General features: G+C 59.0%; 170 protein-coding genes, 1 tRNA gene and 2 pseudogenes. 96 read left to right on the plus strand and 77 right to left on the minus strand.

The window, feature by feature from the left end; all coding sequences use genetic code 11:
- Window positions 1-3 precede the first annotated feature (3 nt).
- Window positions 4-1,851: a hypothetical protein gene (locus tag LOH53_RS06600; RefSeq protein ID WP_230066942.1), complete on the minus strand. Its 1,848-nt coding sequence runs from the start codon at window positions 1,849-1,851 to the stop codon at window positions 4-6.
- A 350-nt stretch (window positions 1,852-2,201) separates the two neighbouring features.
- Between LOH53_RS06600 and LOH53_RS06605 the strand changes: the two genes are divergently transcribed.
- Entirely contained in the window at window positions 2,202-2,432 is a 231-nt protein-coding gene (locus LOH53_RS06605) for a DUF3073 domain-containing protein (protein ID WP_230066943.1), read from the plus strand.
- Between the two features lie 229 nt (window positions 2,433-2,661).
- Here LOH53_RS06605 and purM read toward each other — a convergent pair whose 3' ends face one another.
- The 7 genes from purM to LOH53_RS06640 form a co-directional block, all read right to left on the minus strand.
- Window positions 2,662-3,804: a phosphoribosylformylglycinamidine cyclo-ligase gene (gene purM / locus LOH53_RS06610; protein WP_230066944.1), complete on the minus strand. Its 1,143-nt coding sequence runs from the start codon at window positions 3,802-3,804 to the stop codon at window positions 2,662-2,664.
- A 12-nt stretch (window positions 3,805-3,816) separates the two neighbouring features.
- Window positions 3,817-5,382, minus strand: coding sequence for an amidophosphoribosyltransferase (gene purF / locus LOH53_RS06615; RefSeq protein ID WP_230066945.1), 1,566 nt, complete (start codon window positions 5,380-5,382; stop codon window positions 3,817-3,819).
- A 43-nt stretch (window positions 5,383-5,425) separates the two neighbouring features.
- Entirely contained in the window at window positions 5,426-5,773 is a 348-nt protein-coding gene (locus LOH53_RS06620; RefSeq protein ID WP_230066946.1) for a hypothetical protein, read from the minus strand.
- Window positions 5,774-5,853: 80 nt separating this feature from the next.
- On the minus strand, window positions 5,854-6,369 hold the full coding sequence (locus LOH53_RS06625; protein WP_230066947.1) for a hypothetical protein: 516 nt from the start codon (window positions 6,367-6,369) through the stop codon (window positions 5,854-5,856).
- 74 nt (window positions 6,370-6,443) lie between these two features.
- Entirely contained in the window at window positions 6,444-9,008 is a 2,565-nt protein-coding gene (locus LOH53_RS06630) for an LPXTG cell wall anchor domain-containing protein (RefSeq protein WP_230066948.1), read from the minus strand.
- 150 nt (window positions 9,009-9,158) lie between these two features.
- On the minus strand, window positions 9,159-9,512 hold the full coding sequence (locus LOH53_RS06635) for a sterol carrier family protein (RefSeq protein WP_230066949.1): 354 nt from the start codon (window positions 9,510-9,512) through the stop codon (window positions 9,159-9,161).
- A 9-nt stretch (window positions 9,513-9,521) separates the two neighbouring features.
- Window positions 9,522-10,526 carry an asparaginase gene (locus LOH53_RS06640; RefSeq protein ID WP_230066950.1) on the minus strand — a complete coding sequence of 335 codons (1,005 nt, stop codon included), beginning with the start codon at window positions 10,524-10,526 and terminating at the stop codon, window positions 9,522-9,524.
- Between the two features lie 100 nt (window positions 10,527-10,626).
- Between LOH53_RS06640 and purD the strand changes: the two genes are divergently transcribed.
- Together purD and LOH53_RS06650 are read left to right on the plus strand one after the other, a co-directional pair.
- Entirely contained in the window at window positions 10,627-11,919 is a 1,293-nt protein-coding gene (gene purD, locus LOH53_RS06645) for a phosphoribosylamine--glycine ligase (protein WP_230066951.1), read from the plus strand.
- Between the two features lie 13 nt (window positions 11,920-11,932).
- The gene (locus LOH53_RS06650) at window positions 11,933-12,856 is read left to right on the plus strand and encodes a phosphoribosylaminoimidazolesuccinocarboxamide synthase (RefSeq protein ID WP_230066952.1); all 924 of its coding nucleotides are present in this window, start codon (window positions 11,933-11,935) and stop codon (window positions 12,854-12,856) included.
- A gap of 17 nt (window positions 12,857-12,873) precedes the next feature.
- Here the strand turns inward: LOH53_RS06650 and LOH53_RS06655 are convergent, their stop codons facing one another.
- The 7 genes from LOH53_RS06655 to LOH53_RS06685 form a co-directional block, all read right to left on the minus strand.
- A complete protein-coding gene (locus LOH53_RS06655) occupies window positions 12,874-14,100 on the minus strand; it encodes a helix-turn-helix domain-containing protein (RefSeq protein WP_230066953.1) in 1,227 nt (408 codons plus the stop codon).
- 101 nt (window positions 14,101-14,201) lie between these two features.
- Entirely contained in the window at window positions 14,202-16,193 is a 1,992-nt protein-coding gene (locus LOH53_RS06660) for a DUF6541 family protein (protein ID WP_230066954.1), read from the minus strand.
- A 210-nt stretch (window positions 16,194-16,403) separates the two neighbouring features.
- A tRNA-Pro gene (locus LOH53_RS06665) sits at window positions 16,404-16,480 on the minus strand.
- Between the two features lie 101 nt (window positions 16,481-16,581).
- Window positions 16,582-18,447 carry an ABC transporter ATP-binding protein gene (locus LOH53_RS06670; protein ID WP_230066955.1) on the minus strand — a complete coding sequence of 622 codons (1,866 nt, stop codon included), beginning with the start codon at window positions 18,445-18,447 and terminating at the stop codon, window positions 16,582-16,584.
- The gene (locus LOH53_RS06675) at window positions 18,444-20,309 is read right to left on the minus strand and encodes an ABC transporter ATP-binding protein (protein WP_230067101.1); all 1,866 of its coding nucleotides are present in this window, start codon (window positions 20,307-20,309) and stop codon (window positions 18,444-18,446) included. The genes LOH53_RS06670 and LOH53_RS06675 overlap by 4 nt, the downstream gene beginning before the upstream one ends.
- Before the next feature lie 107 nt (window positions 20,310-20,416).
- Complete coding sequence (locus LOH53_RS06680) at window positions 20,417-21,373, minus strand: metallophosphoesterase (RefSeq protein WP_230066956.1); 957 nt, start codon at window positions 21,371-21,373, stop codon at window positions 20,417-20,419.
- Between the two features lie 11 nt (window positions 21,374-21,384).
- The gene (locus LOH53_RS06685) at window positions 21,385-23,610 is read right to left on the minus strand and encodes a transglycosylase domain-containing protein (RefSeq protein ID WP_230066957.1); all 2,226 of its coding nucleotides are present in this window, start codon (window positions 23,608-23,610) and stop codon (window positions 21,385-21,387) included.
- Window positions 23,611-23,646: 36 nt separating this feature from the next.
- On the opposite strand from LOH53_RS06685, the gene LOH53_RS06690 reads away from it, so the two are divergent.
- Genes LOH53_RS06690 through LOH53_RS06700 form a run of 3 tightly spaced genes read left to right on the plus strand, consistent with a single transcriptional unit; the run spans window position 23,647 to window position 25,221 of the window.
- On the plus strand, window positions 23,647-23,802 hold the full coding sequence (locus LOH53_RS06690) for a DUF4177 domain-containing protein (RefSeq protein WP_107503899.1): 156 nt from the start codon (window positions 23,647-23,649) through the stop codon (window positions 23,800-23,802).
- Between the two features lie 2 nt (window positions 23,803-23,804).
- Entirely contained in the window at window positions 23,805-24,290 is a 486-nt protein-coding gene (locus LOH53_RS06695) for a RidA family protein (RefSeq protein ID WP_376991749.1), read from the plus strand.
- The gene (locus LOH53_RS06700; RefSeq protein WP_230066959.1) at window positions 24,274-25,221 is read left to right on the plus strand and encodes an NUDIX hydrolase; all 948 of its coding nucleotides are present in this window, start codon (window positions 24,274-24,276) and stop codon (window positions 25,219-25,221) included. Before LOH53_RS06695 ends, LOH53_RS06700 begins: the two co-directional genes overlap by 17 nt.
- 111 nt (window positions 25,222-25,332) lie before the next feature.
- Here LOH53_RS06700 and LOH53_RS06705 read toward each other — a convergent pair whose 3' ends face one another.
- The gene (locus LOH53_RS06705; RefSeq protein WP_230066960.1) at window positions 25,333-26,010 is read right to left on the minus strand and encodes a Crp/Fnr family transcriptional regulator; all 678 of its coding nucleotides are present in this window, start codon (window positions 26,008-26,010) and stop codon (window positions 25,333-25,335) included.
- 198 nt (window positions 26,011-26,208) lie between these two features.
- Between LOH53_RS06705 and LOH53_RS06710 the strand changes: the two genes are divergently transcribed.
- Window positions 26,209-27,393 (plus strand): MarP family serine protease, encoded by a 1,185-nt coding sequence (locus LOH53_RS06710; protein ID WP_230066961.1) that lies wholly within the window; start codon window positions 26,209-26,211, stop codon window positions 27,391-27,393.
- 3 nt (window positions 27,394-27,396) lie between these two features.
- Here LOH53_RS06710 and aroQ read toward each other — a convergent pair whose 3' ends face one another.
- The 7 genes from aroQ to acs form a co-directional block, all read right to left on the minus strand.
- Complete coding sequence (aroQ, locus tag LOH53_RS06715) at window positions 27,397-27,897, minus strand: type II 3-dehydroquinate dehydratase (protein ID WP_230066962.1); 501 nt, start codon at window positions 27,895-27,897, stop codon at window positions 27,397-27,399.
- Between the two features lie 14 nt (window positions 27,898-27,911).
- A complete protein-coding gene (locus tag LOH53_RS06720) occupies window positions 27,912-30,110 on the minus strand; it encodes an alpha-galactosidase (protein ID WP_376991774.1) in 2,199 nt (732 codons plus the stop codon).
- Between the two features lie 26 nt (window positions 30,111-30,136).
- Window positions 30,137-30,931 carry a DeoR/GlpR family DNA-binding transcription regulator gene (locus tag LOH53_RS06725; protein ID WP_230066964.1) on the minus strand — a complete coding sequence of 265 codons (795 nt, stop codon included), beginning with the start codon at window positions 30,929-30,931 and terminating at the stop codon, window positions 30,137-30,139.
- 60 nt (window positions 30,932-30,991) lie between these two features.
- Complete coding sequence (locus LOH53_RS06730) at window positions 30,992-31,900, minus strand: carbohydrate ABC transporter permease (RefSeq protein WP_230066965.1); 909 nt, start codon at window positions 31,898-31,900, stop codon at window positions 30,992-30,994.
- Complete coding sequence (locus tag LOH53_RS06735; protein ID WP_230066966.1) at window positions 31,900-32,877, minus strand: carbohydrate ABC transporter permease; 978 nt, start codon at window positions 32,875-32,877, stop codon at window positions 31,900-31,902. Before LOH53_RS06735 ends, LOH53_RS06730 begins: the two co-directional genes overlap by 1 nt.
- A gap of 90 nt (window positions 32,878-32,967) precedes the next feature.
- On the minus strand, window positions 32,968-34,290 hold the full coding sequence (locus tag LOH53_RS06740) for an ABC transporter substrate-binding protein (RefSeq protein ID WP_230066967.1): 1,323 nt from the start codon (window positions 34,288-34,290) through the stop codon (window positions 32,968-32,970).
- A gap of 454 nt (window positions 34,291-34,744) precedes the next feature.
- Window positions 34,745-36,721, minus strand: coding sequence for an acetate--CoA ligase (acs, locus tag LOH53_RS06745; protein WP_230066968.1), 1,977 nt, complete (start codon window positions 36,719-36,721; stop codon window positions 34,745-34,747).
- A 354-nt stretch (window positions 36,722-37,075) separates the two neighbouring features.
- On the opposite strand from acs, the gene LOH53_RS06750 reads away from it, so the two are divergent.
- Genes LOH53_RS06750 through LOH53_RS06760 form a run of 3 tightly spaced genes read left to right on the plus strand, consistent with a single transcriptional unit; the run spans window position 37,076 to window position 39,990 of the window.
- On the plus strand, window positions 37,076-38,440 hold the full coding sequence (locus LOH53_RS06750; RefSeq protein ID WP_230066969.1) for a hypothetical protein: 1,365 nt from the start codon (window positions 37,076-37,078) through the stop codon (window positions 38,438-38,440).
- 3 nt (window positions 38,441-38,443) lie between these two features.
- Window positions 38,444-39,313: an endonuclease III gene (gene nth, locus LOH53_RS06755; RefSeq protein ID WP_230066970.1), complete on the plus strand. Its 870-nt coding sequence runs from the start codon at window positions 38,444-38,446 to the stop codon at window positions 39,311-39,313.
- Window positions 39,310-39,990 carry an NUDIX hydrolase gene (locus LOH53_RS06760; protein ID WP_230066971.1) on the plus strand — a complete coding sequence of 227 codons (681 nt, stop codon included), beginning with the start codon at window positions 39,310-39,312 and terminating at the stop codon, window positions 39,988-39,990. The genes nth and LOH53_RS06760 overlap by 4 nt, the downstream gene beginning before the upstream one ends.
- A 64-nt stretch (window positions 39,991-40,054) precedes the next feature.
- On the opposite strand, the gene LOH53_RS06765 is transcribed toward LOH53_RS06760, so the two are convergent.
- Window positions 40,055-41,779 carry a bifunctional 3'-5' exonuclease/DNA polymerase gene (locus tag LOH53_RS06765; protein WP_230066972.1) on the minus strand — a complete coding sequence of 575 codons (1,725 nt, stop codon included), beginning with the start codon at window positions 41,777-41,779 and terminating at the stop codon, window positions 40,055-40,057.
- A 122-nt stretch (window positions 41,780-41,901) separates the two neighbouring features.
- Here LOH53_RS06765 and ssd point away from each other — a divergent pair, with 122 nt between their 5' ends.
- The 7 genes from ssd (at window position 41,902) to LOH53_RS06800 (ending at window position 47,667) form a co-directional block, all read left to right on the plus strand.
- A complete protein-coding gene (gene ssd / locus LOH53_RS06770; protein WP_230066973.1) occupies window positions 41,902-43,065 on the plus strand; it encodes a septum site-determining protein Ssd in 1,164 nt (387 codons plus the stop codon).
- Window positions 43,065-44,321 (plus strand): TadA family conjugal transfer-associated ATPase, encoded by a 1,257-nt coding sequence (locus LOH53_RS06775; protein WP_230066974.1) that lies wholly within the window; start codon window positions 43,065-43,067, stop codon window positions 44,319-44,321. The genes ssd and LOH53_RS06775 overlap by 1 nt, the downstream gene beginning before the upstream one ends.
- Complete coding sequence (locus LOH53_RS06780) at window positions 44,318-45,211, plus strand: type II secretion system F family protein (protein WP_230066975.1); 894 nt, start codon at window positions 44,318-44,320, stop codon at window positions 45,209-45,211. The genes LOH53_RS06775 and LOH53_RS06780 overlap by 4 nt, the downstream gene beginning before the upstream one ends.
- Before the next feature lie 4 nt (window positions 45,212-45,215).
- Complete coding sequence (locus LOH53_RS06785) at window positions 45,216-45,842, plus strand: type II secretion system F family protein (RefSeq protein WP_230066976.1); 627 nt, start codon at window positions 45,216-45,218, stop codon at window positions 45,840-45,842.
- A 96-nt stretch (window positions 45,843-45,938) separates the two neighbouring features.
- Window positions 45,939-46,433, plus strand: coding sequence for a hypothetical protein (locus tag LOH53_RS06790; RefSeq protein WP_230066977.1), 495 nt, complete (start codon window positions 45,939-45,941; stop codon window positions 46,431-46,433).
- Between the two features lie 57 nt (window positions 46,434-46,490).
- On the plus strand, window positions 46,491-47,075 hold the full coding sequence (locus LOH53_RS06795) for a peroxiredoxin (protein ID WP_230066978.1): 585 nt from the start codon (window positions 46,491-46,493) through the stop codon (window positions 47,073-47,075).
- 64 nt (window positions 47,076-47,139) lie between these two features.
- Complete coding sequence (locus LOH53_RS06800; protein ID WP_230066979.1) at window positions 47,140-47,667, plus strand: DUF427 domain-containing protein; 528 nt, start codon at window positions 47,140-47,142, stop codon at window positions 47,665-47,667.
- Between the two features lie 56 nt (window positions 47,668-47,723).
- Here LOH53_RS06800 and LOH53_RS06805 read toward each other — a convergent pair whose 3' ends face one another.
- From LOH53_RS06805 to LOH53_RS06820, 4 genes are all read right to left on the minus strand, one after another.
- Window positions 47,724-48,491, minus strand: coding sequence for a sulfite exporter TauE/SafE family protein (locus tag LOH53_RS06805; protein WP_230066980.1), 768 nt, complete (start codon window positions 48,489-48,491; stop codon window positions 47,724-47,726).
- Between the two features lie 6 nt (window positions 48,492-48,497).
- A complete protein-coding gene (locus LOH53_RS06810; RefSeq protein WP_230066981.1) occupies window positions 48,498-49,886 on the minus strand; it encodes an MBL fold metallo-hydrolase in 1,389 nt (462 codons plus the stop codon).
- Window positions 49,887-49,919: 33 nt separating this feature from the next.
- Window positions 49,920-51,116, minus strand: a complete 1,197-nt coding sequence (locus LOH53_RS06815; protein WP_230066982.1) for an NAD(P)/FAD-dependent oxidoreductase — start codon at window positions 51,114-51,116, stop codon at window positions 49,920-49,922.
- Between the two features lie 164 nt (window positions 51,117-51,280).
- Entirely contained in the window at window positions 51,281-52,033 is a 753-nt protein-coding gene (locus tag LOH53_RS06820) for a GntR family transcriptional regulator (RefSeq protein WP_230066983.1), read from the minus strand.
- 558 nt (window positions 52,034-52,591) lie between these two features.
- On the opposite strand from LOH53_RS06820, the gene LOH53_RS06825 reads away from it, so the two are divergent.
- The 3 genes from LOH53_RS06825 (at window position 52,592) to LOH53_RS06835 (ending at window position 54,113) form a co-directional block, all read left to right on the plus strand.
- Window positions 52,592-53,107, plus strand: a complete 516-nt coding sequence (locus tag LOH53_RS06825) for a tetratricopeptide repeat protein (RefSeq protein ID WP_230066984.1) — start codon at window positions 52,592-52,594, stop codon at window positions 53,105-53,107.
- Between the two features lie 188 nt (window positions 53,108-53,295).
- Window positions 53,296-53,547, plus strand: a complete 252-nt coding sequence (locus tag LOH53_RS06830) for a hypothetical protein (RefSeq protein ID WP_230066985.1) — start codon at window positions 53,296-53,298, stop codon at window positions 53,545-53,547.
- Between the two features lie 92 nt (window positions 53,548-53,639).
- Window positions 53,640-54,113, plus strand: a complete 474-nt coding sequence (locus LOH53_RS06835; protein WP_230066986.1) for a DUF1990 family protein — start codon at window positions 53,640-53,642, stop codon at window positions 54,111-54,113.
- Between the two features lie 58 nt (window positions 54,114-54,171).
- Here LOH53_RS06835 and LOH53_RS06840 read toward each other — a convergent pair whose 3' ends face one another.
- A complete protein-coding gene (locus tag LOH53_RS06840; RefSeq protein WP_230066987.1) occupies window positions 54,172-54,318 on the minus strand; it encodes a hypothetical protein in 147 nt (48 codons plus the stop codon).
- Between the two features lie 138 nt (window positions 54,319-54,456).
- Window positions 54,457-54,696 (minus strand): GNAT family N-acetyltransferase, encoded by a 240-nt coding sequence (locus LOH53_RS06845; RefSeq protein WP_230066988.1) that lies wholly within the window; start codon window positions 54,694-54,696, stop codon window positions 54,457-54,459.
- Window positions 54,697-55,221: 525 nt separating this feature from the next.
- On the opposite strand from LOH53_RS06845, the gene LOH53_RS06850 reads away from it, so the two are divergent.
- From LOH53_RS06850 to LOH53_RS06860, 3 genes are all read left to right on the plus strand, one after another.
- A complete protein-coding gene (locus LOH53_RS06850) occupies window positions 55,222-55,464 on the plus strand; it encodes a hypothetical protein (protein ID WP_230066989.1) in 243 nt (80 codons plus the stop codon).
- Window positions 55,465-55,736: 272 nt separating this feature from the next.
- Entirely contained in the window at window positions 55,737-56,006 is a 270-nt protein-coding gene (locus LOH53_RS06855; protein WP_230066990.1) for a hypothetical protein, read from the plus strand.
- A 453-nt stretch (window positions 56,007-56,459) separates the two neighbouring features.
- Window positions 56,460-57,281: a DUF3761 domain-containing protein gene (locus tag LOH53_RS06860; RefSeq protein WP_230066991.1), complete on the plus strand. Its 822-nt coding sequence runs from the start codon at window positions 56,460-56,462 to the stop codon at window positions 57,279-57,281.
- A 554-nt stretch (window positions 57,282-57,835) separates the two neighbouring features.
- Here the strand turns inward: LOH53_RS06860 and LOH53_RS17050 are convergent.
- Together LOH53_RS17050 and LOH53_RS06875 are read right to left on the minus strand one after the other, a co-directional pair.
- Window positions 57,836-58,876, minus strand: a pseudogene (locus LOH53_RS17050) (IS30 family transposase).
- Window positions 58,877-59,804: 928 nt separating this feature from the next.
- Window positions 59,805-60,080, minus strand: coding sequence for a hypothetical protein (locus LOH53_RS06875; RefSeq protein WP_230066994.1), 276 nt, complete (start codon window positions 60,078-60,080; stop codon window positions 59,805-59,807).
- A gap of 291 nt (window positions 60,081-60,371) precedes the next feature.
- Between LOH53_RS06875 and LOH53_RS06880 the strand changes: the two genes are divergently transcribed.
- From LOH53_RS06880 to LOH53_RS06890, 3 genes are read left to right on the plus strand one after another with little or no spacing between them, the layout of a single operon-like run.
- Entirely contained in the window at window positions 60,372-60,659 is a 288-nt protein-coding gene (locus LOH53_RS06880; protein WP_230066995.1) for a DUF4244 domain-containing protein, read from the plus strand.
- Between the two features lie 37 nt (window positions 60,660-60,696).
- Entirely contained in the window at window positions 60,697-61,269 is a 573-nt protein-coding gene (locus LOH53_RS06885; protein WP_230066996.1) for a TadE family type IV pilus minor pilin, read from the plus strand.
- A 26-nt stretch (window positions 61,270-61,295) separates the two neighbouring features.
- A complete protein-coding gene (locus tag LOH53_RS06890) occupies window positions 61,296-61,742 on the plus strand; it encodes an Rv3654c family TadE-like protein (RefSeq protein ID WP_230066997.1) in 447 nt (148 codons plus the stop codon).
- On the opposite strand, the gene LOH53_RS06895 is transcribed toward LOH53_RS06890, so the two are convergent.
- Window positions 61,735-64,062 carry a DEAD/DEAH box helicase gene (locus LOH53_RS06895; RefSeq protein ID WP_230066998.1) on the minus strand — a complete coding sequence of 776 codons (2,328 nt, stop codon included), beginning with the start codon at window positions 64,060-64,062 and terminating at the stop codon, window positions 61,735-61,737. The two genes, LOH53_RS06890 and LOH53_RS06895, sit on opposite strands and share 8 nt — an antisense overlap.
- 116 nt (window positions 64,063-64,178) lie before the next feature.
- Window positions 64,179-64,895, minus strand: coding sequence for a GNAT family N-acetyltransferase (locus LOH53_RS06900; RefSeq protein WP_230066999.1), 717 nt, complete (start codon window positions 64,893-64,895; stop codon window positions 64,179-64,181).
- A 140-nt stretch (window positions 64,896-65,035) separates the two neighbouring features.
- Between LOH53_RS06900 and trhO the strand changes: the two genes are divergently transcribed.
- From trhO to proC, 7 genes are all read left to right on the plus strand, one after another.
- Window positions 65,036-65,929, plus strand: coding sequence for an oxygen-dependent tRNA uridine(34) hydroxylase TrhO (gene trhO / locus LOH53_RS06905; RefSeq protein WP_230067000.1), 894 nt, complete (start codon window positions 65,036-65,038; stop codon window positions 65,927-65,929).
- Window positions 65,930-66,022: 93 nt separating this feature from the next.
- On the plus strand, window positions 66,023-67,717 hold the full coding sequence (locus LOH53_RS06910; RefSeq protein WP_230067001.1) for a DUF7059 domain-containing protein: 1,695 nt from the start codon (window positions 66,023-66,025) through the stop codon (window positions 67,715-67,717).
- Window positions 67,714-68,463, plus strand: a complete 750-nt coding sequence (locus tag LOH53_RS06915; protein ID WP_230067002.1) for an MgtC/SapB family protein — start codon at window positions 67,714-67,716, stop codon at window positions 68,461-68,463. The genes LOH53_RS06910 and LOH53_RS06915 overlap by 4 nt, the downstream gene beginning before the upstream one ends.
- Window positions 68,464-68,600: 137 nt before the next feature.
- Window positions 68,601-71,375, plus strand: coding sequence for a type I DNA topoisomerase (gene topA / locus LOH53_RS06920; protein WP_230067003.1), 2,775 nt, complete (start codon window positions 68,601-68,603; stop codon window positions 71,373-71,375).
- A 76-nt stretch (window positions 71,376-71,451) separates the two neighbouring features.
- Window positions 71,452-72,438, plus strand: a complete 987-nt coding sequence (locus LOH53_RS06925) for a Ppx/GppA phosphatase family protein (RefSeq protein WP_230067004.1) — start codon at window positions 71,452-71,454, stop codon at window positions 72,436-72,438.
- Between the two features lie 6 nt (window positions 72,439-72,444).
- A complete protein-coding gene (locus LOH53_RS06930; protein ID WP_230067005.1) occupies window positions 72,445-73,320 on the plus strand; it encodes a sugar phosphate isomerase/epimerase family protein in 876 nt (291 codons plus the stop codon).
- Window positions 73,321-73,861: 541 nt separating this feature from the next.
- Window positions 73,862-74,698, plus strand: coding sequence for a pyrroline-5-carboxylate reductase (proC, locus tag LOH53_RS06935; protein WP_230067006.1), 837 nt, complete (start codon window positions 73,862-73,864; stop codon window positions 74,696-74,698).
- Window positions 74,699-74,747: 49 nt separating this feature from the next.
- On the opposite strand, the gene LOH53_RS06940 is transcribed toward proC, so the two are convergent.
- The 5 genes from LOH53_RS06940 to LOH53_RS06960 form a co-directional block, all read right to left on the minus strand.
- Window positions 74,748-75,380 (minus strand): methylated-DNA--[protein]-cysteine S-methyltransferase, encoded by a 633-nt coding sequence (locus tag LOH53_RS06940; protein ID WP_376991775.1) that lies wholly within the window; start codon window positions 75,378-75,380, stop codon window positions 74,748-74,750.
- Complete coding sequence (locus LOH53_RS06945; protein ID WP_230067008.1) at window positions 75,367-75,903, minus strand: RNA polymerase sigma factor; 537 nt, start codon at window positions 75,901-75,903, stop codon at window positions 75,367-75,369. The genes LOH53_RS06940 and LOH53_RS06945 overlap by 14 nt, the downstream gene beginning before the upstream one ends.
- An 8-nt stretch (window positions 75,904-75,911) precedes the next feature.
- Window positions 75,912-76,421, minus strand: coding sequence for a methylated-DNA--[protein]-cysteine S-methyltransferase (locus LOH53_RS06950; protein WP_230067009.1), 510 nt, complete (start codon window positions 76,419-76,421; stop codon window positions 75,912-75,914).
- Window positions 76,422-76,486: 65 nt separating this feature from the next.
- Window positions 76,487-77,161, minus strand: coding sequence for a potassium channel family protein (locus tag LOH53_RS06955; RefSeq protein WP_376991759.1), 675 nt, complete (start codon window positions 77,159-77,161; stop codon window positions 76,487-76,489).
- A gap of 4 nt (window positions 77,162-77,165) precedes the next feature.
- Window positions 77,166-78,521 (minus strand): TrkH family potassium uptake protein, encoded by a 1,356-nt coding sequence (locus tag LOH53_RS06960; protein WP_230067102.1) that lies wholly within the window; start codon window positions 78,519-78,521, stop codon window positions 77,166-77,168.
- Window positions 78,522-78,669: 148 nt separating this feature from the next.
- Here LOH53_RS06960 and LOH53_RS06965 point away from each other — a divergent pair, with 148 nt between their 5' ends.
- From LOH53_RS06965 to LOH53_RS07000, 8 genes are all read left to right on the plus strand, one after another.
- On the plus strand, window positions 78,670-79,881 hold the full coding sequence (locus tag LOH53_RS06965; protein WP_376991761.1) for an acetoin utilization protein AcuC: 1,212 nt from the start codon (window positions 78,670-78,672) through the stop codon (window positions 79,879-79,881).
- Window positions 79,882-79,931: 50 nt separating this feature from the next.
- Window positions 79,932-80,489 carry an ArsR/SmtB family transcription factor gene (locus LOH53_RS06970; protein ID WP_230067011.1) on the plus strand — a complete coding sequence of 186 codons (558 nt, stop codon included), beginning with the start codon at window positions 79,932-79,934 and terminating at the stop codon, window positions 80,487-80,489.
- A gap of 161 nt (window positions 80,490-80,650) precedes the next feature.
- Window positions 80,651-81,991 carry an NADP-specific glutamate dehydrogenase gene (gene gdhA / locus LOH53_RS06975; protein WP_230067012.1) on the plus strand — a complete coding sequence of 447 codons (1,341 nt, stop codon included), beginning with the start codon at window positions 80,651-80,653 and terminating at the stop codon, window positions 81,989-81,991.
- A 541-nt stretch (window positions 81,992-82,532) separates the two neighbouring features.
- Window positions 82,533-83,945: an amino acid permease gene (locus LOH53_RS06980; protein WP_230067013.1), complete on the plus strand. Its 1,413-nt coding sequence runs from the start codon at window positions 82,533-82,535 to the stop codon at window positions 83,943-83,945.
- Between the two features lie 148 nt (window positions 83,946-84,093).
- Window positions 84,094-85,353, plus strand: a complete 1,260-nt coding sequence (locus LOH53_RS06985) for an NAD(P)/FAD-dependent oxidoreductase (protein WP_230067014.1) — start codon at window positions 84,094-84,096, stop codon at window positions 85,351-85,353.
- A 323-nt stretch (window positions 85,354-85,676) separates the two neighbouring features.
- Entirely contained in the window at window positions 85,677-86,840 is a 1,164-nt protein-coding gene (locus tag LOH53_RS06990; protein WP_230067015.1) for a 3-deoxy-7-phosphoheptulonate synthase, read from the plus strand.
- A gap of 60 nt (window positions 86,841-86,900) precedes the next feature.
- Window positions 86,901-87,143 carry a helix-turn-helix domain-containing protein gene (locus LOH53_RS06995; RefSeq protein WP_326832750.1) on the plus strand — a complete coding sequence of 81 codons (243 nt, stop codon included), beginning with the start codon at window positions 86,901-86,903 and terminating at the stop codon, window positions 87,141-87,143.
- Between the two features lie 111 nt (window positions 87,144-87,254).
- Complete coding sequence (locus tag LOH53_RS07000) at window positions 87,255-87,353, plus strand: 30S ribosomal protein bS22 (RefSeq protein ID WP_003792170.1); 99 nt, start codon at window positions 87,255-87,257, stop codon at window positions 87,351-87,353.
- Between the two features lie 97 nt (window positions 87,354-87,450).
- Here LOH53_RS07000 and LOH53_RS07005 read toward each other — a convergent pair whose 3' ends face one another.
- Complete coding sequence (locus tag LOH53_RS07005; protein WP_230067016.1) at window positions 87,451-88,263, minus strand: HAD family hydrolase; 813 nt, start codon at window positions 88,261-88,263, stop codon at window positions 87,451-87,453.
- Window positions 88,264-88,386: 123 nt separating this feature from the next.
- Here LOH53_RS07005 and LOH53_RS07010 point away from each other — a divergent pair, with 123 nt between their 5' ends.
- Window positions 88,387-88,707 carry a glutaredoxin family protein gene (locus tag LOH53_RS07010; protein ID WP_326832751.1) on the plus strand — a complete coding sequence of 107 codons (321 nt, stop codon included), beginning with the start codon at window positions 88,387-88,389 and terminating at the stop codon, window positions 88,705-88,707.
- 72 nt (window positions 88,708-88,779) lie between these two features.
- A complete protein-coding gene (locus LOH53_RS07015; protein ID WP_230067017.1) occupies window positions 88,780-89,472 on the plus strand; it encodes a redox-sensing transcriptional repressor Rex in 693 nt (230 codons plus the stop codon).
- A gap of 40 nt (window positions 89,473-89,512) precedes the next feature.
- Here the strand turns inward: LOH53_RS07015 and LOH53_RS07020 are convergent, their stop codons facing one another.
- From LOH53_RS07020 to LOH53_RS07030, 3 genes are all read right to left on the minus strand, one after another.
- Complete coding sequence (locus LOH53_RS07020; RefSeq protein WP_230067018.1) at window positions 89,513-90,355, minus strand: hypothetical protein; 843 nt, start codon at window positions 90,353-90,355, stop codon at window positions 89,513-89,515.
- Between the two features lie 114 nt (window positions 90,356-90,469).
- Window positions 90,470-91,222: a hypothetical protein gene (locus LOH53_RS07025; RefSeq protein ID WP_230067019.1), complete on the minus strand. Its 753-nt coding sequence runs from the start codon at window positions 91,220-91,222 to the stop codon at window positions 90,470-90,472.
- A gap of 111 nt (window positions 91,223-91,333) precedes the next feature.
- Window positions 91,334-91,891 carry a YceI family protein gene (locus tag LOH53_RS07030; RefSeq protein WP_230067020.1) on the minus strand — a complete coding sequence of 186 codons (558 nt, stop codon included), beginning with the start codon at window positions 91,889-91,891 and terminating at the stop codon, window positions 91,334-91,336.
- A gap of 207 nt (window positions 91,892-92,098) precedes the next feature.
- Here LOH53_RS07030 and LOH53_RS07035 point away from each other — a divergent pair, with 207 nt between their 5' ends.
- The 5 genes from LOH53_RS07035 (at window position 92,099) to ccsB (ending at window position 97,072) form a co-directional block, all read left to right on the plus strand.
- Window positions 92,099-92,761, plus strand: coding sequence for a histidine phosphatase family protein (locus LOH53_RS07035; protein ID WP_230067105.1), 663 nt, complete (start codon window positions 92,099-92,101; stop codon window positions 92,759-92,761).
- A gap of 124 nt (window positions 92,762-92,885) precedes the next feature.
- Window positions 92,886-93,473 carry a TlpA family protein disulfide reductase gene (locus LOH53_RS07040; protein WP_230067021.1) on the plus strand — a complete coding sequence of 196 codons (588 nt, stop codon included), beginning with the start codon at window positions 92,886-92,888 and terminating at the stop codon, window positions 93,471-93,473.
- A gap of 16 nt (window positions 93,474-93,489) precedes the next feature.
- Window positions 93,490-94,245 carry a cytochrome c biogenesis CcdA family protein gene (locus LOH53_RS07045; RefSeq protein WP_230067022.1) on the plus strand — a complete coding sequence of 252 codons (756 nt, stop codon included), beginning with the start codon at window positions 93,490-93,492 and terminating at the stop codon, window positions 94,243-94,245.
- Window positions 94,245-95,972, plus strand: a complete 1,728-nt coding sequence (gene resB / locus LOH53_RS07050; protein WP_230067023.1) for a cytochrome c biogenesis protein ResB — start codon at window positions 94,245-94,247, stop codon at window positions 95,970-95,972. Before LOH53_RS07045 ends, resB begins: the two co-directional genes overlap by 1 nt.
- The gene (ccsB, locus tag LOH53_RS07055; RefSeq protein ID WP_230067024.1) at window positions 95,972-97,072 is read left to right on the plus strand and encodes a c-type cytochrome biogenesis protein CcsB; all 1,101 of its coding nucleotides are present in this window, start codon (window positions 95,972-95,974) and stop codon (window positions 97,070-97,072) included. Before resB ends, ccsB begins: the two co-directional genes overlap by 1 nt.
- Here the strand turns inward: ccsB and LOH53_RS07060 are convergent.
- Genes LOH53_RS07060 through LOH53_RS07070 form a run of 3 tightly spaced genes read right to left on the minus strand, consistent with a single transcriptional unit; the run spans window position 97,069 to window position 101,382 of the window.
- The gene (locus LOH53_RS07060) at window positions 97,069-98,631 is read right to left on the minus strand and encodes a bifunctional diguanylate cyclase/phosphodiesterase (protein WP_230067025.1); all 1,563 of its coding nucleotides are present in this window, start codon (window positions 98,629-98,631) and stop codon (window positions 97,069-97,071) included. The genes ccsB and LOH53_RS07060 overlap by 4 nt on opposite strands.
- Window positions 98,615-99,043, minus strand: coding sequence for a DUF7793 family protein (locus tag LOH53_RS07065; RefSeq protein ID WP_230067026.1), 429 nt, complete (start codon window positions 99,041-99,043; stop codon window positions 98,615-98,617). Before LOH53_RS07065 ends, LOH53_RS07060 begins: the two co-directional genes overlap by 17 nt.
- Window positions 99,040-101,382 carry a glycosyltransferase family 2 protein gene (locus tag LOH53_RS07070; protein ID WP_230067027.1) on the minus strand — a complete coding sequence of 781 codons (2,343 nt, stop codon included), beginning with the start codon at window positions 101,380-101,382 and terminating at the stop codon, window positions 99,040-99,042. The genes LOH53_RS07065 and LOH53_RS07070 overlap by 4 nt, the downstream gene beginning before the upstream one ends.
- A gap of 241 nt (window positions 101,383-101,623) precedes the next feature.
- Here LOH53_RS07070 and LOH53_RS07075 point away from each other — a divergent pair, with 241 nt between their 5' ends.
- Window positions 101,624-103,201, plus strand: a complete 1,578-nt coding sequence (locus tag LOH53_RS07075) for a chitinase (RefSeq protein WP_230067028.1) — start codon at window positions 101,624-101,626, stop codon at window positions 103,199-103,201.
- An 82-nt stretch (window positions 103,202-103,283) separates the two neighbouring features.
- Here the strand turns inward: LOH53_RS07075 and LOH53_RS07080 are convergent, their stop codons facing one another.
- Window positions 103,284-103,688 (minus strand): PLD nuclease N-terminal domain-containing protein, encoded by a 405-nt coding sequence (locus LOH53_RS07080; protein WP_230067029.1) that lies wholly within the window; start codon window positions 103,686-103,688, stop codon window positions 103,284-103,286.
- Between the two features lie 72 nt (window positions 103,689-103,760).
- Between LOH53_RS07080 and LOH53_RS07085 the strand changes: the two genes are divergently transcribed.
- Together LOH53_RS07085 and LOH53_RS07090 are read left to right on the plus strand one after the other, a co-directional pair.
- Window positions 103,761-104,090 carry a DUF4229 domain-containing protein gene (locus tag LOH53_RS07085; protein ID WP_230067030.1) on the plus strand — a complete coding sequence of 110 codons (330 nt, stop codon included), beginning with the start codon at window positions 103,761-103,763 and terminating at the stop codon, window positions 104,088-104,090.
- Window positions 104,091-104,134: 44 nt separating this feature from the next.
- On the plus strand, window positions 104,135-104,776 hold the full coding sequence (locus tag LOH53_RS07090; RefSeq protein WP_230067031.1) for a TIGR03085 family metal-binding protein: 642 nt from the start codon (window positions 104,135-104,137) through the stop codon (window positions 104,774-104,776).
- On the opposite strand, the gene LOH53_RS07095 is transcribed toward LOH53_RS07090, so the two are convergent.
- From LOH53_RS07095 to LOH53_RS07105, 3 genes are read right to left on the minus strand one after another with little or no spacing between them, the layout of a single operon-like run.
- Entirely contained in the window at window positions 104,773-105,651 is an 879-nt protein-coding gene (locus LOH53_RS07095) for a 1,4-dihydroxy-2-naphthoate polyprenyltransferase (RefSeq protein ID WP_230067032.1), read from the minus strand. The genes LOH53_RS07090 and LOH53_RS07095 overlap by 4 nt on opposite strands.
- 48 nt (window positions 105,652-105,699) lie before the next feature.
- Entirely contained in the window at window positions 105,700-106,866 is a 1,167-nt protein-coding gene (locus tag LOH53_RS07100) for an AMP-binding protein (protein WP_230067033.1), read from the minus strand.
- Between the two features lie 21 nt (window positions 106,867-106,887).
- Window positions 106,888-107,841: a 1,4-dihydroxy-2-naphthoyl-CoA synthase gene (locus tag LOH53_RS07105; RefSeq protein ID WP_230067034.1), complete on the minus strand. Its 954-nt coding sequence runs from the start codon at window positions 107,839-107,841 to the stop codon at window positions 106,888-106,890.
- A 351-nt stretch (window positions 107,842-108,192) separates the two neighbouring features.
- Here LOH53_RS07105 and LOH53_RS07110 point away from each other — a divergent pair, with 351 nt between their 5' ends.
- A complete protein-coding gene (locus tag LOH53_RS07110; RefSeq protein WP_230067035.1) occupies window positions 108,193-108,897 on the plus strand; it encodes a tyrosine-protein phosphatase in 705 nt (234 codons plus the stop codon).
- A 108-nt stretch (window positions 108,898-109,005) separates the two neighbouring features.
- Entirely contained in the window at window positions 109,006-111,348 is a 2,343-nt protein-coding gene (gene secA2 / locus LOH53_RS07115; protein WP_230067036.1) for an accessory Sec system translocase SecA2, read from the plus strand.
- A gap of 24 nt (window positions 111,349-111,372) precedes the next feature.
- Here secA2 and LOH53_RS07120 read toward each other — a convergent pair whose 3' ends face one another.
- Genes LOH53_RS07120 through LOH53_RS07130 form a run of 3 tightly spaced genes read right to left on the minus strand, consistent with a single transcriptional unit; the run spans window position 111,373 to window position 112,833 of the window.
- On the minus strand, window positions 111,373-112,128 hold the full coding sequence (locus LOH53_RS07120) for a M50 family metallopeptidase (protein WP_230067037.1): 756 nt from the start codon (window positions 112,126-112,128) through the stop codon (window positions 111,373-111,375).
- Window positions 112,129-112,178: 50 nt separating this feature from the next.
- Window positions 112,179-112,382, minus strand: a complete 204-nt coding sequence (locus tag LOH53_RS07125) for a helix-turn-helix transcriptional regulator (protein WP_230067038.1) — start codon at window positions 112,380-112,382, stop codon at window positions 112,179-112,181.
- 22 nt (window positions 112,383-112,404) lie between these two features.
- Window positions 112,405-112,833 (minus strand): hypothetical protein, encoded by a 429-nt coding sequence (locus tag LOH53_RS07130; protein WP_230067039.1) that lies wholly within the window; start codon window positions 112,831-112,833, stop codon window positions 112,405-112,407.
- A 178-nt stretch (window positions 112,834-113,011) separates the two neighbouring features.
- On the opposite strand from LOH53_RS07130, the gene LOH53_RS07135 reads away from it, so the two are divergent.
- Complete coding sequence (locus LOH53_RS07135) at window positions 113,012-113,308, plus strand: hypothetical protein (RefSeq protein ID WP_230067040.1); 297 nt, start codon at window positions 113,012-113,014, stop codon at window positions 113,306-113,308.
- On the opposite strand, the gene LOH53_RS07140 is transcribed toward LOH53_RS07135, so the two are convergent.
- A complete protein-coding gene (locus LOH53_RS07140) occupies window positions 113,305-114,021 on the minus strand; it encodes a hypothetical protein (protein WP_230067041.1) in 717 nt (238 codons plus the stop codon). The genes LOH53_RS07135 and LOH53_RS07140 overlap by 4 nt on opposite strands.
- A gap of 133 nt (window positions 114,022-114,154) precedes the next feature.
- Between LOH53_RS07140 and pta the strand changes: the two genes are divergently transcribed.
- From pta to LOH53_RS07155, 3 genes are read left to right on the plus strand one after another with little or no spacing between them, the layout of a single operon-like run.
- The gene (gene pta, locus LOH53_RS07145; RefSeq protein WP_230067042.1) at window positions 114,155-116,254 is read left to right on the plus strand and encodes a phosphate acetyltransferase; all 2,100 of its coding nucleotides are present in this window, start codon (window positions 114,155-114,157) and stop codon (window positions 116,252-116,254) included.
- Window positions 116,254-117,393: an acetate/propionate family kinase gene (locus LOH53_RS07150; RefSeq protein WP_230067043.1), complete on the plus strand. Its 1,140-nt coding sequence runs from the start codon at window positions 116,254-116,256 to the stop codon at window positions 117,391-117,393. Before pta ends, LOH53_RS07150 begins: the two co-directional genes overlap by 1 nt.
- A gap of 9 nt (window positions 117,394-117,402) precedes the next feature.
- Window positions 117,403-117,957 (plus strand): GNAT family N-acetyltransferase, encoded by a 555-nt coding sequence (locus tag LOH53_RS07155; protein ID WP_230067044.1) that lies wholly within the window; start codon window positions 117,403-117,405, stop codon window positions 117,955-117,957.
- 85 nt (window positions 117,958-118,042) lie between these two features.
- Here LOH53_RS07155 and LOH53_RS07160 read toward each other — a convergent pair whose 3' ends face one another.
- Complete coding sequence (locus LOH53_RS07160; protein WP_376991762.1) at window positions 118,043-120,250, minus strand: S9 family peptidase; 2,208 nt, start codon at window positions 120,248-120,250, stop codon at window positions 118,043-118,045.
- 211 nt (window positions 120,251-120,461) lie between these two features.
- Between LOH53_RS07160 and LOH53_RS07165 the strand changes: the two genes are divergently transcribed.
- From LOH53_RS07165 to paaZ, 4 genes are read left to right on the plus strand one after another with little or no spacing between them, the layout of a single operon-like run.
- Window positions 120,462-121,685 (plus strand): acetyl-CoA C-acyltransferase, encoded by a 1,224-nt coding sequence (locus LOH53_RS07165; protein WP_230067045.1) that lies wholly within the window; start codon window positions 120,462-120,464, stop codon window positions 121,683-121,685.
- On the plus strand, window positions 121,685-122,494 hold the full coding sequence (locus LOH53_RS07170; RefSeq protein WP_230067046.1) for an enoyl-CoA hydratase/isomerase family protein: 810 nt from the start codon (window positions 121,685-121,687) through the stop codon (window positions 122,492-122,494). The genes LOH53_RS07165 and LOH53_RS07170 overlap by 1 nt, the downstream gene beginning before the upstream one ends.
- Entirely contained in the window at window positions 122,491-123,381 is an 891-nt protein-coding gene (locus tag LOH53_RS07175; protein ID WP_230067047.1) for a 3-hydroxyacyl-CoA dehydrogenase family protein, read from the plus strand. Before LOH53_RS07170 ends, LOH53_RS07175 begins: the two co-directional genes overlap by 4 nt.
- A gap of 45 nt (window positions 123,382-123,426) precedes the next feature.
- Window positions 123,427-125,550: a phenylacetic acid degradation bifunctional protein PaaZ gene (gene paaZ, locus LOH53_RS07180; protein ID WP_376991763.1), complete on the plus strand. Its 2,124-nt coding sequence runs from the start codon at window positions 123,427-123,429 to the stop codon at window positions 125,548-125,550.
- 81 nt (window positions 125,551-125,631) lie between these two features.
- Here the strand turns inward: paaZ and LOH53_RS07185 are convergent, their stop codons facing one another.
- From LOH53_RS07185 to LOH53_RS07195, 3 genes are all read right to left on the minus strand, one after another.
- The gene (locus tag LOH53_RS07185; RefSeq protein WP_230067049.1) at window positions 125,632-126,393 is read right to left on the minus strand and encodes an SDR family NAD(P)-dependent oxidoreductase; all 762 of its coding nucleotides are present in this window, start codon (window positions 126,391-126,393) and stop codon (window positions 125,632-125,634) included.
- A gap of 560 nt (window positions 126,394-126,953) precedes the next feature.
- Window positions 126,954-127,769 carry an alpha/beta fold hydrolase gene (locus LOH53_RS07190; RefSeq protein ID WP_230067050.1) on the minus strand — a complete coding sequence of 272 codons (816 nt, stop codon included), beginning with the start codon at window positions 127,767-127,769 and terminating at the stop codon, window positions 126,954-126,956.
- 64 nt (window positions 127,770-127,833) lie between these two features.
- Complete coding sequence (locus LOH53_RS07195; protein WP_230067051.1) at window positions 127,834-129,294, minus strand: MFS transporter; 1,461 nt, start codon at window positions 129,292-129,294, stop codon at window positions 127,834-127,836.
- A gap of 64 nt (window positions 129,295-129,358) precedes the next feature.
- Here LOH53_RS07195 and LOH53_RS07200 point away from each other — a divergent pair, with 64 nt between their 5' ends.
- The gene (locus LOH53_RS07200; RefSeq protein WP_230067052.1) at window positions 129,359-129,775 is read left to right on the plus strand and encodes a MarR family winged helix-turn-helix transcriptional regulator; all 417 of its coding nucleotides are present in this window, start codon (window positions 129,359-129,361) and stop codon (window positions 129,773-129,775) included.
- 37 nt (window positions 129,776-129,812) lie between these two features.
- Here the strand turns inward: LOH53_RS07200 and LOH53_RS07205 are convergent, their stop codons facing one another.
- Entirely contained in the window at window positions 129,813-131,003 is a 1,191-nt protein-coding gene (locus LOH53_RS07205) for an alpha/beta hydrolase family protein (RefSeq protein ID WP_230067053.1), read from the minus strand.
- 75 nt (window positions 131,004-131,078) lie between these two features.
- On the opposite strand from LOH53_RS07205, the gene LOH53_RS07210 reads away from it, so the two are divergent.
- The 4 genes from LOH53_RS07210 to LOH53_RS07225 all read left to right on the plus strand — a co-directional run bounded on the left by LOH53_RS07210 (window position 131,079) and on the right by LOH53_RS07225 (window position 136,445).
- Entirely contained in the window at window positions 131,079-131,696 is a 618-nt protein-coding gene (locus LOH53_RS07210; RefSeq protein ID WP_230067054.1) for a TetR/AcrR family transcriptional regulator, read from the plus strand.
- 135 nt (window positions 131,697-131,831) lie between these two features.
- Window positions 131,832-132,695, plus strand: coding sequence for a formate dehydrogenase accessory sulfurtransferase FdhD (gene fdhD / locus LOH53_RS07215; protein WP_230067055.1), 864 nt, complete (start codon window positions 131,832-131,834; stop codon window positions 132,693-132,695).
- Window positions 132,692-135,043: an FdhF/YdeP family oxidoreductase gene (locus tag LOH53_RS07220; RefSeq protein ID WP_230067056.1), complete on the plus strand. Its 2,352-nt coding sequence runs from the start codon at window positions 132,692-132,694 to the stop codon at window positions 135,041-135,043. The genes fdhD and LOH53_RS07220 overlap by 4 nt, the downstream gene beginning before the upstream one ends.
- A gap of 103 nt (window positions 135,044-135,146) precedes the next feature.
- Window positions 135,147-136,445 carry an L-lactate MFS transporter gene (locus LOH53_RS07225; protein ID WP_230067057.1) on the plus strand — a complete coding sequence of 433 codons (1,299 nt, stop codon included), beginning with the start codon at window positions 135,147-135,149 and terminating at the stop codon, window positions 136,443-136,445.
- Window positions 136,446-136,486: 41 nt separating this feature from the next.
- Here the strand turns inward: LOH53_RS07225 and LOH53_RS07230 are convergent, their stop codons facing one another.
- Window positions 136,487-137,083: a TetR/AcrR family transcriptional regulator gene (locus LOH53_RS07230; RefSeq protein ID WP_230067058.1), complete on the minus strand. Its 597-nt coding sequence runs from the start codon at window positions 137,081-137,083 to the stop codon at window positions 136,487-136,489.
- Window positions 137,084-137,337: 254 nt separating this feature from the next.
- On the opposite strand from LOH53_RS07230, the gene LOH53_RS07235 reads away from it, so the two are divergent.
- Complete coding sequence (locus tag LOH53_RS07235; protein ID WP_230067059.1) at window positions 137,338-137,811, plus strand: SRPBCC family protein; 474 nt, start codon at window positions 137,338-137,340, stop codon at window positions 137,809-137,811.
- Between the two features lie 73 nt (window positions 137,812-137,884).
- On the opposite strand, the gene LOH53_RS07240 is transcribed toward LOH53_RS07235, so the two are convergent.
- The 4 genes from LOH53_RS07240 to paaI form a co-directional block, all read right to left on the minus strand.
- Window positions 137,885-138,655 carry a DUF427 domain-containing protein gene (locus tag LOH53_RS07240; protein ID WP_230067060.1) on the minus strand — a complete coding sequence of 257 codons (771 nt, stop codon included), beginning with the start codon at window positions 138,653-138,655 and terminating at the stop codon, window positions 137,885-137,887.
- A gap of 71 nt (window positions 138,656-138,726) precedes the next feature.
- Window positions 138,727-139,338 (minus strand): TetR/AcrR family transcriptional regulator, encoded by a 612-nt coding sequence (locus tag LOH53_RS07245; protein ID WP_230067061.1) that lies wholly within the window; start codon window positions 139,336-139,338, stop codon window positions 138,727-138,729.
- 12 nt (window positions 139,339-139,350) lie between these two features.
- A complete protein-coding gene (gene paaK, locus LOH53_RS07250) occupies window positions 139,351-140,667 on the minus strand; it encodes a phenylacetate--CoA ligase PaaK (RefSeq protein WP_230067062.1) in 1,317 nt (438 codons plus the stop codon).
- Window positions 140,664-141,134 (minus strand): hydroxyphenylacetyl-CoA thioesterase PaaI, encoded by a 471-nt coding sequence (gene paaI, locus LOH53_RS07255; protein ID WP_230067063.1) that lies wholly within the window; start codon window positions 141,132-141,134, stop codon window positions 140,664-140,666. Before paaI ends, paaK begins: the two co-directional genes overlap by 4 nt.
- A 243-nt stretch (window positions 141,135-141,377) precedes the next feature.
- Between paaI and paaA the strand changes: the two genes are divergently transcribed.
- Genes paaA through LOH53_RS07285 form a run of 6 tightly spaced genes read left to right on the plus strand, consistent with a single transcriptional unit; the run spans window position 141,378 to window position 146,082 of the window.
- Window positions 141,378-142,343: a 1,2-phenylacetyl-CoA epoxidase subunit PaaA gene (gene paaA / locus LOH53_RS07260; RefSeq protein ID WP_230067107.1), complete on the plus strand. Its 966-nt coding sequence runs from the start codon at window positions 141,378-141,380 to the stop codon at window positions 142,341-142,343.
- Between the two features lie 2 nt (window positions 142,344-142,345).
- Complete coding sequence (gene paaB, locus LOH53_RS07265) at window positions 142,346-142,678, plus strand: 1,2-phenylacetyl-CoA epoxidase subunit PaaB (protein ID WP_230067064.1); 333 nt, start codon at window positions 142,346-142,348, stop codon at window positions 142,676-142,678.
- Window positions 142,675-143,532 carry a 1,2-phenylacetyl-CoA epoxidase subunit PaaC gene (paaC, locus tag LOH53_RS07270; protein ID WP_230067065.1) on the plus strand — a complete coding sequence of 286 codons (858 nt, stop codon included), beginning with the start codon at window positions 142,675-142,677 and terminating at the stop codon, window positions 143,530-143,532. Before paaB ends, paaC begins: the two co-directional genes overlap by 4 nt.
- Window positions 143,529-144,083 carry a 1,2-phenylacetyl-CoA epoxidase subunit PaaD gene (gene paaD, locus LOH53_RS07275; RefSeq protein ID WP_376991766.1) on the plus strand — a complete coding sequence of 185 codons (555 nt, stop codon included), beginning with the start codon at window positions 143,529-143,531 and terminating at the stop codon, window positions 144,081-144,083. The genes paaC and paaD overlap by 4 nt, the downstream gene beginning before the upstream one ends.
- The gene (gene paaE, locus LOH53_RS07280; protein WP_230067067.1) at window positions 144,083-145,273 is read left to right on the plus strand and encodes a 1,2-phenylacetyl-CoA epoxidase subunit PaaE; all 1,191 of its coding nucleotides are present in this window, start codon (window positions 144,083-144,085) and stop codon (window positions 145,271-145,273) included. Before paaD ends, paaE begins: the two co-directional genes overlap by 1 nt.
- A gap of 26 nt (window positions 145,274-145,299) precedes the next feature.
- On the plus strand, window positions 145,300-146,082 hold the full coding sequence (locus tag LOH53_RS07285; protein WP_230067068.1) for an enoyl-CoA hydratase/isomerase family protein: 783 nt from the start codon (window positions 145,300-145,302) through the stop codon (window positions 146,080-146,082).
- A 13-nt stretch (window positions 146,083-146,095) separates the two neighbouring features.
- Here LOH53_RS07285 and LOH53_RS07290 read toward each other — a convergent pair whose 3' ends face one another.
- From LOH53_RS07290 to LOH53_RS07300, 3 genes are all read right to left on the minus strand, one after another.
- Window positions 146,096-146,869, minus strand: coding sequence for an isocitrate lyase/PEP mutase family protein (locus LOH53_RS07290; protein ID WP_230067069.1), 774 nt, complete (start codon window positions 146,867-146,869; stop codon window positions 146,096-146,098).
- A 76-nt stretch (window positions 146,870-146,945) separates the two neighbouring features.
- Window positions 146,946-148,616, minus strand: coding sequence for a thiamine pyrophosphate-binding protein (locus LOH53_RS07295; RefSeq protein ID WP_230067070.1), 1,671 nt, complete (start codon window positions 148,614-148,616; stop codon window positions 146,946-146,948).
- Between the two features lie 162 nt (window positions 148,617-148,778).
- Entirely contained in the window at window positions 148,779-149,231 is a 453-nt protein-coding gene (locus LOH53_RS07300; protein WP_230067071.1) for an Lrp/AsnC family transcriptional regulator, read from the minus strand.
- Between the two features lie 219 nt (window positions 149,232-149,450).
- On the opposite strand from LOH53_RS07300, the gene LOH53_RS07305 reads away from it, so the two are divergent.
- The 4 genes from LOH53_RS07305 to LOH53_RS07320 all read left to right on the plus strand — a co-directional run bounded on the left by LOH53_RS07305 (window position 149,451) and on the right by LOH53_RS07320 (window position 154,363).
- Window positions 149,451-150,617 carry a thiamine pyrophosphate-dependent dehydrogenase E1 component subunit alpha gene (locus LOH53_RS07305; RefSeq protein WP_230067072.1) on the plus strand — a complete coding sequence of 389 codons (1,167 nt, stop codon included), beginning with the start codon at window positions 149,451-149,453 and terminating at the stop codon, window positions 150,615-150,617.
- Window positions 150,614-151,702: an alpha-ketoacid dehydrogenase subunit beta gene (locus tag LOH53_RS07310; RefSeq protein WP_230067073.1), complete on the plus strand. Its 1,089-nt coding sequence runs from the start codon at window positions 150,614-150,616 to the stop codon at window positions 151,700-151,702. The genes LOH53_RS07305 and LOH53_RS07310 overlap by 4 nt, the downstream gene beginning before the upstream one ends.
- Window positions 151,702-153,090, plus strand: a complete 1,389-nt coding sequence (locus LOH53_RS07315) for a dihydrolipoamide acetyltransferase family protein (RefSeq protein ID WP_230067074.1) — start codon at window positions 151,702-151,704, stop codon at window positions 153,088-153,090. The genes LOH53_RS07310 and LOH53_RS07315 overlap by 1 nt, the downstream gene beginning before the upstream one ends.
- A gap of 76 nt (window positions 153,091-153,166) precedes the next feature.
- The gene (locus LOH53_RS07320; RefSeq protein WP_230067075.1) at window positions 153,167-154,363 is read left to right on the plus strand and encodes an MFS transporter; all 1,197 of its coding nucleotides are present in this window, start codon (window positions 153,167-153,169) and stop codon (window positions 154,361-154,363) included.
- A gap of 18 nt (window positions 154,364-154,381) precedes the next feature.
- On the opposite strand, the gene LOH53_RS07325 is transcribed toward LOH53_RS07320, so the two are convergent.
- Window positions 154,382-155,275, minus strand: coding sequence for a phosphatase PAP2 family protein (locus LOH53_RS07325; protein WP_230067076.1), 894 nt, complete (start codon window positions 155,273-155,275; stop codon window positions 154,382-154,384).
- A gap of 59 nt (window positions 155,276-155,334) precedes the next feature.
- Here LOH53_RS07325 and LOH53_RS07330 point away from each other — a divergent pair, with 59 nt between their 5' ends.
- Both LOH53_RS07330 and menD read left to right on the plus strand, forming a co-directional pair.
- Window positions 155,335-156,300 carry an o-succinylbenzoate synthase gene (locus tag LOH53_RS07330; RefSeq protein WP_230067077.1) on the plus strand — a complete coding sequence of 322 codons (966 nt, stop codon included), beginning with the start codon at window positions 155,335-155,337 and terminating at the stop codon, window positions 156,298-156,300.
- A gap of 90 nt (window positions 156,301-156,390) precedes the next feature.
- Window positions 156,391-158,133 carry a 2-succinyl-5-enolpyruvyl-6-hydroxy-3-cyclohexene-1-carboxylic-acid synthase gene (gene menD / locus LOH53_RS07335; protein ID WP_230067108.1) on the plus strand — a complete coding sequence of 581 codons (1,743 nt, stop codon included), beginning with the start codon at window positions 156,391-156,393 and terminating at the stop codon, window positions 158,131-158,133.
- 78 nt (window positions 158,134-158,211) lie between these two features.
- Here menD and LOH53_RS07340 read toward each other — a convergent pair whose 3' ends face one another.
- The 4 genes from LOH53_RS07340 to LOH53_RS07355 all read right to left on the minus strand — a co-directional run bounded on the left by LOH53_RS07340 (window position 158,212) and on the right by LOH53_RS07355 (window position 162,520).
- Window positions 158,212-159,018, minus strand: a complete 807-nt coding sequence (locus tag LOH53_RS07340) for an amino acid ABC transporter ATP-binding protein (RefSeq protein WP_230067078.1) — start codon at window positions 159,016-159,018, stop codon at window positions 158,212-158,214.
- Window positions 159,018-159,989, minus strand: coding sequence for an amino acid ABC transporter permease (locus tag LOH53_RS07345; RefSeq protein WP_230067079.1), 972 nt, complete (start codon window positions 159,987-159,989; stop codon window positions 159,018-159,020). The genes LOH53_RS07340 and LOH53_RS07345 overlap by 1 nt, the downstream gene beginning before the upstream one ends.
- A gap of 5 nt (window positions 159,990-159,994) precedes the next feature.
- On the minus strand, window positions 159,995-160,936 hold the full coding sequence (locus tag LOH53_RS07350; protein WP_230067080.1) for an ABC transporter substrate-binding protein: 942 nt from the start codon (window positions 160,934-160,936) through the stop codon (window positions 159,995-159,997).
- A gap of 240 nt (window positions 160,937-161,176) precedes the next feature.
- The gene (locus LOH53_RS07355; protein ID WP_376991767.1) at window positions 161,177-162,520 is read right to left on the minus strand and encodes an isochorismate synthase; all 1,344 of its coding nucleotides are present in this window, start codon (window positions 162,518-162,520) and stop codon (window positions 161,177-161,179) included.
- Between the two features lie 125 nt (window positions 162,521-162,645).
- Here LOH53_RS07355 and LOH53_RS07360 point away from each other — a divergent pair, with 125 nt between their 5' ends.
- Genes LOH53_RS07360 through LOH53_RS07370 form a run of 3 tightly spaced genes read left to right on the plus strand, consistent with a single transcriptional unit; the run spans window position 162,646 to window position 165,772 of the window.
- Window positions 162,646-163,341, plus strand: coding sequence for a demethylmenaquinone methyltransferase (locus LOH53_RS07360; RefSeq protein WP_230067081.1), 696 nt, complete (start codon window positions 162,646-162,648; stop codon window positions 163,339-163,341).
- A gap of 8 nt (window positions 163,342-163,349) precedes the next feature.
- Window positions 163,350-164,672, plus strand: a complete 1,323-nt coding sequence (locus LOH53_RS07365) for a geranylgeranyl reductase family protein (RefSeq protein WP_230067082.1) — start codon at window positions 163,350-163,352, stop codon at window positions 164,670-164,672.
- The gene (locus LOH53_RS07370) at window positions 164,669-165,772 is read left to right on the plus strand and encodes a polyprenyl synthetase family protein (protein WP_230067083.1); all 1,104 of its coding nucleotides are present in this window, start codon (window positions 164,669-164,671) and stop codon (window positions 165,770-165,772) included. Before LOH53_RS07365 ends, LOH53_RS07370 begins: the two co-directional genes overlap by 4 nt.
- A gap of 131 nt (window positions 165,773-165,903) precedes the next feature.
- Here LOH53_RS07370 and LOH53_RS07375 read toward each other — a convergent pair whose 3' ends face one another.
- The 3 genes from LOH53_RS07375 to LOH53_RS07385 form a co-directional block, all read right to left on the minus strand.
- On the minus strand, window positions 165,904-166,500 hold the full coding sequence (locus tag LOH53_RS07375; protein ID WP_230067084.1) for a hypothetical protein: 597 nt from the start codon (window positions 166,498-166,500) through the stop codon (window positions 165,904-165,906).
- Between the two features lie 75 nt (window positions 166,501-166,575).
- Window positions 166,576-166,998, minus strand: coding sequence for a hypothetical protein (locus tag LOH53_RS07380; RefSeq protein WP_230067085.1), 423 nt, complete (start codon window positions 166,996-166,998; stop codon window positions 166,576-166,578).
- A 39-nt stretch (window positions 166,999-167,037) separates the two neighbouring features.
- Window positions 167,038-167,682, minus strand: a complete 645-nt coding sequence (locus tag LOH53_RS07385) for a trimeric intracellular cation channel family protein (protein ID WP_230067086.1) — start codon at window positions 167,680-167,682, stop codon at window positions 167,038-167,040.
- 122 nt (window positions 167,683-167,804) lie between these two features.
- Here LOH53_RS07385 and LOH53_RS07390 point away from each other — a divergent pair, with 122 nt between their 5' ends.
- The 8 genes from LOH53_RS07390 to LOH53_RS07425 all read left to right on the plus strand — a co-directional run bounded on the left by LOH53_RS07390 (window position 167,805) and on the right by LOH53_RS07425 (window position 177,045).
- Window positions 167,805-168,746 carry an ABC transporter ATP-binding protein gene (locus LOH53_RS07390; protein ID WP_230067087.1) on the plus strand — a complete coding sequence of 314 codons (942 nt, stop codon included), beginning with the start codon at window positions 167,805-167,807 and terminating at the stop codon, window positions 168,744-168,746.
- A 1-nt stretch (window position 168,747) separates the two neighbouring features.
- Window positions 168,748-169,983, plus strand: coding sequence for an ABC transporter permease (locus LOH53_RS07395; protein WP_230067088.1), 1,236 nt, complete (start codon window positions 168,748-168,750; stop codon window positions 169,981-169,983).
- A gap of 1 nt (window position 169,984) precedes the next feature.
- A complete protein-coding gene (locus LOH53_RS07400) occupies window positions 169,985-171,379 on the plus strand; it encodes an MFS transporter (protein ID WP_230067089.1) in 1,395 nt (464 codons plus the stop codon).
- A 101-nt stretch (window positions 171,380-171,480) separates the two neighbouring features.
- Window positions 171,481-172,188 (plus strand): sirohydrochlorin chelatase, encoded by a 708-nt coding sequence (locus LOH53_RS07405; protein WP_230067090.1) that lies wholly within the window; start codon window positions 171,481-171,483, stop codon window positions 172,186-172,188.
- Between the two features lie 129 nt (window positions 172,189-172,317).
- Window positions 172,318-174,060, plus strand: coding sequence for a nitrite/sulfite reductase (locus LOH53_RS07410; protein WP_230067091.1), 1,743 nt, complete (start codon window positions 172,318-172,320; stop codon window positions 174,058-174,060).
- Window positions 174,057-174,770: a phosphoadenylyl-sulfate reductase gene (locus LOH53_RS07415; protein ID WP_230067092.1), complete on the plus strand. Its 714-nt coding sequence runs from the start codon at window positions 174,057-174,059 to the stop codon at window positions 174,768-174,770. The genes LOH53_RS07410 and LOH53_RS07415 overlap by 4 nt, the downstream gene beginning before the upstream one ends.
- Complete coding sequence (cysD, locus tag LOH53_RS07420; RefSeq protein ID WP_230067093.1) at window positions 174,767-175,675, plus strand: sulfate adenylyltransferase subunit CysD; 909 nt, start codon at window positions 174,767-174,769, stop codon at window positions 175,673-175,675. The genes LOH53_RS07415 and cysD overlap by 4 nt, the downstream gene beginning before the upstream one ends.
- On the plus strand, window positions 175,675-177,045 hold the full coding sequence (locus LOH53_RS07425; protein ID WP_230067094.1) for a sulfate adenylyltransferase subunit 1: 1,371 nt from the start codon (window positions 175,675-175,677) through the stop codon (window positions 177,043-177,045). The genes cysD and LOH53_RS07425 overlap by 1 nt, the downstream gene beginning before the upstream one ends.
- Window positions 177,046-177,089: 44 nt before the next feature.
- On the opposite strand, the gene LOH53_RS07430 is transcribed toward LOH53_RS07425, so the two are convergent.
- A complete protein-coding gene (locus LOH53_RS07430) occupies window positions 177,090-179,195 on the minus strand; it encodes an HNH endonuclease signature motif containing protein (protein WP_230067095.1) in 2,106 nt (701 codons plus the stop codon).
- A gap of 160 nt (window positions 179,196-179,355) precedes the next feature.
- On the opposite strand from LOH53_RS07430, the gene LOH53_RS07435 reads away from it, so the two are divergent.
- The gene (locus LOH53_RS07435; protein ID WP_230067096.1) at window positions 179,356-180,360 is read left to right on the plus strand and encodes a GTP pyrophosphokinase; all 1,005 of its coding nucleotides are present in this window, start codon (window positions 179,356-179,358) and stop codon (window positions 180,358-180,360) included.
- Here LOH53_RS07435 and LOH53_RS07440 read toward each other — a convergent pair.
- Window positions 180,355-180,528 carry a hypothetical protein gene (locus LOH53_RS07440; protein WP_230067097.1) on the minus strand — a complete coding sequence of 58 codons (174 nt, stop codon included), beginning with the start codon at window positions 180,526-180,528 and terminating at the stop codon, window positions 180,355-180,357. The genes LOH53_RS07435 and LOH53_RS07440 overlap by 6 nt on opposite strands.
- 5 nt (window positions 180,529-180,533) lie before the next feature.
- On the opposite strand from LOH53_RS07440, the gene LOH53_RS07445 reads away from it, so the two are divergent.
- The 5 genes and pseudogenes from LOH53_RS07445 to LOH53_RS07465 form a co-directional block, all read left to right on the plus strand.
- Complete coding sequence (locus LOH53_RS07445) at window positions 180,534-181,694, plus strand: ABC transporter substrate-binding protein (RefSeq protein ID WP_230067098.1); 1,161 nt, start codon at window positions 180,534-180,536, stop codon at window positions 181,692-181,694.
- A gap of 2 nt (window positions 181,695-181,696) precedes the next feature.
- Window positions 181,697-182,473 (plus strand): ABC transporter ATP-binding protein, encoded by a 777-nt coding sequence (locus LOH53_RS07450; protein WP_230067110.1) that lies wholly within the window; start codon window positions 181,697-181,699, stop codon window positions 182,471-182,473.
- The gene (locus tag LOH53_RS07455; protein ID WP_230067099.1) at window positions 182,466-183,371 is read left to right on the plus strand and encodes an ABC transporter permease; all 906 of its coding nucleotides are present in this window, start codon (window positions 182,466-182,468) and stop codon (window positions 183,369-183,371) included. The genes LOH53_RS07450 and LOH53_RS07455 overlap by 8 nt, the downstream gene beginning before the upstream one ends.
- Window positions 183,372-183,588: 217 nt before the next feature.
- Window positions 183,589-184,353, plus strand: a pseudogene (gene cobA, locus LOH53_RS07460) (uroporphyrinogen-III C-methyltransferase); the annotation flags it as partial.
- Between the two features lie 34 nt (window positions 184,354-184,387).
- On the plus strand, window positions 184,388-184,622 hold a 235-nt coding region (locus LOH53_RS07465), incomplete at its 3' end, for an FAD/NAD(P)-binding protein (RefSeq protein ID WP_230067100.1).

Here is a 184,622-nt window from a genome sequence, read left to right on the forward strand (position 1 = left end):
CTCTTACTTCACGAGGGAGACGTTGAGGTTGTTGCCTGAGGGATTGGAAATCAGGCAATCAACGCGGCGGTCCCCGGAATTGGTCCAGGTGGATTCCGAGGGGTATGCGCTGGCCTGCTTGAGATCCTTAAACGACTTGGCTTCATTGGTGAGAGAAACCCCCGCGCAAACCTCCTTGCCCTTGGCGCTCAATGCCTCAGTGCCGGGAAAATCAGCGCCGTCCTCATAGTAGTAAGTGCCTACTAGCTGGGCTGAGTGAGGGCTGCTGCAAACGACGACGTCGGCCTTCTTGGATGGGGAGGCGAAATCACGCAGACAGTCACCTTCAATCCAATCCAGAGGTGACGCGTTAGGTACGATCACATCAAAATCATCCGCGGGCGTAGCGGGACTCGTAGCGGGACTCTTGGCTGTGGCATCCGGTGAAGGCTTCTGCTGCGCTGCCGAAGCAGTTGCTGCGGGCTGGGCCTCTCCTGAATTTACCTTTGCGGTACCGCTCAGCATCCCAATAACCATCCAGATCAGCAAGACGACAAGGATGATCCCGATGACGGCTACACCCAAGATGATAAACAGCTTGTTCTTGCTTTGTGGGCGCCCAGGACCACTAGGCCCTCCCGGGTTATTTTGCCAGGGTGCACCCGGTCCGCCAGGCCCAGTTGGCCCTCCAGGATTACCTGGTCCGCCGGGGCTGTTTTGCCAGGGTGCACCCGGTCCGCCGGGGTTGCCCGGGATGGGGGGAGTGCCGCGCTGCGCTGGCGCACCATAAGGAGGCACTCCTGCCTGGGCTCCCGGCTGTCCTCCGGAGCTCTGGGGACCAGCTTGGCCGTAAGGCGGCTGACCGCCTGGTTGACCGTAAGGTGGCTGGGCTCCTGGTCGGCTGTAGGGCGGTTGACCGCCTGGTTGACCGTAAGCCGGCTGGGCTCCTGGTTGGCCGTTGGCTTGTTGGTTTTGTGGCCCGCCAGCCTGTCCGTAAGCCGCCTGTCCGTATGGCGGCTGACCATAAGGCGGTTGGCCATAAGGGGGTTGCGCGGGAGGCTGTATCGGGGCCCCATGAACCTCGGGGGACTGGCCGGGTGCGGGAGGTTGATTGCCCGATGCTGCGGCAAGGGCCGCAGCATCGGCTTCGCTCTGAGCCAACTGACCCGGTGACTGCCACGCGTTAGCTTTGGGTTGCCACGGAGTTGCGGATTGCTGCCATGGCGTTTGTGGACGATGCCACCCTGAGCCGTCGTCGATCCCCCGGCCCTTGTAGGCCGGCGCAGCTCCCGATTCCGGCGTTGCTGGCGGGAGAGGCTCGCCATCTGGCGTTTCGGAATGGGCGGACGGTTCGTTGTGAGCTTGCGGCGCATTCGCGGGGGCTGCGGGAGGTTCCAGCGGCATGTCAGGCGCGGAGGCCGACGCAGGAGCCTGGGACGTTGTAGGTTCCGGTGTCGGCGCGTGAGCAGCTTCAGGGGCCTGGTCCGGTGTGGATGGCGTGGGTGCAGACCACGGGTTACTAGCTACCGGCGGCTTCGTAAAGTCGGTGCGCAGCACAGTTGATTCGTCGACGTCGGAGTCCTTGTGCTCCGTAAAATCCAGACGTGCGGGCGGGATGTTGGAGAGCACCTCGGAAGCGGGAAGCTGGGCTGAACGCTCAGCTTCGCGTTCCACCTTGGCTGCCTCTGCCTCGACCTCGTCTAGATTGACACTCTCCGCCACATCCGCACTGATCGCGGCATCACCTAGCTGTGGCTGGGACAACTCAAAGTCGGTCTCGGAAAGCTGAGATTCATGCTCTGCCTGCGGGCCTTCGCCAGCTTTATTGCCATCTACGTTGCTTGCGTCGTTCTGATCGTTCGTTTCGCTCACGAAGAACCAACCTTCCTTGCTGCGCCGGATGGTGGCACAAGATCTCTCGCCTGACAGAAGTGGATTGCCCCTACGCTCACGGAAATAATGGTGAGTGGACCCGGTGACGTAAAGACCAAAAATTATGCTCTTGCTAGAAAATACTCCCCATGTAACGCACTCTACCGAACATTTGACGCTCTGCAGAGGATATTGAGGGGTTCGCCATGGGGAGAACAACCCATAAGCGGACACGATCGCTGCAGAACTCATGTAATCTAGGACTTACGACAAATTGACCGAATATTCCGGAGCCTCGCTCTCAGCCCGAGCGACCACCTCCGGTCCAAGTGTAAAAAGGGGGTCACGCCATGGGGCGCGGCCGTCAAAAGGCGAAGGCAACCAAGCAGGCTCGGGACATTAAGTACTACTCCCCGAACACTGACTATTCCGCTCTGCAAAAAGAGCTCGGTGAGACCACTCGGCGTGCCCCGAGCCATCACATTGAGCTTCCGCCAGAGCCAGATTATTCGGCATATGAAGATAAGTATGCAGATCAGTTTCAGGACGACGACGAAGTGGACTCCCGCCGCATAGGCTAGGACCGCTTCGGCGTCACTCTCAACAGTCTTCGCACCGTGATGGGGTTCTCTAATGCCCTCTCACAGTGGAATGCTGAGGTTAGTGGCGCGGTCGTCCTGCAATTCCGCATGCCTCACGCCAGGCGCATCAGTTAACTATATTGCTGCCGTCGCGCCTGGTTGCGCTTCTCGCGCCCGGTTAACCGGGCGCGAGAAGCGCAACCAGGCGCGACGATGGTGTGTCGCTATCCTAAGACGCGTAGTTGCCCACTAGGCGAACAGCACCGCCGTCGACTCCCTTGGCGCCCTGCGTGTAGTCGGTGCCGGTACGGTCCGCGTCGGCCGCCTCAGCGGCGACAGTCCCCATAACCCACGACGGCAGGCCGCGGGAGTTCAGGCGGGCCACGGCGTCGTCGGCTGCGTCGGCGGAAACCACGGCAACCATACCTACGCCGAGGTTAAGTGTGCGCTCCAGGTCGGCAAGAGGGACGTTGCCCAGCTGTGAGACCAGGTTGAAGATGGCCGGCAAGCTCCAGGTGGAGCGATCCACTGTGGCGATCAGGCCCTGTGGAAGAACGCGCGCCAGATTCGCTGCCAGGCCTCCTCCTGTGACATGGCTGAAGCCGTGCACGGCTTTCTCCGCGGTGACCGGTAGGAAACGTGTCAGATCCAGGCAGTCTGCGGCGTAGACGCGGGTGGGTTCTAGGAGTTCTTCGCCCAGAGTGCGGCCCAATTCGGAAACCTCGCGGTCCAGAGCCCAACCTGCATGATTGATGACGCGACGGACCAAAGAATAACCGTTGGAGTGCAATCCGGAGGAGGCCATGGCGATGATGACATCGCCTGCACGCACGCGCTCTGGGCCCAGCAGTAATTCTGCCTCAACAACTCCTGTGCAGGCGCCAGCGACGTCGTATTCGTCAGGGGCCAAGAGGCCAGGGTGCTCGGCCGTCTCACCGCCGACCAACGCGGTACCGGCCACCTTACAGGCAGCCGCAATACCGCGCACAATGTCTGCCACCCGTTCGGGAACAACCTTGCCCGTGGCAATGTAGTCGGTCATGAATAGTGGTTCGGCCCCCACTACTACGATGTCGTCGACTACCATGCCGACCAAGTCATACCCGATCGTGTCGTGGATATCCATTGCCTGGGCAATAGCTACCTTTGTCCCGACGCCATCGGTGGATGTGGCCAGGTACGGCTTCTTGTACGTGAGTAGCTTTGAGACGTCATACAGGCCGGCAAATCCGCCAAACCCGCCGATCACAGAAGGACCGTGCGTTGCCTTGACAGCCTCTTTCATGAGGTCGACGGCGCGGTCCCCAGCTTCGGTGTCAACACCGGCGCTGGCGTAGGTGATGGAGGCGCGCTCTTGGGAGGCGTTGGTCATGGCGTCTCTTTCTTATGAACCGTTTGAGGCGGTGCGGTCTTTGTCGGTGAGGATGCTTTCCAGCTCAGAGTCCGGTCCAGGCTCGCAGCCGTTGGAGGGAGTGGCATCGTCGGTTTTGGTTCGCTCTAGTAAGTTCTTGCCCAGCCGATCGCTGGAAGGAAGCTCGATCGGGTAGGTCCCGGTGAAGCAGGCCGTGCAGAGGCGTTCACGCGGTTGCAAGGTGGCATCGATCATGCCGTCTTCGGTTATGTACGCCAGCGAGTCGGCGCCAATGGACTTGGCGATTTCATCGACTGCTGCACCGTTGGCTATGAGCTCTGCGCGTGAGGCAAAGTCAATTCCATAGAAGCACGGCCAGCGCACAGGCGGAGAGGAGATCTTCACATGAATTTCTGTGGCTCCGGCCTCCTTGAGCATGCGGACCACTGCGCGCTGGGTGTTACCGCGGACGATCGAATCGTCTACCACCACAATGCGCTTGCCGCGGATCACGGATTCGAGAGCGTTGAGCTTGAGACGGATGCCCAGTTTACGGAGAGTTTCGCTGGGTTGGATGAAGGTACGTCCCACATAAGCGTTCTTGACGAAGCCGTGGGCGAACGGGATGCCGGATTCTTCGGCGTAACCGATGGCGGCTGGTGTGCCTGATTCCGGAACGGGGATGACAAGATCGGCATCTGCATGGTTCTCCCGGGCCAACTGGCGGCCCATTTCCACGCGAGCTTCGTACACCGAGCGTCCGGCGATTGTGGCGTCTGGGCGGGCCAGATACACGTACTCAAAGACGCAACCAGCAGGAGTGGCGGGCGCGAAGCGCTGGCTGCGCACGCCTTCTTCGTCAATTGCGATGAACTCACCGGGCTCAATTTCACGGATGAAGCTTGCACCCATTGTGGCCAGGGCGGCACCTTCTGAAGCCACCACCCAGCCGGTTTCCAGACGGCCCAAAACTAGGGGACGGACGCCGTGGGCGTCGCGTGCAGCGTAGAGAGTGCGTTCATCCATGAACACAAAGCAGAAGGCGCCGAGCACCTTTGGTAGGAGTTCCATGGCCGTTTCTTCTAGGGAACGGCCCTCCACGCCCTGAAGCAAGGTGGTGACTAGCGCGGTGTCAGAGGTATTGCCTTGTGCCATTTCGCCAGCGGTAGGCACGCCGTACTTCTCCAGCACCATCTCGTAGAGTTCCGCCGAGTTGGTGAGGTTGCCGTTGTGGGCCAGAGCAACTGTTCCGCTGCCTGTGGCGCCCAAGGTTGGTTGCGCATTGGCCCAGTTGGATGAACCCGTCGTGGAATACCGGCAGTGGCCTACAGCCATGTGCCCGGTGAGCGTGTTTAGAGTAGATTCGTCAAAGACCTGAGAGACGAGTCCCATGTCTTTGTAGACACTGATCCGTTTGCCATCGCTTGTTGCGATGCCCGCAGATTCTTGGCCACGGTGCTGTAAGGAATACAGCCCGTAATAGGTTAGTTTTGCAACCTCTTCGCCGGGTGCCCAGATGCCCAGGACGCCACAAGCGTCCTGGGGTCCCTTCTCGCCGGGTAAAAGATCATGGGAAAGTTTTCCGTCTCCGCGTGTCACACAAGAATTATCTCATGTATCGGCGCGTGAGCCGAACGTCATTTTATAGAGCGCCAGACTCCGCTTGTTCGCCGTCGTTCTCTGGGACGGATTCGACGACGGCCCGTGTGGCCCGCCGGACGCTCACGCGATCCAGTATGAGGGCTACGACGGCACCCAGGCCGGCGCCGGGCAGGATCAGCAGAACTGCGAAGAAGCCGAAAATGCTACTAGGTTCAAAGGCCTCGATGCTGGGGGAAATGAGCGTCAGGATGCCGGCGACCACAAGGCCAAGAATTGCGCCCGCGATCAGAAATGGTACAAATTTGGGGGCCCGACGGACCAGCAGCGCACGCCGTTGCGGGGACACTGGCTCAGTGTTTGAAGAATGCTCAACAGGCTGGGAAGTCATAGTTCAAGGGTACCGCCCGAAATGGAGAGGCCGGTGTGGGAGTAATGCAGCCCCGGTTGAGAGGCCTGCAGAACAGCCAACTAAGGTGCGGTGGCAGGCGTGAGAAGTGGGGTGGCAATGCCAGCTGACTCCTTGATGACCAGAGGTATCTTCCCACTTGGGTTGTCCCGCGCGGCCGCAGCCGCGACGGCATCGATCTGCTCTGGGGCAACATAAATGCTCACGGTGGCGCTGCGCCCGTCGGGAATGATCTTGTGGATGGCAGCACCTTGAAGAGAGGGAAGCTGCGATTGCCAGGTGGAGATGGCTTGGACGGCTCCTTGGAGCTGCTCCGCATTGAAATCAACTAGCTGAGGGATCGCGCCAGCCCCCTTGACGGCTTTCTCCGCTTCTTGCGTCGTGACGGCCACGTGCAATTCATTGTCCTGAATCCAAGCATCGGAATAGGCCGGGCCAAGGGATATTTTCAAGGAATCGTTTAATCGCAGTAAGTCGTTGGTGAGAGCATCGTTGGCTTGCTCAGAGACTTGCGGCTGACTGCTGTTTGGGGACGTCGCGCTGTTACTTGCGGTGCTTCCGGCGGAACATCCACTCATGCCACATGCTCCCACCATCGCCGCGGCTAATGCTGCGACGGCTAGTCTCCTATGGTTCATTGGGGTTCCCGAGCCTACAGTGTCCTGGTGCGTCTGCGGAAGAGCATGATTGCCCCGCTCATGAGCAGCAAAATTCCTGCCGCGCCGAGGCCCGCCACGGATGAAGGTACCCCGGTGTTGGCCAGGGGGATGGGACTGGATGGGTTAGCCGCCAGAGCCGCTACGGGGGGCGAGAGCACTGTAAATGTGGACGTCACGGGTGCCGAAGTGACACCGGACAGGCTTTGGGTTAAGACAAGTGTGTACACGCCGGGTGCCAGCGGATCGTTCAACGTCAGGGACCATGTGCTGCCATTGACAGCTGGTGTGTAGCTTTGGCCGTTGAGCAATAAAGTGATCGTGGCTCCGGGAAGGTTGGTTCCGGAGATGGTGGTGGGAGCGGGATTGAAAACAATCTGCTGGTTGTCGGACAGCGTAGTGGACGACGGCGCCGTAGGGATGACGCTGAAGGTAAGCGTAGCCACGGGGGAGTCGGCCCAGCCAGCCAGGGTTTGCATGATGGTGGCGGTGTAGCTGCCCAAACCGAGGGCTGGGGAGAGGTGGATGGTCCACGTGCCGCCGGCATCCACAACCGTGGTGAATGTCGTGGCACTGGCGAGGCTTCGGGTAGCAAATCGTTGCTTGTTATTGCTGAGTGTACGGGCAGCGTCTGCTTGGCTGCTGATGGCCAGGGTGAGCGTTGCTCCAGGGCGACCTGTTCCGGTAAAAAGTGAGACTGGGGAGGTGCCAGCTGCAGGCAGTTCAGTGGTGGCCGGCTCTGGCAGTGGCTCCAAGGCAACATCGAGGGAAGTGCTGGTTGTCAGGGAAGAGTTGAATCCGCTATGGGCCACCGCACTGATGGGGAACGTGCCAAGTTTGTTCGGTGCCGGAAGTGTCCATGCTCCACTGGCATCGAGCGGGACCGTGGTGGTGGCGCCGTCGATCGTGACGTCGACGGTAGTTCCAGCCGGCGCACCGGGCACCGTGCCCGTAATGGCCCCTTGCCGGTACACAGGGCTGGAGGAAGCAAACACTGGAGCGTTGAGGAAGATCTTGATGCTGTAGCCGTCAGTGGCGGCCAGCGCAGTGGGTAAGTCTGCGCTGATTGCCACAAGTGTTCCGTCAGGCATTTGACCGCCTGCACTCGTTAGCCCTACAGCCGTAGTGCCCGAAATGACGGGACCGCCGGAGTCGCCGGGGCCACTAGCCATGGAGCCGATCGAGGCAAAGCCACGGACGGCGCGCACGTCCAAAAGATTCCCCTGGGGATTATCCTGGGAGGGATAACCGATTCCGGCAATGACGTAGACGCCTATTTCGTTCACTGCACCACACGTCCACCCAGTGGTTCTTCCTGATTTGCACACGGGTGCTCCCAGCACGGCGCTGGTGACACCGGAAATCTGAACGTTCGCGGGGTCCTGGGAAATTTGCTCCGGAGTTGCAGGATTCCAGGAGCTTGCATTGCTCCAATGAGCCACGGCAGGCAACGGTGTCAGGGACGCAGCGATCCCGTCTATGACGGAGACATCGGTGCCAATATTTCCGTCCGCGGTTCCGTCTGGATTTTCTATGGTCCAGGCGTTGTTCACGCCACCAAATTGTTGGAAGCCGAAGGACCCCAGCGGGGTCAGTTTGGTCACCGGTCCCTGGGCGTTTGTGGCGGCGGTGTCCGTGGCAGGGTTGGTGAGTGTGGTGACTTTGGCGGCCCCGTCTTCGGCACAGTGCCCTGCAGAGATCACGGCAGGGTGCCCGGATTTGTCGAAGGCGTTGAAGCCCGCACTGCACAGCCAACCGTTGGTATCGCTGGCATTGACGCTTGCGAAGTAGCCTTGGCCGTTGACTAAATTGTAGGGATCACCCGGAGCGAAATGTGCTTCGGCCGGACCGGCGGCTGCCTCAATCTTCACGTTTGGGTACTGGGCAGCAAATGCAGCAACGGACAGGGAAACTGGCTTCGCGAAACTCGTGGGAGTGGGTGTGGTGTTGGTTGCTCTGCCGGTACGGATGACGAATTCACCCGAAGCGTTCCGCGCTACCGAGAACAGGTCTCCCGCTCCAAAAGCCTTGACGTAGTCGCTAAAAAGAGCGTCAACGCTCGTGGCTTCAGCTTTTGCCACGGAGTTGGCAGGCTGGGAAGGTGCCACGGTGAGCTTGGCTACTCCGGCTATTCCAGCTGCTTTCGAGGCCGCATGCGCAGCATCGGCAGCTGCCGCCTCGGTGTGGACAGTGATGGTGTTCCCTGTCAGGGAGACGACGGCGGAGGGGTCAACTGTGGTGACTTCCTTTTGAAGTGCCGCAGCCTTGGCCGCAAGCTTCCCCTGGGCATTGAACGTTTCAACGCTCATGCCTAGATCGCGTTTGAGAGCAACAGCGAGTCCGCCAGGCGCGGATTCGGAGGCAACTGCGGGAGAGGGCGCCACCGTCGATGGGGCTGGTGTAGCCACCGGGGACTGTGCGGCCGGGGATTGCGTGCTGACCGGGTCGGAGGCCGGGGCGCCCAGTGCCGCGCTGGGAACAAACGTGCTGGCAAGGAAGACTGAGGCGGCGGCGCAGACCACAACCCCACGCCGATAAAAGGCGAGGGTGGATGCTTGCATGTGGTTCTCCCTGAGAAGGTCGACGCGGTTGGCCAGAATTTGAGGGTGAGGCTGATAGTACGTGTAAAACTACTATCAATGCCCAGCGTTGTGGGCAGAGTCAAGAGTTTAGTCCCTGAAGGCCGCGAATGTTACGCCAAACTGGCCGAACTAGAGGGGAAGGACCTCGGAGAGGTCTGCCCGCAGGCCAGAGGCGGCCACGAGTCCCTGCCCGACGGCGTCGGACCAAGTGGTACGCCCGCTCACGAGCGCCAGCCAGGTGTCAGCGTTGCACTCGACAACGTTGGGAGGTGTGCCGCGGGTATGGCGGGGACCGGCGATGCACTGTGTGACTCCGAACGGAGGAACCCGCACTTCCACTGAATTACCGGGGGCCCTGGCCGTGATTTCCTCCAGCGCATAGCGCACAGCCATGGCCGTGACCGCCCGATCCACACTCCCCTGACACCAAGCCTGGAGGGCAGAACGACCTTCTGTTTCCGCTATGCGCCGACGGGCAACCATGGTGGTCTTCTAATCCAACAAGGCGCTGACAGCATGGCCCAGCCGAAGGCTGCCGGCTCGAACGCCGCCGCCTAGGACGGGTGGGACAACTTTGCTGAGGACCTCGGCCACCTCGGGCACATCGAGCGCTCCGGATGCCGCCAGCAGCGTCAAAGCCACTAGTGTGCCGGCGCGGCCGTTTCCATCAAGCATTTTCACAACAACGCTGGCCCCGGTCGGAGCTGCCATGGCAATAACGCCTTCTGCCCCGGTTTTCGCCAACACTCCTAGGTCTTCCATGACCACGGTGTTGGACTGCCCATGTCCCTCCACGGCCCACGGGTAATCGAGCATGGATGTGGCAATGGTGGCGGTGCGGGCATTTGCGTTTTTATCCGACGGCGCCTTGGCCAAGGTGCTGAACGCACGGGCGAGCCCGGTGAGCGTCACTGCCATCACCGGTGCGCCGCAGCCATCCACGCCCGTGTGGTGGACTTGCTGCTCGGTGTATTCCTCCACCACGGTGCGGACCGCCTGCTGGAGGGGATGCCCGGGGTCTAAATAACCGGCCGTATCCCAACCGTTTTCCATACACGCCCACAGAAATGCGGCATGTTTGCCGGAGCAGTTCATGGCAAGTTTGGATTTTCCACGATCAGTACGGACCAGCCATGCACGCGCTTCGGGGTCCGACGGCCAGGCCGTGGGGCAGCCCAGGTGTTTTTCGCTTAGTCCGGTGGCGGCAAGCATCCCGGAAACCAGATCCATGTGCTCCAGAGAACCGGTGTGGCTACCAGCGGCCACAGCAACCTGGGCACCGCGCAACGGGACGCCAGCCTGCATAGCCGCGAGTGCCTGAAAAGGTTTTAGGCATGATCGTGGATAAATGGGAGAATCTACGGCGCCCAGCGTTGTCACCACGGAACCGTCGCCAGCGAGGACCACCGCTGATCCCAGATGCCTGGACTCTACAAAGCCGCTGCGTTCTAGAACGGCAAGTTCGACGGCGTCGTGGGCCGAAAAGGTCTGCATCATGCGATTATCTTAGACGACGCAGGCGGGCAGCGAAGCCCGACGTACGCGGTTTCATGGGCGGCCTTCCCATCCCACGCGCCCGGCCTTGTACCCTTGGATCGTGAAGGTTCTAGTGATTGGCCCAGGCGGCCGCGAACATGCCATAGTCCGCTCCTTACTGCGCGACCCCAATGTCACCGAGGTTCATGCCGCTCCGGGTAACGCCGGCATGGCAGAAATTGTGCCCACTCATGCCATCGATGCCAATGATCCCGCGGCCGTAACTGCCTTGGCGCTCAAGCTTGATAGCGACCTTGTGGTGGTTGGCCCGGAGGCCCCACTCGCGGCAGGGGTTGCAGATGCATTACGTGCAGCGGGGATCGCGGTCTTTGGGCCCAGCAAAGATGCGGCGCAGCTGGAGGCGTCTAAAGCGTTCGCCAAGACTGTCATGGCGGAGGCCCAAGTTCCCACGGCGATGGCGCGGGTGGCCACCAACGCCGACGAAGCTGCGGATGCACTGGACGCCTTTGGAGCCCCGTACGTGGTCAAGGATGACGGGCTTGCAGCAGGTAAGGGTGTGGTGGTCACCGATGACCGCACACAAGCTCTCGCCCACGCGCAATCATGCTTTGATGCGGGTGGAACTGTAGTGATCGAAGAATTTCTCGATGGACCTGAGGTTTCACTTTTTGTTCTGGCCGACGGCCACACGGTCATGCCGCTAGCTCCGGCCCAGGATTTCAAGCGGATCTACGACGGCGACGAGGGGCCCAACACCGGAGGCATGGGCGCATATTCGCCGTTGGAATGGGTGCCTGAGAACCTCGTAGCAGAGGTGATCGAACGCGTGGCTGCGCCCACGATCGACGAGATGGCCCGCCGCGGTACACCCTTCGTGGGCGTGCTGTATTGCGGATTGGCGCTTACCAAGCGCGGAATGCGCGTGATTGAATTCAACGCCCGCTTCGGAGACCCTGAGACCCAGGCTGTCTTGGCCAGGCTAAAGACTCCCCTCGGTGGTGTCCTGATGGCGGCCGCCAAAGGGCAGTTGAGCGAGTGCGAGGAGTTGCGGTGGTCCGCTGAGACTGCTGTCGCCGTCGTCCTGGCCAGTGAAAACTACCCAGATACCCCCCGAACTGGAGAGAAGATTCGCGGGGTGAAGAAGGCTAATCGGCTCGACGGCGTCCATGTCCTGCACGCGGGAACGGCCACTGACGAGTCGGGCAACACCATAAGTGCCGGAGGCCGGGTCCTGGCAGTGGTTGGCTTGGGCTCAGACCTCGTGGAGGCTCGCGAGCGTGCCTACGCCGGGATTGAACAGATTTCCCTAGAAGGCGGCCAATACCGCACGGATATTGGGGCCAAGGCGGCACGCGGCGAAATTACCGTTGCCGGCACCGCCACCGAAAGATAAGGACTTTTTCATCATGTCTTCTGCAAGAAATTCTGTTCCTGTTCTGCCCGGCTGGGACCATGCCTATTCGGGTAAAGTACGTGAGCTGTATGTACCAGCGGCGTCGGGGACGGGCAGCTATGCGGGACGCACCGACGTCGTTCTGGTAGTGGCCAGTGACCGGATCAGCGCCTACGACTTCATCTTGGAAAGCGAAATACCGGACAAAGGACGTGTCCTGACCCAGTTGAGTCTTTGGTGGTTTCGCCAACTCGACATTCCCCACCATGTGTTGGCAACCACGGTTGAGGAAGGAGTCCCCACTGAGGTGGCAGGGCGGGCCATGGTGTGCAAAAAGTTGGATATGTTTGCGATCGAGTGCATTGCCCGTGGGTATCTGACCGGATCCGGTTTGTTGGAATACCGCATCTCACAGACAGTGTGCTCTCTGCCGCTCCCGGCAGGGCTCAGTGATGGATCGCGCTTGGATGCACCCATTTTCACGCCGTCGGCCAAGGCAGAAGTCGGCACCCACGATGAGAACATCAGCTTCGAAACCATGGTCGCAGCAGTGGGGGACGGGTCAGCTCGCGAACTTCGTGCGGCGACAATGGAGATTTATTCGCGTGCCGAGGCCATAGCCCGGGAGCGGGGGATCATTTTGGCGGACACAAAAGTGGAATTTGGGATCGACCCAGCTACGGGTGTTCTTACCCTCGCAGATGAAGTGCTCACCCCGGATTCCTCACGATTTTGGGACGCGCAACTATGGGAGCCGGGGCGAGCCCAAGCCAGCTTCGACAAGCAATACGTGCGTGATTGGCTCACTGGCCCGGAATCTGGCTGGGACCGGACATCGAACACCCCGCCTCCGGCGTTGCCCAAAGAAGTGATTGACCGGACCCGCGCCCGCTACATCGAAGCCTATGAGCGTCTCACCGGAGAAAAGTTTATTTAGTTCGGAATCACGTGTGACTAAAGTTTGCTGATCTCCGCGTCGGCTTCGGCTCTGAGGTCCTCGGCGCCCGTCTGGACTGCGGATTCTCGTGCATTTCTAAAGGCAGTCAGAGCTTCATGGGGACGCCCCACAGCTTGAAGGGCTTTGCCGAGAAGTAGGAAATGATCACCGGCAATGTGCGCGGGCAATTCTTCCGACTGGAAATCGGCGGATTCTAAGAGTTCCAGAGCCTTGTCCGGTTCATCGTTGAGGAAGTGCCAACGTGCACGTAACAATGACATTTCCATTGCTTCCGTGGGGCTTGAGCCCACCACTGAATGTGCCAGTTCGCTGCGTTCGAGGGCCAGAAGAGTCTCAGGCTCCACGATTCCGGCGGCCAGTCTGACCCACGCCGTAGCCTTGTTGAATTGTGCCCAGCGAGCAAGGTCCTCAGCCGGGGATAAGAGTCGGCTGGCCTGGGCATGATGGTCCAAGCCCATGCGTATGTCCTGCCGGATGAAGGCAACGTTGCCAATGACCCAGTGCATTTCCCCGGCCGCTTGGGCGGGTGTGGAAGCGCTGATGGCATTGGAAAGATGCTGGCAGTGGGTCCATGCCTCATCCAGACGCCCGGACTCGGTGAGGGCTCCGATCAGCGTCTGAAGAGCCGCCAAGTAGGAGGAGTATTCTTCTTCGGTGTCGCCCGCTCCAAGGTCTACGGCCATGGTGGCTTGTTCGATGGCCTCTTGGAGTCGGCCCTGACCCATCATGGCGGCGGCCATGACCTGACGGGTCCGCATGGAAAGGGCAGCGCTGGCGATCGTCATGGGATGACGAATCAAGCTCGCTGATACATCGAGAGCTTCTTGGCATTTGCCTAAACGCATCAAAGAATTGGTTTGCAGATAGGCCATATTCCACCATGTGACCGTGTCACGACTGGCTTTGGCCTGCTCTGCTGCTTTACCGGCGCTCTCCACGGCTGCCGCATAGTCACGGGTGTCCCAACATTGCCGAGCATTCAAGGAAGCAAGCAGATATTCGCTTTCCTCCGGATAGCTTGGCTGAACCCATTCTTCGATGGATTGGGGTGCCATCCGTAGTTGTTTGGAAAGCTGGCGGATGATCTCCGCTGTGGGTTCCCGCTTGCCGTTCTCCAGCAAGGAGATGTAGCTGGCGGAATACAGGGAACCGCCCAGTTCCGCCTGTGTCAGGCTGCGCGTGATCCGTTCTTGACGAAGCCGCTCACCAAAACTGCTTCCCACTCTTGCTCCTCGTTGCAAACAAACATTTTGACGGACTCGTGGTTTAACTCTAATCTCTGACGCGGTGGAAATGCATCCGCCGAGCCAAAGACACGGGACTCTTAGCGTTTCACGCCGGCGCACAGCGTGAGTTTATACAATGCGGCATGGCCCTCTTTGGCTACCAGGGTGAAACCTTCGGACCCTGAGGCAAGTGTCACGCCCGGGTAAAGGGATCTGGGGTTATCGAACGCCGGAATGTAGTCCGTGCCAAAGTCCAGCAGATAAGTGACGCCCTGCCGTTTGGCAGCTGCGCACACTTCCTGATCACTGCCGACCCTGTTGAGCCAAAAACGCAGTGTATACATGTCCTCGGTCAGGTCCCCCTGCGAACTGTATGGGAAGAGCATATGCGATCCGGCCAGTGCCATGGCAAGTGCCGAGCCGTTGTAAGGGTTATTGGCAATGACGTCAGTTGGCTTGGTGTAGAGATCCAGTCTATGGATTAGAGCCAACTCACTTGCATCTACCTGCGCCTGCCCGTTGGGTTCCGTTGGCACGTTGTAGACGCTCTGGACGGCAGCGCCCATTTGCCATAATCCAGGATTGGTCACGGCCAGTACGACGACGAAGCCCGCCACCGCGCTAGTCACACGTAGCTGGCTGGGGCGTCTGCGGGTCTTACGGTTGCTGCGGCGTGCCAGCACCACTGCCAAGTAGTTGGCGCCCCAGCCAATCCCCATGGCCGCCAACGGTACGGCCACGAGTGGCATTAAGGCGGCCACGCGTTCCGGGTTGTCCCACCAAGGCGCCAAAAGCTGGTTCGCCAGAGTTAGATTAGTGCCAGCGGTGAGCGGGTAGGTGAAAGTGACCAAGACCAGCGACGCCGCTAGCCAGCGCATCCGATACACCTTGACGGCAGTCCACGCGCCAGCAATAACCAACAGGGTCAGCACGATTGCGGGAAACGTTACTGGATCCGGGGAATGGGTAAAGTTGCGCGCCAGTGCAAGTGGAAACGCCAGGAAGGCAGGACTGGTGTAGTTGAAAAGACTACGGATCTGCGGCAGCAATAAAAGTGCGCCCATCAGGGCTGTGCCGGTAACGAGGAGGATCCCCACCCGGATGAAACCGGAACGGTAGTTGCAGTGAAATCCGGTCCTCAGCCAGGCGAACAGCAAAAATGCTAGCAGCGGAGTGAGCACTAAAAGGATGCTGAACACCCCGTTGGGTTGCGCCAGGATGGCACCGGGCAAGAACAAAGCGACCAGTACCAACGCCGGTGCCGGCGACAGTAGCGTGTGCATCGATGGGCGGATGATGAGCAGAACCAGGCCAATGCCCACGGGAACCAGCGCATTGGACAGCGCGTTGGGATAGGCGGAACCGTACTGCAGCAAAAGGTACGGAAAAGCGGGAAATGCGGCGGCTAAGGCGCCAGCCGCCACCAACACGGTCCGATTGTTTCCTACCAATACCCGGGTTAAGAACACGCAGGAAAGCGGCCAGACCACGGCGGAGACGGCCAGCCACATGACGTTGGTAGCAGCAGGAACACTGATTCCCGTCAGAATCACTAAAAGGCTGGCCAGACCGTGCCAGGCTGCGGGATAAAAGCTGTTAGGCGCGGTGGGCAAGATAAACCGGGAAATCGCAAAGGAAGATGCGTCGGAGTTCTCAACCGCGTATTGCGTGGCATTGAGGTGGAAGACGGAATCGTAACCCTGAGTGAACTGTTCGGGGCTGGATGCTACCAAGACCAAGAAAGTGGTGGTCAGGACCATGGCTGTCAGAACACCAGCTAGGCCGGCACCCACGGTTCCCTTCTTGTCACGCGGCGCGGCCGTGGCGACGGCCGGAAAGAAGCGTCTGAGTATAAATATGGCAGCCATGGTGATGGCCGTCCCCAGCAAAACTACGGGGAAGTTCCACGGCAGGTGGAGCAGTGGGGCGACGATTGCACTGACACCAAGAATGGACACCGAGACGGCAGGGGTCAAGGTGATCGCGGCTAGCCCGCGAATCCGCAAAGACCACATGACCAGCGCCCCGGGCACACCAAGAATCAGCAGGGCCACAAGGAAGGCTGGCAACGCCTCAAGCCATGAAGTCACGCAAATGTCCTGTGTTGAGGATGGGCGGCTGGTGCTCGGTCACGATGTGCACTGCTGAAAATGGTGCATGCGGCTCATAAGTGCGCTTTAGTCTATCGCCGGGGATCATGATGCTCAGTGGTTAGCGCCACGATCGTTTTTGAAGACTGTATTAAATACAAGCAAATAAACACAAGAGGCAGCGTCCTTGTGGACACTGCCTTGTGACTCTGGTCGGGGTGACAGGATTTGAACCTGCGGCCTCGTCGTCCCGAACGACGCGCGCTACCAAGCTGCGCCACACCCCGATCCATTGCGTCTTCCGCACCGTTTTAAGACCCGGAAAAGCAACCTCTAAAGAATAGCGGACGGAGGAGGGGAACGCGAAATCGGGAGGAGGGCGGCTCCGCTACACTAACGAATTGCGCCAGGCTCCATGTAATTGGGCAAATCGGCCCCCGCCAGCAATCAACTCCGCGGGGGACCCGTCCTCCACCACCTCGCCGTCGTGCACCACCAGCACGCGATCAGCACTGGCCACGGTGGAGAGCCGGTGCGCGATGATCAACGCTGTTCGCCCGCCGGAGATACTGGAATCTGTCCCCCGCGAGTCGCCACTGAGCAGCCGGTGGAGTCCATCCTGGACCATTCGCTCTGACGGGATATCCAGCGATGAGGTGGCCTCGTCCAGGATCAGCACGGCCGGGTTGGCCAAGAACGCCCGTGCGAAGGAGATGAGCTGTCGCTGCCCGGCAGAGACCCGCCCGCCACGCTTGTTGACATCGGTGTCGTAGCCTTGGGGGAGTGCTCGGATGAACACGTCGGCGCCCACTTCTTGCGCAGCGGCCTCAATTTCCTCCCGGCTCGCCGACGGCTTTCCCAGGGCAATGTTCTCGGCAACGGTACCGCTGAAGAGGAACGCTTCTTGTGTCACCATCACTATTGCCCGTCGCAGATCTGCTGTGGACAGCCTGCTCAACTCAACGCCGTCGAGCGTGAGCGAACCAGCACTCACGTCGTAGAAGCGTCCAATGAGCTTAGCCAGGGTTGACTTCCCCGCCCCTGTGGCACCGACGACGGCGACGCTCTGGCCCGCGGGAATGTGCAGGTTCAGGCGGGGCAAGATCAGCGGGCCGTTCCCATAACGGAATTCGACATCCTTGAAAACGATCTCCCCATGCGCTGCCGGAAGGGGAACCGGATTGCGCGGCGGGCGCACTGTGGGGACCTCTTCGAGCAATCCGGACACCTTTTCCAAGGCGGCCTGGGCAGACTGGAATGAGTTGTAGAACATGGCCATTTGGCTCAACGGGGTAAAGAAGCGTTTGGTGGCCAGTAGCAGGGCCAGCAGCGCACCCACGGCAAGGCCGCCGTCGAGCACTCGCAGTCCGCCAGCTAGCAAAACCACTGCAACAGAGACGTTGCCTATCAACACCAGGCCCGGCTGGAAGATGCCGTTGAGATTGATGGAGCGGACAGTGACGCGCCGGTAGTCTTCAGCCAGCTCGTCGTAGGTAGCTGCATTCGCTTCTTCGCGGCGGAACGCTTTGACCGCCTTGATGCCTGACATCGTTTCAATGAAGTGCACTATCAACTTCGCCGAGACCACACGGGATGAGCGGTACGCGGCTTGCGAGCGACGCTGGTACCAGCGGGTCAGAAAGTACATGGGGACGGCGGAGGCCAGCACCAGCAGGCCAGTCAGGGCGTCCAGGGTGAAGATGCTCACGGCTGTCAGCGTCATGAAGATGATCCCGGACGCGAGATCCGAGACGCCGGAGTCCAAAAGCTCCCGGAGCGCTTCCAAGTCGGAGGTCTGCCGGGAGATGATGCGTCCGGAGGTATATTTTTCGTGGAATTCCAGGCTCAGCCGCTGGGTGTGGCGAAAGACCTGCAGACGCAGGTCCAGGAGCATCGCCTGGCTCAAGCGGGCAGTAGCAGTTAGATAGGCGGCCGTCAGTGAGGATGCAGCCAGGGCTGCCAGCATGTAGCCACCGCCGGTAACAAAGAGCTGCAGCGCACTAGCGCCATTTTGTGCGCTCAGTGCTGGAAGGGCGACGTCGATGCCGTAGGCGATCAACAGCGGTCCGGAAACTTTGGCTGCCTGGGAGAGCACCACCAGAACCACCGTGAGGATAAAACGACGTCTGACGGGTTTTAGCAGAACTCCCAGTAGCCGCACCGACCGCGCACGCACCGCCTTGCTGTCGGCGCGGCTGAGATCGACGCGGTCCTCACCTGAGGTCCCCAGCGGGGCTGCGCTGTGGGGGCTCATGCGTTGCCCTTCTGTTCTGATTCTGAGTCCACATCATCCTCCAGGTCGCTGTCCAGGTCCTGGGGTTCCTCGCTCAGGCTGGCCAGCACGTATCGGTAATGGCTGTTAGTGGCCAATAGTTCGCTGTGCGTGCCCACGGCGGCAATGCGACCGTCTTGGAGCAGTGCGACGCGGTCCGCCATGGACACAGTGGAAGGTCTGTGGGCGACGATCAAGGTAGTAGTACCTTCTAAGACCTTGCGCAGACGAGCCTCCACGCGTTCTTCCGTATTGACGTCCAGGGCAGAGAGCGGGTCATCGAGCACCAGCACGGCTGGGTGGACGGCGATCGCGCGGGCCAGGGCTATGCGCTGACGCTGGCCACCGGACAGGCTTAGCCCTTCTTCCCCAATCAAGGTATCGACTCCCTGCGGGAGCATGTGCACAAAGTCTGCTTGTGCAGTATCCAGGGCCTGGGCCAGGACGCCATCAGCGGAAAGGGAGCCAGCGGAAAGAGCGGGCGGGAGGACTGCGCCCAGTAAGACGTTTTCGCGAACCGAGTTGGAGAACAAGGTGGTGTCTTCGAAGGCCACGGACACATAGGACCGGAGATCGTTCAAGGGCAGTGAGCGAACATCCGTACCGTCAAGAGTGATCGAGCCGGAAGTGACGTCAAAGAGGCGGGGTACTAATGAGAGTAGGGTGCTCTTCCCGCAGCCGGTCACACCCACCAACGCCATGGTTTCTCCGGCGCGCAGCGTCAAATCTATTCCGTTGAGGACATCGGGCACCCCGTCGGCAGTGTCCGGGTAACGGAAATGGACGTTGTGGAAGACGAGTTCACCCCGCACATCGGAAAGTTTCTGGGGTACCAACGGCTCGGTGATGGTGTTGACGGAATCAACCACTTCAAAGTGCCGTTGGATCGCTGTCTTGGCTGCGAGTGTCATGGCCATGAGCGGTCCCATTGACTCCACCGGCCCCGCGACGACGGCGGCCGTGGCAAAGAACGCGACCAGAGCTCCGACGTCCAGCGAGCCAGCAGAGACTAACAAGATACCTACTACCAGCCCGGCACCAAGTGCAAGCTCGGGCAGGAGGGTGACGACCAGCGAGAACACGGCCAGAGAGCGGGCTTTGAGAATCTCTGTGCTCTGGAGTTCCTGCGCCTGCTCGGCGAAAGCGTCCAGGGCCTCCCGTCCCCGGCCGAAGGCCTTGAGCACACGGATGCCGTGGACCGATTCCTCCACGGCAGTGGCAAGGTCTCCGGCCTGATCCTGGCTCCGGCGGCTGACCCGGCTGTAGGCGCGGCGGAAGCGAAAACCGAAAATGACGATGGGCACGGCGGCTGCCATGAAGATCAGTCCCAGCTGCCAGCTCATGGAGAACATCAAGCTGACGCCGATCACCACCGTCAGTGATGTCACCACCAGCATGATGGCGCCGAAGGCCATCCAGCGACGCATGAAGTTCAGATCGCTCATGGCGCGGCTGAGCAATTGTCCCGAACCCCATCGGTCGTGGAATTCCACGGCAAGCTGCTGTAAGTGGCGATAAAACGAGGTGCGCATCTTCGTCTCCACCGTGGTGGCCGGGACGATCACGAATTGCCGGCGCAGTGCAATCAGGCCAGCTTCCACGATGCCCAGGCCTAGAACGACGCCGACCCCCACCCATAGGCCGCCGGTCCCGTTTCCGGGTTGGAGGGCAGTGTTGACCAACACCCGGTAAACCTGGGGAATCATGAGAGCGACGACGCTGGCAGCAAGGGCGGAGAGTAGGCCCCAGATCAGCGGCCAGATAATGGGTTTGAGCTGTGGGGAAAGCTTTTTTAGGGACGCTAGAAGCGTCGTGCCCTCTGTGTGGTTTGCCGTCTCCGTCATGCTGCTGTGTGACTGCCCAACTTCAGGGATCAAACGATCGGCTAGCGCGGTCGTCACTATTCTGAAGCATCAGTTTACGTCAGCGGGGCTGGAGTCTTAGCAGCCCGCTACACGGACGGTTTGGCGCTCAGGGTCAAGACAACGGCTTCGGGTCGGCATGCGAAGCGAAAGGGTGCTGTGCGCGAGGTGCCGATCCCACCTGAAACGTTGACCGGCGTCGTGCTCCCCTTGAAGTCCCAGTCGTGCAGACCCTTGGCGCGCCAGGTCGGGAGGTCACAATTACTTACCAGCGCACCGTAACCGGGCAGACAGACCTGGCCACCATGAGTGTGACCGGCCAGAAGTAGATCTGCGCCGTCTGCCGTGAAGTGATCCAGCACCCGCTGATAAGGAGCGTGCGCCACCGCTATTTTCACGTGTGGAGCCGTGTCCTGATTGACCGATCCACGAGGCCAGCCAGCGTAGCGCTCGCGGCCCAGATGGGGGTCATCTACGCCGCTAAAATCAAAACGAATCCCGCGCAGCGCAATTGACTGTGCGCGGTTGGTCAGATTCACCCAACCGCCCATACCAAAGCCGGTATGCAAGGCATCCGTGTCCAAGGCCATTGGGAGCGAGCGAGACGTGGATCCCAGCTTTGAAGGACCGGAGAAGTAGGCGAAGGGGTTCTTCATGCGCGGTGCGAAGTAGTCGTTGGAGCCGGGAACGAAAACGCCGGGGAAGTCCATGAGCGGCGCCAGTGCTTCCAGCAGCGCAGGGATCGCCTTCGGATGGCTGAGGTTGTCCCCGGTGTTGACCACCAGATCAGGCTCAAGAGCAGCCAGTGAACGCAACCAACGTGCCATCTTGTGCTGTCCTGGGGAGAAATGAATGTCAGATAAGTGCAGCACTCTGAACGGGGCTGATCCAGCCGGCAGGATGGCCAGGTTTTCTTCCCGCACGGTGAACCAATTCCGCTCAATGAAGACCCCATAAGCGACACACCCCACGCCGGTAGCCGCAGCAAGTGCTGCCGCCTGGCCTAGGGCAGCCAGACGGGGGTGGGGTGTGTTGGAAGATACCATGAGGGGGCCGGTCAGTCCTTCTTCTTCTCAGCTGCAGGCGGGGAAGGTGGTGCCGTGGCTTTGCCGTCCTTGTCCTTTGGGGCGGCGGGGGGCGGTGCTGGTGGGTTGACGATGCTAGCAGGCGGTTGGGGGAAGGATCCGGTGTCAAAGTTTCCGGCCACAGCATTCATATACTGCTGCCAGGCCTTACCCGCATAGGTGGCGCCGTCCACGTAGCCAATACGTTGCCCGGCGATCAACAAACCGTTGTTGGAACGGCTCTTGCCCTCCGGACTGCCAACCCACGAGGAGGTAACAAGGCCTTTGGTGAAGCCGGTAGTCCACGTTTGCTCGGAGATGTTGGTGGTTCCGGTCTTGGCACCTGCCGGGAACTTCAAGGGAACTTGATAGCCCGAACCGCGGGCCAGCACGTCCTGAAGAACAGACACCACGCCTGCGGCCACTTCTGGTTTGATGCTCTGCTGGCAGTCCGGACCAGGCACCGGCAATTGTTCGCCCTTCGCGTTTGCGATCGAGACCAAAGCCACGGGATTGCAGTGGACGCCGCCGGAGGCAAAGGTAGCGAACGCTGTAGCCATGGTTAACGGTGAAACTTCGCCGCTGCCAAGCAAACTACTGACATTGCTGAGGTCGTACGGCTTGTTCGGGTCTGAACCCTCATGAATGCCGGCGGCAGTCATCATCTTTTGGATGTTGCACATGTCCAGTTTGTCTGCCGAGGCAATGGTCGCGGTGTTGAGCGAGTTGTACAGTCCTTCACGAGCAGTCAGGCTCCGGTAATAATCGCCTTCAGCGTTTTGCAAATCAGGGTCTGCATTGACTGGATCACTGGAGTCGTAGGAGCCCGACGTGGTCCCGCAGGTGTTGGTCCACTTGTGTGAGGTTGGGTAGCGCCGCACAGCGCCATTAACCACTTCATTAATCTTGTGTCCGGAGTTCAACCATTCGGCGAAAGTGAACGGTTTGATGGTTGAGCCAACATCGAACCCGCCAGAGCCGCCCAAGCTGTTACCTTGTTTGTCAACGCTGTCGACAGCGAAGTTGTAGGCACTGCTCCATTGACCTTCCGGAGCGTTGAGTTTGGTGTTCTGTGCCATCGCTAAGATCTTGCCAGTGGCAGGCTGGACGGTCACGAGTGCTTGGCCCACCTTGTCCGGGTTATTCGCCACCGGGGTGAATCCCTCAAACGTGCTCTGTGCGGCGTCCTGCAAGCCCGGATCAAGGGTGGTGGTGATGGTCAGTCCGCCTTGGTTGAGGAGCTTTTCACGGGCCTCCCTCGTCTTGCCATACGCGGGGTCATTGGCAATCAGATTTGAAACGTACTGGCAAAAGTACTCTCCACGGACGGCCGTGGTGCACCCGTTCACACTGGGTGTGACCTTCAAACCGACGGGGGCGGCGACGGCCTCGTCGTGTTGAGCCTGGTCGATCATTTTCTGTTCCAACATGTTTCCCAGGACCATGTTGCGCCGGGACAGAGCATTATCGGGGTTGGTCACCGGGTCGTAGTAACTGGGACGGTTCACAACACCAGCCAGCAAAGCAGCCTGCGGGAGGGTCAGATCTTTAGCGTGAACGCCGAAATAGTACGTGGACGCGGCTTCAATCCCGTAATTGTTATTGGCGAAGAACACCCAGTTCAAGTACCCCTGCAATATTTCATCCTTGGAGTACTTCTTCTCCATGGCGATTGCCAGCTTGATCTCACGGACTTTATCGCCAGCGGTCTTGTCATAGCCGATTTTTGCCTGATCGCCTTGTCCTGCGGCCTCAAGCGTTTGGATGATGACGTTGTTAACATACTGCTGGGTGATGGTGGAGGCGCCTTGACGACCACCGCCTTGGACCATGGAAACCACAGCACGCAGCAGACCCTTTGTGTCTATACCGCCATGTTCGTAGTAGCGGGCGTCTTCGATGGCGACAATTGCGTTCTTCATGAACGGTGAGATCGCGTCGAGGGCTACTTCGGTCCGGTTCTGGTCGTAGAAAGTGGCGAGCAAGGAGCCGTCGGACGCGAGAATCTTGGAGGACTGCGCGGGCACCCCCACGTTCATGTCATCAGGCAACTGTTCAAAGAAGTTGATGGATGCGTTGGCCGTGTTGCCGGCCAAAGCGACCGCAGGAACCATCAGTCCAGCCACCATGACCCCACAAACGGCGCTCACACCGAGGAAGAGCATGAGCTTGCCCAGGGTAGTGGCGGTATCGAAAATGGGGTGTCTTTTTGCTGCCATTTTTCCAGTTTACCGGTAGGGGCTAGGCTTTGAAGCATGACCAAATGGGAGTACGCCACGATTCCGCTTATTATCCACGCAACGAAGCAGATATTGGACCAGTGGGGTGAGGACGGCTGGGAGCTGGTTCAGGTGGTAACCGGGCCTGACGGAAACGGGCTCGTCGCTTACCTTAAACGAGAGAAGGCATGACCATGGAAACAGCGTCAAATCAAGGAACTTCACGCATTGAAGCGCGTCTGGCGGAGATGGGTCTAACCCTGCCTGCCGTCGCAGCGCCGGTGGCTGCTTACGTACCCGCCGTCATCTCAGGAAACTACGTCTACACCTCCGGACAGCTGCCCTTTATTGATGGCAAGCTCACAGTTACCGGGAAAGTGGGAGCCGAAGTTAGCGCTGAAGAGGCCAAAGCGTTGGCCGCCACGTCCGGTCTGAACGCCATTGCGGCACTGAAGAGCGTCATCGGGGATCTAGACCGGGTGACACACATCGTCAAGGTCGTAGGTTTCGTAGCCTCTGACCCTTCATTTAGTGGCCAGTCCGGCGTGATCAATGGGGCTTCGGAGCTCTTTGGTGCCGTGTTTGGCGACGCCGGTGTGCACGCACGCTCCGCCGTCGGGGTTGCCGTTTTGCCGCTTAACTCCCCCGTCGAGGTTGAGTTGATTGCCCAGTTCCAGTAGCACCCCCGTGGTTGCCGGTTCTGCGTGCAAAAAGCGGATTTTCCCGCTAAGCGCAGATCAACGTGAAGCCGCCCAGGCTTGGGTTGATTTTGGCGACCGCACACCTAGCAAGGCCCGGTTTGCTTCCTCGGTGGTGCTGTTGAAGGACAGCCCCACCGGGCTGGCGACCTATATGACGTACCGACCCGGTGGTTCGCCGCTGGGCCGGGTAGCCTTCCCGGGGGGAACCGTCGAGCCCGCAGATGACGACTTCACCGATTGGGTCGGACCGTCCCCGGAGCAGTGGGCGAAGGCTCTGAGCACAGACAATGTGGAGATGGCAAAACGTCATGTGGTGGCCGCCATTCGAGAAACTTTTGAAGAAACCGGAATTCTGCTGGCCGGAGCCGATGCATCTTCCCTGGTTGAAGGTGTTTCTGGCCCTGAATGGATGAAGGCTCGAGAAGCCATTGCTGTCCAGGACACCACGTTTGCCCAACTTCTGGAACGGCGCGGATTGGCTCTGCGCACCGATTTACTTAAACCGCTCAGCCACTGGGTGACCCCCGACTTTGCGCACCGCCGTTTTGACACCCGTTACTTTACGGCGGCTCTCCCGGTCAATCAGGAGCCTCAACTCCTCTCCAGCAAGGGAGTCTGGGGCCGCTGGGCTTGTGTAGGCGAGGTTCTGGCCGCTCGGGAAACCTCCGCATTGGGAGATGAGATCGGCTTGGATACGACCGTCGCGCTGACCTTGAGGGAACTGGTTGTGCCGGGGGCGGAAGTTATTCTGGAGAAGTTGGGAGCGGCACGCGGTTGTATTGCGTATCTGAACCACAAACGCGCCATGAACGAATACAAGCCAGAGCTACTGGCCGGTGCTGAAGGTTCCTTCGAACTGGAAGTACGGGCCACTCCTGCCTCTGAAGGTGCGGCCTGCCGCGAACGCTAACCCCCACGGTGGCCGTTAGAAGTACAAAGAGCGCCGCGCGTCCCGTTCACTTGATGTGACCGGGGTGCGCGGCGCTCTTTACGTCTTGTAGGGAGTGTTGGCGCAGGGCTTCTACCGCGAGCGTTGGCGCAGGCGGTTGACGTCCAAAATGACGACCGCACGTGCCTCTAGGCGCAGCCAGCCGCGCTGAACAAACTCGGCCAGAGCCTTGTTGACTGTCTCGCGAGAAGCTCCGACGAGTTGCGCCAGCTCTTCCTGGGTGAGCTCGTGAGCCACCAGGATACCGTCCGTGGCCGGGCGACCGAAACGGTCGGCGAGGTCAAGGATGGCCTTGGCCACGCGGCCGGGGACGTCAGAGAACACCAGATCGGAGAGGTTGTCGTTGGTGCGGCGAAGGCGCCGGGCCAAGGCCTGGAGCAACTGCATGGAAACCTCGGGCCGGTTTCGCAGCAGCGCGTTGAGGGATTCATTCTTCAGCCCTGCCAACCGGGTTTCAGAAACCGCGGTTGCGGTGGTGCTGCGGGGGGCGGGATCAAAAAGGGCCATTTCCCCGAACAGCTCGCCCGGGCCCAGGATCGCCACGAGCGATTCGCGGCCATCGGGGGAGGTCCGGCCCAGCTTCACTTTTCCGGAAACGATGAAGTACAGCTGGTCGCCCTGGTCGCCCTCGCGGAAAACGGAAGCGCCGCGGGAAAGGTCTATCTCAGCCAGTTCGTCAGTGACCAAGCGGAATGCCTCGTCGTCAAGCGTCGTGAAGAGTGGCGCCCGGCGCAGTACCTCGATGTCCATGAAATCTCCTTGAAGTGTCTAACTCATCAGTAATGGCTTATTACTGATTCTTCCAGACCTTTACCCGTTTTGTGACCAATTTGGCATCCTCGGTGTTCCCTGTCCGTTCAACACGCACGGAATACACGGGTTCGCCCGGTAATATGTGGGCTGCGGTACCAACCGGGAACTGCGTAGGGCTGAAAGGGAAAGATCCACATGTTTGGTTTCTCTTGGCTCGACGCGCTGTTGATTGTGTGGCTGCTGTGGCAACTCATCTACGGACTCAATGTTGGACTGTTAGTGAGCATTGGTGGGCTATTGGGCTTCATCGCGGGAGCCGTAGGCGCTTTCTTTGCTGCCCCGTTCGCTAACCAATATGCGCCCGGTCCTGCATGGCGCACGGCGTTTGTCATTGGTGTAACTGTGATTTTGATTGGCGCAGGCCATGCTGTGGGCATCCGGATTGGCAGTGCGATTGGTCGCCGGGTGAAATCGGGTCCGGTGCGGTCTGCCAACCGCATTATGGGTGGGGCGTTGAACGTGGTGGTGGGGGCCGCCGTCGTGTCAGTGATAGCCCTGGGTGTGGGTAACCTCGGCATCCCCGCTGTTTCAAATCAGCTCAGTAACTCCATGGTGATCTCCAAGATCGATGCGTGGACCCCGGACCCGGTCAAGGGTGCCGTGGCACAGTTGCGCTCGCTTGTCATCGAGGAAGGCATCCCCCAACTTCTCAACCCTTCCGGGCCGAACGTTGCGGTAGCAGTCCCTGACGCCAACACCAACACACCCGCATGGAACAATGCAGCTAAATCGGTCCTGAAAATATCCGGTACGGCGTTCCAGTGTGGCCAGAATCAGACCGGCACCGGTTTTGTTGTGGCTCCAGAACGAGTCCTGACTAATGCGCACGTGGTGGCGGGAGTGACAATGCCGCTGGTGCAAACCGCTACTAAGGGTGCATTGAAAGCTCGAGTGGTGTTCTTTGACCCGGTAAAGGATCTGGCGATCTTGGCTGTTGATGGTCTGGACGCTACCCCTTTGACCACTGCACCGACGCTGCCGGCCAACGCCTCCGCGGCCTTTGCCGGTTACCCGCTGGGAGGGCCGCTACAGGTGCGCGCGGCCACCGTCATCACGTCCGGTCCGCTACTGATTCCGGACATCACAGGCACTCAAAAGTCCATCTTAGATGTCTATCAACTCGCCGGAAACGTCCAGTCAGGTAACTCAGGGGGACCACTTTTGGACCCGGCCGGTCATGTGGTGGGCGTGGTGTTCGCTAAGTCAACGACCAACGAGCCAGTGGGATTCGCGTTCACCATGGATGAGGTGGCACCTGTGATGGCGGCAGCTTCTCAGCTCAGCAGTTCCGTGAACTCGGGTAGCTGCACCACTAAATAGCTCTTACGCTAGCGTCTTGTCTAAGTAGTTCACGGCCAGTTCATAGCCATAAATCCCGGCTCCGAGGATTACGGCGTCGCACACAGGAGACAAGTAGGAGTGGTGGCGGAAGTCCTCACGCCGGTGCACGTTGGAGATGTGGACTTCCACGGTGGGAAGTTCGACGGCGACAATTGCGTCGCGGATGGCCACGGAGGTGTGCGTATAGGCGCCGGCGTTGATGATGATTCCTACTGCCGTACCCCGGGCTGAGTGGAGGGCATCGATGAGATCGCCCTCATGGTTGGATTGGATGCATTCGGCGCTAAAGCCTGCAGCGTTGGCGGCAGCAATGGTGAGCGCGGCGACGTCGTCAAGGGTGGCGCTGCCATAAATATCTGGCTCACGGGTGCCCAACAAGTTTAGGTTGGGGCCGTTGAGGATGAGCAGTTCGCCGCGGTCTGCTGTACGGGATTCTGTGGGGCGTGACGGAGGTACTGCGGGGGCGGCCGGGGAGGAAGTCATGGCTTAATAATGCCTCATTCCCGTACCCCCTCGAGCGCAAAGACCTCCAAAACGATGGCGTGTTCCGGGTTCAACACCGGCATGGGCAAACCGACTTCGGCTAAGAACTTGCCCGTGGCCAGCGCGCCGCCCTCCAACCATGGCGGTGGACAGGCCTGGATGAATGTGGCACCGCCGGCGTCTGATTCGGGGAAAGCCAAGGTGACCCGGTACATGCTCTCTGGGTTCAGCCCCGGAAGTGCGACCCGTCCTGGTTGTTCCCGCGGAGACGTTGTGAGTGCTGCCAGAACGAAAAGTGCTGCAGCGGCGTCTGGGCTCTTAGAACGCATTGCAGCCAGATCGTTGCGTGCAAGAACACCATGGAGCATTAGCGAGGCGTCAGGAACGTCTGCCCGGACCATCTGGCCAGTATGGATGAGTTGGCGATGCTTTTTATAGAGTGAGATTGCGCCGCGCAGTTCGGTGCGATCTGCGCCAGTGACTTCCCGGATGTCCCATTCCAAACCAAAGTGTCCAAACAAGGCGGTGACGGCGCGGAAGGACAAGTCATGTGTGCGCCCCGTGGTGTGCGAGGTTGCCGGCCCAATGTGTGAACCAACTAGTTCTGGAGGCACCACGATGCCGGTCCAGCGCGAGATGGTGAGCCGTTCCAAGGCGTCGTTACAATCTGAAGCCCAGATCCGCGCTGTGCGCTCCAGAATGCCGAGGTCCACACGAGCCCCACCGGAGGAGCAGCTCTCGATTTCCAACCCCGGATGGGCAGCCTTCAACGCGTCCAAGAGCCGATACGCGGCCAACGTTTGGCGGTGGACGCTGGGTTCGCCGTCGTGGCCCATCTCAGTCAGGTCCCGATTCTGGTCCCACTTCAGATAGGAGATGGGGTATTCCTGGAGCAGCGCATCAAGACGGGCGTAGACATAATCCCACGCGTCAGGATTGACGAGGTCCAGAACCTGCTGGTGTCGCCAGTCAAGGGGGAGCCTTGATCCGGTATTATCGCGGGAAATGGGCCCACAAATCCAGTCTGGGTGGGCGCGGGCCAGGTCGGAATCCACGTTCACCATTTCCGGTTCTACCCAGAGCCCGAACTGCATCCCTCGCGACGTGACAGCAGTTATCAGGGGGTGCAGGCCGTCCGGCCACAGCCCTTCGTCAACATACCAATCGCCCAGACCGGCGTGATCGTTGCGGCGATGCCTAAACCAACCGTCGTCGAGCACAAAACGCTCAACGCCCAGATCCGCGGCGGACTCGGCCAGCTCGGTAAGTACGCCCAAATCGTGATTGAAATAGACGGCCTCCCACACGTTTAGCACCACGGGCCGTGGCGTGGTCGGATGGGATGCGCGGGCACGGAACCAAGCGTAAAAAGCCGCAGAGATTCCATCCAAACCTTGGCTGGAATAGGCCGCAAAATACGGTGGTGTGGCGTAGGAGCGTCCCGGCGCAAGTAGTATCTCACCAGAACCCAATAGCTCAGAGGCTCCCATGATGGTCCGCCCGTCAGGGCTGTGATCCACAAACTGCTCGTGGTCTCCGCTCCACGCAAAGTGCCCCGCCCACACCGAGCCGGTTCGGTTGCCAAACCCAGGCGTTCCAACGGCCATCAGAAGCGAAGAATCATGCCCGGTGCGGCCGTGCCGGCCACTGCGTACCCACGTGCCCTGGCGCAGAGGGCTGCGTTGGGGGTGGCGTTCGCGGCACCACCGGCCCGTAAGGTCCAGGATTTGTGTCCCTGCTGGCCCGACAGGGAGCGATGTGGCCAACTCGTCGAGAGCAAAGGTGGTGCCGCCGCGGTTATGGACTTCGTGACGGACTTCCAACAGACCGCCCGCATGTAGCTCAAAGGTACTCACCACGGTTAGGGCCAAGTCCTCATCGACTTGCTCGATCCGGGCAGTGGTTCCTTCCACGGACCACGTGTGCGGGCGAAAACGCGGTGAAAAGCCTAGCGCGCTCTCGCCGCCGGAGTTGGCGTTTGCCAGGCGATGCCCACGCAGCCCGGGGCGTCCACGCCATCCGTCGCTGGCTTGGGGAACTAGCCCTAACGCAACGGGCGAGTCAAAGGCGGAGTGCGGGACTGCGTCGATCAGGATAGCTGGGTCCGGCAGCTGCGGGCCAAGATCAGCGCCCCAATGCAGGATCTGCACGCTATGGTGCCCCACCTCAATGAAAAGGGAGACTGCGTCGTGACGCAGGTGGATGGATGAGATGATGTCTCCTTTTGTGACGATTCGGGTTATGAATACTCGGGTGAATGGTGGGGGACAGCGACCAGACGCAGCTTTCCAACGCGTTCACGCAACGTCCGCTGTGCCTCCAGACCCAAGAATTCATCGCTGATGACTTCATCCACATCTTCTAAGGCGGCGATGGTACTGATGCCCACTGTCCCCCATTTGCTGTGATCAGCGAGCACTACTACCGTTCGGGCGGCGTCAAGCAACGCCCGGTTCATCTCAGCCTCCAGCACGTTCGGTGTGGTGAATCCAGCATCCGCATCAACACCGTGCACGCCTAAGAAAAGGACATCCAGATGAAGAGAGCGCACCGAAGCTGTGGCGATTGGCCCCACAAGGGCGTCCGACGGCGTGCGCTCGCCACCGGTGAGAATCACCGATACCCGTGAGCCGGACTGTTGAAAGACATCCGCGATCCGCACCGAATTGGTCACGACGGTGAGGTTTTTCATGGTGCTCAGTTCCTTGGCTAGAGCCCACGTGGTGGTTCCGGCACTGAGGCCGATCGCCATGCCTTCGCTGACATGCAGCATGGCTTCTTGAGCGATAGCGTGCTTTTCGGCGGTGCCTTGGGTGGACTTAAGCTCAAAGCCGGGTTCATGGGTGCCAGCACCACCGGGCAACTTGGCGCCGCCGTGAATCTTCTGAAGCAGGCCGGCGTCGTCGAGAACATCGATGTCCCGCCGGACAGTAACAAGAGAGACCCCGAAGAGCTCCGCTAGGTCTGAGACCCGGACCACCCTCTCACGGGAAACCGTGGCCACTATTTCGGTGCGCCTGGCGTCGGCAAGCATGTGAAATTCCTCGATTCTTGGGGTGGGACCAGTCTTGATTGGAGGGAGCTGAACTGTTCGTTAGCCCTTGCTGGAACCGAGCGTCAAGCCCGCAACAAAATGCCTCTGTAGTGCCAAATAGATAATGAGGGTCGGGATGACGGTGATCGTAGCACCGGCGGCTAGCAGGTTGTAATTGGAAAGGAATGTGCCCTGCAGGTTATTGATGGCGGTTGTGACAGGTAGCCGATCTCCACTTTGGATGAACAGCAACGGCCAGAAGTAATCGTTGTAAATAAAGATCAGCTCCAGTGTGGCCAAAGCGGCAATGGCTGGTCTGCACAGGGGCATGATGATGGAGACGTATTGGCGCCACAACCCCGCTCCGTCTACTAGGGCCGCTTCAGTCAAGTCCGGCGAGAGCGCCTTCATGTAATTGGAGAGAACAAAAGTACAGAAACCAACTTGGAAGGCAGTGTTGGCGATGATGACGGACATATATGTGTTCAGGAGGCTTCCGGAGTCACTGAACCAATACGGGAGCTGGATGAGCTTGAACATTTCAAACAGCGGTGTGGCCAGTACCTGCGGGGGAAGCAGATTGCCTGCCGTGAACATGATCAGCAATGTGATGTTGAACTTCCAACTGACCCGGCTGACAGCAAATGCCATCATTGAGCTGAAGAGGAGTACCAAGATGATGGTGGGAACGGTGATGATCAGCGAATTCATGAAGTAGCGCGGAAAGCCGCCCTGCTCCCAGGCCTGAATGAAGTTATCGAAGTTGAAGGCGCCGCCCAAACTGAAGTAACCATAGCGGTCGGTGTCGGCTTTGGGACGAAGAGCCGTGAACAGTGCCCAGCCCAGGGGCACCATCCACATGACGGCCATGACCATGAGGAAGATGTGAGTGCCATAGTGCGGCCGGATACGCCCGTGTCCCACTCGGGTGGATGTCTTGGCGGGTGCGGTCTGCGTGGAAGTAGACATTAGAACTTCTCCTTCCGGAACGTCCGGGACAGGTAGATGGTGATGGGCACTAGCGAGATGACGAGCAGGATCACGGCGAAAGCGGATCCGATGCCGATCGACTGTCCCTCACCAATGAGATACGTGATGACGAGTGCGCTGATCAGTTCAAGGCCGTTGGTGCCCTTGTTGATGACCCAGACCACGTCGAAGGCGCGCAGTGACTCGATGATGGTGATGACCACGATGACAATATTGATGGGGGCCATGGCGGGAAAGACTATGCGGAAGAAGGTCTGACGGGCGTTGGCACCGTCAAGTGAAGCGGCCTCTTTTAAGGAGGCATCCACGCCTTTCAATCCGGCTAAGTACAGGATCATGACGTAGCCGGCGTGGCGCCAGGTGGCTGCCACAAGTGCTGCCCAGATATTGATGTGGGGGTCCCCGAACCAGTCCACCGCTTGCGGGGTGCCTGCAGTACCCAGCAGGAAGTTCAGCAGACCGTTGTCTTTTTGGTAAAACAATTGCCAGATAATGCCAATCAAAGCCAGTGAAAGCATGACGGGGACGAAGAAGATGCTTTGGTAGATTTTGCTGCCACGGATCTGCTGGTCAAGGAGAACGGCCAGCAATAGGCCAAGCGGGGTCGCGATGACGGCTAAGAACACCAACCATAAGATGTTGTGTTGAACTGCTGGCCAGAACGCCGGGCTGTCATTGACAACGTAGCTGTAGTTGGCGAGCCCTGCCATCCGGATGTCGGAGAGTGCTAGTCCATTCCAACGGGTGAAGGAGAGAAAGACTGAAAGCAGCGTCGGGATCCAGACAAAAGCCAACTGCACCAGAGTGGGGATACCAACCATAAAGCCCAGAACCACTTTGTCACGCTGGGAGAGCCTCCTGACTCTGCGTGGCTTAGGGGTAGTCGACGATTGTTTTCGGTGTCCGGTCCGAGCACCGGGGGCGGACGCTTCGGAAAGCTCGGTTGGCGTGCTCATGGCGACAAACTCGTTTTCTTCCAGGGGATGGGGCACTTGGGGGCTGCGACGGCGGGAGAGGCCCGCCGTCGCAGTTTCAAAATGAATCAGCTACTGTGCTGCGTAAAGGGCCTTGGCCTGCGCCTCGAGGTTCTTCACATCGATCGAGCCGTCCTTGATGAAGCCCTGCAGAGCCGGGATCATCACGTTGGTGGCCATAGCCGGCAGTGCGTCACGATCAAAGAACTGGCTAATGCTCTTCGCATTGGCAATGGTCTCGGCACACTTCTTCGTCAGCGGGCTGAATGCTGAGGTATCGGTACCCTTAGCCGTGGCGATGTTCGACGGGTCAACCTTGGCATAGGCATCTTGACCTTCCGGACTGCCGATGAAGGCCATGAAATCGCGGGCTGCCTGGTTATTGCCGCCCTTCTTGGACAGTAGGAGACCATCGATGGGTGCTTCGACGGCGTCCTGGCCCTCCATGGCGATCTCCGGGAAGGGGAAGAAATCGATGTCGGCTAGGAGCGTCGGGTCCGTGTACTGCTGGGTCACGAATGATCCCAGCAGGTACATGCCTGATTTGCCTTTGCCCATATTGATGGCCGAGTCCTGCCAGGTCATACCGAGAGCGCCCGGGTTCTGGTAGGGGAGGAGCTGCTTCCAAGTGTCAAAGACGTTGCTGACCTTTGACTGATCCCATGATTCCTTGTGAGCCGTCAGATCCATATGGAATTGGTAGCCGTTCAGGCGCATGTTGATGTAGTCGAAGGTGCCCATTGCCGGCCAACCGTCTTTGTCGGCAAATTCGATCGGGATCAGGCCGTCTGCCTGCATCTTGGCGCAAAGGGCCGTGAGGGCGTCGAACGTGGTGGGTACTTCGTAGCCTTTCTGCGCCCAGACGCTCTTGCGGAAGAAGAAGCCCCATGGGTAGTTGTAGTTCGGCACAAAATACATCTTGCCGTCAGGACCTGTTGCAGCCTTCTTCATGCCGTCGGAGAAGTTGCCGCCAATCTTTTCCCAGACGTCGTCAATGGGAGAAAGCAGGCCTTGCTTTGCGTAATACTGCATCCGGTAGCCGGCAAACCAGGTGAAGGAATCGTCGGGGCTACCTTGGAGATAGGTGGCAATTTTGTTCTGGAAATCGTTGTGGGGGACAACGTTGCTAGTGACCTTGGCGCCATTCTTAGCGGTGAAGGCATCAGTGACGGCCTTGTAGGCGGCCTTGGGCACGTCATCAGAAGAGCCGGATCCAAACGTCAGCGACGAGGACGCTGATGCGCCACCTCCGGGGCCAGAGCCTCCTGTGCAGGCGGCGAGGAGCGGAATTCCGGCTGCTCCAACTGCACCAATGCCAAGTGTCTTCAATAGCGTGCGTCGGTCAAAGCCAGGACGGATGATTCCGCCGGGGGACCGGTCTTCGTGCAGTGACATGATTTCTCCCTTGAAAAACAAACCTTGTGAAGTGGCTCACATAAAACAAGTATGAAACAGCCAAAAAAGAACGTCAAGATACAAAAGCGTAAATTTATGATCACGATTTTGTTATCTCTTGTTCTTTTTCGGCAACTTTTGTGCCCGGTATGCGCTTTCCCTGAGCGTTGGCGCGGTTATCCGTCGCTATCGAGACCTTGGTGAGCGAAGATGAACCCTCGCGGAAGTTTGTGAAGCGTGAGCGCAGCACGTGGAAATATGACGAAATGGGATGTACCGCGCAGCGGGGATCGAACTGTGAAGCGGGGATCGAACTGCACGACACCAAGCGATGAGGAAACGTAGGGGCATTTCGAAGTTGTTCTTAAGGGCAGGTGTTCTTAAAACAGTTAAGGCGCACTAGTTGTACGTAATCTTGCGATTTTGTACAACTAGTGCGCCTTAGCGGCAGGAGCTACTTGTTGAGTGACTCCGAGATCTGGTTCATCACGGTGTTGTCCGCCAGCGTCGAAGAATCGCCAGCCTCGCGACCTTCGGCGATGTCCTTGAGGAGGCGGCGCATGATCTTCCCCGAACGGGTCTTGGGAAGCTCTGGGACCACCAGAATGGTTTTAGGTTTGGCGATCGGGCCGATCTCCTTGCCAACATGGTTGCGTAAGGTCGTCACGATGTCCTCATCGTCCACGGCGGAGCCGCGCAGGATGACGAATGCCACAACTGCCTGCCCCGTGGTCTCGTCCGCGGCACCTACGACGGCGGCCTCAGCCACCGAAGGATGGCTAACGAGCGCTGATTCGATCTCCGTGGTGGAGAGTCGGTGGCCGGAGATATTCATGACGTCATCCACGCGTCCCAACAGCCAGACGTCGCCGTCTTTGTCTTTCTTGGCGCCATCACCCGCGAAGTACATGCCGTCAAAGCGGGACCAGTAGGTCTCCTGGTAGCGATCGTTATCGCCCCAGATGCCACGCAACATTGAGGGCCACGGTTCGCGTATCACCAGGTAGCCGCCATGGCCATCCGGAACGGAGACGCCTAGCTCATCCACCACGTCTACCGCGATCCCCGGCATGGGTGTTTGTGCGGAACCGGGTTTGGCGGAGGTCACGCCAGGCAGTGGGGCGATCATGATGGCACCGGTCTCGGTCTGCCACCAGGTGTCTACGATCGGAGCCTTGTCGGCACCTATGACGCGGCGGTACCACATCCACGCTTCTGGGTTGATGGGTTCGCCTACGGATCCCAGCACGCGGATCGAGGAGAGATCGTACTTGGCGGGGATGTCCTCGCCCCACTTCATGAACGTTCGGATGGCCGTGGGAGCCGTGTAGAGGATCGAAACCTTGTACTTTTGCACAATCTCCCAGAAACGGCCCTGGTGAGGAGAATCCGGGGTGCCTTCGTACATGACCTGCGTGGAGCCATTGATGAGAGGGGCGTAGGTGACGTAAGAGTGGCCGGTGACCCATCCGACGTCGGCCGTGCACCAAAAGACGTCAGTCTCGGGGTGTAGATCAAAAACTGCCTTGTGCGTGTAGGCGGTCTGGGTGAGGTAGCCGCCGGTGGTGTGCAGGATGCCCTTGGGCTTGCCAGTGGTTCCGGACGTGTAGAGAATGAACAGCGGGTGCTCGGAGGCGTGTCCGACGGCGGTGTGCAAGGTGGAGGCGGCCCCGACGGTGTCATCCCACCACGTATCGCGGCCTTCCACCCAATTGACGTCCTGGCCATTGCGTTTGACCACCACGACGTTCTCCACCGAGTGGCCCGGCTTACTCAGTGCCTCATCCACGGCGGGCTTGAGGGCGCTCGGCTTGCCGCGGCGGAATGTACCGTCGGCGGTGACCACTAACTTAGCCTGTGCATCATCAATGCGGCTGCGCAGGGCGTCCGCTGAGAATCCACCGAAGACGACTGAGTGGACGGCGCCAATCCGGGCGCAGGCCAGCAGCGTAATGACGGCTTCGGGAATCATGGGTAAGTAGACGGCGACGCGGTCGCCCTTCGCTAGTCCGAGTGCTTCGAAAGCGTTCGCGGCTTTTTTGACCTCGTCGGTGAGCTGCGAGTAAGTATAAGTGCGGGTGTCCCCGGGCTCACCTTCGAAGTAAATGGCGATCCGGTCCCCATTTCCGGCCTCCACATGGCGATCCAAGGCGTTGTAGGCGGCGTTGACTTCGCCATCTTCAAACCACGTGGCAAACGGTGGGTTGGTCCAGTCAAGGGTCTTCGTAAATGGCTTGCTCCAGGTCAGCAGTTCCCGGGCCTGTTTGCCCCAGAAAGCGGGACGGTCCGCGTCCGCTTTTTCATACTCGTCCGCCTTGACGATTGCATTTGCGGCAAATTCGGCGCTCGGCGGGAACTGACGGTTCTCCGTCAGGAGATTTTCCAGTGCATCGCCCGTGGATTTTGCCGCGCTGGTGGTGTCCTCAGACATCTTCTAACCCCTTAATCCTTCGATACGGGTGCCGGGCACCGTAATCGGCGCCCCGGAAGGCGAGGCGAAGAGTAGGTGACGGCACAACGTTGTGTTCTGACTTTCACTGTATCGCTTTCAACGCCAGAACGTGGTGATGATCACAGCGAATTGGGCTCAATGGGGTCATATCTGCGCTCAAATGCACGCACCTTGTGAAGATGTTGTAGTTATATAGGGATCCTTAGAGAAAACCGTATGGGGAGTTGTATCCATCAGGGGCGAATATGCCTTGATTTGCTTGTTGCTGGCTAGTCTTGGCATCCAGCGGTCATTAGGCTGGAGGAAGATTCATGACTTTCAAGGAGTTATCCAATGACAGAGCACAATGCGTCAACCACCCCGGTGGCGTCAGAACGCAGAAGCACACAGGGCAGCACAGCCATTCTTGGGCGCTTAACTCTTCGGGACGTGGTGGTCCTCGGAGCGGTCCTCGTCATTTTCGTGGCATCTTTGCTTCCGGTGCTCTCCTACAGTTTCGCTGGAAATCTGTGGAGCCTGGCTGGGCTGTACTTCCTCGGGATTGGCGTCGTCTTGCCGTTGTCGGTAGGGGTACTATTTACGGTTCGACGCCTGAGCCCGGAAATGAAGCCACGCATCGGATCGCTCTCGGCTGACCAGTACGCGTCCGTCGTAGCCTCTTTCTCCGCAGCCTTCTTCTTCCTCACCACCGTCACGGCCTTCGCCATCCCTTATGTGGTGGGTTTGATTGGTGCTCTGGTGCTCCTAGCCGCCACGGTTCTGGCGCGCTGGATTCCGGTATTTGCTGTGGACTTTTCGAACCGTACAGAGATTCCCGCCCATCTTGCAGCGCGCGACGCCGTTCCCGCGCGACGCCGGCCAGCGTCACCTAAACCTCAGCTTGCTTTGCCTGCAGGACGCGAGGCCGGGAAGCCTGGTGCTGCGGGATTTGGTGCTGCGGGCTCGGCTGCGACGGGGCAGGGTTATGCGCCTGGTCAAGGCTTCGTAGCCGGGCAGTCGGGCCAGGTAAGCCAGCCCGGACAGCCCGTGCCAACGGGACAAACTGGGGGCTGGCATGCCCCGGATCAGCCGCTTGGACACACACCTGCAGGGCAAATATTCACACCCGCCACAGGTGGTCCCACCGGTACACAGTCAAGCTCTGCATCTTCGACGGGCAGCCACGCATCAGACTTAGCCGCACCTTCAGAGGCGGCTGCGGGGGTAACCTCGGCAGCCGGCGCGTCAGCGCCGCAATCGTCAACGGAGACTGCCGCAGCGCCCATCGTCGCTACCGGATCCGGTGCGCACTCCGAAGCCAATTCACGAGCCAGCGCTAAGGCTCCAGCTACCCCGGAGCCTGCGACCGGCGTCGTGCCGTCAGCGCAAACCTCGGCAATGGCGGCGGCGGCGCCCGCCACCGTGATGAATCCAAAGGTGGTCGACCCCGAAGTTGCGGCTCCGGCAGCAGAGACTATTGGTGCCACAGTGGATCCGCATGCCTCAAGCGCGGCGACGCAGCCGTTCTGGTTTGCCGTGGACCGCGCGCAAAACGTGGTGGATGAGCGATCCCGCCAATTCGCTTTCAAGCTGGCACCGGGTTCTTGGATCCTTGCGTTGGAAGATCGCGGGAGCAGCTTTCTGGTCCAGGACAGCCACGGAAAGACGGGTGTTTTGCTCGATCTCATAGGGATTGAGCGGGCACCCTCGGGTAGCTAATCAGTGATAGTTGTGGAGGACGATTCGCCGCTGGCGCTTAAGCGTCGGGCCCGGAAAATAAACCGCGAGTTGGCGCAGCTGTACCCATACGCGCACGCGGAGCTGGACTTCCGGAACCCGTTTGAGTTGCTGGTGGCGACAGTTCTTTCCGCGCAGACCACTGATGTGCGAGTCAATGCCACCACGCCGGCGCTTTTTGCTCGCTATCCCACGGCGCGGGCGTTGTCCGAGGCTCCTCGGGTGGAACTCGAAGAGATGATCCGCTCGACGGGCTTTTTCCGAGCGAAAGCGGGCAATTTGCTGGCCCTGGCAACCCGCATTGCCGACGAGTACGACGGCGTTGTACCGGGAACGCTGGAGGCGCTGATTACGCTTCCGGGAGTCGGGCGCAAAACAGCAAACGTGGTGCTGGGCAATGCCTTTGGGATTCCCGGGATCACCATAGATACGCACTTTATCCGGTTAGCCCGCCGTTTTCATTGGACTGCTTCAGAGGATCCCGTCCGGATTGAGACGGATGTGGCTGCCCTCTTTGAGCGCAAGGATTGGACCATGCTTTCGCACCGTGTGGTCTTTCATGGGCGGCGTATTTGCCATGCGCGCAAACCTGCCTGCGGGGTCTGCCCCATTGCACACTTGTGCCCCTCCTACGGTGACGGGGAAGTAGACCCCATCAAGGCCGCGAAACTGTTGAAATACGAGATGGCGCCAGGACAAGAGGCTTTGCATGCTCGCATGCTGGCCGACGTCGGCCAGGCCGCTCTGTTCCGCCAACAGTCCCAACGTGCGGCCCGGCTCGGGGTGGACCTGGATGAGCTCTTGGCGAGCGATGAAACGACAATCGTTCCTGCGGCTAATCAGGAAGACTTATGAGCGCCTACTCGCAGTTGGCGGCATTGGGGGAACGGGCCCGTATGGGGTCTTTGACCGTGCCGGCCCCCCTGCGCGCGATGGACTCGCGGGGGGCTCGAGCAGAGCGGCCGGCTGCCGTGCTGCTCCTTTTTGGTGTTTTGGATTCGATACCTGCAACATCGAGCAAACCGCTAGTATCAGCGGACCTGGACATCTTGTTGGTGCAACGTGCGGCGACCCTGAGTAATCATCCAGGCCAGGTTGCCTTCCCAGGCGGCGGTGTAGAGCCACGTGACGCTTCGTTCATTGCGGCTGCGCTTCGCGAAGCCCGAGAAGAAACTGGGCTTGATCCATCCGGAGTGGAGATTCTGGGCACGCTTGCGCCCGTACCCGTGTCCGTGAGCAATTTTATGGTCACTCCCGTCTTGGGATGGTGGGCTCGCCAATCGCCGGTGGACGTGGTGGACTATGGTGAATCCGCTCAGGTTTTCCGCGTACCAGTGCGTGACCTCCTCGACCCGGATAATCGTCTTACGGCCACGATTAAGCGAGATGGCCACAATTACCACGGACCCGCTTTCACTATCAACGGCATGGTGGTGTGGGGTTTTACGGCCGGAATCCTTTCACACGTACTGGACGAGCTGGGCTGGTCAGTGCCCTGGGATGCATCCCGTCAAATCCCTGCACCTGTTTAGATCTGCACCTGTTTAAATACCGGGCATGTTTAAATACCGGGCATGAGAAAGCTGCGAGTGGGGTTTACTTAGCGTCCGCGTAGGACTCCACAACCATGACGTTGACGGGAAACTCCAACGGAATCTCGCCGAACAGCAACCTTGTAGCCGCCCGGGATGATTCATGAACGATCGCCGTCACCGTGTCTACCAGAGCATCTGGACAGTGAACCATCACTTCGTCGTGAAGGAAGAACACAAGCTCTGGACGGTCCATTTCTCTGGTTGTTCCACGATGTGTGCCTGTGCTCGTCTCAAGTGCTGCCTCCGCGCTCACATTTTCTTCAAGAACCAGTGCGCGTAACCGACGTCGGAGTTCAGCAAGCCAACAGCATGCCCATTCAGCGGCGGTTCCTTGGACCACAAAGTTACGGGTGAAGCGACCACGGCTGCGGGCTGCGGACTCGGCTCTGCGTTGTTCCTCGGCGCTGCTGCTGCGCTGATCAGCGAGCCACTTGGCAGAGACGGGAGGTGTGCTCCGGCCCAGACGTGTGGAGACTTGTTCCCCCCGTTCCCCGGCTCGTGCGGCCTGCTCAACAAAACCAACTGCGCGCGGATACATGCGGGCAAGTTGGGGCATCAATCGTCCGGACTCACCGGTGGTGGCGCCGTAGATGGCACCCAACATCGCCACTTTGGCCATGGACCTCTCGCCGCCAAAGCCTTGGGCCGCGACTCCTGCATAGAGGTCCTTGTCACGGCCAGCTGCGGCCATGGCAGAATCCTGGGCCAAAGCAGCCAGCACTCGAGGCTCTAGCTGTGCGGCATCGGCCACAATCAATTTATGGCCGGGATCTGAGCGAGCAGCACCCCTAATTTGTTTCGGAATCTGCATGGCTCCACCTCCGCGTGACGCCCACCGGCCAGAAACCACCCCGCCAACCATATATTCGGAGTGGAAGCGGCCATCATGGACCCACTGCGCCAACCATGCCCAGCCGTTTGTCGTGAAGAGGCGGCTCAGTTTCCGGTAGGCCAACAAGGGCTCGATCACGGGGTGCTTGAATTCTTGCAGTTCCCACGCCCGGGTAGATTTGGCATCGATTCCGGCGCGATGCAGGGCCCTCATCAATTCCTGAGGGGAGTCAGGGTTCAATCCAGGCGCATCCAAGAGGGTCCGGAGTCGGGCGGCGAGCGTATCCATCTTTTCGGGCCGGTGGTATTCGAGTGGTTCTGTTCCGAGCGCTTCATTGAGCAAGCTCCTATGTAGGTCTTCGCGAAAAGGAATACCTACATACTCCATCTCGGCGGCAACAAGAGCGCACGCAGATTCGGCACTGAGGAGAAGTGTGAGCCTGGCGGGGTGTGTGGAGGAGGAAACGGCCGCCTTTTGAGCCGCCAACTCTGCCGCAACGTGTGCTCCGTCCCAGCCGGGACGCTCGTTTGGGGTTTCAAAGAGGCTCTCTTGGTTGCGCACCGCAACGGCAGGTCCAACATCGTGGGCTAGAGGGAGTGCCGTGCTGCGGTAGCCCGTGGTAGCGGCAAAATTTGAGGACAGGAGAATGTTTTGACACAGTGCGAGATCGTGACAGCGTTCCACGCGTACCCCTGCGGCTAGAAGCTCCGGATACCAGTGTTGCGCGCGGTCCCACACCCACCTCGGACCGTGCTGTTGCTCGATGCGTCGGACAAGTTCTGCCAAGCCCGCTCGTGCCACCGTTTCCTCGGGTGCAGCCAAATGTCCGTCGTCGCGCAGCAGTTGGACTGCCACGTCGATGTTCCCCGATGATGTGGACAAAAGTGCGTACATTCCTCCATTCTCCACTGCCGGGCAGACACAAAGCCCCTCCACAGCTTTCGCATGCGGCGGCCTTGTCCACAAATAGTCTCAAGAGGCTGGAGAGTGCTGTTGTTTGGGTGAAAAGTGGAGCCATGACAAGCAGAAGCAACTCACGGCGCTCGGCGAGCGCTCAGATCGGAAATCTGGGGACGGACGGGCCGTGGTTGCCCGCCTCCGCTACAGCCGTTCTGGTGATCACGGGCTCTCTTGCGCTGCAAAGTGAGGTGGGACGGGTGGCCGGCGCAGCCGCCGTCGAGTTGGTCATTGCGGAAACGGTGGAGCAAAGCGGTGGACGGTGGGACGGTATCGCAGCAATACTTATCGGCAGCGACCGGTCCGGCACGCTACCTGGTTGGCGGGGCCCAACCGTGGTGGTTGGGCCGCCGGAAGATACTGCGCAGATGTGGCGCCAAGCTACCAGATTGGGGGCTGATCGGGTCGCTGTTCTTCCGGATTCAGCTCAATGGCTGGCTAACTATCTGACCCGGCTGCGTGAGCCCGATGTTGGAGGCAGAGTCGTGGGTGTCATTGGCGGATGTGGGGGAGCGGGTGCCACAACGCTGGCTGCACTGCTGGCCGCAGCTTCAGCAGCGCGTGGCACGCGATCGCTCTTGGTGGACGGGGACGCCTGGGGCGGTGGTCTCGATTCAGCCGTTGCCGGAGGGGACGCGCCGGGTCTTCGGTGGCCAGACTTGTTTAATGCCTCCGGTGCGATTAACCCTGAACAGCTCGCTGCTGCCCTGCCGAAGATGGGTGAAATGTCGCTGCTCTCGTGGGCGCCGACGAATGTTGAAGCATCCGCCAGCCGTCGGGATGCTGCGGCGGCAACAAGAGAGGTAATACGCGCGGCCCGGGATGCTTTTGGACTAGTGGTGGTCGATCTAGGCCGGTCCTCGGACTCGGTGGCGAATTTAGGGGTCCACTGTGACGGATTCCTGCTGGTAGTTCCGGGACGGTTACCAGCGGCAGTCGCTGCAGCCAACGTGCGCTCAGCATTGCCTCTGGCACCTGTGGGGCTCGTAGTCCGGGGTCCGCTGGTCGAAGGTGTGGACGCGGAGCTGGTGGCTGCCGCCGTGGGGGTGGCGTGTGTGGGTGTGTTTCCCCAGCTACGCAAGGTGGGAGACATGCTTGAAGAAGGCCAGCTATACGAGGTGGCGGTGGGCAGGAAGATGCGCCGGATGATCGACAGCGTCTTGGCCTGGATGTCTGGCGGTGCCGAGAATATTTACGCGTATGGGCAGGCAGGAGTTCCATAATGACCCGACACAGAGCCGAGCGGCGCGGTGCGGGTCTGCGGCCAAGTCCCGCGATTGATTTAGGACTTCTAGAGTCGGTGCGCCGCAGTGTTCTCTCGGAGTCTGGGCCTGTCACCGGGTTGCGTGTGGCAGCTGCGCTCCGGGACAGCGGCCGACTGCTGGGTGCCACCGGGTCGCTGGCAGCAATGGACAGAATTACCGCTGAACTAAGTGGGCTGGGGCCGTTGCAGGAGCTCGTTAGCGATCCCCGCGTGACGGATATATTCGTCAATTCCCCCAATTCAGTCTGGCTGGATCGAGGAATGGGTCCGGAACGCGTTGATGTTGCCTTTGACAGCGAGGCAACCTTGCGGGCACTGGCCGTTCGGCTCATCGCTGTTGGAGGGAGAAGGCTTGATGACAGTTCGCCGTGCGTGGATGTGAAGATCGATCCTGGCTACCGTGTCCACGCTGTACTTACCCCGATTTCTTCCGCAGGAACCTTGCTGTCTATTCGTATCAGGCGTCCACGAGTCTTCACTTTGAAAGAACTACAGACAAGCGGCTGTATTCATCCGGTGATGGGTTCGGTGCTCCGAGGAATGGTAGCGGCAAGACTCAATTTTTTGATCAGCGGGTCCACGGGCACGGGAAAAACGACTCTCCTCTCAACGCTGTTGGGGCTGTGCAATCCCAAGGAACGGCTGGTGCTGATCGAGGATGCGGCTGAGCTGAACCCGGACCACCCTCATGTTCTGACGTTGGAGGCCCGCCATTCCAATACCGAGGGTGCCGGCACCATCGACTTGGATGAGCTGATTCGCCAAGCCTTACGGATGACCCCGGGTCGATTAATTGTGGGTGAGTGCCGTGGCCGGGAAGTACGGGAACTGTTGATGGCGCTGAACACGGGCCACAGCGGTGGGGGCGGCACCATCCATGCCAACAGTGCCATGGACGTTCCGGCACGACTCGTAGCGTTGGGTGTACTGGCTGATATGTCCACGGAGGCTGTGGCATTGCAGACGGCCAGTGCGCTTGATGTGGTGGTTCATCTGGAGCGGATAAACGGACTGCGGACAGTGTCTGAAATTGGAGTATTTTCTTTACTGGCTGGCAGCCTAGTCGTTGAATCGGCGATCAAGACGGAACCGGAAAATACGGGCATCGTCGCCGGACCAGGGTGGGCGGCACTTGCCGTGCGTTTGGGGCTCGACCCAGAAGGTACGGTCCTTGAGCGGTCCTGCTCTTTGGCGTCAGAGGAGGGCCAATTATGAGTGCTGTCTCTGTCTTTTTACTCTCCGCCGCTGCATGCCTGCTCTACTTTGTCCGCAGGCGTCCTTGGTCTGGCGAAGGCTGCGTCAAGGTGCGCTCTCGCACGAGTCAGTGGTTCTTGGGCGCCGGATGGTTTACTGAAGTATTTTCTGCCTCCGGAGACGCAGTGGGGACGTCCATGCCGCGTTTAGTTCGCCAGTTGTCAGCCTTGCTGGCTGCGGGGCGCAGTGGGCCTTCCTTGTGGGGGTCCCTCGCGGAAGTCTTGGCCTCGGAGAAGCCGGCGCAGACAACGCGTAGGAAACCACTAGGAAACGGAGCCGCACTCCAGGTGGTCTCGGCGACGCAGCGGGCTGCCTCCTTGGGGTTAGCTCCGTCGGCTGCTCTGCGCTTGGCATGTAAGGAGCGCAGCGAACGGCCCCGGTCGGGAAGCCCACCAAGTCTTCAGGGACCGCGCATCGGCGAACCGAACATGAGAACGTGGCTGGAGCTTGCGGCGTGCTTTGAAGTGTGTGAACGCAGCGGTGCGCCAGTGGCAGCGGTGCTTGCCAGGCTAGCCGCGCGACTTGAAATAGAGGAGGATGCTGCGGCCATGCGGGAGACTGCGTTGGCGGGTCCGCAAGCAACCGTTCGGCTACTAACCTGGCTACCATTTCTCGGCGTGGGGTTGGGCATGGCAATGGGAGTCGATCCGGTGGGAATCTTGGTGAGCAGTCCGTTGGGGTGGGCGTGCTTGTTCGTGGGATTGGGGTTTGTTGCGATTGGCAAATGGTGGTCAGGGCGCCTAATTTTAGCTGCAAGCCATGACAGCAGAAACGATGAAAAGTCGGATAGGACCAGCGTTCGCCACATATTGCAGCATAGAAGTACCCGGGTACATGAAAGGAGTCTGTGAGGTCATGGGCGCATGTGCGATCTTTGCCTTGCTGGCGTTGGTCCTAGTGTTTCTCACCGGCGAACAGGCGGGGCAACGGTGGGCTCGCCAAGCATGTTTTGTCACGAACGCAGGCAGGCAGAACGCAGGCAGGCAAAGCGCTGACAGGCAGAACGCTGGCAGGCAAAACGCAGGCGAGCAGCCGCAGAACTCCGAGCCAAACGGCATTTGTGACGTTCCCCTGCTATTGGAACTTATTGGTTCTGCCTGCGAGAGTGGACTCGCTATTCCGCGGGCGCTGAGACTGGTAGCGGAGATTTCAACGCCCCAAGTAGGGGTGAGCCTGTCTCAGGTGGTGGCTGGTTTGGAGATCGGGGCATCATGGGAACACGCTTGGGAAGGAGCCTCCCACCAAAGCGCGGTGGGAAGCATCCGTGATGCATTGAGCTTTGCGGCACTCACGGGTGCACCCGCGGCCCCACTACTTTATGCGGAGGCTGCCGCATGCCGGCGGGAGTCGCAACGAAATGCTGAGAAACGTGCTGCTGCATTGGGGGTGAAATTGGTGATTCCGTTGGGGCTATGTTCTCTTCCTGCTTTTGTGGTCTTGGGAATTATCCCTGTCGTAGTGGCCATGATCCCCGCACTATAGCGGCGCTCCCGTGGTTGATTGGCTAAATGCCTCCGATTCCGAACGTGAGTGCCGAGCAATCTGGGTGCTCCTTTCGACGCTGCTATGGTTGGCCGCATGGTGAAATTCCGGTTCTTGAGCCTCTTCGTCACGCTGCTTGCGAGCCTTGCCCTGGAAGGGTGCGCGACTCCCGTGATGTGCCCTGCAATTGGGTGGATTAACACTATTGACGTCAACCTCACCGGAAACGTAGCGGACATTGCATCGCTCGAGCTGTGCGTCGACGGTGTGTGTGCCGCGTCGAGTACCGTTCAGCAAATACCAGTTGAGTCGCTTCGTCGGGCGACGCTTGTGCCGACGGGACCTGCGAGTGCTCCGACGGGACTCACGACCGTTCCTCTGAATTTCTCCATCAACCGCATCGACCAACGGACGTGGCGAGCGTCGATGAGCATGGCGGCGCCTGCCACGCTCACCCTTCGCGCTCTGTCTTCAGCCCACAACGTGCTTGTGGAGCGGGAGATCGCACTCGAGTGGCGGCGTATGGGTGGTAGCGAGCAGTGCGGTGGCCCGAGTGAGGTCGGTCCCATCACCTTGGACATCCCGCTCTGACATACTCGAAGATGTTGGCCCGTGGTCTCATTCGGCACCGGAGCAGCGTTCCAACCGTTGAGAAAGGAACCAACCACCGTGGTCGACTACTCCAAGGTCCTTCCCGCTAATCTTCCGGTCCCCGTGGATGACGGGGCTGCCGATCACTTGGTAGGGCTTGCGTTGCCACAGCTGACGTTTTCTGCCACGGATAGCCGCGAGATAAATCTCGCTGAGCTTGGAAGTGGGCGGAACGTTGTCTACTTGTACCCGTTAACGGGTGTGCCAGGTACAGATTCGCCAGACGGGTGGGACGCTATCCCGGGTGCTCGTGGATGTTCTACGGAAGCGTGTGATTTCCGGGACCACTATAAAATACTCCAGGATGCTGGAGTGGAGAACGTTTTCGGGCTCTCCAGCCAGTCCTCGGACTATCAACTTGAAGTAGTCGAGAGGCTGAGTCTCCCTTTCCCCATGCTTTCAGATCCCAACTTTGCCCTCGCGGAAGCGCTGATGCTGCCGACCTTTCCGGCTCCAGGCTGTGATCGGCTCTACGCGCGCCTGACTTTGGTGATTAAGAGTGGTGTTATCGAGCACGTCTTCTACCCGATCTTTCCGCCCAATACCCACGCACAACAGGTAATAGATTGGTTGCGGGCTTGATTTTTTTTAGTGAGCCCGATCTTAAAGCCCGGATGAAGCATCGAATCCATGGCAAGGTGGGCAGATGACTCCTGCTCATGGATTTTCAGGCTTCTCTCGTCGCCCTCAGCCCATCAAACCTGGACCGGGTCAAGAATCGGTGTGGGACTACCCGCGGCCCCCTAGACTCCAGCAGCGATCGGAACGGATCGTCGTGAAACTTGGTGGACAAGTGATTGCAGACACCACCATGGCAGTGCGAGTTTTAGAGACGAGTCACCCGCCGGTCTACTACTTGCCGCTGGACGCATTCTGCGCCGCTGTACTCATACCGGTTCAAGGCACCAGCTTTTGCGAGTTCAAAGGGGTGGCGCACTACTTCGACGTCGTTGCCGGCGGCATCTTTGTCCCACGTGCTGCTTGGACGTACCCGGACCCTAGCCAGGGCTTCGAGGGACTGAGTACTCGTGTGGCACTCTACCCAAGTCAGATGGAGTCCTGCGAGGTCGACGGCGAGCAGGTCACCTTCCAAGAGGGCGACTTCTATGGCGGTTGGATCACCCCGCAGATAGTTGGCCCGTTTAAGGGTGGACCTGGCACGTCCGGGTGGTGAGCGCACTGACGGTAAACAGAGCCGATAGCGGCTGATTGAGTGGATGTGCCTACGTCTTAGAGGTCAAGAAGAACCCTGATCACCACGTAAGCGGCCACTCCGAAGACAAGGACAGCGAATCCGCGCTTAAGTGCCACCTCGGACAAAGATCGGCCGATTCGCCCTCCGACGTAGGAAGCGATCATGGCGGCACCGGCAAAGGCCCCCGTCAGTGCCCAGTCCATGTTCAGCTGCCCCAGGTGCGAAATGAATCCACCGACGGAGTTGATCACCACAATCACCAACGACGTCCCTACCGCCATGGACATCGGTAAACCAAGGATCAGGACCAGTGCCGGAACGATCAGGAATCCACCTCCAACACCCAATAGTCCGGTGAGAAAACCAACGACGATTCCTGTCCCGATGCCCTTGAGGAGGTAGCGCGGCCAATGAATGGTTCCGTCGGCGGCGCGGTGCCCGGTCGCCGCCGAGCTGATAGGTCGCAGCATCCACACCCCGGCGAGCACCATGATTGCTGCGAAGACGCTGAGGAGGAGTTGCTGATCGAGCATTGCGTTCACAGCTGTCCCGGCGAAGGCGGTCGTACCGCCGACTGCACCGATGATCAGCGCCAGCTTCCAGTCGACGTATCTTTGCAAGCGCGGTAGGACGGCGGCCGTGGAGGAGGCGCCAACGACGACTAAGGACGTCGGTATTGCCGCGGACAGTGGCATCCCTACCCCATAGACCAGGGCCGGCACTGCGATGATCGATCCACCCCCGCCTACGAGCCCCAGCAAGCCACCGACCAGCACGCCGAAGGCCAATGCGGTAAGGATCACTGAAAGCTACTCTGCATGATGCTTCGCCCAGGCGGCATAGCTACCTTCGAGTTCGACGACGTCGTAGCCGGCATGACGGAGCATACTGGCTACGACCGAACTGCGTACGCCGCTCTGGCAATACGTCACAATAGTTCCGTCGGAGGGGAGTCTGTCCAGATTCCACAGAACCCGCCCCCCATGTAACTGCTCTGAGTCGGGCAGATGCCCATTGGCATGTTCGGACTTGGCCCGGACGTCAAGCAGCAACGACTTCTCGAAATTGGCCACCTCGTCAGGCTGTACCAACCGTGGGGTTTCCTGTGGCAGTCCATCGAGCGTGGTGACGTATCCGGCGACGTCGTCGATGCCCACCCGAATTAGGTGGTCCCACATCTCCCGTGCAGAATTCGGGCCGGAGGCCAGTAGAACGAGCGGGCGGGCGTCATGTTCGGGGTCGATTACCCACGCACCATAGGTGGCCATCGACTTGATTGCCGGGATGTTCAATGCTCCGGTGACACTGACATCATGGACCTCCGCTTGCCCACGCGTGTCCACAAAAGTCACTTCATGTGCGGCCAGTGAAGCAGCTACATCTTTCGGGAAAAGTTCGGGCAGCGGCTTCCGCTCACCGATCACCTTGGGCCCGGCCACATTCTGGCGTTTCATCCGCCCGAAGTAAGCCGGTGCGTCTGGCTGACCATCGAGCAACTCGGTGACAAACCCTTCCTCGTCGTCGGCTATCAGGTATGGCCCCCACCAAGCATGAAGACGTTCGTAGCCCACAGTGCTTGAAGGGACGGAGCCAAGCGCCTTGCCGCACGCGCTGCCGGCACCATGGGCTGGGTGAACCTGCACGTAGTCAGGCAAGGCGAGAAATTTCTCCCGCAAGCTCGAAAACATCTGCTTCGCCCCGACGAAGCGGGTGTCAATGCCGCCGGCTGCCTCGTCGAGAAGGTCAGGCCGACCTAAATCGCCACAGAAGACGAAGTCCCCGGTCAAGGCATATCCGGGCTCGTCGGCGAACGCGCCGTCGGTGACGAGGAACATCAGGTGCTCTGGTGTGTGACCCGGAGTGTGCACTGCGGTGAGAGTGATGTTCCCCAACTTGACGGTGTCGCCGTCGAGCAATTGTTTGGCCTGAAAAGCATAGAGCCAGTCCGGTCCGCCCTCGCCGGATACGTACAGAGCAGCCCCGGTGGCCGCTGCGAGTTCGCGGGAGCCGGAGAGATAATCGGCATGGACGTGGGTCTCAGTCACAGCCGTGATTTTCAACTGGTTGGTGGCAGCGATGTCTTGGTACACGGCGATGTCACGGCGGGCATCGACAACCACGGCTTCGCCGGTCACCTGGCAGCCGATCACATAGCTGGCCTGGGCTAGATCGGTGTCGTAAATACGTTCAAAGAACATGGTGGTACTCCTGTCGTGGTGTTCGAACTGAAGCTAAGCGCGACCCTTGAGGATCAGATTCCAATACATGAAGGGCAGCCCATAACGTTTGAGATACCACATGTCTCGGCGAGCGTGGGTGGTATCGATCAGCGGGATGCTCGGTGCTGGACGCATGCTGTAGTCAAATTCCGCCAGCAGCATTTTGTGCCGTGAGGTTGTCAGTGGGCAGGATGCGTAGCCGTCATATTTGGCTGGTGGTGCTGTGGTATCCATGGCTGCCAGCAGGTTCTCAACCAGCACGGGGGCCTGCTTGCGAATTGCAGCACCGGTCTTGGAATTAGGGCTCGAACCCGCATCACCTAAGGCGAAAACATCCTGGTAGCGGACGTGCCGCAAGGTGTGCTTATCGATCTCGACGTAGCCGCCAGGGCTCGCAGGGTCTGCGAGTGCGCTGTTCTTGAGCCAATCCGGAGCCGACTGTGGCGGGACAGTATGCAGCATGTCGTAGCCGAGTTCCTCACTGGCCTTAGTTACATTTTCACGAATGCTAACCGTCTTGGCGGTGGAATCGATGGCGGTAACTTCACTGTTGAAGCGGACTTCTATGCCATAGTCGGCAACTACGCGATCGAGTTCTTCGGAAAATTCTTTGACTCCGAACATGCCAGGTGTTGGCAGCACCATAACCATGCGGATATCTTTCAAAACCCCCTGCTTCCTCCAGTAGTCGGCGGCTAAGTAGGCGATCTTCTGGGGCGCACCGGCGCATTTGATTGGCCCCGAGGGCATTGTGAAAACGGCGGTTCCTGAGCGCAGGCCACGGATCAGATTCCAGGTTTTAGGTGCCAGGTCAAAGCGGTAATTACTCGAGACGGCCGGGGTCTTCAAGGCATCGGGGAGCCCCGCCAACTTCTCCCAGTCGAGCTGGATCCCCGGGCAGACAACCAGGTAGTCGTACCCAACGACGGCCCCGGAGGCCAGGGAAACGGTCTTGGCATCGGGGTCTACGGCAGTGGCGGAGTCCTTGAGCCAAGCGACGCCCTGAGGCATCACCGAAGCTTGGGAGCGCACCGATTCGCGGACTTTGGCCCGGCCGCCACCAACGAGAGTCCACAGTGGCTGGTAATAGTGCTTGTCATGGGGCTCGACGACGGCGATGTCGTCTTGGCCGGCGTTGCGCAGCCGTGCGGCAACACTTAGTCCGGCATTTCCTCCGCCGATGATCAGGATGCGATGGTGCAAGGCCATACGATTCGTCTCCACTTCGTTCGGAGTTCCCGCTGGCGCTCTCAAGCGTCGAGAACGTTCCGAGTAGTAAGGAAAATACCTTAGACCCTAATGTACGTACATTTACGCATTCAGGGAAGCCCCTAGCAGGGAAAGAGGCTGGTGGAGGTGAGAGTGAGCTTGCGCTAGGGAGTAAAAACTGGTCCAGAAGGATACGAGGTGGTGACGGTGAAACGGTCGCCGCGGATGAGGGTTTCGCGCCACTCAACTGCCGTCTCCCCGGCCAAACCGAGGCGTTCGATGAAGAAGACAGCGGTTGCCGGTGCGCACTTGAGCCGGCTAGATTGCTCGGCATCGGCAGCTACGGCATGTAATGTTTCATGCCCTGCGCTGAGTGTTATTCCACAGCGGCTCTGCAGGACTTCGTAGAGCGCCGTATGACTTAGATCCGCGTCCAATACCGCTGCGGCGACCGTGGCTGGGAGCCATGTATCATCTACCGCGATGACATCGTTGTCGGCATAACGGGTACGCGAGATGAACACCAGTTCGGCGTCTGTCTCTAATCCCAAACGTGCAGCGACTTCAGCGGACCGGCGCAGTTCGGCTAAGTCCATGACGCTGCGTTGCGTCATGCCCGCACTTTCGACGGCGGCGAAAAGGCTATAGACAGGGCCGAAGCGCTGCTCGTTCACCACATTCACCAAGGCAGATGGCTTACCCCTGTGGGCAGAGAGCAGACCGGCCCGACGGAGGGGTGCCAGCGCTGATCTGATAGTTGCCCGGCTGACGCCGTATTCGTCAACCAGTGCCATTTCTCCAGGAAAACCGGCCGCGAATTCACCGCCGTCGATCCGTTCCTTGATCTGGTCCTGAACCGATTGCCACAGCGGGACTTTACGCTTTTGAAGCTGAGTGTCCCGCTGTTGGTTGGTCATAGTTTCCTCATGTTGTTCGCCCAGGTTCCCTCCAACCATACGGAACCTTTGCGGTCTAGCCACAGCCACTGGTTGCCATTGATGATGCTACCGCTGCTCCGAGAACTGGGCCAGTTTAGGCGTCGTTGCAAGTCTTCTCGGGGTTCCCGGTTCGAAGTAGCTCGTGTTGTCTGATGCCAGGCAGCCCTGGCACAAGTCCTAGGAGAACAACGATGAGCGCAAGCTCAAACGTCCCTGTGGAGAAATAGAGCATTTGCGACCAGCATGGCGGTGCTTCCACCCACGGCTGAGATGGCGTTAAAAATGACCACGACAACCAGACTTTTCCAAGCAAAATTTCTCAGACCATTTGCTCGCATACTGTCATCGCTTTCGTCTAGAGTGCTGCCCCCGATGTGTGGTTCCAGTAAGAGCACTTAGCCGCATATTATGTGCGGGCGCGTGTTTGGGTGAGAGTCGAAGGTCTTCCCCTATGAATGATCAGGATTCGAACGATTATGGGTTTGCGCATCCATATTGAGGTTTAGCGGGCAGGTCGTCTGTGCAAGAGTGAACGGCATGACTTTAGACGAGGAACTCGATGCGATCTTTACGGCCAGAGATCGGAGCAATATGGCACCCACTCTCGATGTTCTGTTGGCGCTACACGCTTCTAATCCTGAGAATGCGAGGGTGCTCTACGAGGTTGGCGGGGCCTATGACACGGCTGGCCAAGAAAAGTCGGCTCTGGAATTTTATGAAAGTGCACTCGCTGCTGGGCTAGAGGGTGATCTGCTTCGGCGTTGCTACGTTCAATACGGATCAACGTTGCGCAATGTGGGCGAGTATGAGAAGTCCCTTGAGGTCTTCGCGACAGCGCGCAATACATTTCCGCAGTCCCCGGCGCTGGGATTTTTTGAAGCCATCACACTGCATGCTGCGGGTCATCAAAACCAATCCATTGCGTCGCTGCTTGACATAGTGGTGAGCTTCATCCATACGCCTGACATTGAGAGATACAAGCCAGCCATCAGTGGAAACGCGGGGTACATTCGTTCGCTGAAATCGACTCCCGCAAAAGGAAATGTTCGGTAGATAATTGTGGCGGAAGGCTGGGGCCAAGGCTCGCCAACAGTGCGCGGAGTCCTGGCAGATGTTGTGAATCGAGGCGTCCCTCCATGGGGAGCGTTACCCATGGCTAAGGGTGGGCACGTTCCTTAGACTCGGCAGAGAGTTCACTTTTGAGCTTTCGTTATCTCGTTGCACGCACAAAGGATTCCAACATGAAGAAGTCAAGCTTCCGCCCGCGGCTCGCATCATTGACCCTAACGTGTGGTCTGTTGCTAGGCGCGAGTGTTGCCGTAGCTCCAGCCTCCTCAGCTTCCATCCCGGGGTTCACCTCATGGCCGAAGGTAAGCTATGCGGCCTGCGCGTATTGGAAGAACCAGTATTCGCAAAAGGGGTACTTGACCACAGCCTGCACCTCCTTCCCCGGCAATACTTGGAGCTTTGACTACAAGCGCGAACGCGTCTGAGGAGAGGGCAAAATACTGGTGCTTCTTCGCTGTTCACTACTCGGATCTGGTGGCCGCCTAGTTTTAGGTCTGTGGCGTTTAGGGTGGAATGTATGACGAGTCCGGATTTACGCGAATGGCCACCGAGTGAGCGTAGATATCGTCGTTCCGAGGTCACTGTGGTGGTGGGCAGCGGTGATGATGCGTGGGCGAGGATCGCCCGGGAGGTGCTCCTCTGGAAAGTAAAGACTTCCAGTGGCTTTACCGTGAACTCCGCGGTACCAGTCACGTCTGGAGAGAGGGTAATGGTCACGGCGAAGCTACTGGGGGTGCGGATCGTTGAGCCCGTTGAGGTGGTATTCGTCCTCAAAGAGTCAGACCGCGTCGGATTCGCCTACAAAACCCTGCCAGGGCATCCGGTATCTGGCGAGGAAGCGTTCATCGTGCATCGGCACGGCGAAGAAGTTCGTCTGAGTATTCGTTCACTCACCAGAGCGGCGCCGCAGCAACCTTGGCGTTCACTCTACCCACTGTTACTCGTGGCGCAGCAAATAGTCCGCAGACGATATATGCGTGCATTGCGCTAGATACTCTCGTTCAGGATTCTGAGGGTCCGAGAATTCATGATCTGAATATGGCTGCTCGTTAGTCCTCGGGAATTTCAGAGGCATCAGGCCAAATTTCCGTGTGCGGGTTCGAGTCGGGTTTGGGCCCTTCAAGCCCTTCCGGGGTCTGTGCTGCTCCAACAGGGAAAGGCCAAAAACCGTTGAATTTACCCGAACCAAATTTCATGCGTCCAAATCCTCTGTCAATGGGCAGCGCGCCGCCTTCAATAGTGGGAGGGGCTCCCTCCCACAGAGATACTTCGGAGTGGATGCGTACTTGGATTGAAATGTGCGCATTTTAGATAGGAAAAGCTGGGGGGTTCTCTTAGAGAAATAGCTTGAAGCCCACATGAGTTGCTGCGAACCCGAGCCGTTCATAGAATCTATGCGCATCCTCGCGCTTTTTGTCACTCGTCAACTGAACCAAGGCAGCGCCTCTTCGTCTCCCCTCGGCCACTGCCCAGTCCAGCATCGCTGACCCCAGACCGATGCCACGCAGCTTCGCCGCCACCCGGACAGCTTCCACGGTGAGGCGGGTTGCTCCTAACCGGGACAGCCCAGACACTCTACATGTACACCTCACAGTCTGCTTGGGACATAAAATCAAACTTTTTTAGGGTCGAACCATGAAAGAATCGACCCCGTCAAGTCACCTGAAACAGGTAGGACTCCGATTTAGACTTTTGTTTGTACCAAGTGCGTGTGAATCCCAGATGGATTCGAGAGTAATCTGCTGATGCGCGAATTGGGGCCCAACTGTAACAGAGGCAGTCAGCTAACGTGGAATGGCGACGGGCCGTTAGCGTAGATCACTCGTCGATTCCTAGGGTGTTGTGGGCAGTGTTCACTCATCGACTGACACGGAGGGAGATCATCGCAGGGTCCAGGTAGCCCGTTTCTATGGTGAGCTAGGGCCGTGTCACATCCTCGAAGCAATATGTTGGTTGATTAGAGGAGTTGCTGGTGTTGCGTAGACGATTGTCGATTTCGGATCGGGCGGGCATCGTCGTCGGTGTCCTGGCTGGCACGTCAGATCGGTGCTGATCTTGGCCGGGACTAGACGATCATTTGGCGCGAAGGTGGACGGAATTTGACGAAGACCCGCGGCTATCGCCCCGTGAGCGCACACTTTGCAGCTGAGAGCCGCAGCAAACGTCCGCAGGCACGGAAGATTGAGATGGATCTGGTCCTTGCAGCCCCGGATGAAGGCAGATTTGGCCGTGTCCAGGACACCGCGGCAGATCGCTGGCGTTTGTGTTTGCAAGCCACAGACGACAGCGTTGAGATCATGACGAAATCATCTGATGCCGAAGGTCGTACGGTGTCCCACTAGGCTTTTCGTTCGGTGGATTTACGCCCTGCCTAAGCGTGAGCTGGCTAAGCCAGGGATCCTGCTCCAGTCGCGTGCGACGGGGACCTTGTTGTCGGCAAGGGCGGGAAGAGTGCCTTCGCGACTAGGGTCGAGAAGCACGGCAGGTTTTTGGGTTTTGCTGGGCTTGCCTGAAGGCAAAAAAGCTGCTGGATTCGCCAACGCCCTCATTAATCGGGTCAACGACCTGCCAGCCTTGGTGCGCGGTTCCATGGCCAAAGGATCAGGCTACCGAGATGGCCCGCCATGCCCAGCTGACACTTGCCACGGACGTGCAGGTGTACTTCGCCCACCCTCTCTCACCATGGGAGCGACCCTCCATCGAGAACACGAACTGTCTCATCCGGGAGTTACTCTCCAAGGGGCATCGAGCTCACCGATCATCAACCCTATCTGGACTCCAGCGCCGACGAGCTCAACAACCGGCCCGCGCCGTCCTAGGGTTGCTCATGCCACGGGAAGTGTTCACCAAACTACTCAACGCCAACGGTGCTAAGACGGCTTGACGCCGCCCAGCACATTATCTAAGTCTTCAATATCGAGCACGCTTTCGGACTATTAATTTCTCCTTCCCATATTTCAACCGATCAGAGTTAGTCGGGTCGATAACCAGTATTATCGCGTTCTGTCCAGGGCGACTAACTCTCGCTGACTGCACCACTCCCCAGAAACTTGTTGCTTCGAGGGTGTGACACCGCTGAGCGTATCCGCAAAAGATCCGTTCAGATATAGCGAACCGTACTAAAGGTCTCTAGCCGCGCGATTCCTTAATGTGCCCAGACCTTCGGCCTTCTCGCGGACAGCCTGACCCACTTTTTGACCTTCCATTGTACGCCTGATGGTGACGCCTGGCGCGCGACGGCGGCCCGGTTAACAGCCCGGGATTCGAAGGCGCAATCATGGCGCTAGACTTATGCGGTTATATCGAGGATTATCATATTTTCTGGGGGAAATCAGTTATGAGTTATTACAATAGTTCCGCGCCCACAAAGCGTCGTTGGCGGCCCACAATTTCTTTTTGGATCTCTGCTTCCATCAGTGTGGCCCTGATGCTGCTCTTTGCACTTGTAGGATACTTTGGCGTCGGTCTCCTGTTCTTTGCTATTTGGCTCGGATTGGCCGCACTCTACTCGTTCGTGTTCAACCGGAGGTCTTGGATAGGATTGCCGCATAGGAAGGCGGCAGCAATTGCCGTTGGTGGTGGCTTCGCCTTATTTATCCTTAGTATCGTGATCTTGTTATCAATGGGGCCCGTTGAATCGAACACCAAGCTGGCCGATTCCATATCGAAACAGTCAGCCATTTCTACTGCCTCCACGCCTGTTGTGACCTCGACCCCGCCCACCGCCAAGAAAATCGTGGCCTTGAGTTCGTGCAGCACCGCGGCCATTTCAAGCACCGATGTCGGTACCGTATTCGTGTGCACGTTGGACAAAGGAGGGCATCTAGTTTGGATGGACGAAACAACGTCCAAGAAAGTTGTCGCTGAAGCTAAAACGGCCGCAGACAAGTTGATCTCTGACAAAGCGATTGCGGATCAGGTTGCTGCTCAGGTTGCTGCGGATCAGGTTGCTGCTCAGGTTGCTGCGGATCAGGTTGCTGCTCAGGTTGCTGCGGATCAGGTTACTGCGGATCAGGCAGCAGCCAAAAAGGCCGCTGCACCTGCACCTGCACCAGGCGGAGGCGCCACGGCCCTCTGCAATGACGGGACCCTGTCTTTTTCGGCTACCCACAAAGGAAGCTGCTCCAAACACCATGGGGTTGCAGTTTGGTATAAGTAACCTTGAAGAAACTAAAAGCCCCCGGTCATCTTGATCGGGGGCTATTTTGCAGAGGCCAGCATTCCCGTTGGGAACAGGCACAGTGCAAAATAGCGACTGTCAGGAAAACGTTGGTTGTTCTTTTGACATCCACTGAAATTGAAACTGCCTAGGCTCAAGCGGTATCACCGAAGCTACGTCCATTTTTCGTCTAGACGTAAGGAAATCATGGTGTAGTTTGCCTCGATCGCCCAGTCCAAACGACCTTTAGAATCACTAATAGAATGAACTTTCTGCCCATGGAACTCTTTCTGATCAAGTAGGTAATGAGCGAGAAGGAAGGTCGTCCGCTGATTATTTTAGGGTGTTTGTTTCTGCCTTGTCTGGCCGATCAGAAAGCCATTCCCATGCAGAGGCCATTGAAGTTCTCCTAAGGTTAGCGAGGCGGTTCTCTGTATTTGTATCGAGGCAGGTGCGGAGAAATTCCAGTCAGCCTAGAGTCGCCAACGCGATATATTTAGCCACAACCTGGAGCTGGTTCTCCTCCGCATTGGTAGTTTTGGGAACCGGCGGTGTCAAGCCGTCTTAGCAACATCCTCGTTGAGTAGCTTGGTGAATACTTCTCGTGGTGTGAGGAATCCCAGGACGCCACGGGGGCGGTCGTTGAGTTCGTCCGCGATGGAGTCCAGGTAGGGTTGGTGGCTTGTCAGTTCGATGCCCTTTGGCAGGTACTCCCTGATCAGCCCGTTCGTGTTCTCATTCGAGGATCGCCCCCAGGGTGAGTGGGGGTGGGCGAAGTACACCGGCAAGTCCGTGGCCAGCGTGAGTTGGGGCGTGGCGGGCCATCTCGGTGCCTTGATCCCAGGTCAATGAACCACGCATCCACGCCGGCAGGTCATTGACCCGGTTGATGAGAACATCAGCGAGACCAGCAGCCTTCTTGCCCTCGGGCAGACCCAGCATGATCAAGAACCTGCTGTTCCTCTCGACCAGGGTTGCGATTTCGCTCTTGCTGCCCTTGCCGACCACCAGATCCCCTTCCCACGCGCCAGGGACACGGCGATCAGCTGCTTCCTCGGGCCGGTCATCTATGCTGGCCATCCCGATGATCCTCCCGCCCGTACGCTCTCCCAATGGCTTCACGGATTTACGTTTCGTGCGCTTGGATTGCAGCAAGATTCCTGACTTGGCCAGCTCGCCTTTGGGAAAGGCGTAGATCCACCTGTCGAAAAGCCTCGTGGGAGACGGTGCGGCCTTCGGTGTCGGGTGATTTCGTCATGGTCTCAACGCTGGCGTCTGTGGCTTCCAAACGCAAACGACCTTACGATCTGCCGCGGCGTCCTAGACCTGGCCAGATCAGCCCTCACACGTGCAGCCAAGACCGGATCCGTCTCGATCTTCCTAGCCTGCGGACGGCAGCGCCGGCGCTCAGCAGCACAGTCGGCACTCACAGGCCAGTAGCCACGAGTCTTCGTCGAATTCCTGTGGCGTTCGCGCCAAATGATGGAGTGGTTACGGCCAAGATCCGCACCGATCTGACGATCCGTTTTGCCAGCCTGGATGCCTACGGCAATGTCCGCCCGATCCGAAAACGACAACGCCCTACGCCCCGCCAGCAACTCCCCTATTCAACCAACTTGTTGCTTCGAGGGTATGACACCGCCACCCGTCCCTTTGGTAAGATAAAATACGCACCTTACCTGGATTAAAATACCTTCATCGGCCCCGGCCAGCGAGGATGCGTTCCGTCGTCGAGAACGTGCAGCACTAAGTCTCTCTGATCATCAATGCTAACCTCTGCTACTAAGCGTCCAAGCGCAACGCAACCATCCGATCGTCCATACCCACAAGCCTATGTGGGTCCTGTCCGTAAACATCTTGAGTTACGACATGGTTATGCTGCCGTCCGCAGCCCCCTTCGTCCTTTAGCCACGAAGTAGCCTTTGGCGTCCATGTTCAGTCCCTCTACGTCCTGGACAGATACGCCCTGAGGATGAATCGTAAGCGAGAAGACTTCACAAGAACTAACGACTGCATCACGGACGGATACCAGCGAATTGCGCGAAATCTTTGACTCGCTGAGAAGCGGGAGAAGGCTTCGAGGATTTCGTTGGGCTCGATCAGGCCAAGTTCCGGAACGTGGTTCTAAATTTCCACGCGCATAGGCGGGTAATGGTTATCCATTCATCATTGCAGGAATCCCCATCTTGCTCCCGCCGGATGTGGTGCCGGCGTGCATCGACTCCTGAACTACGGTGATTCACACAACTCGGGCGATTATTCATACGGGTAATATGTCGCTGCTAAAATGTCCGGTTGTTAGCGGCGTCGGATTACTACCTATCTTCTTCTTAGTATAATAAACCGGTTTAGCTCGATCGAGATACGAATAAGTCTTTCAATGTGCCAAAGCTGGACGCCATCAACGTCTGGAAATTTGCTCGTCATTTCGTCGTATTTTGTGTGCCAACGAATTTTCTGATGCCCGGACTTCGTTGTCTTTAACGGCGCGTGCAATTCGGAGGTCGTTTCGTGTCGCCAGCTTTACCTGTCCTTTAAGCGGTGATTGGCTAAGACCTTGATACTCGCGTGGTCCTGGCTAGTACGGCTGTAGATTAACGCTTTTCCCCATTCTGCGAGTGAAGGTTCTGTTGCTTTGAAGGCTGCTTGATACGGTGCCCATTGTTCCGGAGCAGCTGAGCCCTCGGTCTGTCGAAGGGGATCGTTAGCCAAGAGTTCAATGATGTGTTCGACGTCGGATGCCGTGGCACGCCGTAGGCCGAAGTCTTTGCCGGAGAAGGTGAAAGTCGCCAAGTTCATGGACACATCTTTACACGCCAATGAGTGCCCCAGCTGCTATGCGTGTGATGGGCGATCATTTGGCGACTTAAGCAATTTAAAATGCCGCCCAGCACGCTGCGGGGTTGAGCGTCTTCAGTCCAAAAAGAAGAGCCCCCTCCACAGGGACAGCCAGGACCGGGCTCACCCACAAAATGCCAATCAGCCCTTTTGGTCTCCCACTAATCAGTGAAATGTTGATGTCAGGTGGTCGAAAAAGACACGGGAGCAAGCAACGGCTAGCAGTAGCTGAGCACAATTTAGGGAGCGGACATGAGACGCAATGAAGTGGTCGTAAGACAGGCAGCGCGGATAGAAAGTAGTGGGCATGAGAATGTCCGGGAGATTTTTCCCGGCGCCGCCAGCTTGATCCCGGTGACCCGCAGGCGGCGGCTGGCCGCTTTCCGAGAGTTCGGGGCGGAAGCTGGCATGGCGACGGCAGAATACGCGATAGCCACGCTTGCTGCCGTCGGATTTGCCGGCCTTCTGGTGGTAATCCTCAAAAGCGATGAGGTTCGGGGGTTCTTACTAAATATCATTCGTTCGGCCCTGAGCTTTTAGCGTCCCCTGACATGCTTTTCGGCAGGTGGCGGTACAGATGAAGACGAAACGCAGCACGTCTAAGCAGTCGCTGAGCGTAGCCGCAGCTAGGGTTCGGGGCTCGGTGACAGCGGAGTTCGCCGTGCTGCTCCCTGCTGTCACAGTCTTGCTAGCCATATTTCTATTCGCTGCCGCCGCAGGCATTTTGCAACTGAGGTTGGAGGAGGGTGCCAGAGCAGGTGCCCGCGCACTAGCGAGGGGTGAGAGTACCGAACAGGCCATCGGGACCGCTAACCATGTATCAGGTGGAGACGTTGTCGTTACGGTGGATTTAGTGGACGGTTTTGCGGCTGTCACTCTCACCGGCCGGGTATCAGGAGTATTGTCTGCGCTACTTCCTTGGCCACAAACGGCGCGGGCTATCGCCAAGATCGAAAACTACGCCAGCACGGCCCAAAGCGATGCGAAACAACCGGGCACAATAACTGCCAAAACCGGCTTATGGCGTTGGGTCAACTCATCCAACGAGGAAGTCGACGCAGCGGATTTGTTTGGTGCTATCTCCTGTGATCGCTTAGCCGGATACCTATGGACGGCGGAGCCGGATCTAGTCGTAGTGAGGCTGAAGTGAGGTCGTAGTGAGATTGTGGTGGTGTTATGAAACGTGGTGAATATAGGGAAGAGGAGCCACTGGCTGGTTCACCCACAGAGCGTGAGAGGGGCTCCGGAACAGTTCTGGCTGCTGGGCTGGCCTTGGCCGTCATCTTGCTGTTGGCGGGAGTTTTGGGTCTGGGCCAGGCCAGTACGGCAGCCGCGCAAGCCGCCACCGCAGCAGACTTGGCAGCGCTCGCAGCGGCAGACGCCGCCCGCGGGCTTAGCGCTGGGGACCCCTGCAGCATTGCCGCTGACATTGCTCAACGCTACGGAGCTCAAATTTCAAGGTGCCAAGTACAGGGCCATAACCTTGACACCGTCCAGGTGGAGTTGACGATCCTATCCGGCCTGCCGTGGAAAGCCTATGGGAAAGCACGGGCCGGACCGCCTCCGGACGATGTTCTGCCGGGACGTTCTGCCAGGAAAGCCGTTGTGACGGACGTCAATTAGCGTGCGCGAGTAGGGTATCGATCAGCAACACTGCCCCGCCCTTGTCCAGAGGATTGTTCTTGTTGCCGCACTTTGGCGACTGCACACAGGATGGACAGCCGGAATCGCATTCGCAAGCGCTGATTGCGTCACGCGTGGCCCTGAGCCAGGTGCGCGCCATTGTGAACCCGCGTTCGGCGAACCCGGCGCCGCCTGGGTGGCCGTCGTACACAAAGATAGTGGGTTGGCCGGTGTCGGCATGGTTGGCAGTAGACACTCCGCCAACGTCCCAGCGGTCGCTGGAGGCGACCAGAGGGAGTAAACCGATCGCGGCGTGCTCGGCGGCATGCAAAGCTCCAGGGAACTGCGGTTCCACAAGCCCGCCGTCGATCAACGTTCGGTTGTCCATCGTGAACCACACTGCTTTGGTGAACAGGTCCCGGGCACCGAGCTCTAGGGGTTCCTCGCCCAATACTTCATTGGAAATGAATGCCTTACGTTGAAAGGAGACCACTTGAGTGGTGACCTGAACTTCGCCAAAATGCATCTCCACTGGTCCCCAGGTCTCGTGTTGGAGTGATTCCAACACGGCAATCGCAGTGACGTCCCGGGCAGTGGTGTAGTAGTCGGGGCTGCCCTTGCGCACTAATGCGCAGTGGTCTTGTTCATTGAGTTCTTGGACAATATATGGTTCGCCCTGATGAACGTACACGGCGCCTTGGTGCGCCTGATAGTGCGACTGGGGAGAGTCCATGGTGCCCAACAATGCGCCGGTATCAGAGTCGATGATATTGATGGGCCCGCCACCATCGGCGCGTAGATTTACCATGGCGGCAGCGCTTTGTGGATGTGTCCAGAACCAGCCACCGGGGCGTTTACGAAGGTAGCCTTCCGCCACTAACTGTCCCAGTACCTTTACGGTGTTTTCGGGAAACAGGGGAAGGTCTTCTGACGTCAGTGGCAGCTCGGCAGCAGCGGCGCACAAGTGCGGGCCCAAAACGTAGGGGTTGGAGGGGTCAAATACTGTGGCTTCCACCGGGACGTCAAAGATTGCCTCCGGATGGTGCACCAGATAAGTGTCGAGAGGGTCATCACTGGCTATGAACGCAGCTAGGGCGTCCTGACCAGCACGCCCGGCCCTGCCAATCTGCTGGAATAAAGATGCTCGGGTTCCTGGCCAGCCAGCCACCAGGACAGCGTCAAGCCCGGAGATATCGATTCCCAGCTCCAAGGCGGACGTGCTCGATACGCCAAGAAGCTCTCCAGATCGTAGAGCTTTCTCCAATGCTCGACGTTCTTCAGGCAGATATCCGGAACGGTAGGCGGCCACTCGTGCGGGCAAGCTGGAGTCCACGTCTGCCAACAACCGCCGGGTTGTACTCGCTATTGTCTCCGCACCGCGCCGGGACTTGATAAACGCAATGGTGCGTACCCGGGCGGCAACCAGATTTGCCAGCAAGTCGGATGTTTCGGCGAGTGCGGTGCGCCGTGACTTGGCACCGTTTTCACCCTTGAAATCAGTGAGCTCTGGTTCCCAGAACGCGACCGTTGTGGCTCCGTGCGGTGAGTCGTCCTGGGTGAAAGTCACAGCGGGTGCGCCGATCAGGCGTGCAAACGATTCTCCAGGATCGCTGGACGTCGCTGAAGCCCCAATGAAAATGGGATCGGCTCCATAATGGGCGCAGATGCGCCGCAGCCGGCGCATGAGCACAGCCACATGGGAGCCAAAGACTCCCCGATAACTGTGGGCTTCGTCAATGACCACATATTTGAGCCTGCGGAAGAATCTGGCCCACCACGTGTGATTTGGCAGTACACCAAAGTGGATCATATCCGGGTTGCACAAGACAAAGTTGGCGTGATCGCGAATCCATCGGCGATCAGCAGGGGCGGTGTCGCCGTCGTAGGTGGCAGCGCGCAATGTGGGTAGATGAAGGGACGTCAGCGCGGCCAGCTGATCAGCTGCCAACGCCTTCGTCGGGGAGAGATACAAGGCCACGGCGCCGTCGTCCTCTAGCTTGCCTGGGTTCTCCACCACACGTAGCCCGGCCCGGTGCACAGCATCAACAGCAGGCAGTTGGTAGGCCAGTGACTTCCCGGAGGCTGTCCCCGTGGCAATGACTACGTGATTGCCACAATGGGCGGCTTCCGCCGCGAGTATTTGGTGCCGCCAGGGCGTGTCGACACCCAATAAACCGTATGCTGCCACCAGATCTGGGTGAACCCAATCAGGCCATGGTGCACTTACTGCTTGGCGGGCAGGAATTCTGTGGACATGCTGCAACTGGCCCGGGGACGCGCCCCGGCCCAAGAGAGAGATGAGGGAATTATCTGCGGGCACAACTTCATTGTGTCACCGCGCTCAGACGGCTCGCTGTGCCAAGGCCCTCATCGGACCGGGGCCGCTCATTGCTCAGGCGGCTGGCTGCGCCGTGATGCTCGAGAGTCCAACGCCTATCACCGGTCAGCGGCCATCTTCGCTAGTCGTGCGCGGGGGACTAACACGGTGACGGAAGTGGTGCTGCGCCAGCCCATCTTGTAGTACAGCCGCTGCCCGTCTGTGCTTGCCAGGAGCAGGCCTGTCGTCACAGGGAACTCCTTGGCGCGGGCCGTCAGGGATTGCATGAGAGCCCGGCCATAACCGAGGCGCCGATGAGAGGGGTGTGTTTCAATTTGGTCAAAAACTGCATAGTCGCCGTAGACGGCTACTTTGCCACTGGCCAGGACCGTCTTACCCCGGACTATGGAACCGGCAAAGCGAGCACGGCAGGAGGAGGCCACGCGCTTACCTCCCAGTGGACTGACATTGAGCACAAGCTCAGGATCTCCCAGAAAAGCATCTTGACTGTCCTGACTGTCCATCCGCACAGTCATCAACTGCTCGGAAGTGGAGAGCAAGCCTAGCCCGGCCGCGTGTGCTTGCTTGACGTAACGGTGGATGTCCGGCCCTAGAACGCACAGTGCACGCTGCTCGGCGAGGACTACTTCAGCGGCCAAAATGGCGAAAGGGGCGGGCGCGGGATCGCAGATAAAGTACTCCCAGTCCCCGCTGCGGTCCGTGCGCAAGGCGGCGTGGTACCCGGTGTCAAAGGAAGTCCGGTAACTTCTCAGCGCGGTCCAACCGGCAAACCACGCGTCCAAAAGTTCCGTCAGCTCCGTAGAACCAGATGTCATGCCTCCAGCCTATGCTGAACAGCGCTCTACCGCTTCCTGGCCCGGCGCCAAAGCTATACCTAAATACCCATAATTATTTTTGTTGTGGTGCGACTGGAACGGAATGTGAGTATTTGGACAGTGCCCGTACGCTTAAATACGTGGCGTTGAACAAAATTGTGCTCTTTTACGGCTTTACCCCAGTACTGGATCCGGACGCGGTGCGGCTGTGGCAGCGCGCCCTCTGCGAGAAACTGAACCTCAGGGGGAGAATCCTCCTGTCCAAGGACGGCATTAATGCCACCGTGGGAGGGGACATCAAGGATCTCAAGCAGTACCTGAAAACCACGCGCGAGTACGCCGGGTTCAAAAACATTGACATCAAATGGTCCGACGGCACAGGTGAGGACTTTCCCCGTCTGAGCGTGAAAGTTCGTGACGAGATTGTTAGTTTTGGTGCTCCCGGTGAGCTGAAAGTCGATGAAAACGGTGTAGTAGGCGGCGGCACGCATCTCAAACCAGAAGAACTTCACGAGCTCGTGGCCAACAAAAAATCTGCCGGCGAAGAGGTCGTCTTCTTTGACGGACGCAATGCCTTCGAAGCTCAGATCGGCAAGTTCAAGAACGCAGTGGTCCCCGACGTTGCCACCACGCATGACTTCATCAAGGAACTGGACTCCGGCAAATATGATGACCTCAAAGATAAACCGGTGGTCACCTATTGCACCGGCGGGATCCGCTGTGAGGTACTGAGTTCCTTGATGGTGAACCGGGGTTTCAAAGAGGTCTACCAAATGGACGGTGGGATCGTCCGTTATGGAGAAACCTTCAAGGACAAGGGCCTATGGGAGGGATCGCTCTACGTCTTCGACAAACGCATGCATATGGAATTTAGCGAGGACGCCACAACAGTGGGCCGCTGCATTCGCTGCAATAATCCCAGCAACAAATTTGAAAACTGTTCCAACCCCAGCTGCCGCAACCTGAACTTGTACTGCACCGAGTGCTCCGCGCATCCGTCCACCCTGCAATGCCCGCAGGGCTGTACGGACTGATCCAGTACGTCAAGGCTCGACGTCGGCCCTGCCGCGGGTGCCAGAGCCAGGCTCGAGCGGTGCGCCGGGGAACCGACTCGATAGGCTGGTCCAATGAATGACTTCGCCACTGTTCCCGACGCTCCGCAAAGCGACTCGATGGCTCTCCTGAACGCACTTGCCGCTGACCTTACGGCCTTGAAATACACTGTGGACGGCGTTTCGGCATTGCTAGGTTCTGAAGCCAGCGATGCCCTAGGCCGGGACCAGATCGTCCCGGCGCTGCTGGCCCTGCAATTTAGTACCAACCCCCTGGCTACGGTCGTGCGGCTTTGGCTGCTGGCCGAAGATGTCACAGCCGACGCGCTGGCGGCCGCGTTGCCAGGGATTTCGCTGGCGCAGTTGATCGCCCTTGGGCTGATTGTTCCCGTCCCCGGCGGTGCCAGTCTCCCCGACCCAGCGAATCTCTCCGGCGCCGCCACCATCCGCGCCGTCGTTGACCTTCGCCCCTACGGGTGGCCGGGAGAAACAAGCGAGCTGGCTGGAACCGATCTGTGGGTAGCCAGCGACCTCGGAGCCCACCAGCGTCCCGGCGTTCTGCGACGAGATCATGTGCTCGGAATCGGCCAAGCATCGCTGACGCTGGCGCAGTGCACTATTCGGCGGGTGGTCGGCCGGGCATTGGACTTGGGAACCGGCTGCGGCATCCAGCTCTTCCATCTGCTCCACCACGCCAGCACCGTGGTCGCCACAGACATCTCCGTCCGCGCGCTCGCCTTCACACGCTTCAACCTGCTCCTAAACGCCGCAGCATTGGGTCTCTCAGAAACCGACCTTGACGCAGGGAACCCGAACGCGCGGGTCTCCCTTCGCCTGGGAAGCCTCCTAGCGCCCGTGGTTGGGGAAAAGTTTGATCTGGTGGTTTCCAACCCCCCATTTGTTATCACCCCGCGCCACCTGGGCGAACAGTCCGTAGACCAGTTCACGTACCGAGACGGTGGACTCGCTGGCGACGCGATTGTGGAAACCCTCGTGAGGGAGTTGCCTGCCGTCCTGGCACCCGGCGGAATTGCGCAGATGTTGGGTAACTGGGAAGTGGTGGAACAGGAGAACTCTGCGGGAGAGAAAGAAGCGGTGTGGCGCACCCGCCCTATGCAGTGGTCCCCGGATGGCGTCCAGGCATGGTTTATCCAACGCGAACAGGTCAGTCCGCCCGCCTATGCGGAGACTTGGTTGCAGGATGCCTCACAGGGACGTCAGCAAAACGACTACCTGCGTGCTTACACCGACTATATGCACGATTTTGCCTCCCGTCAGGTTGTCGGGATCGGCTTTGGCTACATCCTCTTACGCCGGTCCGAGCGTCAGGGAGGTCTGCCGACCGAAAGCCACTTCGAGGAGATTCTCTACCCCATTGAACAGCCGATCGGGTCTTACTTGGCTGCGACCCTTGACCGTGAACAGTGGCTTTCGGCCCATGAATCGCTCTGGTTGGAGCGGCTGGTAGTGGCGGAGGACGTGACCGAGGAACGCCACCAAAAGCCAGGTGCCGAACACCCCGGAGTGATCTTGCTACGTCAAGGCGCCGGACTACGGCGCACCAACTTGATGAGTACCGAATTGGCCGGCTTTGTCTCTGCCAGCGATGGCGAACTGTCGGCAGGCCAGCTGATAACCGCGCTCGCAGCTTTACTAGAACGCGACGACGCCGCCTTTGCCCACTCGCTGGAAGCTGAAGTACGCAATCTTGTCCGGGATGGGTTCCTGTTACCAGCGGACCCGTTCTACACGAGCGGACACGTGTCATGATCCTCTCTCACAACGCACCATGGTGGGCCATCCTGCTTTGCCTTGCGGCCGCCGTCGTACTTCCGACTTTAATTGGTTTGGAACGACAGATTAACAATAAATCTGCCGGAATGCGCACACATGCCCTCGTCGGTCTGGGCGCGGCACTGTTCATGGTGGTGAGCAAATATGGATTTTCCGATGTGCTTGAGGTAGACATTGTCCGGCTTGACCCGTCACGGGTGGCTGCACAGATTGTGACGGGCATCGGTTTCATCGGTGCCGGGTTGGTGTTTGTGCGCAGAAACAAGGTGCGCGGACTGACTACGGCCTCCTCCATCTGGCTCACGGCCGCCGTGGGTTCTGCTGCCGGCGCAGGGCTGGTGCTGCCGGCGGCGTTTGCTACCGGCGCTTATTTCCTGGTGGTGGTGGTGTACGCCAAGGTGATAGCGCGGCTTCGAGTGTCAGGACGGCGCTATCACGCTCTGCAAGTCACTTACGAGGATGGGACGGGGGCGTTGCGGGAAATTTTACAACGCTGCACGAGCCTTGGATTTCAGATTCAGGGCTTTACCACCAGTCCGCTGGAACACCGGGACAGTGGCTTGTTGGGTCGCGGATTGAAGGATCATGCCGAAGTCAACGGGGCAAATCTAATTGAAGTTGAGCTGGAAATCGAAGGCCTTGCACCACGCAGCACGCTCTTGGCGGAACTCTCCGCACTACCCACCGTCAAGGCCATTTCCCTTGATGATGAGAACGAATAGACAGGGCCCCTAAGCCCGTGAAGAACAGGCCCAACTAGTGCCCGGTTTCCCTCCTAATACATGTTCAGGGTAAATATATGGTGAACTAGGCACATGGGGGCGCCGTTCGCCCACCGTCCATTTTCTGTAGGAGTACCGTGCCAAGCAAGGCAGCCAGCAAGCCAAAGACAGGCAAAAAGCTCGTCATCGTAGAGTCACCGGCCAAGAGCAAAACTATTGCGAAATACTTGGGCGAGGGCTTTGTTGTGGAAGCTTCCATTGGACACATACGTGACCTGCCTCAGCCCTCAGACCTGCCCGCGGAACTGAAAAAGTCACCGATCGGCAAGTTTGCGGTGGACCTAGAAAACGGTTTCAAACCGTACTACGTCATCTCCCCGGACAAGAAAAAGACGGTAGCCCAGCTCAAGGCGCAGCTCAAAGATGCCGACGAACTCTACCTCGCAACTGATGGGGACCGTGAAGGCGAAGCCATCGCGTGGCACCTGTTGGAGGTACTTAAACCCAAAGTGCCCGTGCACCGGATGACCTTTGCTGAAATCACCAAGGAGTCCCTCCAGCGTGCCTTGGGAAATCTGCGCGAGTTGGACACCGACTTGGTCGATGCCCAGGAAACCCGCCGTGTTCTGGACCGCTTGTACGGATATGAGATTTCTCCAGTGCTGTGGCGGAAGGTTTCTCGCGGGCTTTCAGCTGGCCGAGTCCAATCTGTTGTGACTCGCATGGTGGTGGAGCGTGAGCGCGAACGTATGGCGTTCCGTTCTGCCGGATACTGGGATTTGGCGGGAACTTTCATTCCGGACGCCGCCGCGGGGGAGAAGTTCAGTGCCAAACTGGCTTCCCTGGACGGGTTGCGCGTAGCCTCCGGACGGGACTTCAACGACAAGGGCGAGCTCACTGGAAAGAACGTTGCGCACCTGGACGAAGCCAGGGCTAGGGCTCTAGCACAGGGTCTGGCGCAGGCAGACTTTGCCGTGCGGGCCGTAGAACACAAACCGTATACACGCCGGCCTGCCGCTCCGTTCACGACTTCCACACTTCAGCAGGAGGCCGGGCGCAAGCTGCGCTTCTCCTCAAAGTCGACCATGCAGACGGCTCAGCGCCTGTATGAAAACGGTTACATCACGTATATGCGTACCGATTCCTCCGCCTTGAGTGAGGAAGCGGTCAGCGCCGCTCGCCGTCAGGCGTCGGAACTATATGGGCCCGAATTCATCCCAGCTGCCAAGCGCGTCTACGCCAACAAGAGTTCAAATGCCCAAGAAGCGCACGAGGCCATCCGCCCCGCAGGTGATTCTTTCCGCACTCCGGCTCAAGTGGCTAGTGCCCTGCGCGGGGACGAATTTAAGCTCTACGAGCTGATTTGGAAGCGTACGGTTGCCTCGCAGATGGCGGATGCCAAGGGTTCAACGGCGACCATCAAGTTAGGTGCCACAGCGGAAGATGGAGCGGATGCTGAATTTTCCGCCTCCGGGACCGTCATCACGTTCCGAGGCTTTATGGCAGCCTACGAGGAAGGCCGTGACGAGTCACGCGAGGACTCTGAGGACTCCAGCCGCCGTCTGCCTAACGTCAAGGCGAAGGACGCGCTGACGGCCGCCGAGGTCACAGCCAACGGGCACGAGACGTCTCCGCCGCCACGCTTCACCGAGGCGTCGCTGACCAAGGAGATGGAAGAACGGGATATCGGACGCCCGTCCACGTATGCGTCTACGTTGTCCACGATCATGGATCGCGGCTATGTTCGCAAACAAGGTTCGGCGCTGATCCCCACTTGGATCGCGTTCTCCGTCATTCGCCTGCTGGAGCAGCATTTCACCTCCTACGTGGATTACGAGTTCACGGCGGGCATGGAGACAGGCTTGGACCGGATCGCTCACGGCGAGGACAAGGGTTCTGACTGGCTGCGCCATTTCTACTTTGGCGACGGTGCTGACGGGGGCGACGACGGCCTCTTCGGAATTGTGAACAACTTGGGTGAAATCGATGCCCGGGACATCAACTCCATCGCCATCACGGACACTTTGATGCTGCGCGTGGGCAAATTTGGTCCGTACCTTGAGTCCACTGTCCCCACAGTTGACCCGAAGACCGGGGAGATTATTGAAGCCGCTCGAGCCAACGTCCCTGAAGATCTGGCCCCAGATGAGCTAACGCCCGCCAAGGCACAAGAGCTGATGGAAACGGCCGCACCCGAGGAACGGGTGCTGGGTGTGGACCCCGGCACGAACCGCACGGTGGTGGCCAAGAACGGGCGCTATGGCCCGTATGTTACCGAAGTAATCCCCGAGCTGACCGAGGAAGAGATCGCTAACCAGCCGGTGGAGTACTACAAGAACGGCAAGCCTAAACCGCCGAAAAAGCCAGTGAAGGAGAAGCCGCGAACAGGGTCGCTCTTTAAAACCATGAGCGTGGACACGGTTACGCTGGAGCAGGCTCTAGATATCATGAGCCTGCCCCGGGTATTGGGAGCAGATGCGGACGGTGCGGAGATCACCGTACAGAATGGACGGTTTGGTCCCTACCTAAAGAAAGGTTCGGATTCACGTTCCATTGCCAGCGAGGACGAAATCTTCACGATCACCCTCGATGCCGCACTGGAAATCTACTCCCAGCCCAAGCAGCGTGGGGCCCGAGCCGCGGTGGCACCTCTTGCGGAGTTTGGCGACGACCCCGTGTCAGAGAAGAAGATCGTGGTGAAAGAAGGTCGCTTTGGCCCCTACATCACCGACGGTATTACGAACATCACTGTGCCCCGGGGCACAGACGTTGAAGAACTGACACGGGAAATCGCGATCGAGCTGCTGGCGGACAAGCGTGAACGCGGTCCAATCAAGCGAACAGCCAAAACGGCCGCTAAGAAGGCTCCAGCTAAGAAGCCGGCGGCGAAGAAGAAAGTTAGCGCTAAGTAATCGTTGCTCAACGGCCCAGATTTCTCGGGTGCGGGCCCGTGGTGTGTGTGGGCCCGCAACAGGCAATAATAGGCTTATGAGATTAGGCGTCCTTGATATTGGTTCCAACACGGTTCATCTGTTGCTGGTCGATGCCCGCCCCGGAGCGAAGCCGGAAGCCTATGCCTCGCATAAGCGGGCCTTGAGTCTGGTGGCGTACCTCGACGGCGACGGTAACATCACCGACGAGGGTCAAGTTGAGCTGATCGAATTCATTTTGGAGGCATGGGAATTCGCCGCCAAGCACAAAGCCAAGGACCTGCTGGCTTTTTGTACCTCGGCCATCCGCGAATCCACCAACGGCGCCGCAGTGCTCCAGCGCGTTCAGCACGAAACAACTATCCGACTCACCGAGCTTACGGGCGACGAGGAATCCGCCATGACTTTCTTCGCTGTCCGGCGTTGGCACGGCTGGGATGCTGGCACCATCTTGAACCTTGACATTGGCGGTGGCTCCTTTGAAATTGCTCAGGGCACAAATGAACTTCCTGACGTGGCTCATTCCGTGCCACTAGGGGCTGGCAGGCTCACGCGGGACTGGTTGACCGAAGATCCGCCTACGGCCAAGAGTGTCAAGGAACTGCGCAAGCACATCAAAGCAACACTCAAGGCGCCGGTGGCCACCACACAGGCACTCGGAGCGCCCAACATTGTCACTGGCTCCTCCAAAACCTTCCGGGCGCTGGCCCGTATTACCGGGGCAGCGCCGTCGGCCATGGGGCCCTACGTCAAGCGAGAACTGCACCTCACGGATTTGGGTCTGTGGAGCCAGCGGCTCTCGGCAATGTCCTCCGCGGATCGTCTGCATCTGCCAGGGGTGTCCATGGCGCGCGCCAAGCAGGTGCTGGCCGGCGCCCTGGTCGCGCAAAGTGCCTTGGAGATGTTCAAAGTCCAGTCCATGCAGATTAGCCCCTGGGCGCTGCGTGAGGGACTGATTTTGCGAAGGCTGGACCAACTGGTCTTTGACGGCCCCCTGGATCCGCCCGCGCACGTGGGAAAACTTACCAACTCGGCAGCAAGCTAGGTGAATATGGATAACTCAGAAACCAGTTCCGGCCAGAACCAAGAACCTGGATCGAAAAATGATCCGCTTCCGAAGCCCTCTGATGGACCCAAACGCCACATTCCAGTGGCCTTGTCCACGGCCTCCGTCTACCCGCTATCCGTGCACGATGGTTTTGCGGTGGCTGCAGACCTGGGCTACGACGGCGTCGAGGTTTTAGTGACGCACAACGGTGACAGTCAGGATTCCCGGGCCCTGAACCAGCTGGCCGAACGCTACAACCAGCCGATTTTAGCGATCCATGCCCCTACACTGCTGCTCACCCAGCAGGTCTGGGGCAGCGCCTGGAACAAAGTCCAGCGTTCGGCGCAAATGGCCGTGGACGTAGGCGCTGACGTGGTGGTGGTGCATCCACCATTCCGCTGGCAAAACGACTATGCGGAAACTTTTGCCCAAGGCGTGCGTGACATTGCCGATGCCTTCGAAATCCGCATTGCCGTGGAGAACATGTACCCGTGGAGGTTGCGCGGGCGTGAAGCCTTGGCCTACCTGCCACACTGGGACCCGGTGCCACAGGATTACAAAGATGTCACCTGGGACTTTTCCCATGCGGCCACAGCTGACGCGTCCAGTTTGGACGCCGTGAAGGCGCTGGGGTCCCGGCTACGGCACATCCACCTCACCGATGGCACCTCACCATCCACTAAGGATCAGCATTTGATCCCTGGGCACGGAACTCAAGAATGCGTAGAAGTGCTCCAACACGTGGCTAATAGTGGCTTTGACGGGGCCGTGGTAGCTGAGATTTCAACGCGCAAGGCCAAGGGGGCCGGACAGCGCGAGGAATGGCTCGCCGAGACCCTTGAGTTTGCTCGAGTGCATTTGGGGCAGACGGTCAGCTAAGGGCTTTTCTTTTCTAAGTGCTTGTCTTCACGTCGCGGAGTGATTAAATGCGAAACCGCCGGAGGTAGCTGCCAGCGGATGGGGGATCACTGGCGAGTTCTCCGACGGTTTGACTGGTCTTCAGGACAAGACCAGTCCGATCATCACTCGCACCCTTATGAGGTACTTAAAATACTAAGACCTTTATGTGGGAAGAGCCGGGGTGTTAGCTGTGCGTTTGCTGTTAGATTGTGCGGCGGCTTCCACAGCTGGAAAGAAAAGGCCCGAAAACGAGAAACGCCGGAAGCAATACCAGGCGTTGGGGGGAATGCCTGGCGTGCTTCCGGCGTCTGGCTAGGCGTTGTCACCAACTCCTAAGCCTTCATCACTCGCACCTCCATGAGGTAGTTATGACTCTAGGGGGACACTCTGGACATAGGCCCCGGTCCTGCTGGGAAATAGCTGACAACCCTGTCCCGTGCGGTACTGCACGTGTTCTTCTGCTGGCATCGTGTTCTCTTCGCAGCTTGCATGCGCAGGCTCGGGGAAGAAAGATAGGGGCATGAGCAAAAAAACTGTATTTCTAGGTTGCGGGTCAATGGGTGAGGCTATTTTGACTGGCTTATTGGCTGCTGGGACCCCGCCGCAAAGTGTGTACGTTACCGTGCGCAGGGCCGAACGGGCACAAGAACTGGCCCAACGGCACGGTGTTACGGCACTGGCCCAGAACGAGGACAGCAACTCCAATACGGATGCGGTAATGGGCGCTGACGTTGTCATCCTCGGGGTCAAGCCTGTGGGCATTGCGGGGCTGTGCCGAGAAATTGCCGACCATCTAGAACCGACGGCCGTGGTGATCAGCGTTGCGGCGGCAGTTTCACTGGCGCAGCTAGAAGGCGCTCTCAAACCGGGTCAGGCGGTGGTGCGCTCAATGCCGAACACGCCGTTGAAAGTCGGCCGTGGTGTGGTGGCTCTCTCTGGAGGCAGTCATGTTGACGAGTCGGCGCTTTCTGCAGCACACCAGGTTTTTGATGGTTCCGGAGTGGTACTGGACGTGCCCGAAGAACAGCAGAATGCCGTCTCGGCAATCAGTGGATCCGGTCCTGCTTATGTGTTTTATTTGGCAGAAGCCATGGCTGCCGCGGCCCGAGACTTTGGCCTCTCGCCGGAAGTTGCTGGCGTGCTGGCCCGGGAAACCGTTGCTGGTGCGGGACTTATGCTTGCCGAACCGGGTGCAGATCCTGCAAACTTGCGTCGGGCCGTGACGAGTCCCCATGGCACGACCGAGCAGGCAATTGCCAGCTTCGAACATCAAGGATTGCCAAACATGGTGCTGGTAGCGGCCAAAGCTGCCGCGTCGAGGGCCGCCGAGATGACGGGCGAGCTCGCCTCAGCCTAACGGGCAACCCTAACTTGCAAGCCAAACCTGCAACCGGAGGCGCCAGGGCTCAGACTGCTTCCAAGCTCAGCAATAGCGCCTTTGCCTCCGGGCCACCCAAATATGCTCCCTGCGACCCGTCTGAGCGGATGACGCGATGGCACGGGACCACTACCGGTAGGGGGTTACGAGCGCAAGCTGTCCCCACGGCACGCACTGCCCGTGGGCTACTCGTTAAGGCTGCGACGGCGGAGTAACTGGCTGTGGAGCCGTATTCAATCTCGTGCAAGTGGGTGAGGACCTCATACCGAAAGCCGCTGGCCAGCCGGAAGTCCAATGGCAGGTCAAAAGTGTGTCGTGTATGGGCGAAATACTCCTCGAATTCCCGGGCCGCGGCATCCAGCCGTGCGGGCGCGTGCAGGATCCGTGGACTGATGGACTCGGCAAGTTCGGCTAGTACGGTGTCGTGCCCTTCCACGGAGAAGGCCACCCGCACCAGCCCCACCTCCGTGGCGACCAGCAGCAGCGGTCCAACAGGGGAATCGATCGATCTATACGCCACGTCCACCAATCCATGAGCTTGCGCCGCGCCGCGCAGCACGCCGCTTAGGCGCACGAGTGTTGCGGCCTCATCCGCGGCGACGGCTTCTAAGCCGGCGTTCAGGGGCTGCAGCGCGTGCATGCTTCGTTCAGCTCTTGTCATCATCATCGAACCCCTTCCAGGGTGCTAAAAGGGTGCGCAGCGATTTCATGCCATCTGCACCAGCTCTGCGCGCGGCGGCCTCGGTGCCGCCCAGCAGTTCTGCCACGTCGGCATACGGCAACCCTGCCAAGTGGTGGTAAGCCACAGCGTGCCGGCGCTTGTTCGGCAGCAGAGCCAGCGCGGCCCATACCGCCTGGGCCATTTCCGCGCTTTCGACAGCGCCTATCACCGCGTCGGTGCCCGAGGCGGTGTGGTTCGGGAGAAGATCCGCAACGCCGCCCACTGGAACGGGGAGCGTTGCGATGCGGCGGTGATGGTCCATGGCCTTATTCCGGGTGATCGTAATGAGCCATGCCTGGACGTTTTTGACGTCGGTGCGTGGGTATGCGCGAAGGGCCGCCAGAAACGTTTCCTGCCAGACGTCGTCGGCGTCTTGGACTCCTACCAGAGCGCGGGCGACCCGCAGCACTGATGCGCCATGACGGGAAATAAGTACCTCAAAGGGAAGCTTGGCAGCTGTCACAGTCGAACCTAAAACAAAGCTTCGGTGTGGGTGCGAGTTGGGTTTTCGCGTTCGAGCAGAAATTGTTTGCGAGCAAGCGCGCCGGCATAACCCACCAGGGAACCGTCGGCGCCAACCACACGATGACACGGGACAATGATGCTGATCGGGTTGCGCGCATTGGCCGAACCTACCGCCTGGGCCATGGAACGGTCCCCTAGCATTTCTGCCAGGTCCGCATACGTGCGCAGTTCCCCATAGGGAATGCTCGTCAACGCTTTCCAAACGCGGTGCGCGAAGGCGCTACCAACTGGTGCCAGGGGGAGAGAGAAAACTTGGCGGGAACCGGCAAAGTATTCGCCTAGCTGTTCTGCTGCTGCGGTGAGCACGGCGGAAGAAGAAACATCGAGGCACTCGCCCAGAGCGTCCGAGGCTGGCCGTCGCTTGTGCTCAGCCATGTACACGGCGGCCAGCCCGGCGTCGTTCTCCACTGCTGTCAGTAAGCCAATGGGTGAGTCAAAGATGGTGTGCGCTCTCATGAATTTTCTCTCCATGCCCTGTAGACGCGTACCGCCGCGTTTGTGTGAGGAACCCGGCCGTGAAATCAGGGACGCGAGGCGAAGCGTTCGAGTAGATCGACGTAGCCGGAGACAATGAGCATGTCCCTGCTGGAGACGCGGGTGCCCGGTTGGGCGTAGGTGAAGTCTTCGCCCGGCGATTTCACGCCCACCACTGTGACACCGTATTTGGAGCGCACCTTGGACTCCTCAAGGGTGAATCCCTGGGTCTCTTTCGGTGGATACATCTTTACGATGGCAAAGTCGTCGTCGAATTCGATGAAGTCCAGCATGCGACCACCCACCAGGTGAGCTGCGCGCACACCGGCGTCTGCTTCCGGGTAAATGACGTGGTTGGCACCAATGCGGGTCAGGATTTTCCCGTGTGACTGTGTGATGGCCTTGACCCACAAATGGGCGATTCCCAAATCAACCAGATTCACCGTAATTAGCACACTGGACTCAATGGATGTGCCCACCCCGACGACGGCGGAGCTAAAGTCCTGGGCTCCCAGTTGGCGCAGAGCGTCAATATTGGTGGCGTCTGCCTCCACCACGTGGGTCAGCACACCAGCCCACTTTTGCACCAGTGCAGGGTCACGTTCAATGGCTAACACCTCGCGTCCCTGCTTGACTAGTTGGTGCGCAGTGGCGGCACCAAAACGGCCCAGGCCAATCACCAAGACAGGCGCGTTGTGTGGTGGACGGTCGTTGGAACTCAATTTGTCAGCCAATGATGGGCCTCTCTTCCGGGTAGTGGTACAGCTGGCGGCGTTGGCGCAGGGCCAACGCCGAGGCAAGCGTGATGGAGCCCACGCGGCCCATGAACATCATGGCGCTCAGAACATAAACACCTGAGGGTGGTAATTCAGAGCTCAGCCCAGTACTCAGGCCCACTGTTGCGAAAGCAGAAATAGTATCGAAAAGGACTCTATCCAACGGCTGGCCACTGATGGCCAGCAGCAGTCCACAGGCAACGGCAACTAACGTAGCGCCCATCATGATCACGGAGATGGCCACCCGCATGGTGCCTTGGGGGATGGTACGTCCGTGAATTTTAACGTCGTTGTCTCCGCGTGCCTCAGCCACGATCGCCAAAAACATCACAGCTAAGGTGGTGACCTTGATACCGCCGGCCGTGGATGCCGAACCGCCACCCACAAACATCAGCGCGTCCGTGAGCAGCATCGTGGATGAATGCATGGCGTTCATATCCACCAGGTTGAAGCCCAAAGATCGGGTCATGACGGAGGCAAAAAGCGAGTGGGTGATCTTATCCCCCACGCTCATTGTGCCGATCGTGGCGGAGTTGGTCCACTCCATGGCACCCCACGCGACGGCGCCGGCGACAAGGAGCATGAGAGAAACTTCGACGGTGAGTTTGGCGTGCAGCGTCCACTTTTTGAACTTAAATCCAGTGACTAGGATCACCATCAGTACGGGGAACCCCAGACTGCCGATGAATCCGCCAATCATGAGCGGAACCAAAATCCATAGGTCCGCCTCGTAGGGGACGACGCCGTCGGAATGGGGTGTGAAGCCGGCGTTGTTGAAAGCGGAGATGGAATAGAACGTGGCATGCCAGATGGCCTCCGGCAGGGATTCGCCGAGGACTAAAAATCGGGGAGCCAAAGCCAGCGCAAGGATTATCTCAATTGCTACAGAGGTACTGATGACTATCCGCAGTAGGGTACCGACTTCCCCCAGCCGGCCGGCATTCAGGGCTTCCTGGGCGATCAGCTTGCCCCGCACGCCAAGGCGCTTGCTGACCATCAAAGACATCAGGGACGCCAAGGTTAGGATGCCTAACCCGCCAACAAAGATGCCGATCAGAATGATCAGCTGACCGAAAAATGACCAGTGCAGGGCGGTGGAGACGGTAGTTAGTCCAGTGACACACACGGCAGAGGTGGCGGTGAACAGCGCATCGTGGAAGGCCGTGGCGTGGCCGTCCCGAGCCGACATAGGCAAGGTCAGCGCCAGCGTGAAGGACAGGATTACGAGGGCGAAGACGATCAGGGCTAAGCGTGCCGGGGAGCTGTTAGCGACCTTGTCCACAAAGTCACGAGCCGTGAACGCCAGGGCTAAGGGCCAGCGATGCTCCGTGCCCGGGAGGGTATTTTTACTGGCCAACGTTCGTGCTGCCCTCCTGCCCGTGATGAATGAGTCAAAATTTTGTTCCGGACTGCCGATAACGCAAAGTGGCCCCGAGTTCGATAGCCTGTGATGGATGTCATCATTTGCCAGCTCAGGGCCAGCGGCCGTCCCGACAAGCATAGTCGCCGATGCCGCCATGTCTGCGTACAATTTCGGTCCCAACCATCCGATGTCACCCAAACGCCTTGACCTGACGGCGCGCTTGGCAAAGGAGCTGGGAATTTTTGACCTTCCAAATGTTGCCGTACTCGATTCATACGTAGCCTCCGACGACGAACTCGCCACGGTCCACAGCCGTGAGTACATTGCAGCTGTCCGCCGGGTTGGTGCCGACCCCAGCTTGAGTGAGCCAGAGCGCGGTCTGGGTACAGAGGATGATCCAGCCTTTGCACGAATGCACGAGGCCAGCGCCCGTTTGGGGGGTGCGTCTTTGCTGTTGTCCGACGCTCTCATCGCGGGTACAGCCATCCGTGGGGTGAACTTTGGTGGCGGCATGCACCATGCTTCCCGGGAGAAAGCTGGCGGCTTTTGCATTTACAACGACGCCGCCATGGCTGTGCAGCGTCTGCTGGATTCGGGCGTTGGAAAAGTTGCCTATATCGACATTGATGCCCACCACGGTGACGGCACACAGAATATTTTTTTCAATGAACCCCGTGTTATGACCATTTCCCTGCATGAGTCAGGGCTCACGCTGTTCCCGGGAACCGGATTCGCCAATGAAATTGGCGGGCCGAAGGCGGAAGGGACGGCCGTGAATGTCTCTCTCCCGGCTGGGACCGGGGATGCTGGCTGGCTGCGAGCGTTCCACTCAGTGGTTCCTGCTCTTGTCGAGGCGTTCGCCCCCGATGTCATCCTCAGCCAGCACGGCTGTGATTCGCACCGTGAAGATCCGCTGGCACACCTCAATACCAGCGTGGATGCGCAGCGCGAGGCGGCGCTGTCCATATCCGCACTAGCGGACAAAGTGTGTGGGGGACGATGGATTGCTGTGGGTGGGGGAGGTTACAACATAGTCAGTGTGGTGCCAAGGGTCTGGTCACACCTGATGGCGATTGTGGCCGGTAAGCCTATCCAGTTGCGCACTGCTGTGCCGCAGCCTTGGCGAGAATACGTGCAGGAGAATTTCGGGCAGGTGGCACCTCTCCTCATGGGTGAGGACGCAGATACTTGGTGGAGGTCGTGGGAAGTGGGATATAACCCCTCTGATGCTCTGGACCGAACGGTCATGGCCACGCGAAAGGCAGTGTTTCCGCTCTATGGACTGGATCCTTGGTTTGACTGACAACGCATGACCAAGATGCCGATTTAGGCATATGTCGTTAGGGTAGTGGAATGGTTGTAGAAGAATTGTTCTCTGTCATCGCCGAGCGCACCCGCAGGGACATTCTCGAGGCGTTGGCAAGCGAACACAAAGCCGTGGGTCAGCTTGTTGACGAGCTTGGTGTTTCCCAGCCCACAGTGTCCAAGCACTTGCGAGTATTACGCGAGGCGGGCGTGGTGACCATGCAGGCTCAGGGACAAAAGCGTTTCTATAGCATCAACACCACACCCTTAGTCCTCGTCTCCGAATGGCTTGAAGGCCTAGGTGCCGGTGTGGGCGCCAGCACCCGGGGTGGTGCTGATGTCACAAACAGTGTCAGCCGTCCTGAAAACACCAAGGCGACAGGAGCAGCTACCTCCCTGAAGGCTCCCGCCTCGACGGCGCTGGACCCCGTGGCTGCCACGCAGGCAGTGGTCGTGCGCCAGAGCGGTGACGCGCAGAGTGCCGCAGAGGCAACTGCCCATGACGGATCGGTGCAGGCACAGTTCACCCGGAGCGTGGGCAGGGCAGCAAACAGGGCCGCCGATATCCTCTCCAACCTGCCAACATTTCGGCGTCGCAAGGACTAATAATCGGGGCTAAACCACGTTTGCCCCTTTGATAAATGCATGATCTTGCATGTCATCTTGAAAGATGGGAAAAATTCGCTTAAGTCCACGGGTGACCGGAAAATTGTAACTGAGCATACTTATGCGTCAGTGCGCACGCCAAAACTTCCAGAAGGAGACCCATGGATAACAGGTTAGAAGCCATCCGCGAGCAAGTTTTGGCGCGTAATCCTGGGGAGAAAGAATTTCATCAGGCCGTACATGAGGTCTTTGAGAGCCTTGGGCCGGTCTTGGATAAACATCCAGAATTCGTTGATGCTGCCGTGCTGCAGCGTTTGTGCGAGCCGGAACGCCAGATTATCTTCCGTGTTCCGTGGGTGGACGATTCCGGACATGTGCAGATTAACCGTGGCTTCCGCGTCGAGTTCAACTCCGCACTGGGCCCGTATAAGGGCGGGTTGCGCTTCCACCCATCCGTTTACCTGGGCATCGTGAAGTTCCTAGGATTTGAACAGATCTTCAAAAACGCACTCACCGGTATGCCGATCGGTGGCGGTAAGGGCGGATCAGACTTTGACCCTCGCGGTAAATCGGACGGCGAGGTTATGCGCTTCTGCCAGTCCTTCATGACTGAGCTGTACCGCCACATCGGCGAGTACACGGACGTTCCAGCTGGCGACATCGGCGTAGGTGGGCGTGAAATCGGCTATCTCTTCGGCCAGTACAAGCGCATTACAAACCGCTATGAGTCAGGGGTCTTGACGGGGAAAGGTATTGGTTGGGGTGGTTCGCTAGTCCGTCCCGAAGCCACGGGCTTTGGCACCGTTCTGTTCACCCAAGAAATGCTCAAGACCCGAGGTACCAGCTTTGACGGACAGCGTGTGGTGGTTTCAGGTTCCGGCAACGTTGCCACGTTCGCTATTGCCAAGGCTCAAGGGCTAGGTGCCAAGGTTGTGGCGTGCTCGGATTCTTCCGGCTACATCGTTGACGAGAACGGTATTGACGTACCTTTGCTACGACAGATCAAGGAAAAGGAGCGCGGGCGCCTGAAGGAGTACGCGGTGCGTCGCGGTGCCTCGGTCAGCTACGTCGACGGCGGTTCTGTTTGGGACGTCGACGCCGCGGTGGCGCTACCGTGCGCCACGCAGAACGAGCTCAATACCGAGGCGGCAACCCGTCTGGTCAAAAACGGATTGATCGCCGTCGCTGAGGGTGCCAATATGCCATGCACGATCGGTGCCGTCGCGGTATTGCAGGAAGCAGGAATCCTGTTTGCTCCGGGTAAGGCTGCCAACGCCGGGGGCGTTGCCACCTCGGCTCTTGAGATGCAGCAGAATGCCAGCCGCGATGCCTGGTCCTTCGAGCACACTGAAGCACGCCTCACCCAGATCATGGTGGGCATCCATGACCGCTGTGCCGAAACGGCCGAGACCTACGGCTCCCCGGGCAACTACGTCATTGGAGCTAATATTGCAGGCTTCGTCAAAGTGGCGGATGCCATGTTGGCGCAGGGTCTCATCTAGCGCGAGACTTTAGGCTACACAAGACCCTGGCGGCGGTTGGCGGGAGGCCATGATTTTTCGTGGGGCCTCCCCCGCCGCCGCTGGCTTTTTTCGATAGGATTTCGCGAATTAAAGGTGAGTAAGAGTAAGCGACCTTTAGGCTCAAGGCCCTTTTTGCGTCATAGCACGTCATAAAGGCATGATTTTCGGTCTTTTTCTCTCGATTGCTGGTGAATGCGGTGCCGTGGATGGACTAGTCAATTCTGTCTGTGCGAAAACTGAAATTGTGCGGTCAGGGAGCCTAAATTCCGGGCTCCCACCTAATAGCGGGGACATCTTCTGGATGGAGGCTGCTGCTACGTCGTGTTTTCCCAGAGAAAACTTCTGGGCCATTTTCGAGTGCTTTAAGTGCATTGGCACAGGCATATTCGGCCAAGTTTGGGACTATGGACAACGCGAGGGGTGAAGTAGCGGATTTAGTCTGAACCGTCACCGTGAGCCATATCACGATGAGTCCCGGTGAGGACGCCGTGGGACGGCACTCCAAAAGGAAGTATCGCCAATGCACTCAGATCAACAGCTTTCAAAAACTCTCAAACCGCGGCACCTGTCCATGATTGCCATTGCGGGGGTCATCGGTGCGGGCCTATTCGTGGGGTCGGGTGCCGCAATCCAAAAAGCGGGCCCCGGAATCCTCGTGGCGTATGCGGCGGCCGGAATCGTGGTCATCCTTGTAATGCGGATGCTGGGCGAAATGGCAGCCGCCAATCCGGAGACCGGGTCATTCTCTACTTATGCAGACAAAGCGCTGGGAAGATGGGCTGGCTTTAGCATCGGTTGGCTGTATGCCTGGTTCTGGATCATCGTCTTGGGAGTAGAGGCCACTGCTGGCGCCACTATTATGCACCGGTGGGTGCCCGGTGTTGATCAGTGGTTGTGGGCGTTGATCCTCATGGTCTTGCTGACGCTGACCAACGTTGCCTCCGTTAAGTCCTATGGCGAATTTGAGTTCTGGTTTGCCTCCGTCAAAGTGGCCGCGATTATCTTGTTCCTGCTGCTGGGCGTGGTTGCCATCCTAGGTCTCCTGCCAGGTGTGCCAGCTCCTGGCCTGAGCAACCTCACAGGTAACGGCGGGTTCTTCCCCAACGGGCCGGGCGCCGTCATGGCTGGAATTCTGGTCGTGGTCTTCTCATTCTTTGGTGCGGAGATCGCTACCATTGCTGCCGGTGAGTCTGTGGACCCTGTCGATGCCGTGAAGAAGGCTGTGAAGTCCACCGTGTGGCGTATTTTGATCTTCTACATCGGCTCGATTGCAATAGTAGTAACCCTGCTGCCTTGGAATGATGCGTCCGTGGCAAAAAGCCCATACGTGGCGGTTATTGAACTGTTCGGCATCCCGGGTGCGGGCACGATTATGGACATTGTGGTCTTGACCTCAGTGCTGTCCTGCTTGAACTCCGGCTTGTACACGGCAAGTCGCATGCTCTTTTCTCTCTCCACCCGGGGCGACGCTCCCAAATCCTGGCGCAAGATTTCAAAGCGCGGTGTACCCGCCACGGCCGTGCTGGCCTCTACGGTGGTTGGTTTCGTGACAGTAGGACTAAATTACTTGGCGCCGGGTGCAGTGTTTTTGTTCTTGGTCAACACCTCCGGGGCCATTGCTCTATTCGTGTGGCTGGTGATTGCTATTTCTCAGTTGATTCTCCGGCGTCGAATGGGGGCGGAGGCCAAGGACCTTGCCCTGAAGATGTGGCTCTTCCCCTACCTGACCTGGTTGTCAATCGTCACCATAGTGGTATTGCTGGTGGGCATGGTGATTGTTGCCGAAACCCGGGAAGCACTATTGCTCTCACTCGGGTTGGCTGCGGCCGTAGTGGGCATCGGTATATACCGCTACCGCAAAGGCAATATTTCCAATGGAGTTGTGGTGGAGCCAGCCGAGCATGAGGAACTGGTCACCGACACGGCGCCCTAGTCTGGGCTGGAACAGCTACGGACAGCACTAACCATGAGTGTGCTGCGCTTGCATTACTTCGCCGATTCCGCCACCGCAGTTACCGGGAGTTAGGCTGAGATGAGCGTCGGAGGCAAACGGCCCGGCCAACTAAATAGGAGCGTGAATCGTGGTCAGTGCAAAGGCGCCTGAGCATGTGGTTGTAGTCGGTGCAGGGATCATTGGATTGTCCACCGCTTGGTATTTGCAAGAGCATGGAATCGAAGTGACAGTGGTGGACCGCGGAGGGGTTGCCTCTGGGTCTTCCTGGGGGAACGCCGGGTGGCTGACACCGGCTTTGACGCTGCCACTGAGTGAGCCTTCCGTGCTGACATATGGGCTTAAAGCCATGTTGGATCCTGCCTCTCCGCTGTATATTCCATTCTCTGCCGATCCGTCTCTGCTCAAATTTTTGGCTGGTTTTGCCCGTAACTGCACCCCGGGGAAATGGCGTGCAGCCATGAGCGTATTTGCGGAGGTGGGGCATACCGGTCTGGACGCCTTTGACGAAATTGCTGCATCAGCCGGTCCGGACGCGGAGCCGACCCACCCGGCAGAGCCATTCTTGACCGGCTTCGCCAGCGTTGCTGATCGCGATGCTTTAGTCAAGGAATTCAACGTGATCCGCGAGACCGGTGGAAGCGTGGACTACACCTTGATGGATGGCTCCGAGCTCCGTGAGTTGGAGCCAACATTAGGGTCCGGCATGGTAGCAGGCATCAAAATCCGTGGCCAGCGCTACATTAACCCACCCTCCTTCATGGACTCTCTGGCGCAGACAGTCACCGCCCGCGGAGCGAAGATTCTCGGAGCCTTCAACGTCGTGGATATCCGGGACTCCGGAACAGGCGTAGATGTGATCGGTTCTGAGGGCAGGTCACTTGCTGCCGACGCCGTGGTGCTCGCCACGGGCGCCTGGTTAGGGAGTCTGGCGCGCAAGTTCGGCGTCAAACGAGTGGTCCAAGCTGGTCGGGGTTACAGCTTTACCGTGGTGCCGCAGTCAATGCCCAGCCATCCCATCTATTTCCCCGCTCAGCGTGTGGCATGCACCCCGTTGGGGGATAGGTTCCGCGTGGCTGGAATGATGGAATTCCGTGATGCCGACGCACCCCTGGACCCGCGCCGCATCAAGGCAATTGTGGAAGCCGCTGCACCCATGTTCACCGGTATCAACTGGGAAGAACGTTCCGAGGAATGGGTGGGGGCACGTCCCTGCACCACAGACGGGTTCCCCTTGATTGGCGCGTCACGGTCGCCACGTGTCCACGTGGCTGGCGGACATGGCATGTGGGGCATAGCTCTGGGCCCACTGACCGGAAAAATGATCGCGGCCCAAATGACCGGGAACACCCCGCCGGCGATTATGCGTCACTTCAACCCGCTGCGTTAAACACATTCCGTTGCGCAATTTTTCGTCTTCCCACCACACGTTTCGCGGACAGAACGATCATGTGGTGGGAAGGCTTGGGGGAAACACTCCAGTCTTAGAGCGTCATATTTGGCGCGCTCGTGTGCGCAGGTTTATGGTGAGGGCATGACAAACCGTTGGTATGCGTATTTTTCGTTGGCTCTGGAGGGGCCCGCGTCGAACTGACACGCATCCAACATTCCTTCAGAGCCAACAGGACAGAGAATCTTTTCTCTGTCCTTCGCCATTTCCGGGCGGGTTTCTGAACAGAGGCTCGCTGCGAGCACATCAAAGGACCACACCCCGTGACCACCACAGCAGCGCAACCCTCGAGCACCGCCTCTCACGCCACCGGCACCTCAAATCTGCGCGTCAGCTTGTTCACGGCGTTGCCGTCTCCGGATGAAGTACGCTCCGAGCTGCCGCTTGACGCACACACTCGCTCCGTCGTCGAACGAGGCCGGGACCAGGTACGCGCCATTATGGATGGTTTAGATGACAGGCTCTTAGTGATTGTGGGTCCGTGCTCTATTCATGATCCCGTGGCGGCCCTGGACTACGCAGCGCGCTTGGCTGGTTTAGCCAAGGAGTACGAAGATGACCTGTTGATCGTGATGCGCACTTACTTCGAAAAACCACGCACCACCGTGGGCTGGAAGGGGCTGATTAACGATCCCTTGTTAGACGGTAGTCATGACGTCGCTAGCGGATTACGCATGGCGCGCTCGTTCTTGTTGGACGTAGCCCGGCTAGGTCTGCCTGCCGGGACTGAGTTCCTTGAGCCAATTAGTCCGCAGTACACGGCAGAGCTGATTTCATGGGGGGCCATTGGTGCACGTACCACCGAGAGCCAGATTCACCGCCAGCTGACCTCTGGACTGTCCATGCCCGTGGGCTTCAAAAACGGAACCGACGGTGATCTCCAGATCGCCCTGGATGCCTGTAACGCCGCGAGCGAAGGACAGTCATTCTTAGGAATTGACGGGGGAGGACGCGCCTCGATGGTCAGCACGGCAGGGAATCAGGACACCCATGTAATACTCCGCGGCGGACGTATGGGCCCCAACTACTCGTGCGCTGACGTCGAGGCGGCGTCCGTGAAGGCTGACGCGGCTGGCATCAACCCCAGGCTGATGGTGGACGCCAGCCATGCAAACTCCGGTAAGAGCCACCATCGGCAAACGGAGGTAGCGCTGGCTCTTGGGGCCCAGTTGGAAGCGGGTGGGGTCTGCTCCCGGATTATTGTCGGGATCATGTTAGAAAGCTTCCTGGTGGGAGGAGCGCAGAAGCTGGACGTTGCTCAGATGGCTGACGGGTCGGCAACGCTCACGTACGGACAAAGCGTCACCGACGCCTGTATGGAATGGGATGTCACCGCCGATGTTTTGGGGCACCTGGCGCGTAGTTCGCGAAGCCGCAGAGGGCAAATTTTGGGTAACAGCTTTCACTTTGGCACCACCAGCCCTTAGAGTTAGCGCTACAGACTTGCCGGGTAATGTACCCGCAGCGATGACAAGAACGGAAACCAAGTGGCCAAGGAGTTGGGGCAAGACTTTTCCGCTGTGAACTTCTTGACTGTTCAGGAAGTCGCTTCGCTCATGCGCGTGTCGAACATGACCGTCTACCGAATGGTTCATGCCGGTGAATTGCCAGCCGTGCGCTTTGGTAGGAGCTACCGGGTCCCCCAGAACGCCGTCGAAAGTTATTTGAAGTCTGCAGTGGTCGATGGCACAGGGACCCATGGAGCCTCCGGTTCGGCGCATACCGGCTAGAGGCGGTACCCTAGGAAAGATCCATTTTCGGCTTTGACCGATTCCTGCGATCGGTCGACCTAATCATTTACGGCCCCAATCGGGGTCAACTTAGTAGTTTGTGAGGAATCCATGGGTTCAGTTATCAAGAAGCGCCGCAAGCGGATGGCTAAGAAGAAGCATCGCAAGTTGCTTCGAAAGACCCGTCACCAGCGTCGTAATAAGAAGTAGAACTTCTTATTTTATGCGTCCGCCCACCGAATCGGTGTGCGGACGCATTGCTTTAAGTTGCTTTAAGAGCAGATGCTTTAGTTGGTGAGTTTGAGGTCTACTTGCGCCGCACGGATGCAATGCCCTTCCACAATCCATACACGATCCCCACGCCCGTAGCGGCCTGCAGCCCCAGTGTGGCGGCACGGCGGCCGGAACGGTAGTCGTAGATGGGCCAGTTGTTTTCCCTCGCGTGCCGTCGCAGCTTGGCATCCGGGTTGATAGCCACCGGGTTGCCGACGGCCGTCAGCAGCGGGATATCGTTGAAAGAGTCGCTGTACGCCCAGCAACGCTCCAGATCCAGTCCATGCTCCTTGGCTAGTTCCCGCACGGCCCGTCCCTTGGCCGCACCGTGCAAGATTTCCCCCACCAACTTGCCTGTGTACAGGCCGTCCTCGATCTCCGCCACTGTTCCCAATGCGCCCGTAAGATGCAACCGTTCGGCAATCACGGCAGCGACTTCTACCGGAGTTGCTGTCACCAGCCACACTGCCCGGCCGTTCTTGAGATGTTCTTGGGCTAAGGCTTTGGTGCCAGGCCAGATCTTGGAGACGATCATCTCGTCATATACTTCTTCGCCTAGCTGGCGGACAAATTCAGCGCTGATACCTGCTGCAAGCTTCTGAGCGGAATCCTGGACGGAGTGAACATCTTCCATGTTCTCCCCACGCAAGATGAATTTGGCTTGTTTCCAGGCGAATCCTGTAGCGTCTCGAAGCGTGAAAGCCTTTTTCTGGTACATTTTCCGGGCCACGTGAAAGAGACTTGCGCCTTTCATCATGGTGTTGTCGACGTCAAAAAATGCGGCCTCGCCCTGGTGTTGCACAGTAACCGAGGCGGCCTCGGAACTGGTGGTAGTCACATCGGGCATGGGACGAGTCTAGTCATTCTTGCGCGGTGCCGCCTCTTGCGCCGCAGTTTAGATGGTAAACAACAGCCGAACTCTTTTTCGCCGGTGATGTATGTAGCAGAGTGGCCCGGTACCGTTGAACGCATGAATCGTACTCCGACACTTGTTTTGGTCACGAAGGCTTCCTGCCACCTGTGCGAGGACGCCCGGGACGTGGTCTCTGCCGTCGCAGCGGAACTAGGGCTGAGCTGGCATGAGATTTCGCTTGATGGTGATGCGGAGTTGACTGCCCGCTATGGCGAGGAGATTCCGGTGGTGCTGGTGGATGGGGTACAGCGGGACTTTTGGCACATTGATCCGGTCAGGCTGCGCAGCATTCTTTCGAGTGCCACGGCCGCAGAATCTCAGAGCGCAAGCAATGAAACGGTTTTGGGTGTTGCCCAGCCACGTCCTACAGTGGGGTAGGGCCAGACTGCGGGCAGCCGGTCAAGTGAACTTGCCGCCCCAGCACGGATCACCTTAGGACTTGGAGCAGTTTTGACGTCAGCGCAGATCCCGGAAGAGCCAGTTGGCGTTCCCGTGCGCCAATTGCCGCCCGCCACGGTATCCCGCCTGACCTTGTACCTGCGCACACTCAACGGACTGCTGGCGGAGGGCATTGATCGTGTTTCTTCTGAATCCTTGGCAGAATCGGCGGGCGTTGGCTCAGCGAACGTCCGGAAGGATCTCTCATATCTGGGCTCTTATGGGACGCGAGGAGTCGGCTACGAGGTGGGGCACCTCAGCCGAAAAATTGCTCAAGCCCTTGGCCTGACGCACGAATGGCGTGTGGCCATTGTGGGCGCCGGAAACTTGGGTCGCGCTCTGGCCCGTTATGCAGGCTTTGAATCCAGAGGCTTTGACGTGGTGGCGCTGCTGGACGCGGACCAAATGCTAGTGGGCACAGAGATTGGCTGGCTGCGGGTCAGCGATGCCGACGATCTGGAGACAGTGCTAGCGAAGACTCGTGCCAACATGGTGGTATTGGCGCTTCCGGGTGGAGTGGCTCAGTCAGTGTGCGACCGTGTGGTGGATGCTGGGATCAGCAGTATCCTCAGCTTCGCCCCGGTCCCACTTTCGGTGCCAGAAGATGTTAACCTCCGCAAGGTCGACATGGCCACTGAACTACAAATTCTGGCGTACCACGCACAGCGCCTGCAATTTCCCCCTCTGGACCAGACCGGCGCTTAGATCCGGGGGATGGATCCTCGTGGTTTACGCGGCATGTCCCCTAGTATCCGCGCGGACCCTTGGCCGGTCCGGCAAAGTATTCCTTGGCGGGTGAGCGGAACAAGATTGCCACGGCAATGACTCCCAGGCCGATTTGAATGATGGCAAGATAATTGGGCTGCACCAGTCCCAGCAGGGATACCGCTGCCAGTACCAAAGCAGTAATTCTGGCCCAGTTGGCACCCTTGCGAATTTTGGCGGCAAGCCAAAAGTAGATCACTGCACCCAGCAAACTCACGATCGCAGCGATGACCAGCACGGACGTGACAAAGGCCGGCTCAGAGAGCAATTGGGCGTATGCGGGATCGCTGGGCATGGCTGACTTGAGCGCGTCTACCACCGTCGTACGGGCGGTGGGCAAGAACAGTACAGCCATCAGAAGCAGCGCGGATACCAGCTGGAGTGCCCCGGCCGCCATGATCAGACGACTTGCCCACACCACAGGCCGGGGTGCGGCGAAGTGCACGCCGGGCGGGAGGGGGCCAGGACCGCGATGTGACAAACCGGTGTTAGGCCCGTTGCTGCCGGCGAATCCCGGGTAGGCGGAAGCAGCTGGACGAGCCAGCGAAGAACCGGCGTCAGGGGAGCCTAGCGAAGCTGGCGGCACCCAGCCTTCGGGCGCATACTGGCCGTACCGCGGAACGCCCGGGGCAATTTCGCCATAGCTGCCGCGGCGGGTGCTGCCAGCACTCGCTGCGTCCGCGGTCGGTGCATCGGCGATCAGCTTCCCAGAGGCGGCGCTTCCCGCTGTCGGGCTCCCTGACTGGGGCTCTTCTGGGAGGGATTCGTGCGTGGCAGGACGGGAGGGAGTCCGCTCTTGAGGAGTTTCTTCAGGAGTAGTCATAGATGGTCCCTTTCGTCAAGGATGCAAGTTTCGCCCTCATGAAACACGTGAGGTCGCGCCGGGTCTGTTATGAACCCTACGCGACCTCTCATGAGCACACTACTTGCTTGGCGTCTAGGATACGGCGCCCTTGCGCGAGTTAAGCCAAGCTGATGATTCTGGCAGCCACATCAACACAGCTGCTACCACTCCGAGGACACCTGAACCGGCGCCGAAAAACGTCAGGACAATGCTCAAGAGCGCGATGCCGCTAAGAACGAAACGGGCCCACTGCATTCCCTCTTTGAGTTTCATGAGGCAAATGAGGAGCAATGCGATTAAAGCCAGAGAAATGATGGAGGTCACCACACCTCGCGGACTAATGAACACTACCGAGAAGAGAAATCTAAATACAGTACCGACTAGCCATATCCCAGCCGAGACCAACCAGATGATGTAGGAGACTTTCAACAACTGAGGCAGACCGTCCACTTTGAATAAGCCAGAGAACCCGGAAGCTGGCATGACTGTGCGCATGTCCTTGGGCCAGTCCGTGGGCATCTGGAAGGAAGTGTCGCCAGCTGGCCGTTGCTGCTGGTAGGCGGGCTGCTGGTAGCCGGGGTTCGGGTTTTGCTGGCCGGGCTGTTGGTAGCCGGGCTGCTGGTAGCCGGGGTTCGGGTTTTGCTGGCCGGGCTGCTGGTAGCCGGGGGGCGGGGCTTGGTAGCCGGGCTGCTGGTAGCCGGGGGGCGGGGCTTGGTAGCCGGGCTGCTGGTAGCCGGGGTTCGGGTTTTGCTGGCCGGGCTGTTGGTAGCCAGGGGGTGGGGCTTGGTAGCCGGGCTGCTGGGGTTCAGGCTGGTCGGGACCGGGGCGCTCATTTGGAGTACTCATACTTGAAACCCTAGCCGTTGGATGAACCCATTCATAGGCTGCCCATGGGTAAAACCGAAGTGCCGGGCAGCTCAGGGGCTGCCCGGCACTTCGCATGCATCCGTTGTTCTTCTAGCCGGCCTTCACGAAGGCAACGTCAAGGGTGATGGTGACCTTGTCTGAAACGAGTACGCCGCCAGCTTCCAGAGCGGCATTCCAGGTCAGGCCGAATTCCTTGCGGCTGATGGCGGTCTTCGCTTCGAACCCTGCGCGGGTGGCACCGAATGGATCTACTGCGACGCCATTGAACTCACCATTGAGGGTGACGGTCTTGGTGATGCCGCGAATGGTCAGCTCGCCGGTCAATTCAAAGTCTTCGTTGCTGCCAGAGATTGAAGTTGAAGTGAAGACAAGAGTTGGGAACTGCTCGACGTCGAAGAAATCGGCGCCGCGGACGTGGCCGTCGCGGTTGGCGTCTCCGGAATCGAAGCTGTCAGCGGCGATTGTTGCGGTGACAGTGGTCTCCGCCAGGCTCGCTCCGACGGTCAGGGCACCCTCGACTTTGGTGAACTTGCCGCGGACTTTCGAGATGCCGGCGTGCCGAACTGCGAAGCCTACTTCGCTATGGCTGGTGTCTAAGGTCCAGGCTCCCTGTGTCAGACCGGTTGCTTCAAGGGTGGGTGTACTCATTGTTGATTCCTTTGGGTTGTGGTTAAACGGTGTCCAGAACTTGCCAGGGCAGGTCTTTCATCAGCTATAAGCATGCGTTTGCATCTAATATTCCCGACTTGTGAAGAGTATTAGAAATTTATGCTTCCTACAGCCGCCGCTACGACGTCCAATGCTGGGAACTTCCTGATTAACCTCTTACTGCCTAACTTTGAGAAACTTGGACGCATGTCTCAAGTCAGTGTTCATCTTTTGCGCCATGGTGAGGTTTTCAACCCTGATGGCGTCCTGTACGGCCGGCTTCCCGAGTTTCACCTCTCAGAGCTCGGGCACTCCATGGCAGCGATGGTCGCTGAGCACTTTTTGGCTCGTGCCGCCGACGGCGCTGCTCCGGTCTACTTGGTTGCCTCACCACTGACGCGCGCTCAGGAAACTGCCATGCCCACAGCGAAGGCTTTGGGACTGGACATTGTCACTGATCCACGCATCATTGAAGCTGAGAACCATTTTGAAGGCTTGGCGATGAGCAAGGCTGAGCTCCTCAAGCCCAAACACTGGCGCTACTTCATCAACCCGCTGCGCCCCTCATGGGGTGAGCCCTACCAAGCCCAGGCCGAACGCATGATGGCAGCGGCGCGGGATGCCCGGCGTCGTGCGTTCGAATTAGGCGGGGATGGCGCTCAAGCCATCTTGGTTAGCCACCAATTGCCCATCTGGTCCACAAGGCGCAGTGCCGAAGGCAAGCGGCTGTGGCACGATCCCCGCAATCGTGAGTGCTCGTTGGCCTCGCTCACAACGTTGACGTTCCAAGGCGATGACGTGGTGGATGTCTCCTACAGTGAACCAGCTGCCGTACTTTTGCCCGGCGCTGCGACAACGCCCGGAGCCTGAATCTGATGCGGGTAGGCAAAAACCACCTTTTCGACGTACTGTAGAAGTCCCGAATGAAATCACTGAGAAGTGTCTTGGAACGGGACTTACCCACCATGAAAGAGAAATTTTCGTGACTTCCTCAATGAGCCGCAGATCGCTGCTGGCTATTAGCGGAGCTTTTGCAACTGTGGCTCTTGCCGCTTGCACCAGCAAGGACCCGTTGGCGCAGCAGGCTAAGGCGGGAGATAACAAGAACTATATTGCCGGCGATGGTTCAGTGACTGAATACGCACCTGCTGATCGTTCTAAGCCCGTTGAGTTCAGTGCGAAGCTCTTTGACGGCAGTGAAATCAACGCCTCAACGTTCCCCGGTCATGTCACCATTTTGAATTTCTGGTATGCGGCGTGTTCTCCGTGCAGGCTGGAGGCTCCGGATCTGCAGGCGCTTAACACCGAGTTTGGCACGCAAGGCGTGAAGTTTTACGGCGTGAATGTCCGCGATGAGAAGGCAACGGCCGAGGCATTTGAGCGTTCTTTCAGCCTGACGTATCCCAGCGTCATGGACAAAGACGGAGGCGTGCTGCTGGCCATGACGAAATATGTGCCGCCCGCGGCTGTTCCCACCACCTTGGTAATGGATAAGCAAGGACGTGTTTCCGCACGGATCTTAGGTACAGCGGATAAAAGCACCTTAAAGGCGCTCATCACCTCTGTATTGGGCGAGCAGTAAGGCCGCCGAAGATCCTGTGAACAATCCCTTCGCGCAAACAGTGCTCAGCGGCTCCATGCTGCTGGCCATACCGGTAGCCCTGCTCGCCGGGCTGGTCTCGTTTCTCTCGCCCTGCGTGCTGCCGTTGGTACCCGGATATTTAGGTTATGTCAGCGGGCTCAGCGGAGCCGATCTAGAAGAACGACGACGTGGGCGCATGTTTGTAGGCGTCGGCTTGTTTGTCTTGGGCTTCTCGGTGGTGTTTGTTTTGATCGGCGCCGTTTTTGGTCAACTGGGCGCGTGGCTGAAGGGTCCAGATGCCGCTTGGGTCACTCAGCTACTGGGTGTTGTGGTGATTTTGTTGGGCGTCGTGTTCTTGGGCGGCATGAGCTGGTTTCAAAATGAAGCCAAGGTTCATGCCAAACCACCTGCCGGACTGTGGGGTGCTCCTGTTCTAGGCGTAACCTTTGGTCTGGGTTGGGCGCCGTGCACGGGGCCTACATTGGGCGCCGTACAGGCGCTGGCTTTTTCGGACGGATCCAGTGCCGCTAAAGGTGCTTTCTTGACGTTTGTGTACTGCCTGGGCTTAGGTCTACCTTTCCTATTGATTGCCTTAGGCGTGCGGCGCGGAATGGGGGCTTTGGTCTTTTTTCGCAAACACAGGCGTGCGCTGCAGTGGTTTGGTGGGGGCATGTTAATAGTTTTGGGCTTATTGATGGTTACGGGGCTGTGGGGCACGTGGATCAACCAGCTGCAATTTTGGTTTGCCAATGATGTGAGAATGCCAATCTAATGAAAGAGAAACTGGTGAAAAAGTCCCCGGGTGCAAAGCAGGAGCCTGCCAGCGCCGACGCCGTGCTACCCCGGTTGGGCTTTGTCGGCATGCTGCGATGGGCCTGGCGGCAACTGACCAGCATGCGCAACGCCCTACTCCTGCTGCTCTTGCTGGCCGTCGCCGCAGTGCCGGGCTCCCTATTTCCGCAACGTTCTTCCGCTGCCTCCAGCGTGACCCAGTACTTGGCTAACCACCCCACCTCCGGGCCTATCTTGGACTGGTTCAAGCTCTTCGATGTGTATTCCTCTCCGTGGTTTGCGGCTATCTACCTGTTGTTGTTTACCTCCTTGGTGGGTTGCGTCCTTCCGCGTGCCAAGATTCACTTCAAGGCCATGCGTTCAGCCCCACCACGCACACCCAAGCGGCTTTCGCGCCTGGCGGAATACGGCACAGTGGAGATCCCGGCGGAAAGCGGTATCAGTGCCGAGACAGCCGTCCATGACGCAGCGGCGGTTCTGAAATCGCGCGGTTACAGGGTGGATGTACGTGATCTGGACACAGATCGCCCGTCAGTAGGCGCGGAGATCGGATTTCTGAAAGAAGTCGGGAATCTGGTTTTCCACATCTCCATCCTGGGCGTTCTGGCGGCCGTTGCCTATAGCGGTCTGGCTGGCTACAGCGGGCAGCGGGTGCTGGTGGAAGGGGAAACCTTCGTAAATTCCATCGTCGGCTATGACACGTTCACCCCGGGCGCCTACTTCAACGAAAACCGGTTGAGCCCCTACTCGTTGCAACTGGACAAGCTGGCGGTCAAGTACGATCGCGAATCACCAGGGCACTACGGCCAACCGATTGACTTCACGGCAACTTTGACCACCAAGGACGGTGCCGGAGCCGCGCCGAAGTCACAGATTTTGAAGGTCAACGACCCCGTCTCAATGGGGGGCACCAACGTCTATCTAGTTGGTAATGGCTACGCGCCAGTAGTGACGGTCAAGGACGGCAAAGGCAACGTGGCTTACCAAGGCCCGGTCGTCACAATTCCCACGGACGGCGCCTACACCTCCTTGCTGGTTATCAAGGTTCCTGACGCCAAACCGAACCAGCTTGGCTTTGTGGGGTTTTTCCTGCCCACGGCACTTGTGGACGACAAAGGCGTAGCGTACGGCTCCGACCCGGATCCGTTCAATCCACAGCTGAACCTGAACGCTTACACGGGGGATCTCGGCCTAGATAACGGTGTTCCACGCAATGTCTACACCTTGGACACCGCCAAGCTCAAACAGATCAATGGCCGCGACATGGCTGCTGGCGGCATTGTGCTTGCGCCCGGACAAAGCTACACACTGCCGGAGGGCAACGGGACCATCAGCTTTGACGGAATCAAGCGGTTTGCCGCTCTCGACATCCGCAATGACCCGGGCCAAATCTACGTCCTAGTGTTCGCTGTACTTGCACTCGGTGGACTCATGGGTTCGTTGTTCCTGAACCGACGTCGAGTGTGGATACGAACTGGCAGCCACCCGGACGGGCGCACAATGGTTGAATTCGGGCTCCTGGCCCGTGGTGAAGACCATCGTCTGGCTGGGGAATCGAGAGCACTGGATAAGGCTCTGCACACAAAGTGGCTGGTGCCATTGCCCTCGGCGGTGGAAGATGGAACGCAGGACAAGTCGTACAAAAAAACACGGAAAGATCAATCCGATACCGAAACAGGTATCACCATGGCAAGTAAGGACCAGTAATGCCGGCAATCAATGAGGGTCTCGGGATGCTCAGTGAACAATTCATGCTCATGGCCGGATTGGCCTACGCCGTGGCCTTCTGTGCGTACGCCTGGGATTTGGTGACGTATAGCAAGGCTGCGAAAGCAGGCCTGGCGGCGGCAGAATCTGGCGCAGGCATGGAAGAAAACAAACATCAGCTGGTGGCTGCCGGATCGGCAGGCTTGGGCGCCTCAAATGCTGAACTTGGTTTGGGTGCGGGTCCGCAGGACCGTGCAGTGCGGCCCAGCAGCAAGACGCATACCAGCGATGACGGCATCACAGCCGGTGACTCCATGCGTTATGGCACCGAAAAGCGTGTTGTGGCGCGCGTGGCCGTAGCTTTGACAATTGTGGCTGCCTGCGTTCATGCAATGGCCGTGGTGTTCCGCGGCATGGCCGCAGGGCGCGTGCCGTGGGGCAACATGTATGAATTCTGCACGACCGGCGGTTTGGCCGTCGCATTGGTCTTCCTCCTGGTCTTGACCCGGCGGGACCTTCGTTTCTTGGGCACCTTCGTGATCGGCCTGGTACTGGTGATGCTCACGGCGGCTTCCGTGGCGTTTTGGACTCCCGTGGGCCACTTGGTGCCAGCATTGCAGAGCTACTGGTTGGTCATTCACGTATCCATCGCCGTGCTGTCATCGGCGCTGTTCACCTTGACGTTCGCCATGTCGGTGCTCCAGCTTGTCCAAGCTCGTCGTGAGGCCTCGATCGCCTCCGGGAAAAAGGATAAGGCGCTTGTTATGCGTCTGGTTCCGAACGCACTGAGCCTTGAAAACATGTCCTACCGGATCAACGGAATTGCTTTCGTTGGCTGGACGCTGACGCTCATGTTCGGCGCTATCTGGGCTGAGAAGGCATGGGGCCGCTTTTGGGGTTGGGACACCAAGGAAGTCTGGACCTTTGTGATCTGGGTGGTCTTTGCCAGCTACCTGCACGCACGTGCCACCCGTGGCTGGACCGGTACACGCGCTGCGTGGCTGTCCATTGTTGGCTACCTATGCGTGGTCTTCAACTTCACCATTGTGAACGTGTATTTCTCAGGTCTGCACTCTTACGCGGGAGTGGGCGGCAGCTAGAAGCTGACCCCGATCGGCAAGAAGGAGCCTTCTGCGGCGGCGCGCAGTATTGACTCCAGCTGTGCCGGTGGGGCGGGCCTAGCAAAGAAAAAGCCTTGGCCGGTGGAACATCCCAGTGACCTTAGGACTTGGGCCTGCTCCTTTGTTTCTACGCCCTCGAAGACAACGTCCATTCCGCACGATTGGATCAACTCCAAGATGGCGGCCACGAAGCGACGCTGACTGGCATCCTCGACGACGTTCCCGATCAGCGAGCGATCCACTTTGACGACGTCGACGGGTAAGTTTCGCAGGTAGTTCAGCGAGGAATAGCCGGTGCCGAAATCGTCAATATCCAATCCGACCCCCAGTTGGCGCAGGCCCAGCAGCGAATAACGCTCTGATTCCGTTCCGGTTACCAACGTTGACTCAGTGAGCTCAAGTACCAATTGGCTAGGACTCACTGACCAGTTTGAAAGGACGTCGCGGACCTCGTCGACGAACTCCAGGCGTTGGAGCTCGGTGACGGAGATATTGACTCTCAAGGTGAAGTCAGCTGACAGTTGTACGGACTTCGCCCAGCTGTGTAGCTGGGCGACTCCGGTGCGCAGCACCCAACGTCCCAGATCAACGATTGCACCGGATTCCTCGGCCAAGGGGATGAACTCATCCGGCATGACCAGCCCCCTGGTGGGGTGGTTCCACCGGACAAGTGCCTCGACGCCCTTGATCCTGCCGGTAGCCATATCTACCACCGGCTGGTAGTAGAGAGCCAACTGGCCCGCATCGATGGCCGTACGCAATTCGGAAACCAACTTGGTCCTCATTTGCCGTGCGTAAAGCAAGATGGGATCGAAGAGCGTAACATTCTTAGTCGCATCGCGTTTGGCGTCATACATTGCGGTGTCGGCCTTGATCAGTACATATTCGGCTGAGTCGTCCGGCTCGGCTATGGCTATGCCAACGCTGGCACCAAAGTTGAATGTGTTGTCATCAACCGTGACACTTTGATCCAATGAGTCGACGATTCGCGTGGCTATGGCCTTCGCTTGGGTGACGGTCGTGGCGGGTAGCAACACTGCAAACTCATCACCTCCGAGCCGGGCAACGACGTCGACGTCGCGCACCGTTCGAAGAATACGTTGCGCCACAATTTTCAGGACCAGATCTCCGGCGTTATGGCCTAGAGAGTCGTTGACGCCCTTGAATGAATCCAGATCCAAGACCAGGACGGTTGGCGCACCGTCTGCTGTGGTTGTTTTAGCGATCTCATCGTCCAAGGCCTTGACCAGAGCCCGGCGGTTAAACAGATCCGTGAGGGGATCCGTCAAGGACATGCGTTCCATTTTTAGGTTGGCATGTTCCAGCAGAGCGGTTCTGGTTTTCACTCGACGTTCAAGATCTGCATTGGCGGCGCCAAGAGTCTCAGCCATCAGGTTGAACCCGGTGATGACCGCATCTATGTCATCGCGTGCTGCGGAGGCGGAAATCCTGGTGTCTAAGTTGCCTTTGGCAAGTTCGATGATGCCTTCGATGAGGTGGGACAACCTGGGGTCTTGAGCACTAATTCTCTTTTTCAAGGCGCACCAGCCACTCCAGCGCTTCGGATTCAACGGTGAAATACCGCGACGGAATGCTTCGTGTTCCCGAACCCACGAAGAAGTGGGCCAGAACACGGTCCACGGGACTTTGACCAAGCAGCGCGTAGGAAGAAACGGAGGCACCACGGAAGTAAACATCGCGAGCTTCGCGACTAACCGATGCGACCCCCGTCAAATCAAGCAGCATGGGGTAGAGGGCCCCCGCGGCGGCATCTCGCACCGCGGTTGCAGCTTCCTCAGCTTGCTCGCCGGTGATGACGGCTTGTGCTGGCAGGGCGACCCGTAATATACCTGGGTGTTGCAGCCAGACTCGAATTCCGGAGGGCGTCAGGTTACCCTCCGCTGGCATTGCGTCCTCGGGAGAGCCGGCGTCTTCCATTAACATCGTCATCGCAACGACACCCGCTTGCGGCGGTCTTCGCTACCCCGCAGGTCACGGTTGAGGCGGCGGTCCCCATGGTAGAGGATTCCTGCCCAGTCGACCTGCTCGGGAGTTGTAGGAACGACGGCGTCTTCCTTGGGTGCAGGAGTTGGCTTGGGTTTAATGTACAACCAATTCACGAAACCAAGGGAAATATCCACGGCCGAATTGCGAAGGCCCACATAGGCGCGGATAGCCCCGGCTGCAAGGATCGCATTCAGACCGGCAAAGGCCACATTGCCCCAGTTTCCATGCAAGGTGTCACGCCACATAGTGAACAGTGAAAAAGCGACGATGGCGAATGGAACCAGCACGTAGATTGCCGGTGCTGCTGTACGGTCCTTGACCTTCGGGGTCCGTACGAACGGGATTTTCTCGCCAGTGAACGCCTGTTGAAGGGACTTGAGCACGCCCGCAAGGTTGACAGGAAGAAGCACCAGATTGAAGCCATAGATACGGAAAATGTCGCTGAAGCGATGTCCGGAGTCGTGCAAGTCGCTTCCCATGGCCAAAAAGTACGGAAGTGCGGCGATGAACACGACCGGGCTTAGGAGCCGGCTGTCATAGGGGTAGGCCAAGAGGAACAGCAGACCAAAGCTGGCCCACGCGATCGAAGCCATGTAGTTGACCCGGAGCAACACTTCTCGCAGCATGATCTTCTCGCGCAGATGTTTGCGCGTGGTCAGCTGCGTCCAGAGCTTGGGCAAGATGAGGAGACCACCGTTGGCCCAACGCCGGCGTTGGACTACAAGAGAACCAAAGTCCGGCGGAGTAGCGCTGTAGCTAAGACGCTCCGGATAGTTGGACAACGTCCAACCATGGGTGCCCAAGTCAACGCTTGATTCTGTATCCTCAATGACGGTGCGGTCTTGAATGTATGTGCGAATCTCGAAGCCGCCCACGGTGGAAATTTCCACAATGTCTTCCAAAGCGCACTTTCGAATGACGGCATTTGCGCCGACCCAGAACGTAGCACCGTAGTACGTCATGCCTTGGTGGAGAATGTGCTGGATATCGGTTGTGGCACCGGCCACGCGTTCAATGCGTGTAGGGGCCCCACGGAATGAGGAATAGGGCGTCTGTGTTACGGCGACGCGTTCGTTTCCCGGCGATTCAAGGAAATGGACAAGCCGGAGGCAGTAGTCGCGCAGGAGAAGAGAGTCTGCATCCAGCGTCAACAGGTACGTGGTCTCTGGGACAAGAAGATCGCCGCTGAGCGTCTGTGCGGACTCCGCCAGCGGTCGCAGAACGAGTTGGCCAGCGGTGTCTTCAACACGCCAGTTTTGGCCCATGAGGGAGATATACGCGTTGAGGTTCATGGCCTTGTTTGCCTCATGAGACAAGCTGGCATACTTCTTGCGTTCGAATGTTTCCGTCTTAGTGTTGAAAATCCAGGTCAGACGCGCGTAGAGCTCTTCGAAGCGTGCCCTGTCTGGCTGTGCGCCCTGAGCTGCAGCGGAGGTCAACGCCAAGAGAACAAGTCGAAGTTCCCTCGCCAGACCCATGAGAACTAGGTCAACGAAAAATTCATCGACGTGGTCCTCGACGCTTTCGGACTCCGCCATGGCTTCTAGCCACGCGGCCGCCGACTCATACTCGTCGATCAGCAGGCCTAATTCCTTAGGCTCGAGCGCTGTTGCTGTGGCAGCACGCTTCCGGAACGAGGCCAAAGCCGCGTTGGCACGTGCAGCCGGTGATGCAAGTGATGCCGCGATTTCTCCGGCGAGGGCCCGCGTGGCCTCAAGCCGGGCTAAAACGTCAGGATCTGTGGGTGCGGGCGGGTCGTCCAAGAGGAGGACAACCTTTAGATCAGGAAACTCTTGAAGTGCTGCCGACCACAACGTGGCACGGACGACGTGAGGCTCCTCGGCATAGGAGGGAACCAGCACCGTGATGCCGTCCGCGTAATTGGTGAAGTGTCGATCGAGTTCACCACGGGGGACGCGCTTGTGATCGCGGAAACGGTAGAGGGCGCCCTGCCTGGCCAACAAATACATCAACGCCGAAAAAGTCAGAAATGTTACAACCACGACGTAAGAAACGGTTTCAAATTGGAAACGAAACCCAGAATTTGGGTTATCAGCCAATTGTTTGAAAACCGTCGAGACAAGGTAGGTCAACCAAGCCAAAATGGTGACAACAATACCGAGTCGGCCAAGAGTGATCTTCCGCTTTGACGGTTGCGGATGAACGATCGACAGCGGCTCCGAGCGCCGTTCTGACCCCCATTGGGCGCGCCTGGAGCTAGCCTGAGCAGGCGAGTCCGATGGCATTGTGGCGCGGTCATGCACAAGAAGTTTTTCAGTCATTTTTCCCCAGCGAGGTAAAGGTCTGGAACCGGGGTCCGCCCCAGCCCGGTTCGGGCACTTTTCCAAAGTGGATTTGTGCCAGCAATCCTGCCCTTATGCTAATGCATATAGGCGTGTGCTTACGCCAGTTCCTTTTTTGCTGACCAAAGGGCTTCCAATCCTGTCGCGCAATACGTGCCAGGCAAGGAAGTCAGAATCATTTTTCCGCTTCTCTATTACAAACACCTTTTGGGGGTTTCGCGTGTCCAAGCGCTTTCCGGGACGAAAATTGTCCTTTGTCCGACTGACAATCATGGTGGTCGCCATCGCCGTGGTTGCCGGGGCGGGCCTCGTTGGCTGGAACCGATTCCAGGATGCGCAGGCTGCGGCTGCTTCCCCGTCGATCTTTGCCGGGTACGTCGATGTGACGGCGACGCCGACCTACGCGTTCGAATCCCCTGTTTCTCCGCAAGCCAAGTCAGTTGTACTCTCCTTCGTCGTTGCCGATCACAGCAACCCCTGTGAGCCAAGCTGGGGAGGCGCTTACGGGCTAGATGCTGCCGCCCAGAGCCTGGACCTTGAGCGCCGGGCAGCACGCCTGGTGCAGCAGGGCGGTCACGTTGCCGTCTCATTCGGAGGGCAGGCTAACGATGAACTCGCCACTGTGTGCACCGACCCAGGCAAGCTGGCGACCGCGTATTCAGACGTAGTGCAACGTTACGATCTGGACACAATCGACTTGGACATCGAGGGTTCTGCGCTGGAGAACGTTGCATCGATCCAGCGCCGTGCCGTAGCCATCGCCGCCCTCCAAAAGGAACGACTGCAACAAAAGAAGCCCCTAGCTGTTTGGTTGACTCTGCCAGTTGACCCGAATGGCCTCACAGCGGCAGGCAGGGCTGCCGTGGATCACACGCTGGCTGCGGGGGTTGAGCTTGCTGGGGTGAACATTATGACGATGGACTATGGATCAAGCAAGAACCCCACCGAGACGATGCTTGCGGCTTCGATCCGTGCAGCCGAGGCCGCCCAAGTGCAGGTCGGTCAAGCGTATAAGGACCATGGCACTCCACTCGGAGCTGAAAGTGTATGGCGCAAGATCGGCTTGACGCCGATGATTGGCCAAAACGACGTGAAGGATGAAATTTTCACACTCGCAGATGCGGCTGGTCTGCAACGGTTTGCCGTGGAAAAAGGTGTGGGCAAAATGTCCATGTGGTCCCTTAATCGTGACGCAACATGCAGCCCCAACTATCCAGACGTGACACGCGTTTCTGATGGTTGCAGCGGGGTTGAGCAGGGATCCGCACTGTTTTCAGAGGTTCTTGGTGCTGGCCTGCTTCCCGGAACCGCTGCCAGTGCACAAGCTACGGCGGGGGAAAACTCAACCGCAAAAGCACAGATGACGCAGACTCCGGTTGTGGACGATCCAGCAACGAGCCCCTATGTGATTTGGAACGAGAGCAGTGCATACGTCGGTGGCGACCGCGTGGTGTGGCGGCGCAATGTGTATGAAGCCAAATGGTGGACCCGTGGGGACATCCCGGATAACCCCGTACTCGCCGCTGGCAGTACCCCGTGGCAACTTATCGGTCCGGTACTCCCAGGGGATAAGCCAGCACCAACGGTGACGGTTCCTGACGGGGCATTCCCCGCGTGGGCTGAAACTACCGTCTACCACCAGGGCGACCGGGTGCTCTTTGATGGGCACGTCTTTGAAGCCAAGTGGTGGACCCGCATGGATAGCCCGGAGGCTGCCCTCCAGGGATCGAGCAATTCACCGTGGCTGCAACTAAAGAACGACGCCGTTGAGAAACTTCTGAACGCGGCTTCCAAGTGACAGCGGCAGTGCGTAGGAATACAGAAACGCAGTAAAACCGTCCCCGAGGACGAAGCGAAACACTAACCGGTCATTGGATCGGTTAGTGTTTCGTTTCGTCGTTGGGGTGTTCCTCGCGGAGTTTAGCTTCACGAGCGTCCAGCTCGGCCTTGAGCTTACGTAAACGATCGGCTTCGGCTTTCTGGGCACGACTGACTTCTAGATCCCGTAAGAACGCGGGGTCGTCGTCCGGCGCCAAATACCTTTTAGGCCGTGCTGAATAAGCGGAACCCGGAAAACTCTGGGCGGGGCGAGCCTGTGTTGCTGGGGCGTACCGTGGCCGGCCAAAGAAGAACCACAAAATCACGCCGATAAGTGGCAGCAACAGGCAAACCAGGATCCAGGCGGGTTTGGGAATGCTCCGAACATCGGCGGGCTCGCTGCGGATGCAGTCTATGAGCCCGTAAATGAAGAGAACCACGCCGATGATGACTGGGATATAACGCATGGATCAATTCTACCGTTGAAGCACAAATTGGGTGCTGGGGCTACTTTCAGGAAGCCCGGGTAAACTGGGGGTGTGGCCTTCTTTAAATACTCTTTGATTCGTGGCGTGCTCTTCATAGCGTTCTTCCTTGCTGGCTACTACTTGCTGTCGCTGAGCTACCTCAGCGCGGCTCTGATAGCTGCCCTGTGTGCCTTCGTTATCAGCTTTTTTCTCCTACGTGGACAGCGTGATAAAGCCACGGCTGTCATCGCGGACCGCTTTGCCCCGAATGCGGTGACGACTCAATCGGCATCTGCTCTGGCCGATGCCGATGCCGAGGATGCGTTGGTCGACGCCAACCCTGAGATCTGGGTTGACGCAGACCGTCATACGCGGGAACCACACATACAGTCGGAATCTTAGGACCAATAGGTCTGATTGGCATTTCACTTTGAAAGGACGTCTGCATGCGCTGGATGGATAATGAACGGGCAGCGCTGGTTGCGACTCTCCGCGACAGCGATCCGAGTGCTCCGACGCTGTGCGCGGGCTGGGATGTTCGTCGAATGCTGGCTCACTTGGTCCAACGCGAACATTCGCCACTGAATCAGCTCCAAGATGTTCTAGCCAAACCGCTACCCGGCCACGAACCCCGGCTTGGCGCCGTCGTTTTTGGTGCTGAAACTGCTGCCGGATATCAGGCTTTGATCACCCGTTTCGCAGCCGGTACCGGCCCATTAAATCCCATGACGTGGTTTGGGGACTCTGTTCAACTCATTGAATACGTTATCCACCACGAGGACATCCGCCGGGGAACCGGGGACATAAAACCACGCGTCATCCCTGCGGGTCTGGGAGACGCCCTTTGGCGACGACTTCCACTGATGGCAAAGATGATGTTTCGCAGCGCCCCCGTCGGGGTAGGCATCCAGGTCCCTGGTGGGAAAATTGTGACCGTTCACAAGGGCCAAGATGCGGTGGTATTGACGGGCGATCCAGTGGAAATGGCCCTGTATGTCATGGGACGCCGTTCTGCCGCACACGTGGAGCTGGGCGGCAGCCCGCAGGCTGTGGCGGCTTTCACGCCCTGGGCGCAGAAGTCGAGCTAGAGCCGGCCCAGCACCATAGCCACTGCGAACAGCGCGCTAAAGCCTAAGTTGAGCAGACCCGTTTGTTGCAAGACCGGGATGAGACTCTTGCGTTTCTTGCCCTTGAGCATGATCCAGCTGGGCATGAGCATGAACGGGATCAGCAACAGCACCAACAGCAGCCACCGCTCCCCGGGAACCAGAAAGAGAGGCAGAGCCACGGCAGCCGCCAGCATCGCCACATAACTGCGCCTGGCGTTACGGTCGCCGAGCCGGACGGCGAGTGTCCGCTTGCCTACCTGACTATCCGTGGGGATATCCCGGACGTTGTTTGCCATCAAAAGTGCGACGGCGATCAGCCCGGTTGAGATGGAGCCCAGGACGGCCGCCGGGCTCACCTGACCGGCCTGGGTGAACGTGGTCCCAAGAGTGGCCACTGGACCGAAAAAGAAGAACACAAAGACATCGCCTAGGCCCATATAGCCGTAGGGATTTTTGCCGCCGGTGTAACCCCACGCCGCCAAGACAGCGCCAGCACCCACAAGCAGCAGCCACCACGCCTGCGAAAGGATCACAAGGGCGAGCCCGGCCACCATGGCCAGACCGAGCGCACCAAAGGCCGCCATCTTCACGTGGTGTGGTTTTGCGGCTCCGGATCCCACTAAGCGAAGTGGACCCACCCGCACGGCATCTGTGCCTCGAATTCCGTCCGAATAGTCGTTGGCATAGTTCACGCCTACCTGCATCAGGAGCGCTACCAGTGCGGCGAGGGCTGCCCGGCCCCAGTGGGCACCATCGAGTCCGTAGGCGGCAGCGGTACCGATGATCACCGGGGCAACAGCCATCGGAAGCGTCCGCGGGCGGGCACCCTCTATCCATTGACCAACTGAGGCCACGGCATTACTCCTTTATGGGAAAACTAGATCGAAAACATGGCTGACTTCTTACATTGTGCCGGGTTTGCTTGGATTGCTGGCAGTCGCCGCGTCCCTTAATCTGTTCAAAATGGCGTCCCTGTCCGGTTTTCCGGTGGAAAGCACCGGTAGCTCGGAGACGAAAACCACAGTTTTTGGCACTAGGTGTGGCTCCAAGAGCGTGCCAACCTGGCTCATGAGTTCCTCGAGTGAGCAGGCGGCAACCACCATGGCGGCCACCTGCTGTCCCCACTCTTCCGACGGCACCGGCCCCACGAACGCCTCGCGGACGCCCTGGACCTGGTGTAGTCCAGCCATAACCGCGGCGGGCGAAATTTTTAGTCCACCGCTGATGATGACGTCATCGGCCCGGCCCAGCACACGCAAACGTCCCTCGCCATCTTGCTCGCCTAAGTCTCCGGTCTCAAACCATCGCATGGTTTCGCCGTCGCTCTCCTCGTGGGAAAAAGCGGCGGTCGTGAGCGTGTCATCATTGAGGTAACCGGAGGCCAGAACTGCTCCACCGAGCCATACCCGGCCATCGCGGATGGCGAGCTCTACGCCGTCGAGCGGGACGCCGTCATACACGCAACCCCCGCACGTTTCACTCATACCGTACGTGGTGACCACGTTGATGCCGGCTCCGTGCGCCGCCTGAAGGAGCGCCGGGCTGGCGGGGGCGCCGCCTAACAATACGGCATTGAAGCGGCGCAATACGCTCAGTGTTTCCGCGGTGGGGTTGGCTAACAGCCGGGTGAGTTGGGTCGGAACCAGGGAGGTGTAGCGCAGCTTGTCGGTGAGTTCGCGCGCACCTGCAGTGAACGCCTGCGCCGTAAAGCCGTCGGAGAGGTCCATGGCCCAGGGGCGCGTGCCGCCGAAGAGACTGCGGACCAGGACTTGAAGTCCGGCCACATAGTGCACGGGCAATGCCAACAGCCATTGTCCCTCGCCGCGGAGGGCCAATGCGGTGCCTACCGACGACGCCGCCAGGGCGTCAACGCTGAGCATTGTGCGTTTGGGTGTCCCGGTGCTCCCCGAGGTTTGTACGACGGCGGCAATGTCGATCTGGCTGCCCTCAGGGAGCCCCAGCTCGTCTTGGGGAATGGTGGTGAAGGTGCCGTCGGCAGCGATCTGGACGGCTGGGCCTTCACCGACCAGCGCCTCAGAGAGTGCCTTCAGAAGAGGTTCGATGTTCATAAGTACCTAATGAATGGAGGATTAGAAGTAGTACGGGAACGCAGACCAGTCGGGGTCCCGTTTTTCCAAGAAGGCTTCTTTCCCTTCAACGGCCTCATCGGTCATGTAGGCCAAACGGGTGGCTTCCCCGGCGAAGACCTGCTGACCGGCCAGGCCGTCATCAGCTAAGTTGAAAGCAAACTTGAGCATGCGGATGGCCTGTGGGGACTGCTTGGCGATGTCCGCCGCGTACTGCAGGGCAGTATTTTCAAGTTCGGCGTGGTCAACGGCCTCGTTGACGGCGCCCATGCGTTCCATGTCCTCAGCCGAGTATTCTCTGGCCAAAAAGAATATCTCTCTCGCCTTTTTTTGACCTATCTGCCGGGCCAGCAGCGCCGAACCGTAGCCGGCGTCAAAGGAACCCACTGTGGCATCGGTTTGTTTGAATTTCCCGTGTTCCCGGGAAGCAATGGTGAGATCAGCGACCACATGAAGGGAGTGCCCTCCTCCGGCAGCCCAGCCGTTGACGACGGCGATGACCACTTTAGGCATGGTGCGGATGAGCCGCTGGACTTCCAAAATGTGCAGGCGGCCCGCCCGGGCGGGATCGATTGTTTCCTTGGTTTCTCCGTCTGCATACTTGTAGCCGTCGCGACCGCGGATGCGCTGGTCTCCTCCGGAGCAAAAAGAATGCCCGCCGTCTTTGGGGGAGGGTCCATTGCCTGTCAGCAACACGGTTGCGACGTCCGGGCTCATACGGGCGTGGTCCATGGCCCGGTAGAGCTCATCCACGGTGGCTGGGCGGAAGGCATTGCGAACTTCGGGCCGGTTGAAAGCGATGCGGACGGTTGGCAGATCGCGCAGGACTTGACCACTGGCATCCCGTTCCACCTGGCGGTGGTACGTCATATCGGTGAAGTGGAAGCCTTCCACCACACGCCAGTGGGTGGGGTCAAAAATATCGGATACCTGCTCGGGAAGGTTATTGGCGTTCACCTTCACGATCTTAGCTGGCGGGAGAGTGGGCCTTCGCTGATGCGGAACGGATAGCTCTCGGGTCGGCTATGCCGAACCAGGCATCCAGCACCTACGGGACTTCCTGAATGGGACGAACCATTGCGGGTTGTGCGCCAGGACGCTTATGCGCACAACCCGCAACGGGTTCTGCGCCAGCCGGAACCAACCCGGGTTTTACTCCTCAGGGCACTGCCGCGCGTCGGCTAGTGTTTTTGTCATGACCTCTATTGCACCAGTGACCTTGCATGACACAGTGGTGTCCTCGCGAGTGGCGGCAGAATGGCCCCAGACGCGCAACGGCCTGGATCAGCGGAATAGTAAAAAGTGCTGATGGGCCACCAACCTTCGCGGGCTCCGGAACCGCACTGGGAAGGGGCAGTCAACGCCCGTCTTCTGGCCGGAGACATCTACCGCATGGGCAGGAGCGAATGGCTGACCGAGCGCGGCTGGCAACAAATGTGCCGTGACGGCGTCCGCACGGTCATCGACCTGCGCAACCCGCACGAGCGCAAACGCAGGCCAAGTGACCCGGCGGTGAGCGAAGAAGCGATGTCCGGGTTCGACGTCGTCAATCTACCCACCGAGGACCCAGAACACCCTGGCTATGCGGAACTGATCACGCCGCATATGAACCACCCAGGGCTTTATGCGGATATTGTGCGGATGTTCCCGGATAAAGTGGCCGCAGTTTTCAAAGAGCTGGCGGCGGCCAAGGGCGCGGTAGTGATCCACTGTTCTGCAGGTCGGGACAGGACAGGGCTCGTGGCATCACTGCTGTTGGGGTTGCTGGGACAGACTGACCGAGTGGCACCGGAAGACGAGCTGGCAGCACGCGGAATCAACGAATGGCACCTGGTGGCACCGGTCAAACACCCCTACGAGCGCTACCTTCACGAAAGCGCCATGTCCGAAGTGGTGGCTGATCGCGGGCAGGCAGTAAAAGCCTTTATAGGCGGGTTGGATCCGCGTGTTTTCCTGCTTCAAAACGGGATTAGCGCTGCCGAGATCGCTGCCATTGTGGCCCGCTGCCGGTAGCCACTGCGGAGCATGCGGGTTCCGACGATGCCGCGGCGCGCTTTCACCAATTGCCAGAGACTTTGCGGCGCGGGTACGTTGGAGTGAGCACCGGGCGGGCCGGTCCCAATGACTCGAGGTACTTTGCGTCTGACCAACAAGTTCAAGAACTGGCTGCTCAATACACCAGGCATCGCGGACACCACCAAACTGGACGGCGTTCTCGAAAGTGCCCTTAAACGGGCGCAGTTGCTAGGAGAGCGCAACGATGGGTCCGCACAGTTGGTTCGCGGACTCAGTACTAAGGAACCCCACGCAGCGTGGAGCGACGCGCAGTTGGAGGATTACCTGGTCTGCGCTTCGCTGCTGGCGACCAAGAGCTTGGATATGACTCCGTTTGACACGCAACTTTTGGCCGTGGCTAATATGCTCCGAGGCACGGTGGTGGAGATGGATACCGGGGAAGGCAAGACGCTGGTTGGTGCGCTCGTGGCGGGAGCCCACGCGCTGACTGCACGCCGTGTCCACATCTTGACGGTCAATGATTACTTAGCCCGACGTGACGCCCACTGGATGGGCCCGTTCTATGCCGCCCTTGGCGTGAGCTGCGCGTTTATCACCACGGAATCCACCCCTGAGCAACGCAAAGGCGCTTATGCCTGCGACGTCGTCTACGTTTCTGTCAATGAGCTCGGCTTCGACGTCCTGCGTGACCGCACGTGTACGGCACCAGAGCAAACAGTTTTGGCGTCCTTCGATGTGTGCATCGTTGACGAGATCGACTCCGTGCTGGTGGATGAGGCCATTGTTCCGTTGGTTCTGGCCGGCCGTGCCCGTAGCGAACTGCAGAGCGTTGACGTGGCAGAGTTTGTCCGCGGGCTCCTCCCCGAGCGGGACTTTGCTGTTGCGGCTGACAAACGCAATGTGTCCCTGACTGACGGTGGGATCGACCGCGCTGAAGCGAGGTGGCCCGGCGTCGAACTGTACTCAGCTGAGGGAACCCCGCTCTTCTCCTCCATCAACACGGCATTACACGCGCAGGTCCTGCTCCAGCGCGACGTCGATTACATCGTTCGTGATGGAGCGGCCCAGATAGTTTCCGATTCCCGTGGCCGGGTTGCCACCAGCCAGCGTTGGCCAGATGGGCTGCAGGCTGCCGTCGAAATCAAGGAAGGGCTGACCCAAACCGAGCAGGGGGAGGTCTTGGATCAACTCTTGATCAGAGACCTCATTAAGTCGTTCGCTGCCGTGACCGGCATGAGTGGGACCGCCGTGGCTGTTGCCGAATACTTGCGCACCAACTACGAGTTGGACGCAGGCCGCATCCCGCCGCACAAAGCCTGTGTTCGTCGCGACCTTCCCGAGCAGATCTACGCGAAATCGGTCAAGCGGGACGCCGCCGTCATCGAGGCTGCGCTCATCGAGCACGCCACCGGACGGCCCGTTCTGATTGGCACGCATGACGTCGCCACCTCCGAACGCCTCGGTGCCACGCTCGCCGCACAAGGCGTGGTATGCCAAGTTCTCAACGCCCGCAACGACTCTCTGGAAGCGCAGATCATCGCTCAGGCAGGCGAGTTTGGGGCCGTAACAGTCTCCACCCAAATGGCCGGCCGCGGCACCGATATTCTACTCGGCGGCAAGGGTTCGGGCCCTGCGGAGCACGCGAAGGTGACCGAACTGGGTGGGTTGCTGGTGATGATAGTTGGGCGTTTCTACTCGCCCCGCCTGGATGCGCAGTTGCGCGGGCGGGCCGGGCGCCAGGGTGACCCCGGCGCCAGCGTGATTTACTCCAGCATGGAAGATCCCAGCGAGAACGGTGAGCCGGCGCTCGGCTTGGAGCTGGTAGCTTCGGTTGCGCCGGACGCGGACGACGCCGGTCTGCTCACCAGGGAGGGGCTGTCCGGGTTGTTGGACCGCGCCCAGCGCATGGCTGAACAAGAGCGCTTCACGACGCAGGAAAATTCATGGAAATACAACGAACTCATTGCCTTTCAGCGCCGCGTAGTACTCTCCCAACGGGATCGGATTTTGCAAGATGACGACGCCGCGCTGCAAGAATTTTCCGGGCACACCAGAATGAGCGAACTCCGCGATGCGCTCGGGGAATCGGGACTTACAGAGCTTTGCCGCCAAATCATGTTGTTCACGATCGACGCGCACTGGAGTGACCACTTGGCTTTGTTGTCAGAACAGCGGGCGGCCATTCATTTGCGTGCCTTGGGGCGGCAGAATCCCGTGGACGAGTACCGGCGTGAGAGCATCCGGGCCTTTGAAGGGCTCTTGGAGCGTGCTGGCGAGGAGGCCCAAGAAATGATCTCCGCAGTAGTGGTGACGGACGGCGTGGCGGACATAGAAGCGGTGGGCGTCCGTCGGGCGTCGTCGACCTGGACTTATGTGGTGGACGAAAACCCATTTGGTAACCCGGGGGACACCGCCATGAAGTGGTTACTCAAAAAGTTGGGTAGATAACCGCCCTCGAGGATTTGTCTAGCGTCATGATATGAGTCCGAACAAAAGCCGGCCGGAGACAAAAGCAGCTGTGGCGATGACCACGGCGAAACCGGTAAGCCAGACGAAGGACGGCGCCCCGGTGGAACGGGACAGAATATAGGCGTCGGAGCTGGCAAGATGTTCCCTGCGGCGGGTATGAACGGCCGCGACCTTGAAAAAGTCACGCACCGAGCCCACACCCAAGGCGATGCCCAAGGTCAGCACCACCCAACTGACAACTTCCACGCTAGCGAACAGGACAAGGGCTTGCGCCACGGCGGCACTCGCCACCGCGACGAGGATTCCCGTGAAGTTGCGCAGGAAGAGCAGGGCCAGCAACAAGATCAGGGCCCCGACGGACAACGCAGCTCCCGCCCACCCTGTGGATACCGACCAGACGAGTGCAAGCCCCACTACGGCCGGCGTCGGATAACCCCAAAAACCCGACCAAGTGGCGCTGAAACCGCGACGACCACTGCTGACCAATTGCCCAGAATGATCGAGCCCAATCTTCAAACCATGGATGAAGCGCCCCGTCATCAAGGCGGCAAATGCGTGGCCGAGTTCGTGGACGAACGTCACGTAGAGTCCAAACCAGCGCCACGTTGCCCGCGGCACGCTAAGAACGACGGCTACCGCAATGATGGCCAGCAATATGGCGGGAGGGAATGCTGGCGCATCAGTCCTCGTGAAGCCGCCCAATACCGCATGCCACCAATCCGTCACGCCGTTTTCCGTCTGTCCCGCTGCTTCTTCCATGAATTCAGGCTAGTGGACTCTAGCCGATCGAAGAACCAGGGCTAGTTCCGTTAGGTGAGCTCCGGGGAGGGGATAAACAGTTCTTCGATACCACGCTCGAGAACGGCAGAAAGTTTGAAGGCTAGAGCCAGACTGGGATCGTATTTGCCTTTTTCGATGGAGATAATGCTCTGGCGCGAAACTCCAACGCGATTGGCGAGATCCTGTTGGGTGATGCGAAGTTCCTCTCTGCACTCCCTGACGGAATTCTTCATCGAAATATCCGTGGGCAGCTCATTATGCGCCCGCGAATCTGCGCCACAAGATTCGGTACCGGATCCCAACGTCCGCTAAGGCCAATAAAACCACCGCGAGCGCTGCATACCCGGGCGAAAACGCGTTGGGGAAAACAATCAGAAACGCCGCGAACATGGCCGTGGAGCTAATGACGTCCACGAACGCTTTTGAGGATGCGAGGAGAAAGATTTTCCTTTCGACGGAGTCATCTTCAGTGATTGCGGCGACTCCGATGGCCGCAGGGGTCCTGGCGTCCAGAGTGTGAAAAAAGAATGTGAGACTAGCCGCTACCCCAATAATCAGCCCATCGAGAGCGTCTTTGAGGATTCCTCCGCTCGCAGTCCCTAGAGAGCCAAGGAAGGCGTAGAAGGCAACTGACGCGAGCAGTGTGATGACGATCCTTCGTATCAATCGTCGATAAATATACATGGCCAAAAAGTACAGCTAACTTTACTTCAATGTCAAATAAACTTTACATACCAACCCCTGCCAGCTGGCGCTGATGCATCGATGGCGTAGCTTTGAGACCAGTACCCGGTTACCGCTCCCAGCAGCCGCACTTGGCCGACGCCAGCAATACTGGGCTTGCCCCGGTAGGGTGGGCGAAATGACACCTGCCGCAGCTTCGACCCGCCGTTTTGAACTTACGCTGCACAAACCGTTGCTTGGCTGGTTCCCCAAGCCAACCGTCGTCGTCAATGGACAGGCCCAGCCCACCCAGTGGGGGACGCGGAATTGGAAGGTCCCAGAGGGCATCCCAGCAAACGTGAACATCTTTTTGTATAACCGGATGTGGAAGTTTGGTGGCGTGGAATTCACGGTAGACGCCAACGACGGACAAAAATTTCTTTATCGTGCGCCCTGGCTGCCACTCGGACCGGGCAAGATCAGGTGTATCCCCTAAGCGTTGCTTTTCTGCTTTGATAGCCGTCCCCAAGCAACACAGCCGAACATTGCCAGAACCGCTTGAGTCAAATATAGGAAGATCAGCACCGAACCTTGTGCGGACGCCGCCGTGCCGAGCAGCGATACAAGGGCTGCTGGAACAAACAGGAACCATCCCCACCTCGACCCGTGAGCAAGAGCCACGAGTCCGCCCACGGCAAGTCCAGTCAGGAATCCGGTGGCAAAAAGGACGCCGAAACTAAAAGACTGGACGACGCCGGATTGCGTCAATGCGGAAATGTAAATAAACAAGGACGCCATCGATCCAACACCGTAGACGGCCGCCACGCCAATGGGTGCCACAAGATGAACGGGATGGAAGCGACGTAGCCGGATGTTTCTGGTGCCTGAGGAGGCCAATGCACTTTTCTGAAAACAAGCTCTTCCGTACAGCCCTGCGGCAATGCCAAGCGCAGCAGGGATGACGGAAATGATGAGGAACACGATGACGGTGAGTGGTCCGCTCCACCGGCCTGTTCCCAACTGTAAAAAGACTGACGGAATAGTGCTGGCATAGGAGGCAACCGCCATCCACCAACCGGCTTCTTGGCGTCGGTTGAGAAAAATTAGAGCCCCGCACAGCAGTAAGGCTGAAAGAATACGCAAAGCGATCGAAGCGATGAGTGCGAAGCTACCCAGGGTGCCAAACAAGTTCTCGCTAAGTCCGTCCATGGATTCAACCCTAACCGGACAAAAGGAGAGCACGTGAGGCACGTCTAAGGTATGCGTGATTCCGGCCCCAATTCGCCCCCATATGGTGGTGAGCGTGCTTGGATTGAGTCAACATGCCCGAAAGGCGGTTCCCATGACCCGTGGAATTTACGTCAGTGCCACCACCCCTGGCTCCGGCAAGACTCTCGTATCGTTGGGTGTCGCCGACGCCCTGCACAGGCATGCGGATAGGATCGGGTTCTTCCGCCCCATCAGCTCCGCCGCCGATCCGCAAGCGGACCCGACGGTGTCCATGCTCCGGCGTATGTATGACCTCTCACCCGAGGTGTGCCGCAGTGCGATGTCCAGCGCCGAGGCCCGGGTCCTGCTGGCGGCTGGCCTACGTGAGGAGATCGACTCCCGTTGCGTGGAAATGTACAGCGAAATTGCGAGGAATTGCGACGTCGTCATTGTGGAAGGTACTGACCTCTCTGGACAGAACGCCGCCGTCGAATTTGACCTCAATGCCCGCCTGGCCAATAACCTTGGCCTTCCCATGCTGGCTGTGATCGGTGCCCGCGGGCTCAGTGTTAGTGAGACGGCCGATGCCGTAGACGTGGCCCGGAAAGAACTGGTGGCTGCGCATTGCTCTCTGCTGGCCATGATGGTTAACCGCGCCGATCCTGACGCCGTGGCGGACATCGTTGCCGCCGTGCGTCCGGGTGCCAGTGGAAAACCGGTCTATGTGCTGCCAGAGATCGAGGAGATTTCCCGACCCACAGTGGGCGAAGTGGCGGCAGCACTATCACTGCGACAAATGGCGGGCAGCCCCGAACTGGAGCGTGACGTCCACGCCGTCAAGGTGGCCGCGATGACCGTCGGGAATTTCTTGCATCTACTGGACCCCAACGATCTGGTGATCGTCCCCGGTGACCGGGCCGACGTCATGGTGGCCTCACTTGCCTCCGCTTTTTCGCCCGAGTTTCCTGTGCCCAGCGGCATGGTCCTTACCGGGGGGCTGGCACCGGATCCGCATGTGCTGCCGTTTTTGGCACACGCACCGTTCCCCGTCTTCGCCTCCGATGCCGATACTTTCATCACGGCTCGCGCCGTCAGCGAGGTGCGCAGCGAAATTCACTCAGGCCAGCGTCGCAAAATCGCTTCCGCATTAGGGGCCTGGGCGCGCAATGTGGACGAAGCCGAGCTCCTGGAACGCCTCTCCCTGCCGCGCCCGGCCACCATGACGCCGCTGCGTTTCCTGCACGAGTTAATCGAGCGTGCGCGTAGCGAACGCAAGCACATCGTCCTTGCCGAAGGGAATGACCCGCGCGTCCTGCGAGCTGCCGAAATTCTCCATCGCCGTGACGTATGTGAATTGACCATTCTGGGCAAGCCGGCCGCCGTGGAGGAATTGGCCGCTGCACACGGTGTAGGGCTGAAAGGACTTACGATTGTTGACCCGGAAACGTCTGCGCTACGGGAACGTTTTGCCGTGGAATACCAGCGGTTGCGCGCCCACAAAGGCGTGGACTTGGCACGCGCCCGGGAAGTCATGACGGATGGCTCCTATTTCGGCACCATGATGGTCCAACTGGGCGTAGTGGACGGCATGGTCTCCGGCGCCGCGCACACTACCGCCAATACGATTCGGCCTGCCCTGGAATTCGTCAAAACGCGCGAGGGCGTGCGGATTGTCTCCTCAGTGTTCTTGATGCTGCTCTCCGACAGGGTGCTGGTGTACGGCGATTGTGCTGTAAATCCAGAGCCCAATGAGGAGCAGCTCGCCGACATCGCCATTGCCTCGGCAGCCACAGCCGCTCAATTCGGTGTGGAACCGCGGGTGGCGATGCTCTCCTACTCCACCGGAGGTTCCGGTTCAGGTGCGGCAGTTGACCAGGTCCGTCGCGCCACCGAACTGGTGCGGGGTGCCCGCCCCGACCTGCCCGTTGAAGGCCCCATCCAGTACGACGCCGCCGTGGATGCCTCGATCGCGGCATCCAAGCTGCCCACATCAGAGGTAGCAGGACAGGCTACGGTGTTTATTTTCCCGGACCTGAATACTGGCAACAACACCTACAAGGCGGTCCAGCAGTCGTCCGGTGCTGTCGCCGTCGGTCCCGTCTTGCAGGGATTGAACAAACCCATCAACGACCTCTCCCGAGGGTGCACTGTGGAGGACATCGTCAACACCGTCGCCATCACAGCCATTCAGGCACAAACACCGTCCGCAGCCGCTGAATCGAAGGAACTCTAATGCGCGTCCTCGTCATCAACTCAGGTTCGTCGTCCCTGAAATACCAGGTTCGGGACACCACCACCGACGAGGTCCAAGCCAACGGCTTGATCGAGCGCATCGGTGAGGGTAACGGCGGGCCGCTCGATCACGGCGCTGCCATGGATCTTGTGGCGACCGAGCTAGAAGGTGTACTAGCCCGCAGACCTCTGGACGCCGTCGGCCACCGCGTAGTTCATGGTGGGGAACGCTTTAGCGAACCGGTGCTGATCAACAACGAAATCACCCGTGCCATAGAGCGGCTAAACCCGTTGGCGCCGCTGCATAACCCCGCCAACGTGCTGGGAATCCGCGCGATCACAGCCAAATGGCCCGAACTGCCACAGGTGGCCGTCTTTGACACCGCGTTTCACCGTACCCTTCCCGAGCACGCCTGGCGCTATGCCATACCTGATTCCCTGTACCGCAAATACGGGATCCGTCGCTACGGTTTCCATGGCACTTCGCATGAGTTTGTCACCGGACGGGCCGCGCAACTGCTCGGTATCCCGGTGTCCGAATTCAATGCCGTGGTGGCGCATTTGGGCAACGGTGTCTCGCTCACCGCAGTCCAAAGCGGGGCGAGCATCGATACTTCTATGGGTTTCACACCGTTGGAGGGCCTGGTCATGGGGACCCGCAGTGGTGATTTAGACCCATCGATTCTTGTCTTCCTCCAGCGGCAGGGAATGTCTGCCGATGAGATCGACAAGCTGCTGAACCGCGATTCTGGACTCAAGGCGTTAGCAGGGGATAACGATATGCGCGCAATCGTGGACGCAGCGCAATCCGGTGATCAGCGCGCGGCGATGGCGCTCGCCGTCACGTCGTACCGTCTTGCTAAATACATTGGCGGCTACCATGTGGCGGTCGGCGGGGCGCAAGCGATTGTGTTCACCGCAGGAATTGGTGAGAATTCCTCCGCGTTCCGCCAACTCGTGGCAGATCGTTTGGGCGCTCTCGGCATTAGCCTCGATTCCGACGCGAACAAGGTGCGTTCGAAGCAGGCGAGGGTGATTAGTGCCCCCGACTCCGCTATCCCGGTTCTGGTGGTGCCTACGGATGAGGAGGCGGCCATCGCAGAGGCTACGCTCAAGGTGATTCAGGCGGTGCCGAGGTAGGCTCGGTCCATGGTTGAAATTACATACCCGCTGCTCACTGAACGCCTAGTTCTACGGCGTTTTGTGGCGGCAGATCTGCCGGCCTACTATGACCACCAACGCCTACCCGAGACGGTGCGTTACTTGCTGTGCGGACCTAGAAGCTACACGGAATGCATGACGCGCGTTGGCATGTTTGCTGACTCCAAGTTTGAAAAGGAGGGCGACTGGGCAACCTTCGCCATCCAGCTCAAGGACAATTCCGAACTTTTAGGACAGATTGCGCTGAAGTGGGGCAGCGGCGGAGGGGAATCGGCTCGTCAACTTGTGGGTGAACTCGGTTGGAGCTTGGCTCCTGGCGCCCAAGGTCGCGGCTACGCGACGGAGGCCGCGGCAGCGGTCCTGGAACTGGCCGTTCATACCCTAGGATTCCACCGTTTGGAAGCAAGACTAGATGTCCGCAACGACGCGTCCGCTGCCGTCTGTGAACGCTTGGGCATGCAGCGTGAGGGCGTGCTGCGGGACAACATGTATCTCAAGGGGGAGTGGACGTCGGAGGCGATTTACGCGGTGGTGCGCGACTGACCCCACCCCGGCAACTGACCCGCAGAAAACGTCGAAAATAGTCCTTGGTAAGCGGTTTCCACTGCGTTTTCTGCGGGTCAGTTGCTTAGCGCAGCTCCGTGGCTCCTATGGCGTCAGCGAGGAACGCGTAGTCCCAGGCCCGGGTCTTCCACCCTTCATAGCGTCCGGATGCTCCGCCATGGCCACCGTCCATCTCAATCTTGAGCACAATGGGCTCCTTGCCGGTGGAAACCGAGCGTAGCTCCTGAACCCATTTGGCTGGTTCCACGTAGAGCACGCGGGTGTCATTGAAGCTCGTGATCGCAGCGATCTTCGGGTACGCCACAGCCCGTACGTTCTCATACGGGGTGTAGTCCTTCATGTACTGGTAAACAGCGGGATCGGTGATCGGGTTGCCCCATTCTTCCCACTCCAAGGCGGAGAGTGGCAGCTCTGGGTCCAAAATGGTGGTCAATGCGTCCACGAACGGCACCTGCGCCACGATGGCTGCATACTTTTCTGGCGCCAGGTTTGCCACGGCGCCCATCAGAAGTCCACCTGCCGAACCGCCCATGGCGCCGATGCGAGCAGGGTCAACCCAGCCGGATTGTGCCAACCAGTCCGTTGCAGCCACAAAATCGCTGAACGTGTTCTTCTTATTGAGCTTCTTGCCGTCCTCGTACCAGTGCCGACCCATCTCGCCGCCGCCACGCACGTGCGCAATTACAAACACCACACCGCGGTCCAACAATGACAGGCGCGGCACGCCAAAACCGGGATCGATGCTCACTTCATACGAACCATATCCGTACACCACGCCGGCATTCGAACCGTCGCGGGCCAGGTCAGCGCGGCGCAAAACTGATAGCGGGACCCGCGTGCCGTCCTCGGCCACGGCCCATTCGCGCGTTGCCACATAATCTTGTGCGCGGTAACCGCCCAGGACAGGTGTTTCTTTGCGAAGCAGTAACTCGCCTTCGGCGTGGGTGCGAGCGTGGGTGCCAGCGTGGGTTTGCGGCAGTGCGTAATCATAAACGCGCGACGGCGTGAAATCGGACGTGTAGATCAGCCGGATCACGGGGGACTCAAACTCGCTCCCGCCCATCGAGGTTGTGTAGAGCTCCTCGTCAAAGCCGGGCTCGACGGCGGCCACCTGGCTGGGCGTGCCCAGGCCGTCCAGGGCTGTCACCTGTATGCGCTCAATGGTGTCCTTGCGCAGCGAAACAACCATGTGGGTGGCCGTGACGGTGGCCCCATTGATACGCACGGCATCTTCGTGCGGGACTACAGTATCCCAGTGCTGTTCCGTGAGGGGTTTGATGAACTCGGCAGCATCCACGAGGGAAATCATGGAGTTCACGGCATCGCGGTTGTGGGTCAGGAGAACCTTTTCCTGACCCTCCCAAAGGAACGGTTCGGCGTCGTAAAGGATGTGTTCACTGCGCGGGATGAGGGTCTGTAACCCTTTTTCTGGAGCGTCGAAGTCAAGGAGAAGAGTTTCGCTGAATTCTGAACAGCCGATGCTGATGGCCAGGTGGCGGCGGTCCGCGGAGAGGTCAAAGCCCGTCCACATGGCGACGTCGTCCTCTTGGTAAAGAACGGCGTCTTCGGTCACCGGGGTACCCAAGACATGGGTCTTTACCTGGAAGGGACGCCACGAGTCATCAGCGATCATGTAGTACAGGGTGCGCCCGTCAGGGGAGAACGTCAGACCATAAAAAGTGTTCTCAATGTGCTCTTCCAATAGTTCCCCGGTGCGCAAGTCCTTGATCCGGATCGTGAACAGTTCGTCTCCGGCATTGTCCACGGAGTACGCGTACAGCATGCCGTCGCGGGAGACAGCGGCGCCGCCCAAGGAGAAGAACGGCTGGTCCTTGGCCTCGACATTGCCATCTAGCAAGACGACTTCACCGTGGACCGCAACCCCTGGCTCAACCAGCGGGGGAGTCCAGTCATCCACTGCGCTGCCGTCGCCGTCGGCCTTCACCCGGCACTGGATGGAATAGGGGCTGCCTTCCACCATGCGCGAGTAGTACCACCAGCCATCTTTGCGGCTGGGGACGGAGAGATCGGTCTCCTGGGTGCGGTTCTTGATCTCGTTAAAAATATCGGTGCGAAGCTTTTCTTGCCCGGCGGTAACGGTATCCGTGTAGGCCTGCTCGGCATGTAGATGCGCCAGAACGTCGGGGTTCTCCTTTTCGCGCAGCCACTCGTAGTGGTCTGTGAACGTCTCACCGTGGTGGGTGCGCGCTACCGGAACCTTCTTGGCCACGGGAGGGGCGGACAGGACTGAATCAGAGGCGGAAGTCATCATGAAATCCACTGTATAGAGGATGCGCTGATCCCGTGCAGCGCTATGCCGAGAGCGGAGTCGTTAGTGCTTTATGACTCTCCTTGCGCGAAGTGCGGTTGACCGTGTGCCCCATCACATGGAATATTTATAGAACGAACGGTCGGTAAGTTAGCGATCGAGTTCCCGCGGACGGCAGCTGCCGCTCCGCTCGGCTCGCTGGAAGGGCGCATCCATGGCAACACCAGAGGCATTTTTAGTCGGTGGCGTTCGCACGCCGGTTGGGCGTTATGGCGGGGCACTTTCTAGCGTCAGGCCCGACGATCTCGCCGCGCTGGCCATCTCAGAGCTCTTGGCACGCACAGGGATTGACCCCGCAGCTGTGGATGAGGTCATCTTCGGCAACGCGAATGGGGCGGGCGAAGAAAACCGCAACGTTGCCCGCATGGCCTGGCTACTGGCTGGCTTCCCCGACACCGTTCCCGGAATCACCGTCAACCGGCTGTGCGCCTCTGGAATGAGCGCCATCACGATGGCGTCCCACATGATCAAAGCTGGTGCTGCGGACATCGTGGTGGCCGGCGGGGTTGAATCGATGTCCCGAGCGCCCTGGGTGATGGCCAAGCCCGAGAAGGCTTTCTCGAAACCGGGAGCCAGCTTTGACACCTCGATCGGCTGGCGTTTTGCCAATCCAAACTTCCTGTCCGGGGAGCTCTCCCGTGACGGCAAGATGACGTTCTCCATGACCGAAACGGCGGAGGAAGTAGCCCGTCGTTTCAACACTTCCCGTGAAGACTGCGACGCTTTCGCCGTACGTTCGCACGAGCTGGCGCTCGCAGCCATTGCTGCGGGCCGCTTCGCCGAGGAGATCGTCCCGGTGACGGTTCGGGGCCGCAAGTCTGACACAGTGGTGGACACCGATGAGGGTCCCCGTGAAGGCACCACGCTGGATGTCCTTGCCGGGCTCCGCGCCGTAGTCAAGGGTGGCTCCGTGGTCACCGCTGGCAACTCTTCAACGCTTAACGACGGCTCCTCAGCCATCATCGTGGCATCTGCTGCTGCGATAAAAAAGTATGGCCTCACCCCTCGCGCCCGGATCGTCGACGGCGCCGCAGCTGGCCTGGCCCCGGAAATCATGGGGATGGGTCCCGTGGCAGCGAGCCGCAAAGTTCTGGAGCGCCAGGGCGTGAACGCAAGCCAACTAGCCGCCGTCGAACTCAACGAGGCCTTCGCTTCGCAGTCCTTGGCCAGCATGAGGGAGCTGCGCTTGGACCCCGCGATTGTCAATAATGACGGCGGCGCGATATCTCTGGGTCACCCGCTGGGATCCTCGGGTTCGCGCATCGTGGTGACTCTGCTGGGGCGGCTGGAACGCGAGGCAGCCGCTGGGAGCTTGGGCCTGGCCACCATGTGTATCGGCGTGGGTCAGGGCGCGGCACTGCTAGTGGAGCGAATTTGATGACTCCCGCTGTCATGGACGACGCCGCACACCCCCTGGATCCCGCGGCTTTCGCCACGCTGTTGGTCACCGAAAATGATGGCTGCGTGGCCGTGGCGCTGAACCGGCCCGCTGTGCGCAACGCGATCGACGCGCAGATGGTGGCCGAGCTGCATGCAGTGTGCACCCATCTTGAAAGCACACCGAAGGTGCTCATCCTTTCCGGGATCCTGGGTGAGGAGAAAACCGGGACGAAGGGTATTTTTGCCTCCGGTGCGGATATCGCAGAGCTACGCGAGCGCCGTCGCGACGATGCATTAGCCGGTATTAACTCCGGATTGTTTGACCGCATCGCCAAGCTCCCCATGCCTGTCATCGCAGCCCTGGATGGCTACGCCTTGGGCGGCGGGGCTGAGCTGGCCTATGCTGCGGATTTCAGGATTGGCACGGCAGCCCTGCGGATGGGACAGCCGGAGGCGTCTTTGGGCATCATGGCGGCGGCAGGCGCTACCTGGCGGTTGAAGGAACTCGTCGGCGAACCGATGGCGAAACAGATGCTGTTGGCTGGGAAGATTCTGACGGGCGAAGACTGCTTGAGCGCCGGACTTATCACCGAGTTGGTCGAAGCTAGCGAGTTAATGGCAGCCGCGCGCGCGCTCGCTGATCGAATCGCGCGTTTGGACCCGCTGGCCGTCCAAACCACTAAACGCGTTTTCCATATGCCGCGTGAATCCCATCCGGAAGCAGACAATCAGGCCCAGGCCGAGCTGTTTGAATCACCAGCCAAGTTTGAGCGCATGCAAGCGTTCTTGGACAAAAGGAAGAAATGACTCGCACAGACGACGCTCCCTCACCTTCGGGGGCCCTTTCCCAAACCCTCCCGCAATTCGTCGGTGTTTTGGGAGGTGGGCGCATGGGGGCTGGGATCGCCCACGCCTTCCTCACCCACGGCTGTGAGGTGCTGGTGGTGGAGAGGGACGACGACGCCGCTGCTGGCGCGCGCGATCGGGTCGCTTCCGCCGTGGCCAAGTCAGTTGAACGTGGCCTTGCCGGAACGCCCGAAGACTACTTATCCAAGCTGATGGTCTCGAGCAACTACGCAGAATTTGCGCGCTGTTCATTGGTCGTGGAGGCAGTGCCGGAGATCTGGGACCTCAAGGTTTCCTCATTGCAAAACGTTGAGAAGGAACTGGCGCCGGGGGCAGTTCTAGCGTCCAACACTTCGTCGTTATCCATGACCGGGCTAGCTGCCGAGCTGGAGCGTGCGCAAAATTTCATTGGGCTGCACTTCTTCAACCCGGTCCCCGCGTCCACACTGATTGAAGTGGTTATCGCGCAGCACACCGATCCCGCTCTGGTGACTACTGCTAAAGGCTGGGTGGAGGCACTCGGCAAGACCGCCGTCGTGGTCAATGACGCACCGGGCTTCGCCTCCTCGCGGCTAGGCGTAATGCTGGCCCTGGAGGCCATGCGCATGGTGGAGGAAGGTGTGGCCAGCGCCGAAGACATCGATGCGGCCATGGTGCTGGGTTACAAACACGCAACGGGTCCGCTGCGCACCACTGACGTTGTAGGCCTAGACGTGCGGCTAGAAATTGCCGAATACCTTGCCAGCACGCTGGGTGAGCGATTTGCGCCGCCACAGATTTTGCGTGACAAGGTGGCCCGGGGAGAGCTGGGCCGCAAAAGTGGCCAAGGATTTTTCGACTGGGCCTAGCTTTTCTGCACTGCCCGCACCCACATTTCGAGTGAATGGATGGACATGAAGACCGCAATTGAAATAGTTCCTAGCTACATTCAAGACGCGTGGTGGACACCCGCGGACGGAACCGAAGGAACTGATGCCCGCGACGCCAGCACCGGTGAAGTGCTGGCCCGGGTATCGGTGGAGGGGCTAGATCTAGGCGCCGCCGTTGCACATGCACGCGGTGTTGGCCAGCGTGAACTGGGGAAGCTGACCATCCACGAGCGGGCGCTGAAACTACGCGAACTGGCCGCGTACCTCAACGACCGTCGCAAGGAACTGTACGAGGTATCTGCCCGAACCGGGGCCACGAAGATCGATTCCATGGTGGATATTGACGGCGGGATCGGAGTGCTGTTCACGTTCTCCTCCAAGGGGCGGCGCGAACTCCCCAACTCCAACGTCATCGTCGATGGTCCAGCGGAGGTGCTCTCCAAGGATGGATCATTCGTTGGCGAACATATTTATACACGCATTCCGGGTGTGGCGGTGCAGATCAACGCCTTCAACTTCCCGGTGTGGGGAATGTTGGAAAAGTTTGCACCGGCGTTCATCGCAGGTGTTCCCACGATCGTGAAGCCAGCAACGCCCAGCGGCTACTTGGCTGAGGCTGCCGTGCGCGCCATTGTGGAATCCGGGATACTCCCTGAGGGTTCCCTGCAGCTGATTTCCGGCTCCGCGCGGACACTGCTGGACGATTTGGACTACCGGGATATGGTGTCCTTCACCGGGTCCGCTACCACAGCAAATCTGCTCAAGAATCATCCCAATGTGGTCCGTGGAGGTGTCCGGTTCACCTCAGAAACGGACTCACTCAATGCCGCCATTCTGGGTCCGGACGCTGTCCCGGGGACACCCGAATTTGATGCGTTCATCAAGTCTGTGGTGACCGAGGTGACTGTTAAAGCCGGACAAAAGTGCACGTCGATCCGGCGCGTGATCGTCCCGAATGAGCTGCGCTCCGCAGTGATTGAAGCGATTGGTGCCCGCATCACAGAACGCGTGGTGCTGGGGGATCCCCGTGCCGAAGGTGTCACCATGGGTGCGCTGGCTTCCTTGGAGCAGCTAGCAGATGTCCGCTCTGCCGTGGAGACGATGATCGCGGCGGGCGGGGAGCTGGCCTTCGGAACTCTTGATGCCCCGGCGGTGACGCGCGCCGACGGCACCGTGGCGACCGTGGATGATGGCGCTTTCATGTCTCCGGTGCTGTTGAGCTGGGATGACGCCGAAGCGCCGGAAGTGCATGGGCTAGAAGCTTTTGGTCCGGTCACCAGTGTGATCGGCTATGACTCCCACGACGGCGACGTTTCCGAGGCGGTCAGGCTTGCGGCGCTGGGGGCCGGTTCCCTGGTGGCGACCGTGTGCACGAATGATCCGCAGACAGCACGGGCATTGGTGACTGGTATTGCCGCCCATCACGGGCGCGTGCTGATGCTCAACCGTGAAGACGCACGCACGTCCACCGGCCACGGTTCGCCGGTGCCACATTTGGTGCACGGTGGACCAGGGCGCGCGGGTGGTGGCGAGGAACTAGGTGGTATCCGTTCGGTGAAGCACCACATGCAGCGCACTGCTATTCAGGGCTCACCCAATATGCTCACTGCAGTTACTGGGGTCTGGCACACGGGCGCTCAGCGCATCATTGCGGGAGATCCGGAGTTCGGTGCAGTTGCCGATGCTGTGCATCCGTTCCGTAAATCGCTGGCCGAGCTGGCGATAGGCGATGCCTTTGCTTCAGGACTGCGAAAGGTGACCTTGGAGGACATCACCGCCTTCGCTAACTCCACGGGCGATACCTTTTATGCGCACACGGATGCTGTAGCCGCCGAAAAGAATCCGTTCTTCCCGGGCATTGTGGCCCACGGCTATCTGCTGGTCTCTTGGGCAGCTGGTCTGTTCGTGGAGCCTTTGCCGGGACCGGTGCTGGCAAACTACGGCTTGGAAAGCCTGCGTTTCATCACACCAGTTCCAGCTGGGGACGCTATCCGAGTGACGCTAACGGCTAAGAAGATCACCCCGCGCGTCACCGACGAATATGGTGAGGTGTGCTGGGATGCGATCCTGCATAACCAAGACGGTGAGATCGTTGCCACTTACGACGTCCTGACACTCGTTGAAAAGGAGAACACTCTCTACGCCTGAGTAGGGCAGCCTGCCGTGCTTGAAGCAAGGTGGTCCAGTTCATTCATGCAAGTGAACTGGACCACTCTTCTTTGATTGACTCTAGCTCCGCAGATAGGAGGCGCCATTGGCGTCGAGGATCGTTCCGGAGGACCACGCGGCGTCAGCGGAGGCGAGCCAGAAGATCGCGGCGGCGATTTCTTTGGCAGTTCCAACACGTCCAAATGGACTCTGCGCGCGCAGCGAGTCTCCGGCCGGCCCCTCAAGCTTGGGTAGTTGGCGGGCGGTAGCGACAAAGCCCGGAGCTATGGAGGTCACGGCGATCCCATGCGGTGCCAGCGCAACTGCGAGCGATTGCCCCAGTGCGTGAAGGGCCGCTTTCGTGGCCGCGTAGGCGGGATAAATGGGTTCTCCCACAAATGCTCCTCGAGAGCCGACATTGACTATGGCTCCTGGAGCGTTCCGGCCGATCAAATGATCTGCCATCGCCCAGGCAAGATTGGCTGCCCCGAGCAAGTTGACGTCCACCATGCGGCGAAAAACGGCCGTCCACTCTGAGTAGGAGACCTCCCCGAGCAAGTGCCGATTGCTCTCAGAGGGAGCGACTGCGGCGTTCAAGACCAGGACGTCAATGCTGCCCAGTGCGGCCACGACTTCGGCGACGAGCCGCGGTGCGACGTCGGGGTCTCCGAGGTCGCCATGAACGAGTGTGTGTCCTTTGCCAGGAAGCTGACTCAAGGTTTCCTGAGCAGCTTTTTGGTTCGTGGCGTAGTGCACGGCCACGCGATCTCCCGCCTCCGCGAATCGGTGCGCCGTTGCTGCTCCAATCCCGCCGGAGGCTCCGGTGACAAGCACGGTTCTCATAACTGAAAAATTTTCGACTCGTCGCTGGACGGCTCAAATTCCATCGCGTGACCTCCCGGTTTTTCGTTAGCTAATAGCCTTAGGCTTGCATCCATCATGTCCTAATGTTCACGATGCTCCGGTACGCGGCCGGCACTTCGGTTGTTCGCGCTCGTGTCACTGGGCAAGAGCGGTGAGGAGGTAAATCGCAAACTGCCGGCCTGAATGGAAACCCGGGCGTGAAGCCATCGCGCAGGAAGGCCATGACGCACTGCGCGCCTAGTTCAGTATGGACTTCCAGTTCCATTTCCCTGACGGAGGCCTCGATTTCAGCGGCCGAGAGAAGTTCCTTGGACAGATGCGGGGCGTAGCCGGGAGCTACTACTGCGAACGGCACGAGATCATCTCCGCGGTTTCTCTGATCGGGTGCCGAACAGAGCTAGGCGCAGAACTGCACCACCAATACTCTGGTGCTTCTGCTTCCTGCTGGGTTTCAGGCCGCAGCGCTCCTATCAAGAGCGATGCGACTTTTTTACATCCCGGGTTTACCTGATCGGTGAACCAGCGCATGCGTTGCCTGTCTAGGGGCGGTTGGTGGCGTGTTTGTCGGCGAAGTTCCAGACGGCGCGGTGTAGCTGATCCGGTGTCTCAAGTTGGGGGAGGTGTCCGGCGTCGTGGATCAAGTGAAACTGGGCGTTCGGGATCGAATCGGCGTAGGCGCGGCCATGTTCAGGCGGCACAATGCGGTCGGCGGCACCCCATATGACGAGGGTGGCTACGGTGATTGCGGGCAGACGTTCTAGGAGCCCGGGGTCGGCCATAGTTGTGCCTCCGTAAGTTAGCAACGCGGCACGGTTGGCTCCCATCAGGGCTTTTTGGGGCTCGGGTAGCGCGGTGACGTCGAAGCGGAACGCTTCCGGCTGGTAGTAGCTAAGGGATGCAACTTGATCCATCGTGAGGCTGAAAAAATCTACGATCGGGTGCGCGTCGATCTGCAGACCAACGGCGTCGACGAGCACGACGCTGCTGATGCGCTCCGAGCCAAGAAGGGCCATCTCCGCCGCGATCCAACCGCCGATCGAGTTGCCGATGACGGTGACATCGATGAGGTCAAGTTCGTCAAGCAAGCGCGAATAAACCTCGGCCAGCGCGGCGATGCGCGTGAGCCCCTCGGGGCGGGGCGTTCCGCCAAATCCGGGGTGCGTGGGGATGATGACATGGGCGTTTTCGGTGGTAGTGAGCAGTTCGGCGAAGCCGGTGACCGACTGGGGTCCGGCACCGCCGTGAAGTAGTAGAAACGGGTGGCCGTGGCCGCGTTCGGTAAGGCTGACATCGACCTTGCCGGTTTTCGGGCTCGTGAGGGTGTGCGTGCTGGTGGTGGTATCGATGCGGGTCATTTCGTCTCCTTGGAATGGATGTGTTGCTTCTTGTGAGTCTGTGCAGAAAGGCTAAAGCTGGGGGCTAGTTCTGGGGGATGGGGCGGCGGGCCAGGAGCAGCGCAGCGGCGGTGCCGGTGAAGACCAGTAAGGCTAGAACGATAATCGCGCAAGCGCGTACGGCCGATGCGTAGTCGGCATTTGTGTGTATTTGGGCCGCGAAGATGGCACCAAGGACGGCTGCTCCGAGGGCGGCGCCGAGTTGGCGCAAAGCGTTGTTGCCTGCGCCGGCCATTCCAGCAAGTTCCGCCGGTACCGATTGGATGGCCACCGCGGAGCTGGTGGCCATGACCAGACCACTGCCAGTTCCTAGAATCGCTAGACGCCAGGCGAATCCGCCGAGGTCGGTGGAGTCGGAGATGCTCAGTAGGCTCGTTAGACCGGTTGCCGCAATGAAAATCCCGGCAAGCAAAATGGTGCGAGAACTGAAAATTGATGTCAAGCGAGCTGCTGCGAGGCTGGCAATGGCATTGCCGCCGAATAGACAACCCAGCCGGATGGCGATGCCAAAGTCAGACGCCTGCTGGTGGGCGAAGAACAGGCTGAGGATGAACACCACGCCGACGAGCGTGAAGAGTACCGCCATGGCGCTCACGCCAGCGGCGGTGAAGCCACCAGAGGCGAACAATCGAAGTTGTAGCAATGGGGACTTTGCGCGGTGCTCGACGCGTGTAAACAAGCCAAGGCCGAGGGTGCCAAGGGCTAGGGCGCCCCAGGTTGCCGGGCTGCCATATCCGCTAGTGCCAGCCTGGATGACGCCGTAAACGAGGGCAATGATGCCCACGGCGCCTGTAATTTGGCCCAGCCAGTCCAGTTGGCGTCCGTTCGGCGCGGAGGACTCATGTGCTCTCATTATGCCGAACACTCCAATACCGACGGCGAGTATAGAGATTGGCAGAAAAAGACAGCGCCAGCTTGTGTGATCGGTGATTATTCCGGAGAGGAATGCCCCGCAGCCTAGGCCCACGACGTTGCAGGCGGCCCATGTTGCGATGGCTCGGGTCCGGTTCGCGGGGGCGGCCGTGGCGGCTATTAGCGCCAATGTAGAGGACATTACGAGGCCGGCCCCGATACCCGCGGTGGCTTGGCCGACCCACAAGAGGTGCACCGCGTGGCTACTGGTGAGCCCTCCTGCTAAGTATCCAAGCATCGTACCGAGAGTGGTCAAGGCAAGTCCTGCCAACGCGATCCGTTTGCGTCCATAGAGGTCACCGAGCACTCCAGCGGAGAGAACAACGCTGGCCAGGGCGACGGCGAAGGCGTCGGTCACCCACTGCAGGTCACTGGTACTCGCCCCCGTGCTGGTGCCGATCGTACCCAGCACACCGTTGACCGCGGAGAAGGGTAAATACGACACCAGGATTGCCGCGCAAGCAAAGGCTAGCGTCGGCAACACGTGCGGTAAATCGTCGCTAGCTATCGGGATATCAGGGCCTGCGGCGTAGGGGCGGAGCGGCAAACCAGCGACGCTTTTTTCTATGAACATATCAACAACTTTAGATCAATATGTTGAGATCAACAAGTTTAGTTATTTTGATATGCTGTCCTATATGGACAAATCACTGCAGGACCTTGGTTTATCGGTGAAGCGGCTACAGATGCGCCACCATGACGGGCTAACCGCCGGGCTGGCACCCTTGGGAATAAGCCTCGTGCAATGGGACGCGCTGCGCCATCTACACCAAAATCCGGGCGCATCACTGCACGACCTGGCTCAACTCACCTTTCAATCCGATCAGGGGTTTGGTACCTTGGCTGGCCGCATGATCACCCGGGAGCTGATTGAACGCATGCCAGGCCCTGGCCGGGCAGTGCGGCATCGGTTGACCGCCAAGGGTGAGAAACTCCGGGAACAAGGCGCGTATATTGTTGACGCCGTGTTCGCGGAGTCCTTTCGACCCCTGACGGCCGCTCAGCGAGAGACCCTCGATGAGCTGCTGGCGCAGCTACTGGCTCATCCCCTGTGAAATCGCGCAAATCCTCAACCGCATAAGCTGCGTAGGACTAGGGCTTCAGGGTATCGTCAAGCCAATCGAACATCCGCTGATGAAAGAGTGTGAGCGCTCCTGAATGACAGTGTTCGCCCGCGCCTTCGGAGGCCGTAAAGCTCATGAAGGTTTTCGGGCAGGTGAGGGCATCGTAAAGCATGACTGGTTGCCCTGTGAAGAAATGGTCTTCTTCTGCCTCGCACACCAGAGTCGGGCACTTGATCTGCGCCGCGACGTCCGTCAAATCATACTTGCCGACTTCCCCGAATAACCCCTGAGCGGTGTTGATTCCGAACGTCCACATGGCATTCGAGAGTTGCCAACACATCGCGGTCGGCAATTCTGTGCGATGGGCCAGCAAGTTTTCCATTGCACCAAGTCGCTGTTGCGGTTCAATCTTCTGAGCATCCAAGCCCGAGGTGAAGGCCCTAGCAAGGCTAAATAGGCCGTCGTAAGCGATGCATGCTGCGATCCGGGGTTCGAAGGCTGCGGCCCGAGGTGCCAGGTAACCTCCCATGCTCATCCCCAACAGTGCGATTCGGTCTGGGTCTACCCCCGGAAGAGTGATGGCGAAGTCTACAACCGGGGTAACGATGGCCTCCCAATCGTGCCGGAACTTGATTTTTTTGATACGCAGCGCGGAGCCCTGTCCGGGGCCCTCGAAGATTAGGCAGTTGTACCCGTGCTGTCGGGCAGCCTCGCCAACGGAGAAGTACATCTCCTCGACCGTCGAGTCGAAACCGCCGTGTGCGAGCAGCGTGGGCCCAGGACGATCTCCGCTGACGTTGAGGTAATAGCCCTCGAGGAGCGTTCCCTCGTAAGGGATTTGTACGCGCGTCCATCGAGCTTGAATCTCGGGAGCGTTTCTAAACGTCTCAATGGCACGCCGGGAAGATTTGGCCACCCTTGGATCATTGTCGGGATCATCGCGTAGGAAAAACTCAGCTGTCCGGTAGTAGTTGGACGCCCGCAAGTAGGCGCTATTCGCACTGACGTCGTGTCCATTGGCGGCGCAAGTATCGCCGATCGAAGCAACTCGGTCTGCAAGCGCATTCCATTCCCGGTACCAGGAGTCACCATCGCCGGCGGTTACTCGTTCTGCTGTCGAAATGACTTCTCCGATGTCAGCCCCACCGTAGGGGGTGTATCCAATCGAACGCAGCGTTTCATACGAAAAAGTTTCATCGGTGTCGAAGACTAAACGCATACCAGCTCCTCTGTTATCGCAACTGAACGTTGCTATGATATGAGGATGGCATAGCATTTCTCTTAAAGCAACCAAATGAGGCGTTTAGTGGTGAATGGCCAGGTGGTTCAAGGCTTACGGACAGGGGGCCGCAGTGCTCGGATACGCGAGTCTGTGCTTTCCGCCGCCTTTATCGAATTAGCGGAAAGCGGTTATGCGGACCTAAGTGTGGAGGCGGTGGCATCTCGAGCTGGGGTCAACAAGACCACCATCTATCGACGGTGGCAGACTCTTGAAGACCTCCTTGTGGATGCGCTCACGGTGGGGGCGCTGGAGATTCCCATTCCGGACACCGGCAGCGTTGAGGGTGATTTGCTTGCGGTAGGCCATGAATTGGCCAAACTACTGAACGACGGCGTGGGCCGCCAGATCGCGACGTTCGTCTTTACTGCCGGTCTCCGCTCTTCTGAACTGCGGGAAGCAACCAGAGGCTACTTCGAGGACCAGGCGGTGCGGGCGATTCCGATTATCGTTCGGGCGATCGATCGTGGCGAACTCCCGACTGACTGCGATGCCAGCGCATTGCTCACCACTTTCCGCGCGCCGCTGTTCTACCAGCTGGTCACCACGGGGGACCCTATTGATGTGGAGCTCATCGCCCAAGCCACGCGCGTTGCCCTGACTGCGGCGCGGGCCGGTTTGTTGGCAAAGTGAACCCCCGGGGGTGTTTCCACTCGCAGCGCCTAAGGGGTCGCTGGGGTGGGGGAACTCGCACCTGTTTCAGTTTTCCACCGCGCGTCAAACGCGAATACTTGCGAAGCTGTCAGTTAGCTGATAGACACTGAGACTATGAGTAGGATCACAGCTCGACGACGAATCACTCGTGTTAAGTTAGGCGATTCACCGATCCGGCAAGAAGATGTACTGGCAGTCGAAGAGCCTCTGGAAATCAGGGTCGGCGGTCGATCGCTCGCTGTAACTATGCGTACGCCGGGTCATGACTTTGACTTAGCTGCCGGCTTTCTCGTCTCAGAGGGTGTGATTACCCGTGGCGGTGAATTCGCCCAGGCGAGGTACTGCGCCGGTGCGACGGTTGAGGGAGTCAACACCTATAACGTGCTGGATGTGACCTTGGCGGACGGTGTCGCCCCACCAGATCCCAGCTTGGAACGCAATTTCTACACCACTAGTTCTTGTGGTGTCTGTGGGAAGGCCAGCATCGACATGGTGCGCACTCAATCGGCCTATGAAGTTGCCGAAGATCCGCTTCGGATTGATGCCGCGGTCTTGGCGAGCTTCCCGGACAAGCTTCGGGCAGAACAGATGGTCTTCGAGAAAACCGGGGGGCTGCACGCCGCAGGCCTTTTTGACGGAAAGACTGGCAAAATGCTTGTTCTTCGTGAAGACGTGGGCCGGCACAATGCCGTGGATAAAGTCATCGGCTGGGCCGTCAAAGAAGACCGGCTTCCGCTGCGCGGTACCGTTCTGATGGTTTCGGGGCGGGCCAGCTTCGAATTGACTCAGAAGGCAAAGATGGCGGGTATCCCCGTCCTGGCGGCTGTTTCGGCACCGTCGTCCTTAGCCGCCGAATTGGCAGTTGAGGTGGGATTGACTTTGGTGGGTTTCCTGCGTGGGGACTCAATGGTGATCTACTCTGGCGACCAGCGAGTGGTCGAAGTCGACGCAACGGTGAAAGAAGGTAGTTTCGCATGACTGGAAAAGCCCCGATTGAGGATATCAACGAAGATGCCACGGAGATGGTCGTCGGAGAGCCTAAGACGTGGGCTGCCGGGGTGCCTGGGGTCACCCACTCCATGGGCCCTGCTTTTGCGGAAATGGGGATTGGCCGCAGTCTGAAACTTATGACGAACATGAACCAGAAGGATGGCTTCGACTGCATGAGCTGTGCGTGGCCGGATCCGGATCACCGCAAATCGTTTGAGTTCTGTGAAAATGGCGCTAAGGCTGTCACCTGGGAGGCCACTCCTGTCACTATTCCTAGGAGTTTTTGGTCGGAGTATTCAATCACCAATCTGTTGGATAAATCAGAGTATTGGTTAGGCATGCAGGGCCGGTTGGTTGAGCCTCTCTACAAGCCCAAGGGCAAGGACAACTATCAGCCCATTAGCTGGGATAACGCGTTCAGGCTCGTAGGCGATCGACTCAAGGAGCTTGAATCTCCGAATGAAGCTACGTTCTACACCAGTGGACGTACGGCAAATGAGACGGCTTTCATCTATCAACTGCTGGCTCGATCCTTTGGTACCAACAACCTCCCTGACTGTTCCAATATGTGCCATGAATCCACCGGAAAGGCCATGGGTGAGGTCATTGGCATTGGGAAGAATACGATCGCTTACAAGGACTTCGCGAAGGCTGACCTGATCATCGTTATGGGTCAAAACCCCGGAACGAACCACCCTCGGATGCTGACAGCGTTGGAGGAGGCGAAAGAGGCCGGGGCGGAGATTGTGGCTATTAACCCGCTTCTCGAGGCTGGGCTGATCCGCTACAAGAACCCGCAAAAGGTCAAGGGGATCATCGGTCACGGTACGGGCCTTGCCGATCAATATCTGCAGATCCGCGCCGGAGGTGACGGCTGGCTCATGAAGGCAATTTCCAAACAAGTTTTGGACGCCGAAGCAGCGGCACCAGGAGCGGTACTCGACCACAAATTCATTGATGAGCATTGTTCCGGCCTTGAAGAATTCGCGGATCATGTTTCCGGATTGGATCATGAAGCTGTGCTCCGGGCCACGGGGCTGACGACGGCGGAAATCGATGAGCTTGCTGCGCGGTATCTAAAGGCAGACAAAGTGATCATCACGTGGGCAATGGGGCTGACGCAGCACAAAGACGCCGTATCCATCATCAAAGAAGTGATCAATTTACTCCTTCTTCGCGGAAACATGGGTAAGCCTGGGGCTGGTGCCTCTCCGATCCGAGGTCACAGCAATGTCCAAGGTGACCGAACAATGGGAATTTGGGAGCAGATGCCCCCGGCTTTCTTGGATAAGCTCCAGGCGGAATTCAACTTCGATCCGCCCCGCGAGGATGGCTATGACGTGGTCAAAGCCGTCGAAGCGATGCTTGACCACAAGACCAAAGTATGGATCGCCATGGGCGGCAATATGGTAGCTGCGGTCTCAGATACCGTGGCAGCCGAAGCCGGCTTCCGTAACGTGGGCCTCAATGTTCAGATCTCAACGAAACTGAATCGTAATCACCTCACGGTGGGCGAGGAAGCTTTGATTTTGCCGACTATGGGCCGCACCGACATCGATGTCCAGGCGTCTGGCCCGCAGATGGTTACCGTTGAAGATTCCGTCTGTGCGATTCACGCGAGCCGCGGCAAAGTTCCGCCGGTCTCGGATAATTTGCTGTCGGAGATTTCGATCGTCACCCGGATTGCGCGGGCAGTCTTCGGCGACGACGGACCGATCAACTGGGCCGGGTTCGAGGCGAACTATGACACTATTCGCGATCACATTGAACATGTCGTTAAGGGCTTCGATAACTTCAATGAGCGGCTCAAGAGAGACAACGGCTTTATCCTCCCGCACGGACCGCGTGATTCGCGTACCTTCAACACGCCGTCGGGCAAGGCACTCATTACCGTCAACGAACTTGAATACATCGATTGCCCGCCGGGGCGCCTTCTGCTTCAGTCAATGCGCGCACACGATCAGTTCAATACGACTATTTACAGTCTTGATGACCGCTACCGTGGCATCAAGAAGAGTCGGCGAGTGATTTTTGTCAATCCGGACGACCTAACGCAGCTCGGCGTCAAAGATGGTCAAATCGTCGATGTGCACAGCGAGTTTACCGACAATGTTGACAGGGTGGTGCGCAATTTCAAAGTTGTTTCCTTCCCGACTTCACGCGGGTGTGCGGCGACGTACTTTCCGGAAGGAAACCCCCTTGTCCCGCTGGGCTTCACGGCTGATGGCAGCAACACCCCGGCGTCCAAGTCGGTCGTCATCAGGCTAGAACCTGTTTCGACGCAAGATGTGCAAGAAGCGAACAGTACACCGGAAGGACTATTAGCGGGAGCGTAACGATGGCGGCCCGCAGAGAGATTCCGGCGGGCCGCCCGCAAGGTGTGTGCATCACGAGGGTCCTGAAAGAAGACTTGTTCAACACCAATAGAGAGGTAGAGCTATGTCATCACTAGCTGCTGCGACCGGGGGAACGGCCAAGACACCGACGGCTGGACGATGGGGGATTGTGATAGCAGCGCTATTGCTGCAGTTCTCCATCGGTGCCGTCTACGCGTGGAGCGTCTTTAGCTCGGCGCTGAAGAAGCCTGATGCCATGGGGCTCACCAACCCCGAAGCGTCCCTGCCTTTCACCGTCACTATTGGCATGATCTTCATCGGAAGTTACATTGGTGGAAGAATCCAAGACAAAAAAGGACCGCGACCGGTGGCGCTGACCGGTGGCGTCATCTATGCCATCGGGTGCATCATCGCCTCGTTTGCGCTCTCGCATGACAATACTCAACTGTGGCTTCTGGTCTTAGGGTATGGGGTTATCAGTGGCTTTGGCCTAGGGTTCGCCTACATTGTGCCGATCGCCATGTTGCAGAAATGGTTCCCCGACAAGCGCGGACTTATTACCGGCCTCGCTGTGGCAGGGTTCGGATTCGGTGCCGTCCTTACCGCTCCCGTCGCCCAGTGGCTGATCGCTATGGCTCCGACCGAGCCGAACCGGGCGTTCTTGCCTCTCGGCATCGGTTACCTAGTGCTTGCTGTTATCGGGGCATCGTTCTTTCGCAATCCACCCGCCGGATACACGGTACCGGGTTGGGTGCCCTCTGCTAATGGCAGGGCACAGGACAGCTACAAGCAGTTCACCGAGAAGGAAGCACTGCGCACTCCTCAGTGGTACCTGCTGGCGGCCATCCTTACGCTGAACGTCACAGTCGGCATCGCCTTGATCGCCCAAGCTAACTCCAGTGCTATCGACATCGCTGGGTACAGCGTTGCCGGTGCGGCGGCCTTGGTCGGCGTCCTGGCACTGTTCAACGGCGGTGGCCGTATCTTCTGGGCTTGGGTTTCTGGGAAAACCGGCCGAATGGTGGCTTTCTCCATGATGCTTGGGCTGCAGGGGATCTGCCTACTGATCATCCCGCACGCCAGTAACGCTGCGCTGTTCTTCATCCTCGCAGCCGTGATTTACCTCTGCTACGGCGGCGGGTTCGGCACCATGCCAGCGACGGCAGGTGACTTCTTTGGTGTCAAGCACGCCGGGGCGATCTACGGGCTCATGATCATCGGTTGGAGCCTCGGAGGGATTATCGGGCCGCCCATCATTGCTGCCTTGGTCGGCACTGATAAGAACTACACCCTGGGCTACACCGTGATTGGTGTCATCGCCCTAGTCGCCATAATCGTTCCAGTCATCACTAAGATGCCCAAAACCGAGGTTGCGAAAGAGGCTCACGCTAGCCAGAAGTGAATTTCCAAGAGGGTGGCGCCAGAGATGGCACCACCCTCTTTTTAACGCATTGCCCCATCGATGAGGGCGTCGAGGCCCTCATCGGCACGCCGGTATCCGAAGACGACTCTTAGGTAAAGCGGTGCGAGGATTCGGTCCAGGACATCGGAAGCCTCCGGGACATTCTCGCCACGAATCCGCGCGCGCTCGAACGCCTGATCCAGTTGCGCAGAACGCTGCTTCAAGTATCCGCGAGCCTGTTCCCGGCGCAGGATCGTATCCTCATCGCCGCCGGAGCCGGTTACATCTGAGCGGCTGAGGGCTTCGAAGAGTGAGAATCCCCCTGGCAGGACGATTTGTGCTGCTGTCGATTCCGCCCACGCCCGAAGGTCCCCGCGTAGTGATCCGGTATCTGGAATGGGTGAATCGCGGCTTATCTGCTGTGTGGCTGCATCGAGGACCAATGTGTCGACGTTGCGCCATCGTCGGTAAAGAGTAGCTTCGTGTAGTCCGGACCGGTCTGAGATTTCTCTCATGGTTAGCCCTTCACGTCCTCGCTCTGCAATCAACGCGAGGACTGCGTTGTGTGCGGCACCGGCGGTGCGGGCTGTCCGGCCGCCGGGTCGGGCTATTCCAGACGGAGAGCTTGGAGTGTTCACCCGAACGATCCTAGCTAACGCGAACTTTCTTGCAAAATCGATTCGAAGGCAGGAGCTATCAGTCTTCAAGTGAGCCAACGTCCCCTTTTGCATGAACCGTCTGCTGCGAGGTAGCCTGAGACTTAATGCAAGAACTCTTGCGTTAGTGGTGTTGTTGCGTTCTAACAATCGTTCCTCCAGCACGATTGTCTACCCGCCTCATAGCCATCACTGGACGCTGCGAGCGTAGTGGTCCCGACGAAAAGGAATAGACCGTGACCGAATTCGATATTGATCGCTCCGCCCCTGTCCTCGTTAAACAGGGGGTGACGATTCACGCGCCCCAGGATTTGGTTTGGCGCTTGCTCATCGACGTCGACAAATGGACGAGCTGGCGCTCGGATGTTGATTCGGCGGAGTTGATGGGTGACTTCGAGACGGGCCAGATGTTCCGGTGGAAGACCGAAGGATTGGAGATTGACTCCTGGATTCGCGAAGTCCTTCCTCTCCGACGTGTGGCGTGGGGCGGAACGGCGCAGGGAATCGTCGCGGCACACACTTGGCTGTTCCTGCCAGTGGAGGGCGGGGTCCGTATTGTTACGGAGGAAAGTTGGAGCGGGAAAGTCGTCGATGCGGATCCTGCAAGTGCGCAATCGATCCTCGAAGCAGCCATCGCCCTATGGCTCAGCGAACTACAGCAAGCAGCCACTGGCAACGTCGTCGCAGGAAAACCGGCTGGCTCGAGGTAACTACGGTTTCATTGTGCAGCTGATGCGGGTTTGACGGAGTTACACCCGCATCAGCTGCACAATGAGTAACACCTTAGAGCTCAGTGACGTCAACCAAATTTTCGTAGAAGCACACGTACCCAGCGATCTCTGCGGCAGGAGCCAGCGGGGAGACGTAACTCCACGCAATATCGCCTGAAACCTCCGTTGTGTGTGCCAACTTCCAATAACTGGCGGTTCCCTTATACGGGCAGAGCGTGGCGGAGTCCGTTGGTACCAGGGCATCCCAATCGACGTCGGCTGAAGGGAGATAGATCCGCTCCGCCATGCCGGTCTCGAACACCATGACGGGGTTAGTTGACTCCGCGAGCACCACTTCACCCACCGTCACACGCACATGCCGGGAACTATGGCGGATATCCACCCGGTGGAAAGGATCGCGCGGGTGGGACTGGACGGAATCCTCCTCCTCGAACCAATCAAAAGCGTCCGAATCGAACTCAATGTAGCCCTCAAGATCAGGGTCTTCAAGCCGAAAAGCGGCGCCGCTGGCTGTTTCACCGCCAGCGGAGACATCCAACGGCATCCCCGGGGTGCTGTGACGGCTAAATGGTATGCCGGGGTGGGCGGCACGCTGATTGGAGTTTTCAGCTGACACTGGTGCGCTGGGACTGAGCACGCCAAGAACGCCGTCGGCCGGGACTGCGTAGCACGGGACTACTCGCCGAGGCTCCCAGATGATGACGGCTCGCCGGGAATCGAGTACCGGGACACCGCCGAGGAACGCGCGGATGTGTTTAGTGGTTGGCTCATACCGCAGTTCACGGGCGAGGTCGTGCAGGGATGCGGAAATTTTGGTCGCCATGACTAAATCGTGCACGCTTTGCCCGGGTTTGTCGAGTGAATTGGACGGTGAGCGCCGCAAGTGACGGTCCTTTAGTGGTGCAGGCCCTGAAAAGACATGGTGATGACGTCATCAGCTAGTTTCGACGCCGAGAGCGCACCGCCGGGCCTGTACCATTCCACAATCGAGTTGATGGTGCCAAAGAGCAGCCTCGTGATGGTGCTCGGGGCAAGATCGGTGCGCAACGATCCGTCCTGCTGGGCTGCGGAGACCAGTTCTGTAATAGTGCGGTCAAAAGTGCGTCGCCGCGCCAGGGCGTCGCGCTCCATCTCGGTATTACCACGTACTCGCAGCAGAAGAGTGACGAAGGCAAGCCTATCTACCAGGACGGCGATCGTCCCCCGAAGCACAAACTCAAGCCGGGTGTCGGCTGGGCCGGACAGGGCGCCGTCGAGCTTCAACACGGCCTCCAATCCACCCAAAGCCTCGTCCAAGGCCAGTCGCAGCAGGTCCTCCTTGGACGGGACATGATGGTAGATGGCCGACTTGGAAATGCCCAGGGTCTCGGCCAAGATGCCCATGGAGGTGGCTTCGTAGCCGTGCTTATTGAAAACCTCAACGGCGATCTGCAGCACAGACTGTTGGTCGTAACCGGGACGGCCCCGTTTGGAGGCGGTGGCGTGAGAGGTGGCGGTGGTGGGCATGGCTCTAGTTTCTCACGCGCGGTTATCGTAGATGCGCTTGAGCTTGCCGTTGGAGCGCTCCAACGATCCTGGGGCAACAACATCAACAACGCAGGTGGAACCGATATGGATCTTGATCTGGGATTTCAGTGCGAGCGCACCGGCCGCCCATTCTTGCGCCGTCGTATTCTCGCGCGGCTCAATGTGAATTGTCATTTGGTCCATGCGTCCCGCACGGGTGAGCTCCAGTTGGAAGTGCGGGCTCAGTACCGGGATGCGCAGCGCGATTTCTTCGATCTGTGAAGGGAACATGTTCACCCCGCGCAGGATGATCATGTCGTCGCTGCGCCCAGTGATGCGAGCCATTCGACGCATGCCGGGACGCGCCGTCCCAGGTAGAAGCCGGGAGAGATCCTTGGTCCGGTAACGGATAATCGGCAGCGCTTCCTTGGTCAGCGACGTGAAAACAAGCTCGCCTTCTTCGCCGTCAGGACGGATAGAGCCCTTGCCCACGGAAATATCGAACGGATCGATGATCTCGGGTCGGAAATGGTCTTCCCAAATGTGGTTACCGTCTTTGGTCTCAACGGACTCCCCGGAAACGCCCGGGCCCATGACCTCGGACAGGCCGTAGATGTCGCAGGCCTGCAGATCCATGCCTTGCTCTAGCTCGCGGCGCATCTCCTCGGTCCACGGCTCCGCCCCGCACACGGCAAACTTCAGCGACGTGGCGCGCGGATCGATCCCTCGGCGCGTCATGGCGTCCATGATGGTCAGAAGATAGCTGGGCGTGCACAAAATGGCGTCTGGTTCAAAGTCCGTGATCAGCTGAATCTGCTTTTCCGTCTGCCCACCGGACATCGGAATGACGGTGGTGCCCAGGGCTTCGGCTCCGTAGTGTGCGCCCAGCCCGCCCGTGAAGAGGCCATAACCATAGGCGTTGTGGACCTTCATGCCCGGGCGCACACCGGAAAGGCGCAGGCAGCGTGCCATGAGGTTGGCCCAAGTCTTGATGTCATTGGCGGTATAGCCAACCACGGTGGGACGCCCGGTGGTTCCTGAGCTGGCGTGGATGCGCACCACGTCACTTTGCGGCACCGCGAACATGCCGAAGGGATATTCTTCGCGCAGGTCCTCTTTGGTTGTGAACGGGAAATTGGCCAGATCCTCCAGCTCCACCAAGTCTTTCGGGTGGACGCCTGCCGCATCAAACTTGCGCTTGTACAGTGGCACGCGATCATAGGCGTACGCCACGGTTTCCTTCAAACGGGAAAGCTGAAGCGCCTCCAGCTCATCGCGGCTTAGGAGTTCGACGGCGTCCGGCTGGGACAGGTTGGTTTGTTGGGTCATGGTTGTGCTGACCTTTCCGGTGCTGCGTTCTGGGTGGGGGTTTGCTTATTAGGTATGGTGCGGCAGCGGCCGCGGAACTCGGCCACGACGCTGTGTTGTGAATCGTCCAGCAGAACTTGGACGTCGTAGAGGCCGCTGCGTCCTTGCTGATGACGGCGGTTGGCTACGGCTGTGAGGCGTTGGCCGGCCCGGGTAGGCAAAAGAAAATTCACGTCGACGCCGGAGGCCACGGTGATGGTGGCATCGTCGCCGTCGGCCGTATTGCAGGCCAGTGCGAAGGCTGTGTCGGCGAGAGAAAAGACCATTCCGCCATGTGTGATGCCAAAGCCGTTCATCATCTCCGCCCGCAATGTCATCGTGATGGTTGCATGGCCGTCGTCCAAGGCCAGAACCTCAATCCCCAGCCATTGTGAAGCGGCGTCGTTGCGCAGCAGTCGATGTGCCACGTCGGAACCGGCTAGCACCATGTGTTTCTCCTCACGTAGCTTACCGAATGTTCATTAGGTAATACCCTTACGGGCTGTTCTGTCAACAACACTCGCGCAACAATGGCGCCGATTGACGAGGTCTGCGTCACACTATATCCTGAACGAACGGTCGGTAAATAATTCAGCATGATCCAAGGAGGACCCGTGGCACAGAACTCGGAGCCCAACAGCTCGGGCGCAAGCATCAAGTCAGTCAGCAGCGCAGCTAGCGGTAAGGCCGTACTGGACGGCCTTACCCCTGATCCTGTGCAGCTCGCCGGTCAGGAGCACTTTGACGCCGTCTTGGCCAAAGACTCCCGCGTGGAGCCCAAGGATTGGATGCCTGATGCTTACCGCCGTTCGCTGGTGCGCCAGATCTCCCAGCATGCGCACTCGGAGATCATCGGAATGCAGCCTGAGGCAAACTGGATCACGCGGGCACCGAGTCTCAAGCGCAAGTCGATCCTCATGGCCAAGGTTCAGGACGAGGCTGGTCATGGGCTCTACCTTTATTCGGCCGCTGAAACGTTGGGTACCACCCGTGACGAGATGATGGATGCCCTCGTGGCCGGCAAAGCCCGCTATTCCTCCATCTTCAACTACCCCACTGTGACGTGGGCAGATATGGGCGCTATCGGCTGGATGGTGGATGGTGCTGCTATCTGTAACCAGGTACCTTTGTGCCGTGCTTCCTATGGGCCGTATGGCCGCGCCATGGTCAGGGTGTGCAAGGAAGAGTCCTTCCACCAACGGCAGGGTTTTGAGATTCTTTTGGAGTTGGCTAACGGCACCGCTGAGCAGCGCGCCATGGCCCAGGACGCGGTAAACCGCTGGTACGCCCCGTCTTTGATGATGTTTGGTCCGCCGGATGATGATTCTCCCAATTCCAAGCAGTCCATGGCGTGGAACATCAAGCGCTTTAGCAATGACGAGCTCCGTTCCCGCTTTGTTGGAATGCTCGTCGAGCAGGTCAAAGTATTGGGCCTAACGCTTCCTGACGATCAAGTGCGTTTCAACGAAGAAAGCAAAACGTGGGAACACGGACCGCTGGACTGGGATGAATTCAAGGAAGTATTGGCCGGTCGTGGCCCGTGCAACGCCCAGCGTCTAGAACGTCGCCGCACAGCTCATGAGGAAGGCGCCTGGGTCCGTGAAGCGGCCGTCGCCTACCACCAGAAGCAGCAGGACAAGCAGAAAGCAGCAGCGTAAAGATGAGTGCCCAAGACGCATCGCAAAGCACAGCGCAGGATACCCAGGCAACTGCCCATCGCTGGCCACTGTGGGAAGTATTTGTCCGCTCCAATCGTGGCCTGAGTCATGTCCATGCCGGTTCCTTGCACGCACCAGACGCATCCATGGCGTTGCGTAACGCACGGGATTTGTACACGCGGCGCAATGAGGGCGTGTCCATTTGGGTAGTCCCGTCTGAAGCCATCGCTGCCTCTGATCCTGATTCCAAGGGTTCATTCTTTGAATCCCCACAAGGCAAGGACTACCGCCATGCCACTTATTACACCAAGAGCGAAGGGGTGAAGCACCTTTGACACCACATGCAACAAACCTAGGAGACTCTTCAGCCTCCGCCACTCGCATCACCCCCGGTAACGCACTTCGGCCCGAAGATATTGTCGAAGCCACGCGCTTGGGTACGGTGAAGCCGTCCGAGGACGTCGCCGAATACGCACTCCGTCTTGGCGATGATGCCTTGATACTGGCCCAACGCTTGGGCCACTGGATTTCCCGAGGTCCCGAACTTGAAGAAGACGTGGCCTTGGGCAATATCGCCTTGGACCAGCTAGGGCATGCACGCTCCTTCCTTAGCTACGCTGGTGCTGCTTGGGGTAAGACCGAGGACGATCTTGCCTACTTCCGCCGCGAACCTGAGTTCCGCTGCGCGCATTTGTTCGAGCAACCCAACGGCGACTTCGCTGTCACCATTGCTCGCGCGTTCATTGTGGCCAACTACCAGTTCCTGCTGTACCGCGAACTGAGCAAATCCACTGACTCAATGCTGGCAGCCATCGCGGCTAAGGCCGTGAAGGAGGTGGATTATCACCTTGACCACAGCACCCAGTGGGTTCTTCGTTTAGCTGGCGGAACCGATGAATCTCGACGCCGTATGGTGGCAGGGTTGAATCTCATGTGGCCGTTTGTCGGTGAGCTCTTCCAAGACGACTCGCTGACAGCGCGTCTAGGCGCGGCCGGCGTCGTTCCTTCGAGTTTGAAAGACGAGTTTGACCGGTCCACGGGTACAGTTTTGGCTGAGGCGGACCTGGATGTCAGCGCCTTGCACATGTCTACCGGTGGTGGACGGGCAGGGCGGCATTCGGAGCATCTCGGCTTCGTTCTGGCAGAAATGCAGGTGCTCGCACGCGAATTCCCCGGGGCGAGTTGGTGAGTGCCGTGGCTACACGTGGCTCCGCTGCAACCCAAGAAGACGCAGAACAACTAGCTTGGGACTTAGCAGCAACGGTGTGCGATCCTGAGATACCGGTGTTGAGTATCGCCGACCTTGGCATATTGCGCCGTGTTGAAGTGTTCTTCCCGGATGGGGTAGGCGCTCTCAAGCCTGCCGTGCAAGTCACCATCACGCCCACGTATTCGGGCTGTCCAGCCATGGACGCCATCCGCGATGACGTGACGAGCGTGTTTACGCAGGCCGGGTACTCGCAGGTGGACGTACGTTTAGTACTCTCGCCCGCTTGGACTACTGACTGGATGAGCGCGGAAGGCCGCAGAAAGCTAGAAGAGTATGGAATTGCACCTCCTAGCGGGCACTCGCGCGCAGGTGGACATAGCGGCCCCATCCGATTGGCGCTGGCCGTAAAGTGCCCGCAATGCCAGTCGCTGAATACCAAAGAACTTACCCGGTTCGGCTCCACGTCCTGCAAGGCGCTCTATGTGTGCCAAGACTGCAAGGAACCCTTCGACTACTTTAAGGTTCTCTAATGAGCGTTCCGGCTGACGCCGCTGCCCGACGCAGGGCATCTTTCCACGAACTGAGTGTTTCTGCGGTCCGCCGCTTGACCGAGGATGCCATCGAGGTCACCTTTGGAGTCCCGCCCGAACTAGCAGGCTACTTCGACTATCTCCCTGGACAATACGTGGCCTTGCGCATGCAGATGCCCGATTCCGATGGCGTGGACCGTGAGGTGCGGCGCAGCTACTCCATCTGTGCCGCTCCCGAGGAATTTGCGGACGGCAGCTCCGAGATCAGGGTTGCTATCAAGCGAGACATTGGCGGAGAATTTTCCACCTGGGCAAATGCTGAACTGGCCGCCGGAGCCGTCATGGAGGTCATGAGCCCTATGGGTGCCTTCATTTCCAAACACGGCGACGTTTCCAATGTGCTCACAGACATGAACCATCCAGAGTCCATGGTGCGAAGGACCGGAAACTACGTAGCCATTGCTGCGGGCTCTGGTATTACCCCGGTTATGGCACTGGCTCGTTCGCTCCTCATGGGGAATCCTGATACCCGCCTGGATCTGGTTTACGCCAACAAGGCCACGATGGATGTGATGTTCCTTGAAGAATTAGCGGACTTGAAAGATCGATACCCACAGCGTTTTGCCTTGCACCACGTCCTCTCACGCGAGCAGCGGATCGCACCTCTCATGAGTGGGCGTCTTGACGCGGAAAAGCTCGAGGCTCTGCTGGGAACGGCTATTCACGCGGATGACATCGACGAATGGTTTTTGTGCGGTCCCTTTGAACTCGTCCAACTATGCAGGGATGTTCTCGAAGCCCGTGGTGTTCCTCGGGAACTAGTTCGCTTTGAGTTGTTCACCACCGGACGCCCCGATAGGCCCGAAGGCCAGGCCGGACGGCCAGTTATCGTGGATGACTCCGAGTCCACCTACAAGATCACGTTCACTCTGGACGGACTCACTGCAGATGTTCAGAGTCCGACCCACTCCCGCGAGTCAGTCCTCAACGCAGCTCTCCGGGTACGTCCGGACGTACCGTTTGCCTGCGCCGGGGGAGTGTGTGGCACCTGCCGTGCGAAGCTGGTTTGTGGCACTGTGGAGATGGAAGAGAACTACGCGCTTGAACCGGAAGAAGTTGCTGCCGGGTACGTACTTACCTGCCAGTCCCGGCCCACCACACGTGAAGTCACCGTTGACTACGATGGCTAGGCGTACCCCTAAACCCAGGAGTAACCGTGATTGATTTTTCCATCGACGCCGGAGTCGGCGAGATCGTACTGAACGCTCCGTATAAGCTCAATTCGCTCAATGAGGCCGATCTCATTGAACTCAGCGCAGCCTATGACGAGGCCGCGCTCGCAGTGGATTCCGGTGCAGTCCGTGCCCTGCTGCTGCACGGCGAAGGACGTGCATTTTGTGCAGGGCGCGACATCGCAGAAGTTGACGGCTCAACCGATGATCCCACTGCGTATTTGCAGGAGCTACTCACGCCGCTTCTGAAGAAAATCAGCGAATTTCCGGCACCAACCTTCGCTGCAGCCCAAGGTGCTTGCCTCGGGGTGGGGCTGGGCCTTCTGATCGCCACCGATGTTGTGTACGTGAGTGAGAATGCGAAGTTCGGTTCGCCGTTCGCTAACCTCGGCGCCGCACTAGATTCCGGGGCGACCTGGCTGTTTACGGAACGTCTCGGTGCGCACCGCACCATGGATCTGATCTACACGGCCGAGTTGATGAGCGGTGCACAGGCAGTGGCAGCAGGTATGTTTAGCCGTGCCAAGCCGGCTGAGGAACTTCTCGGATTCACCCGCGAGGCTGCTCTGAAAGCAGCAATAGGGCCAACTCTTGCGTTCAACGCCAGCAAGGAAGTGCTTGCGCGCATCCAGAAGGACAGCCTAGGGCTATGGGATGCCGTCGAACTGGAAAATCAAGCACAGGTGAAGCTCTCCAAGACAAGGGATTACGCCGAAGGATTCGCCGCATTCGCTGCCAAGCGTAAGCCTGAATTCACCGGTCAATGAGCTAGTTGAGGCTTCAGCTCAGCGCGCGGGTGCCGGCGGGCAAAACGCCGTCGTGCATCAACTGCGTAGCAGCGTCCGCGATCGCTGTCATGGCCACCCGCTGGATCCACGGCCCGTAGGAAATACGTGCCACCCCAAGCTCGGCGAGCTTGGACGGTGTCAGCGAGCCTGGGACATTGATGACGCTCAGTAGGCCTCGGCCAATCCCGTCCACGAGCGACTTGACCGTGGGCTCATCCAGTTTTCCCGGGACAAAGATACACGTGGCGCCAACGTCCAAATAGGCCCTGCCGCGTTCGATCGCTGACTCAAGAAGTTCGCTCGGGTCACGATCCCCAGCCAGGAGGAAGGCGTCAGTGCGGGCGTTGAGGACAAAATCGATTCCTTCGGCGGCTCCGGCGCTTGCCGCCTCTTTCATCCGAGCTACGGACAGGGCCAGTGGCAGCATCTGGTCTTCGATATTGGCGCCAACTATGCCCACTCCTATGGCTTTGCGAACTGTCTCTGCCGGATTGCCATAACCGCGCTCCAAATCGGCGGTGACAGGCAGATCCGTGGCAGCGGCAATTCGCCCCACCGCTTCAATCATGGTGGCGACGGGGATGTGCTCGCCGTCGTCGTAGCCGTAAGAAGCCGCAATCGAGTGGCTTGCCGTGGCCAACGCCTTGGTGCCAGGCAGATCCGAGATCACCTTGGCGCTGATGGCGTCCCACACATTGGCCAGCTGGAGAATTGCCGGATCCTGATGGAGTCCAAGAAGCGTACTGGCCTTGCGTGCGGTGTCCATATTGTGAGCCTAACCCTGTAAAAGAGCGAACGATGGCGCGGCATGCCAAGCATTTTAGGAAGTCGTGCCGCGGTGGCTAGTTGCCGCTGGCGCTCTTCACTGCGCGGCCCTTCTTAGCTGCGGCCTGAATTTCGGCCATATACGGCGCCACCACGCTGCGTGAGATACGGCAGTCGGCTAAAAAGACGCCATGGGCGCCGTCCTTAACCCAGTGGCGCAGCGCGTCCAAGTCTTGATGAGACTGGACCACTGAACTGGCTGCACCCATGGCAGCAGCCATAGCTGCGAAGTTAACCTCAGGGATCAGCATGGGTTCTTGTGCCAGGCCCAGCGTCCCATATTGGTGCACTTCGGCACCGTAAGCTGCGTCGTTGAAGACAATGATGATCCCGCTGCGGACAGTGCGGATCATGGACTCCAAGTCGGCCAGGGCCATGAGGAAGCCGCCGTCGCCCGTGGCCAAAACCACGGTGGCCGCCGGAGCGGCTACCCCAGCACCCACAGCGCTAGCTAGACCCAAACCAATGGACTGGTACGCCGTTCCCACCAGGTTCATCCTCTGTGGTCCGGACGTTTTCCAAAACATGGGAGCCCAGCCAATGAAGTGCCCGCCGTCCTGGACTATAACGCGATCCTGAGGGAGGACTGCGTCCAGTGCGCCAGAGAGCGCGCGGGGGTCAAGGCGCCCATCTGGGGCGAACTCGCTGCCCTGCTCCCGGTCAAAGACGGCAGTCAAGCGATCCCCCAGGCGGTCCCGCCATCCGGTGTTCGCGGGAGCCTGGGGGACGCGGGCCAGCAGTGCCTCGCCGGTGGCCCGGGCGTCGGCGCACAGATGAATGTCTACACGTGGATTGGTTGGAGTGGGGGAAAGATCTACCTGGATGATGGTGGCGGCCGCGTTGAAGAGGTCACCGAAGCGCATTGTGAACTGGTTGAGAGACGCTCCAGCCACCAGCACGACGTCGGCCTCTGCCATGAGCGCTGCGGACTCTTCGCTAGAGAAACCTCCAGCAACACCTAAATCACCGTGCCGGCCGGGCATGAGCTCGCAGCCCAAGACGGACCCCGCATTCAAGGCGCCGATCCGGTCGGCTAGATCGCGCAGCGCGGCCCCGGCCCCGGACAATGCCGCTCCCCGCCCTGCGAGCACGAGTGGCCGCTGCGCGCCCGTTAGCAGCGCGGCTGCCCGATCCAACGTGGCCGCATGCGGTAACGCCGCCACCGGAATGTTGAGGGGATGCTCGGGAGTGAGATCTCCCTCAGTAATTTCAGCGGTGGCTAGATCGTACGGGATGGCCAGAACCACGGCGGTCCGTTCCGTCAAAGCATGGGTCAGGGCAAGGCGGGTGATGTGGCCTGCGTTATCGGCTCCCACCACAAATGTGGGAGCACCTACCGAGGATGCGATCCCCGCCTGGTCAATATCCCAGGGCCGCTTCCCTGAGGTGGGGGCATCACCGGTAACAAGCACCAAAGGAGTTCTGGCCTGGACCGATTCCGCCAGGGCAGTGATGGCGTTGCTGAAGCCCGCACCATAGGTGGTGGTCGCTACGGCCAACCGGGAGCAGACCCTGTAGTGCGCGTCTGCCGCCGAAACGGCTGCCGCTTCGTGACGTACGGGCGTAAATGTCAGCGATGTACTAGCCGCGGCGTCTAGGAAGTAGGCGTTGCCGTTTCCCATGACACCAAAGATGTGACTGGTGTGAAAAGAAAGAACGTCAGCAATACGCGCGGAAACAGTGGTCATGGGAACTCCTGGTCAACAAAATAGTGGTCATAAATGCCATATATGTCTGCGGGGAGTCCCGGTATCGCCCTTTTTTCGGGAGACCGTGCCGTGCACGTAACCGCTTGAGGGTATCGCCCACCGGCACCCGAACGCAAGCAGCAATGAGATGGTGCCTGTGCTCTAACGGTTATCTAGGTCTTCAAAGATCAGGAAAGTCTGGGTGTCTTGGACCCCGGTCATTGATTGGAGTTGATCAAAGATAACCCGTCGCAGACCCGTATTGTCCTCGGCGCGGACCAGCAACATAACGTCAAAGTCTCCGCCCACTAACGCAATGTGCTGCACTTCAGGAATAGCGCGCAGCTCCTCTTTGAGCTCCCGCCAAGCATGCTGACTCACCTTTAGGGTCACATAGGCAGAGGACTTCAAGCCTGCTTTGACGGGGTCAACGAGCGCCGTGAACTTAGTCAGCACGCCGGAAGAGGTCAGGCGAGAAATCCGTGCATAAGCGTGAGCCCGGGAAATATGAACGTTCTGTGCCACGGCACTGACGGAGAGCCTGCCGTCGCGGGTGAGTTCCGTGATGATCCTGCGGTCCACGTCATCTAGTGGGAGTGCTGAGGTTTCTGGCATGGTGCTCCTCGGGGGATCAAGACAAGCTGATCAAGACATGCTGATCAAGACAAGCTGCGTGCGTAATGCACATCACAATCATATTTTGTCTGTGAAAATAGGGCAATTCGTGTCAAACATCCAGAGATTGTGGAACTCGTGGATACAAAACGACTTCTGATTCCATACTAGGAGAACATAACATCTTTGTGCGTAACTCCTTGGGAGGAGTGGAATCCAATGACGAACCACCCGGAATTCATCGAGAATACGGCTAACGATGGGCGGGCGGAAGGCAATCTCCTTCCTTCGGTGCAGCCCGTCCAACTAATTGCCCCGGAGGGCACCAAGCACCCGGAATCCGCTACTGCGGGCTGGAAAGAACGGTACGCGCTGCCGAGTGTAGACACCTTGCTGGAAGGCTATGGCCGTCTTGTCATGGGGCGACGCATCAACGATCAAGCCAATGCTCTGGTGCGTCAAGGACGAATGGCGGTGTATCCGTCATCGTTTGGCCAAGAGGCCTGCCAGGTGGCAGCTGACATGTGTTTGGATCAGGATGACTGGCTCTTCCCGACTTACCGGGACACCGTCGCCATCCTAGGCCGCGGGGTGGACCCTCTCGAGGCGTTTGAATCGCTGCGTGGAGATTGGCACAGTGGTTTTGACCCGAAAGAATACAAAACGGCACTTCCCGCAACACCGCTGGCAACTCAGCTTTTGCATGCCGTAGGTGTGGCCCATGCCGCCAAACTACGCGGAGAGGACACGGTGGCGCTTGCCCTGTGTGGCGATGGCGCCAGCAGCGAGGGTGACTTCCATGAAGCCCTGAACTTTGCTGCCGTCTTCCATGTCCCGGTAGTTTTCCTCATCCAGAATAATCAGTACGCAATTTCCGTCCCGCTGCGTCAGCAAAATGTTGCGCAATCCTTGGCCCACAAGGCCATTGGCTACGGTATGCCGGGGGAGCGCGTAGACGGCAATGATCTGGCGGCCCTTCTGTCCGTGGTGGGAGCAGCTGTGAAGCGTGCTCGCGACGGTGGCGGCCCCGCACTCATCGAGGCGCACACGTACCGGATGGAATCGCACACCAATGCCGATGATGCCACCCGTTACCGCTCCGCCGAGGAAGTGGCCTCCTGGGCACCGAAGGATCCGCTGCTCCGGCTGCAAAAATACCTGCACGACGCCGGGGAGCTAAGTGCCGATGACGCCGAACGTTTCGCAAGCGATGCGGAAGCGGTGGCCAAAATTTTGCGCGATGGCCTAAAGACGGAAACGTCACCGGATCCCGCCGATCTTTTCAGATACGTATATTCAGAGCCCACACCGCAGCTGCACGAGCAGTCGCGGATGCTCGCAGATGAGCTCGCTAGCGCTCTGGCACCCGAAGGAGTCTCGTCATGACCACTACGGCCAATCGGACCAAGCCCGCGGCCCGCGCCTCAGGTGCGCCAGCCGGCGTCGAACCCGTCCTCACCGGCGTGCAGACCATCACGTTCGCGAAGGCACTGACCCTGGCCATGGCCGACGCTATGGAGGCGGATACCTCTGTGCTCGTCTTTGGTGAGGATGTGGGCACCTTGGGCGGCGTATTCCGCGTGACGGATGGCCTAACGCGTAGATTCGGTCCGGAACGCTGCTTTGACACGCCACTGGCAGAAGCCGGCATTGTGGGCATGGCCACCGGAATGGCAATGAACGGGATGCGTCCCGTGGTGGAGATGCAGTTTGACGCATTCGCCTACCCCGCATTTGAACAGATCACCAGCCACGTGGCGAAGATGGGGAACCGGACGCGTGGGCTTGTCCGCCTGCCCATGGTCATTCGTATCCCGTATGCGGGCGGAATCGGCGGCGTCGAGCACCACTGTGACTCTTCGGAGGCCTACTATGTGCATACGCCCGGGCTGACGGTTTTGACGCCGTCGACCGTCACGGACGCGTACGTCATGCTCCGTGACGCCATCGCCTCCCCGGACCCTGTGGTGTTCTTGGAGCCAAAAAAGCTGTATTTCACCAAGGACACGGTGGACTTGGACGAGCTCCGTTCACGGTACGACGCCGACGCTTCCGTTTCGTCTTCAATTGGAACGTCCGTTGTGGCCAGGGAAGGCACCGACGCTACTCTGATCGCGTATGGCCCGTCCGTCTCCATTGCGCTCGCTGCTGCCGAGACCGCCGCTACTGAGGGACGCTCACTGCAGGTAATCGATGTCCGTTCGCTGGTGCCGTTCGACGACGAGGGGGTCTGCGCCGCAGTCCGCTCCACCGGTCGCGCAGTGGTCATCGCCGAAGCGCCGGGCTTTGCCTCGATGGCTGCAGAGATCGTGGCCCGCATCCAAGAGCGCTGCTTCCATTCCCTCGCGGCCCCTGTGCTGCGAGTGACCGGATTCGATATTCCGTACCCGGCCCCGCGGCTGGAAAAATATTACCTTCCCGGCGTGGACAGGATCCTGGACGCCGTCGATAACCTGCAATGGGAGAACTGATGGGCCTGCAAGTATTTATGCTGCCGGATCTGGGTGAAGGACTCGTCGAAGCTGAACTGGTCACCTGGCTTGTTTCCGTCGGCGAAAGCGTCCACGTGGACCAGCCAATCGCCGAAGTGGAGACCGCTAAGTCAGTTGTTGAGGTGCCATCTCCCTACGAAGGCGTAGTAGACACGCTGCACGCGGAGGAAGGCGAGACCATGGAGGTCGGCAAACCGCTGATTTCCATTGCAGCTGTTGGAGCTCAGAGCGGTGGAACTGAGCCGGTTGAGGCTGTTGACGAAACCCCTTCCGGCTCTGGCAACGTTCTCATTGGATATGGGACCTCCGACCACGGCGGAACAGGAAGGAGCCGGCCCTCACGGTCTCAGCGCATGAACCAGCATGCAGCTGCTGCGGCTGTTACTCCCGCGCAGCCACTGGCGCAGCTTGTCGTCTCACCTCTGGTGCGCAAGATGGCACGGGACGCTGGGCTATCTCTTACGGAGATTTCTGGTTCCGGTACTGACGGTCTGATCATGCGCCGCGATGTGGCGGAAGCTGTGGCAGCCAACCAAGCGACAGCCCCGCAGACCGAGCACCCCGCTCCCTCGATACCGCCCAGCGGATCACCACTTACCGAGTCTGCTGGATCGGTCAGTGTCAGTGCGAAAGCCCAGAACGGTGTGCTTGACCCGCGCACCGGGCTGCGCGTTCTGGCGCAGACTCCGTTGTCCGGGGCGAAGAAGGCCGCGTCAGTCGCCCTAGCCCGCAGTCGGCGTGAGATCCCTGAGGCCACCGTCTGGTTGGACGTTGATGCGACTGCGCTCATGGACCTGCGTGCCGCAATGAAGGCCAAACACGGGTCAGCGCCGGGTGTGCTGGCCTTTGTGGCACGTTTTGTTACGGCTGGGCTGGCACGCTTCCCGCAGCTGAATACTCAACTTCTCAGCGCAGACGGCACCGAATCCGTGGTCGAGTTTGATGGCATCAATTTAGGTTTTGCCGCACAAACTGAACGTGGATTGGTGGTCCCCGTGCTGCGCAATGCAGAGGGCCGCAGTGCCCGTGAACTGGACGCTGCACTGCGCACGCTTACGGAGACAGCGCGCTCGGGCAAGGCCGGTCCGGCTCTGCTTTCAGGGGGCACGTTTACGGTGAATAACTACGGTGTGTTTGGTGTGGACGGCTCAGCGGCCATCATCAACTATCCGGAAGCCGCCATGCTGGGGCTGGGGCGAATCCTGGACAAACCGTGGGTGGTGGACGGTGAGCTCTGTGTGCGCAAGATGACCGAGCTGACCCTCGCTTTCGATCACAGGGTCTGCGATGGAGCTGTAGCTGCGGGTTTTCTGCGTTTCGTTGCCGACGCCATGGAAAACCCTGCTGGAGCCCTGGCCGACCTCTAAGCGCTAACAGGACGGCACCTCAAAACTTTTTCACCCTAGGCCTGTGCTTTTGCTGCACGGGTCTAGGGTGGAGTGAGTGAGCAAGAACGCCCGTCCAGGAGACTTCAGTTTGTGGTCCATCGCCATTCCGGCGTTTGGGCCATCCCTTTTGTTTGGGATTGGCGAGGGCGCCATCTTGCCGGTGATCCCGCTCAGCGCCCGTGACGGAGGTTCTTCCCTTGCCGGTGCCGCACTGGTTGTCTCACTTGTTGGCATAGGGTCACTGGTCAGTAACATTCCGGCGTCGATCATTACAGCCAAATTTGGTGAGCGGCGTGGCATGGTGGGCGCGGCTGTGCTGAGCATGGTGGCAATGCTGATGTGTGTGTTTGCCCCCAATCTCGTGGTCTTCGCTTGTGGCGTGTTCTTGATTGGAGCGGCCTCCTCCGTTTTCAATCTGGCTCGGCAAAGTTACCTGACAGAGGCAGTTCCGCCGTTTCTGCGTGCGCGGGCCATGTCGATGCTTGGCGGTGTGGGGCGGATCGGGCTGTTTGTTGGGCCCTTCATTGGCGCACTCGTCATTCACCTTGGCGGCCTTGCGGGTGCGTACTGGGTGGCCGCCATTGCCGCCTTGGCTGCGGGAGCTGTGGCGTGGAGCCTGCCCGATTTGGTGAGCGCTCAAGGCGAGCCCCCTGCCGGTGCTCCTCCGAAGATCAGGACTCTTGTTTCAGCACACCGCAAGGTGTTCCTGAGTGTGGGGATCGGGGTGTTGCTGGTAAGTGCCGTGCGGTCCTCGCGGCAAGTTGTGGTGCCGTTATGGGCAGATAACTTAGGGCTGAACCCTGCCACAACATCGCTGATCTACGGTTTGTCCGGGGCTATCGACATGCTGGTCTTTTATCCGGCAGGAAAAATCATGGATAAGAAGGGGCGCATTGCAGTGGCTGTGCCTTCCATGCTCTTTATGGGCATTTCCTTACTGTTGATGCCCTTGAGCACTGATGCCGTTTCGTTGTTGTTGGTTGCTTTACTGATTGGTTTTGGCAACGGCATTGGCTCCGGATTGATTATGACTCTGGGTGCTGATTACTCCCCACGCAACGGCCGTGCCCAGTTTTTGGGAATTTGGCGATTCCTCGCTGACACGGGCGGCTCTAGCGGGCCCGCTATCTTGGCTGCGCTCACGGCCGTGGTCTCCCTGTCCTTCGGCATTGCTGCCACGGGCCTTTTAGGTCTCGCCGCCGCGGCAGTCCTGGGATACGCAGTACCGCGCAACAAACCCGTGCCACGATAGCTCCCGTGACCTGGCCGCTTAGCCTGATTGCCGGCGTCGTACCTGGTGGTTCATGAATAAGATACCCGCCAACGCCAGACCATACCCGACGGCCACTATCGCGCCCACTCCGGAGAGGAAATAACGGGTGGTGCTGTCGGTGGGATTGCCGGAAACTGAGTGCAGCAGCAGTGCTGTCGCGGTTGAAGCAAGCACCGTAAAAATACCTGAAATGAACCCCCACCAGCGGCTTGTCGCCCAATGTTGGTTCGAGCCCAGCCACACATTCCAGCCTCCATCGCAGCGCAGGATGAGCCATGCGGCAGCCAGCGTCCAGATGGAAACAAGGAAGAAGGCAGCGAGCACGTCAGCGGGTCGATGCCACTGGTTAATGAGTGTGGAAATTCCGGCAAGAACGGCGTAACTCGAACCCAAAAACGCGGTGGCTGGACGCCACCTAGGGGAAACGACCAAGAATACCGCCGCCGCAGCACTGGCCGCCAGAGTGCTGTGCCCGGACGGCAAGGAGTTCAGCGCCAGAGTTGTCACGCCCATGTCAGGGCGGTTAGGCAGGCCCGCTTTGATTAGCTGCGTGCTCAGATTCGCGGCGGCCATAGCGGCCAGAGCGATCCCCGCAGCTTTCCAGCGCCGCCGTGCCAGAGTCACAAACAGCACAACGAAGGCCGCAATGACAGCGGATGTGACGGGAAGCAGGTCCAATATCTGCGCGGATTGGCTGCCGAGGAACCTGCGGGCGACGGCGGCCTCGACCAGCGCCGATTCATCCAGAAACTGACCCGCCGTGCTTTTGACGAAGAAAACATAAGTGGTCACCAGCCCAGCGAGGCACACGGCAGCCGCAGCGCCGAATGGCGCGGCAGAAACGGGCAGGCGGCTGTTGCCTTTATGCCTTCGGTCTGCATGCTTTTTCATCCTGACAAGGGTCCCACAACTTCATGGGAGGATGCGGTGCGCCGCGCTACAGTGAGGTGATGCCTTCCCTTGACGAATTGCTTGAGTGCGCCCATGTTGTGACCCTTCCCATGCGTGTGCGCTTCCGTGGCGTGGTGGAACGGGAAATCTTGCTGTTGGAAGGACCCTGCGGATGGGCTGAGTTTAGCCCGTTTGTGGAGTACGACGACGACGAAGCGGCGCGGTGGCTGGCTGCTGCCATTGAAGCTGGCTGGGAGGGCTTCCCTGCGGCCGTTCGGGACTGGATCCCGGTCAACGCCACGGTGCCAGCCGTTTCCGCGGCTGAGGTGCCAGATATTCTTGCCGCCTTCGATTCGGTGCGCACAGTAAAGATCAAGGTTGCGGAGAAGGGGCAGTCCCTGCACGACGACGTTTCTCGGGTAGGTGCCGTCCGCCACCTGCTGCCGGACGCATCGATCAGGGTCGACGCCAACGGCGGTTGGAACGTGGAACAAGCAGTCCAGGCGCTAACAATGCTCAACGTCTTTGGTCTGGAGTATGCAGAACAGCCCGTCCCGTCCGTGGCGGAGCTGGCCCGGGTGCGCCAGATGATGAACGGTGCTGTGCTGATTGCAGCCGATGAAAGCGTGCGCAAGGCCAGCGATCCGCTGGCAGTGGCCCGTGCCGGTGCCGCGGACCTTCTGGTAGTCAAGGCCGCACCACTTGGTGGGGTGCGTCGGGCATTAGAAATTGTCGCTGAAGCTGGGCTGCCGGCTGTGGTCAGTTCCGCGCTGGATTCCTCTGTAGGTATTCGTGCAGGCTTGGCCTTGGCCGCTGCACTGCCTCAGCTACCCTTCGCATGCGGGCTCGGTACCGTTTCTCTCATGGCCGGTGACATCGTCAATCCGAGCCTTGTGGCCGTCGCCGGTGGTATCGCTGTGCGCGAGGTCGCCGCGGACTCGGACCTATTGGCCCGTTTTGCAGCCCCGGCTCAACGCCAGCATTGGTGGCGTGAGCGGCTGGGGCGCTGTCACGCAAAACTGTGATGGACACGGCGATCTAGGCACTAGTTTGGAGTCTTGTGCTGCGGTGATCTTGGGGATGACTAGAGTGGTGGCGTGAGACTTCTAACTTCGATGGATACTGCCAGATACGTGGTGGATGCACTGGAACGGGCAGGTGTCCGCCACGTGGTGGTTTCTCCTGGCTCCCGCAATGCGCCTCTTGCCTACGCTTTAGCTGAGGCCCAGGCGGATGGCAGACTGCAAACGTACGTACGGATCGATGAACGCGTGGCCGGTTTTACGGCACTGGGGCTGGCTCAAGGCTCGGATTCCCCAGCCGCCGTGGTGACGACCTCCGGAACTGCCGTGGGTAACCTGATGCCGGCCGTCATGGAGGCCAACCACTCGGGCACGCCTCTGCTGGTCCTTTCCGCCGATCGTCCACAAGAATTGCGCGGCACCGGCGCCAACCAAACCACTCAGCAACTGGACCTCTTTGGCGAGCACGTTCGGTTTGCTACCGATGTGGCCGCGGGTGACGATCCCAGCAGTGCCGTGGCGACGGCCCTTAGTGCCGCTCAGGGTCGCTTAGAGGAAATTCCGGCCGGTCCGGTGCACGTGAACGTGGCTTTCCGGGATCCTTTGACACCTGCCTTGGACGGCTCGGAGTGGGAGCGGTTGCACCCCATCGTTGAGTCTGTGACGATGCCGGAAATTGGGGCCACGAATGACGTAGCCCCTGTTGCCGAACCACAGATTGTTGAGCCGCCGATGGTGCTGCCGGCATCGAGCCACCGCAGCGTGGTTGTGGCAGGGCACGGCGCGGGTCCGGAGGCGGAACGTTTCGCTCGGACGCTGGGACTGCCATTGCTGGCCGAACCTTCTTCGAACGCCCGCTTTGGTCCCAATGCGGTAGGCCCCTACAGATTATTGCTCGACGGTTTTGGTGCCGATAGCCTCTGGCCGATCGAGCGCGTCGTTGTCTTTGGACGGCCGACTCTTTCGCGGCCCATAGCGAAGCTGTTGGCTAACGCCGAGTTGGAGCGTGCTCTTTACGTCCCCCGACCGGTTGCTTGGTTTGAGGCCGGACGCCGGGCGGAGTTGGTGTTGACGCAGTGGGATCAGGTGGTCGGTTTTGCTGGCCGTGGGCCTGAAGGCTGGCTGAAGGCCTGGCAAACTGCTGGCGCTGCTGCCGAAGAAGCCCTTGATGTGATTCTGGTGAAGCATGCGCAGCCGGAAGCGCCGGTGACCGCGGAAGCGCTCTCTGGCCCCGCCGTTGCCAGGGCTGTCTGGGCTCGCGTGCAGAACGGTGGCGCGGAGGAAGCTGCCGGGAACCTCATATTGGGTTCATCCAATCCCATTCGCGACGTAGACCTGGCTGGCAAGCCCACGAAAAAGGGCACAGCCCGCGTCTTTGCCAACCGTGGGCTGGCGGGAATCGATGGCACCGTGGCCACAGCCACGGGCATCGCTCTGGCCACTGGCGCCCCTACCCGGGTCCTGCTGGGGGATCTTACGTTCTTGCACGACGTCGGCGCGCTGCTACTAGGTACGGACGAAACCGAGGCAGATCTACAAGTCATCGTGTTCAACGACTTCGGTGGGGGAATTTTCTCGGTCCTGGAGCACGGAACCTTAGCGCAGACACCCAACTATGCGCCCGCCGTCGAACGCTTCTTTGGTACGCCCCACGCGGTTGACGTGGCGGCATTGGCGCGTGCCTACGGCTGGGGGCACACACTGGTAAGCACTGAAACGGAACTGACAGACGCGCTCGCAGCAGGTGTCCATGGGCGCAGCATCGTGGAAGTGAGAGCGTCCCGAGTAGATCTAAGGGGTTTGCATGCAAGGATTCGCGCAGCCTTAAGCAACTGACCCGCAATTAATGTTCAAAATCCGGTCAAAAACCTGATTTTTCAACATCTTTTGCGGGTCAGTTGGGGGTGCGGGAATTTAGAGAACTCGGGAAAGGAATTCCTGGGTTCTGTGGTGCTGCGGATTGGCGATGATATCGCGGGGGTTTCCTGATTCAACCACGACGCCGGCATCCATGAAGGTGAGGGTGTCGCCGACTTCGCGAGCAAAACCGATCTCGTGGGTGACAACGATCATGGTCATACCGGAAGCGGCCAGTTTTTTCATAACTTCCAGCACGTCCCCGACCAGTTCCGGGTCAAGTGCTGACGTGGGCTCATCAAAGAGCATGAGTTCCGGTTCCATGGCCAGCGCACGAGCGATCGCAACACGCTGTTGCTGCCCACCAGAAAGTTGGGACGGGTAGAAGTTCGCCCGATCAGACAAGCCGACCATTTCCAACAGTTCCAATGCCTTCAGCTTCGCCGCGGACTTGGACTGGTGCTTGACCTGCGTGGGTGCTTCGATCACGTTTTGCAAGGCAGTCTTGTGCGGGAAGAGATTGAAGCGTTGGAAAACCATACCGATTTCTCGGCGCTGGGCTGCGATCTGCTTCGTCGTCAGGTCATGGAGTTTGCCGTCCACTTCCCTGAAACCGATGAGGTCGTTATGTACATAGATCCGGCCGGCGCTAATGGTCTCCAACAAGTTGATGCAGCGCAGCAGGGTTGATTTACCCGATCCTGACGGGCCGATGATCACCGAGACTTCACCCGGCTTCACAGTCATGTCAATGCCTTGCAGGACGTGGTGTTCTCCGAAGAACTTATGCACGCCTTGAATTTCCACGAGTGGTTTGACGTCAGTGAGTGTCCGCGAAGTGTTGGGGCTGGTGGTCTCAGTCATCATTTTCCACCTTCCGTGGTTCCATCAGCCTGGGCCGGTGGTTTTGTGTGTGCGGCAGCCACGACGGCGGTAGCTTTCACTGGGGCCATCGTGACGTTATCTACACCCTTGCCAAAATGGCGCTCGATGTAGAACTGTCCCACCATCAGTACCGAAGTGATAACCAAGTACCAGAATGCGGCCACCATCAGCAACGGGATCGGCAAGAAGGTACGGCTCGCCAACGCATTTGTCACGAACGTTAGATCCAACGTGAAAGGCACTGCCAACACCAAGGAGGTGGTCTTGAGCATGCCGATGGTCTCATTACCCGTAGGAGGAATGATGACGCGCATGGCCTGGGGCAAAATAATCCGCCACATGACCTTGCCACGGCGCATACCCAATGCCTCAGCCGCTTCCATCTGTCCGTTGTCCACAGACTTCAAGCCGGCCCGGAAAATTTCGGCCAGATACGCGGACTCGTTCAGGCCCAAACCAACAATCGCGGCCACAGTGGCGTTGATGACGGTAGCGGTATCCCAAGAGAGAAGCTCTGGGCCAAACGGAACACCAACGATGATTTTCGGATACAAAGCGCCGATAGAACCCCAAAATAGCAACTGGGTGTAAACCGGCGTACCTCGGAAAAACCATACCCAAACCCAAGATACGTAACGAAACAATGGATTATCCGACTGGCGCATGAACGCCAAAAGGATCGCCAAAACGATCGCGATAATCATTGAGGTAACCGTCAAGATCAACGTCCAGCCCACACCTTGAATGACAAGAACATCAAAAAGGTAAGTTTGGAACGTCTTCCAGTAAAACTTTGGATTGGTCACCATCGACTGAGCAGCCAAAGCCACGATCAGCAAAATAAGGGCCGCGCCTACCCAACGCCACGGATGCCGGACTGGAACTGCGTCAATGAGTTCCAGTCCGGAACCCGAGCGTGGTGTGGACCTACGCTCAAATGCTCTACTCAAGAAACTTAGCCTGCCGTCGGATTCAGGACAGCCTTCTGGATGCCGCCGTCAGTGTTGTTCCACGTGGCCAGGATCTTCTTGTAGGTGCCATCCGCGATGAGCTTGTTCATGACCTTTTCAATGACCTGGGAGAAAGCGACGTCATCCTTGGCAATAGCAATGCCCTGTTCGGCAGCATCGTAAGTGGTACCAAGAACTTCTAGCTGCCCATTGGTCTTGGCCAACGCGTTGTTGATGATGGGGGTATCGGCGCTCATGGCGTCAATGGTGCCGCCAACCAAGCGGGTGGTGACATCCGTCTGGTTCTTAAGGGAGACAATTTCGATGGCTGGCTTACCGTCGGCCACGCACTTGGCAGATCGGTCTTTTACATCAGGGTCTTCTTCCACGGTGCCGGTCTGTACGCCGACCTTCTTTCCGCAGAGGTTATCCATTGTGATCTTGTTGGGGTTGCCCTTTTGGACGGCCCACAGCACGCCAGCATTGAAGTAGCTGACAAAGTTCACTGCCTTGGAGCGCTCGGGATTGATCGTGAACGAAGAGATGCCCAGATCATAGACGGTTCCAAGCTTAGGCAAGATGGAGGAGAAATCAGCGGTGTGAACGACTGCCTTCTTGCCTAGGGTCGCCGCAATCGCCTTGGCGAAGTCGACGTCGTATCCGATGGGGGTCTGGCCGTCTTTGTCCAAGAATTCTGCCGGCTCATATGAGGTGTCGGAGCCGACTTCGATGGTGGCCTTGTCCTTGATGCTCGCAGGCAGCATGGCAATCAGAGCATCGTCCTTGGCGACGGTGGTCGGATCGAATGCGGCAGCGCCGGAGGCTCCTGCGGTGCTACCTGAATTGGCGCCACCGTCCTGAGACGCCGTAGTACAGCCGGTCAGTGCCAGGGCTGCGACGGCGGCAACCGTGGCTAGACGAACGGTCAGCCGAGATGAAATTTGCATGTTTTACCCTTTGTTTCCTATCTGGAGCACAGCGATTGAAATCTAGTGTAGCGCCCTGTGACTTGCATCACGGTAAACGATGTTTCACTATTGAACAACTCTCTGGATGACTTTGCAACACCGAAAGTCCGGATGATGTCTGAAATCCCGGACGTCACATTAGTCGCAAATGTCACGCTGGCGAAGTCGATCGTCCCTGCTGCAGGGATCGTTCCCGCAACTTCCGGCAGGAGGTGAGGCTTAGGTGCGCAATCCGAGAGCCTGGAGCATGGGCCGGAATTTGGCCCACGTTTCCGCCAACTCAGCAGAAGGATCAGAGGCCTCGACGATGCCGGCACCAGCATATAAACGCACTGTTTTCGGTGACTCCAGCACAGCCCCTCGCAGGGCAATTCCCCACTCACCATTGCCAGCTCCATCCAGCCATCCGACTGGCCCGGCATAGGGTCCGCGATCCATTTTCTCCAGCTCAAGGATCAGTTTTCCCGCGTCTTCTCGCGGAGTTCCGCAAACTGCAGCAGTCGGATGCAAGGCCTCTACTAGGGACAGAGAGGTGGGCAGATGGCCGTCGGTATCGGCCAGTACCGCCGTGACATCGGATGCCAAATGCCACACATTGGGCAGTTCCAAAATGAACGGCTCGGGGGGGAATGAAAGGTCGGTGGCAAACGGTGCCAACTGCCGCACCAAGGACCGCACGGCGAAGTCATGCTCCTGTCGCTGCTTGGTGGAACCGCCTAGGACCGTGGTCGCAAAGTCCACTGAACCCTCGGGCTCATCCTCCCTATCCAGGGTCCCTGCTAGAACACGGGCTTGGGCCGTGGTGCCGTCTACTTTGATCAAAATTTCCGGGGTGGCTCCGACTAAGCCGCGCACTCCATACGTCCAACATTCACCATAAAGTTGGACCAATCGTTGCAAGATTGAAACACGGTGCACTGGTTCCTCAAACGTTGCCACCACGTCGCGGGCCAAAACCACCTTGTCCAGCCCCCCACCTTCGATTGCGTGCACGCCCGCTGTGACGGACTCCTTCCACTGCTCTTCCGTAAGCGCACCCGTGGTGAGTGTCCCGCGGGACGCTGCGGCCGCCGTCGTACCTTCAGCCGGAAGTTCAAGCAACTCATGATCCACAGCCAAAAATGCGCACAGGGCAGCATGGGCTGATTCAACCGTGGGAGATGTGCCGTCCACCGTGAGCTGAGTGATCCATACGGTCCCGGCGCTAAAACCAACCACTACCGCGGGGACCACCAAAATTGAGCGATGTGCGCTGGTCTTGGAAAACGCGAAGGAACCAAAAGCCATTGGGCCGGTGCCAGGGCTATTGATGGAGTCGACTACCAAGGCGTCAGCCAGCAAAGATTTCCACCACTGTTCGGCAGTGGCGAAACGCTCGCCGCCGGTGCCGGAATAGTTGGCGATCTCACCGTAGCCAAGGAGGCCTTCCCCCCGACGCAGCCAGCAGAACACGTCGGAAACCAGCAGGTCGGCAGGTGAGCCGGCGCGGTGATCGCCCAGTGCTGTCGCATCCATGACAGTGGTGAGGGTGCGTAGCTGGTTGGTGCCCAAGGAAGCAGTCATGATGAATCAAGATTACCTGCCAGTAGACGCCTCGGTGGGCAAGCTTCCGGCCTCGCTGCGGTGGGATCGCACACAACTGGCTCCACCAATGCACGAACGGCGCCAAAGTTTGAGACACTGGGGGAGTGAACCGTGCATCCCTTGAGAAGCGTCCGGAAGAAGTGGCAGCCATGTTTGACGACGTGGCCCCCAAATACGACATCGTCAATGACATCTTGTCCATGGGGCAAGCACGCCGCTGGCGCCGCATCGTGGTCGACGCCGTGGGCGCCGTCCCTGGCCAGCGAGTCCTTGACTTAGCCGCGGGAACAGGTACGTCCAGTGAGCCGTATGCCGACGCTGGCATCCAGGTGGTGGCGTGCGATTTTTCGGTGGGAATGCTAAAGGTCGGCAAGCGTCGGCGCCCAGACATTGATTTCGTCGCTGGGGACGCGACCAACTTGCCGTTCGCCGACAACTCGTTTAACGCCTCCACGATCTCTTTTGGCTTGCGTAACGTCATTGACCCGAAGAAGGCGCTGCGCGAAATGCTGCGCGTGACAAAGCCCGGCGGCAAGATAGTGGTGGCGGAGTTTAGCCAACCTACCTTTGCCCCATTCCGAACTGTCTACACCGAGTATTTGATGCGAGCGCTGCCAGCCGTTGCCCGGAAGACGGCGTCCAACCCAGAAGCTTACGTCTACTTGGCTGAGTCAATTCGGGTGTGGCCCAATCAGGATGAATTGGCTCATTGGCTCACAGAAGCAGGCTGGGGCAACGTTGCCTACCGCAACCTCAGCGGCGGCATTGTCGCCATCCACCGCGCCACGAAACCAGCCTAGTAGCAGCCGTGAAGGTACTCATTGTCGGAGCTGGCCCCGCTGGATCCACCGCTGCCTGGCACCTAGCCCGCGCTGGCATCGAAGTCACCGTGTTGGAAAAGACCCGGTTTCCTCGCGAGAAGGTGTGCGGTGATGGACTGACTCCGCGAGCTGTGCGTGAAATGCAGCTCATGGGTTTGCCGCACGATCCCATGGACGGTTGGCGCAGAAACAAGGGCCTTCGCCTCATCGCTGGCGGTCGACGCGTTGAGGTTCCGTGGCCCGAGCTCTCCAACTTCCCCGACTACGGGCTGATCCGTACGCGCCTGGGCTTCGATGAGTCCTTGGCGCGGCATGCGGAAAGCGCCGGAGCCGTGATCCTGGAGGGCCATTCGGTTAGCACGGCGTTGACGGACGACGCTGGCACAGTGGTAGGTGCCCGGGCGTCACTTTTGGACGAGGCAGGGCGGAAGACCTCAGAGACCCGCGACTTCTTCGCCGACGTCGTTCTGGCAGCCGATGGCAACTCAACGCGCACAGCGGTTTCCCTGGGACACGAAAAACGCGACGACCGTCCCATGGGTGTTGCCTATCGGACCTATTTCACCTCCCCACGCCACGAAGACGACTGGATGGAAGGCTGGTTGGAATTGCCTGACGCCTCCGGTCGTCTACTGCCCGGCTATGGCTGGGTGTTTGGCGTGGGCGACGGAACATCCAATGTGGGGCTGGGTATCTTGAATTCGTCGAAGGAATTCGGCAAGCTGGACTACCGCTCCGTGCTGCGCGACTGGACAGCAGCCATGCCCGCCGAGTGGGGCTTCACGCCGGAAAACCAGGTGGGGCCAATCCGCGGAGCAGCCCTGCCCATGGGCTTTAATCGGACGCCGCACTATTCCAAGGGACTCATGCTCTTGGGCGACGCCGGTGGAATGGTCAGCCCGTTCAATGGGGAGGGTATCTCCTACGCCATGGAATCGGCCCGTTTTGCCGCCGAGTTCATTGTCCGTGCAGCCGGAGCGAACTCCCGGATCGCTTCAGAGCATGCCCTTTCCAGCTACAGCGGCTTTGTCCGCGAGCAATGGGGTAGCCATTTCACCTTGGGTCGAGTTTTTGCCCAGCTCATTGGTAAGCCACAGATCATGAAGCTTGCGCTTCGGACCGGCATGCCCGTGCCGGTCCTGATGCGCTTTGTGGTGCGACTCATGGCAAATCTGACCGACTCTGGGGAACGCGGTTTTGAGGATAGAGTGATTCATCTACTGGAGAAGTTGGTCCCAGCGACAACCAACCAGAGCACCAGCGGTAACTCCCAGCAACAATCCCTACCAATAGTTAGTGTTAAGCAGTGAATACTTCCGCGAACCACAGCTGGACTCATGCCGGTCACGGTCCCGTCGCGTCCGAGGACCCGAACCCGAGCACCATGTCCATAGCAACAGGACTGAAACTGCCCGCAGGATTCACCGCGGTTGCCGAAGATCCGCAGCTGGGACCGTCAATCTCCATGAGCATGGCTCGGGTGGAAAAGGTTTTGCGAGAGGCCATTGCCAATTCGGACCCGCTGGCGGATGCCACCAGCCGCCATCTCGTAGAAGCTGGCGGCAAACGAATCCGTCCGCTGCTGGCTCTGCTGGCCGCACATTTGGGGGACCCCAGCCGCAAAGAGGTGGTGCAGGCCGCCGTCGTCGTTGAATTGACGCACCTTGCCACCCTCTATCACGATGATGTGATGGATTCCGCGCCGTACCGGCGTGGAGCGCCCACTGCGCACGAGGTATGGGGCAACACCGTCGCCATCTTGACCGGTGATCTTCTGTTCGCTCGCGCCTCGATCCTCGTTTCGGAGTTGGGTGGAAAGGCGCTGGGGATTCAGGCCCGAACCTTCGAACGCCTGTGCTTGGGGCAACTGCACGAGACTGTGGGTCCGCGCGAGGATGAGGATCCTTTGGAGCACTATCTATCAGTTATTGCTGACAAGACAGGCTCGTTGGTGGCGGCATCCGGTCAGCTTGGGGCTATTTTTGCCGGTGCAAGCGAGGAACTCCAAGACGTCATGATTGAATATGGCGAAAAGGTGGGCATAGCGTTTCAGCTGGCCGACGACGTCATTGACGTCACGGGTCTGAAGCAAGTTTCTGGTAAGTCGCCTGGCACTGACCTGCGCGAAGGCGTGCCAACACTGCCCGTTCTGCTTTTGCGCAAGGCCGCTGCAGAGGGTGATGCCTCAGCAGTTTCGGTCCTCGCCTTGGTCGAAGGGGATCTAACGAGCGAGGACGCCTTGGCCCGGGCCGTGTCCGCGCTCCGGGAGCACCCAGTGGCCGCGCAATCGTGGGTTGTGGCCCGCGAATGGTCCGATCAGGCGATCGCCGCTCTGAAACCGCTCCCCGAAGGCATGGTTAAGACCGCTTTGGCCAGCTTTGCTGCTGCCGTGGTGGATCGGGACGTCTAAGCGCCTTCGCAGCGAGTCTCATCTGCGGTGAGGGCGTGCCGTACTGGCGAGGGCGTGTGTACTTTCGCACGCCCTCGCCAGTACGGCACGCCCTCACGGGGTTTGGTGGCGGGGTTCGGTGGCGGGACGCCTCAGCCGTGAGTGCCTAACTTCGGGAGCAAGAACGGGCTGGCGCCTTCCTCACTGTTGTTCCAATGAGCCTTCTCGCGTCGGAGTTTGGCAGCAGACTCTGCGGCGGCGGCCAGCCGGGCGTCGTCAACGCTGACCATCATGCCGCTGTGGCGCAGATTGAAGAAGCGGACCACTATCCGGCGGCCATTGGTATTCCACACGGAAGCAGGAACAAGGGGGTCGCCCCACGGATGCGCGGGTTCACCGAATAGGGCGGTGAGATGCTTGCGTACTTCGTCATAGCCGCTTCGCGTGGTCAGATTATCCGGTGTCATCGCAGTGTAGGGCTGCATGTTCACGCCCATGAGGTGTCCGTTGTGAGCTGTCCACGCAGTGGAGAGCTCACCGGGCAGAGGCGTCAAAAGTGCATAGTGCGCGGTGGCGCTGAATTCGTTGGGCTCATCCAACCGCGCGCCGGTGGTGAAGCCGAGCCGTGCGAAGAAGGCTTTTCGCTCCGCATCGGAGCGAGGCCATATACCCTCGGCTAGTTTTTCAATCAGCTCAACGATCTGTGCCGGGGAAGGAATCAGTTCTGAAGAAAGCTCCTGTGCATCCATAACGCCACGCTACCGCTGGGCCCTTGGGTTGTCGAGATGCTACGGCACGATGCCACGGCACGACCGGACAGCGACCTAATCTTCGTCGTCGTTGAATACCCAGTCGAGCATGTCGAAGACAAATTCGCTGAACGTGCCTTCCTCGTTGACCCATTCTCCGGTGGCGTTGTTATGGCGCCACACAATGGGGTCGGGGACGTCGAGTTGGTCGGCGCGGATGCCCCAGGTGTAGGCCTCATCTTCATCCTCGAGGAAGAGAAGGTAGTCGTCCTGGACTTCGAGTTCTTCGGGATCCCAGAAGTAATAGTGGGCTTCCATGAGCTCTTCGCAATTTCCCAGAGCGTGCAAAAATTCACGTAATGCTTGGGGAACCGTGATGCCAAGCTCGGTGAAGATGGCGTCCAAATCCTTCCAGTCAATCCCGTCACTTGGCTCCCAGTTGCCTTCTAGATACTGGGGAACCAGGGCACGGAACTTTTCCACGAACATCTCTGACATCTAAATCTCCAAGGTTGGCAACGCGCGACTATGTCAATCCTAGCCGCGAGTAAATCGTGGTCGCGCCCAACTGCGTGCTGCTAGCGGAGCATGCCAGTGAAACCGGAGGGCCAGCAAACGCAAAACGAAGACGACGACGGCGGCAATGGTCCCAGTGATCAGGTTCAGCCAGCCGTGATGCCAGAGCAGAACAGTGATGCCGGCACCAAAGAATGCCGGGATTGCGTATAGATCTTGGGGGTCAAATACCCGGGGGACGCGGTTGGCTGTGACGTCGCGCAGGATGCCCCCGCCTACGGCCGTCGTGACACCCAAAACGAGTGCAGCAATGGCGTTCATCCCGGTATCCAGTGCCTTGAGTGTGCCGGTGACGCAAAACAAAGCCAGCCCACCGGCGTCGAACGCTAGAACCAGCCGGCTTACCCGTTCCACGCCACCGACCAAGAAATATACGACGCCTGCAGCGAGCAGCGGCGGAACCAGATACACCGGGTTGGTGAAGGCCGCTGGAGGACCAACGTTCAGAATGATGTCGCGGATCACACCGCCACCCAGGCCCACCATGGAGCCCAGCAGTAAGGACCCGACTAGGTCAAATCCCTTGCGGGCGGCCAAGAGTGAGCCGGAAACGGCAAAAAAGAATACGCCCACCAGGTCAATTACCAGGGCGAGGTCGATGGTCATGGAAGCTTACGTACCCGATCCGTTGTACCCGCGGAAAACGCGGAGGACTCCAGCGTACGGCGGCGCGAAATACCAAGCGAATCATGTGTGAAGTTGACGAGGATTGTGGCTACGCTGGCACAATGACAAATACTGTGACGGAGCCATTTGTGCACATCGCGGACTTTCGAATGCGGTTTGGTGAGAAGACGGTCATTGATGGTCTGTCTTTCGACGTGGCCCGAGGCGAAACCTTTGGGTTCTTGGGTAGTAACGGCAGCGGAAAGACAACGACTATCCGAGCATTGTTGGGGATCTACCGCCCCACTTCCGGAACCTTAGAGATCAATGGCCGCGTTTTCAGCGACGACTTTGGTGCCCGGCTGGGCTACCTGCCGGAGGAACGCGGGCTCTATAAAAAAGAATCCGTCATTGACGTCATGACGTACTTCGGCCGGCTCAAGGGGCTCAGCAGAATCGAAGCACAGAAATTCTCCCGTGCCTACCTGGACCGGGTGGACCTGGCCGATAAAGCTGATGTCCGAGTCGACAAGCTCTCGGGCGGTCAACAGCAAAAGATCCAGCTGGGTGTGACCATTATGAACGAGCCCGAGCTACTGATCTTGGATGAACCCACCAAGGGCTTTGATCCCGTGAACCGACGCCTGCTCATGGACATCATTGAAGAACGTAAACAATCCGGAGCCACTGTCGTGATGGTGACCCACCAGATGGAAGAGGTGGAACGGTTGTGTGATCGGATCGTACTGCTTAAGGATGGCCGCAGTGAGGCATACGGCACTATCGACGAGGTACAAAACCAATTTGGTGGGCGGACCATCCGCCTCAAGTACACAGGAGAGCTGCCAAATTCTGCGCTCTATACCGTGAGCCTGCGGGAGCGAAATTATGCCGAACTTGCTGTGGAGGATGTGGTGGACGAGGCAGACGTATTGCGCGAACTGGTAGAAAGAGGCGTGGGGGTGCGAGGATTCACTGCCGCTAAGCGCAGCCTCGACGACATCTTCTTACAGGTGTATGGCGAGAAGCCTGCCGCTGAAGCCACCGCAGGGACGGTGAAATAACATGGCTCGGCACAACTTAGGTACCGTGGTCCATTTTGAGTTCTTCCGTACAGTGAAGAAGCGCCGATTTTGGATTGCTACCTTGGCGATACCCATCTTGTTAGGGATTGTGTTTGGCTTGGTGTTTGCCAGCAATTCCTCCACAGCGTCCAAGGCGGATGCGCAGAAGAACAGCAAAATCTCGTTCACTTACACAGACGCTTCGACGCTCGTGAACCCGGAGATAGCGAAGGCCCTAGGCGGTGAGCTTGAACTTGATGCGGCCACGGCAGTGGAGCGGGTCAAGGCCGGAACGCTCAATGCGTTCTTCGCCTTTCCGGCGAGCGTGTCTACGGAACCCGTGCAAGTTTTTGGCACCGACCAAGGAATCTTTAAAAATGGTACTTACGACGCCGTGGCCAAGCAATTGCTGGTTCTCTCGGCTCAGCAAAAAGTAGGGTCAGCGGAGCTAGCTGCCGCTGTGCAGGGAAGTTTCCGCACGGACACGCAGACGTTTAAGGACGGGAAGGTCTCCGGTGGACTGGAGACCGTAGTGCCGCCGCTGCTGTTCTTGGTGCTGTTTTACGTGGTGATCATCCTTCTGGCTAACCAGATGCTGGCATCTACTTTGGAAGAGAAGGAGAACCGTGTCACGGAGATGATTCTGACCACCTTGAATCCGACGACGCTGGTGGTGGGCAAGGTTATTTCGTTGTTTCTGGTGGGTGCCGTGCAAGCGCTGGTGTTTGCTGCGCCCATGGTGTTTGGTTACGTGTTCTTCCACGACCAGCTATCCATGCCCAACTTTGACCTCTCTCATCTGCAATTCCAGTTCTGGCCGATGATGATTGGCGGCTTGCTGTTCGCTGGTGGGTTCATTTTGTTCACGGGCGTGCTGGTGTCTATTGGTGCCGTGATGCCCACGGCGAAGGACGCCAGCACAGTCTTTGCCCCAGTCATGATCATGATGTTCATCCCGTTCTACATTGTCACCATGGTGGTTAGCGACCCAGGGAACTTGATTGTACAAATCTTCACGTTCTTCCCCTTCACGGCGCCCATCACGGCAATGTTGCGTAATGGATTCGGCTCTCTGGCCGGATGGCAGGCAGCCGTCGTCATCGGGGAACTGTTTATCTTTGGTTTTCTAGCCTTGAGGTTGGCGGTCTACCTATTCCGGTATGGCTCGATCGAGTATTCTCGCAAGCTTTCCCTGCGCACCGTTTTTGCCAGCACCAGATCTGCCAAGGAGAGCTAGAGTGCAGCGCCGAGTCTTATGGGTGGCCATCTTGGCCTCCTTCGTGGCATTTTTGGACGGCGCCATCGTTACAGTGGCGCTGCCAGCCATGACACGCGAGCTCGGCGGAGGGCTTACGACGGCGCAGTGGGTGGTGGATGCTTATCTGCTTTCCTTGGGGTCGCTGATCCTCATTGCAGGATCGCTCTCCGACTCTTTTGGCAGAGTCCGGATTTTACGTGCCGGGCTCATCTTGTTTGGTGTTGCATCACTCGCTTGCGCTGTAGCTCCAGATGCTCTCACCTTGATTGTGGCGCGTGCCGTGCAGGGTGCCGGGGCAGCGCTTCTGGTACCGAGTTCGTTGGCGATGATCACGGCCACGTTTAGCGGAGCATCGCAGGGGAAAGCGATTGGATCATGGACCGCATGGACTGGCACAGCATTTTTAGCCGGACCGCTGCTGGGCGGCCTACTTGTTGACTACGCCAGCTGGCGGCTGATCTTCGCGCTGAACGTCATTCCCATTGCCGGTACACTCTTGTTGCTCAAAGGGCTGGTGATGCCGGCGCCGGAGCCTGAACAGGCCCCGGCGCCGGTGCCCAATCGTGTGGACTTGCCTGGAGCGCTGCTAGCGTCCATTGGCTTAGCCGGAACCGTTTTTGCCTTGATTGAACAGGGCCGTTTGGGATGGGGGAGCCCGGGCGTGGTTGTGCCTTTCGTCCTTGGAATAGCGGCTCTCGCCGCTTTCATTTGGTGGGAGACACGGGCGCCCGCTCCCATGATGCCTTTGGGATTGTTCCGCAAACGAAACTTTGGTATGGGCAATGTTGCTACTACGTTCATCTACGCAGGGGTATCGATCGGGCAGCTGATGGTGGTGCTGTTCCTGCAGGAGGTTGCAGGATTTACAGCGGCCATGGCCGGGGTAGCGTCTGTTCCAACGGCAGTAGTCATGTTGGTTCTGTCGGGCTCTTTCGGCACTCTCGCTGGTAAATATGGTCCACGTTTTTTCATGACGGTCGGGCCTGTGGTGGCGGGCCTGGGTTATCTGGCCATGGCCACCACTACGGAGCCGTTCAACTTTTGGCTGCACATCCTGCCCGGCATGCTGATCTATTCTTTGGGACTCGCCATCACCGTGGCGCCCCTGACGGCGGCCATCCTAGGCGCGGTGCCGCCGTCGCAGAGCGGCATAGGATCCGCCATCAACAATGCCGTCTCCCGCGTTGCCGGCCTGATTGCTGTGGCCTTGGCGGGAACCCTGTTGGGCGGAATCTTGGACTTCGACTCATTTCGACGCATAATGCTCATCACCGCAGCAATGTTTGTGGTGGGCGGCCTTATTTCCGCTTTTGGCATTGTCAACCCAGTGGATAGCGGGGGCAAGAGGCCAAAGGTTGCCCCTATCGATGCGTAGACTGAGCCCTTCGCCAGCCGGAAATTGGGGACCCCACCGCGCCGGCCCAGTTTCTGCAAACAGTACAGCTTGGTAGGGACAACATTTGGTAAGGACACAGCATGGTTCAGCCCACCGTCATGATCGCCTGCGCGCACGGCACCAACAATGTTGTGGGCAGGGCCCGCATAAAGCAGCTGATAGGCACTATTGCAGTACTCCGCCCCGAGCTAACGGTTCTGGAAGCGTATGTGGATGTCCAAGAACCGTCCCTGACAGATGTGCTGGCAGGATTGGCCAATGACGCGGAGGCGGTGGTCGTTCCGCTTCTGCTCACGGTGGGCTATCACGTGCAAGTGGACATCGCAGATGCGGTGGCGAGCAGGCCAGGTACCAGTGCCAGCGCACCGCTGGGGCCGGACCCGCGACTAGCTAAGTTGTTGCACGAAAGACTAGGAGCGCTACCTGCCGGTTGGGGGATTGTGTTGGCTGCGGCTGGCTCTTCGCGCCCAGAGGCCGCCGAACAAATCGAACTCCTAGCGGCCTTTCTCTCTGTATACCGATCTGAAACGGTGCTTGCCGCTTATGGAGCCAATGCCACGCCGAGTATTCCGGAGGCTGTGGTTTCATTACGCGCGGCAGGTTCTACGGGGGTGGCCGTGGCGTCATATCTATTGGCACCGGGATATTTTCATGGCCAGCTGGCCCACTCCGGAGCTGATTTCATTTCGGAACCGCTGCTGCCTTCCATGCTGGTGGCAGAGTTGGCGCTGGAGCACTTTGATGCTGCGGTGAAAGCCGGAGCGCAGAGTGAGCACAAGGACATGTAGGGGTGCTGTCCACCAAATAGTCATCCCACAAACGTCGGCAAATATGCGGGTGTGACGAAATATTGCCCCGGGTGAACCAGCGTTGCATCCGTTGTCCGCTCCCCACCCCGGGCACCCTACGCTCGTTTCATGACACAGACAGCTTTGCCCGGACCCACACCGCCCGGACCCACCCCCGCCCGGCCCGTTCGCGCCCGTCCGGCGACCAAGCCGCATGGACAGTGGGCGGTGGATGGGAAGGAGCCGCTAAACCCCGTTGAGGTGTTCAAAGCGGAGGACGACGGGCTGAGCGTGCGCCACCGCATTGAAACCATCTACTCCAAGCAGGGCTTTGACTCGATCAGTGATGATGACTTGCACGGCCGTTTCCGCTGGTGGGGGCTGTATACCCAACGCAAGCAGGGGATCGACGGCGGTAAGACGGCATCCCTGGAGCCGCATGAACTCGAGGACAGTTACTTCATGATGCGAGTGCGGACCGACGGCGGAAAGCTCAGCACCGAGCAGCTGCGCGTCATTGGCCAAATTTCCATTGACTTTGCCCGCAACACGGCGGATTTGACCAACCGCCAGAACATCCAGTTCCACTGGATCGAGGTTGAGAACGTCCCGGAGATCTGGCGACGCCTCGAAGCGGCCGGCCTGCAAACCACCGAGGCCTGCGGCGATGTGCCCCGCGGCATGCTTGGTTCCCCGGTGGCAGGAATTGCCAAAGCGGAGATCATTGACCCCACCGGTTTCTTGGCGGAACTGCGTGAGCGGTTCATTGGCAACCCCCAGTTTTCCAACCTGCCGCGCAAGTACAAGACTTCTATCACCGGCTACCCGGACCACGACACCATCCACGAGATCAACGATATTTCATTCGTTGGCGTGCGCCACCCGGAACTGGGTCCCGGTTACGACTTGTGGGTGGGTGGCGGGCTCTCCACCGCACCCCGGCTGGCCCAACGCGTTGGCGTGTTTGTGCCGCCGGAGGAAGGCCCCGCCGTGTGGGAGGGCGTCACCAGCATCTTCCGCGACTATGGTTACCGGCGCATGCGCAACAAGGCGCGGCTGAAGTTCCTGATGGAGGATTGGGGTGCGGAGAAGTTCCGCCAGATTCTCGAAGATGAATACCTGGGCCACAAGCTGCCCTACGGCGTGGTCCCGCCCAAAGCGAAAGTCAACGGTGACCATGTTGGGGTCCACGAGCAAAAGGACGGCAACTTCTTTATCGGCGCAGCCCCGTGCGTGGGTCGCTTCTCCGGCACCGGAATGCTCGCGCTGGCGGACCTCCTGGAAGCCCATGGCTCGCACCGTGTGCGCACCACCCCGCTGCAGAAGATCATCGCCTTGGACATTCCCAAGGACCACGTGGAGGCAGTGATTACCGGGCTGGATGAGCTTGGCTTGTCCGCCCGGCCGTCCGTCTTCCGCCGCAACACCATGGCCTGCACCGGGGTCGAGTTTTGCAAGTTGGCCATTGTGAACACGAAAGACACGGCCATCAATATCATTGGCGAGCTCGATGAGCGCCTGGCTGACCTCGTAGACGCCGGGGAACTCGATGAGCCGCTCACGCTCTACCTCAACGGCTGCCCCAACTCCTGCGCGCGCATCCAAACGGCTGACATTGGCCTGAAGGGCATCATTGTCCCCACGGACGACGGCGGCACAACAGGAGGTTTTCAGGTCCACCTAGGCGGGGGCTTGTCCTCGCACAACCGTGAGGAGGCCGGCTTGGGCCGCACCGTTCGCGGTCTGAAGGTGGCCATCCCGGACCTGCCCGACTACGTGGAGCGCGTCATTCGCAGCTACGTGGCCAACAAGCTGGCGGATGAGACCTTCGCCGAGTTCGCCCACCGGGTTGATGAGGAGTTGCTGAAATGACTGTGACGACGCTCCGCTCTCATACCGAACTGCAGGCAATCGCCGAGTCCGGGGCAGCGGAATTGGCCTGGGATGCATCCGCGCAGGAGATCATCGCCTGGGTGGCGCGGAACTTCGCAACGCAGGCATCCGCCGTCGCCTGTTCCATGGCCGACGCCGTCCTGCCAGCCTTGGTTGCCGAGGCGCTGCCCGGGGTAGACGTGCTGTTCCTGGACACGGGATACCACTTCCAGGAAACGTACGCCACGCGCAATGAGGTAGCCGCGAACCTGCGCGTGAACGTGGTGGACGTGCTACCTGAACGAACCGTGAGCGAGCAGGATTCGCTCGTGGGCAAGGACCTTTTTGCCCGCGATCCCGCGCTTTGCTGTGCGCTGCGCAAGGTGGAGCCGCTGCACAAGGTGCTGGCTGGCTATGAACTGTGGTTTACCGGCGTCCGTCGCGACGAAGCTCCCACCCGTACCAAAACGCCGCACATTAGCTGGGATGAGAAGAATGGCCTGGTCAAGGTCAACCCGTTAGTGACCTGGAGCTATGAGGAACTTGCGGAGTATTCAGCGGAGAACCTCTTACCCATCAACCCCTTGCTGAGCGAAGGCTATCCGTCCATCGGCTGCGCACCCTGCACCCAAAAAGTGGCGCTTGGCGATGATCCGCGAAGCGGACGCTGGGCTGGCACGTCTAAAACAGAATGCGGGTTACACCTATGAGCACTCAGACCATGGAACTGACATCTTTGGATCTGCTTGAGTCCGAAGCCATTCACATTATTCGTGAAGTGGTTGCCGAATTTGAACGCCCCGCGCTGCTATTCTCCGGCGGCAAGGATTCAGTCTTAATGTTGCACCTGGCCACGAAAGCGTTCTGGCCAGGACGGGTGCCATTCCCGGTGCTACACGTTGATACCGGCCATAATTTTCCCGAAGTCATCGAGTTTCGCGACCGCACGGTGGAACGCTTGGGCCTGCATCTGGAAGTTGGTTCCGTACAGGAGTTCATAGACCGCGGCGAACTCGCCGAAAGGGCGGACGGCACCCGCAACCCGTTGCAGACTGTGCCGCTGCTGGATGCCATTGCAAGGAACAAGTTCGACGCCGTTTTTGGTGGGGGACGCCGCGACGAAGATAAAGCTCGCGCAAAGGAGCGAATTCTGTCCCTTCGCGATGAATTTGGACAGTGGGATCCGCGCAATCAGCGCCCGGAGCTGTGGAATCTGTACAACGGCCGCCACACAGTGGGTCAGCATGTGCGGGCCTTTCCGATTAGCAATTGGACTGAACTGGACGTGTGGCGCTATATCGGCCGTGAGGGGATTGAATTACCATCGCTGTACTTCGCCCATGAACGCGAAGTATTTTCCCGGGATGGGATGTGGCGTGCTGTGGGAGAAGTTAGCGCACCACGCCCCGGCGAAGAGGTGATGCTCAAAAAGGTTCGCTACCGCACAGTAGGTGATATGTCCTGCACCGGTGCTGTGGCATCCGAGGCTGTCACCGTCCATGATGTGGTGCGCGAAGTCGCTGCCTCCACCCTCACCGAACGTGGTGCTACCCGGGCGGATGACCGCATTTCCGAGGCCGCCATGGAAGACCGCAAGAAGGACGGCTATTTCTAATGAGTACAGTCACCGAAACACCCCTTGCCCATGCAACTCTTTTCCGTTTCGCTACGGCGGGCTCCGTGGATGATGGGAAATCCACCCTGGTGGGCCGTTTGCTCCACGATTCCAAGGCCATTTTGGCGGACACACTGGATGCTGTCACGCGCACGTCGGCGACGCGCGGCTTCGGGGGCGAGAACGGTAGCACTCAAAGGATCGATCTGGCGTTGTTGACTGACGGCTTGCGCGCCGAGCGGGAGCAAGGCATCACCATAGACGTAGCCTACCGCTATTTCACGACGAACCGGCGCAGTTTTATCCTTGCGGATTGCCCCGGACACATCCAATACACGAAGAACACCGTAACGGGGGCCTCGACCGCTGATGCCGTCGTCGTACTGATAGATGCCCGCAAGGGCGTGTTGGAGCAGACCCGTCGGCATCTTTCGGTGCTGCGACTGCTGCGCGTGCCCAACGTGTTGGTGGCAGTCAACAAGATCGATTTGGTCGGCTTCCGTGAGGACATTTTCCGCGCCATCGAGGCTGACCTGCAGTCTGTGGCGGCTGAGATTGGTCTGCCCCAACTGGTGGTGGTGCCCGTTTCAGCGCTGGAGGGAGACAACGTGGTGGATCGCTCCTCGCATACGCCCTGGTACACGGGACCCAGCCTGCTGGACGTACTGGAAACCCTGCCTACTACCGATGAGGTGGAACGCGGACTGGAGCCGTTGCGCTTCCCCGTCCAGTTGGTGATACGCCCCCAGGGTGCGTTGGCGCCGGAGCTTGTTGTAGCGGACGACGCCGGTGCCCCCCTCCGCGATCGCCGCGACTTCCGCGACTATCGCGCCTATGCCGGGCAGTTGGCGTCGGGATCCGTGTCTGTTGGTGAACAGATCACCGTCCTACCGTCGGGAAGGAGCGCTACCGTCATTGGGATCGATTTTGCCGGCCAGTCGTTGCAGCGGGCGGTGGCACCACAATCTGTGTCCTTGCGCCTGAGTGAGGAGATTGATATTGCTCGCGGAGATGTCATAGCTGCCACGGGTACCTTTGGCGAGGTCAGTCAGGATCTCTATGCTGAGCTGTGCTGGCTCTCGAGCAAACCTCTGCGTGAAGGATCCAAGGTGTTGATCAAACATGGCAGCAAAACGGTGCAGGCTTTGATCAGAGCGGTGATCGGGAAACTTGATTTAGATACCTTTGGCTATGAGGCCGCCTCGGTACTGGAACTCAATGACATTGGCACAGCTCAAATCCGCTTATCTTCGGCGCTGCCGATCGAGACGTATGCACTTCATCGACGTACCGGTGCATTCTTGGTGATAGATCCGCAGGACGGCAACACTCTAGCTGCGGGTCTCGTAAAGGAGAATCTGCGCGACTAGGGGTGAGAGTTGGGCCAGATGGAAGTGGCTACTTCGAAAGGCGTTCAGCCGGCAGAGTAGGCAGAGAATAGGGCTTCGGCCAAGCTGAGGTCGATCGGACCGCTCAAGTTCGCCGTGCAGTGGGATTCCTGAGGAAGGTTTTGGAAGGTTTGAGTTATCCGCGTCTTTAGCCACCTGGGGTATTGCGGTGCTTGGACTTCGCGAGGTTCGGGCGGGAAATAGCGTCCACTCGGCGAGATCCATCCGGGGCGGCCGGCGTCCGTCCCGACGGGGGTCCAGCCGCGAAGCTTTATGGACGCCCGTTGCGGTGATTGATCATGACGGACAGCTCCACTTCGGGTCCTGTCGTCTTTGAAATGTTTGATCTTATGATGCTTAGGACAGAGCGGCTCTACGTTTTCCCAGATAGTCCGCCCGCCCTGAGCCCATGCGGTGATGTGGTCGTAGTCGGCTTGGGAAGCTTTACTAGTGCAGCCGGGAAACGCGCAGAGTTCATCCTCAGAGCGCAGGAAGATTCGCATCTTCTTACTGACCCTCCGGGAATCAGGGTTCAGCGCTAGTGCCTCACCGGTGATGGGATCGGTAAACACTCGGTAAAACGAGGGGGCCTTGGCCATCAACCGTTTCGCGACATCCATGCCGAGAGGACCGTAACCCTCCAACTGGGCCGGGGCATTACTTAGCCCCAGAAGGGAAAGCATGGGAATGGTGAGAACGGGCCGAACATCAGGCATGGGCGGCAGTACCCGTGCCGACGGCTTAGGTCTATTTACACGGTTTTGTACTTCGTCCTGTTTATTGCCTTGGACCGAAGATGACGTTTCCTGGTTGGTCATTCCGGGGAGGGTCGATCCGCAGAGAATCTCGTTTTCCCAGGGGTCACTGGCACTGAAATAACTGCCGTCAAAGTACCCGGCCGCTAATCCGCACTCCGGTTCGGTTGCGGTGGGGATCTCGTTATTCCGCTGGCTGGAGTACTCGCCGCCAGCGTTGGAGGCGGGGTTGTGTCCTGTGTCGCCGCCAGCGTTGGAGGCGGCGTCGCGCCTAGCGTAGTCGGTGCCGTCGCCGGCGTCGCGGGCGTCGTCACATTCAGCATCCCGACCGTCGCCTCCGTGGTAGACACCGTCGGCGGGACCGGGCGTGTGTGCAGGCGGGCCGGGGTGTAGGTGGTTCTTGACTAGCGACTGACTCAGCAGCAGCGTCGCGGCAACGTCTGCGCGCAGTTGCGTCAGTGTTCGTTGTTCAGTGGTTCCCTGTGACGCACGGGCTAGTGCGGTTGTTTGTTCCCAAATGCCTTCCACAGTGGGTGCCGGCAGATACAGACTCAACCATGACATTCCGTCCCTGCCACGCTGAGTTTCCATCTTCCTGCAGGCGTATGCGTTCCGGGTGCGCACGTCGATGGACTCTGGATGGGATTTCTCTCGAAGACGGCGCGCTCTGTCTCGGAATTGAGGGGGAGTTGACCCGGCGCAACGCTCCAGCAGTGATTGCTCGTAGGCGGTAATGGCGGCGGCTTCAACTCCTGCCGAGCGCAGCGTACTGGCTTCTTGGGCTACTACTATGGCATGACTCCAGGACAGTTTCCCTGACGCCAGGCTGGCCCATGTGGCCGGCCGATCCCGGACCAAGATGGTGGCATAGTCGATCAAGCTACCGGCGGCGCTTTCACTGATTACCAGCGTGGTCGCAACCTCGGCTCGTATTACCAGACTGGAGCCGTCCCTTTGCCAAGAATCAAAATTCAGTGCACGGGCTTCCAATTCCGCCGCTGAGCTCATCCGTTCGATCACGGCGGCCTTGCATGCCGCTGTCGTGTCTTCGAGTTTTTTGAGGGCGGCCAAAACATCCGTGCAGTCATCGATGACTGCACGTGCCAGATCAACCTTGTTGAGTACGGGCCGGGCCTGACCCCGGGCCGGGGTGTTGCCAGATGGTGGCGCTTGAGTCTGGGCCTGGACCGGTTCGGGTGCAATGACCGCCACAGACTTCATCGGGAAAAGTGCGAAATCAGGTAATTTTGCCAGCATCCGAGGGTCTGGAGAGAAAGGTTCAATGAAGGGAAGCGTCATGGCGGAGATGATGGCCGCCGCACTGGGTGAGGTGGCAGGGATACCCGAAATTCCGGGGAACCGCTCCGGACTACTCATATGACAATTATAGTCCTTTTGTACTAGAAATAATATAGTTATGTGTACTTATATTCTATTTCTATGCGGGTCACTTATGACGCAATTTCATCGAGGGATGGACCGCGCCTAGGTAGGTAGAGTTGTAGCCAAATCCGGCGATGACGTGAAGGATGTGACCATGGCCGAGCCAATTGGTGAAATCAGCCCCGATATAGCGGCCTTTGCTAACCGGCGTCCGGAATATGAGGCCGCTGCTGAGGCCATTAGGCAGTGCATTGTTGCGAGACTCAGAGACGACGGCTTGAACCATCATGATGTTCGCGCCCGGGTTAAGACGCCGCAGTCAGCGCAAGAAAAGCTGAGTCGACGGGACAAAGCGGGGCAACTGCGCTATCCCGGTGGACCAAGCCGACTCGATGACTTAATTGGTGTTCGGGTCATCCTTTTCGTGGAGACGGATATTAACGCTGTTGCTATTGCTCTGACTAGCCAGTTCATCTGCCTCGATGACGAGGACAAAACCGCCGTTAATCGTAAAAGTGGCGGGATTGGCTACGCGGGCCGTCATCTGACCTTGGAAGTACCCGCGGAAAATCCTCCCGTCGGGTGCGAAAGCTACAGGGGTCAACGCTTTGAAGTGCAATTACGCACAGTGCTCCAGCATGCCTGGGCGGAATTTGAACATGACATTCGCTTTAAGGGCACTCATGTGGACAACGCCGAGATAAGCCGTGCGTTCACCATGGCTTCCACGCTGATCGAGCTTGCAGATCAGCAGTTTGTGAACATCTCCGACATCCTTAAGCGGATACAGTCCCAAAGTGCCGCCGGTGACTCGGCGCTCATAGAGGCAGACTCGCTTCAACTGTTGCTGGACAGGGTATTTCCGGCCTATCCACACAGCAAAGCCGGCCAGTACCACTGGCTGGTCAAGGTGCTGGCCGTCAATGGGTTTGCCAGCGTGGCGTCTCTTGAAACTTGGCTCGTGGATATTGACGCTCGCACAGTGGCGCAGGCCATGGGGTATCGGTTCATGCCGGGCCAGGTCCGGGTGGTCGATGACCTCCTGCTCAAAACTTTGGGCGAGGACTATATTGACTCGAGCAAAAACATTGGTAGCGACTTTAACCGAGAAGCGAAGTTGCGGTTTCGATTGCGCCGACTTCGTTCCGGAAGCTCATAGCGCGTGAGCCTTTTCCTGGGCTCCGATAAGACGTGCCGTGTGTGACGCCCGGTGAAGCTGCATGACCCCGGGTGTCACAAGCGTTGAAGAGCCTTCATACATTTCTCTAGCGTTGACCTTGACTACTTTGGCAAAGCCGCCAGCACCGTCGCCAAACGCCAAGGACATGGACGATGACAAAAACGCCTGAACGACCACCACAGGTCAAAACCAAACGGATCGTTGCTGGTGAGAAGCCGACGCACACGACTCGTCTCGTGGAGATCATCGCCGTCCTCGCACTGGTGGCCTTGATAGGAACGGGTGCTGCTGTCGCTTCCGTCACCGCCAGCGGCAGCTTGGGACCGGACGACGGCGCCCCGGTGGAGCCCAGCGCTGCCGGAACCCTGAGGTTGGGCTACTTCGCCAACGTCACCCACGCACCAGCGATCGTCGGTTTGCAAAAAGGTATCTTCGCCGCGGACCTGGGTACTACCAAAATCGCGACCCAGGTGTTCAACGCTGGCCCGGCGGCAGTTGAGGCACTCAATGCGGGTGCCATTGATGCCGCCTATCTTGGTCCAAACCCTGCGACTAATTCTTATGTCCAAAGCCACGGCAGTTCCCTGCGCGTCATTGCCGGGGTTACCAGCGGTGGCGCCCAATTGGTGGTGCGGGCGTCCATCACCTCCGCGGATCAGCTTAAAGGGAAAGTTCTAGCCACTCCTGCGCTGGGCGGCACCCAGGATGTAGCCCTGCGCTCCTGGCTGAAGGAACACGGGCTCGCCACCTCGCCGGACGGGAGTGGGGACGTTCGCATTAATCCCACGGACAATGCATCGACCCTCAAGCTCTTTACGGACGGTAAGCTCGACGGCGCATGGTTGCCTGAGCCGTGGGCCTCACGTTTGGTGTTGGAGGCTGGGGCGAAGGTACTGGTCAATGAGGCCGAACTATGGGATAACGGTCAATTTAGTACAACTGTACTAGTTGTCAATAAGTCCTTCTTAGCTGCCCATCCGCAGACGGTGGACGCGTTACTGAAGGCTCATGTGGAGTCCATTCAATGGCTGGAAAAAAACCACAAGGACGCAGCCTCCGTGATCAACGCGGGGATAAGCGATGTGGCTGGGAAACCACTTAGTCAAAAGGTGATCGAGAGATCGCTAGATCAGCTGCATTTTTCTGCGGATCCACTCGCGGAGACGTTCCCCAAACTCTTGGAGCACAGTGTGGATGTCAAGGTCAGCAAACCGGCGGACATTGCAGGCATTTTCGAGCTGCGCCCGCTTAACCGGGTGCTGCTTGCCGCTGGGCAAATACCTGTCAGCGCAGCCGGATTGGGGACAGAGTGACGCTGCTTGGACTGGCGGTAGAAACCACACAAGAGGCCACGCTCCCAGACCAGCCGCCCGTCGTCGTCCTGGAAAACCTTGGCAAACATTATGGTGTCGACGCAGCGATCTTAGAGAACGTCAATGCCACAGTCCGCCAGGGTGAGTTCGTGGCGTTATTGGGGGCGTCGGGCTGCGGAAAATCAACGTTGCTCAATATAATTTCCGGGCTGGATGTCCCCACCACAGGAGCCGTGGAGGTTCCTGTGGATGGCGCCGCGTTCATGTTCCAGGATTCATCTCTTTTTCCTTGGCTGAGTGCACGGGAAAATGTGGAATTGGCGCTGAAACTTCGCGGCGTGGGTAGGAAAGCACGTCGGGCCCGTGCTCTGGAACTGCTTGAGCTGGTGAATTTGGCGCACGCGGCTGATAAACGCCCCCATGAGCTCTCCGGAGGGATGCGTCAGCGTGTGTCCCTGGCCAGATCGTTGGCCCAGGACCGCCCTTTGCTGTTGATGGACGAGCCCTTCGCGGCCTTGGACGCCATCACGCGCGATCTGCTGCATAACGAGCTTGAACGGGTGTGGCGAGAAACCCAGCGCACCATCATCTTTGTGACTCACAATGTGCGCGAAGCTGTGCGTTTGGCACAGCGCGTGCTGCTGCTTTCGTCCCGTCCTGGAACGGTGGTGGCACAGTGGGAGGTTTCGCCCGAGCACCGCCGCGACGGCGCGAAAGCGGCGGAACTGACGGAGGAAATCACGGCGAAACTACGCGAGGAGATCCGCCGTCATGCCTGAAACTTCGGGGTCCCAATCACTCGGCACAGCCCTGAAGGGTGCAGAGGATTCGAACCGGTCCTTAGAAGCAGGGCTGGACTCTCTCCAGACCAGGGCCGCCTACCGCAAGCGGGTGGATCTGACCCGTGTACTCCTTCCCATTGCTGCCTTGGTGGTCCTTGTCCTGGGCTGGCAGATCTACGTTTCCCTGGGGCTGCGACGTCGGGATCTCGTGCCCGGACCGTTGGATGTCCTTGGCGCTGTGGGAGTCCTCTGGCAAGAGGGCACGGCACAGGAAGCCATCTGGACCTCGCTGCAACGAGGAGTCATAGGGTTCACCGTCAGCATCTTGGTTGGCACACCGGTGGGGCTCCTTCTTTCTCAAGTAAGTCTGCTGCGCCGCGCCTTCGGCCCTCTGGTGTCGGGCCTTCAGGTATTGCCATCGGTTGCATGGGTTCCGGCAGCCATCATCTGGTTCGGCCTAAGCGATGCCACCGTGTATTTTGTGATGTTCATGGGTGCCATCCCGTCCATCATCAACGGTCTAGTCGCCGGGGTAGACCAGATTCCGCCGCATTACCGTCGCATGGGTCAGGTTTTAGGGGCTTCCCGATGGGAAATGGCGGTCAACGTGGTGCTTCCTGCCGCGCTGCCAGGTTATGTCGGGGGACTCAAACAGGGCTGGGCGTTCGCCTGGCGTTCGCTGATGGCAGCGGAAATTATTGCCATGGGTGGAACACTCGGGTTTGGGCTGGGTTCCTTGCTAGAGCAAGGACGCCAACTCTCCGACATGGGATTTGTTATCTCCGCGATCCTGATGATCTTGGCCATCGGCATCGCTGTGGAACTGTTGGTGTTTGCTCCGCTGGAGAAGCGACTTCTGCGTGGGCGTGGGCTGCTTGTAGGCAGCACGCGGTAGACGCTAACGCCGAGTCAGTGTGTCGTGACGTGACGTTGCGTGAACCGGTGTAACGAACATCTTGAACTTGCCTCTTTCCATTCCCTAGGGTCAATTTATGGCACTTGACGATTTCTACCGCACCTTGCGTGGGCTCCTTGGACGAGCTTCCCTTGCCGGGAATAACAACACAGATCCGCGTAGGCGGTTGAAGCGTTTTGGGCACTTGGGGGAGTTAACTGCTGGTTCCGTGGCCTTGGTCGGTGGCGGCCCTGGCGCCATTGATTTGATCACTGTTCGTGGTCAACGGTTGCTGGAAATGGCCGACGTCGTCGTAACGGACCGGCTGGGCCCTCGCGGGCTTTTGGCAACTCTTGGGACAAATGTGCGGATTATCGAGGTTGGTAAGACCCCTGGCCACCATCCCGTCCCACAGGTGGAAATCAACGCGATTCTGGTCCGTGAAGCGCAGGCTGGAAAAAGAGTTGTGCGCCTCAAGGGAGGGGACCCGTACGTGCTGGGGCGCGGCGGAGAGGAAGCCATCGCCTGCCGTGAAAATGGCGTGGAGGTGGAAGTTGTTCCCGGAGTTACCAGTGCGGTGAGTGTTCCCGCGGCGGCCGGTATCCCGCTGACACACCGCGGTTTGGCTAAGGCGTTCACCGTGATCAGCGGCCATGAGGATCTGGCCAACGTCCCGCAGGGGAGTGAGCACACGGTGGTACTGCTCATGGGAGTAGGCACGCTTAACCGTTCTATTCCGATCTTGGCGGCGGCCAATCGCGGCGCGCAGTGCCCGGTGGCCATCATTGAAAACGGCTTCTCAAAGGACCAGCGCGTCACTATTGGTACGCTCGGGACCATAGTCGCTCAAGCCCAGGCGGATAGAGTGCGCAACCCAGCTGTGGTCGTCGTCGGGGATGTGGTGCGGGTTAGCCCGTTGGCCCCCGCCATGATGGCGGTGGCACACTACGGCACGCGGGAAACCGTCAGCAATTTCTCTTAGACTTATCCATAGCCGTTGTACAAAAAAGACAGAAATGAGCACAGTTGTGTCCTTGAACGCCCCCGTGACGAACCCTAGCGATGCACCCCGTGGCACGCAAGAACGCCCGCTGCGCATCGCCGTCATCGGCGCAGGTCCCGCCGGAGTTTATGCTGCAGACATGCTGACGAAGAGTCAGGAAGTGCACAACGGCCTGGTCTTGGCGATTGATATCTTTGACCGATACCCGGCTCCGTATGGTCTGATTCGGTATGGGGTTGCTCCGGATC

Source organism: Arthrobacter cryoconiti (assembly GCF_020905375.1).
Taxonomy (GTDB): domain Bacteria; phylum Actinomycetota; class Actinomycetes; order Actinomycetales; family Micrococcaceae; genus Specibacter; species Specibacter cryoconiti.

What these genes read in the sequence shown, in the direction of transcription:
- LOH53_RS06605 (WP_230066943.1), top strand. Translation starts at nt 2,202, where the DNA reads ATGGGGCGCGGCCGTCAAAAGGCGAAGGCAACCAAGCAGGCTCGGGAC.
- purM (WP_230066944.1), bottom strand. Translation starts at nt 3,804, where the DNA reads ATGACCAACGCCTCCCAAGAGCGCGCCTCCATCACCTACGCCAGCGCC.
- LOH53_RS06620 (WP_230066946.1), bottom strand. Translation starts at nt 5,773, where the DNA reads ATGACTTCCCAGCCTGTTGAGCATTCTTCAAACACTGAGCCAGTGTCC.
- LOH53_RS06625 (WP_230066947.1), bottom strand. Translation starts at nt 6,369, where the DNA reads ATGAGTGGATGTTCCGCCGGAAGCACCGCAAGTAACAGCGCGACGTCC.
- LOH53_RS06630 (WP_230066948.1), bottom strand. Translation starts at nt 9,008, where the DNA reads ATGCAAGCATCCACCCTCGCCTTTTATCGGCGTGGGGTTGTGGTCTGC.
- LOH53_RS06635 (WP_230066949.1), bottom strand. Translation starts at nt 9,512, where the DNA reads ATGGTTGCCCGTCGGCGCATAGCGGAAACAGAAGGTCGTTCTGCCCTC.
- LOH53_RS06640 (WP_230066950.1), bottom strand. Translation starts at nt 10,526, where the DNA reads ATGATGCAGACCTTTTCGGCCCACGACGCCGTCGAACTTGCCGTTCTA.
- LOH53_RS06650 (WP_230066952.1), top strand. Translation starts at nt 11,933, where the DNA reads ATGTCTTCTGCAAGAAATTCTGTTCCTGTTCTGCCCGGCTGGGACCAT.
- LOH53_RS06670 (WP_230066955.1), bottom strand. Translation starts at nt 18,447, where the DNA reads ATGAGCCCCCACAGCGCAGCCCCGCTGGGGACCTCAGGTGAGGACCGC.
- LOH53_RS06675 (WP_230067101.1), bottom strand. Translation starts at nt 20,309, where the DNA reads ATGACGGAGACGGCAAACCACACAGAGGGCACGACGCTTCTAGCGTCC.
- LOH53_RS06680 (WP_230066956.1), bottom strand. Translation starts at nt 21,373, where the DNA reads ATGGTATCTTCCAACACACCCCACCCCCGTCTGGCTGCCCTAGGCCAG.
- LOH53_RS06685 (WP_230066957.1), bottom strand. Translation starts at nt 23,610, where the DNA reads ATGGCAGCAAAAAGACACCCCATTTTCGATACCGCCACTACCCTGGGC.
- LOH53_RS06690 (WP_107503899.1), top strand. Translation starts at nt 23,647, where the DNA reads ATGACCAAATGGGAGTACGCCACGATTCCGCTTATTATCCACGCAACG.
- LOH53_RS06695 (WP_376991749.1), top strand. Translation starts at nt 23,805, where the DNA reads ATGGAAACAGCGTCAAATCAAGGAACTTCACGCATTGAAGCGCGTCTG.
- LOH53_RS06705 (WP_230066960.1), bottom strand. Translation starts at nt 26,010, where the DNA reads ATGGACATCGAGGTACTGCGCCGGGCGCCACTCTTCACGACGCTTGAC.
- LOH53_RS06710 (WP_230066961.1), top strand. Translation starts at nt 26,209, where the DNA reads ATGTTTGGTTTCTCTTGGCTCGACGCGCTGTTGATTGTGTGGCTGCTG.
- aroQ (WP_230066962.1), bottom strand. Translation starts at nt 27,897, where the DNA reads ATGACTTCCTCCCCGGCCGCCCCCGCAGTACCTCCGTCACGCCCCACA.
- LOH53_RS06725 (WP_230066964.1), bottom strand. Translation starts at nt 30,931, where the DNA reads ATGCTTGCCGACGCCAGGCGCACCGAAATAGTGGCCACGGTTTCCCGT.
- LOH53_RS06730 (WP_230066965.1), bottom strand. Translation starts at nt 31,900, where the DNA reads ATGTCTACTTCCACGCAGACCGCACCCGCCAAGACATCCACCCGAGTG.
- LOH53_RS06735 (WP_230066966.1), bottom strand. Translation starts at nt 32,877, where the DNA reads ATGAGCACGCCAACCGAGCTTTCCGAAGCGTCCGCCCCCGGTGCTCGG.
- LOH53_RS06740 (WP_230066967.1), bottom strand. Translation starts at nt 34,290, where the DNA reads ATGTCACTGCACGAAGACCGGTCCCCCGGCGGAATCATCCGTCCTGGC.
- acs (WP_230066968.1), bottom strand. Translation starts at nt 36,721, where the DNA reads ATGTCTGAGGACACCACCAGCGCGGCAAAATCCACGGGCGATGCACTG.
- LOH53_RS06750 (WP_230066969.1), top strand. Translation starts at nt 37,076, where the DNA reads ATGACAGAGCACAATGCGTCAACCACCCCGGTGGCGTCAGAACGCAGA.
- LOH53_RS06760 (WP_230066971.1), top strand. Translation starts at nt 39,310, where the DNA reads ATGAGCGCCTACTCGCAGTTGGCGGCATTGGGGGAACGGGCCCGTATG.
- LOH53_RS06765 (WP_230066972.1), bottom strand. Translation starts at nt 41,779, where the DNA reads ATGTACGCACTTTTGTCCACATCATCGGGGAACATCGACGTGGCAGTC.
- ssd (WP_230066973.1), top strand. Translation starts at nt 41,902, where the DNA reads ATGACAAGCAGAAGCAACTCACGGCGCTCGGCGAGCGCTCAGATCGGA.
- LOH53_RS06775 (WP_230066974.1), top strand. Translation starts at nt 43,065, where the DNA reads ATGACCCGACACAGAGCCGAGCGGCGCGGTGCGGGTCTGCGGCCAAGT.
- LOH53_RS06780 (WP_230066975.1), top strand. Translation starts at nt 44,318, where the DNA reads ATGAGTGCTGTCTCTGTCTTTTTACTCTCCGCCGCTGCATGCCTGCTC.
- LOH53_RS06785 (WP_230066976.1), top strand. Translation starts at nt 45,216, where the DNA reads ATGGGCGCATGTGCGATCTTTGCCTTGCTGGCGTTGGTCCTAGTGTTT.
- LOH53_RS06790 (WP_230066977.1), top strand. Translation starts at nt 45,939, where the DNA reads ATGGTGAAATTCCGGTTCTTGAGCCTCTTCGTCACGCTGCTTGCGAGC.
- LOH53_RS06800 (WP_230066979.1), top strand. Translation starts at nt 47,140, where the DNA reads ATGACTCCTGCTCATGGATTTTCAGGCTTCTCTCGTCGCCCTCAGCCC.
- LOH53_RS06810 (WP_230066981.1), bottom strand. Translation starts at nt 49,886, where the DNA reads ATGTTCTTTGAACGTATTTACGACACCGATCTAGCCCAGGCCAGCTAT.
- LOH53_RS06815 (WP_230066982.1), bottom strand. Translation starts at nt 51,116, where the DNA reads ATGGCCTTGCACCATCGCATCCTGATCATCGGCGGAGGAAATGCCGGA.
- LOH53_RS06820 (WP_230066983.1), bottom strand. Translation starts at nt 52,033, where the DNA reads ATGACCAACCAACAGCGGGACACTCAGCTTCAAAAGCGTAAAGTCCCG.
- LOH53_RS06825 (WP_230066984.1), top strand. Translation starts at nt 52,592, where the DNA reads ATGACTTTAGACGAGGAACTCGATGCGATCTTTACGGCCAGAGATCGG.
- LOH53_RS06830 (WP_230066985.1), top strand. Translation starts at nt 53,296, where the DNA reads ATGAAGAAGTCAAGCTTCCGCCCGCGGCTCGCATCATTGACCCTAACG.
- LOH53_RS06835 (WP_230066986.1), top strand. Translation starts at nt 53,640, where the DNA reads ATGACGAGTCCGGATTTACGCGAATGGCCACCGAGTGAGCGTAGATAT.
- LOH53_RS06840 (WP_230066987.1), bottom strand. Translation starts at nt 54,318, where the DNA reads ATGAAATTTGGTTCGGGTAAATTCAACGGTTTTTGGCCTTTCCCTGTT.
- LOH53_RS06855 (WP_230066990.1), top strand. Translation starts at nt 55,737, where the DNA reads ATGGCCCGCCATGCCCAGCTGACACTTGCCACGGACGTGCAGGTGTAC.
- LOH53_RS06860 (WP_230066991.1), top strand. Translation starts at nt 56,460, where the DNA reads ATGAGTTATTACAATAGTTCCGCGCCCACAAAGCGTCGTTGGCGGCCC.
- LOH53_RS06875 (WP_230066994.1), bottom strand. Translation starts at nt 60,080, where the DNA reads ATGAACTTGGCGACTTTCACCTTCTCCGGCAAAGACTTCGGCCTACGG.
- LOH53_RS06880 (WP_230066995.1), top strand. Translation starts at nt 60,372, where the DNA reads ATGAGACGCAATGAAGTGGTCGTAAGACAGGCAGCGCGGATAGAAAGT.
- LOH53_RS06885 (WP_230066996.1), top strand. Translation starts at nt 60,697, where the DNA reads ATGAAGACGAAACGCAGCACGTCTAAGCAGTCGCTGAGCGTAGCCGCA.
- LOH53_RS06890 (WP_230066997.1), top strand. Translation starts at nt 61,296, where the DNA reads ATGAAACGTGGTGAATATAGGGAAGAGGAGCCACTGGCTGGTTCACCC.
- LOH53_RS06900 (WP_230066999.1), bottom strand. Translation starts at nt 64,895, where the DNA reads ATGACATCTGGTTCTACGGAGCTGACGGAACTTTTGGACGCGTGGTTT.
- LOH53_RS06910 (WP_230067001.1), top strand. Translation starts at nt 66,023, where the DNA reads ATGAATGACTTCGCCACTGTTCCCGACGCTCCGCAAAGCGACTCGATG.
- LOH53_RS06915 (WP_230067002.1), top strand. Translation starts at nt 67,714, where the DNA reads ATGATCCTCTCTCACAACGCACCATGGTGGGCCATCCTGCTTTGCCTT.
- LOH53_RS06925 (WP_230067004.1), top strand. Translation starts at nt 71,452, where the DNA reads ATGAGATTAGGCGTCCTTGATATTGGTTCCAACACGGTTCATCTGTTG.
- LOH53_RS06930 (WP_230067005.1), top strand. Translation starts at nt 72,445, where the DNA reads ATGGATAACTCAGAAACCAGTTCCGGCCAGAACCAAGAACCTGGATCG.
- proC (WP_230067006.1), top strand. Translation starts at nt 73,862, where the DNA reads ATGAGCAAAAAAACTGTATTTCTAGGTTGCGGGTCAATGGGTGAGGCT.
- LOH53_RS06940 (WP_376991775.1), bottom strand. Translation starts at nt 75,380, where the DNA reads ATGACAAGAGCTGAACGAAGCATGCACGCGCTGCAGCCCCTGAACGCC.
- LOH53_RS06950 (WP_230067009.1), bottom strand. Translation starts at nt 76,421, where the DNA reads ATGAGAGCGCACACCATCTTTGACTCACCCATTGGCTTACTGACAGCA.
- LOH53_RS06965 (WP_376991761.1), top strand. Translation starts at nt 78,670, where the DNA reads ATGTCATCATTTGCCAGCTCAGGGCCAGCGGCCGTCCCGACAAGCATA.
- LOH53_RS06970 (WP_230067011.1), top strand. Translation starts at nt 79,932, where the DNA reads ATGGTTGTAGAAGAATTGTTCTCTGTCATCGCCGAGCGCACCCGCAGG.
- gdhA (WP_230067012.1), top strand. Translation starts at nt 80,651, where the DNA reads ATGGATAACAGGTTAGAAGCCATCCGCGAGCAAGTTTTGGCGCGTAAT.
- LOH53_RS06980 (WP_230067013.1), top strand. Translation starts at nt 82,533, where the DNA reads ATGCACTCAGATCAACAGCTTTCAAAAACTCTCAAACCGCGGCACCTG.
- LOH53_RS07000 (WP_003792170.1), top strand. Translation starts at nt 87,255, where the DNA reads ATGGGTTCAGTTATCAAGAAGCGCCGCAAGCGGATGGCTAAGAAGAAG.
- LOH53_RS07005 (WP_230067016.1), bottom strand. Translation starts at nt 88,263, where the DNA reads ATGCCCGATGTGACTACCACCAGTTCCGAGGCCGCCTCGGTTACTGTG.
- LOH53_RS07010 (WP_326832751.1), top strand. Translation starts at nt 88,387, where the DNA reads ATGAATCGTACTCCGACACTTGTTTTGGTCACGAAGGCTTCCTGCCAC.
- LOH53_RS07020 (WP_230067018.1), bottom strand. Translation starts at nt 90,355, where the DNA reads ATGACTACTCCTGAAGAAACTCCTCAAGAGCGGACTCCCTCCCGTCCT.
- LOH53_RS07025 (WP_230067019.1), bottom strand. Translation starts at nt 91,222, where the DNA reads ATGAGTACTCCAAATGAGCGCCCCGGTCCCGACCAGCCTGAACCCCAG.
- LOH53_RS07030 (WP_230067020.1), bottom strand. Translation starts at nt 91,891, where the DNA reads ATGAGTACACCCACCCTTGAAGCAACCGGTCTGACACAGGGAGCCTGG.
- LOH53_RS07035 (WP_230067105.1), top strand. Translation starts at nt 92,099, where the DNA reads ATGTCTCAAGTCAGTGTTCATCTTTTGCGCCATGGTGAGGTTTTCAAC.
- LOH53_RS07040 (WP_230067021.1), top strand. Translation starts at nt 92,886, where the DNA reads ATGAGCCGCAGATCGCTGCTGGCTATTAGCGGAGCTTTTGCAACTGTG.
- resB (WP_230067023.1), top strand. Translation starts at nt 94,245, where the DNA reads ATGAAAGAGAAACTGGTGAAAAAGTCCCCGGGTGCAAAGCAGGAGCCT.
- ccsB (WP_230067024.1), top strand. Translation starts at nt 95,972, where the DNA reads ATGCCGGCAATCAATGAGGGTCTCGGGATGCTCAGTGAACAATTCATG.
- LOH53_RS07065 (WP_230067026.1), bottom strand. Translation starts at nt 99,043, where the DNA reads ATGACGATGTTAATGGAAGACGCCGGCTCTCCCGAGGACGCAATGCCA.
- LOH53_RS07070 (WP_230067027.1), bottom strand. Translation starts at nt 101,382, where the DNA reads ATGACTGAAAAACTTCTTGTGCATGACCGCGCCACAATGCCATCGGAC.
- LOH53_RS07080 (WP_230067029.1), bottom strand. Translation starts at nt 103,688, where the DNA reads ATGCGTTATATCCCAGTCATCATCGGCGTGGTTCTCTTCATTTACGGG.
- LOH53_RS07090 (WP_230067031.1), top strand. Translation starts at nt 104,135, where the DNA reads ATGCGCTGGATGGATAATGAACGGGCAGCGCTGGTTGCGACTCTCCGC.
- LOH53_RS07100 (WP_230067033.1), bottom strand. Translation starts at nt 106,866, where the DNA reads ATGAACATCGAACCTCTTCTGAAGGCACTCTCTGAGGCGCTGGTCGGT.
- LOH53_RS07110 (WP_230067035.1), top strand. Translation starts at nt 108,193, where the DNA reads ATGGGCCACCAACCTTCGCGGGCTCCGGAACCGCACTGGGAAGGGGCA.
- secA2 (WP_230067036.1), top strand. Translation starts at nt 109,006, where the DNA reads ATGACTCGAGGTACTTTGCGTCTGACCAACAAGTTCAAGAACTGGCTG.
- LOH53_RS07120 (WP_230067037.1), bottom strand. Translation starts at nt 112,128, where the DNA reads ATGGAAGAAGCAGCGGGACAGACGGAAAACGGCGTGACGGATTGGTGG.
- LOH53_RS07125 (WP_230067038.1), bottom strand. Translation starts at nt 112,382, where the DNA reads ATGAAGAATTCCGTCAGGGAGTGCAGAGAGGAACTTCGCATCACCCAA.
- LOH53_RS07130 (WP_230067039.1), bottom strand. Translation starts at nt 112,833, where the DNA reads ATGTATATTTATCGACGATTGATACGAAGGATCGTCATCACACTGCTC.
- LOH53_RS07135 (WP_230067040.1), top strand. Translation starts at nt 113,012, where the DNA reads ATGACACCTGCCGCAGCTTCGACCCGCCGTTTTGAACTTACGCTGCAC.
- LOH53_RS07140 (WP_230067041.1), bottom strand. Translation starts at nt 114,021, where the DNA reads ATGGACGGACTTAGCGAGAACTTGTTTGGCACCCTGGGTAGCTTCGCA.
- pta (WP_230067042.1), top strand. Translation starts at nt 114,155, where the DNA reads ATGACCCGTGGAATTTACGTCAGTGCCACCACCCCTGGCTCCGGCAAG.
- LOH53_RS07150 (WP_230067043.1), top strand. Translation starts at nt 116,254, where the DNA reads ATGCGCGTCCTCGTCATCAACTCAGGTTCGTCGTCCCTGAAATACCAG.
- LOH53_RS07155 (WP_230067044.1), top strand. Translation starts at nt 117,403, where the DNA reads ATGGTTGAAATTACATACCCGCTGCTCACTGAACGCCTAGTTCTACGG.
- LOH53_RS07160 (WP_376991762.1), bottom strand. Translation starts at nt 120,250, where the DNA reads ATGATGACTTCCGCCTCTGATTCAGTCCTGTCCGCCCCTCCCGTGGCC.
- LOH53_RS07165 (WP_230067045.1), top strand. Translation starts at nt 120,462, where the DNA reads ATGGCAACACCAGAGGCATTTTTAGTCGGTGGCGTTCGCACGCCGGTT.
- LOH53_RS07170 (WP_230067046.1), top strand. Translation starts at nt 121,685, where the DNA reads ATGACTCCCGCTGTCATGGACGACGCCGCACACCCCCTGGATCCCGCG.
- LOH53_RS07175 (WP_230067047.1), top strand. Translation starts at nt 122,491, where the DNA reads ATGACTCGCACAGACGACGCTCCCTCACCTTCGGGGGCCCTTTCCCAA.
- paaZ (WP_376991763.1), top strand. Translation starts at nt 123,427, where the DNA reads ATGAAGACCGCAATTGAAATAGTTCCTAGCTACATTCAAGACGCGTGG.
- LOH53_RS07185 (WP_230067049.1), bottom strand. Translation starts at nt 126,393, where the DNA reads ATGAGAACCGTGCTTGTCACCGGAGCCTCCGGCGGGATTGGAGCAGCA.
- LOH53_RS07190 (WP_230067050.1), bottom strand. Translation starts at nt 127,769, where the DNA reads ATGACCCGCATCGATACCACCACCAGCACGCACACCCTCACGAGCCCG.
- LOH53_RS07195 (WP_230067051.1), bottom strand. Translation starts at nt 129,294, where the DNA reads ATGTTCATAGAAAAAAGCGTCGCTGGTTTGCCGCTCCGCCCCTACGCC.
- LOH53_RS07200 (WP_230067052.1), top strand. Translation starts at nt 129,359, where the DNA reads ATGGACAAATCACTGCAGGACCTTGGTTTATCGGTGAAGCGGCTACAG.
- LOH53_RS07205 (WP_230067053.1), bottom strand. Translation starts at nt 131,003, where the DNA reads ATGCGTTTAGTCTTCGACACCGATGAAACTTTTTCGTATGAAACGCTG.
- LOH53_RS07210 (WP_230067054.1), top strand. Translation starts at nt 131,079, where the DNA reads ATGAGGCGTTTAGTGGTGAATGGCCAGGTGGTTCAAGGCTTACGGACA.
- fdhD (WP_230067055.1), top strand. Translation starts at nt 131,832, where the DNA reads ATGAGTAGGATCACAGCTCGACGACGAATCACTCGTGTTAAGTTAGGC.
- LOH53_RS07220 (WP_230067056.1), top strand. Translation starts at nt 132,692, where the DNA reads ATGACTGGAAAAGCCCCGATTGAGGATATCAACGAAGATGCCACGGAG.
- LOH53_RS07225 (WP_230067057.1), top strand. Translation starts at nt 135,147, where the DNA reads ATGTCATCACTAGCTGCTGCGACCGGGGGAACGGCCAAGACACCGACG.
- LOH53_RS07240 (WP_230067060.1), bottom strand. Translation starts at nt 138,655, where the DNA reads ATGGCGACCAAAATTTCCGCATCCCTGCACGACCTCGCCCGTGAACTG.
- LOH53_RS07245 (WP_230067061.1), bottom strand. Translation starts at nt 139,338, where the DNA reads ATGCCCACCACCGCCACCTCTCACGCCACCGCCTCCAAACGGGGCCGT.
- paaK (WP_230067062.1), bottom strand. Translation starts at nt 140,667, where the DNA reads ATGACCCAACAAACCAACCTGTCCCAGCCGGACGCCGTCGAACTCCTA.
- paaI (WP_230067063.1), bottom strand. Translation starts at nt 141,134, where the DNA reads ATGGTGCTAGCCGGTTCCGACGTGGCACATCGACTGCTGCGCAACGAC.
- paaB (WP_230067064.1), top strand. Translation starts at nt 142,346, where the DNA reads ATGAGTGCCCAAGACGCATCGCAAAGCACAGCGCAGGATACCCAGGCA.
- paaE (WP_230067067.1), top strand. Translation starts at nt 144,083, where the DNA reads ATGAGCGTTCCGGCTGACGCCGCTGCCCGACGCAGGGCATCTTTCCAC.
- LOH53_RS07290 (WP_230067069.1), bottom strand. Translation starts at nt 146,869, where the DNA reads ATGGACACCGCACGCAAGGCCAGTACGCTTCTTGGACTCCATCAGGAT.
- LOH53_RS07295 (WP_230067070.1), bottom strand. Translation starts at nt 148,616, where the DNA reads ATGACCACTGTTTCCGCGCGTATTGCTGACGTTCTTTCTTTTCACACC.
- LOH53_RS07300 (WP_230067071.1), bottom strand. Translation starts at nt 149,231, where the DNA reads ATGCCAGAAACCTCAGCACTCCCACTAGATGACGTGGACCGCAGGATC.
- LOH53_RS07305 (WP_230067072.1), top strand. Translation starts at nt 149,451, where the DNA reads ATGACGAACCACCCGGAATTCATCGAGAATACGGCTAACGATGGGCGG.
- LOH53_RS07310 (WP_230067073.1), top strand. Translation starts at nt 150,614, where the DNA reads ATGACCACTACGGCCAATCGGACCAAGCCCGCGGCCCGCGCCTCAGGT.
- LOH53_RS07315 (WP_230067074.1), top strand. Translation starts at nt 151,702, where the DNA reads ATGGGCCTGCAAGTATTTATGCTGCCGGATCTGGGTGAAGGACTCGTC.
- LOH53_RS07325 (WP_230067076.1), bottom strand. Translation starts at nt 155,275, where the DNA reads ATGAAAAAGCATGCAGACCGAAGGCATAAAGGCAACAGCCGCCTGCCC.
- LOH53_RS07330 (WP_230067077.1), top strand. Translation starts at nt 155,335, where the DNA reads ATGCCTTCCCTTGACGAATTGCTTGAGTGCGCCCATGTTGTGACCCTT.
- menD (WP_230067108.1), top strand. Translation starts at nt 156,391, where the DNA reads ATGGATACTGCCAGATACGTGGTGGATGCACTGGAACGGGCAGGTGTC.
- LOH53_RS07340 (WP_230067078.1), bottom strand. Translation starts at nt 159,018, where the DNA reads ATGACTGAGACCACCAGCCCCAACACTTCGCGGACACTCACTGACGTC.
- LOH53_RS07350 (WP_230067080.1), bottom strand. Translation starts at nt 160,936, where the DNA reads ATGCAAATTTCATCTCGGCTGACCGTTCGTCTAGCCACGGTTGCCGCC.
- LOH53_RS07355 (WP_376991767.1), bottom strand. Translation starts at nt 162,520, where the DNA reads ATGACTGCTTCCTTGGGCACCAACCAGCTACGCACCCTCACCACTGTC.
- LOH53_RS07375 (WP_230067084.1), bottom strand. Translation starts at nt 166,500, where the DNA reads ATGGATGCACAGGAGCTTTCTTCAGAACTGATTCCTTCCCCGGCACAG.
- LOH53_RS07380 (WP_230067085.1), bottom strand. Translation starts at nt 166,998, where the DNA reads ATGTCAGAGATGTTCGTGGAAAAGTTCCGTGCCCTGGTTCCCCAGTAT.
- LOH53_RS07385 (WP_230067086.1), bottom strand. Translation starts at nt 167,682, where the DNA reads ATGACCATCGACCTCGCCCTGGTAATTGACCTGGTGGGCGTATTCTTT.
- LOH53_RS07390 (WP_230067087.1), top strand. Translation starts at nt 167,805, where the DNA reads ATGACAAATACTGTGACGGAGCCATTTGTGCACATCGCGGACTTTCGA.
- LOH53_RS07395 (WP_230067088.1), top strand. Translation starts at nt 168,748, where the DNA reads ATGGCTCGGCACAACTTAGGTACCGTGGTCCATTTTGAGTTCTTCCGT.
- LOH53_RS07405 (WP_230067090.1), top strand. Translation starts at nt 171,481, where the DNA reads ATGGTTCAGCCCACCGTCATGATCGCCTGCGCGCACGGCACCAACAAT.
- LOH53_RS07410 (WP_230067091.1), top strand. Translation starts at nt 172,318, where the DNA reads ATGACACAGACAGCTTTGCCCGGACCCACACCGCCCGGACCCACCCCC.
- LOH53_RS07415 (WP_230067092.1), top strand. Translation starts at nt 174,057, where the DNA reads ATGACTGTGACGACGCTCCGCTCTCATACCGAACTGCAGGCAATCGCC.
- cysD (WP_230067093.1), top strand. Translation starts at nt 174,767, where the DNA reads ATGAGCACTCAGACCATGGAACTGACATCTTTGGATCTGCTTGAGTCC.
- LOH53_RS07425 (WP_230067094.1), top strand. Translation starts at nt 175,675, where the DNA reads ATGAGTACAGTCACCGAAACACCCCTTGCCCATGCAACTCTTTTCCGT.
- LOH53_RS07430 (WP_230067095.1), bottom strand. Translation starts at nt 179,195, where the DNA reads ATGAGTAGTCCGGAGCGGTTCCCCGGAATTTCGGGTATCCCTGCCACC.
- LOH53_RS07435 (WP_230067096.1), top strand. Translation starts at nt 179,356, where the DNA reads ATGGCCGAGCCAATTGGTGAAATCAGCCCCGATATAGCGGCCTTTGCT.
- LOH53_RS07440 (WP_230067097.1), bottom strand. Translation starts at nt 180,528, where the DNA reads ATGTCCTTGGCGTTTGGCGACGGTGCTGGCGGCTTTGCCAAAGTAGTC.
- LOH53_RS07445 (WP_230067098.1), top strand. Translation starts at nt 180,534, where the DNA reads ATGACAAAAACGCCTGAACGACCACCACAGGTCAAAACCAAACGGATC.
- LOH53_RS07455 (WP_230067099.1), top strand. Translation starts at nt 182,466, where the DNA reads ATGCCTGAAACTTCGGGGTCCCAATCACTCGGCACAGCCCTGAAGGGT.